We start from the raw sequence: 230686 nt of genomic DNA, 5'->3' as shown, positions 1-230686 counted from the left end.
GCTGTGGAACACCTGCGGCCAGCTCAATGTATTACTGCCACAGAGCAGTGGCGGATTTTGTGATAGAAGCTCCGCTCGTCTCGCTGTATGTTGTACTCCGCACGCTCAAGCAGCGCAGGCTGGAGGAATCTGCCGCCAGCCGGTCCCGTCGCCGTGGGCGCCCCACAAAAGAAGAACAGCAGGCTGAGCAGGAGGCGGAGGTACGCGATAATCCGCCGCGGGCCTTGCCGCTCACCGATCCGGCCTTCGTCCAGCGGCTCAGGGAATGGTTTGCGCCCCCGCCGTCGGCGAACGGGTATGGGATATCCGGAGCGAAGACACAGCCCGCAGCTGGATAAGTCAGGCGGTAGAGGCCGCAAGGCGTTAGGAGTCACGTTCTAAATCCGGCCAGTCACGCCCAAAACGTTCCGGAATTCGTTTGCGATGCACCTGGTTCCACACCAAGTAGCACAGAAGGTCATTCAGACGCTGATGGGCCATAGGGATGCGAAGTCGACCAAATGGTATTAGCGGGGTATCTAAGCTGGATGTGACGCTTCAGTTAGGGGTACGGTTTCAATGGATGCCGCCCTGGCAAGAGACTTGCTGGGGCAGTGATCTACAGGAATCGCAGAAACTTCCGGCTCTGAAAGGCTTTAACGCTGCAGTTATTTCGATTCTTAAGGTTGTCGTGCCGGCAGTTGCAGTACTCTGCAGCCTTGCAATTAATCAGCCATTGCGACCTTTCCCATATCCGTCGGTTAAAAGGATGTTTTTTCAGAAGCGACAGGTGCCAGCTCAGCTGATTAATCTACTCAGCTGAACCAAAGTGAAAAAGACATCGATTCCTCGTGTCAGTCAAGATGCGTGGCAAGACTACAAAGTGCGTAATAGTCACTTTTCGTCATTCCAGTCTCCAGATGTCTCAGTACGAGAATTTGAAAAGCTTCCTGATGATGAGTATTTCCAGCCAAATCGCCGTTGATCGATGATGAAGAGGGTGATCGTCCCTGTCTGTAATCTCCGAAACTTTTCGTCAGATATTTTACTGCAGTTTGACGTGCATCGGCCCCTGCATTATTTAACATCGCAGTAATCATTTCCAGATATTTGACAAGGCCGATTTTGGAGACAAAGACAGCGCCGAGTCTGGTTTTATATGCCTCCACATCGACATTATAGATGTCAGCATACTGGCCGAAGTGCCAGTGTAACTGGAGCGTATAATGCCTGAACATCAATGCGTTCGCATCAGGCCCACGGGCCCCGGCAAACACAGATTTACCTGCTTTCAGATCTTCAAGCCTTTCCGGGGCATGTGTTTCAACCGCCATTAGAAGTGCAAGTAAAGGAATATCCGGTCTTTTTTGGGTTGCGGCTATCGCGACGGCAAGCCGGTCAAGCCATAAATCCACTGTCCGAAGCTGCATCTTAAACCCATCCGCAATCCCAGCCAGGAGCTGAAGGAGTATATTTTCACGCTCATCACCTTCGTACAACATTGCGTAGGGCTCCTTCGCAAAATACTCCTGCAGCAGTGGGTTCCGGGAATACCATGTCCGGATGAAATGCGAACGGCTGACTTCATTGAGTGTCACCGAACGCTGAAAGAAGCGATCGAGATATAGTCGTGAATTAAAGCCGTCCCCGTAAATCGCTCTGATGGAGTGCTGCAGTTGCGCCTTATCAGTGGCAATGACAAAGACGACATTTTCAATGCTGAACAGGTGCTTGATAGTTTCAAGCATTTCAATAGCATAAGTCGGGCGGCACCTGTCAAGTTCGTCGACAAAGACAAACAAGGGATAAGAAAGTGCCGGTTGGGATGTGTTGATCACCGCATCCAGCCACCCTTTGATACCCGTCCGAAATTCCTCAACGCTGTTACCCGTGCTTTCATGTGCTTTTAGAGCTTCTTCTACAAGTCTGGCCCCCAAATCTGCTGATTCATCACCACTCATCAGCGACCTGAGTTCTTCAGAATCAATCCCAAGGCGACTTTTGAGTAAAAATTTAGTCATCTCAGGCGCAATCGCTTTAAACAGGCGCCAAGTACTTTTGATGAGCCGTGAATCAAGCACAGCCTTATCCGTTTTGACTATCAGACTGCTGCGGATTTCCGCCACGACGTTAAGCAAAGGATCCTGGAGGTGATCATTTTTCCATGCATCGATGTAAACCGTGGGATAAAAATTCATTATTTCCCTCTGCCACCTGCGCAGAAACCATGTTTTTCCAGCCCCCCACTCAGCGTTCAGATTCAGGACATAACTGCCTTGTTCGCTTTTCGAGAGCAACAGGGTGGTCAGAAACCGAGCGTGGCCTGAGCGATCCATAGAATCAGCCGGCAGGCCATCAACTGGGACAGACCAGTTAAATGTCAGCTCGTTGGGGATTTTTTTCATCTAGAAGGGTCCGGATTGATTTAATGATATTTTCATTCATATGCAGCTCTACTCCTCTGTAAGGAGGTGCTGAGTTACATGTTAACGAGCAAAGTTAGCATGTCTTTATATATCCTTAACGGGCGGATATGCAGCTGATATTGTTATCAGAAAACGACGGCTACACCAGTATCAGGCATACTCTACCTTCATGAAGCCAGACTAGGTATTTTTTTGGTCCAATTTACAAATTAAAGATAATGGACAATGAGTATAAAGATTATCTCGGTGAAGAAGAGAGAACACTTTTAAAGAAGCGAATCAGGGAAGCCATTGGAACGAGACTTTGTGGTGTGAGCAACCCACGGGTAAAGCGGAGGCTTATTTACATTCAGAACCGGACAGATATCCACCTACCATCACTTCTTGCCGGCCATATTGGAAAGTTCCTCGAAGAAGACGGTAAAAGGTTTTACTTTAAGTTCACGTCAAAAGCCTTCCGAAGAAAACGGTTATTAAACATGTTTATCAGTGCCGTTTATTTTATCTATGGTGTTATGTTTTCTGCGACTTTTCTGCTAAGAGTGGGTGAAAATACTCATCCATGGTGGATGATACTAGTATCGTCTTTGTTAATTGTATTCTCCCTTATCTTTCTTACCTTAACGCCTTCCAGAAAAGCTTTGCAGGGGATGAACGGAAAATTGCTCAAAATTGATATGTCGGATTATAGGAAACAGGAATAAAGTTAAGAGAGTTTCAGCGTTTTGATATGCGTTAAATTTTTCCTTTTGCAAAAATAAAACAACGCTGCATTTTTGAAAACTTGAGAATACCACCCTGCCAAGTATATTTCAGTCAGGGTGGACCTGTCCTTTCTGCAACCTCCCTGGAAGTTGTCCATGATTTCTTTATCGAAAATGGCTCTTTACGCGTTTCATCGACAATAGTCAGCAAAGGAAACTGGTTCTTTTTATCGGGAGTTGTTTTTTTACCGACATACTGCGAACTAGACAGAAAATGATATTAAAATGCTACCCGCTCTGAATATTTTGTCTTAAACATCCCAATGCTTCATGCAGGGAAACGGTTTTTCTTTCAGAGCAATCATTCCAATACAGTGACTCTGATACCGGTCGCTTAATTGACACATTCCTCGGTATTAACTTTCTTACTTGAAGCAGATAACGGACAAGTCAGAATTACTGCCCGCCTACAAGATTCATAAACGGGAATTTCACCTTGAAATAAACGCAATTTATTCAATTAAATCATAATATTAAATAAAATTCACCTTGGGTAAATTTTTATCGTGAATTCCATATATTCACTCACAGAGGCACCGACAGCAGGGGCTGATCACTGTTCGTTCACAGACTTAATCGTCATGCGATCAATGACGCTCCGGACGGCTGCGTCAAGCTCAGCCTGACAGGCCGCAGAAAGACGAGAGAATTCATAAGTGACAAGACGTTTATCAGCGTCCGTTTTTTTTCGGGCGAACTGCTTTTTATCAGTAAACTCCGCCAGCTTCTCTGTCACGATTTTTTTGCTGCCCGCAGCTTTGCGGGGTCCTTCGCTTTCAGCACGAAAATAGCTGATTATCCTGTTCTTATAAGCGGGCTCGGCAATATCATGAGAAGCATCCTCTTCCATCCGGCTTCGGACACAATCAGCTAAGGCGTCAGTGGGGATGTGTCTTGCCCGAGCTTTATCCGTCACCTCCAGCAGGGCTCGGTAGTCACTGATGGAAAGCTCGCTGACAGAGGGAAAAACCGAGATGATTTCATCAGGCACGGCAGCAGCCTGAAAAGCCCGGGTTACCTTGGCGGCAGACAGCCCTTCTGCAGCGGCTATCTCTGACTGATTCATGTCTTCCGGATACATGAGTCTGAGGCGTTTACCGAGTTCACGCAGCGTATGCTCTTTTGCTGTCTGAATGTCCACGGCCAGTTGTCTGGCATCAGAGAGAGACAAGGCATCACGCGTCACCAGCACCTCAAATGCGGTTCCGTTGTAAATGCAGGCGGCACGACGTCGTGAACCATCCAGTATCTCTGTTCGACCATTAACTTCACGTCCGATGGCAGGAAAGAACTGCTGGAGCCGGATGGTCCGGGAAATATCACTGACCGATTCGCGCGTCAGAAATGCCTGGTCACGGCCGTTTACCGTGGCATCAACGAACGTCTGCGTTTCGATTTCGTCATGCAGTATCTTGGTCAGGACAAACCGGGCCTGAGCACCGGATTTGAGGGTAAACACCCGCTCGCTGTCTGACTCGTTCATCATTTTTGAAAAACTGGAATTACCCAGCTGCCGGCCCAGTTTGACCATTTCCTTTTTCATTTCACACCTCTGATGAATTCAATCCTTTTAAAAACGGCCTGAGTAAAACGCTCCGCCTCACGCTTCGCTTTCTTGAGCGCCTCGGCGCTTCCTGGATAGGAACTGGGATCGGCACTCACAATGGTGTCGAAGCTTTCGCCGCAGCGTTCAAATCCGTCAAGCCTGGGCAATGTTGCATCAAGAATGTAAGAGGTAAAAACATCACGGGCAAGCCCGTGTGTCATTTCATGATCCCGCTTCGAGGTCATTTTCGACATGAAGCCAATATTTCCCTTTATCCGCGGCGTGATGCCCTCTTCCTCAAGCTGCTCAATCATTTCAGGCAGCCGCGTGAGGTACTTAAGGGTAGAGTGAAAATCAACCTGCGCGGGTGGTGTGGGCGTCAGCAGCAAGTCACTCGCGGCGAGTGCATTCAACATAAAGGCATCAAGGTGAGGACCAGTGTCAATAAAGATGAAATCGTAATCAGAACCCACACGATCAATAATCGTCCGGCGCAAGACTTCAGAGGGAAGCCTGTCAGGCAAATGCTCTCTGACGAGATCATTCCACTGACTTGCAATAAAACCATCGTCAATAGAAGCAGGAATAACATCAACACCCGGGATAATCGTGGGTTTAATGATGTCCTCTCTGAGCTGGCCAGCATCCAGATCGTTAAGCATTGCCTGTGCAGCTGTTTCCATTATGGAACCAATGCTGTTTTCCTGGCTGAGAAACATGGTACTGGAGGCCTGAGGATCGAGATCAACAACCAGAATACGAAGATCGTGCTGAAGAAGATCCTGATGAACCCGAAGGCCATGCGCCAGGGTTACTGTACTTACGGTTTTCGATACCCCGCCTTTCAGGTTCACAACAAAAATAACAAAAGGCCCATCCCCCGCGTGCACATCACGATATTTAGGCACTTTACGGTGAGCATAGATATCGACAACGTCCTGGATGGTTAGCGCATAATGCCGGGTATTACCTGCATCTTTTTTGCCAAAAACGTGTCCCTGTGATTCCATTTCATCAATGGCTTGCTCAACGGCACGGCGGCTGAGTTTGGGAAGGTTAGCTACGGAATTACGAGTGAACGTCTGATAGTACTGATCAAGGCCAAACTCATTCCTTCTGACTGAAATATCGTCGCTCATGCTGCGCAGCATCGCGCTCGCTCTGCGGGCCGTCTCGTCCACGCCACCGTAATGACTTTTCATTTAACCGTTCCGTTGTCAATTTTGAAACTGATTGTACATCTGAAAAACGTCAGATCAACTTATTTCGTCAAAACATAAAAATGTTGTACAAACGGAAAATATATCAACTGTCAATTTTCTGTAGTCTGTCATTCAAAAGTCATCCACGTAAGGCAAAAATTCAAAAAAAATTTCATCAGATGAATACAAGCTAGCAAGTACTTACCCTGTGCCAATAATTATTTATGTAATTGATTTTATTGATATTTAATTTTTAATTTCAGATTGAAATTCCCATATGTATTGTCTGCAAGTTTAGTGAAGAGAAATGCTATCTGATTTATCTGTCTGGGGTTTACAGGATTGAGGTTACGTTTTACATCATGAGCAATAAACGTCAAATTGATGTATCAGATACAATTGTTCGTCAACACACGAGTTGGGTCTGATGAGATTGTGCAGTAGGTACCTTACGGGCATAAATTTGCTTCTAAACCCAACGTGTCTTCTGGTGCTTATTGACTATTTTCTTTAATCAATCAGATAAAGATGTGTGCTGAAGGGATGTTATATCTTCTCCCTTGAACATGTGCGCCGAAAGGATGATGGATAAGTAATGAACAAATGTGTGTCCTGAAGGGGAACCTATTTCAGACACATGAGCAGTCGGAATGACTAGCATCTTTTCTTTTAAGGGCATCGTTATAGACAGACATTACCAAGCCTGGGCAATAACTATATGGCTGCGCAAACCATTTCTTAACCAACGAGTTCGATATGTGTGTTGGCGGGGTGGTTCCGCTCTCTGCACTGTAATACGCTGCTGCAGATTCAACGGATATGAACCTGAAAGTATGTGCGCTGACGGGGGACAGACGAAATAAGCCAATGCTCGGTGTGTGCTGACGGGTTTAGGACACACAAATGTGTGTGCTGGCGGGTGTAAATAACGTCCTGAGGTGTAATCATGTGTGCTGGCGGGTTACTCACATGCATTCTAAACAGGAGTAGATGTGTGCTGGCGGGCTGCAGATACTTGCAAGGCATTTCTGGTGAAAGCTTACTGTGAAGCAACCAGTACTGATGTGTGTGCTGACGGGTAATAATTCTGTTTTTCACGCGTGAAAATGTGTGCTGGCGGGAAACCTCCTGGCTTAATGATTGAATATGTGTGCTGGCAGGTGCTACATCACAGTGGGGAAATGAATATGTGTGGTGACAGGCGCGTCTTCGCAAAAAAAAAGCAAAGTGTGTGCTGGCGGGTTCATCGGCAGGAACGATGCTGCAGAGCCGGACACAACCTTGACGAACACGTATTTATCCCAACAGCACACACTTAAATGTCGGAAGGTTTCAGCTTCGGGTTACGTTTGTGAATAATAACAAAGTTTTCGCGGGCTTTACGAACGAGCGAAAATTCCAGATAACCAATGTTCTGTAACTGCTCAAGCGCCTTTTTGATCGTACGGTTTTGTTCACTTACAGAACTGCTCAGAGAAAGGCGCTCACGCAGTCTTGAGAAGCTGACAGGAATCGGGTTAGCAGGAAGACTTTCGATAAAAGTATAAATCGCCTGAGCGGCTTCCTTTTTTGGAAGTGCTTTAATGGCGTGGTGCTGCAAAAGGACTCTGTAATCTAACTGAAACAACTCCCATAGTTTTTCATCAGCCTCCAGCTGAACAATATCTCTTTCAGCATCAAAATAACCCGTCTTCAGAAGGCCTGTCTGATAACTTCCCCTCGCATCACTGCCACGCTTAAAAGCTATTGATTTATTACGTAATTTTCCCAAGGAGTCGTGAATGGTAAGCCGAAGACGGGCATCAATTCGTTTAGCAGAAAATCCACATCCTTTGGCAAACTCAGTAAACTTCAGTTCGATCTTGTTTGATGCCAGGCCATATTTACTGAATGCATAAATAACTCCAATCCAGACCTTAAAATCGCTGTCCATATTGAGACGTGGCCCAGAAATGTTAATGTGATCGTACCCTTCAGCCCGTGCTATCTCTAACTGAGAGAATAATTCAGATGCATCCACAACGTTGTTTTCGCCCTGAGACTTCGTGGGTTTGGGTACAAAAACACCGAGGCGCATAAGTGCTACAGGCTGAACGGTGTTGTTGGAATTAACTGTGAGTTGTTTGTCTTTACTGACCATGTCACTGTAAAGTGCATCACCGATAAATGACTCATCTTTCATATAATTATCTCACTTAGTAGTCATAGGATCTTACTGTGAGTAAAGATCGCCTCTATCCCACCAGCACACACATTACATCCCAACAGCACACATTACCAGCCCGCCAGCACACATCCTTATCCCGCCAGCACACATGTTTATCCCACCAGCACACATCTGTAATCGGCTTGAAGTCAGTCCCCACAAGGCCTGAGAGATAGCGGGATCTATTTGGAGCTATAAGGATCTTACTGGAATATTTACTGGATCGAGCCTGTGCACATGTGGATAAACAGCGATCATTACTAACGCGCCTTCGGCTTGTTCAACTGGCTTAGCGAACACAAAAGATTTGTATTCGCTAAGCCAGTTCCTGAAAAGAGCTGATATGGCAGGTTTACTCTACGAATTTCCAGACATGAGCAGGGACACGGTCATACAGCTTACCTGTGGCCAGTTCCGCCTTACGGTGATCGTAGGCACGGGTGATTTCATATTGTTCTTCAGTGTCGTCTGAATACATCAGATGTTCATACACGGTTTCAAGCGTCTCCACTGAACGGCAGCGACGAAACCTCATAAGCCATTCTATTTTATTCATTTTTTCCCAGTGAATGATCAAAGTTAATGCCGGACTGTAGTTAAAAAGCATTCAAACAGGCTCTATCAGCACCTTTACCTAGTTATGTGTGTTTCCTACTACATTATCTACTTTATGCCATTTAAAGTCGCCCTTAGGCAGAGCACACTCATGTACTATTTCGCTGGCTCTTTCTACACTGGCGTCTTCGCTCAGCCATTCCCTTATAGTGTCGGGCTGCAGTACCAGCGGCCGCCTGTCATGGATATCAAACATTCCCTGAATACTCTCGTTCGTCACGATGACAAACCCCTTCATGGCGATGGCCCTGACCAAAGTGCGCTTTGCCGATCGCCGCGAAGAAAAGCGGCTGGCGTGAGCGGTAATAGATAAAATACGGCTGATTGCCGTCATCCGATCGGGCCCATTCAAACCAGCCATTGGCAGGTACGACTGCCCTGCCGTGCTGCCACAGTGGTTTGGACATTCTGCCTGAGGCGGCCGTTTACTATCTGGCGTTAATGAGCATGGCCTTGTGCCACCAGTCCGATTTGTAGCCCCAGAATACCGGCTCAAAATGAAGCTGTTCTTCATGCTGACTCAGCAGCATCACGCGCGTTCCGAGTGCCACGTTGTACCGCCCCAGGGGTTCAGCGTCGAAAGGCAGTTCTTCCGGCGCGATACCTGCGGCTTCGAAATACTCGTCTCTGCAGCTGCACTGCGCAAACAGTCCACACATAATGACCTCCGTCGTTATGACTAAGGATAGTTCGGTATACTGTTCTCAGGAGGAGTTACCATGCCGCATAATCTGGCCTCCAGAGAAAGGGCCGAACGGGATAAAGTTAATGTGGACCTGGCCGCGTCAGGTGTCGCTTACCGGGAACGGCTCAACCCGCCTGTCATTCCTGCCCAGGTTGAGCATCAGCAGCCTGAAGAACTGAGAGACTACTTCAGAGAGAGGCTGGCCAATTACCGTAATCTTTCGCTGAACCTGCCGGGCGTGAACGATCCTGTTTATCATAAAGAGCCAAAGGATTAATCTGTATATTCGGGATTCAGTTCCTGTATATTTTCTGTCAGCCCCGGAGAAATAAAATGGATGCAGCCCTTCTTTCAATGATGCGCTCAGGCGGTCGGAATCAGGCCTGGGCAGAGACGATGGTTAACCTTGAAGCCAGGAAGCTGGCCGACACGGCTAATGTTGTCGCTGCCAGCCATCTGAAACACGGACTCTCCCGCATTCAGTTCGTTCAGGAAATCAGATACCTTATAGAAGCTCAGTTCGCCCTGGCCCGTCAGGCAAAAACCGATGAAGAATGCATGGCCTGTGTCAAAAATCTTCGAGCAGAGAACGACAGCCTTCAATATCAGGCCCGAATGCTGCGCACTCAGGCCGCGAAGCTTTATGCAAAAGTGGAGTTTATCAGAGAGAATAACAGGATCGTGGGCTATGCCGTGTCTGCCGTCAATCTGGTACTAAACGGCCTGACGGTTTACGGCGGCTTTGTTCTGCTGGCCACGATGACACCTGTTGCTGTTGTGGCTGGCGCGATCATCATGATTGACGGGTTTAACAGCATATCTAAAGAGATTATTAACCGCACGTCCTACGGCCCTTCCGAGGGCATCATTGCCGATGCCTCAACCGAAATAGCCAGCTTTATGGGATTCAGACCCGAATACGGTCTGGCCGCCTATAATGCCGTTTCACTGACGGCCAATATTTACGGCCTGGTAGGACTGACGAGGAAGCCGGAGTCCTGGCGGCTTTTCCGCTGGTTAAGAAGTGATTTCAGAAATAAGCTGGAGTCAATGAGCCGGCCAAAACTGGCGATTAAAATTGTCAACTACGGTATAAGAGGCAAGGTTGTTGTTGATCTCGTTGAAACAGCCAGGTCACAGGATAATTAACGACGTTCAGCTCTCCGGTGACGCCAGCATTTCCAGGCGAGCGTTACGGGCTGGGCGGAAAGCACTATTGCAATCACGATCAAAAATGACACCCCACCCGCAATAATTTTGACGGGGGAGCTGAATACCAGCAGGGCCGCCATCACCAGCACGCTGAACGTGATAACCCATGTCAGGGCCCGGAAGCGGTTTGCAAGGCTTTCTACCGCGTCCTCCAGCGTGCCGCCGTGTACCGACACGTTGTGTTTTATTCTGCTTAAATCTGCCTGGCTGATACCTGATTTCAGCAGGGCTTCATCGCTGACATTCATTTCCTGAATCCTGACATTAGTCTGACTGACTGATGTATATAACAGATTATGACAGCATCTGTAACCTGGCAATCCTTGCAGGGTGACGACGGCATATCATCCGGCTTTCTCTTCTGATTTCTCCTGCGCATTGTTTATCAGGACGTTAATGTTGTCGCTCATCTGACGACTTTTTCCCTGCCGGTAGTCCGGCCAGGGCAGGAAAGGATGCGACGATTCGCCCATCAGCACTATGCCGGTGGGGCAGCGCCAGTCAGACGGCGCATCCGGGTGATATCGAATAAATATGGCCGGCGCATCGCAGTCTTCCTCACCCTCTCCCAGCAGCACGGGCGACGCGATGAAGGCGTCTCTGTACGACACGAACCACAGACTGTTGGAGAAGATGAACGCCAGAAGCGCCGAGGCAATGAAAGCGCCGGTGTACCAGAAACGCCTGCCGGCGCGCCGGGCCAGCATGAAATAGAGTCCGCTCAGTAAAACCGCTCCTGCGGCTCCCATCCACTGGGCCGTTATGGCCAGCTCATCCAGGGTGTGCTGAGTGATTTCAATATCTGCTGGCAGGAACCCCGCCAGAACCGGTGCAACCAGCGTCAGGGGGAGCAGAATAATGGCCGATGCCAGCAGAACGGTTCCGGCCCTGACTTCCGCTGCGGCGTGACGGAGGCAGAAAAGTTCATGCAGGCTCATCACCGTCAGGAAAAGACACAACGTCATGTATAACACGGCCACCCCTTTGTGTTCTGACGCAGAAATAATCTCAGGAAGAGAATGCCTGCTTTTATATATATAATTTTACTTTGACTGTGTACTGTTATTCCTCGACGGAACAGGAGCATAATACCATCCGGATATCTGTTCAGGAAAAGAATAAATAATGAAAAGCGTGCGGATCAGTTTGTTTATTTTGTCTGCCGTATTCAGTGTGTCTGTGTCCGCAGGAAACAATATCGCCGTGGGTTTTTCGCCGGGCGAAAGCGCGCAGCGCCTTATACTGAACCTTATCGCGGGGGCAGGAAAAACGCTGGACGTCGCGGCTTACGAATTTACCAGCAGGCCCGTCGCACAGGCGCTGATAAGCCAGTCGCAGCGGGGCGTGGCGGTCCGGCTTGTCGCGGATGAAAAGGTCAGTCACGACCGTCATTCGCTGGTTTCCCTGCTGGCCTGCAGCGGGGTGCCGGTCCGGACGGACGACCGCTACAGCATCATGCACAACAAGTTTATTGTGGCCGACGGAGTGAATACAGAAACCGGGTCGTTTAATTACACCTCATCGGCTGAAAAGCGCAATGCGGAAAATGCGCTGGCAGTTTTTGATAATAAAGCAGTTGCTGCTGAATATAACGCGGAATTCGAAAGACTGTGGAATGAATCCGCGCCGGTGACGTGTCAGGATAAATAAATGCGTGATTTCCGGCGCGGGGGCAAAACGTAATTCCGGACGGGGGACGGGCATGGCAAAAAAGAAAACCTACGCGGTGCATTTTCATGGACAGCGCGGTGAGCGGGACGCCAGTGAAGCCTTCCAGCAGGAGGAAACCGGGACCTGGCAGCGCTGGCTGAAGCACGCCCGCGACAACAAAAAGACCACGGTGGTCACCTGCAGCTGCCTGCCGGCAGAGACCGATCCCGTAAAACGCCGCCTGAAAGTGCATTATTCTCAGGAGACTGAACGCTGCTGGCTCTCTTCATATGCCTTTACAGGTAACGAACACAAACCGGACTGCCGGTTTTATTCGGTGTGGTCAGACGAACGGCATGCGGAGATTTATCAGGGCGATGCGGTCCGCTCGGCTTCGGACGGCACCATCGTGGTCAGGCTGCCTACCGGCCTGCAGAAAAAAGCCCCGTCAGAGGTAAAGCCGGCTGAAGACGTGTCAGCTGATGAGCCTGTAAAGCGCAAACGGCGCCCCTCGATGCGCCTGCTGGGCCTGCTTCACCTGCTTTGGGAACAGTCCGGCATCAACGTCTGGCACCCGGCTTTCGACAAAAAGAAACGCACACCCGGCTGGGTGAGCTGGCACCTTCATCAGACGGCGGGCCGGGTACGCGTCGGCCGTGTGCCGCTGGAGGAATCGCTGCTGCTCATGGCCATTAAGGGATCTCCGCAGGTCATTTCAAACTGGGAGCACCTGAGAGTGGCCGAAAAGAACAAACGGCGGCTGGTTGTGGTGTCAATTCTGGCCGGCTGGAATGAGGCTGCTGAAGTAAGGCTGCAGACCACACTGCCGCTGGGACTGTTTTTCGGTTTCCCTGACCTGGTGCTGCCGGAGGACGTGCGACTGCGCCTGGAGCGGAGCTTTGGCCGTGAGCTGGGCGACTGGCGCCGGGGAATGAAAGTTGTGGTCATTGCGGAAACGGAACCACCCGAAACGACGTTCAGACACTTTGACGGGCGCAACCGGCCGTCCAGCTGCAGCACCGTCATCGACGTGGCGCTGATGACGGTCAGTCCCCGCTTTATTCCGCTGGATTCGGGCTATGAGGCAGCTGTCGAAGAAAAGCTGTGGCAGGAAAAACGCGCCTTCATCAAGCCGCTGTGCTATGACGGCGAGGAAGACGTATTCCCGGATTTCGTGCTGAAGGACGTTTCCGGTGTTGATGCGCTGCCGATGGAAGTCTTCGGCATTAACACGCCTGAGTACCAGCAGCGCAGGCAGGAAAAAATCGCCCATTATGATTTGGAATATGGAGCCGAAAGTTGGTGGCATTGGAATGCATATACCACAAATGAAATTCCTGCATTTCCACTGAAACAGGTATGAATTAAACTGACCTTATACTTTCTGCGGTTGAGCATGCGCAGAATTTGCAGTATACATCTCCCGGAGGTGAACCGGACAATGCCTGAGACTGTCTTATCGAAGCCGGGTTTTCCATTCTGAGATGTTTTTTTCTTTGATACACCATCTGAATAAAGAGCATTATCACGGGGGCGCCCGATCTTCCAGAAGTAACATAAGAAAAGATATGAAGCCGCGTGGTGCCTGTTTCATTTCCTGCAGAGGATATCCATAGCGGTTTTAATTTTTTTCGCGCGATCTGCTGAACCGTTATTACCCCCGTTAATTTTTTTTGTCAATCCGGGTATGTCGCCACTTTCGGCAGATTTATTGCAGTCTTTCGCTTTCCAGAACCAGGCAGCGGACCGGGCAGCATTGATATCGGTCAGAAGCAGGTCAGGGTTTTCCAGGAGATCCAGACCCAGTCCCTGTCCGCACGCCGCGTAGTTGTTCCTGCCAGTAAGCTGGATGAGACCGCGGCCGCGATAGCGCCAGCCATCGTCAGCACCAGTATTACCATTCTTTCCGCCATAGACGATGTTGGCAATGGCTTTCTGCCGTTCTGGCGGAACGGTTTTTTCACCTTCCCGACGTCCCAGCTTTTCACATTGTGCCTGGGTCATTCGTGAGCGGAACGTAAGCAGCAGGCCGTCGACGCTGTAGTTTAGGCTCTCGCTGACCCGCATGAAGCCCTGAGATTCATGACCTGTCTGACCCAGGAAGCACGCCTGCTGTAGCGGCGTCTCGATGGCGAATTCTTTCATCGCGGCCAGCACAGGTCCAAACCACCTGTCCGCCAGTTGAGGGGAAAGGCCGGCAGCCAGCCTGAATTGCTCTTTGTTCATGATTGTCAGTCCGTGGTAAATGATTGTCAGCGGTGCCGTATAGCGCGTCATACAATGAGATCTGCAGCGAGATGATCCTATTTTGCTTATCGGCGCAGCAGGACAATCATTTACCAATTTTAAGAATTATTTTTTGAGATCTAGCCCCGACGGCATTAGCTCGGGGGGACCTCAGGTCAGCCATGAACAACTCACCTTACGCATTGATCCGGAAGGCTAGGGCGTCGGGAGCCGGTTTGTATCGGACTCCTGCTTCGAATGAAGACACTTCCGCCGGTGCAAAGCAGCAGATTTCACTGTAATTCTTGGACACCTGTTTCGGTAAGTAAAATTCTGTGTTAGCGTGTATCAATGGGAGTAATCCTAAAAAATTATCATAACCATTTAACTGTTTCCGGGTGACATATGGGGTTTACCGTTTCCTTCAGGCACCTGTTCGCCTGCGTGGCTTCTGCAGTTGTGCTCATGTGTATAACTCCCGAAGCATTTGCGCTTTCAAACGGCTGCGCAGCCGTTAATAGCCTGTCCGGCTCCACATCACTGTCCTACAGCACCAACAGGTATCCGAACTCAGATTTCGCGCCGGGTGACGCACTGACATTGAGCTTTACCGACAGCGGCGCAGGCAAGGGCTCACCTCCGATGAACACCGACAGCTTAAGTCTTGCCCGTAATGATCTGAGTAACGCCCAGACCTACAACGCCACCAACTCAACCAGCACTTCCCCGCACACCGTCTCCATTACCGTTCCCGCGGGCAGCCTGGAAGCAAACGGCCTTGCTGTCCGTGCCATCACATCTCACGGTCAGATAAGCAATCTGGTGTTTAACTGTACAAGCGCCACCTCTTCATCCAGTGATGCCACCCTGTCAGGCCTGTCGCTTTCAGCCGGTACTCTCTCGCCGTCGTTCAGTTCAGGGACCAGCAGCTACAGTGCTTCTGTTGCAAACAGCGTCACGTCAGTCACCGTCACGCCAGTGGTCAGTGAAGGCCATGCCACAGTAACGGTTAACGGCGCGGCCGTGGCTTCGGGCTCTGCTTCTCAAAGCATCAGCCTGGCCACCGGAAGCAACACTATTTCCGTGGTGGTGACGGCACAGGACGGCACCACCCGTTCATACAGCATCACCGTTACCCGCGGGGAGGCCCCGCCGGTATCGGCAGACAGCAGCGCAACCGTGGCGGCGAACAGCGCGAATAACACCATCCCGCTGGCCCTGAGTGGCGGCACGCCCACGTCGGTGACCCTGGTGACGTCACCTGCTCACGGCAGCGCCACCGTTTCAGGTAACACGGTCACCTTCACGCCGGTGGCCGGTTATTCCGGCAGCGACAGTTTTGTCTGGCACGCGGCAAACAGCGGCGGTACGTCAGCAGACGCTACGGTGTCCCTGACCGTCAGCGCCCCCACGCTTTCCCTTTCTCCCGCGTCCGGTTCGCTGCCCTCAGCCACAGCCGGCACGGCCTGGTCGCAGACGCTCACCGCGACAGGCGGCACCGCCCCTTATACCTGGAGCAGCACGGCACTCACGCCGGGCATCACGCTGAGTGCATCATCGGGTACGCTGTCAGGAACGCCCTCTGCGTCGGGCAGTTACAGCTTTCAGGCCACCGCGACGGACGCCCGGGGTGCCACCGGCACCGCCAGTTACACGCTGAGCGTCAGCGCTGCCGCGCCGGTGGCCAGCGACAGCGCCGCTACAGTGGCGGCCAACAGCAGCGGCAATTCGCTGCCCCTCAGTCTTTCCGGCGGCGCGGCCACCTCTCTCAGCATTGTGGCGCCACCTTCTCACGGCAGCGCCACGGTCTCCGGCACCGGGATAACTTACACGCCCGCCGCCGGCTATTCAGGCAGCGACAGCCTCACCTACACCGCCAGCAACAGCAGCGGGACGTCAGCCGGCGCCCGGATTTCAGTCAGCGTGTCTCCGTCAGTCCTGACGCTTTCCCCACCGGGCGGCGCGCTGCCGCCTGCAACGGCCGGAAGCCGCTGGACGCAGACCGTGACCGCGGGCGGCGGCACGGCGCCTTACGGCTACACCGCCGTTAACCTGCCGGCGGGGCTCACGGTCAACGGCGCGACCGGCGAACTCTCAGGGACGCCTGCCGCTGCGGGGAGCTACAGTTTTCAGGTCACGGCCTCGGACAGCCTGGGCGCCAGCGGTACCGCCAGCTTCACGCTTGTGGTCAGTGCCGCTGCGCAGTCTCTCCGGTTACAGCCGGGGGCGGCCCCCTGCCTCCGGCCACAGCCGGAAAAATGTATGCACAGACCTTCAGCGTCACGGGCGGCACCTCCCCATACCGCTGGCAGCTCAGCGGCACCCCGCCTGCAGGCCTGTCTTTTGCCGACGGCCAGCTGAGCGGCGTCCCGCAGGCTGCCGGTAACGGCGCATTCACCGTTCTGGTCACGGATGCCGGCGGAAACATTGTTCAGGCGGGATACACCCTGTCTGTCGGAGCCGCCGGGCCGCAGGCCACAGACCACAGCGCGACGCTTGTGGCCGGTCAGTCGGTGACCGTGAGCCTGACCGGCGGCGCAACGGGCGGGCCGTTTACCGACGCTCAGCTGCTTGAGCAGCCGGACAGCAGCCTGGGTAATGCCGCAGTGCGCGCCGCAGGCAGTGACTTTCAGCTGTTCTTTACCGCCGCCGCGCAGGCCAGCGGTACCGTTGCACTCAAATACGTGCTGACCGGCCCGACGGGCACGACGTCCCCCGCGCAGGTCCTGCTGACCATCACGTCCCGCCCCAGCCCTGCACAGGATGCTGACGTCATTGGCCTGGTGAGCGCACAGTTCCAGGCCGCGCAAAACTTTGCCCGCGCGCAGCTGCGCAACTTCGGCGACCGCCTCGAGCAGCTGCACAGCGGGAACAGTCTCCCTTCTGACATGACCGGCATCCGCTTTTCCATGCCTTCAGCCCAGCCGGAGCATGACGCGGACCAGAAAATGTGGGCCACCGCCTGGCAGCAGCAGAAAGCCTTCATGAACGACGCGCCGGCACAGCCACGCATCCCCTCACTGCCTTTTTCCACTGAACAGCAGGCGCAGCGGCTTTCCTACTGGACCGGCGGCTATGTGGATTTTGGTGGCGATAAGGCCGGCGGGGTCCGCTTCAGCCACACCACCGTGGGCGTGACCACAGGGGCCGACTACCGGTTTACCCGGGCCTTCACTGCCGGCATGGGCATCGGTTTCGGCCGTGACGTCAGCGACATCGGCGACAGCGGGTCACGCACGAACGGACGTGCGTTCAGCTCAGGGCTTTACGGCAGCTATCATCCGGGGACGTTTTTCGTGGACGGCCTTATCGGGCACGGGCTGATGGACTTTGACAGCAACCGTGTGGTTACCGGAACCGGTGATGAAGCTCGGGGCAGCCGGTCGGGGCGACAGGTCTTTTCCTCGCTGACGTCCGGTTATGACTTCCGCACGTCCGACAGCCTGCTTTCACCCTACGCCCGCCTGCAGTACACCCGCACCTGGCTTGACGGCTACAGCGAGACCGGCGCGGGCGCCTACAGTCTTGCCTTTGCCCCCCAGACGGTTTCGCAGGTGACTGCCGGCGCGGGGCTGCTCGGTGAACGCCGCATCCCGGCGCGCTGGGGCGACCTGCGCCTGCAGGGCCGTGTTGAGTATGCGCAGGCGCTCAGCGACAGCGGCTCAGCCCGCGTCGGCTATGCCGATACGGCCAGCGACACCTGGCGCGTGCCGCTCACGGAGCCCAGCCGGCAGACGGTGACGGTGGGGGCCGGCATGGATTTTCTGCTGCCGCACAGCATCACGCCGGGCATTGCCTACCAGGGAACGCTGGGGCTGGACGCACAGCGCACGCGCGAGCAGATGGTGATGCTGCGGGTGAATATAGGTTTCTGATTACAGCACTGACGGATTCAAGACCTGCCGGGCGGTACATATCAGCGCCAGGCAAAAAGGAATGTGGCTGCAGAGTGCAGTCCTGTGTCATATGCAAACCAGCAGGTTTCCTAACAGGAGAATACCATGTCAACTGATTCACCCGGGCAGGATGAGCCAAGTATCGACGAACGTGTCGGTAAAGTGATGAAAGAGCAGGAACTCATGGCCGTCACACAGGCTGAAGCAGAGACCGAGCAGCAGAAGAAGCGGCAGCGCGCTGAACTGGCCGATCACCGGACAAAGCTACTGAAGGCGGTGAAAGTCGAAGCGCCTGACCTGGCCGCCCCCCTTTTTGAAAAACTCAGCGCGCTCGCGCATGAGAATCATGAGTTTGCCCCGCGGGAAGTCGTTGACCTTTTAAAAGCCCACAAGGCCCGCTTCAAGGATGAGCCGGATTTTTTTGACCTGGGCATTGCACAGCGTGAAGATTTGCTGGACCGCGTGGGATTTTACCGTGGTGTCGTGATAGATCATGCGCTGAGTAATCCGGTAGAAGCAGGCTTTCGCGATGTCCTTATGAGAAGCGATGCAGGAGATAAAAATACCAAAAATGATGATGAACAGGATCTGAATCCCACGCAGTTGTTATACCGGAAGCCCAATTTTTCAGGCTACTTTGAAAATTATTACACAACTTCTAATTCTGTATTTCAGACACAGAAAAATGGCGTCACCAACCTGAGCTTTTCACTGGGAGTGGCCGCAGGCAGATTTGGGAGCAGCGTAGGACTGGGCGCTTCCCTGGCGAAATACGGACGACAGGAGGAAAGCAGTGGCTACGTTGGAAAAACTGTCTATACCACAGCTAACTTCTATCTCCCTAAAATTGAACTGTCTTTTAATAAATCGCAGAGCTGTGCCAGCAGAGAGTTCTTTGATGCTTGTACCCAGGCATTAAGCGGACTTGAGGAGACCGGGACCGTTTCCGGCTCTGCATCAGATGAAAGCGCTGCCGTCGACCAGAGCTGGCTCAGCGCCTTTCAAAAACTCAAAGATGTCCTTGACGATTTTGGCCATTTTGTTCCCTTGCAAACTCTGATTGGTGGAAGGCTTTTTGCCACAGAAAAGAAATTTTTTGAAGGAAACGAAAAAAGTTCTGATTTTACCGATCGTTTTGGCGCAAGTGTCAAAGCGAGCCTGAGCACCATTTATGTAGACGCTGAAGTAAGCGGCGGTATTGAAAAAAGCAAGCAGGAGGCGACGAAAGCGAAATCCTCAAATGAAACGCAATCCATGACGTTCAATGCTATTGGGGGCGAAGGAACGGTGGTACAGGACGCAGCGGCCTGGGCAGAATCTCTTTACGATTACCGACGCTGGGCAAGTGTTCAGCGCGAGAATCTGGTTCCAAGCATAAATTTTTTACCACATTCGCTTCGGGATAAGTGCTGGCGGGTTCTCAGCAAACTGGCGGAAAGCTGCTCTAAACGCGACCTGCTTAATATCCATAACGCTTTTTTCTTGTTTTATGGTGAATACGGAAACAGAGTCGGCCAGACTGCAAGAGAGGTGTATTTTAGTATTGAGAGCCACGCCTTCAGTGCTGCTGTGGCCTCAGATACCGTGGTTCCGAGTGAAGGACAGAATGCTGTTCTGGTTGAGCCCGGGACCGCCCCTTCTCAGCTCTGGAGAATGACCGAAAACGGGCAGATGGTTCTCATGGCGACCGGAAGAAAATCGGCTCACGGTGAGGTGAATCATATCAATTTTGCGTTAACCGTTGACCTGTCTGCGGGGGACAAGACCGCTTCTCTCGAAAGCTATCCGGTGAAGCTGACTCAGCTGAGCAACGAGCCTTCTCAGGTCTGGGACTATCCGGGTTCGGGAGAGCTTACCTGCCGCGCCCTGGGAAATGATTACGTTCTGGAAGCCGTTACAGCCTCAACTCTTTGCATGAAAAAACGTGCATCAGCAGGGCGGGAAAGCCATCTCTGGTTCCTTGCAGAAGTCCCCTCTGGAACAGAAAAAAAAGTGAATAAAGCACCCGAAAATGAATGGGTTAAAATAGTCCTTTCAGATAGGAATTTAGTATTTTCTGTAGCTCAGGCCGAATCGCTTGGTGAAATTAATAAGGCAGAAATCCGAAACGTCATTGCCCAGCCTGACATCAACGGAAGACATCAGTTGTGGCATCGCGAAAGCTCAGGACACTTTGTTTCTGCCCTGTCTAAGGTTGTTAACGGTCAGGCTGTTCCGTTGTTGCTGTCAGCTGATGAGGTCAATGGGGCTATCACAGCCTCTCCCTCCCGCCCCGATCTTGTCCAGAAATGGAGTGTCACCTCAGCAGGGGAACTTAAAGCTGCCACGGTTTCCTCAGCTGATAAGTCAATTACAGCATTCAATGATCAGGACATGGCTGTTACCGGGAGTGCGTTAATCCTTAAGGAAAGAAAATCCCCGCCAAGCCAGAAATTAACTATCGAAGCGTATAAGGGCGAGCCTGACTCCGCAGTAATTTTTTTCGAGCGTTCCTGCCAGAACCTTTTTGAACCCACTAAAGTGGTCAGCATTAACACTCGCCCGTTGATCTTAAATGGATCAATTACCGGAATAGTTTTCTTTCTTGAGGGGCTTCGGGGAAGTGGTGAGGATAAACAATGTGTCCTGCACATGGAATTATGTGTCAGAGGTGACGACGGAAAAGACAGCGTAGTCAGCCATGAGCGAGGGCAAAATGAATATTATTCAGACATTCTGGATGACAATCATAAAACACTGATTGAAACTGATTACCTGTATCTCCCCCCAGTGGATCTTCATTGTACAGTTTAAGAATGGCAGTCAGTAACAACAAGCATTATCGAAGCCTGAGGTTTGAATATCAGGCAGTAAAGGATGGTGAATGGTATTACTTCAGTAACCATGATCTTTCACCCGAGTCTTCCCTCATTAGCGGCCCCGACATGGATGTTGCATTAAGGGATAAGACAACCGCTACGACAGGGGAAAGAATTATTGCGATAGGGTTTGATGCAAAGTTTAGGGGAGACAAAACAATGCAGATTGCTCCCAAAATTGTCACCGCACAAATATAAAAAATAAACGCGTCAACAATATGTCAGCATAACCGCCATTTTCCAGGCGGCTATGCTGAATGCGAAATACAGGAGAGGTAAAATGCCAGGTAAACGTCCATCAAATGTCCCAGATGTCGATGAGGAGTTGAAAAAAAACATCCTGAAAAAAATCGCTAGCACTGAATTTAAAAATTACACGGTTGGGATGTACCTTGAGAATAACATGAAGGCATTAGAAGAGATTGCAAATAAAGCGATGAAGTATAATGATGTCTTTAAATTAAAGGGTTTTAGTCCTTACATGCGCGCCTACCATCTGAAAAAAGTGCCCGTACTTAAAACAGTAGCAGAGGTTAACATGATCACCTGCCCCTACTGCTTCAGTGATGTCACACTGGAGTCGTGCAGAGTAGATCACGTCATTCCGGTACAGGTTTACACTCGTTACTTACACCTGCTTCTTGCGGAGAAAAAAGCATGTGAAGGGGCACAAGATCTAAAAGCGCTGCAGACGGAAAGATTAAAGGTTATAGGAAAAACTTTACCGCGTTCTGAGGAGATATTAACATCTGATTACATTCAGGCGTTAATAAAAAAAACTCAGGATGATTATGTTACTGTTGATTCTCTTAGTGGCGAAATAAGACGTAGCTTTTCACGCCATCATCTTGTCGAAAGAGGGCATAACGAATACTTTAATTTACTTTTATGCTGCCATACGTGTAATAGTAAAAAAAGTAATGCCCTCAATATTGACAATGTACTCATGGTTTCAGAGGCCTATGCAAATAAAAAAAACGCCCACGCCCTCGCATTCAAAATCAGCTCAATAAGGAAGGTTTTGAATAAAATCGAAAATCTGAGCGAGCGGGATTTTTTTATGTTACTGAAAGTCCTGAAGCTGTGGGGATGAATGCTTATTTTACGGGTGAAGGAAAGACTGATCCATCAACCAAAGCTACAAGCTCATTTAAACCGTTTTATTCAAAATATGTAATTGACGACCCCGATATCTTGAGTTTAATTAAAAAATCTGCAGACATTAACGACAAAAGAAATCGCATCCACCCCTACAGTCCTCCGGAAGATGAGAATGTAACAGAAAAAGAAGGCGAAGAGCCGGAGATAAAACCCGGTAAAAGGCACACCCGAGGAGATACGATTCGTGAAGCTTCACTATCTGCTGAGGCGGAGACGCCAGTAAGCGAGGCAGTCAGAGAATACCTGAAACTGATAAGTAATGAATTCGAAAACTCCAAAAGGTCAGGCTTGTCAGCCAGTTACATAGATAAATCCTTAAAAAATTTTAATTCTTTATTTAACGAACACCTTACAGGTGATGGTGCAGATTTTAGTATCATTAAAGAATCCCTTGAGAAAAGTACGGAGTTAAAAGACGAAGGCACTAAGATTAAAGACGAAGGCACTGTGATTAAAGACGAAGGTGCGGAGATCGAAGACAAAGGTATGGAGATCGAAGACGAAGGTACGGAGAGGAAAGGTGACGGAACGGAGCTGAAAAATGATGCCCCACAAGAAAAAGTTCATATTAAAAAGTCATTATTGAAACACCAGATAACCACAAGCGGTGTAAAGACTTTTCACGGTAAAATCTGCCTGTATTGTCTGGGGGTTTATGAAGAATCGGCATTCGAACTCGATCACATCAAACCTGTTTCAGCACACAAACACGTTTTGAGTGCCGGACTCTATAATGACGTAATTAATATTGTTGCAGTTTGCAAAACCTGTAACACCTCAAAAGGCCCACGACCGCTCACGACGGATTTTTTATCTAAAAGGCAGGGTATGATAAGAGAGGCAGGAAACGCCTTCTATTTTCATCTGGAGCATGCCATAAATCCCGAAACCAGTGAAAATTACACTCTAGAAGAGGGGGAAGATATTAGAGGAAACATGTTGACTGGGTTAATTGCATCTATATAAAAACAGATGTGTATATTAACCGGTAACCGGAATGGATATAACTCGACAAGTTAGGTTGCTAATACCTGCGGACGTTTTACCTCACTCAGTAAGATATGTTTTACAGGGATGTTTTTTCTGATATCACAAGGAATTCACCACCATCAGTAAAAACCGTTAAGGTTTTTCTTTATCCGAAAACGATGCATGCACAGTGATAAATGTAGTGCTGATTCAGTTTATTTTAAACAGCCATACATCGGCATTATTATACCCGCGTTACGCTATTTCTATTTTCTCTTGTCTTTGCGTTAATTGCCGTTTATCTGACGTCTTAAAAGTAAGATTTTTGGATGGTTGCTCGTCCTGCTGGAAGGCATTACCCGGCTCCCCCCGTACAATCCCGTTTTCTCGCATGAACTGCGCCTGTTCACAATACCCGGTCCTGAAGCCCCTTTTCCCTCTTTGTGCAATATTTATGTTTTTATGACGTATCAGTGGGCTTCGGCCACAATAAACCCTACAGGCTGATTTACGCCATTATTCACTGCATGCTGCACACACCGCTTCTGTCACCTCCCGCAGATCCGAAAAAAGCCAGAAGCGAAAATGTTTTAACCATTGTGAGATAAGGGCCTGATTCATTACTGTGCTTTTTTCAGACAAAGAATCTGCCGGGTTTTACTTCAGACGTGAAAAGCTGAAAGCGAAAGTCAATGGAATGGATTATCAATTATTTACTTAGATATTAGTGGGTTGAATTGTTTTAAGTTATTTTTACACGTCCGGAGCCTGTTTACGAAAGTGATTGTCGATAGCCGCGAGTCTGTAACCGCAGGGCTTAAAAATCCTGCTCTCATCCAGTCATCTTATTTGCGCACCCTGAAAAGGGTGCGTTGAGCGTTTTGTTTCAGAGCAAAACAACACAGACAGAAGAACCGTTATCAGCGCATTGTCTACTTAACTGATACGATTTTTTATAGCTTCTGCGAAACGTTCAGCACTTCCCGAGGAGAAAGGAAGGTTTAGCGAGGGCTCGCAGATTTCCATCTCCAGAACAACCGGTCGGCCGTTGTCGTCCAGAATCAGATCGATTCTGGCATAGAGCAGCGGTTTTTCGAGACGAAAAATCTTTTCCACTGCTCTTACTGCGGAACCTGCAAGATCGAGCTCAGCTTCAGTAGGATGCCGCTCTGTCCTGAATTCCTGCAGGGGTTCCCTGACACTACCGTCCGGCTGGAGTAGCGCGCTCTTTCGTATGGCGTGACTGTAAATGCCGTTAAAAAAAACGAGATCAGTCTCGCCGCTGACGTCTATAGAGGTGAGATAGGGCTGCAGTAAAACATCGTTGCCCTGAGAACGCAGTTCGTCAATATACGCGGTTGCCGATTCAGTGTCAGCCAGCCGGAATCTGCGAACGCCTCGAGAATAAGCCCCGATGACAGGCTTAATCACAATTTCGGCAGAAGAATTCAGCTCTTTAATAAAATCCTTCACCAGAGTATTAACGTACTGTTCACCGGCCCGGATCACAATTGTGGGCACGATCGCTACCCCTGCATCCTGTAAATCAAGCAGGTAATTTTTATCAAGCCCCCATTTAATCACTGGCAGATGATTGTAGAGTTCGGTTGTCGCAGAAACTCTCTCTGCCCATGATATGAAGTCATCAAGACGCTCAACATAAGTCCACGGAGATCGCAGAATAACTGACTTGAAGTTTTTCCAGTTCAGCGTTTTATCGTCCCATCTGACAACTTCAGCTTCCAGACCCGCCTCTTTGCAGGCTTTGATAAGCAAAGGCATGTCATAATCGTTCGGCAGACTCTCGGCATCGGTGACCAGTGCAATTGTCGTCATTTACAGTCCTTTAGTTTTGATGTTTTCTCAATACCTTTCAGTATTACTGCTGAACCGGCAGGTATATTGCTGCTGTTACCAGCCAATGGTTTTTCCCATGTGGGTAAATGTACCGCTGGGTCCACTGTTATCCAGCAGAGCCATGCGCACACTGGTCTGCGCGCCAGCTGAAACATCCAAATCTCCGGCTCCGTCATTCATGTCCGTAACGGTGTATCCCGGATGCACAGCATTGACCTTTATTAAGGTTTCCCGGAGTTCGTACGCAAGGTGAATGGTCCATGAGTTGACCGCGCTTTTTGCTGCGCTATAAGCTGGTAAAGACTTAAACATCGGGCTGTAGGCGTATGAATCCGTATCAGTATGAGTTGTGATAGACGCCAGCAGGCTGGATACGTTCACAATCCGCCCTGCCGGTGATGTCTTGAGCAGGGGAAGTAAAGCCCCGGTTAACTCGACCATCCCAAAAAGGTTCGTGTTAAACGTATCGCGCCACTTCTGTATCGGCTGTTCTGAGGGATTCAGGCCATATTGCTCAATTCTTATTGCTGCGTTGTTGACGAGAATATCAAGCTTTCCATATTTCTCATTTATCAGGCGCTGTGCAGCGTAAATATGGTCTGAAGAAGTGATATCCAACAGAATGTGATCTGCACAATATCCCATGTCCGTAAGCTTATCTGCTGCCATTTTGATGGCCTTTAAATCCCTTCCTCCTATGATCACCGTTATTCCCTGCCCGGCAAGTTGTCGGGCTGTTTCATAACCAATTCCCTTATTGGCACCTGTGACAAGAGCAATCCTGTTGGATGTGCAGTTAACGTCAGTCATTTTCAGCGTTTTCCTTTGTAAATTGTCCCAAGAAAATCTTTTATCTCCTGGCCAAATTTTTGCGTATCGACCAGAAAAGCATCGTGGCCTTCAATCGAATCAAGCAGCTTTGTTGTGACGTTCACGCCGCCCTTAAGCAATCCGTCGGCAATGAAGGCCTGCTGCTCAGGAGGGAAAAGAATATCTGTCTGCACTCCCAGAATCAGAGCCCGTTCAAGATTGATCGCAGACAAAGCGCCCTTTACGCTGCTGGCATCTGGCGAGTTTCCCAGTTCAAACCAGTCGATACTCTGACTCAGGTAGAGATAGCAGTTAGGGTCAAATTTCTGGCAAAACCGTGCGGCATTTCCGGCCAAATAACTCTGGATGTCGAACTCCGGATTTAAAAATTTTTCGTTCTTGACGTGTGAGGCTGTTGATTTAAAGCGTCCAAACCTGTGCTTCCATTCGGTAGCTGATCTGTAAGTGATCAGCCCCAGTTTGCGCGCGATCAGCATGCCCTGACAGGGATAGTTGTCCTCCGTATAGTTGCCCTCACACCATCCAGGATCGGTGCAGATGGCTTCACGCTGCAGGGTGCGTATGGCGATAGAAAAAGGCAGAGAATGTACGGCTCCACAGATATTAATATGGCTGTGCGCTATGTACGGATAACGGCTGAGCAACGCTAATGAAGTCATTCCTCCCATTGATGCACCGATAACGCAGGCTATACGCTCAAGACCGAGATAGTGCACAACATACGCTGCGGCATCGGCGATATCTTCAATGCTGAGTTCAGGAAAATCGAGCCGGTAAGGCATGCCCGTGCGCGCATTCACGGTGGCCGGTCCGGTCGAGCCCTTGCAACTACCCAGTGAATTAACGCAAATAACGAACCATGTGTCAGTGTCTACGGGCTTGCCCGGACCAACCATTGACTCCCACCAACCCGGGGTGGGGTCTGACGGACTGGAGGCGACGTGAGCATCTGGCGACAGGCCTGTCAGAATCAACACGACGTTTTCACCAGTACTGTTAAGCTGTCCATAGGTTTCATAGGCAATGCGGGCTCCCCACAGCCTGCCTCCTCTTTTCATTGCAAATCCGTCCGGTAAATTTACGAAACGGCTTGCGGGAGGAATGAATTCCCTCATCGCTTGAGTCCTCAATCAGATTAGAGTGAGCCCGGCAGGCTCATGTATCAGGCCTGTTGGCTTAAAAGGTTACCTGCGATGGGAGATCTAAGGCGCTGAGCCACTCATCATCCGAACCTTCACTGACACCTTCGAGAAGAACGGTAGAAAGGTAGCGCTCTCCGGTATCTGGCAGCATGGCCAGGATGACAGCTCCCTCTGGAGCTTTTTCCGCCACTCTCAACGCTGTTGCCAGCGTGGCACCAGAGGACAAGCCGGCAAAAATGCCTTCTTCTGCGGCAAGGCGGCGAGCGACGATGCATCCTTCATCCTCATTAATGGTCAGCAGCGTATCGATCACGTTTTTGTCCATGACGCTCGGAATAAAGTCCGGAGCCCAGCCCTGAATTTTATGAACGTTCCACGGTTTACCTGCGAGGACCGCGGCATTTTCTGGCTCAACCGCGACGATATGCACCTCCGGACGCGCCCTTTTTAACATCTGCCCTACACCGGTAAGGGTACCGCTTGTTCCAAATCCGGAGACGAAAAAGTCAAGCCGCTTCCCGGCGAAGTCGCTGAGTATCTCTGATGCCGTGGTTTCGCGATGGAATGCGGGATTGGCAGGGTTATCAAACTGACGGGCTCTGAACCAGCCGTACTTTTCAGCAAGCTGGTCTGCAATTTTGTTTCCACCGCTACTGCCTTTAGAGCCGGGGAAAAGGATTACCTTGCCTCCGTAAGCGCGTATTAACTTCCGTCTTTCAACGGAGTAGGTATCGGACATGACGGCAACGAATTTGTATCCTCTTGCAGCTGCAACCATCGCCAGGGCAATGCCGACATTACCTGACGTACACTCACAGATGGTGTCACCCGGACGGATTTTCCCCTTTTGTTCCGCATCCAGAATCACCGCAAGGGCTAGACGGTCTTTGACAGAACCGCCGGGATTGAACGATTCAACTTTGACATACATAGAGACGTGGGCGGGCGCCATACGCTGAAGTCTGACGATGGGCGTGCGGCCAATGGTATCGAGAATATTATTGTAAAGCGGCATAGGGAATGCTTCCTTTAAATGAGTATTCGGCCGGACCGGCCATGTAAATTGCGGAATTATTACTTTCCCAGCTTATTGATATTTCTCCGCCGGGAAGATAAACAGACACCTCTCTGTCGAGCAGGCCCTGTTTTATCAGCGCAGCCGCGGCTGCACAGGCGCCACTGCCGCAGGCGAGAGTTTCACCGGCGCCGAACTCAAACACGCGGAGTTTTATAGCCGTTCTTGATAAAATCTGGGCAAAACCGACATTGACCTGTTCGGGCAAGCAGGCTGAATGCTGAAGTGCCGTACCGGTTGCATAAACATCAGCACGGGCAACGTCTTCAACGAGAATAACTGCGTGCGGATTGCCTACAGACAAAGCGCTGAACTGCACCTTGTTTCCGTTACTGAGATCCGTTTCATAGATGTCTTTTTCTGCCGGGTAACCCTGCATGGGAAGGCTTGCCGGAGAAAAGTCAGGGCAGCCCATGGAGACGCAGATATTTCCGCATGGGAGTACTTGTACTGAGTGAAGGCCTGACGGGCTCTCGATCATGAATTCCGGTGAACATGCCAGCCCTTCACGGAGTGCCCAGCCGGCGATACAACGGGCACCGTTACCACACTGCATCGATATTGAACCATCGGCGCACCATATCCTGAATGCGACGGTTGCACGCGGGTCACGAGGTGAAAGGATGCCCAGTATCATGTCGCAGCCTATACCGGTATGGCGGTCTGAAAGCGTCAGACAGTCCTTCGCTGAAATATCGCTGTAGAGGCGTAAATCAAGGATGACGAAGTCATTACCTGCACCGTTCATTTTGGTAAAATGCAGTTCATTTCGGATAGGCATAAGGATACGATCCCTCGTTTCAGGAAAATATATTATTCAGCTTTAACTCAATATATTTTTGAGGGGTTAATATTCAGTTTGCTGCTTGATAAAAAAAGGATCTGTCATCTCAATGATTAAGGAGAGTGCTTTTTCATTCACTTTTTCATCGTCGGATGCATTAAGCTCTGCGATTTCGAGTCCTGTGTAAGATGACCGGGGAATAGCAGAAAGAATACTTCTTATCTGAGACGGCACTAACCCGCCGGGGACCGTATAATCAGCGGGAAGATATCCCGGCTCCATGACATCCCAGTCTATGTGCACCCACACTTTCGCACTGCCGATTTCTTTCAGAATTCGCTCTTCGCTGACCTCAGAAGGAGAAACGATCCTGACGCCTGAGCGCCGGATTAATGCAGCCTCCTGGTCGTCAATGTCGCGGGCCCCTACCAGAACAATATTTTCCGGTTTGATGCCAGCGCCATGGCCGCTATCCCATAAACCACTCGCGGCGGCCAGTACCATGCCTCCCAGGTACCCTGAGGTGCTGGTTTGCGGAAGGTTAAAATCTCCATGTGCATCAATCCATAACACAACGACGTTTTCATTTTCTTCAGCGATTACCGGCAGGGTTGCGAGACTCGCTGAACAGGTATTATTCAGGACAACCGGGATGTGGCCTTTCTCTATGATGTTTTGTAATTCTGACTTCAGTAAGGTGAGTGTTTCTTTTGCCTCTGGCAGACTTTCGCTCCAGTCATCGTGCCGGGCTGGCGAAGGAGTACCCAGGTATACGGGTTTGATACCGTACTGGATGGCAAATGCTTTCGCTGTCATGGCTGCGCCTTTTATCATTCCGTTGGCACGATCGGCAATACGGCCTTGTGACACAATAATATTGATCATCAGGTTACCTTGATAATGATTCGAACAATCAGAGTTTAAATAAAATCATTTAACAAAACGAAAAGGACACGTTCCTGTAATATCTTTATTTTCATCAATTAAACCGTACTGCTTCCACTCATGGGAGTTTTCTCCGTAGGTTCCGAGTTGATATGCATGTGCCTGACCATCATAGCGGCCGATACGGTTTCGTATTGTTTCGCGAACCTTTCTTCCTTCCGGGTTATCACCAGCCACGATGTCAAACCTTTCTCGAGGATTGACTACCATAATAAAGTTAGGCCCGAGGTTACGACTTCTCCGCTGCTTATTAGCAGGCGTGCTCATATTAAAAAACAGAGGCATCCCGCCAAAGCACATCGACCACATTGGATTATCTCCATCACGAGCAACATCCTGAGGCCATTCACCTTGGTCATATTCATGAAGCCTCTGTAATACGCTCCAGCCAAAACGGTGATAGTCGTCGATGCTGTCGCCACTTATGCATGAAGATGAAAACGCCACAATAAGAGGATGGGCTTTATCGAGATCGCCGTCCCAGTCGGAGGATAAACGTACAAATTCCAGGATCCCCCTGGCAAGATGACAAAGACCCGTATTACACATACTTTCGACAAATAAAAACTTAATGATACCTTTTCTGAATGCTCTTTTAGAGAAAACGCAGGGAAACCCCACGTCACTTAAACGTGCCTCAAGCGACGCAGTAACTTCCTGATGCCAGAGTGTTGAGCTGTTAAACGCTGTGTCCTGATCTACAAGAGCAGGAGAATTTTGACTTTTCACGATAACCATTCCTTGAAACGAGATAAATCATTCCTGGAAAAATTAACTTCTAATTTTCTGGTAAATCATTTTATTTTTTTTTCTGATAAGTAAGAGGATTAAAACCACGGTGACGATCTGAAATGCTGAAAAAATAGTAATGGCCGGTTCGAGGCCATACTTGTCTGCCAGCGCACCGCTTGCAATTACCGGCAGAGAAAAACCTATATAGGCATAGACAAATAATCCCGCCGTTGCCCTGGCTTTTTCATTTCCGGCCATCAGCGAAAAGGCTGACAGAGAGGAAAGATATGTAAAGCCATAACTTGAAGCACTTGTGATCCCTGTACCAATGAGGATCAGAGAAACGGAGGCGGTCCAGGCCCCACTCAGGATGACAAGAAAACCCAGTGCCGTCATAATCATTCCGGCAGATAGGGCATTTTCTTTGCTGCACTTCTTGGCAGCTGGCTGGCAAAGAAAACCCACAAATATAGCAAGAAAAACGACTAATCCACTGTATTCACTGAGTTTAAGCCGAGCCAGTTCGAGTGGAATAACCGCGATAATCATTCCAGTCGTTGCCCACGCAGCCGCCATTGCAAGGCCATATACAGCCGTGTTGACGGGATAAAAGGGAAGCCTGAAAAGAGATACCTCCCGGCGCCTTAATGTGGGCGGCATGGTCTTCATTAAAAGGATAACCGTTAGGGCAATGACGAAAAAAATGATAAAGCTTACGGGGAGCAGAGTTTCCCCCTGAAATTTAATGCTGATGCTTGTCGCCAGCGCTCCACTCCCAAATCCCAGGGAGGTGGCAGATGTGACAATTACCGGCGCTCGCAGGGATGCGTCTCCCGCCATAAGTTCAGACATGTAGGCGGTGCCGGCGGTAGTGATTAAACCTGTACCGATCCCAAGTAAAACTCTCGCAAAAAAAAGGCTCACCCAGTTTGGATAGATTACCAGCAGGGCTGTTGCCAGAACACCAAGCGCCAGAGCTACTGCTACGGGGATTCTTCTTCCAATCCGATCGGACAGTCCCCCCAGGAAAAGCAGGGTTGGCATCAGACCAGCGACATAAGCTGCAAAAGCCAGAGTAACCGCAGTAGCACCCACACCACTTTTAGCCGCATAGGCACCGTACAAAGGGGTCTGAAGGTTAACAGCAAATGTTCCGATGAACAGTGCTGTTGTCAGTAAGATTATGTGTAACTTTGCAGACATTGCACATTCCCTGCTCTGAAAGAAATTTTGTCGTTATCCGTTCAGTTCCACATAGTTCCACTATCCGGAAGTGATGAAACACATTAGATCGCCTAACATAAATGTTGCAACTTATTTTTAACAAAAAAATTAAGACCCGTTAGTTTATGTGCTACTGAGGGCAGAGAGAATTGACTTTAACAAAATAAGTGATTGATAAAAAAGAAATTAAAAATAAATCAGGCTTTTTACATACGATGGAGGAAAAGATGTTTTTGTTACGCACGTTATCTGACTTAAGGAAATATATAACCATGGCTTTATGTTTTGGCGACCGGCATGAGGCCGTTCGCCAGGTGGAGAGCTATCTGTGACCTGCAGGGGCTGATGCTCGGTTCATCTGCCTTCAGAAATCACGGTAGGGAAGAAACTTCCCGGAAAGAGTGACTTCCACCCTGTCGCCTTTAGGCGATGACATTTTCTGTATGTCCATAGTGAAATCGACCGCACTCATGATCCCGTCACCGAATTCTTCCTGAATGATTTCTTTTAAAGCAGGTCCGTAAACCGAAATTATTTCATGCCATCTGTAAATTAAAGGATCGTTTTTCAGTGAATCAGCCTGCTGCCCTCGTGCAGGAATTTGCTGAAGCCACTTCGTCGCCTCGTCATCCAGCTGAAAGATTTCTTTTATTTTTTCTGCCTGTTCCTGACTGAATTTCATGTTTCCAAGACAGGCGGCTGCAGTCCATTCCTTGGAACACCCAATTTCATCAGCGACATCCTTCCACTTAATACCCTTAACAACTTTCTGGCGCAAAATACGCGCTGTAATTTCATCTCTCATTATGTGATCCTATGTAATGTGTAAAACGCCTTATAATTTAAGAAGGTTTTTTAAATTTATGTCAAATGTAATTTATAGGGTTGCACTTTACTTTTAAATAGTGAATGCGAAATTTTATGTTTTAATGTCTTCAGGGGATTATTCACACGAAAATAACATGAGGCTTTATTGTTTATGTGCAAAAAATTGGCGCGGTCCTGAGGTGTTACTATTTTAAGGTGTGAAGTCGGATTATTATCAGCTGTATCAGTATCTTGAAGTAAGTAATTTTAACCGTTGAAGTAGTTGATTGTCTCACTTTATGGATTGATCCAGGCTGAAGTCGTCTACCTGTATAAAATCTTTTTGTTTTAAAAATGAACAAATCAACTTGATTCAATTGCAGGGCATGGCCGGAATTAACACCTGATGATGATAACCCCGGTCGTGTAATGAGGGTTAACCAATACGGAGATTATTTAATTTAATCTCCCCGCAGGGGGGCGGAAAAAAACTACCGACTGTCAGTCACACATCTCCGTATATGCAGCGCAGTTCCGCCAGCACCGGCGCCACCTCCGGTGCCGCCACCACCGCCAGAAACTTCGCCTCCAGCTCCAGATACTCTTCCGGAGTCATGGTGATGTGGACGCCGTCCAGCCCCAGAACGGCCCTGCTTCCTTCTCCGCGCGGGATATACAGCATCACCATGCTGTCCCGGGCGCTCCATTCATGCGTGGCCCCCAGCCAGGCGCGGGCCTGCATGTAGCGGACCAGCGCGCTGAACACGTCCCAGCCCAGCGCCAGTGACACCCGTCCGGCGGTTACAGACAGGCTGAACTGCGGCGCCTGCCAGGCCTGGCCGGGCAGCTGGGGCTGGCGGTTACCGCGCACCTCCGCCCGCAGGATGACGTCGTCCACCTCTGCAGTCAGGCAGACGTCGTCCGTGACCAGCCCGGTCACCGCCGCCCATCCTTTCATGCTCTCAGGCTGCTGCGCCCGGATGACCAGCGGAAAAATGGCCTTCAGGCGCGCCGGCGTACAGATGCGGGCGGTCGCCTCGTCGGGAAAGGCCTTCAGGTTGAGGGCGCCGGAGTAAAGCGGGCGCAGCAGGAGCTCGGCCCAGGTGGTGTCAACGCCGTGCGGCATGGCCGCCATGAATGCGTCCGTTTCGGCGCGGTAGTCTTTGCCCGTCAGGTCAAAGGCACGGTTTATGTAGTAAGTGTCAACCGGGATGCCGTTTTCGGCAGCGTACACCAGTGCGTCAAAGGTGATGCCCAGAAGCGCTTCCATTACCGGCCAGCTCATGAAGGTGCTGCCGATCTGGCAGGCCGCGTGCGCCTGCGCAAACAGCCAGCGCAGCTCAGCGGGTTTCACCGTCTGGCGGCCGAACGTTTCCCCGCGGACAACCTTGCGGTAAAGCGCCTCACGGGTACCGGCGGGATCGGCCTGCAGCGCAAAAAAGGGATCATCCGGTGAGGTGGACTTCAGCGCACCGTCGAGAAGCCGTTCGGTCAGCGCGTTGACGGAGGTGTCCTCGACCGAAGCGCGGGACTTCAGGCTTTCAATGAGTTTTTTCGGGAACCGTAATGTCAGCTGGCTCAGCATGGTGTCTTTTCCGTAATGTCAGTTAAATGAATGGAACAGAATGCACAATGAATAAAGTAAAAGAAGTCTTATCCTAAAATGACATCATGTCATTATTTTAAATGTACTGCTTAGTTTTATCTCTTTTTCATCCCGGATCCGAAAAGAACTAGAACCGGATCTTCTCCCGCCACCGGCGGTTTTCTGCGCAGCACACCACATGTTGTGGCTTCCTCAGCTGCACATGACACAACATAGGGGATGCGTCAGCGGAAATCCCCCCGGAAAACCCCGCTTCCGCCCGCCCCGCCGCCGTGCTACCCTTCCGGTTACTGCCCGATACGGAAAAAGTCGGATCCGGTGGGTACAGGCTTCCGGCAATTGCGGGGCGGGAATATAAGCAGTCTATCTTTCATCCTGATGAATATAATATACGTTATCTATTCGTTAGTAATAGTAACTTAATTGACTTTCACTTTAGGTAATTATATTGGCACTGATAATCCCACGGAGAACTGTCATGTTTGAATCAATGCTTGACCGCAACTATTTCAGTTACGCGTTTGAAAAAATCCGCAACGCCATTTCGTCACCCGGTGAAAACAACCTTTATGCCGCCACCCGGCTCGGGCTTGACGTTCTCAGCCAAAAATATCACCAGTTCCGCCAGGAGCTGCGCGACGCCGGCGTGTCCGGCGATCATGAATATGATCTCGACACCCTGGATCACGCCATCGGGGTGCTGCTGCGCTGGTTTGAGGGCAACCCTGACAACCTGACGGAGCGGGATGCGCGTATTTACAGCCGTTACCTCGAGACAGAGCACCAGGGATTTGAGGCGCTTGCCCGGGATCTGGCCACCGGGCACGTAAAAGGCTGAGGGAGTTAATCGATAATACAGCGAAACCGATTTAACTCCGGAGGATTGCTCGGATGGGAAGTGCCAAAGAACTTATGTGGGAGCTGCAGCAGGAACGGTTTGAGGCGTGGGCCGCCGAGAAATATCCTGAAGCAGAGCCCGATACGCCGGAATGGGAAACCATCTGCCAGATTTATTCTGACTGGCAGGACTTTCTGTCAGACCAGGCGTATGAAGACTATCTGAGGGACGAGTTTACCGCCTCACTCAACTCTGTCGATGCCCGCTGTGAACACGCCTTCTCGGAACTGAGAACGCTGCAGGGGCTCAACCTCTCTTACCAGCCGGACATCGTGTTACGAATGTCGTGGGTTCACGCGGTAAGCGTGATGGAAGCCTGCCTCATGTACTGCGCCCGGGCGCTGCTTAATCATGAGCCACACCTCCTGCTGTTCCGATCCAACCAGCATAAGATCGGACGGAGAGATAATCAGACAACTTTCTTAAAGTGTGCTGTCAGCCGGCGGCTCCCGCTGACGCTTATCGCCAGGCCGTGCAGGCCATTGTCAAGGGGATGACTTTTCATAATGTGAAGCATATTGAAAGGTATTTTGGCGCCGTTCTGCTTCAGGAGCCTGAATGGCCTGTAAGCCGACTCAAAGACATTATTAATACCCGGCACGACCTGGTTCACCGGAACGGCATATCAGAGGATGACACTGAAACCGTCGTAGGCCGCTACCAGCTGGAGCGTGCTCTCAGTGATATAACCCTGTTTCTTGAATCCTTTCACACTACCATGCAGGCTGAAACTGCCGCTTACAGGAAAGAGAAAAATGTTTGCTGACATGAATTCCTGCTGCCTCATCCGGAGAAAGTCATGACGGGTATGCTTCCCTACGGTCAGCCGTTACAGACAGCCTCCCTTCCGGTTGCCATCGATTATCCGGCTGCGCTGGCGCTGCGACAGATGGCGGCGCTGATTGACGACTTACCCAAATATCTGCTGGCGCCGGAGGTCAGCGCCCTGCTGCACTACGTGCCGGACCTGCACCGGAAGATGCTGCTGACCACCATGTGGAACACCGGCGCGCGCATCAACGAGGCGCTGGCGCTGACCCGGGCCGACTTCACCCTGACGCCGTCCCACCCGTTTGTGCAGCTTGCCACCCTGAAACAACGTGGCGAGAAGGCTGCCCGAGGCCCCGGGCGCGCACCGTCCGGCGTGGTGCCCCACCGGCTGGTTCCGCTGTCCGATCCTCACTACATCGCCCAGCTGGAGATGATGGTAGCCACGCTGCGTATTCCGGTCGAGCGGCGAAATCCTGACACCGGCCGGACCGAAAAAGTGCGGCTGTGGACCGTAACCGACCGCACCGTCAGGACCTGGATTAACGAAGCCGTGGCGGCCGCCGCGGAAGACGGCGTAACCTTCTCGGTGCCGGTCACGCCGCACACTTTCCGGCACAGCTATGCCATGCACATGCTTTACGCGGGGATTCCGCTGAAGGCGCTGCAGAGCTTGATGGGTCACAAGAGCCTGAAGTCAACTGAGGTGTACACGAAGGTGTTTGCGCTGGATGTGGCGGCGCGTCACCGGGTGCAGTTTCACATGCCGGGCAGCGAAGCCCTGTCAATGCTGAAAAAGAATGGATGAAAAAATCTAGTCTTATCAAGGCCGTTTCACGTCATATAAACAGAAACATACTCTTTTCATTTTGAGTGTTGAACATATGGCCGGCTGGTTTTAGCGGCCTGACTACTATCACTTAAATTCGGCCGTTGCCAAGTTCTGTAAAAAGTGCTGTGACCCGGATTACAGTCCGTTCTGATATCCCAAGTTGGTTTGCTGTATCTTTTATACTGTTCCCCTCAACGACTCTAAGTTGATAAATCTTTTCATGCATTCTAATGTCTGGTTTTCTTCCTCTCATTTTCCCTGCCTGTTTAGCCCGGTCCATACCTGATATGTGATTGATAGTATGTATTTGATTTCTTATTGAATGATAAGAAAGAATAGTGTCGATGATGAGCGCTGTGGCAGCGTGAAGGAAAATTTTATTTTCATCATGGGATTGGGTATTTTGGCAGGCCATAAGATCGAGGAAAATTACATCAACTTTTTTCAAGCTTAAAGAGTCTTTCAAGGCTATAAGCAAACTACTTTTTAACAAATAAAGAAGGGATACGTGGCTAAAAATTATAGCTTTACCTTGCTGGGCTTCTTTAATAACTGATTCAAAAATATTTTGATCTAAACGTGTGAGACTAGATAATTTCAGCTTCTGACGGATATTGTAATTGTCCATCAACATAATTATTTCATTTTCATTTCCTGAAGTTTCTTCCCGGTGAGTATTGAGCGTTGCGGAAATAAGTATCGCATCTTGAGCCATATCCCCTCCCTGAACAACTACTTTGAGCAACTTTACATAATCTAAGCATCTAAATTGTATGCTTGTAAAGCTAAAACTTAAGAAAGAACACGACAAATAAAATGTGACATATTAAAAAAACAACACATTTTACAGTTTTAAACAAATTTAAAGTAAGCCAGTCATTCGTAGAGGTTTTTATCTAAGTTACTGAATAGCTTGGTATTGATAAGTATATGTTTTTCAGTTTAATTCTTAATGTATTGATATAACGAATCTTTTCAGTGCTAACCTTAGTTGTTGACCTTCAAGTGTGGTTTCCGTACTAAATATTGTGGTTGTAAAGAGTTGTTTATGATTTGTCTTTTACATCCCTTAGGAGTGCTAATATGCTTCGCGAAAACTATCAAGATAGTACATCTAAATCGATTTTGCATCGCCATAAATATGGCTCCGGAACTACTTTATTCGCATCAAAAGAACTTTTCTCCCGTTTATGGTCAGAAACTCTTGAAATTCTCCGTGATGGAAAAATAGTTGAAATAAATGATTCGGTCATTGATGATATCGAACGTATTAGCTATATCGATCTCATAAATGAAAAAACAGTTGAGCAGTTTCATGAACAACAAATTTCTTATGGTGAGGAACATCGATTTGCATTCTGGAGTATTCTCCTCTTAAAACAACTCTTAGCGAATCTTTCCGTACGACTTAGTCGTGCGACTGAGATTTATGGCGGACATTATAATATGAGGGACTTCCGTGAGTTTAGACCACTCAATTTTCATATAGGACTACTGTGTAAAGAAACAGAGCAGATCAAGTTTCCCGTGACGAAGTCACTCAAGTTGCTTGCTGACCTGCTTGAGGATACTGATTTCAAACCAAATGAATCAGATTTAATTAATACCCTGGGGTCGGTTATTTACTCAGTCTGGAATGGTGGTAATGATAATGATATAGATATTCAGGTTTTTTATGCTGACCTGCTTTATGATGCAATAGTTCCTACCTGTGAACTGATGAACATTCCTTTGGATAAGAAATGGCTTTCAGCATACACGTGGCTATATGGAGATAAAGACGGGAGGCCATTTGAAAAAAATAGCGATACAGAAGAACTTATCGTTACCCTGAGAAAAAGAATAACGGAGCGTTACGCTCAGGATCTTGACATTATTTCAACCCATAAAGGCTGCAGCGCGTTTGAAGACATTGACCTCATCAAGACTAAACTTAAATCCATCCCCGTAACTTACAGAAATGCTGAAGAGTTTATTTCAGATTTGGCTGCAATCAAGATAAAAAATACGAGTAATCATCTTGTAGATACGCTCATTATGAAAGTGCGAACTTTTGGCTTTCACTATCTTGAAATTGAATTTCGGGACAATGAAGAAATATTATCTTCTGTGGTTGATACAATTATTCCCGGATATGTAATTAATTTAAAATACCCCGCTTTACTTAATTACTCTGAGCTTAGCGAAGACGAAAAAATTGACCTTTTATGCTATTTGATGGAGGAAAGCGAGGATTTTACCCCTGTTAAATTAAAAAAATTGTATACAGAGAGAACAGAGCTGGAATATCAAAAAAGAAAAAAAGAGTACACAGCGGTAAGTTATATAGAACTGATTGATTCTGACCCTGAATACATAAAAATGTATGATGCAAGGAATATTATGGAAAGGTTCACTCTGATGAGTCGTTTCCCTGATATGATGAAAACGCATGGAATCGCTGAGGCCAGATACCTTTCCAGTGTGTTTGAACTTATTTTCCTCTCTAAAACAGAGAGCAATCTTGATAATATCAATATTGCTATTCAGCCGGAAGACAGTCATGGGGCTATTGAAACACTGGGGAAAATAAAAAAATTATATTCAAACGACTTATACCGTAAGCATCTTACATCCCTGGACAATACACAGTTTATCACTTTTGGTCCAAGTGATACTGGCAAACAGGGAGGTAAGGGTATGCACAAGCTCAATATGTCTCTGGCCAGAGAGCATGAAGTTATTGCCCAGTCTTTTGGCATTAAATTAGTGAGGCATGTCATCACTGGCGGAGAGCATGCACGCTGTAACGGTAATTTCAAAGAAATATTTAATGAATACGGTGCTAGTCGTGATGTACAGACCCGATTCATGTTGGCTGGTTGTGCTGAAATGCGTACTCACCTGTTAAGCAACAGACAGGCTGTTAACTTTTTTTGTGATGTGTATGACATGCATTTACAGAAAGCACCTCTTGAAGATTTTTCATCACTCAAAAACTCTCAGAAAGTCTGGAGTAAGGTTGTCGAACGATATCAAAGCAATTTTTTTGAAACGCCAGCAGTGACAATGTTCCTAAAAAAAATCAGTAGATTTGATATTGTTAGAGGGACAGCAAAAGGGACACGTCCGCCAACTCGCCTATACAACATAACCGAGTTCGAATCGCGGCCCGATGCAATAAGGGCTATACCATGGACAAGATCAATACTCCTGACGGGTATTCATAGTGAATTACTGGGTGCCGGTGCATTTGAACTCTTATCTGCTGAGCAGGTTTTCCAGAGGGCACAGACCGACATAAAGTTCGCCAGCTACATAAAACATATCGCTTATGCCCTGTCTCGAACAGACGAAGAGTTAATGTGGCAGACTTCCGGCTGGTCGAGACCTAATAATGACACTATTAGAAGACTCGCACAAGATTATGAGCGTAGTGATAAAACCTCTCTTTATCAGTTACTTTGCTGGATTTCACATGAAGTTATCTTGGCAAAGGAACTGGTGTGGAATTCTATGCATGGATATTCTCATCCTACACCTGAATATCTGTCTGCTGAGGATCTTCTTAGCGATAAAGCTCTTCTTGAGGAAGTTAACTGGAAAGAGTATATGCTCACACCATACAAACTTATGCTTATCAACACCAAGAAAGATGTTACTTTCCTGTCTCCTGCTGCGCTTCAGAACTTTTACTCAGGTTTTCTGGAGCTTGCTAATACCGATCACTCATTGATATATGCCATTGAGGAGTAGCAGATATGTCATCTCCCCATAGGGTCGGTTTACTGTCCTGGGTTGTTGCACTGGCACTTTTTACTGATAATTTTGACGCATCTGTGGTCAACCTTATTTTGCCTATGCTGGCGAAGGAATTTTCCCTGACATTAAATCAGGCTGGCAATGCCCTTATCGCATACTATACGGGTGTGGCTTTTACCCTGCCCTTGGGGAGTTTTTTGAGTAACAAATACGGTACCAAAAACTGCTTTATCTTGGCCTGTTTGTTTTTTTTAGCAGGCTCTTTACTTTGTGGTTTTGCTTACTCACTCTTCCTTTTTTTATTGGGTCGATTTCTTCACGGTCTCAGTAGTTCTCTTCTTGTTCCGGTAGGGCGTAATTTACTGATCGAGCGAATAGAAAAGAATCATTACCTTAATGTTATGAGCATTATTACTATTCCTGCACTTATTGGTCCACTTGTGGGCCCCTTGCTGATGGGATTTTTATCTGAAAATCATACTTGGAGGTATATATTTTTCATTAACATTCCGATGGTCACCTTTTGTACATTAGTTGCGATAAAAATTTATCCTGTGAGTAAAGACTCCCCAACTGTTTCGTTTTTCCTGACGGGGTATATTTACCTTTTAGTTCTTTTTTTAATGGTTTTTTTAGCATTACATTGTGCAGGTGTAAAATTTCAGTCTGTTTTTTATTTTGCTTCTATTGTTTTCTTTGTTTTGATGCTTGGTTTTTCCTTTTCTTATATCAGAGTAAAAACATCTTCTTTCATAGACTTGTCTGTTTTCAGAAGCCGTAAATTTACTTTCTGGTTTATAATGCTCTGTTCTGGCAGGTTTTTTTATGGGGCTATTTTAGCTTTAATTCCTTTTTATCTTCACTATTGCATGCATTTAACTCTGTCGAATGCCAGTTATCTGATGTCGCTCATTGCTGTTGGTGGGTTACTGTCTAAGCCAGTAGTCAGGTCCCTCAATTCATTATTATCCTGTGAGTTTTTTATTTTACTAACTTGCATTCTCTCTGGTGCTTCTTATTTGGTCTTATTTACCATTGATTTTTATGCCGCTCCTATGATTGTGCTTGGATTGTGTCGCTCACTGTTTATGACGTCGTCGAATGCTATGGGATATATGGTTATGGATTCTTCAAAATACAATTCTCTGTCTACTTACATCGCTGTAGCTCAGCAGATATTTCAGGGCGCCGGAACTACGCTTGCAGTTGTGATGTTTGCTGCCGGAATAGAAATTCATAACATTACAACAGTGCTGTTCATACCCTTGTTAATTACGGGAATTTCCGTAACTTTTTTTTTCATCAAAAAATTCAATCTCTATAACACCATTCCGGAGAAGTTATGAAACGTTTAAAATTATCAGTCGCTTTAAATGGCTCAAAATGGGGTAAAGGTCCTAGTGTTCTTGCGCCAAATGGCGTTCCGGATTTACCATGCTCAGTAGAAGAAGCGCTGCAAGATACAGCGGTCTGTTACAGACTGGGGGCGAGACAGTTTCACGTGCATTCTCGTGCGCCAGGCGATTTACATGTCGCTGATGCAGCGTGGTACAGAAAATTTACTTCCAGCTTCCGTCAGCAATTCCCTGATGCCTCACTTTGTCTGGCTACGAGCAGGTCTGGGGAAGTCATCAACCAAATTTCCCATCGTGAAAGCATACTCAGACAGTCAGGCTGTGTTGATGAATGCAAACTTCTCGCTGAAGCTGAAAAAATACGGCTTGCTTGTATTGAGCCAGAGACCCTTTTTTACCCGACTATGTCACAGGATTTACCGCTACTGAAGTCAGAATGTTTGACGAAGATACCGATATAGGTCATGTAAGTTCAGCACAGTCTCCGGCAGTAACTCATATGTTTTATGACGAGCTTACAAAACAGCTCCATTCTCTAAATATTGGCCAGGAAATTGAGATTACCACTCGTGACAGCATGGACATTGTTGAAAAAATTCAGGCTGAACAACTAATCAGGACACATGTACGCCTTGTTCTGTTGCCTGAATTTACTCCCTCTCTCAGTGGCTGTTCTCGATATGATATGAGTGAACTTGTCCTGCGCGCCAGACGGGTTATTGACAAGACAGGACATGAGGGTGACATTGTGATGGGGGTGATCTTGCGTCCTGGAACGCCTCACTTGGAAGATATTCGCCGTGACTGGATAGCCTTTGCGGTAGACAATCCGCTGATCACAGCACTCCGTATTGGTCTTGAAGATTGTCCTGTGCTATATGAACAACCTGCTACTAATGAATCACTGACACACTCAGCCTGCCATCTCATTAATGAGTATGGTGGGGAAATTACACCTCTAGCCTGACGGAAAAATAAATGAAAACCAAGATTTTCCTGTTAGATGTTTTACCCGGAAAACTGTCAGCTAAAGAGATCGAGGGTTATCTTTCAGACAGTACGGAATTGATTGTTAATACCCAGACTCCCTGTAGTCTGCCCTCGCAAAATTATTCTGTTCACCGAGTAAATGTTGACACACATAATTTCAGGGAAATTGTGGCCGTTGCAGATGATCACGGTGGAATTGATGCTATGAAACTCCGTAAGAATGTTCCTATAGGTCCGGAGTTGCTTCTTTCTCTCACCAGAGAGACCCTTGATACTCGTTTAAAAATCATTGCCCAGGCTGGAGTGGGCATGAACCATATCGACTTGGTAATGGCTGAATCGCTTGGCATTGACGTTTTTAATACGCCAGGCTCTAATGCTTCAGCAGTAGCGGAATTTACACTGCTTCAGATGCTTGCGATGCTCAGGCATTCCTGCTGGCATCAGTCAAAAATGCGGCGCGGTATCTGGTCCAAAACTGCCCTTCCGCCAGCCCGATCACTTTGTGACGTTTCAGTAGGGCTGGCTGGAACCGGAGCAATATCTCAGGCTCTTATTCATCTTCTCAGACCTTTTAAGATTCCTGTTACAGTGTTAGGAAGTTCTCGTTTTACTGATGAAATGGCCGCCGGGCTGGAAGTATTCAGGGCTGAAAATATTGAGTTTTTGCTTAGCAATAATGATGTTATTTCACTTCATCTTCCCCTCAATTCCGAAACATATCACTTGATAAATTCTTCAGTCTTACCTCTTTTCAAAACCGGCTCCTGTCTGATCAATACTTCCCGTGGTGGGATTGTTGACGAGCATGCTCTCGCACAGTTTATGCACAAGCATCCAGGATGGATAGCTGGTGCCGCTCTCGATACTTTAGAATCTGAAGGCGAACATTTTTTTAGCCCTCTGCAGCAAAATGATGAAGCTCTTCTTACTCCTCATATTGCAGGTTCAACTGAATCGGCTCTTATAAATGCCGCTATTCGTGCTCAGGAGGGGATTTTAACCAGACTGAATTCTGACTTACATGAGTCTTAGCCTGTTTATAGCTTGACGTATTTTAACAAAATGAGAGTGTGTATCCGGTGCTCAGTAGCTGCTTGAGAGGCAATACGGCTGCAAAAGGGTTCAGGTGAGGTAATGATATCCGACCTGTTAGACAGTTCCGCTAATCTTGTGATCCTCTCGCGTCTTCAATATGCGGTGCCACATTTGCTAATTCCGCTCACCGCACGGCAGCACATCGCAGCGTTGTTACGCATGGCACAATGCAGGAACACAGCAACGCAGCAATCCGAGCACCGGACGTATGGATAATGTACGGTTCATGGCCGTCACCGTTCACACTTAAATCAAATGTGTTAACTAAACCGAAGCCTATTCCATAGGCTGATTACGTGAAATTCACCGAGCAATCTGTGTTGGATCGCATCATGAACGGCTAGGCCATCTGACCCGCTCCCCGTTAATAATAACAGAATTTTGCTAGCTACTTCCGCTATCGGCTCCGAGCGGACTCATTAACTGATCTTTGTCCGCTTGGGACAGAGAGCTGATGTTATGGGCATATCAATATTGGTGAATCACAATCACGGGGACTATGCATCCCTGCTCTGCAGCTACCTAATGCGCAAAACTACCGCATAGGCGCTGCGTCAGAGAGAGGTTTTTATAGAACTACGGTTTTGATGGTCTCTCAGTCATAAAGAAATAGACTTTTCCACTTTGTAAGACCATCGCAGGCATTCCCGCGCGTTCGTGCGGTGAAATATAAAAAATTACCCACGAAGGAATATGCTGACTGACCTTTTGTAAGAAATCATAAGTCATTCGTGTCCTGTCATCATCAGAGAGAGTAGACGATTTATCGAAGGCGTCGGCCACGAAACTCGAGTTCAGGCCGTCAGGACGCATAAGGTAACTTTTACCCGTGGCGTTTGGGGTGATGAATGCCGGCGTACTGACAACTTTTTCCGGATCATGGAATTCGGCGAAGAAAGTGCAGCTGGGAAGTTTTATCCGTTCGATAAAAGGAACATTTTTATCCGGGAATTCACAACCCGCAGCTGAATCAGAAAAGTGAACTACGACAAAGCGCGGAGCAGTATTTTGCAAGGCATATTTGTCTATCCAGCCATTGTCCCCTTCTTTGTTTTTTATCTCTCCAATCGGGCGTTTTGTTTCCTTCAGCGTGGTCAATACGGCTTCCTGAATCGTATTTGCCAGAACAGTAGATGCCTGTTGAGGGGTCTTAGCCAGTTCTGTAGGGATCCATGCCAGTATGCGGTTAAACCACCAGTATTCTGGAGCCATTCCCGTAGGCGTAAAACGTAACAGTGGAGCCAGTGAGAGGGTTGACTCATTTAACGTTTGAGGCGATTTTGCTGGATAAGACAGATCGTAATCTTTCCGGCTGTATAGCGCGCTGAGCGGTGGATTTAACTTTGCATCCTCGAATGATGTCATGCCCGCAGCGGTGCTGATATTCCATGCCAGGCTGTTTGCATTTTCGTATTCATAATGCTGGCCTGAAACATCACGTACACCAGAGCATCCCGATAAAACTACAACCATTATTGATGCAAGTGTACAAGGCAGGTAATTGTGCATATAAACTCCAGTTATTGCAGTTAGGTAACATGACAATCGGCAATATTTTAAAAGCTTAAGAACTGCCTTAATCCTCCCGTTGCACCGGTCTCGATTCACCACGTTGATTTCAGTGAGCTAAAACATGGAAAACCAGTCCTCCTGCATGTATATGAGTAAATGATGCTATGAGTATTTACTCACTAGTAAGTCTTTTTACAGTATGATTTTCGAGTTATTAAACTCATGATATGTAATGCTTATGTGAGTAAAGGCTCATATGAGTAAGCAGTTTTATGAGTATCCATTGCACATTCTATCATCGAACTTTCAATAGCTTATGAATGAGTAAATACTCATATGTGTTTTAGAGTATTTGTGTAAAACCACTTTCTAACTTCATTTTATGGGTATATACTCATTTACTCATAATTGCATTTGAGTTTATACACAGGGCGTTCTACATGAAGATAATTTCTTTTTTGAATCCTAAAGGTGGGTCTGGTAAGACTACAGCTGTCATAAACGTGAGTACGGCGATGGCAAGAAGTGGCTACAACATTGCTGTCGTAGACACAGACCCTCAGATGAGCCTGACAAATTGGAGTAAATCTGACAAAGCATCATTCGATGTTTTCACTGCTGCATCTGAAAAAGATGTCTACGGTATTCGGAAAGATCTTTCTGAATATGATTACGTCATAGTGGATGGGGCCGGATCGTTGTCCGTAATCACTTCTGCTGCAGTGATGGTGAGCGACCTTGTCATTATCCCTGTTACTCCAAGCCCTTTAGATTTCTCAGCTGCGGGTAGTGTTGTAACGGTTCTTGAAGCGCAGGCGTACAGTCGCAAAGTGGAAGCTCGTTTTCTCATAACGCGAAAGATTGAGCAGGCAACCATGCTGAATGTGCTCAAAGAAAGTATTAAGGACACCGGGGTTAGGTGTTTTCGCACTGCAATCACCCAGCGTCAGGTGTATGTAAAATCCATTCTGGATGGAGACAGTGTTTTTGAATCCAATGATGGCGCAGCGAAAGGTGAAGTGGAAATCCTTACTAAAGAAATAGTTAGTTCTATTGAGTAAGTGAGTAGATGAGTAAATACACAATGGAGTAAGTTGTGATATATTGCGCATAAACGCTCAATCACTCAAATACCCAAATACTCAAATACTTAAGTACTCAAGTACTCAAGTACTCAAGTACTCAAGTACTCAAATATAACTTAACGCATACCGTGGAGAGTCAAATGGCACTTGAAAAGGCTCATAGCAGCAGTAAAAAAATGACGTTCGGTGAGAACAGGGATCTCAAGCAGATAGTTGCACCAACTGTCGTGTCTGGAAAAGTCAAACGTGTGAACGTCAACTTCGATGAAGGCAAACACCTGAGGTTCAAAGCTGCTTGTGCAAGAAAAGGAACTTCACTAACTGATGTTATTAATCATTTGGTAGATGATTGGCTTGAAAAAAACGAATAATAATCGTCTCTCTTTAAATCAAATGATTGCCCATAAATCAGCCGTAATGGGTTAGCTAAGATTCTTAAATCTGTGAGGCCATGGTGAAAAGATTATTTTTTTTGATTGTGGGATTTGTTGGACTCAGAAAGCTAACCGGCAATGACAGAAAAAGTGCAGGGGAATGGGGTTTCCTTGTCAGTATGCTGTTTATCGTTCCGCTGCTGTTATGGGAACATCCCGGCGTCATCGTTTCTGTGGTTCTGCAGTTGCTGTGGGCGGTCGTCGGGACACGCTCTGCTTTTCTGGCCAGCGAAACGTGGAGGAAAAACAGGCAGAAACCCTGAATCCCATACTTCCCACTGGCGACAGGATTGTGTTTATTGATTAGTTATATTGAAATACGGAACCCACGGGTACGCTCCGAATGACAGTTCGCACTGCCAACCGCTCAGGGCGCTGGTTCAGGATGACATACTGATATGACTGTGAAAGCGGTAATAGACCTCATAGCTCAATTACCGTTACCTTCATTTCTGACGATGATGAATGCCTTCCCTTTAATCCTGACCATCGCGGTTGCAGGCGCGGTGACCTGTTTACCGCTTTCCCCCGAGCGAAGAAAACTGCGGTTTGTTTTCCTGATGCTGGCCATAGTGGGAGGAGTATTATCTGTGCTGAACCCGGCGTTTCTGATACCCGTAGCTGCAGTGTTCATCAGGTAACTTTTGCAACCGGTATATCGCTCCATCGCGTCGTCCACGCCGGTGACAGCATGTCCCGCTTCATCTTCCACTCAGTATCGATCCCCTGACCCGCAAACCATACCCGTCCCAGGCCTGACTGGTTAATACCGTCCAGCACCTGCATCAGCTGCGCGCTGTTCGCCCGCGGCCGGTTGTCGTCAAACAGGTTCAGCTGGCTGACGCCGTGAGGCGTGAAGTCATCGAGCATGACGCCGGCCTTCATGTACCGGTGGCCGTCTATCCAGATGCGGTCCAGCGCGCGCATGGCCACGCCGATGATGTCCCGCGTGTCCTGGGTGGGCAGGGTGAGTTTTTCCCCGGCCGTATTGCCGTAAAACGTCTCGCCTACAGCATGCGGTGAGGTACGGACAAACACGCTGATGTGCCTGCAGTACTGGCGTTCGCCCCGGAGCTTCTCGGCGGCTCGCGTTGCGTACTGGCAGAGTGCCTGCTGCATGGCCACTTTGGTGGTAATACGTGAACCGAAACTGCGGCTGCAGACAATCTGCTGCTTTGCCGGCGGCATCTCCTCCAGGGGAATGCACGCCTCGCCGTTCAGCTCCCGCACCGTCCTTCCCAGCACCACCGAAAAATTCTTCCGGATGAAGGCGGGATGCGTGCGCGCCAGCTCAAGCGCGTTAGTGATGCCGAACAGGTTCAGTTTCTTGCTGATACGCCTGCCAACGCCCCAGATTTCCTCGACGGGCTGGCGCATCAGCAGCGCTTCGGTCCGCTTCGGGTTTCCGGGCGTCAGCGCCAGCACGCCTTTAAACTGCGGCCACTCTTTAGAGGCCCACTGGGCTGATTTGGCGAGTGTTTTGGTTGGTCCGATGCCGGCGCCAATCGTCAGTCCGGTTCTGGCCAGAACGTGGGCACGCAGCCGGTGCCCGAAGTGCTCAAAGTCCTCACAGCCATCGATGCCGCTCAGATCGAGGAACATTTCATTGATGGAATACTGCTCGACTCTGGGCGTCATTTCCTCAAGCACTGACATGGTTCTCTGCGATAATGAATGATTTATGTGGAATGGAAAATCTACACATTATTTACGTATTTGATGGCATCGAGAATCAGAAATTCGCCACTACAATAACTATATGATTAACTTAAATGTCCGGATTATCGCTGCAAGTAAGCCTGGCAGATTAATATCAATAAATCCTTCATTGCCCCTTGAGTATCCTGTTGCCAGGGTCGATATTCAGGTATCAGTGGATTAACGTTGTAAACAAGTTGCTCAGCCTGCCAGACCCCGACCGCACCATGGTCATGTTTTTCCGGCGGCTTAAAGCCGAAAACCTTTTCTGTCCTGTTTAAAAAAGTTTGCAACGGAATTTTCGTAATCCCTGCGGCCGTTGGTAGTGGCAACACGCAAAAGGATCCTTACCGCATCCTTTTCTATAACCACATTACCACAACCTCTCAACGTGAGATTCCGTTCCCACTGAGCGTCAGACCTCTGAAACGGTCCTTCTGGTGATCAGCGTTTCAGCGGCGGCATACTGCAGTCAATTTGTTCCTGTTGGGCGCCAGAGCCGGGACGAGCGCTGCCCAACAAGGGCTCCTCACCTAAAATCTCCGGCTGCTCTTTGGTACTAAACTCCCCGCGACCGTCAAAGGCAGGGCCCTCGCTCCAGCGGCCTTTCGGCAAGGGTTTATCTAACGAGGTATTCAGACAGTAGTAAGCATGTTCCTGTGCTTCCTCTTCCTGTGGGAAGCTGTTTGGGGTAGGAAGTGATGCATCCAGCCCGCCCATTTCCTCAATCACCGCCAGCCACTGCTGCTGATGCATCGTGTCGCGGGCGATAAGGAAAGAGAGGAAGTCTTTCATGCCTTTATCTTCGGTCAGATTATACAGCCGGGTTGCCAGCACGCGCCCTGTGGCTTCGGCCGTTACATTTGCCAGCATATCGGCTGCCACGTTGCCGGAGGCATAAATATGACTCATATCAAACGGCATACCGTTGGCATTTACCGGCAGTGCCGCCAGACCGGATGACAGAATATGACGCGGGTTCATTCCTCCGAGGATCGCATTGACCCCGGGATCTTTCGCCGAGGCTTCCTGATAAGAAAGGGGCGCGCCCTCCAGGTTGAGTGCCACCGCGTGACCCAGCATCTCAATGTGACTGAGCTCTTCAGTTGCCGTCGAGATAAGCAAATCCTTTATTCGTACATCGCCGCGGGCACCCATGGCCTGAAAAAAATACTGCATCGCGACACGTATTTCCCCTTCGACGCCACCAATGGCCTGCTGAAGAAGCATGGCGAATTCAGGATCGGGTTTCTCTACTCGCACAGGGTACTGACTCGCACAGGGTACTGAAGTTTTGATGAGTGATGAAACATGGTTTTCTCCTGTTTAGTGTGAATCGGGCAACGGGAAAAGCCTGGTAACAAATACGGGATAAAGAAAGCGTAACGAGGTACGTTTCATTATCATTGCAGCGTTTAACGTATTGATTTAACGAAATTAGGGGTGAGCGAAAACAGACTGTAAAAAAATTAAGAAACTGAATATTGGCAAATTTTTAATGCTATGGAAAAACTCTTTATTGATAACGATTCTTATCCTCGTTTAAAGAATCTCATTCGTAATTTCGGCGCACAGCCTGAACAAGTTCTGTGGTATATAAGAAATGTAATAAACAGAAAGAGCACAAGCAGTGTGCAGAATCAATCCGACAAAGACAGAGCGGTACTTTGTTTCGGGGACGGCCACGCATGTCTAAATTCTGTCCGCCTCAGTGCTTTGATTTGAAGGGAAGAGACCGTTAAGTATATCGGGCAATGTAAGCAGCAACCCGACAGGAGCAGAGCTCCAGGGGCACAAATTGTTGATTGCCCTGCTCTCAGGTCCTGAAAGCAGGCGAAGGGTAGATAGCTGTTCGGATGGCATTACCCACCGAATGGCTGTTACTGGTTTTTGAAACAAAGGTAATAGTGCGGCAGGGATGCACTTAACGGATGGCCCCGGCGTCTGGATTTACATTCGGTTGCACGCGTTCCAGCATGACAGGCGTGCTCTTGTAAGCAGGTATGCCACTTTTGGTATCATGGCTTTCCAGCGGAACCAGCACGTTAGCTTCAGGATAGTAGGCAGCCACAGAGCCAAAAGCCATGTCATACACCACAATCGTCAGCCCGTTCATCCGTCTGGGCGTAGGCTTTCCTTCAGGATCAAGCGCTATAACATTAACCTGTTCACCCACGCGTAGCTGCCGTTTCTCCGCCTCATCCGGATTAATGAACAATACGTCACGACGTCCTGTTACCCCCGGTAACGATCGTTTAAGCCATAAAGTGTGGTGTTGTATTGATCGTGACTGCGCAGCGTCGTAAGGACCAGATCGTGACATTTCAGTGAGCGTGGGTCCTCATTAATACCGGCTATGACCAGAAACTGCGCTTTCCCTGACGGTGTATGCCAGATACGCTCCGAAGCGCCATTGGGTAAACGAAAACCTCCCGGCTGTTTAATGCGCTGATTGAAGTTTTCAAAACCGGGAATAACCGCTTCAATTGCTTCCCGGATATTATTGTAATCGCGTGTCATTTTGTCCCAGTCAACCACGGTATCGGGCAGGGTGGCTTTAGCCAGGCTCGCGACAAGGAACGGTTCGGACTTCAGATGGGGTGATGCAGGCTCCAGCGTGCCGCGTGAAGCATGTACCATCGACATAGAATCTTCCACCGTTACGCTTTGTACACCGGAGCGCTGCTCATCCGTTTCAGTCCGGCCCAGCACAGGTAAAAGATAACTGTGTTTTGCCAGAAGCAGATGCGACCGGTTCAACTTGGTGGCCATGTGTACGACCAGATCCAGACTGCGCATGGCGGGAAAGGTAACCTGCGGATCAGACATCGCTTCCGCCAGGTTACCACCGAGACACAGCAGGGCACTGGTTTTGCCGTCGCGAACAGAACGGATAGCCTCCACCGCACCATGACCATGTTTTTCAGGCGGTTTAAAACCGAAAACCCTTTCAATACTGTTTAAAAAACTTTTCGCAGGGATTTCTGTAATCCCTACTGTACGATCGCCCTGAACATTTGAGTGCCCGCGTAACGGACAAATACCCGCCCCTTTTTTGCCGACATTGCCACGCATCAGCAGCAGATTAGCGATTTGCTGAACGTTTTGCGTCCCGTACTGATGTTGAGTAATCCCCATTCCATAACAGATGATTGTGCGTTCTGCATCAGCATACAGGCGGGCCAGATGCTGAATTTCTTCCCGCTCCATGCCAGAAACCTTAAGGATGTGCTCCCAGTTGGTGGCATCCAGATCGGCCTTTAACGCGTCGAATCCTTCGGTATGTTCATTGATGAAGTTCTTATCAATCACGCCTGGTTCGCCATTTTCTCTGGCTGCAGCATCCATCGATAAAAGGAATTTCATGATCCCCTTGAGCATGGCGGCATCGCCACCTACCCGAACTTTATAGTAAGTCGAGGCCAGTTCCGTAGAGCCCAGCGAAAGCATTTCTATCGGACTTTGTGGCGAGGTAAAACGCTCAAGCCCCCTTTCCCGCAATGGGTTGATTGCCACAATGGTGGCTCCGCGCTTTGAGACTTCCCTTAATGTGCCGAGCATGCGCGGATGGTTGGTCCCCGGATTATGGCCAATACACAACACGAGATCGCAGTGGTCAAAGTCATCAAGCCCGACGGTACCTTTCCCCACACCGATAGACTCGGGCAGACCGACACTGGTGGGCTCATGACACATATTGGAACAGTCGGGAAAGTTATTGGTACCGTACTCGCGTGCAAAAAGTTGCCATAGAAAGGCTGCTTCATTAGGGGTGCGGCCGGACGTGTAAAACTCCACTGCGTCCGGGTCGCTATAGCTGCGGAGCCGCTTGCCGATCTCTGAAAATGCCGTTTCCCACGCTACAGGATGATAAGTATCACTTGCCGCATCATATTTCATGGGATGAGTCAGCCGGCCTTCACCTTCAAGCTCCAGAGCGCTGCGTTCCCAGAGTTCACTGACTGGATTAACAGCAAAAAAATCAGGCCCGGCACGCTTGCTGGTTGCTTCCCACGAGACCGCTTTAGCGCCGTTTTCGCAGAATTCAAAAGAAGAAGCATGCTGAGGATCCGGCCAGGCACAGCCGGGGCAGTCAAAACCCTGAGGCTGGTTAACCCTGAACAAGGCAATAACATCCTGTTTAACCGCCATTTGCCCACGAATTGCATCGGCTACAGCTTTTAATGCCCCCCAGCCGCCCGCTGAACCACCGTAAGGTTTGACGCCAGTGGTGCGATTTTTCTCTTTCATATTTCCCCTCAATGGGTTTTATTCAGTCTGGCTTGAGCCTTTTGCAGTTATTGTCATGACGCGTCATCACAGCATTGTTAATAATCATGTCAACTTACACCGCTGAGGTTAATAATTTTAATTATGCCATCTGTTACATTTTGGCTGATGACAATTAGTCATTATCAAAGCGGTACGTTTAGCGGTTTATCCGTGCATCCCTGTATCAATATACCGACCTGCTGATATCGTACTTAAGGCTGGTGATGAGGGTTTCATGTCGTTGTAAAATGATTGCCTGATTAACTGCTGCGGCGACTGACCTTCCCCCCTTTGCGTCCAGCCTCAACGGCTCTTTCAGGATTATTTTTAAAGTTACCACCGCTATTCTGACCGCCTTTCTTTCCCGCTTCCGAAGCGCGTTGGGGGTCTGCTGCGAAATTACCTGCTCCACCACGATAAGTAGTCATGATCTTCACCTCTCTCATTCAGTTAAATTTTTCAGAGATTTATTTTGTGCTTTTATTAAATAAAATCCAGTTGAAGAGTTTGGTTTATTACACACTGAAATACCTGCTAGAATTTACCGGCTCGCTTTAAGGCGCTCGTTACTGCATGATTGCATAAGAGTTAAAAATGGGATTTGTACATACTTTTCGAGAGTTGTATAACTTTTAACTAAAATCGTTTTAGGAGTAATCCTATAAGACTCAGTCAAGTGTACTGATCATTTAATAATAAACGAAGCAGTAATACTGGTTGTGTTTTTATAAAGAAAGTTACTACCCACTCTATTTATGTCAAACATAACATTATTAGCAAAATAAATTGTTTACCATGTGATTAAATGTGGGTCTTTGATTTAAAATTTAAATAAATTCAAGTTGTTATATTTTTTTGTAAGGTTTTAATATTGAGAAATAAAATCTAAAAACTTAAGCGTTATCTACACGGTACGAAGCGTGATTGCCTTTTGTGTTACCAGGTCTGCATACCTTTGACTTAAAAGCCTGCAGGTACAATAGATGTACTTGCGATTACCCCTCATTTATACGTAAACGGGTAAGAGGTCAGGTGCTTTACTGGCGGTTTATTATGCCGGTAGTTCGGGATTAATCGAAGCGACAAGTAAGAAAAAAGTAAGAAATTAGAACCCGGTAAGAAAAGCCTTTGAACGGTATTGAATGGTTGTATAGATGTTCCCTCAGAGAATATTTTTTACCCGATGCGCTTGCAACATGAACGTTTTTTAATAGTCTTATAAATGCCACGCACAATGTGTGGTACCGAAGCATTTAACTTTAACTTAATGAGGAAGTATTATGACCGAGCATCGTGGTGGTTCAGGTAACTTCGCTGAAGATAAAGAAAAAGCTTCTGAAGCGGGAAAGAAAGGTGGCCAGAATAGCGGTGGTAACTTTAAAAATGACCGTGAAAAGGCTTCTGAAGCAGGTAAGAAAGGTGGGAAAAACAGCCATCGTGATTCCTGATTCAGCACCTTGAGGGATTATGGTAAGGAGCAGGGAGGCTCCATGAACGCTATTAACAGAGCTCTGCTTATATCAGCAGTCCTCTCCCTTTTATATTCATTACTGGCCGGAATGGTGGTTAATCTATGAAAGTAAAAAGCCTACTCGACCTTTTTATTCATGACCTCTCAGATGTTTACAGTGCTGAAAAGCAAATTACGCGTGCTTTGCCTAAGTTAATACGTGCAGCTTCCGATGAAAAATTAAAAACGGTATTTCAGCAACACTTAAACGAAACGCAGGTTCAGATCGAGCGTATTGATAAGGCCATCGATGCGCACGAGGAGCTCCGGATTGTACGTATGAAATGCCACGCGCTGGAAGGGCTGGTTGAAGAAGCGCAGGAGCTGATCGAATCGACTGAAGCGGGAGAGGTGCGTGATGCAGGACTGATTGGTGCTGCACAGAAAGTGGAGCACTATGAAATAGCTGCATACGGAACGCTCATCGCGCTTGCCTCGAAAATCGGGCTGAAAGAAGCATGTGAACTGCTTGCAGAAACGCTTGATGAGGAGAAATCCACGGATGCAAAACTCACAACTATTGCTGAGCAACAGTAGCGTTATCCTGGCCGGAGGGGCTTATGTCTACAACATCAATCCATTCTCATTATCACGACTGGTTGCGCGACGCTCATGCCATGGAAAAGCAGGCAGAAACCATGCTTGAGCAAATGGCTAATCGCCTTGAAAATTATCCCCAGCTTCGCGCCCGCATTGAACTCCATATCGAAGAAACACGCCAGCAACAGGCGGAGCTAGAAACAATCCTTGATCGCCACGGTATTTCACATTCGAGCGTGAAAGATGTAATGGGGAAAATGGCCGCCATGGGACAGGCGTTTGGCGTGTTTTTGCTGAAGATGAGGTCATCAAGGGCGCTGTTGCCGGGTATGTTTTTGAAAATGCGAAAATTGGCCACTATACCAGCCTGATTAACGCTGCGACGCGAGTCGGCGACCTTGAAAGTATCCCCGTACTTAAGCAGATATGTGAGCAGGAGCTGGCAATGTCAGACTGGATGATAAGTCATTTGCCAGAGCTGACCGATCAATTCCTTACCTTCAGTGAAGACCCTGATACACAAGCCAAACGTTAATAAATGTGTAATTAAGGGGAGCGGTTCAGCCCCCCTTAAAAAAACGCATGGCTGATGGCTGATTTTCGGGTCCTGACTCTCAGCCATTACGTATTCCAGCAACAAAAGAGAAATTTTCGCTCCCACTTACCCCACACCGATATACCGGTGAACACTCTGTGTACATCCATAAAAATGCGCGCGGAGCTGAAGCCGCTTATGCACGAGCTTATCATGCTGGCAACAAAACAGGGTAAGTAGCTTATGGTCACAGGCATTGAACCAGAAAACGTGGCATCACTTGTATTGTATAAAAACTGGGATTTACAGAGGCGGAAATGATGTCTGAAATGGCCCCAAATTCGGCCGTTGGCCGGACCTGGAATCTCTGCAGCGTCGTCTTGGTTCTCCGGAATAAAACGAAGGTCAGAGCCGTAAAAAGCATCATGAAACAGCCGTATCGTTCAAGGATGAGTGATGCTTGCCTGTTAGTAAATACACATCGAACCTACGAGACGCTATATGAAGGGCTGTGCCCAAAAGCACGGGAATATTTTTAAGAAAGCCATCAGCTCCGATAAGCTAAGGGTTCACTTCTGGCACAGAGCGGCCCGTTTCACCCTTTAGGTTTAATGGATAATCGCTTAAGCGCCTGATCTACTTTTTCTTTGTCCTGCTCCACGATGACTTTCTCATCAGGCGTAAGTGGAACTTCTTCAAGATATCTTTTTATAGAGACTTTACTCTCCAGTATCAGACCGTGTGCACTGCCTTTCAACAGGTTAAAGTCGCAGCCGATACAGGCCATTCTGTGCGGACAGCTACTCCAGAAAGGCTTGGTACAGTAAGAATCGCCTAAATCATAATATGTCGCAGGGCCGGTCAGACTGGCGGCTTCGGGATCATGGTCTATCAGTACGCTGATCATGTGCGTGACTCTGTCTGCTTTTACAAATGAGGCAGCCAGCTGCGTCGGGCGGATACGGAGATAATGCATGGTGGACTGGGGCGTCGAATGGCCTGCCCACTGCATCAGTTCATACAGTGACATGCCCTGCGGTACGCTGGCCAGTGCGGTCAAGGCTGAGGCGCGTCCCCGGTGACTCGTTATTTTTCCGCCGCTGTCTTCAGCGGGAACCCCGGATCTGGCACACAGCATCGGTATCAGCGTGCGGTTGATGACGTCGCCGCCGGCAGGTTTTCCCCGGTACTGAAACAGAAACCGGACTTTCTCACCGGTCCGCTCGTCAGCAAGCATGGCCTGTTCTGACGGCCGTTTTTCCAGCCAGGCATCAACATATTTCTTCACTACTGCCGCCACCGGTTTCGTGAATGCTTTTGAGGTTTTTCCGACGGGAATATGCAGGTAGCACAGGTACCGGCCGGGATGATGCTGCCGTCCTCTTTCACAATATCTTCAGCCTGCGGTGTGATACATCCTGTGGTCAGCCTGAGCAGTTCACCCATCCTGAGCCCCGCATGGGTCCAGATTACAGCCATCGCCTGTAGCATGGCCAGCGGGTAATGTATTTCAGTTAACAGGTCTTCCTGACGCAGATTCAGGCTGGCCCATACCAGCTTCAGCCAGACCGGATCGTCGATAACCCTCGGATTGACTCCGCGGCGGAACAGAGAATTATCCGGTGTGGAAAGATGACGGGCAGGACTGAAACGCAGACGCCCCCATCCCCAGTTCTCATAGTCATTCATAAAGCGACGGAGAGAGTAAATAAAATTTGCACGGGAGTGAGGCATCATAGGCTCGCCAGAACGCGCTGATTTCCGGACACCTCTTTCCGTGCCCAGCTGCAGCTCATCCACGTTCATCCGGCCGACCGCCGCGATATAGCTGGCACAGACTTCCATGGTCCAGTCTGCGGGCTCCCGTACCTCCGGATGGGCCTCTGCGAGCCAGAGGCCGCAGCGCAGTATAAAGCTGTACTGCATTTCGCGGGTGCGAGGCCTCAGCACAGACGTTTCCCGCCAGCGCCGGCACCACCTGACCCAGGCCGGATCGATCCCGTCGACGGGCTTTTCATACCATCGGGTATAATTACGCATCCTCATCGGGGCGCTGAAGATGCCCAGTGCAGCAAGGCCGTGTGAAATCCGGCCAATGTACCGGGATGTCCCGTAATCTGTGCTGTTCTGTGCTTCCCACAACAGTTCAGGCGTAAAGGTTTCAAGGCGGGATCTTTGTTCATGATCATCAGCGTGGCCAGTATGCCCGACAGATGCGTTACCTGGCTGCCCGCAGCATAGCCCAGCGATTTCAGGGTTTCAGTCAGGCGGTGAAGCTCCCGGAAGTAAATGGCCTGACCGAAAATGGCACAGGTATACAGGGCAGGTTTTCTGATGTCTGGCCTGCTGAGGGGATCATACCGTCCGGCGAAATGCCAGGCAAAAGCGGCCATCAGCGGCCGTCCTTTTCCGTCCGTCCGACTGAATGTCTGCCAGCGTTCCTGCGGCCACTGCCAGTACGGTATATCCGATAAATTCATCTCACGCAGGAGGTCCAGTATTATCAGGTCAGCAACCTCGCTGCTGCATCCGCTTTCTGCTGCGATGTCTTTCAGTGGCCTGATAAACTCAGGAGCAGGTTTCATCCGCAGCAGTCTGCCCCGGCTGTGGGAGGTGGCCAGTGCGGCCTTTTCAGCCTCAGTCAGTAAAGCATCAAGCCTGTACGCGGAGAGGTCGAAGGGAGCCCACACATTCTCCGGTAGTTGCGACGGTAACATTCTTATTCCTCCAAGCCGAAAATGAGGTTCGCCATCCTGATATCTGCCGTTTCAATTGCTCCTGCCATCCGGGCGGCAAGATCCCTGCCGGAAAGGTGAATATAAATCTGAGTGGTGCGCGGATCGCGGTGGCCTGCGTAGGTAGCAAGTTCGTGCAGTTTCCAGCCCGCACGGGCCAGATGCGTCAGCCGCAGGTGGCGGAAAGTATGGGTTGAGATGTCGGGCAGCCCTGACTCAAGCGCCCATTTCCGTACCATTTTTCTCCAGGTCCAGTAAGAGAGCGGTGCCCCCTGATTACGATCGGACTGAGAGCGGAACAGGGCTCCTTTTACCATCCCCGACCGCTTCATCTGTAAAAGATGAGCCGCCAGCACTGGCGCCAGGGCGGGACTGTAACAGACGATCCGTTCATGACGGTTCTTGGTAGTTTCAGCCCGGACGCGGATGAGGCGATGGGCAAAGTCAAGGTCATCAGTACTCAGCGCGGTGACTTCAGAGCGTCGCAGCGCACCACAGTAGGTTAACGCCAGCATCAGCCGGTCACGAAGCGGAGAATCCGCGGCATGAGCCAGAAAAAGCTGCCACTGTGCATCGTCAGGAATGCGAGGCAGCCTTACGATGCGCGGGACCAGCCCCCGGCCGGAACACAGCATGCCCGGCGAGCCGGAACGGGGCAGCGGATTGACCGTACACAGGTCAAGATACATCAGGAAGTCGTACCAGAGACGGACAGCCGACAGGCGCAGCTGGAGCGTGGCGCTGGCGGCCGGGAAAGGCATACCGGGTAACTGAGGACGGATATAGGCAGCCATGTCATCAAACCTGGCCTTTTCAGGTTCAATATTGTTCCGGCTGCAGAACGCAAAATAGTGGCTGAGGGCTGCGCGGTAGGCGGTCAGGGTGGCCGGTGCCCTCCCCAGGTCGGACAGCAGCTTCAGCCAGCGTTCCGCCAGTAAAACGGCACTGTCGTTTAGTGAAATGGTCATTACGTTTACCTCTGAGGTCAGCGTTGCTGTTCAAAGTTTATACGCTCAATGTTGCATTCCACTTAACTTACTACAGCGCATAATTTGAGCTGAAGACATGCACTTTTTCCGGGAAATCCAGCGTCTTTATCTGGAACCACGGTGCCCCCATTTTTATGCCCAGGGCTTTGGCTCCTTTGCTGCGGGCAATCACACAGCCATCGTTGTTCGAGAGGACGACGACAGGTTTTTCCCGTAAGTCAGGCCTGAACAGGGCCTCACAGGACGCATAGAAGCTGTTGACGTCAGCCAGAACAAACATCGGCATGGTTACTTCCGGCGCGCCTCGGTATTGTGGAAAAACCAGGTGACCACGCCCAGCAGGTGCAGCTCCTCGGGTATATCACCGGATAGGCTGGGTTCATCGGGCGCAGCGCAATCTGTGGCTGCAGCTGTAGGCGCTTGACGGTGAACTCCCCGCCGACCTCGGCGATGACGATGACACCGTGCGTGGCTTCCTTCGCGCGATCGACGACCATCACGTCGCCGTCATACAGTCCCAAATCTTCCATGCTGCTGCCGCTGGCGCGCACGAAAAACGTGGCCGCCCAGTGGGTGATGCAGAGCTCGTTCAGGTCCAGCTCGCTCTCGACATAATCGGTGGCAGAGGAGGGGAACCCGGCGGCGCAGCGCTCAACAAACAGCGGGATGCGCATCACGGGACGGGTATCGGCAGGCCTTAATACTGTCAGTCCGCCCCAGGAGGATGTTGCTTTCATGATGCCGTTCTCCGGACTGAATGGCCTGAAGCCGGTGCGGCAGTGAATGATTCTGGCATGATAAATCCCCCCTTAAATAATGCTGTATATAAAAACAGCATTATTGAGTCGAAGTCGCATGGCAAGGGGATCCGGACGCCAGGCGTTTCAGGGGAGGCTTATCTTACTGAGCAGGCTAATGATTTTTTTGTCGGGCACTTTCAGTCAGGGAAGCGCGTAAGCATTCGTTGCCGGCATAAGTGAAATGACGCTTCCCCGACAAGGCTGTTCGTTCCTCGCTGCGGTACGCCTCAGCCATGCTCTGCGGCGAGCGTGGCTACCCCACGTTTAAGGGCAGTAATACCGGACTACGTAAACGTTGAATGGCCGGGATGCGTATTTTATTACGGGTAAAAATCACGGATGAAGGCAGGTATTATGGATGAGCAGGAATCAGTGGACCGTTTACTGGCTTCTCTGATGGCCAGGATACGGCGAGAGCCTGACAAATGCTGCCTGTGTTATGAATGGATCTTTTGACACGGTATCTGGCAATAAAAAGGTGGCTCTTTCGTTACCAACTGTCATGTTCAGTCGCATGGCAGAGCATGCACAGGCAGAGCGGGTAAAGTAACAGACCTGACAGGCGAAGAATTTACTGTCAGGTTTGTTCATTAGTTTTACTTTTCCTGTCGCAGTGAGCAACCAGGTCGTCAAGCCCCCTTGTTCAGTTCCGGCAGGTGACGGAGTTTTTCGCTGAACCCCTGAAGAGGAATATCAATCACCACAGGATGCCCGTCGCTGAGCGTGGCTTTCAGCTTCATTGCCTTACTCCGCTGCATTTTCTTTACGAACATTTCGTCCAGCCTGACCGGAACGATGCAGCCCTGAGGCAGGCAGGTTTTGAAAGGAAGAGCAACCGTAGCGCTGGGACTGTCGGTTGTAACAGAAATACCTTTAGACACATCCAGCCCAAAAGGAAGTGTAAAATTACCGGTTATACGGCCTTTACTGTCTGGAGTCAGTCCGGCAAGCAAGACTTGTTGATCGGTATCCTTCATCTTGAGCTCAAGCGTCAGATTGCACCGACGTTTAGCGTTATCACCTGAGCAACTCTCTACCCAGTAACTTTCGTTGCTGATTTGATTTTTCTTGTCTGATTGTACGCTGCTTTTCAATGCAGTTTTCTCGTTAGAATCAGTCAAACTTTGCGCCATGCATACAGCTGTCGTAAAAAAAGAGGCTGTTATAATTGTCCGCATAATGAGCCGTATTTTAATCATAATATCACCACGAGTTTTGGGAGGAACGTGTCTCTGACTTTAAGTCTGAACTTTAGCTTTTTGTGAAAGTTAATGAAGGGACAAGAAACTACATGAGTCTAAATGCCGAAACCTTGCCGCTGCATTCAGTGGTAATCCATCATCTTAAATACTCTTTTTTTTTCCTGCAAGTTAACTTTTTTTATTAAATATTTTTTTAATGAAGTAAAGCATTCGTATTTCTGATGTTTGTTTTTTAAGTTTCCGAATGACGTCTTTCCTGTCTGAGTTCTGTTTTTTTGGCTTAAAAAGCTTAAGTCAACTTCGCAAAAAAAACCGTAAATAATACCTTTCTGATTTATAGGCTTGCAGGTGGATTTGAGATTTTTCCTATTAACAATAAGGAAGTCTTATAAGGTTTTTTTATGAGCACGTATTGTTAATAAATGTTTAGAGTTTTAAGTGATTTTTTTTAAAATGTTGATTTTTGAAAGCCTTCAGCGATAAGTTTCAAATTATTGATAGTTTTTGTCATAGATTGGGGCTATCGTTACCTATTGATTGATTGCTTTGGTCGATCAATAATCGAAATTAAGATTCATCCTAAAGAATGATTAATGCGTCATTGATGCCCGAGAAAGTTCTAAATGGACACATTTGAAATGTGCTCTGTAAGGGCTGCTTGTATTTTTTATTGATGTGAGTTTTGCCTCTAACTTAAGGAGTCTGAATTGAAGCATTTACTCAGAGATAAAACGGGTCTTCCTTTTGATGTTTTTTTCATTGCTGAACCTATTGTAAATCCAGCGGGTAAAGTTTATGCGGTAGAACTTCTCTCACGGTTTTATCTCGCTGAGGAACAGGGGGACTTGTTCTATCCGGCTGAGTTTTTTTTAAAGAATGCGACGCTATCAGATAAGAGATCCCTTTTTGTTAAACAGCTGGAAACTCTTTCGCAGAATGCTGGTTTTTTTTTGGAAAACGATTTGCTCTGCACATTAAATATCGACGGTGATCTGGCGGGCATTATCTGCAGCACACTGGATATTAAAAATCAGCTCATGAGCATGCCTTTTATCAGGCTTGAAATATCAGAGACATTTGCAGGGCTGGGTTCCTCACCACAGCACTCACATCTGAATTGTCTGAGTCGCGACTTTGGTCTTTGGCTTGATGATTTTGGTTCCGGAAAAGCAAATCTTTCGGCCATACAGAGCTGCCTTTTCGACACCGTCAAAATCGACAGGATGTTTTTCTGGAACATGTCTGAGAAGCCTATCTGGGAAACGGTCATCAGAGAAATCAGACGCTATTCCCCCTCGGTGGTCGTTGAAGGCGTTGAGAGCGAAAAGTACAGAAAGAGTCTGGGGAACTCGGTCGAGGGCATGCAGGGCTACCTGTTTCCCTCTGTGCTGATAAAGGACCTTTCGAAGCTGGCGAATGCATATTTCCCCAAAAAAAGGCAACGGAGAAGCAGTTTTTCCCCGGCACTTAAAGCCCGTGATTCAAAAAACTGAGATACACGCTCAGACGACTATTTACGCCGGTAGTGAGATGGCCGGGCAGACAGGAGAAACACAATGCTGAATGTTACCCATATCAGACGCCTCAAAGAATACGTCTTTTCTACTGACACATATGCAGCAACGGGTGTCATGGCGTTACTCAGTGAGTCAGGCTCCGCCCCGGTTCGACTTATACATGAAGAGAATCTGCTTGATTCTGTTTTCTATCAGACAAACGGGCTGTGGCGGTTGACCGTCGTCATTCCGGATGACCCGCTGATGCTGCTCAGACTGACAGAAACACTGGCCCGGCTGGTACGTAATTGCAGCCATCCACCCTGTGTGCTCCTTATAAGCCCGGTCCCTGCAGACTGGCTGATTCATACACTGGGCGCGCTTGGCTGCTCACCCGGCCTTTTAAGCAATTGCACTGTTGTGCCTCTGGGTATCAGGCAGTCTCTGCTGCAGTTCATGCTGACAGGAAAAGTGAGCCCAACTTTTTCGGGACCGGGCAGTGTAAAGCGTAAAGACGCTTTACAGGTACTTACTCCAGGTGAGCACAAAGCTGTTACCGACTGGCTTTCAGGAAATACGGCCAACGCCTGTGCTTCCAGTATGGGACGGTCAGTGAAAACCCTTTATACCCAACGCAGCAATGGACTTTGCAAGCTTTCTTCTGTGTTTCCTGCCCTGAAACCACGCGGGCGGAAACATCAGCCACACGCTGTTTCTAAGCGCCGGAAAGTGACGACTAAACCGGAGATTAAATCATGACTTATGAGCCTGATATCGCTGTTCTTTCAGCATCAGAATCTGCGGAGCAGGCCATGAGCGGGCCAGCTCCGGTTCAGGATGCTGCGCCTTCAGCCGCTCCTGCCACACAGGTGGAAGCAACATCACCGTTCGTTCTTCCACCTGAAAAACCTTCTGTCGCAGGGCCTTGCGGCATCTTCTATGACTTCAATGACGGAGCCCGCGTGCTGCTGCCCGAGGGGCGCTGGTGCGTGGCTATACTGGATGATGACTCCGGCAACGTTCTGTTCCGCTGCGAAACAGGCGCCGGATGGGTCACCTCTGCCAAAAAGTATTTTGTCCGCTTCCGTATTCAGGTCTGGCGGGTAAATGAACGCCAGCCTCTGCTGGACGAAACCCTGTCCCTCAAAGACCGCGACGTGCTGATTTCTTTTCCCTCTGGCACGCTGGGCGATCTGCTTGGCTGGTTCCATTATGCAGAGCGGTTTCGCCAGCTTCACGGCTGCCGGCTTGAGTGCACTATGGCACCGAACATTATCGCGTTGCTGGAGGGACAGTACCCGGATATCCGTTTCTCGGCACCGGAAGCTGTCCGTGACCGCACCTATTACGCTACCTACCGAATTGGACTGTTCTTTCGCGGTAATGACACGCATCAGCCAGTGGACTTTCGCCAGGTAGGCTTTCACCGGATCGCGGGCTATATCCTCGGTGTTGATCCTCGCGAAGAACCTCCACGCCTGAACCTCAGTGCGCCGCGGACCATTAATGAGCCCTACGTCTGTATTGCTGTGCAGTCCACCTGCCAGGCCAAGTTCTGGAATAACGGGCATGGCTGGAAAGAGGTTGTCGCGCACCTGAAATCTCTGGGGTACCGGGTCCTGTGCATTGACCGGGAGTCTACCACGGGCACCGGTTTTCTCTGGAACCATATTCCTTACGGCGCGGAAGACTTTACCGGCCACCTGCCGCTGCAGGCACGGGTAGACCTCCTGCGTCACGCCAGCTTTTTTATAGGCCTGGCGAGCGGACTCTCCTGGCTTGCCTGGGCATCACACATACCGGTGGTGCTTATCAGCGGCTTCAGCTTGCCTAACGCCGAATTTTACACCCCATGGCGCGTGTTCAGCAGTCACGGCTGCAGCGGCTGCTGGGACAGCCTGCACGAAAATTTTGACCACCACGATTTCTTCTGGTGTCCGCGTCATAAGGGGACTGAACGGCAGTTTGAGTGCACCCGGCTGATTACAGGCAAACAGGTCACCGGTGTTATCGACCGGCTGCATACACAACTGAGAACCAGTTAACGCATGCATATGCGATTTCCCCCGACACTTGAGTGGCGGATCATAACAAAACATGATGATGAGGCAGTGATATGAACAGAGCGTACAGGATTGTCTGGAGTGCGGCACGCCAGGCCTGGATAGTGGCGTCAGAAAAAGCAGGGTGCGGCGGGCGCCCCCGCTGGCAGTCAAAAAAGCGGCGACGCTCCTGCTGTTAATGGGCGGAACTCTGGGCCCGCAGGGGGCGATGGCAGGAAACCAAAATAACCTGGTGATAAGCGGAGGATCCTATGGCGTCAGTGCCGGTGAGACATGGACGAACACGTCAGTCACATCGGGTTTCCTGAACGTTTCCAGCGGTGGGACTACCTCTCAGACCTCTCTTTTCATGAACGGTATTGAAGGGGTGTACGGTGGAAGTGCTACCTCAACGACCGTAAATAATGGTGGCACTCAGGCTGTTGTCGGCGGGACGGCACTTCAGACAACCGTTAATTCGGGGGGGAGCCAAAACGTAAATGGTACTGGTTCCCTGGCTACGTCAGCCACAATCAAAGCCGGGGGCGCTCAGTCTGTTGTCAGTAACGGAGCCCTGGCTAATCAAACCACAGTATTTGGAACCCAGTATGTAGCGTCTTCAGGGAGCGCTGTCTCTACCACGGTCAGCTCCGGCGGGAGTCAGCAGGTGTATGGAGGTGGCTCAGCCAGTCAGACTTTTCTCCAGAATGGAGCTAAACAGTTTGTGTCCAGTGGCGGCAAGGTTTTTTCAACCACTGTGAGCGCTGGTGCCGTTCAGAACACCGACATCGCTGGCTCAGCCCAGGCAACGATATTAAACAGCGGGGCCCTGCAGAATATTTCAAGTGGAGGCTCCGCAAGCATGACCACGGTTTTGTCAGGCGGCAACCAGAAAGTCTGGGGCGTAACCACGTCTGACACTATCAGTAGTGGAGGTATACAGGAAGTCAACAGTGGTGGACTGTCAGTATCTGCGAGCGTCGCAGGTACACAGTACGTGAACAGCACTGCATCAGCGTCACAGGCCACGGTTGTGTCCGGGGGGGGCAACTTGTGCTGGCAGGCGGCTCTGCCTCAGGCACTGTTCTTCAGTCCGGAGGTAGTCTTTCGGTTACGTCAGGCGGCTCTGCCCTTGGCGTTACGCAGTCGTCAGGCGGAAGATTAATAACTAACACCCGAGCCACGCTTAGCGGGACTAACCCTGTGGGGGCTTTCTCCATCAGCGCAGGGAAGGCTTCAGGGGTTATGCTTTACAGTGGCGGTACGCTGGCAGTAAATGCAGGTGAGTCCTCTCAAAACACGGTGGTAAGCAGCGGTGGAGAAGAAAATGTCTCGGGCTCTGCGACTCAGACAACGGTCATGGACGGAGGTTACCAGCGGATTTACAGCGGCGGCTCTTCTGTTCAGGCAAATGTAAGCGGTAATCAGTTTATCGCCAGCGGCGGTACTGCTGTATCCGCGCAGCTTTCAGGCGTGCAGTCCGCATTCAGTGGTGCCACAGCGCTTCAGACGACGGTCAGTTCTGGCGGCAAGCAGTATGCCAACTCCGGAAGTGTTGTTTCAGGCACCACGCTGCTCAGTGGCGGCAGCCTTAGTGTCCAGGATGGTGCAGTTGTCTCTGGTGTGACGCAATCCGCCGGCGGGGCCCTGGTCATCACCACAAAAGGCACCGTAACCGGTGTGAACACTTCCGGTGCCTTCAGCGTCAGCGGTGGACAGGCTAAAAACGTCATTCTGGACAGCGGCGGTAAGCTCACCGTAAACGCCGGTGAGTTAGCAGGCAGCACTGTTGTGAATAACGGAGGACGGGAAGACGTTTACGGAATTGATTCCAGCGCTACAGTCACATCAGGAGGGAATCAGAACGTTTTCAGTGGGGGGCTGACAAACTCTGCTGTTGTCAGTTCAGGCGGGTCGCAGTCTGTTCTGGCTGGGGGGTCGTCCTTCAAAACGGTACTGTCCTCAGGCGGCCGCCAGACTCTTCAGGGTGGCACGGCAACTCTGACCTCAGTACAGTCTGGATCCGTTCAGGGCGTTTCATATGGGACTGCTTCGGCAACAACCGTAAGCGCAGGGGGGATTCTGGATGTGTACGGCAGTCAGGGTGTGGCGGATTCCACAACTCTTTTATCGGGGGGACATTGAAGCTCGCTGATGGCGCAACGGCGAGTAACCTGACGCAGGCTTCCGGGGGAGCACTGGTCATCACCACAAAAGGTATAATCACCGGTCAGAACACTTCCGGTGCCTTCAGCATTAGCAGTGGACAGGCTAAAAACATCATTCTGGACAGCGGCGGTAAGCTCACGGTTAATGCCGGTGAGTCTGCAAGCAAGACTATTGTTAACAACGGAGCAACAATTGACGTCTACGGAAATGTTTCCGGTACGTTGGTCGGGTCTGGAGGGAGTCAGAACATTCTCAGTGGCGGTGCTGCAAACAGTACGACGGTTCTGTCAGGGGGGAACCAGAAAGTCAGGGGTGTAACCACATCAGACACTATCAGTTCTGGTGGCTTACAGGAGGTAAACAGTGGCGGTGTATCCCTGTCTGCTAACATCACCGGTGCACAGAACGTTTATGCTGGTGCTTCAGCATCACAGGCCACAGTTTCGTCCGGCGGAAATCAGCTTGTTTTGTCTGGTGGTTCAGCGTCAGGCACGACCGTTCTCTCTAAGGGGACGCTTGCTGTTGGGGCCGGCGGAACAGCCCTCGGCATAACGCAGTCCTCTGGCGGAATACTGGCAATAAACACCCAAAGCATCCTTAACGGGACTAACTCTCTGGGGGCCTTCTCAGTCAGTGCCGGTAGCGCATCCGGAATTCTGCTTTACAGTGGTGGAAGTCTTTCTGTAAGCGCAGGGGATTTTTCCAAAAATACTGTCGTAAACAGCGGCGGCACAGAAAACGTCTTTGGCAGCACCAGTATTACCACTGTCATGTCAGGTGGGTCCCAGAACGTCAGCAGTGGCGGCTCCGCAACCGGGACTTTGTTATCAGGTGGCACTCAAAATATTCGTAGTGGCGGTTCTGCAAGCAAAACGTCCGTAATGAACGGCACGCAGATTGTGGGTAACGGCGGGCAGGCAACATCCTCAGTCGTAAGCACTGGTGGTGTCCAGCAGGTGTCTTTGGGCGGTACAGCTTCACAGACGTCCGTTCTTTCTGGCGGTGCTCTTGAAGTCGCTTCTGGCAGCCTGACCAACACTGCCAGCCTTGCCTCCGGCGGGGTCCTGCGCGTGGCCGATGGTGCGATTGTTTCCGGACTAACTCAGTCCGCTGGCGGTGTGTTAATCACCTCAACGAGAGCGGTGATGGACGGTAATAATCCAGTGAGTTCATTTTCTATCAACAACGGACAGGCCACAGGCGTGTTGCTGGAAAACGGTGGAAAGCTGACCGTAAATGCGGGTGAATTTTCAACTGCTACCGTGGCGGGTCTTGGTGGTACTGAAAATGTTTCAGGGACGGCCAAAGGTACAAGCGTCAGATACGGTGGCGTGCAGGGTGTCTCGGGGATTGCGACTTCAGCCAGTGTCGCGTCAGGTGGCCTGCAGGTCATCTCCAACGGTGGATCTGCGGCTTCCACGGTTCTCAGCGGTATTCAGGTTGTGCAGAGCGGCGGTGTCGCACTTTCAACTAACGTAAATTCAACAGGTGTCCAGAACGTTACAGGTACCGCTATAAGCTCTGTAATTGCGGGGATTCAGAATTTATACAGCGGCGCCACGGATAAACTGGCCTCAGTTATGTCAGGAGGAACCCAGATTATTGGCAGTGGCGCTGTCGCGAACTCTGCCATGGTCAGTGCTGGCGGAGGTCAGACTGTCACCGGAACAGCGAATGGGGCGTCAGTTGAGGGCTCACAGGCTGTCACCAGTGGGGGACTGGCGTTCAATACCGTAGTTCTGAAGAATGGATTTATGGTAGTCAGTAGTGGCGGTGGTGCATCCTCTGCAACAATAAATGCCGGAGGAAGGCTGAACGTCTACGATGGCGCTTCGGTTACAGACGTAGTTCAGACATCGGGCGGGGCTCTGCTGACGTCAACGCAGGCTCTGGTTAAGGGTACCAACAGGCTGGGCTCCTTCTCCGTACAAAGCGGAATGGCTAAAAACGTTCTTCTTGAAAACAATGGTGGCCTTTATGTTGAAGGCGGTGACAAGTCTGAAAACACCGTAATTGACTCCGGCAGAGAGATCATTGCCGGCGGAACTGCCTCCGGAACCACAGTCAATGCGGCGGGTGAACAGATAGTTGAAGGCTCAATGCTTGGCACGCAGTCTGTCACAGGCAATGCAGTTCAGACCAGTGTTAACTCTGGCGGTAAGCTGACCATATTTGACGGCGGCGTTGCTTCGCGCGCGACCCTCAATGGCGGCGGCAGTATGGAGGTTAACACCAGTGGGTATGCAACTGACACCACCATCAATAACGGCGGTACCCTTTCCGTACTGAATGGTGGTACCGCTGCCCGGACAACCATCAACAGTGGCGGGCTTCTGGATGTCAGTAGTGGTGGTACTGCATCATCCACGGACCTCAACGGTATTCAGGTTGTGCAGAGCGGCGGTGTCGCACTTTCAACTAACGTAAATTCAACAGGTGTCCAGAACGTTACGGGTACCGCTATAAGCTCTGTAATTGCGGGGATTCAGAATTTATACAGTGGTGCGACAGATAAGCTGGCCTCGGTTCTGGCCGGGGGAACACAGATTGTCAACAGCGGTGCCGCCGCGAACTCGGCGTTGATAAGTGCAGGTGGCGGTCAGCTCGTCTCCGGAGCAGCGAACATGACCTCAGTTGCGGGTGCTCAGTCAGTCATGAGCGGCGGCCAGGCTTCCGGATCTGTCATTCTGAACAGCGGGTTTATGGTAGTAAGCTCTGGCGGCAGCGCATCTTCCGCAACAATAAACTCCGGAGGAAGGCTGAACGTCTATGATGGCGCTTCGGCTACAGACGTAGTTCAGACATCGGGCGGGGCTCTGCTGACGTCAACGCAGGCTCTGGTTACGGGTACCAACAGGCTGGGCTCTTTCTCCGTACAAGACGGACTGGCTAAAAACGTTCTTCTTGAAAACGACGGTGGACTGTTTATTGAGGGCGGTGACAAGTCTGAAAACACCGTAATCAACGCTGGCAGAGAAATCGTTGCCGGCGGAACTGCCACCGGAACCACAGTCAATGCGGCGGGTGAACAGATAGTTGAAGGCTCAATGCTTGGCACGCAGTCTGTCACAGGCAATGCAGTTCAGACCAGTGTTAACTCTGGCGGTAAGCTGACCATATTTGACGGCGGCGTTGCTTCGCGCGCGACCATCAATGGCGGCGGCAGTATGGAGGTTAACACCAGTGGGTATGCAACTGACACCACCATCAATAACGGCGGTACCCTTTCCGTCCTGAATGGTGGTATCGCTGCCCGGACAACCATCAACAGTGGCGGGCTTCTGGCTGTCAGCAGTGGTGGTACGGCATCAGATACCACGGTGGGGGCGGGAGGGCTTTTAAATATCGCTGACGGTGGTGTACTGACGCTGGCGGGGAACGACTTCGTTAACAATGGTGAGACGACGTACGATACCAGCTCCAGCGTGGTGATAAATACCAACATCAGCGGTGACGGTCAGCTGACCAAAAATGGTACCGGCACAGTGACGCTGGGCGGCACCCTGAGCCAGAAGCAGATTAACCTGAACGCCGGTTCGCTGGTCATGGATGGTCTGCAGGCTTTCACTGACATCATTGCGCAGGCGGGTACCTCGTTAGCCCTCACCAGAAATACCACGCTGACCGGTATTATTGACCCGACCGACGTGGACATCGACAGCAGCAGTACCTGGAATATTACCGGTGACTCTCTGGTGGATAACCTGACCAACGCCGGCAGCATCGTGTTCGTACCTTCACAGGGCACCTTCACGCCACACACGCTGACAGTAACCAGTCTTACCGGCAACGGCGGTACCATCACGCTTAATACCGTGGCGGGCGACAGCAGTTCACCCATAGATAAGGTGGTGATTGACGGCGGTAAGGCTACCGGCAGCACGGGACTGCGAGTACTCAACCGTGGCGGGCTGGGCGCGCAGACCACAGGCAGCGGCATTGCAGTTATCCAGGCGCTTAACGGAGCCACTACCGATGCGGGGGCGTTCAGCATGAAGCAGCCTCTGGTAGCCGGGGCCTATTCGTACAGCCTTTACCGCAACGCCGATCAGAGCTGGTATCTGACTTCACAGAAAACCACCCCTGACAGCTCAGGGGGCACGGATACAGTGCCGGCAGGACAGGTTAATTACCGTGATGCCATGTGGAGCTATGCTGCACTGCCGTCACTGTCGATGGACTACGACCGGCTGGTAGCAGGTACGGCAGATACGCGTTATCACTATGCGCCGGACAGTCGCATCTGGGGACGTATTGCAGCCGGTCAGCTCAATCATCCGGACCGCGGCAGTCTGGCAGGCGGCAGTGTACCGGAAAGCAACAGTGCCTACAGCTTCTTCCAACTGGGCGGTGATCTGTGGCAGCTTGATGGTGCTAATGCTGACTGGCGTGCCGGTGTTTACGGAGCATCCGGTCTCATGCGCAGCGACGTGTGGCGTGACGGTGGCAGCGCATCGGCGGGCACGGATCGTGATACGGTCTATACCGGTGGTGCATACCTGTCAGGCCATACCCATGGCGGCCTGCGCTTAGATGGACTGGTGCAGGCGAGCCGTCACAGTCTGAAAGCGGCGTCAAACGACGGCACTTCGCTTTCCACCACCGGCACGGGCTGGCTGGCTTCGGCGGAAGTCGGACAGGCATTCGGTCTGACACCGTCCCTCGGACTGGAGCCTCAGCTTCAGTACACGGTGCAGGGCCTGAGTATGAACAACGGTCAGGACGAGGCAGCGTCGCTCAGCTGGTCCGACAGTCGTCGTCAGTCGGTGCGTGCAGGCATAAAAATAGGCACACCTGAGGATGCGAAGGCAATGCTGGCGTGGTGGGTAACGCCGTCGGTAACACAGTCGTATGGTGGCCATAGTGGGTTCTCGGCATCAGTATCCGGTGTGGCGGGTTCTCAGGCATCCTTCAGTAACAAGCTGTCCGGTACCAGTGTAGGGATTAACGGAGGTGTAAATGCGCGCATCCGTAAAAACGTGACGCTGGGCGTACAGGGCGGCTGGTCTGAGTCACTGCACGGCGGAGAAACAGGTGGCTACTACGGTCTGGTGAACGTGGGTGTGTCGTTCCGGTAAAAATAAACGCAAAAAGCCGGGCAGAAATGCCCGGCATGATCCTCAACATTACCAGCCTGAAAACGCTTCGTATGGATACTTAATAAACTTCAGTTCTTAACGGCAGCAGTCATTCTGCGAAGAGGTTAATGATGATTACGCATGAATTAAAGCTGTAATGCGCGCCTCCTTTCCCGACCGGAAAGCAGGAAAAAGGATTTTTATCATAACCTCAGTAAGGCGTATGCAAACAAGTGGTTGCTGATATAAGTAAAATTACTCCTGGGCTGTTCATTCCTTGTCCCGCAGCGGTACGCCTCAGCCATATTCTGCGGCGAGGGTGGCCACATCGCGTATAAGGGCAGTCTCATCGGACTGTGTAAACGTTGAACGGGCGGGGGTGTTAATTCCATGCCCGTATGAAAAATAAAGATGAGGAAGGTCTAATGGATGAGCAGGAATCAGCGGGCCGTTTTCTTTCATCTGTGCTGGCCATAAACGACATAATGGCCAGAAATCTTGCCGCTTACGCTTGCCGCCTGTCTTTAGTCGGGCCAGCCTGAGGTTTCCGCAAGTAGTCCACCCCTCTGAATGTCAGTTAGTTCAGCCGCCCGGTACGGGGCGGTTTTTTATTTCATATCAGCTGAAGGCCTGCCGGTATTCAGAAAAAAATCACTGACGAAAAGCGCACGGCAAATATTGCACTCAGGATGAAGTGTGCCAGAAAAATGGCAAAAGCCACGGCCCCGAGCACGACGCCCGAAATGGTGTGCTTCTCTTTCAGGATAAACGTCAGTCCGGACAGCACGGCCAGTGAAAGCAGGGCCTGCAGTACATGACTCACCGGGATCACCCAGTAATGGCCTGCATATGCACCTGCCTTGCTGATGGCCACAATCAGCGCGGTTCCGCCGAATCCCCATCCCCAGAATGTCTTCGCCAGACTCACTTTTCCTGTCACAAGCGCCTTAAACATCGTCACTTCCCTGTCTTAACCTGGTTCGTTTCAGGAAATTTAACATTACGCGACAGGCTCAACCAGAAACTTTCTGTGCATCAGCGATGAAGGACATCGCTTCGCTCAGCTTCTTTTGCCGTTTACCGTCCGCTGGCCGGAAGCGGCGGAAGACAGTGCCAGCCCTTCCGGCAGGCAATGCCCGTAACGACGGATGTAACTGCCATCTGCAGCAGTGACGGCTTTTCTCCTCTCCGACCGTACCGGCAACGTCGCGATGCTCCGCTTTTTTAGCTGCCAGTGGAATCCACAACTGCCTCTGAGGCGCTCTCCAGTCAGGGCCTGCACCGTGCCTTCAGGTTAGCCGGGCCGCTGCACAGTCAAGTGCCGCTGGCGCTCGTCCTGCTTGTATGTTCATAAAGCCCGTTTAGACTGGCTACACGATGCTGCAGCACGACCGTCCTGCTGGGTTTTGAAGCCCGAGGGTGAGCCGGACCGCGCAGCATTCTTTTCATAAGCAGCCCGAACAACTGCCTGGGCGGTTAATACCAGCCCGAATTTTGCAAGACCGGGAGAGCTGAAATGAACATGAAAACTGTCATAGGTATTGATATAGCCAAGAAGAGCTTTGATGTGTGTATCAGTGACAACTCAGACACCTTTCATTTTGAAAACTCGGCGAAAGGTTTTGATGAACTGTTAAATCTGGATTCAGTGAGAAAACAACAGATCAGTCTTTTTGTTATTGAAGCAACGGGTAACTACCACAGAGCACTTGTAGATGTACTGGAACTCAATGGTTTTGCCGTTGCTGTGGTTAACCCCCGCCTGATAAAGAACTTCAGCCGGGCTTTGGGAATTAGATCAAAAACTGACATTCAGGATGCAAGGGTTATTCGCGAGATAGTGGTAATTTCAGGGGGAAGAGGACTATATGGGGGGCCGATCTGATATCCGTTCAATGCTGTATATGGCTGTACTTTCGGCTATACGTTATAACCCGGAAATTAAGGCTTTTTATGAAAACCTGATCGCAAGATGAAAGGTTTTCAGGGTTGCCATAACGGCATGTATGCGAAAGCTGATAACAATCATAAATGCAATGGTCCGTGATGGAGAAAATAAGACCGTAGGGCAGGCGATCTCAATTCAGAAGTCTTGCGTACATTAAAGTAACACTATCAACCGATAGTTGCATCTAATGTTAGGTCGGTTACTCATGTCCGCCTTGTGCCACAAAGCGGACGTTGCACACATCGCTGCTCTGATAAGCAGGTAATGGATCAAGACATGTAGACTTTATTGATTGCGTTCCATCAACTCAAGCGTCTGACCATCAGGGCTTTGTAAATATATGACTCTGGTTCCCTGCATGGGACCTGACGAGACTGTCTGGGGTTTCCCTGGCGTCTTCCAGCCATAGTCCGATACTTTGCTCAGGAGCGTATCAAGATCCTTAACCATAAACGCCAGGTGCGCATAGCCTGGGATATAGGGTGCTGAAGGCGCTTCTGGCTGTTCAATATTATTGTATTGCAGTAATTCAATGTTCATACCAGCCAGTTCAAGCAAAGCCATTCGGACATCCGCTCCCCTTGCGCCTGTGACTTCATCAATAATGGGCCCAGACATGTTCCCTTCGCGTAATAACTTCCCTCCAAGAATATGGGTCCAGACGAATAATGCGTCTTGAATATTTTTGACTGAAAAACCGACGTGATTAGCACTTAAGATCATGACATTACCTGCTGGTTGCAAAAATTGAGCACTTAACTATCTAAAATTGTTGCTTTATTGCTTCACGATAAGTGAGATGGGATTGGTTAAGGAAAAAGCACAACTGAGAGCGGTCTGAATCTCGTTGTTACGCGTCATCCACAGCGACAGCCTTGCAGGTTACCTGCTCCCTGTTGAACAATACGCGAACAGGTACAAGCCGGTATCCAGTGTAGAAAAATGGCGAATGTCTGCTTGTCACTTATTGCGGACCCGACATGTGCAGCTGCTTTGTGCCAGAATCAGTCAGTCTTATTTCAAGGCTGACAGCAGACAAAACCGTTTTCCATCACGCTACAAGCAGAATGCCGGTCATCAGGCCGCACCCGCTAAACATAATCAGCACCCGGCATCCCGAGTCTGTCTGAGCCGCACAAGCTACCCACTTCCGCATCAAAGCGATGAAGTGGGATCCAGATCCTTTCAAATGTTATATAACTGTAAGTATTAATCGAATAAAGTTGCTACCTGGCGCGTTTATGCGTTGTCTGTGTACTGGAGAATTCCGTTATGACGCGCGCTGTATCTTTTCTGATTGCTGGTTTGCTGCTGAATCCGTTATCCCACGCGGCTTCACTTTACTACACAATTTCCACACCTGACACCGCGATAGGGCTGTCATGGCGCGCATTTGGCGGTATTTCGCATGCGAAATTAACGGGCGTAACCGGCGAGGTTGCGCTGAATCCGGCAAATGAAATGGATAATCGTGTGAAGGTCACTATTCCGGTCACCACGCTTATCGCGTCCAACAACCTGCTGACGTATCAGTTAAAAAGCAGCATGTTTTTTGATGCTCCCCGTTATCCCAACATCGTCTTTACCAGCAGCCGGATCGTGGCGCAGGGCAACGGCAATTTCAGGATTTTTGGCTCATTGTCGGTAAAAGATGTTCAGCGACCGGTCATTCTGGAAGCCACAATGGAAGAGCACGACCGCACGGCGCAACGGGATGAACGGATCGCGCTACATGCCATGACCACGATTTCCCGCTCGGCCTACCATATGGATCGCTTCACCGCGCTGGTGGATGATACGGTGACGATCAAAATAGACATTCAGGCAGAGGCCCGTCATGTGCCTTGAAAGCGCTCCACGCCGTTAAGCGCTTAGGGCGTTTTTCAGGGCGCTGGCGCTCTTTGCCAGTGCTTCATCCGGGTTGCGGCCAATCAGGACAAACTGATAGCCGCCGTGGTGCCACCAGACCAGGCGCATATCATGGCGCTGTTCGCGCTGAAGCCCGGTTGAGGCAGGCTGGGCGTCCGGCGAAATGCATAGCGCCATCGGGCCATATTCCGCATGGATCCACGCAATTTGCGCGATAGATGTGCTGTCATAGCGCAACATGCGTACCATCTTTAACTCTGCATCCGGCAGGTAAAGCTGCTGCGTATTCAGATACAGGCCAATATCCTGCGCGGTGCGGGCCAAACCATGCTGTAACGCGGCAGGGGAGTTATCCGCATCCAGCAGCGTTTCTGCGCTGTAGAGCGACATGTACTGAGCTTCGAGATCGCGAATCTTCTCGCTTTCACTCAGCGTGGTTTTAGCCGGGCGGGCGAGGTAGCCGAGGCCCGAACCGATCATCAGAAAACTCAGCGAGGCTGCAATCAGCGAACGACGGCTAATGCCCGATGTCTCGCTAGCGACAACATCGGGGCGGGAGCCTGCGTTGGCGCGTTTAATAAGGCGTCAAGCCTGCGCTGCATTTTTGCATCCGGGGCCTTATCCAGTAAGGGCGCAAAGGCCGCGTCAAAGTCGAGCTGGCTTTTCATCAGTTCATCGATGCGTTCAGCCAGTTCAGCATCGGTTTCCAGCAGTAATTCAAGCCTGCGTGCGTCATCAGGGTTCATTTCGCCATCCAGCCAGGCCACCAGCGCTTCGTCGCTGAAGGGGGGCGCAAAGCGTAGCGTGTTCATGAGCGTTTCTCCTGCGCAGATGTTTGAGCATCAAACGATTTTGCCAGCGCCGAACGCGCGGTTGCCAGCCTGCTCATAATGGTGCCGATGGGCACGGCCAGCGTCTCTGCGGCTTCCTGATAGGTAAACCCTTCAACATAGACGAGAAAAACGGTATTGCGTTGGGCTTCTGGCAATGCGCTGACGCGCTGCATGATTTTCTGAAAATGCAGGCGTTCATCATCACGTTCCCGCGTGTCTGGCGCCAGTAGTTCCTCACTTTCAACAAAGCCCTGTCCTAACCGCACGCGGCGGGCGCGCAGGTCGGAAATCCAGATAGAGTGAAGGATCGAGAACAGCCAGCGATCTATCCGGGTACCCGGCGTGAACTGCGCGCTCTTTTCGAGCGCGCGTACGCAGGTAGACTGCACGAGTTCTTCGGCAACGTCGTGGTTTCGGGACAGCACCAGCCCGTAGCGCCACAGGCGCGTCAGATGGGCAGCAAGCTGCTGGCGAACTTCGCTGGTCGTGATGTGGCTGTCCTCATCGTAGGTATCAGGATTCCGGATGACCATTAATGGCGGCCTGCAAATCACGATACTCTTCGCATCCTGTACCGCACAGGCTGGCGATGGTTTTCAACTGCGCTTTTGCCAGGTCGGGACGGCCTTTAATCAGCCACGCTTCGCCCAGGTATTCGCGCACTTTCGCATAGCGCGGGTTAAGCGCCAGCGAGCGTTGATAATACCCGATCCCTTCATCGGTACGCCCGAGTTTTCGGGTGGCATAACCCCGGTAATTCCAGGCTTCTGCGGTGTCGGGCTGTTTCAGACTATCCAGCAGGGTAAGCGCGGCCTGATAGTCGCCTTTCTTCGCCAGATGATAGGCATAGTTTGTCTTGTCTTCGTCACTCAGACGCGCCGTTTTGTCGGGAACGCACTGTTTGGTCTTGCTGTCGTAAACCTGCCCGTGCGGACAGTCCGGAATCTTACTGTTGGTGCTGTCATCGCCTGCGGCGAGTGCTGGGGCGGCGTGGATAACGAACAGCAGGGCCGGAACCAGCAGCTTAAGGCCTGGGGTACGCAGCAGTGAAGGGGCGTTTTTCATGGTAGTGCTCCAGTTAGAGAGAGGGACGAACGGGCAGCATGCGGCGCAGCACGTTATCGCGGAGAAAATAGTGATGGAACAGGGCGGCCAGAGCATGGAACGCGGCCAGAATAATCAGCGCCCAGGCGACATTGTTGTGTAATTCACCCAGAGCATGTTTGAGCAGAGGATCGACATGCACCCATCCGCTCAGATCGAACAGGCCAAAAAAGCCAAAGGGTTCCTGCTGCGCCCAGCGAAACATAAAGCCCAGCACAATTTGGGTGAACAGCAGCAGATAGAGCGCACCGTGAACGCAGTGAGAAAGGCATTTCGCCAAACGTGAAACGGCGGCAGCGGGCATCGCGTAACGCGGCGATCGTTGGCTCATTAGCCGCCAGACCGGACGGACCACCATGACCAGCGCCAGCACGATCCCGCAGGAAATATGCACCGACTGTAAGCCTTTCCGGAGCGGTGTCCCGCGCTCCAGCCATTCCCAGATGTGCGCACTGGCGAACAAAAAGATGACGCTGGCCGCGGTAATCCAGTGCAGCGCCAGGGTCATTCCATCGTAGCGCGGTCGGGGGTTCTTGGGTTGGGTGTGAATCATGGCTTTCGTTCTCTCCTTCAGGTTTATGATGAGTGAACGTGCGTATGCGGATTTTTATTCGACTTTTTTCGACTTTTTTTTGCGATGTTCTGGAGCGAGATAAGTGACGGGGAAAGGCCGAACAATCGCTGAGGTGCGAACGACATCGTCCGGCGCTCACTCCGTACTGCCTCGGGCCGCATAATGCGCATCCTGCACAAGGACATTGACGGAACCAGGAGGCTGTTTTAATGATGTAGGGCGGCTATTCAGCCGGAGGTAACCAGCCAAATTCATTCTTGAGGCGCGCGATCCCATGACGATACAGGTTTGTATTCCCGACGATTATCATCAGGCCACGGCAGGCCTCGACTGCCTGCAATGCCATCCCCGGTTTACCTGTCACGCTGTTGGGGACATCAGCCTGGATCCTGATGCAGAACAGGCGCTGGCGACGGCGCAGGCCTTGATCCTGATCCGTGAGCGCACCACCATTGACGAGGCCTTTTTACAGCGCACGCCGCAACTAAAGCTCATCAGCCAGACCGGTAAGGTCGCCCGCAATATCGATATTGCAGCCTGCTCACGGGAGGGTGTGGCGATTGTCGAGGGCGTTGGCTCGCCCGTTGCGCCAGCCGAACTGACGTGGCTGCTGATTATGGCAGCCCGCAGAAAGTTCGTTCAGGCCGTTAACGCCATGCGCGCCGGTCACTGGCAGGCAGAGCTGGGGCAGGGCGTGAGTAACCAGACGCTGGGGATCCTGGGCTACGGTAAAATTGGCAAGCGGATCGAGGCTTATGCAAAGGCGTTTGGTATGCGGGTGCAGGTCTGGGGCAGCGATCGCGCCCGGCAGGAGGCGCAGCAAGCGGGCGTGATCGTGCCAGCCAGCCGTGAGGCATTTTTTGCCTCCAGCGACGTGATAACCGTTCATCAGCGCTTAGTGGCAGCAACCGAGGGCAATATCACGCGCGACGATCTGGCGCAGATGAAGCCCGATGCATTGTTTGTCAACACCAGCCGGGCTGAGCTGGTGGCCGCCGATGCGCTGCTGAGTGCGCTGCGCCAGGGCCGCCCGGGTTTTGCCGCTCTGGACGTTTACGAGCAGGAACCGGTATACGATCCCGCGCATCCGCTGTTATCACTGCCCAATGTGCTCTGCACGCCGCACATCGGCTATGTCGAGAAGGACAGCTACAGCCTGTATTTCGGCACCGCATTCGAAAACGTGGTGCGCTTTTTCGACGGTGACAGAAGCCATGTAATCAATCCTGAGGTGCAGGAATAAGCTTACCCTGCGTGGCTAAGGATGCTTGTCAGCGAATAGCGGCCAGGATAGTAATACACGTCACCAGCGATGCGGTGGCGCAAAACTCCTGGCAGTTTCGTTAACAGGGCTTTGTACCTGACTGAAATAAGTGACTTCTGATTTGAAATCGCACGCATTCGATAGTTAAGTACTATTTTCTTTTAGTTGTTGAATAAACAGAATTGATTGGGTTACGGCCGCAGTAAAAATAATGAGATAAAACGTTTAAATATCCTGTTTATCACTTCTCCGACAATAATCTCTGTGCTCGTCAAATTAAAACATACGGCAAATTCGCGTGTTCGGACTGAATGCTTTCCGGGTGTTTGTAGCCGGGATTCAGGCTAAACACACCTAATGACAGACGTGAGTGAGAGGCTTCACCGATGCCATGTTTCGCTGCACCTATAGCAAATGTGTGACTTGCATCTAAAAATAAGAGTTTTAACCCAATTGCTTACCAGATTCAAATGGTGACCACTTGGGTGGAGTTGGCAAATCAGCAATGATAAAGTTGTCAGAATACAGATAATTATTATAAAGGAGATGGTATGTACAGTAAATTATCGGTCCTTTTTAATGAAATGATTGACCAGGATTTTCATACAGCACGCGATTTGGCTGGTCGGCTGAATGTAAGTGAAAAAACGGTGCGGACCCGGTTAAAAGCGTTAAATGACATCCTGACTTCGCGCGGGGCCTCAATACATTCCAAATCCAGCATGGGTTATCAACTGGTGGTTTATGACCAGGAAGATTTTCACAGCCTGACAACCTCGCTGGAAAAAGGCAGCAAGGTACAGCGGCCGACCAATTCAAATGAAAGAGTGATTTTTATTCTGGCTAATCTGCTGAGCCGCGAGAACTATATTAAATTAGATGATCTGTGTGAAACCTGTTACGTTTCTCGCAATACGATGACTGCGGATCTGAAAAAAGTCGAGTACATCCTTCATCTGCATCAACTCATACTTGACCGTCGGCCTAACTATGGTATTGCAGTTCAGGGAAATGAATTTGATAAACGGACTTGTATCGCCAATAACCTTATCCGTTTTAATCATTTTATGAATGCGGAGGGGGAGAAAGAGCAGGAATTGAAAATAATAGGTAAAATTATTTTATCTGTGTTGCACCGCTGTGGGTTAAGCATCTCCGAAGTTTCCCTGGAAAATCTGGTGTCACATGTTTTTATTGCGGTGTGCCGGGCAAAGCACGGTCATGCCGTTGCCATCGATCAGGAAAGAATAAGCATGCTGGTCAAGCCTGAGGTTATTGAGGCGACAGGGCTGATCGTGCAACAGCTTGAGAAAGCGTTAAGCCATCCGTTAAATCAAAACGAATTTTCTTATATCGCCCTGCACATGGGCGCTAAGCTCTCTTCCACATCAGGTAAAAAATCCGGCGTCAATATCGTTATCTCGCGCAAGATCGACGAGTTGACCGGGCGAATGCTGGAAATCCTGCTCAAGAGTTTCAACATCGATTTCATGGATAACCTTGAGCTGCGCATGTCGTTAAATCAACATCTGGTTCCGCTGGACATTCGCATGCAGTTCGACATTCCACTCAGTAATCCGCTACTGCAGGAAATTAAAAAAGAATATGCCTTTGCCTATACTCTTGCAGCCACAGCCTGCATCGCCCTGTCTGAACATTATGCCACCCGTATTCCAGACGATGAAATCGCTTATTTTGCCATCATTTTTGAACTGGCGCGGATGAAAAAAGATAAAAAAATAGAGAAAAAAAATATCATTATCGTATGTGCGTCGGGAAAAGGCACAACGCAATTATTCATGTACAAATACAAACAGGCGTTTGGAAACTATGTAGAGCATATTTATGAATGTACCGCCTGGGAACTGGGGAGCTTTGACTTTGCCGGAAAGAACATTGATTACATTTTTACTACAGTTCCCGTGAATACCGAGGTGCCAGTGCCCGTCTTCGAAGTCACACAGTTTCTTGAAAGCAAAGATATCGCAACCTGCAGTGAAGTATTTGAAAGCAATAATCATGCTTTTTTATATAAATACTATCGTCCTGAACTTTTTTTGACCAAAATCAGCGCATCTACAAAAGAAGAGGTTCTGAGGATATTGTGCCAGCACACGGAAAAAACCTTTCCGCTGCCAGCAGGCTTTTACGATGCGGTGATGAAAAGGGAAGCATTAGGGCAAACCGACTTTGGTAATCTTGTGGCCATACCGCATCCCTTCCAGGTGATGACGCCAAACAGCTTTGTCACCATCGGAATATTAGAGCGTCCGGTATACTGGGGCCACAACGATGTACAGGTGGTATTCCTTGTCTCGATTTCTGCCGATGAAGACAGCGACGTCGGCCATTTTTATCAACTGACAACTAAGTTGCTGTTTGATTCTGCCGCCATACAACAACTGCTTAATAACCCAACGTTTGACGTCATCATGGATTTGCTTAAAGGAAGTGATGCTCTGTAAATGAGAGGCAAAATTTACCATGTTCAATATGGTAAATTTCCCGCTGGAGAGAGAAAGGGGTGAGGATTATGATGAACGTAAATCATCAGAAAACGGAGCGGTAACGTGATGGAAATTAGTCTTGAGGATATTATCACTGAGTTAGTTGTCAACGGCGGCGGCGCAAAAAGTAAAGCCATGCAGGCCATGAAGGCGGCCAGAATGGGCGATTTCGAAATGGCAGAACTAAGGATAAAAGAAGCCAGCGAATTTTTACACAAGGCTCACCATTTTCAAACGGAAATGATTCAGGCGGAGGCTCGTGAAGAGAACCCGTCTGCTGTTTCACTTATTATGGTCCACGGTCAGGATCATTTAATCAGTGCGATGACAACACGAGATATCGCCATCGAAATGATTGAAATGTATAAGCTCATCCACGACAAATAACGATAAGGAAATACATATGATCTATATCACATTAGTTTGCGCGGCGGGAATGTCCACCTCTATGTTAATGGCAAAAATGCAGCAAAGTGCCAAACAGCGTCAAATCGACGTGAGCATTATTGCGATGCCTGAAGAAAAATTCAAAACGCATAACGGAAAGACAGACGTACTTCTTCTTGGGCCACAAATATCCTATCTGGAAGATGACCTGCGAGAAAAGTATGAACCTCAGGGCATTAGCGTCGCCGTGGTCGATATGGTGGACTACGGAATGATGAACGGTGAAAAAGTCCTGGCAGACGCAATCGCATTATTAAAGTAAACCACGAATAAAACACCAGGTGCATAGCCAAATAAATTTGGCAGGGGATCATTATGCCTAAATTTGACCGAAAGACGATAACCAATAAAATTAATCCTGTCGTTAATACAATTCAGAGCAGTAAACTGGTAAACGGCATTACAGGCGGCATGATGAGTGCCATGCCGATAACGATACTGGGTGCATTTGCCGCATTGTTCCTGAATTTACCCGTTCCGGCCTATAGCGCCTTTATTGCCAGTGTAGGAATTGCCACCGCACTGAAAACGATCATTATGTTCACCACCAACTTTCTTGCTGTGATATTCGGTGTCGCGATAGCGGGAAGTTATGCCAGGCAACATGACGAAGATGCTTTATTTTGCGGAATCCTGGCGTTGCTGAATTTCTTCATCGTGACGCCGGTGGCCTTCGCCGAAACCGGCTTGCCCATTATCCCTATGCAGTGGTTAGGTGGAACGGGCATATTTACCGCCATTGTGGTCAGCTTACTTTCAACCCGGGTCTACGTTTTTATTAAACAGCGAGGGTTTACCATTAAAATGCCTGCCAGCGTGCCGCCGGTGGTGTCCAGCAGTTTTAGTAGCCTGATCCCTGGTTTCGTTTCATTAATTTTGTTTGCTGCTGTGTCGATCATTTTTACGGCCACGCCGTTTAAAAACATGCATCAGTTTATTTATACCTTCCTGCAAATTCCGCTTCAGGGCATGGGAGGAAATATTGTCTCCATCATTCTGCTCTGGACGCTGGCGCAGCTGCTGTGGTTTGTCGGGATCCACGGCACCATGGTCATTTACTCCGTGGTGCTGCCAATTTTTACCGCGATGGATGCAATGCAACTGGCCGCATACTCTGCCGGCGAGTCATTGCCGAACATCACCGGGCGGGCCTTTGTCAGCACCTATACCATGTCGGCCAGTGCGATTGGTCTGACGTTACTCATGCTGTTTTTTGCCCGAAGCCAGCAATATAAAACGCTGGGCAAACTCACTACGGTTCCCGCGCTATTTGGCATCAGTGAACCCCTGGTATTTGGCACACCGATGGTATTTAACTTCCGTTTTGCTATTCCCTTTATTTTTATGAACGCTATCAGCCTGGTCATTGCCTATGTAGTAACCTATATCGGTCTTGTGCCTCGCGTTGCCGGAATTACACCCATCACGGGCATGCCCATTATCTTAAGCGGCATTATGGAAGGCAGCTGGAAAATTGCGGTATTACAGGTTGCGCTGGTCGCGGTGCAGATAATTGTCTGGTATCCGTTTTTCAAAAGGGCTGATACGGCGTCTTATAAGTTGGAAAAAGAGGGCGCAGATAAACCGGTTTAATACGTACGCACCTTTTGCCTGATAAATAAGATTCTGAGGGTGGTTGTCTGCTGAAGCTGCCCAGTGTAAACAGAACAGAAAAATAAACGGGTATAACCTGCAGATATCATTTAATTAATAACACAACCCTACCTCTGCTCTCAAAAAAGAAAATGATGATGAAAACTAAAAAATTCACATTAGCGTTATTACTATTGGCATTCACTTCACCCTTACTCCAGGCCGCAGACATTAACGATGATGAAGATGCGTTACGCATTCGACTGAAAAATGATTTTCGTCGCGCAGACAGACCCAGTGCGGGTCATTACGAAGAAAATATTTATGGCTGGGTTCAGGGCGCCATGATTGATGCAAACTCGCACTATTATTCAGATTTAATTGGTATCGAAGCCGGAGCGTATTATGTTTATAAGCTTGGTGCCAAAGAACAATGGAGTACACGCGGCTATCTTGCCGACCATGATAGCTTTGGCCTGGTGACGGGGGCGATAAAGTTAAAACCGCAGGATAATATCCACCTTAAAATAGGTCGCTTCGGTACTGATAATGGCTATGGCAGTTTGCCATATCGCATTCCACTGATTGCTTCTGGATCCACCCGAACCATGCCGACACTATCGGAAGGCGTGCTGGGCCGTTATCAGCCAGACGACAATATCGATCTGTGGGCGATGTACCGCACACGCGTTTTTCTCTGGCCGGATGCGGCAGTCGGGGTCCGCAATGAAGGGATCTACAATACATCCACAGGTCGTTATGAGACAAAACGAGCCCGTTCTTTTCTGGCCGGTAGCTGGCACGATAAAAACAGCCGTTACTCTCTTGGGGGCTCGTGGCAGGACGATGTTTCTTCTCAGTATCAGGCCATGATTGAAAAGAAATTTCTCCTTGAAAATAAAAACGCGATTAAAGTCGAACTGCTGGCGTTTCATGCGTTGTTAAATGGCGTATCACGTACTCAGAGCTATCACAATAATACGCAGGTTTATTCAGGTCAGATTACCTACAGCATGCCCAAAATAAGCTTTTTTGGCGCGGCAGGGATGGTCACTCATGCAATGAACGGCATTGGTTCAAATGTTGATACTGATATCGGCTATCCCAATTCACTGAGTATCGACAGAAATAAAGAAGATATGTTTTCTCTGCAGGCCGGCGCACAATATTTCTTTCAGCCAAACCTGAGTGTCATGCTCGCCCCTCTGATTACCCGCGGTTATGAAGATACAAGACGAACCATCCGGATGAATGGGCGGGGCATTCTCGCCGGTGTTTTCTATAACGTGCAGGAAGGGCCGCTATCAGGATTGAAAATGTATGTGGCGTCGGATGTCGCGAAAGAAAAAAGGGACGGCAGTTCGCTGGGTAATAACCTCTATTACTGGGATGTCAAAGCCGGAATACAGTACGACTTCATGTTGAAATAACCAATATTTTTTTCGCTTTAACGAACAGAAGGGAGGCCAGATGTTAAAACCTATTGAAACGATGTCACGTGAATCTAAATTACTCGATGGTTTATGGACGTTTAAACGTGATGCAGACAAGCGTGGATTGACCGATGGGTGGTGGAAAGGCCGTCTCAACGGTGCCCGCAAAGTGGCAGTTCCCGGTAGCTATAATGATCAGTTCGCCGATGAGGAGGTGCGCTCGCATGTGGGCGATGTCTGGTACCAGACCGAGGTCCGCATTCCCGAACGCTGGCATGAGCAGCGTGTGGTGCTGCGTTTTGACGCTGTCACGCATCGTGGAACGGTATGGCTGGACGATCAACAGATTCTGTTCCATCAGGGCGGTTATACGCCATTCGAATGCGATATTACCGCCCACGTGGCGCCGAAACGCGTCATACGTCTCACGGTATGTGTAAATAACGAGCTGTCGTGGCACACCATTCCGCCGGGCGTGGTTGCCGAGCAGGACGGGCGGTTGAAGCAGCACTATTTCCACGATTTCTTTAACTATGCGGGCATTCATCGTCACGTCTGGCTTTATACCACGCCGCGCGAGTTTATTCGGGACATTGAGGTGCATACGGATGTCACCGACGACCTCCTTTCGGGGGCGGTGCACTACCGCATTGACGCACCGGGTAACGTGACCTGTCAGTTAATCGATCATGAGGGAACGCCGGTTGCGCAAGGCACGGGACGTGAAGGCTGTCTGGCGGTGAGTCGGCCCGAACTCTGGCAGCCCGGTAAGGCCTACCTGTACCGGTTGATCGTTAATGCCGAAACCGACTGTTATGAACTGCCGGTGGGGATTCGGACTGTCCAGGTGAAAGGCGACCGTTTTCTTATTAATAACCAGCCCTTCTACTTCAAGGGATTTGGCCGACATGAAGATGCCGATCTCCGCGGCAAAGGTTTCGACAATGTGCTGCTGGTGCATGACCATGCATTGATGTCCTGGACAGGAGCCAACTCTTACCGAACCGCGCATTATCCCTATGCGGAAGAGATGCTCGACTGGGCGGATGAGCACGGCATCGTGGTCATTAATGAAACCCCGGCGGTCGGATTTAACGTTTCGCTGCCGATGATTCGCAACATTGCCCGGCCAGAAAAACTGTTTTGCGCCGACGCGCTTAACGAGGTCACGCAGCAGGCGCATCTGGATGCAATACATGAACTGATTGACCGGGATAAAAATCATCCTTCGGTGGTGATGTGGAGTATCGCGAATGAGCCGGACGCTCGTGAACCCGCCAGCCGGGATTATTTTTTACCCTTGGTTGAGGCGACAAAGCAACGGGATCCCAGCCGTCCGGTTTGCTGCGTAAATATTACGAAATCCTCGCTGGATGAAGACCAGATCAGCGATCTGTTTGACGTGCTTTGCCTGAACCGATATTACGGCTGGTATGAAAATCCCGCCGATCTGACGACAGCGGAGAAAACGCTGGAAGCGGAACTTACCGCCTGGCACGATCGCCATCAAAAGCCCATCATCATCACCGAATACGGGACTGATACGCTGTCGGGCCTTCATTCCGTCTATAACGAAATGTGGTCTGAAGAGTACCAGTGCGCGTTTCTTGAGATGTACCATAAGGTCTTTGATCGCTTACCTTTTGTCGTCGGGGAGCACGTGTGGAACTTTGCCGACTTCGCCACCTCCCAGGGCATTATTCGGGTAGGGGGAAATAAAAAGGGCGTATTTACCCGAGACCGTAAACCTAAGGCCTCCGCTTTTTTGCTTAAAAAGCGTTGGATGGCGATGTCTTAAGCGCCGCGCGTAATAATCCGGATGCGCGAAAGTGCATCCGGACAAGTTACAGATGAGGGAGGTAACAGGAAAGGTAACGGATGAAAAAGCCTTAGCCGTAACCCACAGGCCTTTTACTTTCGGTTACGGGACGCGGTGGCTGAAACAGACACGAATGCCGGCCCCTGTAACAGGCGGGGGCAGGTTAAAAACAATGGCTTTATCCGACCCATCTTCAGCTGAATATTCTGTGCCTCGACTGTGCGTCGGGAACAGGTATTCAGGTATGCGACCCTTTAATTAAAAATGGGTGGGTTTTTACCCCGACAAAATTTTTACTTCTCTGAACGAAATCACATTGGTCTTTAACGCCGCAGATTAATACCTCCCGATTTTAGGTTGCCCGTTGCCTTAAATAACGAAATCACGTCTACTGAATACAGAATGATACAGTGGCGTGCCGTTTCTCGCCCACGTACTCAACTGTCAGCGAAGCGCAACAATAAGGCCTGAAAAATGAAAATGGAAAATATCCCTTTCGGAATAACAGACTGGGCACAGATAGAGGCAGAACGGCATCCGGGTGATAGCGGGTTTGCGCTCTGGCGCGTGGCAAAGTTTGGCGATATCAGAGTCAGAATGGTCGACTATTCCCCCGGCTACGTGGCCGATCACTGGTGTATAAAAGGGCATATTCTTTTGTGCCTGAAAGGCGAAATGATCACAGAGCTGGACGATGGACGCACGTTTGTATTAACGCCGGGCGTGAGTTATCAGGTTGCCGACGATGCCGAAGCCCATCGGTCCACCACCCGAGAAGGGGCGACGTTGTTTATTGTGGACTGATGGCAGATTAAAAAAGCGGTTACCGCAACGGATAGTCCTGAGTTGCAGTTAGGGGGCTTCCCCCGATCCTTGAAAAAAAAGTAAGGAGACAGAGGGCACCTTTTTTAAGACGCGGATGTCTTATTGCCGTCATCATTAAAACAGGGCGCAGCAGCATCACTACGCTGAATGTCTGATGACCTTTCTTTTTTTTAACTTTCTTTTTATTCATAAAACACCAGATGGAAAAACGCATTGAAATATCAGGTGTCAGGTGAAAAAGGCCAACCTCATCCGCATTTTTTACGCAGTCTGCTTTACACCTCAATGCTCCTCCATCACTGCAACGCAGGCCCTGACAGTAAAGGGATGAGTCGGAAACAAACGTCGCATTATTTCGCGTGGCGTCATTCCACTGACGAAAAGCGATGCTAACGACCTGTCCCCTGAATATATGTCACAACTTTTGCACTGGTGACGGAATGTTTCAAATAACGTCGCTTTATATTTTCTGGATCATTGCAGTGCGCGTTGCACCCTGATCTCCTGCTTAACATCGCGACTCATGCCGACGGATATTTTATATTTCGGCTGAAAAGGATGCCTGAAACCCTTATCTGGCAAGTTATGTGATCTGGAATGTTTCTTACATAAACGATTACGACAGCAAAATATTGCTGGCACACAATATGCTTTATTCCCACCTACAACATCCAATAATCAGACAGGGGCATAGCATGGCATCTACGGGACTTAAAAAGAAATTAGGGTTGGTCGATCTGTCATTACTTGGCATCGGCTCAATGATCGGTTCGGGCTGGTTATATGCCGCCCTTAACAGTTCCGGCTATGCGGGCAGCCATACCGGCTGGGCATGGGTGCTGGGTGCCGTGATCGTGCTGATGATTGGTCTGGTTTACGCTGAGCTGTCCTCGGCGCTACCGCGCGCCGGCGGTTTTGTTCGCTATCCCAATTATTCGCACGGCAACATCGTTGGTTTCGTGATTGGTGTCAGCTCGCTGCTGGCCTATACCAGCACTGCAGGGGTAGAAGTTGAGGCCGTTCGTCAGTATGCGGTCTACTGGTGGCCCGCGCTGGGGCATGAGGACAGCAGCCCAACGGGGTTAGGGTTTGGCGTGCAGATTGGGCTGCTGGTGGTGTTTTTTCTGCTCAACTACTGGAGCGTCAGCTTTTTTGGGCGGGTGAACACGATTGTCACCACCTTCAAATTTATCGTGCCGTTGCTGACCATCGTGACACTTCTGCTTTACTTCCATGCGCCGAACCTTGATGTTCCACCTTCACCGCCGGGTGGGGCTCACGGCGTTTTCAGCTCACTGACGGGGCAGGGATTGTCTTTGCCTATCTTGGCTTTCGTCAGGCGGTTGATTTTGCCAGTGAAGCTAAAAATCCACAGCGCAACGTGCCGCTGGCAATCGGTATTGCTATTGCTGTCAGCTTCGTGATTTACCTGGCCCTGCAGTATGCGTTCATGGGGGCGGTACCGGCCGATTTGCTGTCACAACATGGCTGGGCAGGGCTGAAGCAGATATTCCAGTCTCCCTATGCCGACCTGGCGCGCAGCCTGGGGCTGACCTGGTTAATTAACCTGATTCTTATCGACGCCGTGATTTCCCCGGCCGGGACCGGCAACATTTACCTGGCCGGCGCTGCGCGCGTGCTGTTTGCCTGGGCACGTAATGGCCATCTGTTTAAAGTGTTTGGCGAAGTGGATGCAAAATCTGGCGTACCGCGCGGTGCATTGTGGCTGTCGCTGCTGCTGGCTATCGCCTGGACACTGCCTTCCGAGTTTCAGGTCTGGGGCGGTTTAATCGGCGCGGTGACGTCGGCAACCGTTTTTACTTACATGCCCGGCCCGATAACCCTGGGCGCTTTTCGTCAACACCTGCCCGATATGCAGCGTCCGTTTAGGCTGCCCGTGGCGGCGGTTCTCAGCCCGCTGGCATTTGTTGCCAGTACGCTTTTGATTTACTGGAGCGGCTGGTCTGTTAATGAGATCCTAATTCCGATTCTGATTGTTGCCTGGGTCGCTTACGCGATCTTTGGCAAAAAGCGCAACCAGTTCAGTCAGGATTTGCAGTGCGCGTGGTGGCTGCTGGCTTATTACATCGCGGTCATGGTGGTTTCTATGCTGGGTACCTACGGGGAAGCGGTATGATTGACGCACCACTCGATATGATCCTCATTGTTGTCGCGTCTCTGGCCTGCTATTTTTGGGGCGTTAAAGCCAGCCTGTCTAAGCCCAATATCACCGATGAGGAAAATGAATCCGCATCCTTTGGCAAGTGATCATTGTAGCGCTTATCTTCTGCACCTGTGCCCCGGCACAGGTGCTTAAACGAGCATCATCTGTTGATGATTAGTCTTCGTTGCCCCACTGATTCAGGAAGTTGGCGATCTCATCAATGCGTTGTTCATTAATGCCCGCTTCAACGGCCATGTCTTTCTGTGCTTCTTCACTGATTTCTTCGTTATTCATTAAACGGCCAATCAGCAACTGGAAATAGTGTGCCAGGGCGTCACGCTCGGATTCGCTTACCGGCGTTTCCGTTTCTGACGAATACTCATCGGCAATGTCATAGTATTTCAGTGAGACTTCGTGGTTCATATCTTGCCCTCAGGGTTAGCACCTGTGTCTTTTGTGACGGAATAGAATGGGTTAATCATAACATTCATCTCGCGATTTTTCTGCCAGTCAGCGGCGGGAGGTGGGAAAATTAACAAGCGCGCGGGCATCCGCGTATTTGCCCGTTCATGCATTTATCAGAGTGAGCTGCGCGTACCAACAGAGCAGATTGTTGGCTACAGACAAAGCCGGGGCGTCCTGGCCGGGCGGTCAGTGCCATCACGACGAAAATATCGGGATGATGATGGGATAACGTCCCGCTGAGAGCCCAATGCGTCGCTAAAAGTGATGTTTATGTCGAAGACGTGTCCAGACAGGGAAAAAGAAACCTTTCGACAGCCTGCTTTCCGATGCCCGATGTAAAGCTGATGCCTGCCTTTTTTAAAATAGTGCGTCCCGCTCCCCTGTTCTTAGGGTGCGGATCGTCCATGGCAATATAAATATGTTTTGGTTTTAGCTCTGCAATGGTTAAAGCACACGAAGGGTTCTGCCCTGAAAAGAGCAGGGCTCAAGCGTGACATATATTTCACACTCGCTAATGGGGAAGGTAAGTTTTGCGATCGCGTCGATCTCAGCATGGTGTTGGCCTGGTGGTTGTGTAAACCCCTTAGCAACGACCTCGCCGTCATGAACGATCACGCATCCAACAGGGGGATTGGGTCTGCATGCTGGCAATGCCTGGCGGGAGTACTCAAGCGCCAACATCATAAATTTTAGCTTTTCTTCCATAATGCCTTTATCTGCTGAAGCTCTGGGATCGGTAGACATCCATATTTATGGGCCCTGTCATCGATGTCCAGCGATTAAGGAAACTGAACCACCGCATTGAGTATGGGTAATCGCGTCACAAGGGCAGATGGCAGCCCTTATTTGTGAAGCACTGTTTCCTGTTTTACAGGCCTGTCGTTTTGGTTTACCTGTTCTGGTAAAGATCCCAACGGTTGCCATAGAGGTCTTCAAATACCACAACCAGCCCATACTCTTCCTCTCGGGGTTCCTCACAAAACGTCACACCTTTCGCTTTCATGGCTTGGTAGTCGTGCCAGAAATCACTGCTCTGCAGGAACAGGAACACTCTGCCGCCGCATTGATTACCAATAAAGCTTTCCTGGCGATCATTTGAGGCGCGTGCAAGGAGGAGATGACAATCGCTTTCCGGATTCGGCGTGACGACCACCCAACGTTTCCCCGGCTGCGGTGTATCCTCAACAAGAATAAAGCCCAGCTTGTCAGTGTAATACTCAATGGCCCGATCGTAGTCATCAACCACAATAGCGATATAACCCATGCAACGTTTCTGCGTTCTCATTTCTGCTCCATAAATTCAAAGGGAAAACGGCCTTAGAGAAGGCCTGAAATCATGAACAAATTTTTTTTATTCTGTCTGGGACGCTCCAAAGCAGGAAGGCTTAGATTAAGCGAAACGCTTACAATGCATGTCTGTGCAGAATGACATGCACTTTTTGTGTCGGATCAGGTGAAATCATTCAGTGCAGGCCCGGCATGTTAACAGGCTATGAGGGGGCCTGGTTACCGGCTTCTGGTCCTGTCCCTTTATCCAGCATGCATAACGTTATCAAACCCTGGCCTTGTTCCAACAGACAGGAAATGCGCTTTTGGCTTTGGCACTGAACGGAGCAGGTAGGCGGCGGGAAAAACGGGCAAAAACAGACCCAGCATACAACTTGAAGTCATCAGATAAGCAGGTTAGCCTGCTGCAATCACAAGTGAAAAACTCTCATCATACAGGTAAGGTCGGTCATGGCTCTGATCCCCAAAAACTACTCGCGGCTGGAAAGTGGCTATCGTGAAAAAGCGTTAAAAATTTATCCGTGGGTGTGTGGGCGATGCTCGCGGGAGTTTGTTTATTCAAACCTGCGGGAATTAACGGTTCACCACATCGATCACGACCACACCAATAATCCACCAGATGGCAGTAACTGGGAGCTGTTGTGCCTGTACTGCCATGATCATGAACACTCAAAGTATACGGAAGCCGATCAGTACGGCACCTCCGTTGTGGCTGGCGAGGATGCGCAGGATGATGTGGGGGCAGCCACCTACAATCCCTTTGCCGATCTCAAGTCGATGCTCACCAAAAAGAAATAACCGCAGGCAAGTCTTCTCTTTCTGCAAGACGATGACAGAGCTGACATCTGGCAGCGTTTGGAACAAGGCAGGAGAGAGGCGGCCTGCCGGGTGTTGGCCGCGTTCTGTCAGCCCCGGCAGGCCTTTTTTACGCTGCACGTTGTGCTCCCCATGCCGACCGGCCACTGTGTAGGCATGAGATTTGTACAGCAACGGAAGCACCACCATGAAGAAGGCTCATGTTAATGTGAAATTAAGTCGCTTTCACTCATGTTACGACTCTGGCATAAAATATGCTTATTGATTGCAGGCGCGTTAAAAACTGTGAAGCAGACGAGACAAGCAGACAGATCTGGCAAATAACGCAGTTTTTACATCAGAATTCAGGATCCAGACACGATGAATAACAATTTCACCTTTACGATTAAGAGCAGTGTTTTTGATGAGAATTACAATCCGTCAGAAAACACGCGCATCACGACCAACTTCGCTAACCTGGCCCGTGGCAAGAACCGCCAGGAAAACCTGCGTAACGCCCTGGTGATGATGGATAATCGTTTTAATTCCCTGGCGCACTGGGATAACTCGAAAGGGGACCGTTATTCTGTCGAGCTTGAGATCATTTCCGTTGAGATGAATATCAATGTGGAAAATAATCGCGATGCTTTTCCGGTTATCGAAATATTGAAAACCAGTATCGTTGATAAAAAAACCGACGAACGTATTGAAGGCATTGTAGGGAACAACTTCTCTTCTTACGTGCGTGACTATGACTTCAGCGTCCTGCTGTCCGAGCACAACAAAAATAATCCGGTGTTTACTATTCCGGAAAACTTTGGCGAGCTGCATGGCAATATCTTCAAATGCTTCCTGCAATCAGAGGTTTACAAGGCGAATTTTAGCAAGTCACCGGTGATCTGCCTGAGTGTTTCAAGCAAAAACACCTATGTCCGCACCGGCAACCGTCACCCGGTACTGGGCATTGAGTACCAGCAGGATGAATATTCGCTGACCGATAAATACTTCAGCAAGATGGGATTACATGCGCGCTATTTTATGCCTGAAAACAGCGTTGCGCCCCTGGCGTTCTATTTTACGGGTGATTTGCTGCGTGATTACACCGATCTCGAACTCATCAGCACCATCAGTACGATGGAAACGTTCCAGAAGATTTATCGCCCTGAGATCTATAATGCAAACTCTCCGGCGGGTATTGAATATCAACCGAGCCTGAGCCATCGGGATTATTCTTTAACGCAAATTGTTTACGACCGAGAAGAGCGTAGCCATCTGGCTATTGAACAAGGGAAGTTTACCGAGAAGAACTTCATCAAACCCTACAAAAATGTTCTTGAGCAATGGTCTGCTAATTACGTTCTTTGATTAACTCAGTATAAGGTTACCTGTTATGAAAACTTTGTTACCGACTTCTACGGCGGGAAGCCTGCCAAAACCGTCCTGGCTTGCGCAACCTGAAACACTGTGGTCGCCCTGGAAACTGGAAAATGAAGAATTAATCGATGGCAAGAAAGACGCACTGCGTTTGATTCTGGACGATCAGGATCGCGCCGGTATTGATATCGTCAGTGATGGTGAGCAAACGCGCCAACACTTTGTGACCACCTTTATTGAACACCTCAGCGGTGTGGATTTTGAAAAACGCGAGATCGTCAAAATCCGTAATCGTTACGATGCCAGCGTGCCGAGTGTGGTGGGTGAAGTGGCGCGCCAGAAGCCGGTCTTCGTTGAAGATGCCAAATTTTTACGTCAGCTGACGAATAAACAGATCAAATGGGCGCTGCCGGGTCCCATGACCATGATCGATACGCTGTATGACAACCACTACAAGAGCCGCGAAAAACTGGCCTGGGAATTTGCCAAAATTCTTAATCAGGAAGCGAAGGAACTTGAGGCGGCGGGTGTCGATATTATCCAGTTCGACGAACCTGCATTTAACGTGTTTTTCGATGAGGTGAACGACTGGGGCATTGCCGCCCTGGAACGCGCCGTTGAAGGGCTCAAGTGCGAAACCGCTGTGCACATTTGCTACGGTTACGGCATCAAAGCCAACACCGACTGGAAAAAGACGCTCGGAACCGAATGGCGTCAGTATGAAGAAGTCTTCCCTAAATTGCAGAAGTCGAACATCGATATCATCTCGCTGGAATGCCAAAACTCTCGCGTACCGATGGATCTTATCGAACTGATTCGCGGCAAAAAAGTGATGGTTGGGGCCATTGATGTGGCAACCAACGCGATCGAAACCCCTGAAGAAGTGGCCGATACGTTGCGTAAAGCCCTTCAGTTTGTGGATGCTGATAAGCTTTATCCCTCTACCAACTGTGGCATGACGCCGTTATCCCGCCAGGTTGCCCGGGGCAAGCTGAGTGCCCTCAGCGCCGGTGCAGAAATCATCCGTAAAGAACTGCTGTCGAAATAACGGCGTCGGACATTCGGTGAATGAACCGTGTATGAGTAAAGGCCCGATCGGTGATCGGGCCTTTTTTGTCACCCTGTCAGGTTTGGCGCTGTAAAGCCGCAATAAAATAACCGCCGCGTATGCCTGCTGGGCGTTATTTTCACGCGCTGGCACCTGGTGCGGACGTAAACGGTGCCTGCACAGAGGCGAATGCAGAAAGGATAGGGGATGAGCAGATGGTGAGTATCAGCCAGCCTTTCTGCGCTTCCATTCATCCACCACCTCTCCCAGGTTTTTGGGAATGTCATTGCGTATCCAGGCCGTAAAATCCCGATCGAACCGGAAACGCTCTCCGCACTGTGCAACCAGAAAGCGGCGCACGTTTTAGGCATTTTATCGTTTTCATCCACGACCGTCATGCGCGTCAGTTCTGCGCTGTGCCAGTCAATGTTCATCCGTTTGCCTCAAGTAACACGTGGTGAAGGCGAAAATCGTCGCGGCTGGTTCAGGGCTGGATATGGATAGTTGCATTAAAAATGAATGGATATCGGTATGGCGAGCAACATCCCTGCCCAAGAGAAGGGCGTGCTTTAATTAGCGACCGGCGCTTTGCGTTATAAGCAAAGTGATAGCGTTAAAAGACGTTGCGAGCGATCAGTAAAGGGTAATCCAGTCTGAATAGCATCAGTTTCCCGAAAATGGCCAGGGATAAATTTGACCACCCTGGTTAGCTTTTAAGTGCCGCCACGAGGGTGGCTTCGATTTTTTCCGGCGTAGTGATGGGTGCAAAACGCTTAAGTGGTTTACCGTCTCGTCCAATCAAAAACTTAGTGAAGTTCCATTTAATCCGCCCACCCAGCACACCGGGTAATTCCGCTTTCAGGTAACGAAATAGCGGATGCGTTCCGGGGCCGTTAACCTCTACTTTTTCGAACATGGGGAAGCTCACACCATAGTGAATGTGACAGGTCTGCGCGATGTCGTCGGCACTGCCCGGTTCCTGCTTACCGAACTGGTTGCAAGGGAAACCCAGCACCACCAGCCCCTGCGCAGCATACTTTTTGTAGAGTGCTTCAAGCCCTGCATATTGTGGAGTGAATCCGCAATGGCTGGCGGTATTCACCACCAGAACCAGCTTGCCAGCATAGTCGGCCATCGAGATGCGCTGGCCATTCAGGCTGGTGGCATTGAGTTGATGAAAAGTCGTCATGCTAAAATCCTTAAAGTGCGTGTTAGTCAGGGCAAAGATGAGCGCTCAGAGGGCTTCTTGTTTCGCCCTGTCAACCAGCGCTGTTTTCTCTGTCACTTCGGTGACCCGCCGATCTTTGACTGACTCAGCGTTGCGTGAGTCATGTCCGATCAAGACACAACCCTGCCATTAAATCTGTTTCTGAAGAATAACGGGATGCGTTCAGGAAGCCTGTTTTTTTAACATGATTTTAAGAAGGCTGATGATTTCCTTTTGCTCATGCTCTTCTAACCTGTTCAGAAAATGCGAATCAACGCTTTCAGCGATCGGCGATGCAGTGTTAAGCATCTCTTCGCCCTGATCGGTGAGCGTAACAAATCGACGACGTTTGTCTTTTTTTCCTTCTTCACGTTTTATCAGGCCTTTATGTTCCATTCGAACCAGCATTTCTGCCAGCGTAGCCTTCGAACTTAATGCCGCCTCTGTTAATTCCAGCTGTTCGATTCCCGGTTTAGCATCAACGGCAGCAAGAACAGCAAACTGCTGCTTTGTCAGAAAGGGCATCGCTTCCTGCCACAGGGCGGTGTGTTCCTGTAGAAGTTGCCTCGTCAAATGGAAGAAAAGGTTGCTCAAGTCATTGTTCATATTAACTTTTCTCTGGTTCTGTCATCCTCGTATTTAGTTAATGTTAAATCATTATCCCACCGTTAAACATTCTTTATCACCAGACACAAAAGGTCACACTGTAAATAGTAACCCTGGAAATCAATTGACTTTATGGGTTTGACTAGATTACCGTTAGTTTCATTCGTACACGAACGTTATTTGCAAGGACGTCAGATGAGAATTGTAATCGGTATGACGGGAGCAACAGGTGCTCCTTTAGGGGTGGCTCTGCTCAGCATTTTGCAGGAAATCGAAGAGGTTGAAACGCATCTGATTTTGAGCAAGTGGGCTAAAACCACAATTGAACTCGAAACGCCTTTTTCATCGCGTGAGGTGATGAACATGGCTGATGTTGTGTATGGCCCGGCCGACCAGGCCGCGACTCTCTCGTCAGGTTCTTTTCACACCGATGGGATGGTCATTATTCCTTGCAGTATGAAAACCTTAGCGGGGATTCGCATGGGATATGCGGAAGGCCTTATTGGACGGGCTGCTGATGTCGTCATTAAAGAAGGCAGAAAACTTGTGCTGGTCCCCAGAGAAACGCCTCTCAGCACCATTCACCTGGAAAATATGCTAGCCCTTTCCCGTCTTGGCGTAGCCATGGTTCCGCCCATGCCCGCTTTTTATAACCATCCCGCAATTATTGATGATGTGATCGATCATGTCGTAACTCGTGTTCTCGACCAGTTTGGGATTGCCTCGCCAAAGGCAAATCGCTGGAAAGGCCTGAACAATTCTAAGAAACCCCTGAGTATGGAGAGTAAATAATGGCTTATGATGACCTACGTAGCTTCCTTAAGGCTCTGGACGAGCAGGGGCAGCTTCTTGAGATTGATGAAGAGGTTTTACCCGAACCTGATATTGCTGCGGCCGCTAATGCTACAGGCCGTATTGGTGAAGGCGCACCGGCAATCTCATTCAAAAAAATAAAGGGGTTCAATCATGCTCATGTTGTGATGAACACCATTGGTTCCTGGCAAAACCATGCAATTTCACTGGGCCTCCCAATGAATACCCCCGTGAAACAGCAGATAGAGGAATTCATTCGTCGCTGGGACACTTTTCCTGTGGCACCAGAGAGGCGCGACAATGCGCCCTGGTCAGAAAATACCGTTGATGGTGAAGAGATCAATCTCTTTGACATCCTTCCCCTGTTCCGCCTGAACGACGGCGACGGCGGTTTCTATCTTGATAAGGCCTGCGTAGTATCACGTGACCCGCTTGATCCAGAACATTTCGGTAAGCAAAACGTCGGCATTTACCGGATGGAGGTGAAAGGTAAACGTAAACTCGGGCTACAGCCCGTGCCGATGCATGACATTGCACTTCATCTCCATAAGGCCGAAGAACGTGGTGACGATCTGCCAGTGGCGATTACGTTGGGCAATGATCCCATTATTACATTGATGGGTGCCACGCCGCTGAAATACGACCAGTCAGAATATGAGATGGCAGGTGCACTGCGTGAAAGCCCTTACCCCATCGCCACCGCGCCTCTGACCGGCTTTGATGTGCCGTGGGGATCGGAAGTCATTCTTGAAGGCGTGATAGAAGGGCGCAAACGTGAGATTGAAGGACCGTTTGGCGAATTCACCGGCCATTACTCCGGCGGTCGCAATATGACCGTTGTACGAATTGATAAGGTCTCCTACCGCACTAAGCCAATATTCGAGTCGTTGTATCTGGGAATGCCCTGGACCGAAATTGATTATCTGATAGGCCCGGCAACCTGTGTCCCTTTGTATCAACAGCTGAAAGCGGATTTCCCTGAGGTGCAGGCTGTGAATGCAATGTATACACATGGATTACTGGCCATTATTTCTACAAAGAAACGTTATGGTGGATTTGCCCGTGCTGTAGGCGTACGGGCGATGACAACCCCGCATGGTCTGGGCTACGTCAAGATGGTGATCATGGTCGATGAGGATGTCGATCCCTTTAACCTGCCTCAGGTGATGTGGGCACTGTCTTCAAAGGTCAATCCGCAAGGCGATCTCGTTCAACTGCCAAACATGTCCGTACTGGAGCTGGATCCGGGTTCCAGCCCTGCGGGAATAACGGATAAACTCGTGATCGATGCAACGACTCCCGTCGCACCGGACACCCGCGGCCACTACAGTCAGCCGGTAAAAGACCTGCCAGAAACTTCAATCTGGGTTGAGAAGTTAACGTCCCTGTTATCAAATCGCGGTTAAGGAGAAAGTATGATTTGTCCACGTTGTGCTGATGAACACATTGAAATCATGGCAACATCCCCAGTTGAGGGGATATGGACGGTGCATCAGTGTCAGCACTGCCTCTACACATGGCGCGACACAGAGCCAGCCCGAAGAACGGAGCGGGAACATTATCCTGAAGCCTTCCGGATGACTCAACGTGATATTGATAATGCGCCGGAAGTCCCGTCTGTCCCTCCTCTGTTAGCTAAGTAACTTACTGTCTGGCGGGTCCAGGCCAGGCCCGCTATGCATGATTTGCCACATTAAAAAATCACAGTATTAACGTCCTGCCTTGAGAACGTCGCGGGGTCAGAAAAGTGTTTCTTTAATGGTGATTTCGTCCACCCGGAGGATTGAAGACATGTCGAAACCCTTCATGTCTGACATGAACGCCTCGCTGCTCATGTATTTCTGATTGATAGCCTGTATATCGGCTCCCGCCTGACTGGTCACGGTTGCAATGACCTGACAGTTTTCTCCCAGACAGACATCATTGACATAAATATCAAAAGCAGAAAGAGAAACCCTGTGTCGGGGCCAGTGTTTGTGAAAATAAATTTCTGCTGACTGGCTGTCTTTGAGCGTATAAATCCTGACCTGTTTCATCTTGTCCCTCCTGTTGTGAAGGTGTTCATCAAGGCGGAAAATTAAAGCATACCCACTTCATTTCTGGGAAATTAACAAAAGACCACTTCTCGCTCTGAGCCGACGTTCATGCTTCTAAACTGGCGCAAACCTTCTCTGTACCTGACGGACATCAAACGCAACCGTTTACCCGCACACATCGCTAATAATCATCCCGATAATCGCTGAAGCTATGGCCGCGTGAGTCGATAACGCATGCTCAGCTCATTTTTGGGGCTGAAGAGGGCTCATGCGTTCGGGTCATACCGGCGCAGCATTTGGCCCTCTTTTTTTACAACACCAGCACGTGCATTCCTTTTAATTACAATGGAAATAACAATATGTCTGTCATTAAGACAATGACCAGAAGCTTAACCGGTTCCCGTTTTGCAGGGGCAGCTCAGCCCGCCGACGGGATCTTTCACTGTGAAAGCTTACCTGCATCGCTCTCTGCTGCAGGCCTTAGCAAACGTGCTGCGGGTATTTTGCTGACGTTTGTACCGCCAGAAGCAGATTTTCATAAGGTCAGTCAGGCATGGCAACGTTTAACATCGGCGGATCTGACCGTCATTACGCTCTCCTCGAACGGGGCGCTGAGTGCCAGCGGTAAGCAGACAACTTACTGCAAGGGAGACGGACAAGAGGGCAGCTGGCTCTGGCTGCCTCGCAACCTGATAGCGGAGCATGAAACACACATTGTCGATCTGCATCTTCACGACACGCACACGGCGACCGATCGCATCAGCGCCATTCAGCATGAACTGGCGGCACTGAAGCTGCGCATGCCGCTTTCTGCCGATCGCACCTTCGCGATGATTTACTGCGACGGACTGTCCGCATCAGAAGGCTTTCTGATGCAGGCCTGGTATAACACGGGGCGCTTTCCGTGCCTGGCGATTGGTGGCTCCGCAGGAGGACGTGCAACCTTTGACGGCACATGGATGGGTGTCGGCGGTCGTGTGCTGCAGGGCAAGGCCGTTATCGTGTTCTGCAAAATGGCAGCGGGTAAATCCTTCGCACCCTTCAAAAGCCAGAATTTCGAGCCGCTGAATAAAAGCTGGCTGATTGCAGAGGCCGATCCGGTAAAGCGTACGTTGACGTCGGTGTTTAACGCACAGGGACAGCAGCAGCCGTTCACCCAGGCGCTGGCCGAACACCTTGGCTGCAACGAACAGCAGCTCAGCGAGCGGCTTAAAGGTCTGACATTTGCCGTCAAGGTAGGTGAAGCCTTCTTTATTCGTTCCGTGGCGAAAATGACCAGCCAGAGCGTGCAGTTTTTCTGCGACCTGGAATTTGGCGATCGGCTTTACTTAATGCGTGAAACCGATTTTAAACAGGCCACGCAGCGTGACTGGCAGGCCTTTACCCAACGCCACGGCAAACCGGCAGCGATTCTGATGAACGATTGCATACTGCGTCGCGTGGGGAATGCCGATAAGCTGCACGATGCGCATTTTTTTAAAGGGATTCCGGCCGCCGGCTTCTCCAGTTTTGGTGAGATTCTCGGTGTGCCGATCAACCAGACGCTCTCTGCGCTGGTGTTCTTTAATCACCGTGTCCATGCGATGGCGCAATTCCCGGTGGAATATGCCAGCTATGCGGCTCACTACGCTCAGCGCGCCCTGCGTCGCTGGGAGGCGCTGAACAGGGTGCAGTCCGGCGTGCTGGCGCGCGTGGTGAATTATCAGCAGGAGTTAGCGCCTATCGTCCAGGCACTGCCGGTGCTTGAGGCGGCAACCCAGAGCCAGAGCGAGGCGCTGACGATGGCCGAGAGCAGCATTCGCGCTATCAGCGATATCGCCAAAGAGAGCCAGCAGGCACAGGGCCGCTTAGGCGACGGGTTGGACGATCTGGAGGCGATCTCCAATGGCATCAACGTCATTACGCATGGCATCAGCAATATCGCGTTCCAGACCAATATTCTGGCGCTTAATGCGGCCGTTGAAGCCGCCCGTGCGGGTGAGGCGGGCAGGGGATTTGCGGTTGTCGCCGGAGAAGTGCGTCGTCTGGCGCAATCCTCCAAAGAGCAGGCTGAAGCCACGGCAAGCAATATCAACGATGCGGTCAGCACGATTTCCCGCATTCGCAATGTGGCGACAAACACCGTGCAAACTGCCACGGACATGGCAGAGCGCAGTATCCACGCAGCCGATGCCATCGCGGCGATGAGCGACCGCACCCGTCATGAGCGGGCAGGCATGGCGAAACAGCTGGATAGCCTGCGGACCTTAACGGCGGGAATGGATGCCATGCAGGAAGCGGTGGCCGAGCTGAAAGTCCTGCAAACCCTTTCGACTTCTCGTTAACGCACGCCTCAGCCGTTAACACCACGCTGCACCAGCGGCTGCGATTCACTAGCTTGATGAAAATGGCTCAGGGCTGAGCCGTTTTCGGGCTATTTCATCGTTGTGTTGCCGCTAAAAGCCCGGTCTGCAAAGCAGAGGCGATGCAGACCTGCCGCTTGCAGAGGACGGGAACGTCAGTATCGGGCCCGACTGCTGTTCAGACGCAAAGAGGGGGCGGTTGCGACAACCGGCCCGGGCATCACGGGCTGATCGCTCAGCATGGACAAAAATGCCTGAGACCAGCGATGACTGTTGTGCAAATGCAATCCCTTCATCAGACGCGCGTGAAGATGACGCCGTTCCCTTAACGGCATCAGCAGCGCGCTATGAATGGCATCGGCCATCGCATCGGGATTGTAAGGATTGACGATTAGCGCACCATCCATCTGCTCTGCTGCGCCTGCAAACTGTGACAGGATCAGCACACCAGGATTATCGGGATCCTGAAGTGCAACATACATCTTCGCCATCAGGCTCATGCCTGCCATCAGTGGGGTCACCAGCGCAACACGGGAAGCGCGATAGATTCCCGCCTGCTCTTCCCGACTGTAAGCATGCGTCAGACAGTTCACCGGATACCAGTTCATCATGCCGTGCACGCCATTAAACTCGCCGCACAGGGTTTCTAAGGTGTGACTGATTTCCGGCGCGCGATGCGCATACCCGGCAGAGGGCGGAGCCAGCTGCAACAGGGTAATATTTTTTTGGTAAACAGCATGTTTGCGCAGCAGCACTTCCACGGCGCTGATTCGGTAAGGCAGCCCGGCACTGTCATCAAGATGGCCACCACTCAGTACGGTGTTTTCCGGCAAGTTTTCGCGGCACTGCATTTCCATGAAGGCGCAGCTATTGCTGTCGCGCAGGCAGCGGGCATCGTCAAGGTCAATCCCCACAGGAAAGACGCCGAGCCGGACAATACGGCCTTGTACCCGAAAGCTGTCGCCAGCCAAACGCTCTGTACGGAATTCACTTTCCAGCCAGACAATAAAGTTGTTCATGTCCTGTACCGTCTGAAAACCGATCACGTCACAGCACAGCAGGGATTCGGTGAGCCAGCGCCAGTCGGGAATGGCCTCAAACATCTTGCCCGATGGGAAAGGCTGATGCAGAAAAAAGCCCACTGGATTGGTCAAACCGGCTTCGCGAAGATAGCGGGCGCAACCCAGCAGATGATAATCCTGTATCCAGATTCTGTCCTCGGGCAGGGCGTGCTCACAAATGGCACGCGCATAAGCCTCATTAATATTTTTATATTCCCGATAGCCGTCAGCGGAAAAACGGGCCAGATCCGGGCGCTGGTGGAAAACAGGCCAGAGTCCTTTATGAACGTAATTGTGATAACCCTCATTCGCCTCGCCGGGTGTCAGGGGAAAGGTCAGGGTTTCATAGCGATCTTTGTGCTGAGATGACAGAGGTCTTGCCGTATCCGAGGGCAGAACTGCGGTCTGGCCATCCCAGCTCACCCAGAGCCCACCTTGATGGGCGAGAATGCCTTCATAAATCGCAGTAAGCGTAGAACGTTGAGAATGATTATGTGATACCAGGATAAGACCTGACATGGTGTTTTCCTTGTGAGACAGAGGTTCGTCAGTCGCATTGCTTAACGACCAACAGCTGGATAATTGAGGCCGAATGAGAAACTGAAGCAGGCTGCTCATCGTTGTAGTCGCTTAATGTCTACGTGTGATATCGGAGCCCGCTGGGTAGTCAACGCCGTGATACAGAGGCGGCGCCACGTAAATACCCGGCAGTGAGGGATGACAGATGAAGCCGTTGTGTTGAAGAAAGGCCGGTGCGGATTCACTCAGGGCGATAATTCGATGGCAGCCGCAGGCACCTGGATGCGACAGACAGCAGCGCAATAGCCAGGATCCCAGACCGATAAAGCGATATTCTGGCGAAATAAACAGATCCTGTATAACCCAGGTTTCGGCCATATCGGTTACGACGCGTGCAAAGCCGATTTGTCGTGCATTGCGGTAGACGCCAAAACAGAGACTGCTGTTCAACGCCAACGTCAGAAGGCGAGCATCGGGGATCGTCGCCCCCAGCCATTGAGCAATGAGCCGGGGGTTAAGTTTGGCCGGATCGGTGTTGACCTCAATCGCGTCTCTGAACCATTTACGGGGTGACATCAGCCGAAGACGTTGCTGCTCAGCCAACTCGACTAAGGCGGCATCGCCATTGACAGGCAGAGAAAAGGGCGCATTAACGCATTTCATCAACGACTTCCTTATGCATGGGCAATGAGTACCCGGTGCCGTTGATTAAAACGCCCGGCGTGTAAAAGTGGCGTAAAAAAGAAATGGCGAGGTGTAAAAAGGGTGCAAACGAAAAGCGGTGATACGGGCTGGCTGTACCCATTATCAGGGTGTTAAGGGGCGGTCTTAAACATAGCGACTGTGTCTGAACGCTGACTGTGTGCCTGAAATGTCTCGTGAGCTTTTTCAGCCAAGATTCATCCCTGCAGAATAGAGATTTTCATGCGTTAAATGACGTCACTGATAAATGGCTAAGACATTATCTGTGTAAATTCAGGTACAGGCTCCCGCGTTTTACCAATGATTATTGACGAATATTTATTGGGTTGGGAAATGTAATGGCGCAGGAAGCGTCACTGATTACGCTGAACGATTCAGAAAGGGGGCATAGTTACCCACCAGGAATATTAATGAAAAGTATTTTTATTTATATTTTTGTAATTACTTAAACGTCATCTCAATAAGAATGGATTGTTTCTTTTGATATCAGCATTCTCCCTCTATATTAGCCGCGTTTTAAGTACACAGTATCTCGTTTGGCGAGGCTCCTATACAAACACAGGTTACTGATCTGACGACATCGAGAGATGCCCAAGGTTAAGACAGGCTTTATCGGATTAAGGTTCAGCCCAAGGTAACTTCTGATTAATGAATCAGATACGTTGTATAGTGCTAAAACCTGGACGCGGAGATAGCCTACGTTCACTCCCTCTTTGGTTACGCCCCTGTACGATTCGCTGATGATGTTTTAGCCGATATAGGGACACCTCAATGCAAAAAATACAGCATCTTTCTACCGGTTCGCGCCTCAATGTTGACGGCGTAAATGACGCTTCCGTTGCGCAGTATATGAACCCGAATTTTATTACGCTCCCCTACACACTGACGGTAAAAGAAGCAAAGCTTTATTTTCTGTCGCAGTTAAAAACAAATGAGATCCCCTCGTTAGTGTTTATTACCGCGCGCGATTACCATTTACGCGGCACGCTTGCGGTTAAAACTTTATTGCAATGCCATGATGAAGATAAACAGGTTGGTGTGATGATGCGTCATGCTTTCACGAAAGTGACGCCGGATGACAGTCGCGGTGATATTGCCCATATTCTGATGGAGGAGAATATCGATATCCTGCCCGTCGTTGCCAACCATACGTTGGTAGGTGTACTGGGTGAACGTGAGATTGCACGCCTGATTGCGGATGAGAACACCGCAGATGCACAGCGTCAGGGCGCCAGTCTGCCGCTGGATAAACCTTATCTTGAAACCAGTCCGTGGGCGCTCTGGCGAAAAAGAGCCGTCTGGTTGCTGATGCTCTTTGTGGCTGAGGCCTATACAGGCAATGTCCTGAAAGCCTTTGAAGATCAGCTGGAGGCGGCAATTGCGCTCGCCTTTTTTATTCCTCTGTTAATTGGTACCGGCGGCAATAGCGGCACACAGATTACCTCTACCCTGGTGCGGGCCATGGCGTTAGGGGAGGTTAGTCTGGCAAGGCTGGGTGCAGTGCTGCGCAAAGAAATCTCCACGTCCCTGCTGATCGCGGCCACTATCGGCCTTGCGGCATGGATACGGGCATGGATGATGGGCGTTGGCGCAGAGGTCACGCTGGTTGTCAGTCTGTCGCTGGTGGCCATTACCGTGTGGAGCGCGATTGTGTCATCCATCATACCGATGTTACTGAAAAAGGCGGGGGTAGATCCGGCGGTGGTTTCAGCGCCCTTTATTGCCACTTTTATTGACGGCACAGGGCTCATCATTTATTTCAAAATCGCGCAGTATGTGATGGGAATTTAATTCGGCCTCTGCCTCATCAAACTGGGCTGACGCGCCATTGGGTGAGTCTGATGGCGCGAAAATGCAGGTGATCATTACTGGCTTGTTACTTTATCCGTCTGAAAGACATTAACCCTCAGGAGTACAACGTTGAAAAAACACCTGCAGTATGATTTTCATCACTTAGGGATTCCGGTCAGTGATGGCCTGCAAGACGGCAGTTACAGTCAACGTGCTGGCATGTACACTGCCGATAACCCTGGCCAGTTTCGGGTGCAGTGGCACCGGTTCGAAGCCGATTCACCTTTGCATCATCTGATCCGTACTGTGCCACATGTGGCATTTAAGGTGGCCGATCTTCAGGAGGCCATTCGCGATGAGGAGGTTATACTTGGGCCTTATGAGCCGATCGACGGTTTTTTTGTTGCGATGATCAATGATGCTGGCGTGCCGATTGAACTTATCCAGACTGAACTGACGGATGATGAAGTGTGGCGAAAGGCGAGGTCTGGCGAGGGACGTCTCTACCAGGCTGAGTGATGCCAGAGGGGTATTGCCAATGCGAAGAAACAGTCGTATTCGTTAAGAGTAAATTAGATAGCAGCATGGCGACTACCATTTCTGACCTCTCTTGTTGGAGCAACCCTGTTGAACTCTGCGCCTTAAAGTAATCTTTCAGGATTTATGTGAATGCTTACTTATAACTTGCTACGGGCGCTATCGTTTTGGTGTTTATTTTTAGTTCTGTCCGGTTTACCTGTCAGCGTACCGCCCGACATTACGCAGCGGCTGATGAGAGAGGGCTGTTTGAAAATCATGCTCAACAAAAGAATTAAGTTAGAATAATGGCTTTCACGAATGTCATGAAATAATTACAAGTTATTGCCCTCGCGAGACTAACGTCTGTTCATATCCTCAGTTAATTTCTGGTGAAAATGGTGCTGAAAATAGTTTAATACAGCCTGCAACCCTTAAAAATAGTGTGCAGGCTGTCTGGATAAATGTCAGAAATCTAAAAAATCATCATTTTCAAGGTAATAGTTTAAAGCATCAATAAAATCTTGATTACTGGCAGAAGGTTTTTGTTCGATTACTGATAAGATTACATCAGCAAACTGCTCACCAGAATAAATATATGATAAACCTCTGCTAACCGCATCTTGCGGATAGACTTCTTTATCGTTTTCATCTACCTGTGGATAACCGGAGACCAAATATTCTTTTTCTCCAAATAACTCTCCGTCTGAGCCATAAATGCAAAAATTATCATCTTCGCAACGTGATTTAACCATGATGTAAATTATATTTTTCAATTTCATATGGTTACCTTTAATCGAGATACTATCCCCTTTTTATTTAGGTTTTAGCTACATCCATTTCTGAAACTATGATTCAGAATTATTACTTCATAAATCCTGATTTTATATTCAATGGTGCTCGCCTGTCATTTTTTAAATCTTATATTAAATGCGAATCGAAAAGTTTCACCTTAAATAAAAGCCGTTGTTAATGTAAAAACTGAACCTTAATATATTTTCTATGTTAAGGTTCAGTTCAATTTACTACGGGAGTTTATTTATTTTATTAACTGTAAAGGTTTTTTACAAAAATGCCGTTTCACTACTGCCAATTTTTTCTATATTTCCATTTATCATTTTTACACCAATTCCATGTTCACTATCAATTTTTGTTGAGAACATAAAGCCATATTCATTTTCTTTATCTGGGAAAATGTACAGTTTAATAAGTTTAAGATCAGACGGTTCTTGACTGTAAATTTTGATACAATACTCATGAACTGCCTTTTGAGTTTTTTGCAAAAATTCATTTTGGTGATTAATTAAAAAAAGTATATCATCTTTCATCTTTTTATCTGATAATTCAGATTCAAGATTAACACATTGTACTTCATCCGGACCGAATGCTTTTAACTTCAAATCGACAGCAATACCTTCATCATCTTCATAAAATTTTAAGTCTTCTGATTGCATAATGTACCTCACTATTTACAATTCAATGATTTTTCAGTTTTATTCGCTTCAAGTGATTCATATTTAACACATGATACTGTTCGTATTGGCTCACTGAGACGGTGTGAGGGAAAGTGGCTTCATGAGCGCTCGTCTCTACAAGTTGCATGGTAGAAGTATTCGTTATGGGATCATAATCATTTAAATGGTGCCAGGTATAGCCATCTGGATGTGATTTACCAGTGATATTCCCAACTGAGTTTTTGTAATTTTCTAATTCGTTTACTGCCTTAAAGTCGCCATAACGACTGCCTGTCATTGGTATTTTTACAATATTTTCACCATGAGATAAAGTGCATCACTTCCTGAGAAGTCGACCTCAGTAATCCAATATGGTTATGTAACGTAAAGCGTCCAATCTGAGGATCGTAAAACCGGGAAAGATAACTGGCGATATGTCTTTTTGCCGAACATGGACTGGTGCAGTTCCCTAATGCACCAGTTTAGGATGAAATAAATCAATTTTTTTTCAGTTTATTGATGAATGATGAAAACGACGCTGAGACTTTATCTAACTCATTTTCGTCAATGAGCCAGATCTTCACTTCACCATAACTTTCTGAAACAGTAGATATCAGAAACAGATTTCCACCATCATCATATGCGAATGGAATCATACCTAAAAGATTAGGCCAATCTTCTAATAATTCTTTGTAGCGTTTTTCAATTGGGAGTTTCCCATGGGAAAATGAGAAAAAGCCACCAAGCAGAAACGGGTTAGGCTCATTTTCTTCGGGCAAATAGCCACCATTATTTCTCAAATAAAAATCAATAAAATCCTTTGGTAAAGCTATCTTATTAGAAGTTTCAAAATTTCTTATATCATCTAAACTAACATTTTTTTCCGATTCATCCAAAACTAAGGACATGATTTTTTTCCTCCGAATCTCGCTGGGTGTGTATAGCTTTTTCCAGTAGCAGCTTTATATTGACTTACACCGCCGCTATGGGGAATTCCTGAATGCGCATTCTGTTCTACAAGTTGCATCGTACCTGTGTTGGTTTTTGGGTCATAATCATCTAAATGGTGCCATACATAGCCTCTTGGAGTAGATTTTTGATTAAGACCGGCGATTTCGTTTGCTGACTGAAAGTCAAGATCGTAATCCCCAGAATAACTTATAGTTACAACCGGATTGACATCCAATCTCTTATTATACAGAGCATCACTAAGAGAGTAATCTAAGCCCCCTCCCTGAGTTCTTGTAACACCGCTATATCCTCTGTCTTGAATTCTGGCAATAGGATCAACAGCTAATCCAAGTGGATCAATCCATCCCAGCGGATTCGGTGCATACTGATAAAGGTTCCAGCCTCCCAGTAATCCTATGGGGTCCTGTACCGTAAAGCGTCCAACCTGCGGATCGTAATACCTGAAAAGATTATAGTGCAGCCCCGTTTCACTGTCTGCGTATTGCCCGGCATAGCGCAGTGGCTGATGAGTGAGGGCAGTTTGTTGCATGACTCTTTGGAAGCCTTCCGTCTGCCGTGTAACCTCGCCAAAGCTTCCGTAATGACCGCTCCAACGGAGTTGTCCCTGTTCATCAATGATATCCAGCGGTGCACCGTTCAGATCGGTTGTGAACCAGAGAACCTCTCCACTATTTTTGTCACGCAAATGGTCAATACGCGCCAGCGGGCTGTATATTTCGTTCGGGTCGTAAACATATGTCTGACACTGCCCGTTCTGCTGCTGTTCCTGCAACAGTCGCAGGCCCTGCCACAGAAAGCGGGTCTCCCTGGTGCCGTGTGGCGTGGTGACCGTTTTGCGAGTGCGACGGCCCAGCGCATCATAATGGTAGTGCGCGGTAAAACGGCCTTCTGGTCCATTGCCCCCGGCCCGTATCAGCCGGTTTTCCGCGTCATATTCATAATGCTGTTCATACAGGCCGCTGCGACGGCTGATAAGGTTTCCCCACCAGTCGTATTTCATAAACAGGTTCTGCCAGTGCGTCAGCCGGTTCTCCGTTAGCGGCAGGGCAGGCAGGCCATCATCCGGCAGCAGGTTATCCGCAGCGTCGTAGCGGAACGTCCGGGTGCTGTGACCCGGATGGGCTTCGTAGTGCCTTAGAAGACGACCTTCCTCATCATAGCCATAAATTGTGTTGCCCCGCAGGGTGTCACTGACGTCTGACAGTTCTCCCCGCCCGGTGTAGTTGAAGGCGCGTTCGAAGATTGTCTGTTCCGGCAGGTCGGGTGTGAAACTGCGCTGCCGGGTACGTCTGCCCAGACTGTCATAATGGCGGGTCTGCTCACGGGTTCCCTGAGTGCGGGCCACCTCCCTGTGAAGGCGGTCGCGTGTAAATTCAGAGATGATTTGCTGACCGAAGCGGATGGCGCTGACGTGGCCGGAACCGTAATGCAGCCAGCTTATCTGCTGGCCGCCGGGCAGGTTCAGCGCAGTGAGATTACCCAGAACGTCATACGCGGAATGCAGTTCACCGTTGACTCCCTGTTCAGCGAGCAGGTTTCCTGCCGAGTCAAAGGTAAACTGAATTTCATCTTCTTCAATTCCCAGCGCCATGCCATCGGCGGTTGGCTTGCGGGTCAGGCCGGTAAGCTGCCCGCTGTTTTTACGCTGGTAATGGTACTGAGCATCGCGGGTAGTGCGTGTGGTCAGCAGGCCGCTGCTGTCATAGCTGAAATGCTGAGCGCGTCGTGGGATGCCGCCATCAACGTCTGGTCTGCCGTTTTCGGTCAGCGTGGTGAGCAGTCCACGCGCGTTCCACTCCATCTGCCGGCAAGTGTCATCCGGGCGGATTTCGCTCAGTGGGTGGCCTGTCGGGTCATATGTAAAACGGTACTCGCCACCGTTGCCGTTTTTCAGACGCAGCAGATTGCCTCTCGGGTCATAGTGCCAGCGGCGGGTTCGTCCCGTGCGGTCGGTAACGCTTTCTGGCAGTCCAAGCGCAGAATACTGCCAGCGAACCTCACTTTCCAGCGGGTCTCGCCAGGCCGCAAGTTGCCCGTGTTCGTTCCATTGTAACGTTTCATGACTGCCATCGGCCCGAATTACGGCGGTAATCTGGCCTGTATCGTTCCATTCGCGGCGTGTGAGGTTGCCTTCTGCGTCCTCGCTGGTGATAAGCTGACCAAAGCGGTCATACGTAAAGCGGGTCACGCTGCCGGAGCAGTCGGTGCGTTGCGTCAGCAGCCCCTGACGGTTCCACACCAGTAGCACGTCACCACCACTGGCATCGGTGATGCGGTCAGGCAGCGTTTCTTCTTCATCAGGGTAGTGATACGTGGTGGTGTGATTCAGTGCATCGGTTTCCGAAAGCAGGCGACCGTTCAGGTCATACACAGACTGAGAGGCTGATGAATCCGGGAAAACCGTGCGGGCTATTCTGTCAGTATTACGGAACCAGTAATACGCTGTGGTGCGCCCTGCCGGGTCGGTCTCTGACGTCAGGCGACCGTAGCGGTCCCACTGGCTGCGCCGCATGGCTCCGTCAGGCAGGATAACTTCGCACAACTCGCCATCACGACAGACGAAGCCGGTCTGGCGAGCGTCATAATCGGTGAAACGTGCAACATTGTCATCGTCGTCAACGAGCCAGTGTGCCTGTGCGCCATCCTCGCGGGTGGCGCGGCGGGTGCCGTTTTCAAAATCGTAATCAAAAATAAGCTGCTCACCCGCGCTGTTGCGGTAAGCCAGCACGCGGGGCAGTCCGTCAATGCTCTGCCAGAGATACTCGTTCAGCAGACCGTTGCTGTCCTCATGGCTGCGCAGTAAATCCGTGCCGTCTCCGTCATCATACCAGCCAAAGTGGCGGCGTACCTGACCGCCGCGTCCGGTGACGCTAATCAGCCGGGCCTTAGCGTCGTAATCGTAGCTGACCAGACAAATCTCATCATCCAGCCAGGCTCCGGCAAGGCGAACCTGTCCGCTGACGGTCTGATAACGGCAGACCACGCGCTGTCCGGCGCTGTCGGTGAGCGCATGCAGCGTATGGTCGTCGTTCCAGTCAAAAAGAATATCGTTACTACAGGGTTCGGTGAGTCGCAGCGGCAGGGAAGGGGAATCATCCTGCAGAGATGCGTAACACCAGCGTTCGCCGCTGATGTCATACACTGACCAGGTATCATCCTGATGGTGTTCCAGCCAGCGTTTTTCGGTTTCGCAGAAGGTACGCTTCCCTTTCGGCACGAGAGGAAATGACACGTAATCGCCGGACGGTGCACGCCACACCAGCCCGTCCTGATATTTTTCCAGTCGCGTTTCCCAGAAAAGTGACCAGCCACGGCCCAGTACGCTGTCGCCGGGATTGCCACTGCGCCAGTAACGCTGCCAGACAACCGACAGACGGGAAGGTAATACAAAGTCCAGCTCGTGATCACCGGAGAGGAATTTCTGCCCACTGACGATATCAACCGGGCGGGCGATAATGCCCACGGCGGCGGCGCTGGTCATCAGCACGCCAGCGCGGCAGGCGACGCGGGCCAGTTTGTTGATACCCGGGATTTTACTGAACAGTCTTCCCAGCGCACCGACTTTGCCTGCCGCTCCGCCCGCTCCACCAAGCAGTCCGGCAAATAAAAGCGTCAGGTCAGAGGCTTTATAGAGCCATTCCGGGACTTCTGACTGTATTGGCAGTGTCTGTTGCGGCTCACCGCCGATAATCACATCTGCTGAACCGGTCATGACCTTTCCACCACAGGTGGTCTGATCGCCGAGACGGGCAGCAGGCAGGCCATTGATGTACACGCGTGAGGAGCCTTCGGCCATCTGCTGTGAGCCAGCATCTTTGGCGCATTCCACCATGCTGTCGGTGGCAAGGGCGGCAGGTCTGCCATTAATGAACACATTATGAGAGCCGGTGGCGATAACGCCTTCCTTCTCCATGCTGGTGGCCCCGGCATCCGCGATACTGTCTCTGGCCTTCGTTGCCAGTTCGCCCGTAAAATAACCCACCGCCAGGCTGGCTCCGACCAGAAGCACACCAATGCCCAGGCAAGACGCACCGATACCGGCAATCATCAATGCCCCGGCGGCGATACCTCCCGCTGCGGCAATCAGTCCACCAACAATCGTTCCGGCAATCATCCCGGCCAGCGCATGAGAATGGCCGATATCATCACCCACGCGTGCCGCCTCGAACATAATAACGTTCCTTAATTGTCAGGTGTTAAAAGAAAAGCTGGCAAGCAGCGCATGGAACTGTTGACTGTCTCTGTCCGTCAGTATCGCGGTGCAGGTCATGGTGAACACCAGAATCTTGTTTTCAGAGGTGTTAAATACCGCCTGCTGCTGGAAGACCCGTTTACCGTCACGCAGGTAGCTGGCATGCACACATTCACCCTGCAACAGGTTATTGCCGAGCACAGCAGTCACCCGTTTCGTTTGCTTCCAGCCTTTCAGATGCTTCTGCATCAGCGTTAACTGCCGGTCAATATAACCTGACAGCGTCTCGCCATCATTCCTCGAATCGCGGGAGATGTTAAAGGCTGGCGTGTTCTCACCGGGCAGGGTAAAGACATTAACGGTGCGATCCTGATAGTGGTCAGGAAGGGTGATGTGGCCTTCGGTAAAAACGCAGAGAGGGAGATTATCAGGCATTGAGCAGCTTCCGTATGCATCAGGGCGGTTTAAGTGTGCCACAGGGTCTTGCTGCAAGCTATACGGAGGTTTTATTTACTGACTGAAGTTGTGCGTTCTGAGCCAATCACTTTTCCAGAATCGTAGATGAAGTTAGCATCCGTAGGCTTGGAAACTTCTGCTGATTTACTCCCTGTATCCTTAGCCTCCCATTGACGTTTGGTAATCTGCAATTTCGTAACAGGAGACTTGTTCCCCGTTGATTAATACACTGTAATGTTAATAATGTCTTGATAAGCCACATGAGGACATCCCCATGAAGAAGCGATTTTCCGAAGAACAGATCGTCAGTATTCTCCGCGAGGCGGAAGCCGGGGTTTCTGTCCATGTGGTGCGGGTGTTATTTTCCCTGACTGGATGCCTATAGATTGCAGGGAAAACCACTCGTTCAAGCATATCCAATTGCCGTGTTTTGGTAATTTCGGCCCAGACGTTGAACCGTTATTTTTTAATCATTGTATTGATTTGTATGTATTTTATTTTTACAATCTATCTTGGTACTCATTTATGTACTCACTTTAAGTTTTGTGAATATTGACTTGATAATCATCTACTCAACCATGTGTATTTTTTCAATAGATTAGATGATGTCTACTTGCCAACCACGCTGCTGAAGCAACTGAATTTGTTCACTAGATATTCGATCAGAGTGAAGGGCTAGACAAAGTAAATGTTTCGGACGACTCATTGCGACATAAAACTGCCGCATAAAAACTTTATTGGGTTTGAATGCCCTAAGTGAATTTGGTTTCTCTGGTAGGCTGGCATTGGGATGCTCTACGTTGGGTAGCTCTCCAGTCAAATATGGCAACATAGTTTGTAGATCGAATGTGTGGTTTTTGGTCTCAATAACTAGCGTTGCATCATGGGTCTCGCCTTTGACAGCATGTATTGTTGATAGCTCAATATGAAAGCCATCCTCATGGATTAGAGTGTTATCTTTCAAGGGAGTAAGTGAGCTTGCGTGTTCAGCCTGTCTAGCTTCATCTGGATTTGTATCTTCATGAAATGCCATATAATCTGTTGCCTCGGCGGGGATGTTTTCTAACCTTAGCAAGGAAATTAATGTACGGCAGGCAATTTCCCAATGTTGTTGTTTTGTAACTTTAGCCTCGGTGAGTAAATAAAATAACCCTTTACGAAAGCGAGTCCAGCTTCCTATTTTGATTAAATATTCTCGTAATGTTGTACTGGAAAAATATTTCTCATTGTCATCAATCTTATTGCACATTCGCATAAGCTTAAGAATACACGTTAGTAAGAGTTTATAATTATCTGCCAAATCGATAGTTGAATTTTCTTGGCACCGGCGAACAGCTTCTATAAAATAATTTTCTTTGAAATGACTTTTTGATTTGGTTTTGTCAAAATCAGGCCAATAATGGCCTATTCTAAATTGTGCTTCATTGGGTGCTATCTTAGCTCCGACTGCACCAACAACTTTTACCGTAAATTTTTTATTTTGTTTATATTCTACAGAAAACTGATTTGAAACAATTTGAGCAAAATGCTCAATGACTTTTTCGCAAGTATCGTCATTGAAAATGATAACAGTATCGGAAAATCTATTTCGAGTAGTATGGGCTTGTGCTCTATCTAATAAATTTGCTTCTGTTAACTCCGTTTCCAATGGGATTTCATTGAAACTTAAATTACAAATTTTGTTAGATAGAACTCCATCAAAGCGATGAGATGTATGAATTACATAATCCATCTGGTCTCGCAACTTACCGTTAAAGCTTTGATTAGACTCTTCTGTTCCAATGTTATTAAAAATAGATTGATCTGGATCTCCAAAACGCTGAACAATGAGTGATGAATTATGCAGGAAGACTTTACTTAAAAGCATATCTTGGAATTTTTGTGTATCCTGCATTTCATCAATTAAAACAAACGGAAACCTTGCTCGAATGACCTCAGCTAATTCAGGATTGTTTGTGCATGCTTTATCGGCGTGCGTATACATATCACGAAAAAGAAACACGCCTCGTTCATCCAGATAATTTTTTAATCGGCCAAGGTCGCGTTTAGCCCTCTGAAGATTATTATCTTGATTCCAGCTTCTGGGTTTTTTATCAAGATTAATTTCTTCACCATTCTGAGAAATATATCGGAATGTACCTCTGAAGAAAGCCTCTTGTTCTATAGTATTGCCTAATCCATTTAATGTCCCTTTAAACCAAGAAAATTGAGCTAATTCGAGCAGTTTAATAGCTTGCTTAGCGTATATCTCATTGTCTACTGTGATATCTTGAATACCACGAGATCTGATATATGGTAATGCTAAAAAGCGGTGTATAAACTCCTGAATGGTCCCAATAAAATGAGGATATTTCAGTAAATGCTGTGCAGCTTTTGATGTTGAGCATTGAAGGCGGCTAATGATCTCATCTTTAGCCACATTGGTATGAGACAGGACGCATATCCCTCGGTGTGGAGAGTTCCACTTTTTAGCAAGAAGAATGAGCTTAGTGGCAATCAATGTTGTTTTTCCACTTCCCGGGCAAGCTTGTACATCAATAGAGTGCATAGCTTTCAGAATTGAAATACGCATATCATCCTGTAGAATAAGCTTTTCAGATTCGGCTATCTCAGTAATGTCGTCATGCGTAATAAAGCCTTCAAACGACTGCGGCATTCTGCACCTCTTCGATATTTTCTTCAATAGGCTCTGTTACATATTGAATAGCCTCAATTAGATAGTTTGGAAGCCTCTGTTTGAGTTCGATTGCAAACTCGTTTTTTGCCTGTGTTTGGGCCGACTTAGAAATATCGCTATTATTGGCATCCTCATCACTAAGAGAAGCTATCGTGTCATCAATTTTTTGGTCTTGTTGCTTTTGAAGAATGCTAGACAGTTTATAGGCAAAGTCTGTTTTTGAAACTTGGCTAAGAATGAATGTCGCTTTGGTATCATCATCGCCAACGATATTATCGATTCCTACATTGGAGCCAACAGTAGCTTCATAGCACTCACTAAAAAGACCGTATTTAGCCAGACAGTACTCGAAAGTCCAGTCATCCGATATTTTGACTACAACATTTTGCTTATTTAATTGATCGATATGTTCATTTTTTCTCTGCTGGTCGTCGGGGTAATTTCTTCGCCAATAGACTTGATTTCTGCTATTTTCTTTTTTAAACCCGTATGGGTTACTGCCGTCATCTTTTTCTTCAGCACAATCAGGCCAAAGATCAAGGTCCCTAAGTACGCATATTTTTGTCGGATGCCATGCATTTGGGTTCCCATCTTGGCCGGATCTTAAGAATAACTTGGCAAAACGCTTCCATGAGCCGCTATTGTCATATTTGACGATAGATACGCCATAATTTTCTAAAGGGCGCCCCAACAACTTTGCCAATTCAGGTAACAGGATATTCTCACCATCACCTTCAACAAGTAGGACTGCTTTAGCAAAAAAGACATTCGCTTTAGTTGAATCTAAAAATTTTCTTAAAAATTGGTAATCATCTTTAGCAAGTTCTGTTTCACCAACAGCAAGCGGCCAAGCTCCCCCTTCAGATAGCATGATGATTTCAGCAGGGTCTGCTTTAGAGGCTATGTTAGGACTATGAGTTGTCAGAATACACTGTACTCCATCAGGTTTTTTCTCGGTTTTAGTTGTTTTATTTATGAACTGAAGGAGTTTCATTTGTAGTTGAGGGTGAAGGTGTGCTTCGGGCTCTTCTACGAGAAGTAAAGGAAATTCGTTGTTTGCTTCTTGTTCCAGGAGTAGTAACTCTGCCCCCATAAAAAGAAGGTTGAGGTAACCGAGTCCATGTGATCGTTGGTCATTGGTCAGGGAAAGTGTTAATCCCTCTAATAGAGTGCGTAAATGGCGCTTTTGGATGTGTTTTGGTAGGTTAGATAGGTCTTCTTCTTTAATGCCTACGATATCAATAAATGCACCAAGTTTTGATTTGTCTTTCTCAAAAATAAGCTCATGAAGATATTTTTGCTGAATGTTTTCAGCCGATTTTTTTAGGGCAGCATCATCAGTAAGAAGCTCATCATTTGCCTTAGCGATGATAGTAAGAATACTCTCCATTCCTTCTATAATGTCTTTTGAAGAGCTCAGTATTTGAGATAAACGAGAGGCTCTACCACTAGAAAGTTCCACTTCAGCATCTCTTAGCGGTTTAAGATACGTTGAGGCTAGAAAGTCTCTTATCTCAGACTCAATAGCTAAACCGTTTCCATCGATACCTGAACGTAATTCGGTCTTTATATAGGGATAGCCTCTTTTCTCTAATCCTGTAATTTGAGCGTGTAGCTGAACGTAAAGGACGGAACGGTTTTTCTTTTCACCGTTATCATCTTCATATTCTTCGTGAGAAATATGTTCGACAAAGCGATGTGCATGGAGGCCTACTTCAGAAAATTTTAATTTTATTTTTAAATCATCAGAATTGTTGTGAAAATCTTGCTCTGTAAGATAAGCACGGTCATTGGATTTTGTACCTAGCGTATACCGAATTGCATCAATCAATGCAGTTTTACCTGAGTCATTCTCGCCAACCAACACATTAAGGCCTCGGTTTAACTTCAAGCTTAAATGCTGGAACAGCCTAAAATTTAATATTTCAATATGTGATAAATACAAATTACAGCCCTCTTGAATGCAAAGATTAAATATCATACTTGTATGATAATTTCGTCAAATTTTATACGCCACAAGTAAAAAGTCTACTTACCCATTGATTTTACAGTAGTTAATCATAGTTGATCTGTGACGCTGATCCAATAGGCTGAATGGGGGGGCGATTAGGTAATCTCCTTGAAAAATCAGTAATTTTATTCAGGCTATTGCCCCGGCGGGAACATTGCCTTCTCTATAACAAAGAGGATGTCATTGTTTACTTTTATGATGCGCTGATGGGAAAAGGGGATCGTGGTGTCGTGCTAATCGATGAGGCCATCTGTTGTTTGCTGGGCATGTCTGAGGATGAAGAGAAATTCCACACACGGTTCAAAAATATTTGATAAGGTCACTTTTTCAGCTGTGATGAATAAACAAATTACGCTTTGGCTGGACTGCCCCCACGCCCGTAGACAAATTCTGTCCTCACGACGAGGCCTGTTCGAAGGCCTCCGGACTGAGGCCGCCGAGGTGACTGTGGCGCCGGGCCCGGTTGTAGAACACTTCAATGTAATCGAAGATATCGGCCCGGGCCAGATCCCGGGTTTTATAGATGCGTTTTCTGATCCGCTCTTTTTTCAGCGAACTGAAGAACGATTCGGCCACCGCATTATCCCAGCAGTTGCCACGCCTGCTCATGCTCGGGGCCAGGTTATTGGCCCGGCAGAAGCGCTGCCAGTCGTCACTGCCGTACTGGCTGCCCTGATCGCTATGTACGATAACCTCACCGTCCGGTTTTCGACGCCAGACGGCCATCATCAGCGCGTCAAGAGCCAGTTCGCGAGAGAGAGTGGGCTTCATCGACCAGCCAACCACGTTACGGGCGAAGAGGTCGATAACCACCGCCAGATACAGCCAGCCCTGCCAGGTGCGGATGTAAGTGATGTCTGTAACCCAGACCTGATTGGCCCGGACAACGGTAAACTGCCGCTGCACGCGATTAGGGGCAACCACTAAAGGCCGGCCGGCGATACGACGCGGCGCTTTATAGCCGCGTACGGCTTTGATCCGGTTTTGTTGCATAATACGACCCACCCGGTTTTTGCCGCAGGTTTCCCCGATTTCGTTCAGGTCGCCATGAACCCGCCGGTAACCGTATACGCCTCCGCTCAGTGAATATGAGTCGCGGATAAGCATCAGCAGACGCTGGTTATCTTTATCACGCGCCGAGACCGGGTTGTGCAGCCACGCATAGAACCCGGCCCGGGCGACATTCAGTACCCGACACATCGTCATCACACCCCATACAGTGCGGTGTTCATTGATAAAGCGGTACTTCAGTCGGGCTCCCTTGCAAAGTACCGCGCGGCCTTTTTCAGGATATCCCGTTCTTCTTCGGTGCGTTTTAGCTGCGCCCGGAGTTTCAGGATCTCGCTTTTGGCTTCCAGTAAATCCCGGGCATGCTGTTCGCTGTTATCAGGTTTGATAGCCCGTAGCCACTTGTAGAGGCTGTGAGCAGAAACGCCCAGACGGTCGGATACTTCGGCAACGGAATAACCGCGTTCTGTTATCTGACGGACGGCTTCTTCCTTAAATTCAGGTGTAAATCGTGGTGTGCCCATACGCTCCTCCTATGCTCAAACTATAGGGCAGGATCGTCTACCGGGGCGGGGTCAGTCCAACTATAGGGCAGGATCGTCTACCGGGGCGGGGTCAGTCCAAACTATAGGGCAGGATCGTCTACCGGGGCGGGGTCAGTCCAACTATAGGGCAGGATCGTCTACCGGGGCGGGGTCAGTCCATAAATGACTCTGAGGTGTCTGTTAAACCCGTGGCGATTCATGCAACTATATAGGGCATGCTACTAAAAAAAGTAGGATCTATTTCTCCAGTAGTGAATTGAATATCGTCTGAGTTTGTTTTTGAATGAACACAGCACAACTAAACTATAAGGTTAATTTTTAGATGAAATCGCATGAAGATGGATTGACCGAACAGGAAAAAGAATGGTTTTACGCCCTAATGCAAGATCGTGCGGATAATGCTAACACTCTGGAAAAACCATCAATGCGTGGTATCCAGCGCAGCGTTGTGGACAAGTATTCCGACCAGGCGCATTTCATCTACGAGCTTTTGCAAAACGCAGATGATGTCAGAGCAACATCGGTGAGCTTCCGCCTTGATCAAGATGGACTTTATTTCATTCATAATGGCTCCATTCACTTTTCCGTATCTGACCCGCACTGTGAAGGTGAAGACGCTGGCAACGGTGCTTTAGGACATATTAATTCAATCACATCCATCGCTAACTCAAGTAAGACGGAGGCGTCTATAGGTAAGTTCGGTGTAGGATTTAAAGCTGTCTTTCAATACACGCAAACCCCACACATATATGACCCTGGAATTCGTTTTAAGATCGAACGTTTCATCGTGCCGCAGATGCTAAATGCTGACCTTGATTGGCGTAATGCTTCAGATACCGTTTTTTTCTTTCCGTTTGACCATAAAGAAAAAACGCCCCTGGAGAGCTACAACGAAATTTTTGAAAAATTGAAAGCGCTTGAATTTCCTGTCTTATTCCTTTCGACGTTAAAATCGGTATCCTTTACCGTAGGTGAAACTACTGGCAGATATACTAAAAAAATTGTAGAGGAACTGGAGCAAGAAGACATTCTGGCGCAAAAACTGGTGCTGACATTAGAAGTGGATGACAGTAAGGCTATTCATCAATTACTCCTATTTACACACAATCACGCGAACAGAAATGCCTGCACAATCGGGTATGCAATTGGAGAAGACGGGAAACTCGAGCCTGTTGAACATCCAGCGTTCTGTTTTTTCCCGACCAAAGAAATAACGCATCTGAAATTTATCCTTCACGCGCCATTTCTGTTAACGGATAGTCGTGAAGGTATCAAAGCAGGAGAAAAGCATAACCAGCAACTGATTCAGCAGTTGGCGAAACTTACAGCGGATAGTTTACCCATTATTCGTGATAAAAAACTGCTCGATGATGGCATCTTTGACATTATTCCCTATGACGAAAATCAGTTCAGTGAACTAGACGACCGGAGAAAAATTTCGTTCAAGCCGTTTTATTCTGCTATCAAAACCAAACTCCAGACCGACACGTTGCTCCCCGCCGCCAATGCCAACTACTCACCAAAAAACTGCTCCTATTGGGCAGCAGACAGTGAACTGGTTGAATTATTCTCTGACATGCAACTGGCGCAATTGACGGGCACAGAGAACGCGAGCTGGATTTTTCGTAGTCGTGGCAAGAAAGACGTACAAAATGTTAATAAGGCCCTGGCTGAATACATCGACGGCGGCGATGCTAGGGTATGGTCAATAAGAGAACCTAATCTGATCGTATCAAGTCTTGATCCCGAAGCTACCCTTAAGAAAATTACCGCTGACTTCATCGCCAGTCAGTCAATAGAATGGCTGCACAGACTCTATATATACCTTGCCGGACGCGATTCTTACCAAAAATTTGTGAAAGATAAGCCTATCTTTCTTGACCAGCAAGGTCAGGCAATCCCGGCCTTTGACGCCTGGAATCAACTCATCCTATTTCTACCAGACGACGATATTGACGGCTACAAGACCGTCAACGCCGAATTGCTGTCCGACGAGAGCACTCGTGAGTTTATTGAAAAATTTGGAATCAAGAAGCCAAGCCTGCGTGATGAGATCTACAACAAGATCCTCCCGGCCTATAACAGCACCAGCAGCCCTGTTAACGCAGACACCCATTTCGGCCGATTCTTCCGTTACTTCAAAGAGTGTAAAAACGAAGACGTTTCAGAATTTATTAAGCCTATTAAGGATAAAGCTTTTCTTCTCTACACAACGGCTGGGAAAAATGAGTTTTCTCATGGCAAAGCCGATGACATCTATATGCCGACCGAGGATTTGCAAACCTGGTTCACGACCAAGCCAGAAACACCATTTCTGTTTTTGGACAAATACCATGAGATGTTTAGCGAAAAAGAATATCCTGCACTCAAGGACTTTTTCAAAAAACTGGGAATTGCGGATCGCCCTAAAATAATCACCGAAGAGCGCTATATTGAGTGGCAAGAGCGGCGCGATCGACACTTATCCTTAGAGGGACATTCGCACAAGCTGTATGAAAAAAACCTTGATGGCTGTCAGCAGATCATGGCAAATATTGACTTGCCACGATCACTCCTGCTGTGGAAATTACTTCCACAATTCATTCACCAGCTTAGCGGCAAGCATGTATGGTTTTATTATACAAATCGAAGCGAGTCTTACGAATCCGCAGAGCAAGAAAAATTGCGTACAACCCGTTGGTTCCTTGATAAGGATGGAGCATGGGTTTCAGCCAAAGAGATCACGATTCAAACGCTTGCAGAGCAATACGACATAGTCAGTGCAGAAGCAAAGATGCTCATCAACTTTTTGCACATTCGCGATGAGACACATTTAAGCCCCGAGGAAGCCAGAAAAATTAGACTGGCGGATGCAATTGAACACTCCGGTTTGTCAGAGGACGAAATCCGCATAGCGATTGAAGATGCTAAGCGAAAAAAGCAAGATTCATCCCAACCCATCGTGGAGCCCGTTGACAAAGATCAGCCAGCGGCCGACTCACCATTCATCCGTGATATTGCTCGACGCCGTCCATCCATCCAGGACACCCACTCGGATGGCCCGCAGAAAGACGATTCTGCGGCAGCAGATCGTCAAAGCGACGAAAGCATCGACACAGACGATTACACTCCAAAAACGGTTGACTACGGCAAAAAAATTGACTTGGCCAAAGACCGTTATGCCAGTGAAATTGACTGTCTGGAGCATGAGCAGACGTTATATGACAAGGCCAACGAATTACCTCGTTACAGTTATGGCTGGTTTCTGGCTTTGCTGGAACTTGAGTGCTTAGCAACCAGAACAAAGAATGCTGACAGTAAGACTATTTCTATTGGCTTTGGCAAGGTGGAGCACGATGAACAATCATCCAGAACCATCGTACTGAAAGAACCCAGTCGCTTCATTCCGCAATCTATTGAAGAACTTTCCGGCATACGTGTGGATCTCGATTTTTGTAATGGGCGTACAGGAAAGTTACATATTGAGTCGTTTACGGCCAGAGAATTTTCATTACTGGGTAAACTGGAATCTGCCGATGATTTACAAGGGATGGCACTGGAAGATGTGGTGGAAGCACGTATTGAAGTCCAGAATCCATCGTTCCTGCAGCAGGTGTTGCTGGAACGATTCCAGGAATTGAGATTAGGCGAAACGTTTGCGATGAAAGCGGGCCTGACGTCTGACATTGAGTTTGTGTTTGGTCCACCAGGAACAGGTAAGACGACTCATCTCGCAGAAAAAGTACTGATACCAAGAATGAAGGGTAGCGGGAAGGAAAACGTGCTTGTCCTAGCGCCAACCAACAAGGCTGCAGATGTGTTGACGACCCGCGTCATGGAGGCGATGGTTGGGGATACCTCATATCAGGAGTGGTTGGTGCGTTTCGGATCATCTGTTGATGTGCGTATTGAAAACGCTGGAGTATGGCGGGACAGAACATTCAACATCGGCGCATTGGATCGCTCTATAACGATCACCACCATTGCTCGCTTCGCCTATGATGGATTTACTGGTGAGTATGGTAAGAAACTTTATGAAATGGAGTGGGATACCGTCGTCATTGACGAAGCGTCAATGATTTCGTTAGCCAATATCATCTATCCACTTTACCGCATACACCCTCGAAAGTTCATTATCGCTGGAGATCCTTTCCAGATCGGGCCGATTGTTGCTGTAGAAGAATGGAAAGATGAGAACATTTACACGTTGGTCGGTCTCAATAAGCGAGGTTCTTTTGCGCAGCCGTCGACAGAGCCTCATGATTACCCGATAGTCAATCTGGAAACACAGTACCGTAGTATTCCTGCAATTGGTGAAGTTTATAGCCGTTTCACTTATGACGGGATCTTGCAACATCACCGTACGACAGAATCTCCCTGTTCGTTTAGTTTCTGCGAATTCGATGCTATGCCGATAAATCTCATCAAATTTCCGGTCAGTAAATATGAAAGTATTTACCGGGCAAAACGAATGGAAAGCGGAACACCTTATCAGACTTATTCAGCATTGTTCACTTTCGAGTTTGTTCGCTGGCTGTCAGGGAAGATACAGAGAAAAAATTCAGAGATAATCCGTATAGGAGTTATCGCTCCTTATCGCGCTCAAGCTAATCTACTGAGCAAGTTGAATGATTCATGGCTTACCAAACCTGATACTGTAAATGTTCAGGTCGGTACGATACACGGCTTCCAAGGGGATGAATGCAATATTATTATTGCGGTGCTTAATCCGCCGCCAAACATTTCAAGTGACTCCCGGATGTTCCTAAATAAACAGAATATTCTTAATGTAGCGATCAGTCGCGCACGCGATAACTTGTTCATTGTTATGCCTGATGCTGAAACAGAGAATATTGGAAATTTACGCAAAGTTACTGAGATTGAGAGGCTGGTGAAAGCAAGTGATGCGTACTACGAATATGGATCGAATGAAATTGAGAAGATGATTTGGGGCAATGCAAGATATCTTGAAGAGAATATATTCTCGACTGGCCATCAGATGGTGAACGTTTATCGGAAGCCTGAACGTTACTACGAGGTACGTAGTGATGATTCTGCGATTGATATTCAGATTCATGAAAAACAAAGCGGAAGTAAGTCACAGATACCTTGATCTGGAAACGTAGCAACCTCACCCGATAATATGATGTTTACCGGGTGAGGAATTACTATTTCTGACCTTCTAAATAGAGCTGACTCCTAATCATTGACTGAGATTGTATCTTATCTATCCTTTTTTCTTACTGCTTTTTGTCCGCTCATGGCAGGGAGCAGACAGGCTTGCTGGACTAGAAGGTCTGCTTTGAGCTGTGAGTTCAACCGATGGATGCAACACACTTATTGAACCGCTCTGCGGGTGATTCATAGTCTAGCGTTTTTCTCGGCCTTTCGTTGAGCTGTCTGGCAACACTGTTTAGTCTTTGCTGGCTGTGAACCGATAAGTCAGTTCCTTTTGGAAAATATTGTCTGAGCAATCTGTTCGTATTTTCATTTGAGCCACGTTGCCAGGGAGATTGAGGATCACAGAAATAAATCTGAATGTTTGTCGCTACAGTAAATCGAGTGTGGCTGGTCATTTCCGCGCCCCGATCCCATGTTAATGTTTTATAAAGCTCCACAGGCAATTCCCGGGCTTGTCTGATGAGTGCAGATATAACCGTTATGGTCTTGTTGTCTCTGATTTTGGCCAGCATAACAAAGCGGGAATGGCGTTCTACGAGAGTGACTATATAGGAGTTTTTCGAGCCCTGGATCAGGTCACCTTCCCAATGACCCGGTATGGCTCTGTCTGCAACTTCAGGTGGCCTTTCGCTTATTGGTATCGCATCCGGGATTGATCCTAATCCTTTCCCTTTAAGCGATGACGTTCTGGATCTACGAACCGCTCTTCCGCTTCTGAGGCATTGCTGCAGCTCTTTTTTTAATGCCCCCCGGGTTTGTATAAAAAGCGTTTTATAAATCGTTTCGTGTGACACATGCATTTCCTGATTATCCGGATAACAGCGTTTTAGCCAACCGGCGATTTGTTCCGGCGACCAGTCCTGATGCATCTTCTCTGCAATAATTTTACACAATGTGGGGCTTTCAATTAGCTTACAGGTTTTTGGTCTCAGGGCACTTTCCCATGCAGTAGCATCCGCTTTTGCTGCACGATATTGTTTTGCACCTCCGTGCCTCTTTATCTCGCGGCTAATCGTTGAAGGAGCTCTTGATAATTTGGCAGCGATGTCCCTGATGCTACGTTTTGCTACCAGCCCTCTGGATATCTCCTCTCTTTCATCTAGCGAAAGCGCTAACCGATGTCGCTTTCGGACAGGGGGACGGTATCCACCAGTCTGGTGGATAGTGGGCATGATAGAAGAATGATATCTGTCGAACATTCTGGCGATATCATGCAGGGAATCACCTTGCTTATATCTGTCCCAGATAATCGCTTTCTGTTCTGGCGTGCAGTAAATGCGCGTTCTTCGTTTCATGGCAACGTCCCCCTTGATTAAGGATAGCGTTGCATCGACCCGTTGAACTCACAGCGAAGAGCGGACGTTCATGACTTTCTGCTGAGGAAGAACTAACTAGAAATCCCAAGTATCAATTAATATGGCACAGGTCAGCCATGTAATAAGTGACTAACTTGCAGCTGACTGAGTATCAAAGAAACAACTTAAGATAGTTAGTTTTTTTGATTTGAATTTATATTCATGATAAACATCTTTTTTTATTTTATCTAAGTCATTATAAAACTCATTTTTTCCTTGGATATATCCTACCAAATCACTTACATCGAATTCTTTACTTTTCCAAACATTAATGTTATTGCCATTCGATGTAATCTCTCCTGTTTCGATGAAGTTTATCAATTCATTCGCATGGAATGTTTTTATATTATTATTGACTAATCCACTCAATACGCGATTGGCATTAATAACACCATAGTAGATATCACTAACATCAGAAGGGTTAATTCTTGCGTTTGTAAGTAGTTGGTTGAATGAGTTAGTATCACCAAGTATGCTTTTAAATTTTTCTATTTGTGAAAATCCCTTTATCAAATGACTGTAAGTATTTCTCAATTCAAAGTCACTTACTGGATGATAGGGGTTTTTACACTCAAAAATGAATAAAACTCCATCTAGGTAAGCAATCACATCAATTTCATCGTTACCATATTTAAAATCAATGTTAACATGAAATCCTTTGTTAACCAAAGCTTGGTTGATTGTCTCTATCATATGATCTTTTTTATTAAATGTAGATAAGTTTATTTTTTTTATAAATGCAATTGACCTAATTAGGTTGGACTTATGAAGAATAGTTGGCGGGAATATCATTTCGCCATCAATATTTAAAATTGGATGATATTGTATATCAAGATGATCATTACAGTGTGATAAGTTAAAACTAATCATTTCAATGAACTCTCTACATTCATCGACAGGATGATTACAGATGCTAGTTAGCATAATGGCGAGTAGTTCAATATTACAACTAGGTAATACTGAACGCCGTCTAATTAAGTCTGCATCACGTGTCTGTTTTTGAAGTAAATCATTATATGCATAGTTGAATGCATTACTGATATATCCAAAATATCTTTGTATTTTGATTATATCAAAGGCAGTAAAGTTTTTATATAATTTTATGCTTAGAAATTCGTCATTATAGTTTTCTAAACATAGAGTTTCAATCATGGCCGCTTCTTCCAAGAATAGCCTGTCATGACTAAAAATATTAGTTTCGTGCCCGTATTCAGTATAGAGAGTTTTAAGAACAATTCTTTTTACAGGTGATTCTTTTATTTCGTAAACTAAATTATCATCACTGTTATCATTGGCAGAAAAAAACTCCGAAAGAAACTCAGAAAACATCTTAAATTTTTCTTTTATAGTTTCATTTTTCATTATGTTAGTCGCAATGGAAAGCCATCTCAACTCAGATCTTGCATAACTTCGGCGCAATGCTGTTTCAAACTCGTAGTTTTCAATGGTTATATTGTCATTAAATTTATGTGCTTTATAATTAAAGGAATCTATTTTAATTTCAATGTCATTAAAGATCTGTATTAAATACGCATTGTAGAAGCATTCCATATACATGTCATCGCTATATTCCTCATCAGTAAGCAATGCTGACCTGCCCCCAGGATTAGATACAACCGTCAGTTAGTAATGTCGGTTTGTTTACCTCCACATTTTCCATTTCGCCACCGTGCTGCAAACTCTGATGGCGTCAGATAATTCAGTGCCGAATGTGGACGACACTCGTTATAATCCTGCCTCCAGTCGTTAATGGTTTTCCTGGCGTGAACGATATCGCTGAACCAGTGTTCGTTCAGACACTCATCGCGAAAGCGTCCGTTAAAACTCTCAATAAATCCGTTCTGCGTTGGCTTACCTGGCTGGATAAGCCGTAGTTCCACACCATGCTCAAAGGCCCATTGATCGAGCGCGCGGCAGGTAAATTCCGGGCCCTGATCGGTTCTTATTGTCGCCGGATAGCCCCGAAACAACGCGATGCTGTCCAGAATACGCGTGACCTGAACGCCGGAAATACCGAAAGCAGCGGTGATCGTCAGACACTCCTTCGTGAAATCATCCACACAGGTCAGGCACTTGATCCTGCGACCGTTGGCCAGTGCGTCCATAACGAAATCCATCGACCATGTAAGGTTCGGCGCATCCGGGCGAAGAAGCGGAAACCGTTCGGTCGCCAGCCCTTTACGGCATCGTCTGCGTTTTACGCTCAGTCCATTAAGGTGGTAAATACGGTATACCCGCTTGTCGTCTAATCAGTCAATATCAGGATCAGATGGAGTCTTTGTCGTCTTCGTAGTCATTTTTTCAATGCTACAACATGTTGCAAGACGTCGTCTTCATTCCTATGTGATTCCCGCAAGGCTTTCACCCTGCAAAGCGAGTCCCGGAATTGAAGTTTAAGACGGTCTCAGTCTGATTTGATTGTGACTTCCCACTTCTTAATTTATAGCGTTAAGCCGTTCATTATAAGTAGTCTCTGATTTCCACATACTTAGCATCAGTGTTGTCAGTTTTCTCGCAAGGGCAACAATAACTTTCTTGTAGCCCATTCTGTGCCGGAGTCCATTTGCCCATATGGCCAGGCTTGTATCAGTGCCATAACGCGTCAACAGACAGGATGCTGCTTCGTAGAGAAGTGTGCGCGTCATTCTGTTGCCCTGTTTTGAAATTCCCCCATTCCTGTCTACCTCACCGGATTGGTACTTTTTGGGCGTTAATCCGAGGAAAGCGCCGACATCACTTACTCGTCTGAAACGCGAAGGATCATCAATTGATGTTTTAAAGCTTAATGCTGTCAGAACACCCACACCCGGAATAGATCGTAATATCTGACAAACTGGATCTTTTCGGGCAAGCTTTTCCAGCATGGAGTTAAATTTTTTTATCTGGTCAGAAAGATGTTCCCACGTATTTAGCAACATAATCACTGCGGGTTTAACGGTTTCCAGCGAAGGTGATGACTCAAGTACAGAACGCTCAAACACACTGTTTTTCCCGGGGGGAAGAACAACACCGAATGTTTTCAGGAGCCCTCGGATCTGATTAGTTACGGCAACCCTGAGCTGAACCAGTTTTTCCCGGCTGGTCAGAATGAGTCTTTGCTGATGGCATTCAAGGCTTTTGACATGTACTGGTTTGTACCATCCGGAAAGGACCAGCCGGGCAATACCAAAAGCGTCATTTTGATCAGTTTTATTCAACTGCATCGACAATGCTGCATGAACATGGCGGGCATGGATACAATCAATGTCCAGGCCAAAGCTCTTGAGTGAATGGTAAAGCCAGACGCAAAGTGGCCCTGTTTCCAGACCCACTTTCGAGTTATCAAATCCTTCAGAAAAGAGATAATTGGCGATAACACCGGGATGCGTATCGACGTTAGCCATACGAATTTTATTGCCGTTATGGTCTATAACGCAGATGCTTGTTTTCTTTTGAGAAACATCAAGCCCAACGAAGGTTTTCATGGCTGTCACCTCAAATATCACGGATCGGGATCGTTTTAAGATTACAGCATGTGATTGACGTGAAGGCCCTCCCTACGCAGCAACTGCCAGATACGCCGGTAACCAAAACGTCTGCGTTCAAGCGCCAGCTCAGTAATACGCCCTGATAAATGAGCATCAGCAGCCGGACGCTGAGCATCATAACGGCAGGTCGACAGGGACAAACCTGTAAGCCTGCAGGCACGACGTTGCGACAGACCGGTCACATCACACATCAACATCACGGCTTGCCGCTTCTGGTCTGTCGTCAGTACTTTCGCCCCAGAGCCACCTGAAGCGCCTCCTTATCCAGCATGGCTTCGGCAAGCAGCTTCTTGAGCCTGGCGTTCTCTTCCTCAAGCGACTTCAGCCGCTTAACCTCGGGCACCTCCATACCGCCATACTTCTTACGCCAGGTGTAAAAGGTGGCGTCGGAAATGGCGTGCTTACGGCAGAGCTCACGGGCAGAAACCCCGGCTTCAGCCTCGCGGAGGATACTGATGATCTGTTCGTCGGAAAAACGCTTCTTCATGGGGATGTCCTCATGTGGCTTATGAAGACATTACTAACATCGTGGTGTATTAATCAACGGGGAGCAGGTCAATACTTTTGTCATTCGCGCATTAGCATATACCTCTTTATATAAACCCAGAGTAAAAGATATGGATGACAATATGGTTTCTTTGTTTCTAAAGAAAAGGGAGTCCGTTAACGACATCTCATCTGAAATATCATAATTGTTTGTATCATAATATACCATGTCAGCAATGGCTAATGCTTTTTTAAGAAAGTATGATCTTGATTTTATGAATTCGATTATATTACTGCGCAATAACCTTATCTCTGCGGAGAGTTCAATAATATTTAAAATATTATTTATATATTCTAAGCCCTTGCTATTTATCAGGTTAACAAAAAAAATGTCAGAAATTAAAAATCTTAATGCCTTTGTTTTATAATTATATTTCGATGTTCTAAAGGCACCTTTTTTTCTGATTTCATCAATTGGATTGTCAAACCCTCCATAAAGTATAAAACGTAAAAAACCGATGGCGTTTTGTATTTTTTCTTCTTTAATGCTATCCATTAGAGCATCGATACTTTCACCTAGCAATTTATCTTTTTTTTTAGATTTAATGGATTTTAATTTTCTATTTATATCTTTTGCTATTGTGCATAATCTGTCTGCACTAATTGATTGTATCGATAAGCCACTTATTTCGTCTGAGAAAGCATCAATCACAGCAAGCTCCTTTAAATTAAAAACATATCGTTACTGTAAGTGTTAAATTGAAAAGAGTCATTAACTTTTAACAAATTTCTGAAACAACTAAATCCTCTTTAATGCTTCCAATCGTTCAGTGTCCACTCCTGGCACAAAGTGGACCCTGAGGAATGAGTTCTATCCTCGTGGTTCACTAAGTGCAGCAAGTTCTACTCGAATCCTGCTACCCATTTGTCCAACATATCAGCCCATTCCTGCATCATCACCTTACGCTCATCAAGATAAGTCGCATGATTGTATGTGCGACGAACATTGTTGGTGTCAGCATGCGCAAGTTGAGCTTAAATAGCATCAGGCCGATAGCCCATTTCGTTTAAACGCGTACTTCCTGTAGTTCTGGTAGCATGGGGGCTATAAATGCCACTCCAGCCGAGGCTTTTAAGTAGCTGGCGCAGCGAGTGCGATGTCATTGGACCTAGCGGATTATCCCTGCCCGGAAAAAGGTGCTGTCGATGCCCGGTTAATCCCTGTAGCGTTCTGAGCATGTTGACAGCCTGAGAGGGAAGGGGAATAACGTGTTCTCTGCGGGCTTTCATTCGCGTTGACGGAATAGTCCACAGTGCGTTATCGAGATCGAATTCTGTCCATTCTGCCTCAGTTACTTCGGCTGGTCGCGCCAGCGTCCACCACATGAGCCACATGCAATAGTTCACCCGGTACGAGCCGCGACTTTTGTCAAAACAGCTCAAAAGCTTCCCGATTTGCTGTGGATTCAAAGCCTGTTTGTGCTGTGTTTTGTTAGCCGGAATCGCCTTGCGCACCGGCCAGACAGGATCGCTATCTGCTCAGAGCGTCGCTACTGCTAGCTCAAAAACCGATGAAATGGTGCGGCGGGCTTCAGCGGCAACGCTCGGAGCGACGCGTTTGACCGTTTCCTGAAGAATTCTAAGAATGTGGTGCGGGGTTATTTTCTCTGACCGGATGCCTACAGATTGCGGGGAAAACCACTCCTTCAAGCATATTCTGTCGCCGCGTTTTGGTAATTTCGGCCCAGTCTTTCATCTGTAACCACTCTTTGGCGATCAGCTCAAAGGTGTCAGAAGCGTCATGGACCTTGCAGATCTTATCTCACTAATGAGCCTGAGTCGGACTAACTCTCTCCGCGACTTTCTTACACGCTTGCTCGTATTTCTCGCGAGCTTCGGCGAACTTTATCGCCGGATACTCACTCAACGCAAACATGCTTAATTTGCCGTTGAGTTTAAACCGATAGCGCCATGCCTTTTTGCCGTTGGGTTTCACTTCGAGGTAGAGACCATTGAAATCATTAAGTCGATAGAGTTTTCTTTCGGCCTGGCAGTGCAGCATTGCGTATCGGTGAGCATAACAGGGCCTTGTTTATTTATTACACCGTTTCTGTATTCACTTAAAAAGGAAAAGGGAAGAATGTTGTACTCATCCATGTGCTCATTTTTGGCAGCGTTGTTACGAGATGAATTGAGACTTTGTGAAATGAAAAATCCACGCAGTTGCGTGGATTTTAAAGATATTTGTTATCCTCATGAGATTCATTAAAACCTCATAAGACAACCAATTTTATTTAGACGTTAAACAAGAAGTTCATCACGTCGCCATCTTTAACGATGTATTCTTTACCTTCTGAACGCATTTTGCCGGCTTCTTTCGCGCCTTGCTCGCCCTTATAGGCAATAAAGTCTTCGAACGCGATGGTCTGCGCACGGATAAAGCCTTTCTCGAAGTCGGTATGGATTTTACCGGCTGCCTGTGGCGCGGTGGCACCGACAGGGATAGTCCATGCGCGAACTTCTTTCACGCCAGCGGTGAAATAGGTTTGCAGGTTCAGCAGGGAGTAACCGGCGCGGATCACGCGGTTCAGGCCGGGCTCTTCAATGCCCAACTCGGCCATAAACTCATCACGATCTTCATCTTCCAGCTCGGCGATGTCGGACTCAACGGCGGCGCAGACGGGCACCACAACAGAACCTTCTTTAGCCGCGATTTCGCGCACTTTGTCCAGGTACGGGTTGTTCTCAAAACCGTCTTCGTTGACGTTGGCGATGTACATGGTGGGCTTCAGCGTCAGAAAGCTCAGGTAGCGCAGGGCGGCCTTGTCTTCTTCCGTCAGATCCAGCGCGCGCAGCATGCCCGCATTTTCTAAATGCGGCAGGCATTTTTCCAGTGCGGCCTGTTCAGCTTTAGCGTCTTTATCGCCGCCTTTGGCTTTCTTCTGTACGCGCTGCAGAGCACGTTCACAGGTGTCCAGATCCGCCAGCGCCAGCTCGGTGTTGATGGTTTCAATATCATCAGCCGGATCAACTTTGTTATTCACGTGAATGATATTGTCGTTCTCAAAGCAGCGCACCACGTGACCAATCGCTTCGGTCTCACGGATGTTGGTCAGGAACTGGTTGCCCAGGCCTTCACCTTTGGATGCGCCTTTCACCAGGCCGGCGATATCAACGAATTCCATAGTGGTGGGCACGACGCGCTGCGGCTTAACGATCTCAGACAGCTGATCCAGACGCAGGTCTGGCATAGGGACGACGCCAGTGTTGGGTTCAATCGTGCAGAAGGGGAAGTTAGCCGCTTCAATACCCGCTTTAGTCAGCGCGTTAAAAAGAGTGGATTTACCAACATTTGGCAGGCCCACGATACCGCATTTGAATCCCATGGTTTAGTACCCTTTATAGCTGTATGGGCAGAGCCATGAGCAGGCTCCGCCGGAAACGTAAGATAATTTTCGCGCATTATACACAGATTCGCGACAATCTGGGCGATTAGACAGGCTTAAAGGCATGCAGGCGGTTCATCGCCTTGATGCGGTCTTCCTTTAGCCACAGTTCGGTGCAGCGCGCCGCCTCATCAATGGCATCATCAATCAGTTTTTGCTCGCTGGCTGGGGGCTTGCCCAAAACAAAGCCGGTGACCTTATTGCGATCGCCGGGATGGCCGATGCCAATCCGCAGGCGGTGAAAGTTATTGTTGTTGCCGAGCTTGCTGATAATGTCTTTCAGGCCGTTATGCCCGCCATTTCCGCCGCCTTGTTTAAATTTGGCGATGCCAGGGGGAAGGTCCAGCTCATCATGGGCCACCAGGATCTCTTCCGGCGCGATGCGATAGAAGGTCGCCATGGCTGCCACGGCTTTGCCGCTGAGGTTCATAAACGTGGTCGGCACCAGCAAGCGCACGTCTTCACCGGCCAAAGCCAGTCGTGCCGTATAGCCATAAAATTTGGCTTCTTCTTTCAACGACTGATTGTGACGCTCAGCCAGCAAGTCCAGATACCAGGCACCCGCATTGTGGCGCGTGGCTGCATATTCCGCGCCGGGATTCGCCAGGCCCACAATCAGTTTTATGCTGCTCACAAGGAATATCCTGCTGTAATAACTCAAGGGCGATAGTTTACTGTGCCGCGACGCGGATCACAAAGACCGCGCCAGGGAAATTATTAGTGTTAGTGATTAACTATTTTTCATCTAAATCAATAAACTGGAATAACGTATTGGTCACAAATCATCTGGTCTTTATGTGAGTTAGTGCACAAATTAGCCTGAGGGCATTGCCTACACTACTATCAGTTTAACATTGTGTGCGCTCATCCGACCGCGCATAAAGGAGGTGAAAGATGAAACGTCATCACTCACGCATGGCAGGTAATGCCTTGATGGGAGTTGGACTCGTGACCATGCTTCTTGGCATCGGTTTTTCGATTATCAACCAGCTGCCTTCGCTTGATTTACCACAGATGCTGGCTCAGGGCGCGATGTTCGGCATTTTCTTTGGCGCACTGTTATGGCTGGTAGGCGCCTGTATTAGCGGTCGTGAAAAAGTAGAAGATCGCTATTACTGGGTGCGCCATTATGGCGATAAACGCTGTCGCCGCACCCATCATTCGTCACATTAGATTTTCTGACATAATCAGGTAAGGTTCTGTCCGGTTTCTGCCCTTGGCTTTGGCGCGATAGAGTGCTTTATCCGCCAGAGCCATCAGTTGACCAAAATCTATTTCGCCGTTTTCTGCAGTCGCAAAACCGATACTGACTGAATAGGCGATCTGGCCGGGACGCGAATGCTGAACGGTCTGGCGTACCTGTTCGCACCACATTTGGGCTTGCTCAAAGCTGAGCGGCAACAGCGCTGCAAACTCCTCACCGCCCAGTCTTGCAAAGCGGCCATCCTGTGGCAGCGTTCCCGAGACCCTGTTACAAAAATCAATTAACACCCGATCCCCTTGCTGGTGCCCGTAGCGGTCATTGATCCCTTTAAAATGATCAAGGTCGAATAGCACGACCGTCAGCGCTTTGTTTTGCTTCAGGCAAAACCGGATCATAGCGTCCGCCCCGGAAAACAGTGCACGACGATTCCAGATATTGGTCAGCGGATCGTGAAGCGAGGCGTCCTTAAGGGCATTACGGGTGCGTTCATTCACCATAGCTAATATGGTGACGGTGAAGCCAATCACGAAAAGCATGGATTCCAGAATCACGTAGATCGAAAAGTCAGAACCGCTGATCGCCCCCTGTATGCCAACAGGACGAGTGTTATCCAGAAATAATCGGGCGATGTGAAAAAGCAGGTGAGTCCAGAGCAATAATTGTGCTGGCCAAAAGGTGGTATTCATATCACGGCGTGCCAGCCAGAGCAGATAAATGAGTGCGGCGGTATAGGCGATGCAAAGCAGACAGAGCATCAAAACACGCAGGGATAAGCTGTAATAAAAGGTTGGAAACAGGCAGAGCAGAGACCACAGCGCCGCCCCTGCTAAGCCGGTCATACCTGGGGATTTACCACAGAATGTGCGAAAAGCGCTAAATAAGCCCCCGTAGGCCAGCATCACTAATACATTGCTTACGGCCACGGGTAAGAACTGGTCGCCCCTGCTGCGCAAACTGCTGAGAAAAAAGGCAACAAGCGTGAGCACGATGGCGACACAGACATAGCCCAGAATGCGGTCATAGTGAGATCCGACCCAGGCAAAGACCATAATCAAACTCATAAACCCCAGTACGTAGAGTTCGCAAATAAATAACGTAAAGACGTCGAGGTTCATAGTAGGTGGCGATCGCAATAAAAAGTGCGGGCAAATTACCACTCAACTCAAAAAGGCAAAAGGCCGGATAACATAATTTCAGCGAAAGAGTTTTTCGTAGTGAGCGTGACAATAACTGAGGTCACTCATAATGAAAATTTTTGAAAACCAAGCAGCTTTGTCGGAGGGAATAACCAGAAGACAAAAGAAAAGGCCGGGCATTATGCCCGGCCTGCGAAGATTAGTGTTCGAACATTGCCGAAATGGACTCTTCGTTACTGATGCGGCGAATCGCTTCGGCCAGCATACCTGACAGCGTCAGGGTACGAACGTTTGGCAGCGACTTCATCTCTTCTGATAACGGAATGGTGTCACAGACGATAACCTGATCGATAACAGATTTACGCAGGTTTTCCACCGCATTGCCAGAGAAGATAGGGTGCGTAGCGTAAGCGAATACGCGCTTGGCACCGCGCTCTTTTAACGCTTCTGCGGCTTTGCACAGTGTGCCGCCGGTGTCGATCATGTCGTCGACCAGCACACAGTCACGGCCCGCAACGTCACCAATGATATGCATGACCTGAGAAACGTTCGCACGCGGACGACGTTTATCGATGATGGCCATATCGGTGTCGTTCAGCAGTTTGGCAATGGCACGGGCGCGCACTACGCCGCCAATGTCCGGAGACACAACAATCGGGTTTTCCAGACCGATTTGTAACATATCTTCCAGCAGAATCGGGCTGCCGAATACGTTATCAACCGGGACGTCAAAGAAGCCCTGGATCTGCTCGGCGTGCAGGTCAACCGTCAGAACACGGTCAACACCGACGCTGGAAAGGAAGTCAGCCACAACTTTAGCCGTAATAGGCACGCGGGCGGAGCGCACGCGGCGGTCCTGACGGGCATAACCAAAGTAGGGGATTACAGCAGTAATACGACCAGCTGAAGCACGACGCAACGCGTCGACCATCACGACCAGTTCCATCAAATTATCATTGGTGGGAGCACAGGTGGACTGGATGATGAAAATATCACCACCGCGTACATTTTCATTAATCTGTACGCTTACTTCGCCATCACTGAAACGGCCAACGGCGGCGTCTCCCAGGCTGGTGTAAAGGCGGTTGGCAATACGTTGTGCTAGTTCCGGGGTGGCGTTACCAGCAAAAAGCTTCATATCAGGCACGAGAAGAACCTCAGGCTTTGCGTCCAGAGAATGAACGTCATGACAGTAACCGGCGAATACTGTCGTGATCGTTCACACGGGTATGTGAGTGCGAAACGTGCTGTGTCTGGAACAGGGTGACACAGTCACGCTATCGCTAATCGCCTTGCAGAGTACGCTGTAACGGCGAGACGTTGAGGCCTCGGGCTACAAAACCGCGCACCCATGGTGGGGCAAGTTCCAGCACCTGGCGAGCAGCATGCTCGGTGTCAAATTCAGCAAACACACAAGCACCTGTCCCCGTCAGGCGCGACGGCGCGTATTCTAGCAGCCATGAAACAAGCTCATCAACCTCACGAAAACGTTTTCTTACTACTGATTCGCAATCGTTGACGAAGGGAGCCTGTAAAAGTGCTGATAAACTGCGCACGGGCGTGTCACGGGTAAGCGCCGGATCGTTGAAGACCACCGGCGTGGCCACGCTGACGCCTGGATGGGCAACAAGATACCATTTTTCTGCAGGCGATGCTGGAGAAAGCACCTCACCAACGCCTTCGGCAAAGGCGGCATAGCCATTAACAAAAACCGGGACGTCGGCACCCAGTTTTACGCCCAGCGCCGCCAGCGCCTCAGGGGAAAAGCCGGTCTGCCACAGGTGGTTTAGCGCAACCAGCACGGTTGCGGCATTCGACGAGCCGCCGCCCAGCCCGCCGCCCATAGGCAAACGCTTTTCAATGGCAATGCGCGCACCGGCCCTGGCAGGCAGGCTGCCGTTTTCACGCGCCGCCGCCTTGAGGCTCTCTGCCGCCCGGACAATCAGGTTTTGCGCATCCGGCACACCAGGCACCGGCGTTAACAGCCTGATCTCATCGCTTGTATCGGGGGTGATTGTCAGGCTGTCGCCATAATCAAGAAACTGAAACAGGGTTTGCAGATTATGGTAACCATCAGGCCGACGACCAGTGATGTACAAAAACAGATTCAGTTTTGCCGGAGCAGGCCAGGTGGTTATCATTTCAGCGTCCAGTTATCCATACGTAATTTAATACGCTGATCGCCTTCTTTTAACTCCAGGCTGGCCGGCAGCGGTGGATTGACCTTGTTGTCATAGTCAGCAATGGTCACCTGCCAGGTCTGGCCGTCATGCTGGTAGGTCAGGCTGCTTAGCTGATACTGATCGTTGAGCTGGTAATCGGTCGCATCGCCCGGCAGGCCCATCATCCACTGGCGCAGGTTGGTCAGCGGGATATCCATGCCGGTCAGCTGCGAGATCATCTTCTGCGCATCGTTGCTGACATAACGTTTGCCTTTGTTGTCCACGATCTGCACCACTGAACCCTGAGCATCCAGCTGAAGCTCGGTGCTGCCTAACGGGTTGGTTAACAGCAGGCGATAGCGGTCGGCCGCGGTCTGCTGCCAGTTGAAGCGGGCATAGACTTTTTGTTTATCCGACAGATAGGCGAACGCGCCGCGCGTCTGATACTGGGTTACGTGGCTGACGGCTTGCTGATGCTGTTGCCACTGTGGCGCGGTGACGCTTGGGCCAGGACCTTGTGGTTTATTGATGCTACAGGCAGCCAGCAGAACACTGGCAAGGGGTAAAAGGCGCAACAGGTTGCGTGTAGAAGTCAGCATCAAGTGGTCATCTCCTCGGACACATTTTTCATTGATAACAGGTAACGCTAACCATCCGCGTTTTAACCGTCAATGCTCTTATACGGCAAAAACGCTATGATCGGCTTAATCTTATTACAGTCATAGCCTTTGTATGGCTTTTCTTGATCTGCTGCATCTTGTAGAATGCGCTTCACAAAACCCTGACATTTATTGGGATAACCCAACCTAAAACGCTATGACGCTGCTCGCACTCGGAATCAATCACAAAACTGCACCCATTGCTCTGCGCGAACGCGTTGCGTTCGGGCCGGAGTCGCTGGAGCAGGCCTTAAACAGCCTGCTATCCCAGCCTATGGTGCAGAGCGGCGTCGTGCTCTCCACCTGTAACCGAACCGAGCTGTACCTCAGTGTAGAGCAACAGGTCGATCTTCAGGAACGTCTGGTGCGCTGGCTGTGTGAATACCATCAGCTTGATGAGGCGGACGTGCGCAACAGCCTCTACTGGCATCAGGATAACGAGGCGGTCAGCCACCTGATGCGCGTGGCCAGCGGGCTGGACTCGCTGGTGTTGGGGGAACCCCAGATTCTGGGGCAGGTCAAAAAAGCCTTTGCTGACTCTCAGCGTGGTCATGCGCTGAGCAGCGAGCTGGAACGCATGTTCCAGAAAACCTTCTCGGTGGCCAAACGCGTCCGTACCGAAACCGAAATTGGCGCCAATGCCGTCTCCGTGGCCTTTGCCGCCTGTACGCTGGCTCGTCAAATCTTCGAGTCACTGTCCACGGTGAACGTGCTGCTGGTGGGCGCGGGCGAAACCATCGAACTGGTGGCCCGTCATCTCAGCGAGCATCAGGTGAAAAAGCTGATCATTGCGAACCGTACCCGTGAACGTGCGGAACTGCTGGCTAACGAAGTCGGTGCAGAAGTGATTAGCCTGGCCGATATTGATTCCCGCCTGGCCGATGCCGACATCGTGATCACCTCCACCTCCAGCCCGCTGCCGATTATCGGTAAAGGCATGATGGAGCGCGCGTTAAAAGCGCGTCGTAATCAGCCGATGCTGCTGGTGGATATTGCGGTACCCCGCGATGTGGAGCCGGAAGTGGGCAAATTAGCTAACGCCTATCTTTACAGCGTTGACGATCTGCAGGCCATCATTGAGCAAAACCTTGCCCAGCGTAAAGCCGCTGCGGTGCAGGCCGAAAGCATTGTGGTGCAGGAGTGCAGCGATTTTATGGCCTGGCTGCGTTCGCAAGGCGCGGTTAACTCCATTCGTGAGTACCGCTCGCAGGCAGACGATATTCGCGCTGAGCTGGAAGGCCGTGCGCTCCAGGCGCTGCAGCAGGGGGCAGATCCGCAGAAAGTCATGCAGGAACTGGCCCATAAGCTGACCAACCGTTTGATTCATGCTCCAACCAAATCTCTTCAGCAGGCCGCCCGCGACGGCGATAGCGAACGCCTGCAGATTTTACGCGACAGCCTGGGTCTCGATTAGGCACACTGCTGTCGTCATCTGTTACGGGAATCCCACAGTTAAATGAAAACCTCTATTGTTGCTAAACTGGAAGCGCTGCAGGAGCGCCATGAAGAAGTGGAAGCGATGCTGGGCGATGCCGGCGTGATTGCCGATCAGGACCGCTTTCGTGCTTTGTCGCGTGAATATGCTCAGTTGACCGATGTCACGCGCTGCTTCCGCGACTGGCAGCAGAACCAGGACGATATCGAAACCGCCAAAATGTTGCTCGACGATCCTGAGATGCGCGATATGGCGCAGGAAGAGCTTCTGGAAGCACGGGAAAAAAGTGAGTCCCTGGAGCAACAGCTGCAGCTGTTACTCCTGCCGAAAGATCCGGACGATGAGCGCGACTGCTTTGTGGAAGTGCGGGCCGGCACCGGCGGCGACGAAGCGGCCATTTTTGCCGGCGATCTGTTCCGGATGTACAGCCGTTACGCCGAGTCACGTCGCTGGCGCGTTGAAATCGTCAGCGCCAACGAGGGCGAACATGGCGGCTACAAAGAAGTGATCGCCCGCGTGATGGGTGAAGGCGCCTATGGCCGCTTTAAATTCGAATCAGGCGGCCATCGCGTTCAGCGTGTGCCAGAAACCGAATCCCAGGGACGCATCCACACTTCCGCCTGTACGGTGGCGGTGATGCCGGAACTGCCGGAGGCCGAGCTGCCGGAGATCAACCCGTCTGATTTAAAAATTGATACGTTCCGCTCCTCAGGGGCCGGTGGTCAGCACGTCAACACCACCGACTCTGCGATTCGTATTACCCACCTGCCAACCGGTATTGTGGTGGAGTGCCAGGACGAACGTTCTCAGCACAAAAACAAAGCCAAAGCCCTGTCCGTACTGGGCGCGCGTATCCATGCGGCAGAAATGGCAAAACGCCACGAAGCCGAGGCCAGTACGCGCCGCAACCTGCTGGGCAGCGGCGACCGTTCTGACCGTATTCGGACCTATAACTTCCCGCAGGGCCGCGTCACCGACCATCGTATCAACCTGACGATCTACCGTCTGGATGAAACCATGGAAGGCAAGCTGGACAGTCTGATTGAACCTATTGTGCAGGAATATCAGGCTGACCAACTGGCCGCGCTGGCCGGTCAGGACTGATGGATATCCGTCACTGGCTCAAACAGGCGGTCGCCACCTTGTGTGGGGGCGACAGTCCGAAACGAGACGCAGAGATTTTGCTGGGGTTTGTGACCGGCAAATCCCGCAGCTGGCTGGTGGCGTTTGATGAAACTCTCCTGACGGAAGCGCAGCTGCAGCAGTTAGACGTGCTGCTGGCGCGTCGCGCCCGGGGCGAACCTGTTGCGCATCTGATCGGCGAGCGGGAGTTCTGGTCGCTGCCGCTGCAGGTAAACGACGCAACGCTGATCCCCCGTCCTGACACCGAAATACTGGTGGAGCAGGCGCTGGCGCATCTGCCTGAGTCATCCGCACGCGTCCTGGATATGGGCACCGGAAGCGGGGCGATAGCCCTGGCGATTGCCAGCGAACGTCCGGATTGTGACGTCATTGGTGTCGATCGCATTCCTGCCGCGGTCGCGCTGGCGCAACGCAACGCCGCGCATCTGGCCATCCCTAACGCCACCTTCATACAAAGCCATTGGTTTGCGCAGATTACGCCAGCCAGATTCGACCTGATTGTCAGTAATCCGCCCTATATCGACGCGAACGATCGCCACCTTAACGAGGGCGATGTGCGTTTTGAGCCACGCAGTGCGCTGGTGGCGGAAGAGGCGGGCCTGGCGGATTTACGGCTGTTGATCGAGCAGGCGATAAACTGGTTACAGCCAGGCGGCTGGCTGCTGCTGGAGCATGGCTGGCAGCAGGATGAAGCCGTGCGCCACTTGATGCAGCAGCATCATTACCTGTCGGTGGCGACGGCGAATGATTATGGCGGTAACCCCCGGGTCACGTTTGGGCAGGCAGCCCCGCACCTGGCCTGAGCGCGCTATTGAAGAATAATCAAGAACAACATGGATGAACGATGTTTGCTTACTATCCGCTAATCAGGAATCTGCATCTGCTGACCGTGGCAGTGACGATTTCGCTTTTTTTGCTGCGGTTTTACTGGCAGCGCACAGGCTCTGCCATGCTGCAACGCCGCTGGGTGCGCATTCTGCCCCATATCAATGACACGCTGTTGCTGCTGAGCGGCGCGTCACTGGTGATGATCACCCATTTCTATCCGTTTTCGCCTCAGGGAAGCTGGCTGACTGAGAAGCTGTTAGGCGTTATTATCTATATTGCCCTTGGGTCGGTTGCGTTAAGCCGCCGCCCACGTTCTGACCGGACCCGCTGGATCGCCTTTATCGTGGCATTGATTGCGCTGGTGACGATCATTAAGCTGGCACTGAGTAAAATGCCGTTACTGGGGATAGTATGAGCTCCACCGAACAACTTGATTACAGTGAGACACCGCTGTGTGAGGCAGTGATTGGCGCCACGATGGCCATCCGCACTGATTTCCCGGCGTTGTCAGTTGAAGAACAGTTAGCTGCATTAGTGGCTGAAGCCCGTGACTATGTCAGTCATGAACAGGATGCCGATTTAAAGCTCGAAAAGCTGCTGGAGCTGTTTTACAAGCAGTGGAAATTTGGCGGTGCCAGCGGCGTCTATAACCTGTCAGATGCGCTCTGGCTGGATAAGGTGTTGAAAACCCGTCAGGGCACGGCGGTATCGCTGGGCGTGATCCTGCTGCATATCGCGGCTGAACTGGAATTACCTCTGATGCCGGTGATTTTCCCGACGCAGCTGATTCTGCGCGCCGACTGGCTCGACGGCGACAAATGGCTGATTAATCCCTTTAACGGGGAAACCCTGGACACGCACACGCTGGAAGTGTGGCTGAAGGGCAATATCAGTCCGCTGGCGCGTCTTTATGATGACGATCTGGACGAAGCCAAAACCGAGAGCGTCATGCGCAAGATGCTGGATACGCTGAAAGCGGCGCTGATGGAAGAGAAGCAGATGGAACTGGCCCTGAACGTCAGTCAGGTACTTCTGCGAATTGATCCGGACGATCCCTATGAAATTCGCGATCGTGGTTTAATTTACGCTCAGCTTGAGTGCGAACATATCGCGTTAAATGACTTAACCTACTTCGTTGAACAGTGTCCTGAAGACCCGGTCAGCGAGATGATCAAAGTTCAGATTCACGCAATCGAACAAAAACGCGTGACGCTGCATTAAGCGTCACCCCAGATAAGGAAAGGGCATGACACAGAAAGTCGTCAGTATCGGTGATATCAAGGTCGCAAACGATCTGCCATTTGTTCTCTTCGGCGGCATGAACGTGCTGGAATCTTACGATCTCGCCATGCGCATCTGCGAGCACTATGTAAAAGTGACCGACAAACTCGGCATTCCTTACGTGTTCAAAGCGTCTTTTGACAAAGCCAACCGTTCCTCAATTCACTCTTACCGTGGTCCCGGCCTGGAAGAGGGCATGAAGATTTTTCAGGCGCTGAAGCAGGCGTTTGGCGTGAAAATCATTACCGACGTTCACGAAGCATCCCAGGCCCAGCCGGTTGCCGACGTCGTAGATGTGATTCAGCTGCCGGCTTTCCTGGCGCGTCAGACCGATCTGGTTGAAGCGATGGCAAAAACCGGCGCGGTGATTAACGTCAAGAAGCCGCAGTTTGTCAGCCCCGGCCAGATGGGCAATATCGTGGATAAGTTTGCCGAAGGCGGAAATGACAACGTCATTCTCTGCGATCGCGGCAGTAACTTCGGCTACGATAACCTGGTTGTGGATATGCTGGGTTTCAACGTGATGAAGAAGGTGACCAATAACTCTCCGGTCATTTTCGACGTGACGCACGCGCTGCAAACCCGCGATCCTTTTGGTGCCGCTTCGGGCGGGCGCCGTGCGCAGGTGGCAGAGCTGGCCCGTGCCGGTATGGCCGTGGGCATTGCGGGTCTGTTTATTGAAGCGCATCCGGAACCCAACAATGCTAAGTGCGATGGCCCGTCGGCGTTGCCACTGGACAAGCTGGAGCCTTTCCTGGTGCAGATGAAAGCGATTGATGATTTGGTCAAAAGTTTCCCGGCGCTGGACACCAGCAACTAAGCCAGCCGCTGCCGATAAGAAAAAAGAGCGAATAGTCGCTCTTTTTTTTTGTCCTGGATCAGGGGATTACAGCATTATCGTCATCAGGTAACCAATAAACAGTGCCAGATGGGCCGCGCCATTCAGTACGTTGGTCCTGCCGGTTGAGAAGCTGATCTGGCACAGAATCAGTGACGCAATCATAATCACCATCTGCGGCGGCTCCAGGCCAAAGATCAGTTCCTGTCCGGTCAGGGTGGCGATAATGGAGACCGCAGGCACCGTCAGTGAAATAGTCGCCAGCACCGAGCCAAAGAACAGGTTCATGGCGCGCTGAACCTGATTCATCAATACAGCCCTTATCGCGCCCAGTCCCTCTGGCGAAAGAATTAATAACGCCACCAGGAAACCGGTAAACTGCTTAGGTGCGTTCATCTCGCTCAGCAAATGCTCCAGCGGGTTGGCATTCATCTTGGTCACGGCAATGACCGCAATCAAATGGATAATCAACCAGAAAGCGTGCCAGACGCTGCTGTGGGCAGAAGGCTTACCGTGATGGGGATCGCCATCATCGCTTTCATCTTCGTGCTCGTAGATAAACAGGCTCTGGTGCGTTTTGGTCTGAATCAACAGGAAAACGCCATACATGGCGGCAGAAATCGCAGCGATCAGCAGCGCCTGCGCCGTGGTGAAGTTTCCACCCGGCAGGGCATTCGGAAACACCAGAACCAGAATCGCCAACGGGAAAATGGCAATCAGATACTGTTTTACCCCAGCCAGATTTACATACTGAGTGGCAAATTTCTTACCACCCAGCAACAGCGCGAAGCCTACCAGACCGCCGGTCACAATCATAATGATGGAATAAAGCGTATCGCGCATCAGCGCTGGTGCCGCATCGCCGGTGGCCATCAGCGCCGAAATCAGGCTGACCTCAAGGATCACCACAGAAAGACTGAGAATCAGCGAGCCGTAGGGTTCACCCAGACGGTGAGCCAGAACGTCCGCATGGCGCACGACGCTGAAGGCGCTGCTGAGGATCGCCAACAGCGCCAGTAAGTTAATACCGACCACAACAGGCAGTGAGGTTTGTGCGCTAAAAAAATAGAGTATGCCCAAGGCAATAAGGGGAAGTATTAGTGAAAACTCTTTGTGACGTGTTTTTTCATGTGAAGGCATTCACCATCCTCTCTGCTAAATAAAAGGGGTAATTCATTTACCCGCCATTACATTGAAACTTATAGGTTACGTAGTTTAACTTTTCAATCACAATGAAGGTAAAAATTTACCGCTTTTTACTTTCATGCTTTTTTGGTTTGAAGGGCGAGTAACTATCACTTATCGCACGTTTCCTTTTTGAAATCAGGGGTAAAGAAGATGCCATAACCTGAGTTATCCGGGCGTTTATCTCCATAAAGTGCCGTGAAAGGGGGCATTAACCCGCCGTTGAAGAGAAAAATCGCGGAAGGCACAATAAAACCTGGTTTGCATTTATGGCCATCTGCGCCAGGCTTACTCATTACCCTGTTAACTGAGGAGTGGCTATGCCCTACGATAAGCGAAGCGATCTTCCAGAGTCTGTTAAACATGTTCTGCCTGCCCACGCGCAGGACATCTACCAGCAGGCTTTTAACCATGCATGGACAGAGTACAAAGACTCTGACGACCGCCGTGGGGATGAATCCCGTGAAGAGGTGGCACATAAGGTGGCCTGGGCTGCGGTAAAACAGACATATCAAAAAGGGGATGATGATAAATGGCATCCTAAAAAATAACATCCGTTCAGCCGACGCGCTCACCCATCCGGCCTCGACGGGATACTGTGTTTCTGCTGCAAAGCCTGCCTCAATAATGATGTCGCCTGCCAACGCGGGCGCGTCAGCCTGTGCTTTGTTCCTCATCAGCCCAATCCGACATTATCGACCCATATTTGTTACTAATTAAAAACCGTTATTATCGTGTTCATAATCCGCGATAACGAGCTGTTACATCTCAGCATTTTTTTAAAATAAGATTTTGGTATGTAATTAACCTTTCTTTTAATACCGGAATATAAGTGGATTTTTACTTTCTACTCCGACTCTTGCTTGCAACTCATTGTGTTAATAATTAATGTCAGTTAAATGAACAGAGCGTGAATCAGTGAATGTTGAACGTCACAGAGCAGAGGAGCCACTTGCACAGGATGTGGTGAATGTTGAGGAGGTCGCATTGCTAACCCGGGAATTCTTATTAAAAGCAGATTGTAAAACGTCATTTGGTGATATCGAGGAAACACTCCTGTGGAGTTGTGAACAGCGTGCAGCATCGCTGGCAGCAACCCTGGCGTGTCGGCCCGATCACAGCCCGGTATGGATCTTCGGCTACGGTTCGCTGATGTGGAACCCGGTATTTGAGGCGGACGAGGTGGCATCGGCGTCACTGGACGGCTGGCATCGGGCATTCTGTTTACGCCTCACCGCAGGACGCGGCACGGCTGCACATCCGGGCCGCATGCTGGCGCTGAAAGAGGGCGGCATCACCCGAGGGCTGGCCTTTCGTCTGCCGGAAGCGCGCCTGCACGACGAGCTGGCGCTGCTGTGGAAGCGAGAAATGATTACCGGCTGCTACCTGCCGACCTGGTGTGAACTTTCACTGGAAGACGGTCGCCGCGTGACCGCGCTGGTGTTTATTATGGATCCACGTCACCCGCTGTATGAGGATGACACTTGTCCGCAGGCCGTTGCGCCATTGATTGCCGCGGCTACCGGCCCGCTGGGGTCGAATGCCCAGTATTTGTTCTCGCTGGAAGCCGAGCTGACCCGGCGCGGGATGGAGGAGGAAGACCTGATCCGTCTGGCGCACCAGGTACGTGCGTTGCAACAAGACTGGCTGAAACAGGCCTGAGACAGCAAATCTTTGAGCAAAGCGGGCAGCCAGGCTGCCCTGATCCTGTATTGCCACACACTAATTGGTGGGATTAATCAGCCAGGTACCGGGTTTATCAATCACCAGTGACTGACTGCGCAGCCTGTTACCGGCGCGTACGTCAATGCGGTACTGCCCGGCGGCCAGGTTGAGCACCGCAAAACCGTTGCTGCTGGCACGTACTGCAACGGGCTGGCCGTTCAGTACTACCTGCTCGTCGTTGGTGAGCTTAAGGTAAACCCTCGCCAGCCCGGCAGGCACCGTGCCCGTTACGGCGCCCGATGATGACGGGCCCTTGTTGACGAGGGACGCCGCAGGCGCGCGCGAATTCTCAATCCAGACCACCCCGGCAACGGCAATCAGCGCCACAGCGGCCAGTGCCACTAATCCTGGCGACAGACGACGGACGTTACGTCCGGTCACGGGTTCTGCCGCCGTGGCACCATGATTCATTGCTAACACGACCGGCGGCGCGGTATCGGCTGAGGTGGCCTCGCTGTTATTCTGCTCGTCATTACGTTGTTGCAGGCTGTTCACTACCGCTTCAACGTCGCTAACCGGCAAATCAATTAACGCGGCAAACTCATCGATATTCTGCGGGCGATCGCGGGGCTTCATCGTCAGCGCGCAGTCAATGGCGTGCAGCAGCGGCAGCGAGTAACCTGCCGGCTTGCGCGTGACCAGCGGCAGGTAGTTATCTTCAATGCAGCGCACCACGCTGACCGGCGGCGGGGCGCCTGTAATCAGCGTATGTAATACGGCACCGAGGGCATAAATATCCGTCCACGGCCCTTGTTCGCTTTCACCTTCTTCGCTGTACTGCTCAATCGGTGCAAACCCCGGCTTGAGCATGATTTCGGTTTCGTCGGACAGGTTGCCAATTTCTTTGCGGGCGGAGCCAAAGTCGAGCAGGACCGGTAGCTGATTTTCCTGAATCTGGATGTTGTCCAGCGAGATATCGCGATGCAGATAGCCAGCCTGATGAATGGTGTTGATCGCCCCTAACAGCGGCGGCAGCAGGCGGCGGATCCAGGCTTCTGAAATCGCCTCATGGCTGGTGATCTGCCACTCTTTCAACGTCATGCCGTTGTAGTAGAGCGTTCCCATATAGGCGGTGCCGTTCTGTTCCCAGAAACGCAGAACGTGCAGCAGGCCGGGATGGTTAAAGCGCGCCAGCAGTCGGGCTTCCTGAATAAAACTGTTCAGACCGGCGTTAAACAGCTTCTGAAAGCGTTCACCGCGCAGCTCCAGCGATAAGTCTTGTGTTCTGACCGCCAGCGACACAGGCATATACTCTTTGATCGCAATGGTGCGTTCGAGTTGATGATCCCACGCGCGATAGACAATGCCGAAACCGCCGCCGCCAATCACCTCTTTAATTTCGAACTCGTTAAAACGATATCCGCCAGGTAAGGCATTCGGTATTGTTTTCTGACTGTCATTAGCCGACATAATAGACTCTCTGATCGGGGCCTGCTTGTCAGGCTACGCGGTAATTAATTGATGTTACGCCATGCACCTGCGCCAGGATCGACCCGATCCGCGCGCAAGGCATCGACAAGTAACACATTCACTTTTTGCGACGACGTAAAACCGGTTGCCCAGCGGCTGCGCAGGGTGCTGATGCGCGAGGCCAGCGCGTTGGTATCCTGCTGTGTCGTCGCCTGCTCGGCTTTGATCAATAAGGTTCCGTCAAAGCGCCACAGATGCTGCTGTTCATCAAAGGGTAAGACGATCCAGCTGTCTGGCGCATCGGATCGGGCCAGAATCATACGCTGTTTATTCACATCCACAATTTGCAGGCCTTGGTCGGTGAGCGTCAGGTTGGCAAGGGGATAACCCTGGTAAAAACTGACTGCAACCGTCTGTGGCTGCGCGCCACCGCTCAGAGTTATTTCACTTTTGCCTTCCAGCCAGCCCTCAGATGAACACTGCTGCTTACCTTTGTCGGGCACAAATATCGACAGTCCACGCTCGTCCCACGCGGTGCGGAAACGGCAGCCGTTCGGTAAAGCGAAATGCTGCAGCGGCGTGTTGTCTGCCGGACGCGACGGACTGGCTGCGCTGGCCCGTGGTGGTGGGGCGGCTGCATCGGTATTCACGATCATTCGCCAGTTCTGCAGCTTGCTGGCGCTGCCCGTCGCCAGCACCTTGCCCTCGTCGTTCGTCATCTGCCAGGGCAAGACGTCCAGCGCGTTACACTGGTTGGCTAACAGCGTGCCCAAGCGCGGCAGAAAGGATTTTAAAATCGCTGAATCCTGGTCTTTGCCCGATACGATACGGATCGGTAGCGTTTCCTGGCACCAGTCATCAGGCGTTTTGCCCGCAACATTGTCAATGTACACTTCCAGTTCAAGACTGGGTGAATACACCACACGATAATTTTCCGCCTGCGCAGCAAAGGCCATAAACAACGTGGCTATAGCGGGCAACCACAATTTCATAGTGTTCCTTTAATCAATAGCCTGAGGGCAGAAAACGTGCTGAGTCAGACAGCGTGTAGAGCAGGGTGGCATCTTGCGGCTCACCAATCCACACCGCCAGAGCGCTAAGGTTGTCTTTCTTTACGTCGCGGTTCACCGCCTGCGCCATTAACGTCAGCCACTCATCACAGTCATTGACCATGCGCAGAGCCTGTTCCATTTCCGTGGTGGTCAGATTCAGCCAGAAACCGTCGCTGCACACTAAAAACGCATCCCCGTCTTCCAGCATAATTTCGTCAGCGAAGCTCACAGGATGAACGGGTGCTATGCCGAGCGCATTATAGAGTAAATTACTGTTAATTCCGGTATTTTCATAGCCCGCATCGCACAACTTTTGCGCCAGGCTGTGGTCGCGGGTCACCTCATTCAGCACCCCGTGACGGAAGTGGTAAACCCTGCTGTCACCTGCGTGCGCCCACCATGCGCGCTGTCGGGTGCGGTCGATAAACAGGCCCGCAAGCGTGGTGCACATGGTGGAAAAATTCGGATTATTACCCTGGGCCATTTCAAGTATTGAACGGCACTTTTCTACCGCCTGATGCGTCACCGCGGGGGTGACCTGCTCGCAATCCTGTAATTGTTCAATCAGCACATCGCATACCAGCTGTGCGGCCTGATCGCCGCCGGGCAGGCCAGCCACGCCGTCACACACGACAAAGCAGGCTTTGCGCGCATCCAGTATTACCCCGGTACGATCCTGATTCTCATCGCGCAGCCCCTGCTGACAATGACGGTCAAAGACAATATTCATGCGTCGTCCGTGCGCGTCTGGGAGTCTTTATACTGATTGACCTCCATGTCGTAGGCATGCAGGAAGGCTTCCCCAAATAGCGTATGAAAATCGTCTTCGATCTCGCCGGCGGTGCGCTGGTAGCGACGCGTAAAATAGTCCCACATAGCGGCTTTCTTAAAAGGCGAGAACGGGGTTTTGGATACGGCACCGTCAGCGCGCGCCTGCTCCTCCAGTCCCTGAGGATTAAACGACTGCAGCATCGCGGCGATAATCGCGCGGATCCCGGCGATCATGCCCAGCTGGTGCGCCTGCAGATCGACCAGCGCATCGCGCACGGCCTGCTCGGGCTGCATAAAACCCGGCATCTGGCTCTGGTACATCTGCATCAGAACCGTTTTGCCTGAAGGCAGGATTTTGAACGGATTATTTGCCTCGTTCAGGATCATCGTCATTTCGGCTTTCACACCACGTTTCAGAATGGAACGTGATGACAGCAGGGCAACCGTCCCCTGCGAGAACAGGCTCAACATTCTGCCCGTTGTGCGCATTTGCTCTTCGCTGATAGCCGTATTATGGCCGTTATTCAGGCCCATGCCGTCGAGCAGGGCCGCCACCAGTTTGTCCTGCTCCACTCCAGCGGCAGAGGGGACATGAAACGTTTCGCTGGTCTGGGGATCAATCGCCAGCCTCGCATCGCCGCGCCGTTCAGGCCGCTTCACGGCAGGCTCTTCCGCCACTTCCTCTACGTCGGCATGTTCGGGAATATCCAGCGGATTCGTTCGCGTCGCGGCGTCGGTAAAAAAAGCCAGGGGATCGCTGTTTACGCCGTGAACGGCCGGATCGCGCACGTCAATGGCGTAGTCACCAATGCGCAGGGCGTCGCCGTGCTTCAGGCGCACCTGCACGCCGCGCTTCAGGGCCACACCGTTATGTTCAACAGGCGTGACGCTGCCCTGATTAGTCAGACGGCATTCGCCTTCGCCTGACAGGTGCACCAGCGCCTGCAGGCGGGAAATGGAACGGGCTTCATCCGGCAGCACCAGGTCGTTATCCTGGCTGCGGCCAATAGTGCCGCCTGGAGGATGAAAGGTGACGGTTTTCACCGGAACATCAGACGTGCATTGAACGATGGTAAATTGCATGAGTTATCCCGTCAGTGAGGACAGTAGCAACGCCTCACTCAAACATCGGTGGATAGAGGCCATTGCGACCCGGCTGTGCACCTGCCGCCGGATTAAACAGTAATGAGAACAGTTCGGGGGTGAGGTTGCCGCTATGCTTGTGCGTGGCATGCACGAAACCGTCACTGCGATTGCTCCACCAGTAACTAATATGTTGCTGAGGGTCGAAACGTTCAGCGACGTCCTGCCAGCTCAGCGTGCAAGGTAAATCCTGGAAACCGATTACATCCATGATATCGGAGTGCTGCTGTACCGGGATCATCAGCGGCGTCATGGTCTGGATCGCCTGTTCCAGCTGTGCCGGACTCTGCTGCTGTGTCACGGCGTTCAGCAGCGTCGCGCCCAGATCCCGATACCAGTCGCCCGAAATCGTTAACTGCGCCGGATGCCACTGGGCCAGGGGAAAACTCAGCAACGCCAGCAGTGGCCAGGCACGACCGACCCGATCGCAGGAGGGCAGCAGGCAACCCATTTGCACCTGATTGCGTATTGGGGTGATCGGTAACACAAAATTCCAGACCGGGGCGCGCAGGAAGTCGGCGCTCACCGCATCATCCTGATGATGCCAGTGCACCAGACCTTGCTGAAACCAGTGGTTCCAGGGTGCAATCAACTGCTCGGTTAACCGATGATGCAAAAAGTCCCCCGTGGAGGGTAATTTACCGTACCAGCCAGGGGCCAGAGAGACAGGCATGTTCACCTCGCTATTATGGGTTATGCGTCGTCAGGCGCTGAGCTTTGCGCGGCGCGGTCGCCAGCAGGGTACTGTCGCGACCGGCATTATTTAAGTTATCAGCCAGCTTGCGCATCATCAGCGCATTGTCGCGCGCGTAGGGCGACGACTGAATTTGCTGATCGAGCAGCTGACTCAGATGCCAGTCCAGCTGCTGCAAATCCCGGGCGCTGACCTTCTCCGGTAACGCATGTTGCAGATTCTGTAGCAGCCAGGCGCGGAGGAATTCCCCATCATAATTTCTCGGCTGATACAGCATCTGATAAGCACGCAGCGCATTTCGGCTGTACTCGTTATCGTCACCTGGGTCATTACGCAGCAGGTTAGTGATCTGTTGCGCCACGCGGGGCAGCAATAAAGACTTAAGCGCATTTTGATAAAGCGCCCAGGCCGCATCGCTGACCTGGTTCCCACGATATAAACCGGCCCGCATAGTAAGCGGCGGATTATCGAGAGAAAACTGGTCGGAAACGGGTAACTTCACCAGGTTATTCAGAAAGGGTAGCAGATCAAAAATATTATCAGCGGGCTGATGTATCACCTGCTGACTTTGTTGTGAGATAACCGGTAATCGCGCCGTAACCTGCTGCAGATAGTGTTGGTTCTGATAGTAACTCGTCAGCCATAAGCCGCTCATGATCACCAGCGCGCCGGCCAGCATGCCGTAGCCAATCCAGTGCAGCAGCTGATTGCGGTACTCCCAGCGACGGTTGCTGCCCGCCAGACCACTCTCTTTGAACACCAGATTGCTCAGCAGATCGCGAATAAAAAAGCTCTGGCCTTTATTTCCGGGAATAGGGCTGCTGCGGTTCACGCGGTCCCAGGCGGCAATCGAATGGGAACCGGCCTGGCGCAGTTGCAGTTTGCGGCTGAGCTCACCCATCACCCTGTCGAAAGGTAAGCCCTCCTGGGTGCCGCTGGTAAAGAACAGCCCGCGCGGATTCCAGGCGACGGTTTCAGCGCGGGGTGAAAACACAATGTCCAGGTATTCGCTGAGCAGCGGGCGCAGAGACGAGAACTCCTGCGGAAACAGGAAACACTCTGCCCGCTCATTGAGATCGCGCTCGTGGGTCATCTGATCGGCCAGCTGTAGCTGCAGCTTCTGCTCTAACTGGGTAAACTGCAGGTCGAAGTGCGGATGCCAGTCCTGCTTATTGGGCTTACCGGCATCCCAGGGAAAGGTGAATCCCCAGATGGCATCGCGTCGGGCTTTATCCAGCGAGCCGTGATAGCTCATAAAGCCTTTCAGCAGGTCGGTCTTGGTCACCATGATATACACGGGGAAGTGAATACCGGTGTGCTGGTGCAGCTCGTTCAGGCGGTCACGCAGGGCGTTAGCCTGCTCAAAACGCGCCTCGGCCGAGTCGCTCAGCAAATCTGCGACGCTGATGCTCATGATCACGCCATTGATCGGCTGTCGGGCACGATAGCGCTTCAGCAGATTAATAAAGCTCTGCCACTCGCTGGCATCACGGGCGCGTTGACTCTCCTGTAACGCATAACGTCCGGCGGTGTCGATCAATACCGCACTGTCGGTGAACCACCAGTCGCAGTTGCGTGTTCCGCCGACGCCGCGCACAGCCTCGTTACCAAAAGTATCAGTAAGGGGAAACTTCAGTCCGGCGTTCAGCAACGCGGTGGTTTTACCGGCACCCGGCGCGCCAATCATCAGGTACCAGGGCAGCTGGTAGAGATAATTCGCGTTGATGCGTGCCCACAGGCTGCCCTGACGCCGGCCAAAATGGGTGCGTTTCAGGCGCATGGCTGCTTCGCTAAAACGCTGACTCAGCAGGGCTTCTGTCGCCTGACGCTCGGCGGGATCGTCGCTTTCAACCACCTGCAGCCGATCCAGCAGACGGCTGTTATACCAGGCGCGGTACACCGCAGGGATTAACTGAAGCACGATCCATAGCAGATAAAGCGTGCTCACGGCGATTTCGAGGTGCAGGGCGGGTTCAAGCGGACGGGTTTCATTCCAGGTGATAAGCGGCCCCAGCATCCACAACAGGCAACTCAGTGCCGTTACACCGATAAAGCTCCACAGCAGTCGATGCGTTAAAAATAAGCGAAAAGAAGCGCGCATCAGTGTGTTCCTTGGTGAGTGCTCAGTGTTTCAGGTGCAGCGAACAGCGTAATTTCAACACGGCGGTTGCGGGTTCGGTTCTCGCTGCTGTCGTTCGGCAGCAGGGGATCGCTGTCACCGCGGCCTTCAGAGCGGATAACATGGGTGTCAGCGAGCTGCACCTGCAGCAGTTGGCTGACGGAGCGCGCCCGGGCAAAAGAAAATTCGTAGCTGGAGGCAAAGCGGCTGCCGTCCACGGGCTTGTCGTCGGTAAACACCGACACCAGAATCGTGCCCTTCACATCTTTCATCGCGCTGGAAACCCGCGCCAGGATGGCCCGTCCTACCGGGTTGATGACCGTTCCCTGCTCGGCAAACAGCTTGTCGGCAGGAATAATTACCTTGCTGCCAAACGCGCCATCACTGACCTCCAGCTGACCGGCGGCGATCACGTCATTGAGCCGCTGGCGTAAATCCAGCAGGGCCTGCGGCGAGGAAGGGCGGCGATTCACCGTGATTTGCGGCAGCGGCATGTTGTAGAGGCTGCGCAGCAGCGGTTCGGCCGCATTGCCCAGTCGCCAGTTCAGCCCGCTGTAAATCAGACAGCCGATCAGGGCGACGAGCATCGCACAGGCCCAGAGCGGCACCATCGGCCGCGCCAGCGTGCTGACCAGCGGATGCACCTGCACCAGCGGGGCGGAATCGGTACTTTGCTGAGCGCGGGTTTCATCAATCAGGGCCTTGAGTCGTGCCCGCAGGCTGTCGCACTGCGCCCGGCCTTTTTCACTGCCCCGATAACGACCCTCATAACCCAGTAACAGACAGTAATGGATGATTTCCAGCAGCCAGAGGTGTTGCTGAGGGCTTTGCGAGATACGAGACAGCAGTTGAAAGAATTTTTCACCGCCCCAGCTTTCATTGTGAAAGGTCACCAGCATGCCGTTACCGGACCAGACGCCGCGCGTGCCCCAGGGCGTTTGCGCGGCCGCTTCATCCAGCGCGCTGCAGACGCAGTAACGTGCGCCAATGATCATTTCAAACGGCAAACCCGCCTGCTTGCAGCGCTGTTCAAAGGCGCGCACTTCATCAATCAGTGACTGACGTAAACCCGCAGGATCGTCGTGCGTGGCGGCCTGACGAATCTGCACCACCGCATTCAGCAGTGGCGAGGCCGCTTTAAGCAAAAGATTTTCGGTACCCGAGGTCGTGACCTCTCGCGGTGAGGATTCCACGCTCATTACTGTGTGTTCTTCCCGCGACAGATAACGTTTCTGGCAACGTGACCAGCAGGGCAGGTAGTTAATTTCATTAGTTCAGAATCCAGGTCGCCGTCGCGGTATTACGACAGGCTTTGCTGTCGCCTCCGACGTCAACGCACACTTGTTTAGTTTTTCGCGGACGCGGACGGTCATTGCGTAACGTGTCATCATAACGATGACGTTCTACGCCCGCCTTCAGCGGCACGTAGCCGGTTAACATGCCATCCGGCTTGTCAGCAATGGCCAGCCAGTGGTTCTCCACGCTGCCAAGAACCTCAAAAGACTTTCCCGCCTCCAGGTAACGAACAACCTTGCCGCCGTAATCGGGTTGGGTCATCACCGACGCCTTGTACAGGGCGCGCCAGGTTTGATTTATGGGCGTAAAGGTTGTGGGTGCCGCCACGGCATGACGGTGTACCAGTTTCACACCGTTCACATCACTGGTGACCAGGGTGTCATCATTCACCGCAGGCGGTGGCGTTTTACAGCCGGACAATAAAAGCCCCGCTAACAGGATAAACGCTAAATTTTTTTTCACCTTTTTCCTCACGATATTATCAATATACCTGCATGTTGTTCATCAGAACACGGCTGTTCACCTTCACTGGGGAGGAAGCGCAGTCGGGTAGGTAAGCCGTTAAGATAATGCGGTAAATGACATTTATCCTGTACAGCGCTCAGTCTACCTAAGACTTTTGAGAATTCAAACCATTGCACCCAATGATATAGCATGGTAAAGCGCGTTCATCACCTTCTTGTCACACCGCGGTGTCGTGGCGGTTTCACCTTGCCGCGCACAGGGCAAAGCAGTCATGCTGAGGCCAGCCAGACACGTCGGGCTGGATAGTGGCACAGTCAGATGACAGGCAAAAAAAAGCGTAAGCACCAATAACAATTTAACAGCCCGCATTGCCTGGACTGCGTTCCTGGCGGTCATTGTTCAGGCAGTCTCATCCTTATGGCCCTGCGATCGGAAGCGGCACGGCTTTTGCTTGACTCTTTTTTTGCATTCAGAGGGTTGAGCAATGGATGACGCACTGAGCTGGTTGCAGGCCTCACGGCAAAGCGATATTGCCAGTCTGGAGCGACTTCGGCAGACCGGTAAATTAATTACTACGGTCAGCGAGCTGGTTCATCAGCTGCAGCGCGAACGGGGGGCCAGCAACCTGTGGATCTGTTCGCAAGGGCGGCTGTATGGCGGGGAGCGCACGGCAAGTGAGCAGGATGTCAGCCGGAGCCAGCTTGCGTTCAGCCGGGCATTACCCAAAGCGGAGGCTCAACCCGGATACAGCCGTTTTTGCAACCTGATCGCGACAGCGTTACAGGCACTGGCAGACTTGCCGGTTCTGCGCCAGAAGATCGCCCGTCAGGACGTCACACATGCGCAGGCGATGGCGGCGTTCAATGCGATTATTCGTAGCCTGCTTAATCTGGTGTTTGAAGCGGCCGACACCGCCAGCCATCCGGAAATCACCCGGGCACTTATCGCCCTGTTCAGCTTCATGCAGGGCAAAGAACTGACGGGGCAGGAGCGGGCCCAGGGCGCGGCCGGATTTGCGGCCGGGCAGTTTACGGCCGAACAGCGCAGCACGATGGTGGCGCTTATTGAGGCGCAGGAACAGAGCTTTACTACCTTTCAGCAGTTTGCCGATGAGACCGTGCTGCGCAACTGGCAGCCGCTGGCGCAGCCTGGCCGGGAAATTGAGCGGCTGAGGCGCATCGCCTGTACCGACGGCAGGCGCGACGAGAGCGGGGCGCTGCACTGGTTCTCGCTGCTATCTGAGCGCATCGATCAAATGAAGTCGCTTGAGGACCAATTGTCTGCCGTGCTGATGGCGCATTGCCGGGAGGCTATCGCCCTGGCGCAGCATCAGGCTGGCGCGCCCCTGAGCGTGGCGACGTCAGGCTGCGACTTCACGCTCTATGTGTCTGGCGCAGACTGGCTGGCTACCCGGCCCACCGCGCTTAACAGCGAAGGCCTCGCTCCACAGCTGGGGCGATCGTTACTGTCGTTGATTGGTGAGCAGTCTCAGCATCTGCAGCGCCAGGCCAATGAGCTGGCAGCGATGCGCGCCACGCTCGAAGAGCGCAAGCTGCTCGATCAGGCTAAAACCTGGCTGATGCAGCAGCATGGCCTGAGCGAAGAAAAGGCCTGGCAGACGCTGCGCAAAAGCGCGATGGATCAAAACAAACGGCTGCCGGAAATCGCCCAGGCGATCGTGACGGTCGCAGCCACAGTGAAGCGCTAACCCGAAAGGGTTAGCTGCACAACGCTTGTGCGTGACCTGCGTCACCAACGTGCAAAAACGATTAAAAATCCATCACCTCTTTGCCGCGCAGGGCAGACGCGACGGCAAATAATTCTGGCACGCGGTTTGCTTTACCTTAAAGAGTGTACGTATTTGCTTTGCCAACGGCGGTAGAGCGAGTGCTTTGGATAAAGGCGTCCGTCCCCTTGCGAGAGCAGTGGGGAGGACGCCTTTTTTTATTTCTTCAGGGTGGTAAAGATGAGCAAATCGCCAGTTTCACTCTCTCGTCGTCAACTGCTGTTATCCGGCGCCGCCGTCGGTGGACTCTGGCTGCTGCCGGGATTGCGCAACGCGGTATGGGCGGCAGGTTCCGACGCGCCAGAAAAACCGACCGTGCGCGTCGGCTTTATTCCACTGACCGACTGCGCGCCGGTGGTTATGGCCTCGGTAAAGGGGTTTGACAAGAAATACGGCCTGACGCTGCAGGCCAGCAAAGAAGCGAGTTGGGCGGCGGTACGCGATAAACTCACCTCGGGTGAACTGGATGCAGCACACGTACTTTACAGCCTGATCTATGGCCTGCAGCTGGGCGTCGCCGGTCCTCAGCACGATATGGCGAACCTGATGACGTTAAACAACAACGGTCAGGCCATCTCACTGTCAAACCAGCTCAAGGCGCAGAAGGTGACCGATGGCGCCAGCCTGAAAAAAACTATCGACAGCCAGGCGAAGGGCAGCATGACCTTCGCGCATACCTTTCCTACCAGCACCCATGCCATGTGGCTCTATTACTGGCTGGCTAACGCCGGTATCAACCCGTTTGAGGACGTGCGCACCGTCGTGGTTCCGCCCCCGCAAATGGTGATGAATATGAAGATTGGTAACATGAGCGGCTTCTGCGTGGGAGAGCCGTGGAACCAGCGGGCGATCAGCGACAATATTGGTTTCACCGCTGCCACAAGCCAGCAGATTTGGCCGGATCATCCGGAAAAAATTCTGGGCACCCGCGCAGAGTGGGTCAAAGACAACCCGAATACGGCCCGCGCGCTCACGTCTGCGGTGCTGGAAGCCGCGCGCTGGATCGATGCGTCAGACGATAACCGACGTGAAACGGCGCAGGTACTGTCCGGACGCGCCTGGATCAACACCAAACCCGAGACGCTGGAAGGGCGCATGCTGGGCCAGTACGAAAACGGACTGGGTCAAAAATGGCAGGATCCCCATGCGATGCGTTTCTTTCACGACGGCAGCGTCAGCTTCCCTTATCTCTCCGATGGCATGTGGTTCCTGACCCAGCTTAAGCGTTGGGGCATGCTCACCAGCGATCCCGATTATCTGGCAGTCGCCAGGCAGATTAACCGTATTGATATCTACAAACAGGCTGCCAGCGCGGTCGGCAACGTCACGCTGCCCGGCAGCGACATGCGCAGCAGCACTTTACTGGACGGCAAAGTATGGGATGGCACCGATCCCGCCGCCTACGCCGCCAGCTTCGCGATCAAACGTTAAGAGAGGCCCTGATGAAAACCCAGACTCGTCCACTGGCGCAGCCGGTTAATACGCCCACTCAGGCAACGGTGGTTTCCCTCCAGGTTACGCCTAAAAAAGTGCGCCCGCCTGCGCGCCTGCGTCCGCTGCTGCAGCGCTGTATTCCGGCGCTGTGCGGTGTCCTGCTCCTGCTTCTGGTATGGCAGATCGCGGCGCTGTACAGCCAGGGTTTTCCGGGTCCTTATGCGACCTGGGCGGCGGCGAAAGTCCTGTTTGCCGATCCGTTCTATAACAACGGCCCTAACGATCAGGGCATTGGCTGGAACGTTCTGGCCTCGCTGCAGCGCGTGGCCATCGGGTTCGGTCTGGCGGCGCTGGTGGGCATTCCCGCCGGCTTTCTGTTGGGGCGTTTCACCTTTGTGGCGCGCATGTTCAATCCCATTATCGCCTTGCTGCGTCCGGTCAGCCCGCTGGCCTGGTTACCTATCGGTCTGCTGCTGTTCCAGCGCGCAGAACCGGCCTCTAGCTGGACCATTTTTATCTGTTCGATCTGGCCGATGATTATCAACACCGCAGAAGGCGTGCAGCGCATTCCGCAGGATTACCTCAACGTGGCGCGCGTGCTGCAGCTCTCTGAATGGACCATTATGCGCCGCATTCTGTTTCCCGCCGTGCTGCCTGCCGTCCTCACCGGGGTACGCCTCTCTATTGGCATCGCCTGGCTGGTGATTGTCGCGGCGGAAATGCTGACGGGCGGTCTGGGCATTGGCTTCTGGATCTGGAACGAATGGAACAACCTGAACGTTGAAAACATCCTGATTGCCATTCTGCTGATTGGTGTGGTCGGCCTGCTGCTTGAGCAGGGACTGATGCTGCTGGCGCGTCGTTTTAGCTGGGATAAATAAGGGGAACATCATGCAACCTATCATTCGCGTACAACAGGTCAGCCAGCGCTTTACCACCTCGGGCGGCGATTTTCTGGCGCTGGACAATGTCAGTTTCGATATTCATCAGGGCGAAACCCTGAGTCTGATCGGCCACTCCGGCTGCGGTAAATCCACGCTGCTTAACCTGATTGCCGGTCTGACCCGACCCACCAGCGGCGTGCTGCTGTGCGATAACCGTGAAGTTACCGGCCCGGGGCCCGAGCGGGCGGTGGTGTTCCAGAACCACTCCCTGCTGCCGTGGTTGACGGCGTTTCAAAACGTCGAACTGGCGGTGCAGCAGGTTTTTAAAGGCAAGATGAACAAGGCGGACATGCACGACTGGATTGAGCACAACCTGAACCGGGTGCAAATGAGCCATGCCATGCATAAGCGCCCTGGCGAGATCTCCGGCGGAATGAAGCAGCGCGTCGGCATCGCCCGCGCGCTGGCAATGAAGCCACGCGTTTTACTGCTCGACGAGCCGTTCGGCGCGCTGGATGCCTTAACCCGCGCGCACCTTCAGGACAGCGTAATGCGTATTCAGCAGGAGCTGAATACCACCATCGTACTGATTACTCACGACGTGGATGAGGCCGTGCTGCTCTCTGACCGCGTACTGATGATGACCAATGGCCCGGCCGCACAGGTTGGCGACATCCTTACCGTTGATCTGGCCCGACCGCGTTCGCGGGTGGCGCTGGCAGACGATGCGCGTTATCACCAGCTGCGCCAGAAAGTGCTGCATTTTCTTTACGAAAAACAGACCTCGGCGGCGTAAGGAAAACATCATGAGACAACGGCTGCTGGTGGTCGGTAACGGGATGGCGGGCATGCACACCGTGGAAACGCTGTTGCAGCTGGCGCCGGAGCGTTATGACATTACGGTCATTGGCCGTGAACCGCACGGTAACTACAACCGCGTGCTGTTGTCGCCACTGCTGGCGGGTGAAAAAACCGTGGATCAAATCCAGATTCACGACCGTGACTGGTACGTGCGCCGGGGCATTACCCTGCTGGCGGGCGAAACGGCCGGGCAGGTGGATGTGGCGGCGCGCACGTTGCGTACCTGCCAGCGTCTGCTGCACTGGGATCGTCTTATTCTGGCGACCGGATCGCAGCCGCGTATGCCGCAGGTGGCAGGCATCGATCTGCCGCACGTAACGGCTTTCCGCACGCTGGAGGATGTGGATTTACTGCTGGCCGGCGGCGGGCCGGTCGTGGTCGTCGGCGGCGGTTTTCTGGGCATTGAGGCGGCAGCTGCGCTTCAGGCGCAAGGCCGCCAGGTCACGCTGGTGCATCGCCAGTCACGCTTACTGGACAGGCAACTGGACGCCATGGCAGGAGAATTACTGCTAGCCCAGCTCAGCGCACGCGGTATCCGCTGTGAACTGAATTGCTGCATTGCAGAAATCGGCCCGCAGTCGCTGGTGCTTAACGACCGTCGCCAGCTGGCGGCGACACAGGTCGTTATCGCCATTGGCGTGCAGCCGGACATCACGCTGGCCCAGGCGTCAGGTATTCCCTGCCAGCGCGGCGTTTTGGTCGATCGGCAGTTACGCACCGCCCATACCGGGATCTATGCGGTCGGCGAATGCTGTGAAATTAGCGGAGAAACCTTTGGTCTGGTTGCACCTTGCCTGGCGCAGGCAACGGTGCTGGCCGCACAGCTGGCGGGACGTCCTCAGGCCGATTTCTTTAGTGAAGCCACCGGCACGCGGCTGAAGGTCAGTGGCATTTCGCTGTTCAGCGCGGGTGATATTCGTGAAGCGCCGTCAATCACCAGTTTCGATCCGCTTTCCGGTCACTATCGACGTCTTTTTCTCAAACAGGGACGGCTCAACGGGGTGCTGCTGTATGGCGACTGCCAGCAGGGTGCCGCGTTGCTGAACCAACTGCATAACGCCAGGCAGGTTTCTGTCAATACGCTGTTTGGCCTTGATGAACCTGAAACGCAGCCGCAGGCTGCAGGAAACCCCGTGATGAATCACTCTAAACCTGTATTAGCCGTCGTGGGTCACGGCATGGTCAGCCACCATTTTCTGGAACAGCTGGTCGCGCGTGGCCTGCATCAGCATTATCACATTGTGGTGTACGGCGAAGAGCGCCATCCGGCCTACGATCGCGTGCACCTGTCTGAGTACTTCACCGGCAAAAATGCCGCGCAGCTCTCGCTGGTTGGTGAGGACTTTTTTGCCCAACACGGCATTGAACTGCGCAGCGGCTGTCGGGTGGAGGCGATCGATCGTCAACAGCGCTGCCTGCGCACCAGCGACGGCAAAGCACTGTGCTGGGACAAACTGGTGCTGGCGACCGGTTCGCGCGCGTTTGTGCCACCGGTGCCGGGCCATGAGGGCGAACGCTGCTTTGTGTACCGCACGCTGGACGATCTGGATGCGATAGCCGCCTGTGCCGGTAAAAGCCAGCGCGGTGTGGTCATCGGCGGTGGTCTGCTGGGGCTGGAAGCCGCCAATGCGCTGAAGCAGTTGGGATTGGAAACCCACGTCATTGAGTTTGCGCCGCGCCTGATGGCTGTGCAACTGGATGAAGGCGGCGCGCTGATGCTGCGGCAGAAAATTGATTCACTCGGCGTGACGGTTCATACCTCCAGGCATACTGAACAGATTGCGACCCAGCCAGACGGCAGCCTGGTGCTGCACTTTGCCGATGGTGGCGAACTGGCCACCGATCTGGTGCTGTTCTCTGCGGGCATCCGGCCGCGTGACGAGCTGGCCCGCACCGCCGAGATCAGCGTTGGTCCACGCGGCGGCATTACGATCAATGACGTCTGCCAGACCAGCGATGAGGATATCTACGCTATCGGCGAATGTGCCCTGTGGAACGGACAAATTTTTGGCCTGGTGGCGCCGGGCTATCAGATGGCGCGCGTGCTGGCCGGGCATCTGGCCGCCGAGCCAGCCCGGTTTAGCGGGGCCGATATGAGCACCAAACTGAAGCTGCTGGGCGTGGAAGTGGCCTCTTTTGGCGATGCACACGGCAAAACGGCAGGCAGCCTGAGCTACTACTGGGCCGACGGCCCGAAGGGTATCTACAAGAAGATCGTGGTCAGCGCCGACAGTAAACGGCTGTTGGGCGGCGTGCTGGTCGGGGACAGCAGCGACTATGCCACGCTGCTGCAGATGATGTTGAACGCGATGCCGCTGCCGGAGGCGCCGGAAGGGCTGATCCTGCCTGCGCTGCAGGGTGCGCCAGCCAAAGGTCTGGGCGTTGCCATGCTGCCCGACAGCGCCCAAATCTGCTCCTGCCACAACGTCAGCAAAGGCGATATCTGTCAGGCGGTGCAGAGTGGCTGTGGCGATATGGCCAGCATTAAAAGCTGCACCAAAGCCGCGACGGGCTGTGGCGGCTGCTCGGCACTGGTGAAGCAGGTGATGGAGTTCCAGCTGGAAGACCTGGGCGTTGAGGTGAAAAAAGACATCTGCGAACATTTTGCCTATTCACGTCAGGCGCTTTATCACTTGATCCGCATCAACGAAATCAAAACCTTCGATGACCTGCTGGCGCGGCACGGACGCGGCTGCGGCTGCGAGGTGTGTAAACCGCTGGTCGGTTCTCTGCTGGCCTCGTGCTGGAATGACTATTTGCTGAAACCGGCCCATCTGCCGCTTCAGGATACCAACGATCGCTACTTTGCCAATATCCAGAAAGACGGCACCTATTCCGTCGTGCCGCGCGTGCCGGGCGGGGAGATCACGCCGCAGGGGCTGATCGCCATTGGCGAAGTGGCAGCACGTTACGATCTCTACACCAAGATTACCGGCGGTCAGCGCATTGACCTGTTTGGCGCCCGGCTGGATCAACTGCCTGAGATCTGGGAAACCCTGCTGGCGGCAGGCTTTGAAACCGGCCATGCCTACGGGAAATCGCTGCGTACGGTGAAATCCTGTGTGGGCTCGACCTGGTGTCGCTACGGCGTACAGGATTCCACCGCCTTCGCCATCGATCTGGAGAATCGCTACAAAGGCCTGCGCGCGCCGCACAAAATCAAAATGGCCGTCTCGGGTTGTACCCGCGAATGTGCGGAAGCGCAGAGCAAAGATATTGGGGTGATCGCCACAGAAAAGGGCTGGAACCTGTACGTGTGCGGCAATGGCGGCATGAAACCGCGCCATGCCGAGCTGTTTGCCAGCGATCTGGATGATGAAACCCTGATCCGGTATGTCGACCGCATTCTGATGTTCTACGTGCGCACGGCGGCGCGCTTACAGCGCACCAGCGTCTGGATGGATAACATGGAAGGTGGCCTGGATTACCTGCGCGACGTCGTGATCAATGACAGCCTCGGTATTGCCGCAGTGCTGGAGCAGGAAATGCAGCAGGTTGTGGAAACGTATCAGTGTGAATGGCAGACCACGCTGGCAGAGCCATCACGCCGGGCGCTGTTTACCGCCACGGTGAACAGCGATCAGCCGGATGAAACGCTGCACTATGCGCGCGTACGCGGTCAGCGTCAGCCGCACGCCGCCAGCGGTATTCCGCTGATGCACCTGCCCGCCGAAACCTGGAGCGAAGTCTGTTCGCTGGATGCCATTCCGGCCGAAGCGGGGATCGGTGCGCGCCTCGGCAGCGTGCGCATTGCGCTGTTCCGTTTTGGCGACGACTGTTATGCACTCGAAGATCGCGAGCCGGGCAGCGACGCCAGCGTGCTGTCGCGCGGTATTCTCGGCGATGTGGCCGGTGAACCCGTCGTTATTTCACCGCTCTACAAACAGCGCGTGCGCCTGCGCGACGGCCAAAGTCTGGATGATCCGCAGCATCAGCTGCGCTGCTGGCCGGTGAAGCTGGAGGATGGTCAGGTCTGGGTCGCTAACCGTCCGCTTAACCTGATGGCGCAGGCATCATGAAAACCACCTGTGCCTATTGCGGCGTGGGCTGTGGCGTCGAGGTGACCCTGCAACACAGCGAATCTGCACAGGTGAGTGGCGATCTGCTGCATCCGGCCAACGGCGGGCGACTGTGCGTTAAAGGGGCCGCGCTGGGGGAAACGCTGACCCGGACGGGACGCCTGCTGCATCCCTGTATTCATCAACAGCAGGTCAGCATGGCGGCGGCGCTGGATGCCGCCGCTGACGGGCTTCGAAAGATTATCGCCGAGCACGGCCCTGAGGCCGTGGCCTTTTATGGCTCAGGCCAGCTGCTCACGGAGGATTACTACGTGGCCAACAAGCTGATGAAAGGCTTTCTTGGCGTCGCCAATATCGATACCAACTCGCGCCTCTGTATGGCTTCAGCGGTGGTGGGCTATAAGCGGGCGCTCGGGGCCGATGCGGTACCCTGCTGCTATGAGGATCTGGAGAGGGCGGATCTGATCGTGATGGTCGGCTCTAACGCGGCCTGGGCCCATCCGGTCATCTTTCAGCGCCTGAGACAGGCGAAACAGCAGCGGCCGGAGATGCAGGTGGTGGTGATCGATCCGCGCCGCACCGCCAGCTGTGATATCGCCGGTCTCCACCTGGCGGTGCGGCCGGGCAGCGATCCGGCTCTGTTTTCAGGCCTGCTGCACTGGCTGGCCCAGAATCAGGGCATTGAGGCGACAATGTTGCCGCACCTGGACGGCGTTGAAGCCACCCTGCAGGCAGCCAGCCAGTGGGGCATTGCCGAGGTCGCTGAACACTGCGATCTTAGTGATGCGCAGGTGGTGGCCTTTTATCAGCTGTTTGCCCAGCGTGATCGGGTTCTGACCTTATGGTGCATGGGCATCAACCAGTCACAGAGCGGCAGTGACAATAACAATGCGATAATTAATGCGCATCTTCTCAGCGGAAAAATAGGCCGTCCCGGCTGTGGGCCGTTTTCACTCACCGGCCAGCCCAATGCCATGGGCGGACGTGAAGTGGGCGGGCTGGCGAACCAGCTGGCGGCGCACATGGGCTTTAACGAAGCGGACTGCGATCGTTTGCAGCGTTTCTGGCACAGCCCGACCATTGCACGCCAGTCCGGACTGACTGCCGTGGCGCTGTTTGACGCGATCGAACGGGGAGAGGTTAAAGCCGTCTGGATCATGGGCACCAATCCGGCTGTGTCAATGCCGGAAGGCAATCGCGTGGCCCGGGCGCTGGCCAACTGTCCGCTGGTGATCGTCTCCGACGTGCTGGCGCAAACGGATACCACGGCCTTTGCCCATATTCTGCTCCCCGCCCAGGGCTGGGGCGAAAAGAACGGCACCGTGACCAATTCTGAACGCCGTATTTCCCGACAGCGCGCCTTTGTTGCGCCCGCCGGGGAGGCCAAACCCGACTGGTGGCTGCTGGCGCAGGTGGCGCAGCGGCTGGGATTCGGTGAGGCATTTAACTGGACCCATCCGGCGGCGATTTTCCGCGAGCATGCGGCGCTGTCGGGCTTTGAGAACCACGGCGAACGCGCTTTTGATATCAGCGGCCTGGCGCAGCTCAGCGATGCCGAGTGGGATGCGCTGACGCCCGTTCAGTGGCCGATCAATGCTCAACATCCGCAAGGCTGTGCCCGGCTGTTCAGCGACCGGCGTTTTTATCATCCCGATGGCAAGGCACGGCTGCTGCCACCGGCCACGCCGCCGCCTTTAGAGCGCAGTGCCCATTATCCTTTACTGATGAACAGCGGGCGCGTACGCGATCAGTGGCACACCATGACGCGTACCGGGCTGGTGCCTCGCCTGATGCAGCACTGTGACGAACCTTTTGCCGCCTTGCATCCGGAAGAGGCGCGCCGTTATGGCCTGTTTGCCGGGGCGCTGGCGCGGGTGCAGTCTGAATGGGGATGGATGGTGGTGCGCGTGACGCTGGACAGCGGTCTGCGGCGCGGTGAGCTGTTTGTGCCGATGCACTGGAACCGCCAGTTCAGCCTGCAGGGTAACGTCGGGGGGTTAGTGGCCGCGGCCTGTTGCCCGGTTTCGGCTCAGCCCGCCTTCAAACAGACAGCGGTGCGAATTCAGTTATTCCAACCCCGCTGGCAGGGCTGGCTCTGGCAGAAAAACAGTGCGCCACCGGCCGGGCTGCGTTACTGGGCGCGCACCCCGTATGAGGGCGCGCATCGCTTTGTGCTGGGCGGAGAGGACCAGCCGCAGCGCTGGCTGGCGTCTCAGTTCAGCGTTGAAGGGTTGCAACTGCAAACCGCCAGCGATGGCGGCTACAGCTATCGACTTCTGGCCTGGCGCGACGGTGAACTGGAGCTGGCCTTTTATGCTGACCTGCGTTTACCTGAAATCCAGCACGACAGGGTCGCTCAGGCCTTTCGTCAGGCACCGGCGGACGCCGCTGCACGCCACGCGCTGCTGGCAGGCCAGGCGGCGCAGGCCCCTGCGACAGGACGCATTATCTGTAGCTGCTATGGCGTGGGCGAACAAACGATTCTTGATGCTGTTCGTCAGGGTTGCCACAGCACCCAGGCACTGGGCAAAGCGCTCAAATGTGGCACCAACTGTGGCTCCTGTCTGCCGGAGCTAAAACACCTTCTGCTGTCCGTCTCTGTCCCGGAGGAATTATGACGCTGGCTATTCACACCTTAGATAAACTGCTGGCGCCCGAAAACGCGTCCCGTCCCGGCCGCGTCTGGTTAGTGGGCGCCGGGCCGGGCGATGTCGACCTGCTGACGGTAAAAGCGCTGCGTTTACTGCACGGCGCTGAAGTGGTGGTTTACGATCGCCTGGTGAGTGAGGCGGTCATGGCGGAAGTGCCGGACAGCGCGCTCTGCATCGACGTGGGTAAACGGCCCGGTCACCACGGCCTGAAACAGGCGCAGATCAATCAACTGCTGGTGGATCTGGCGCTCAGCGGGCGCAACGTCGTGCGCCTGAAAGGCGGCGATCCCTTTATCTTTGGTCGCGGTGGCGAAGAGATGGTGAGCCTGCAGCAGGCTGACATTGTCTGTGAGGTCGTGCCCGGCATTACGGCTGCCGTCGGCTGTGCCGCCGCAAGCGGCATCCCGCTGACGCACAGGGACTGCGCCCAGTCCCTGCGCTTTATTACCGGACACGGGCGCAGCGGTGAGCCTCAGTTGGATGCCGCCGCGCTGGCAGCCAGTAATCAGACGCTGGTGTTTTACATGGGGCTGAGCTGGAGCAGCGTCATTAGCAGCCGTCTGCGTGAGTATGGCCGCAGGGAGGATACGCCGGTCGCCATTATCGAAAACGGCACGCGCCAGGATCAGCGGGTGTTAGTGACCACGCTGGCAGGGCTGCCAGAGACGATCGCGCAGCATAAACCGGTGTCGCCGTCGTTGCTGATCGTCGGAGACGTGGTTCGCTACTATCGAGCCGACCTGCTTGTCAGGCTGGGCGTAGAGGCGGCCATTTACCAGGCGTGATAGTCAGGTTGCCAAGGCCACGCGGTAACATCAGGGGGCGCGGTGAGCGGGTAAGGGCGCAACCAGCACCTTAACGCCCAATGCCTCAAACGCGGAGATGTGTGCCTGGCTGATCCCGCTGTCGGTAATCAGGTAGTGGATGTGGCTCCAGTCGCAGGGCAGCGCAAACATTGAGACCTTATCAATCTTGCTGGAGTCGGCCACGACGTAAACGGTACTGGCGGATTTGATCATCGCCATTTTTACTTTGATGTCGGTTTCGCTGGGAAAGCTAAGGCCGAGCCGTGGCGAGATACAGGCGGTGGCGAGAAACAGCTTTTCTGACAGCACGTTTTCAAAGAAGCTGGCGGCCTTGTCTCCGGAGGTTGAAAGCGTCGGAAATTTAAAGGTCCCGCCCGTCAGCAGCACATTGATCCCGGGCTCGCCGCCCAACTTAAGGGCGATATTCACGGCGGTGGTCACCACCGATAAACGCCGGATATGGCTGATGGCATCCGCGATAGCCGTGGTGGTGGTACCAGAATCGAAAATCACGGTATCACCGTTTTCGATATGCTGGGCTGCCAGGCGCCCAATCGCGTCTTTTTCTTCCATGTGCGTCTGACGTTCCAGCTGCAGCAGGCCGGTATTCTGTTTGCCGGTCATCAGGGTTGCGCCGCCGTGGTAGCGCTGCACGAAACCCTGTTTTTGCAACATCCGCAGGTCGGTTCGCAGCGTGGCCTCGGTCAGCCCGAACGTTTTCGTCAGCGCTTTTACCGTCACCGTCCCATCCTCCCGAATCATCTCCAGGATCTTGTCACGACGCTGCTGCATTTCAGCTAGCTGCTCAGTCTTGCTTTTCAATCGAAACGCTCCCTCTTTTAATCGCATCGGGCTTATAGCGATAACGCGTTGTCGCAGAGTTTAACCCGCAGATTTCGCCTTTGCGAGTCAACATGAAAAGATGTTTATTTTCGTTCGAAAGTCAATATGCACTATGCTTTATTCCTGTCGCCTTCGCGACAGCAGCACAATCCATATCACTCAGGTAGTTTGCAACCGGGATCACGCGCTTTGAAGCGAATCACGCCGCCAGGCCAGCAGTGTTGTGAAATTTGATCTTAGCCACATTAACCATGAATTCGATAGCTTATATTTTTGTTCGAAAATGAATGCGGCAAATAAAATATCAGAGAGGACAGTCGGATGAGCGGTGAATATGACGTTAACCTGCGCTATGGCGTAGACACCACAATAAATCTGAGCGGCAAAGTGGCCGTGGTGACGGGCGGGCTGGGCGGTATCGCCATGGCCAGTAATCAGATGCTGCTGGAGAAAGGGGCGAGCCTGGCGCTGCTTTATCCGCCCTTTGAAGCGGATAAGGTCGACAGTGCGCGCGCAGCCCTGGCCGGACAGGTGCAGTTTATTTGCTGCGACGTGACCGATCCTGCCGACGTTGAGCAGGCGTTCGACACCATTGTTGATCACTACGGTCATATCGACATTCTGGTGAACTGTGCCGGCTACGTGATGCTTCAGCCCGTGCTGGAAACCGATTTTGCCGAGTGGCAAAAGCAGATCGCCGTCAACCTGACCGGGCCTTTTCTGTGCTCACAGGCTGCGGGCAAGCAGATGGTCAAGGCGGGCAACGGCGGCAAGATCATCAATATCGCCTCTCAGGCGGCGTCCATCGCCATCGACAATCACGTTGCTTATACCTCCGCCAAAGCGGGGTTACTGGGCATGACCAAAGTGATGGCGAAAGAGTTTGCTCCGCACCGCATTAACGTGAATACCCTGTCGCCCACTGTGGTGCTGACCCCGATGGGTGAAAAAGCCTGGCGCGGTGAGAAGGGCACCGAAATGAAAAAACTGATCCCGTTAGGCCGCTTTGCCTACACCGACGAGATCGCCGCCGCCGTGCTGTTTTTTGCCAGCAACGGCAGCGACATGATTACCGGTGCCGACCTGATGATCGACGGTGGCTTTACCATCTGGTAAGGCCATCGCCAGGCGCCGTTTCCTCTGCCATCCCCCTAATAGCGAGACATAACATGAAAAAAACGACGTTGCTCTGCACCACGCTTGCCGCCTGTTTGTTTTCTCACACCGCGCTGGCGGTTGAGAAAGGCACCATTATGATTTTGGTTAATTCACTGGATAACCCGTATTACGCCTCGGAGGCCAAGGGCGCCAACGTGAAAGCCCAGGAACTGGGTTACAAAACGTCCGTGCTTTCTCACGGTGAAGATGTGAAGAAGCAGAACGAGCTGATTGATGCGGCTATCGGCAAAAAAGTGCAGGGCATTATCCTGGACAACGCGGACTCCACGGCCAGCGTGGCAGCCATTGAAAAAGCCAAACAGGCCGGTATTCCTGTGGTGCTAATTAACCGTGAGATCCCGGTGGATGACGTGGCGCTGGAACAAATTACCCACAATAACTTTCAGGCGGGCTCCGATGTGGCCAACGTGTTTGTTGAGAAAATGGGTGAAAAAGGGAAATACGCCGAGCTGACCTGCAACCTCGCCGACAATAACTGCGTCACCCGTTCAAAATCCTTCCATCAGGTGCTGGAACAGTATCCGGATATGCAAAGCGTCGCGCGTCAGGACGCCAAAGGCACGCTGATCGACGGCAAGCGCATCATGGACAGTATTCTGCAGGCGCACCCGGACGTAAAAGGCGTTATTTGTGGTAACGGCCCGGTGGCGTTAGGCGCCATTGCCGCCCTGAAAGCGGCCGGACGCAATGATGTCGTGGTCGTCGGCATTGATGGCAGTAACGATGAACGCGATGCGGTGCAGGCCGGAACGTTAAAAGCCACCGTGATGCTTCAGGCGCAGGCCATTGCCGCTCAGGGCGTCACCGATCTTGATAATTACATTCAGAAAGGCGTGAAGCCTGAGAAGCAGCGCGTGATGTTTCGCGGCATTTTGATCACGCCGGACAATGCCAAAAACGTACAGGACTTTAACTACAAGTCGTAATTCATTGTTGTCGCGCCCGTACTGACGGGCGCCAGGGAGAATGTCATGTACAACCGACTCTGGCTGATACCGATTGTGATGGCACTGGGTAGCTGTCGTATTGTGTCGCAGCAGGAACTGGCCGACCTCAAGAATCCCCCGAATCCTCACATGGCCAATATCGGTCAACTCTGGCAACAGAAGCTGGTGCCACAGATCGTGGCGCAGGCAAAGCCGTTGGGCGAGTTAACTCAGCGCCTGCAGTCAGAGAAGGATTTGGACAGCGCCTGTCGCGCCCAGGGCTACCGGGCGCAGAGCGAGAATCCCTGCATATTCAGCGTCAGCGTGAGTGGGGAAGTCACGGCGCTGGATACCACCTCACGCAACGGCAAAATGAAAGTCAAAGCGGCATCAGGTGACACTGTCACTATTCAGATCGGGCCCATCATCCGCGGGACGGCGCTGCGGGATGCTTACAAAGGAGCCAGCTACCAGGATTTTAACGATCAGGTGATGTTTAGCAACTTTGGTAAGGCCATCAATCAGCAGGCGGTCACCATGATACATAACGCCGCCCTAAAACCGGGCGACCGGGTTAACGTGGTCGGCGTTTTTAGCAGCTGGGACATTCCCCACGCGCTACCCGATATTACGCCCGCTCAGATCACGCGTCAGTGAGGAGGTGATCATGCATGTGACTGAACAGCAAGACGACGTGATTATTGAGACGCGCGGCCTGTCGCGGGTTTATCCCGGCGTAACGGCCCTGGATCAGGTTAACTACCGGGTTTATCGCAACAAGGTCAATGTGCTCATCGGGGAAAACGGTGCCGGCAAATCCACCATGATGAAGATGCTGGCCGGGGTCGAAACCCCATCATCAGGCGAGATTCTGCTGGATGGCAAACCTGTGACGCTTCACTCCACCCAACAGGCCGAGAAATTGGGCATCAGCATTATCTTTCAGGAGCTGAACCTGTTCCCGAATATGAACGTGATGGACAACATCTTTATCGCCAACGAGTTCTTCCAGCGCGGCGTCATCAACGAAAAGTATCAGTATCAGCTGGCCAAAGCACTGCTGGAACGGCTGGAACTGGACGTCGATCCCTATGCTGCGCTGGATTCGCTGGGCATTGGTCATCAACAGCTGGTCGAGATCGCCCGCGCGCTGTCGAAGGATACGCGCGTGCTGATTATGGACGAACCGACCAGCGCCCTGAGTCAGTCGGAAGTCAAAGTGCTGTTCAACGTCATTGAACAACTCAAGCGACGCGGCGTCACCATTATCTATATCTCCCATCGGCTGGAAGAGCTCATGGAGATCGGCGACCACATTACGGTTTTCCGGGACGGGCGCTTCATTGCCGCGCGTGAGGTGCGTGACGTCAGCGTGCCCTGGATCATTGAACAAATGGTTGGCGACAAGAAAAAGCACTTCGACTATCAACCTGCGCCGCAGGGGGAGACGGTGCTGGAGGTGGCGGGGCTCACCGCACTGCATCAGAACGGTGGCTACCGGCTCAATGCGGTGAGTTTCAGCCTGCGCAAAGGTGAAGTGATTGGTATTTATGGCCTGCTGGGCGCCGGTCGAACAGAACTGTTTAAGGGATTAACCGGGTTACTGCCTTGTCAGCGTGGGGAGATTCAGTTAGGTGGACAGCGGCTGGACAACTGCAGTTTCCAGCAGCGACTGAAGCGCGGCATCACGCTGGTACCGGAAGATCGTAAAGGCGAAGGCGTGATCGAACTGATGTCGATTAGCGCCAATATGACCTTGTCGAATCTCAGCCTGCGCGGCTTTCGTCGGGCGCTGGGCATCGTGCACCCTGACAAAGAGCGGCAGCGTGTCAATGAAATGATTCAGCACCTGGCGATTAAAGTCAGCGACACCGAGTTGCCTGTCAGCGCGTTAAGCGGCGGAAATCAGCAGAAGGTGGTGCTGGGAAAAGCGCTGATGACCGAACCTGCGGTGGTGTTGCTGGATGAACCCACCCGCGGCATTGATGTCGGGGCCAAAACCGATGTGTATCACCTGATTGGCAAACTGGCGCAGCAGGGGCTGGCGGTGATGTTTTCGTCGTCCGAACTGGATGAGGTCATGGCGCTGGCCGATCGGATTCTGGTCATGGCCGATGGCCGTATTACTGCCGATTTGCCCCGTGCTGCTGCCACGCGCGAAAAACTGATTAGTGCATCCACCCCGCAAGCCTGAAGTTGCCGGAGAATAAGATGAATCAAAAATATCTGCTGTACATGTACTTACTCAAGGCGCGTACCTTTATTGCGCTGCTGATCGTGGTCGGCTTTTTTAGCGTGATGGTGCCTAATTTCCTGACGCCGTCGAACATGCTGATTATGACCCAGCACGTGGCGATTACCGGGCTGCTGGCCATCGGTATGACCCTGGTGATCCTGACCGGCGGTATCGACCTGTCTGTCGGTGCCGTCGCCGGGATCTGCGGCATGGTGGCGGGCGCCTTACTGACGTCGGGCGTACCGCTGTGGAATGGCGAGCGACTGTTTCTTAATGTGCCGGAGGTGATCCTCACGGTCGCGCTGTTTGGCACGCTGGTGGGCATCGTCAACGGCACGATGATTACTCGCCTCGGTGTTGCTCCTTTCATCTGTACGCTGGGCATGATGTATGTGGCCCGTGGCGCCGCACTGCTGTTTAACGATGGTGCCACCTACGCCAATCTGGTTGGCATGCCCGCGCTAGGCAATACCGGTTTCGCACTACTGGGTTCCGGCACCGTACTGGGGGTTTTTATTCCCATCTGGCTGATGATCGGCTTTTTACTTCTTGGCCTGTACCTGACACGGAAAACGCCGCTTGGGCGCTATATCTATGCCACCGGCGGCAATGAGTCGGCGGCGCGGCTGGCGGGAGTGCCCATCATCAAAGTCAAAGTGTTTGTTTACGCTTTTTCCGGGCTGTGTGCCGGACTAGTCGGGCTGGTGGTGGCTTCTCAGCTGCAAACCGCGCACCCCATGACAGGCAACATGTTTGAGATGGATGCCATCGGCGCCACGGTGCTGGGTGGCACGGCGCTGGCAGGCGGCCGTGGCCGCGTGTCGGGCTCCATTATCGGTGCCTTCGTAATTGTTTTTCTGGCCGATGGCATGGTGATGATGGGCGTCAGTGATTTCTGGCAGATGGTGATCAAAGGCGTGGTGATTGTCACCGCCGTGGTGATCGACCAGTTCCAGCAGCGTTTACAAAGCAAAGTGATACTACTGCGCCGCCATGATAAGCAGCCGCCGGCGGTGCCCCATGCTGACATACGTCATGGATAACAGGAGAACACAATGAACCGGGATTTTAGTGGGAAAACGGTCGTCATCACCGGCGCCTGTCGCGGTATCGGCGCAGGCATTGCCGCCAGATTTGCCCGCGAGGGCGCAAACCTGGTGATGGTATCCAATTCTGAACGTGTTTATACCACGGCGGACAGCCTGCGGCCCATCGCCAACGCGATTCTGGCCCTGCAGGCGGATATAACCGATGAGAACGACGTGCAGCAGGTGTACCAGCAGGCATTTGAGCGCTTTGGCCGCATTGACGTTTCGGTTCAGAACGCGGGTATTATCACGATTGATACCTTTGGGAATATGCCCAAAAGCGATTTCGAACGCGTGCTGGCGGTGAACACCACGGGCGTCTGGTTGTGCTGTCGTGAAGCCGCTAAATACATGGTGCAGCAAAACGGCGGCAGCCTGATTAACACCTCTTCAGGGCAGGGGCGTAAAGGATTTATCTACACGCCGCACTATGCTGCCAGCAAAATGGGCGTCATTGGCATTACGCAAAGTCTGGCGCTGGAGCTGGCCCGCTGGAACATCACGGTTAATGCGTTTTGCCCTGGCATCATCGAAAGCGAAATGTGGGATTACAACGATCGCGTCTGGGGCGAAATTCTGAGCACGCAACAAAAAACCTATGGTAAAGGCGAGCTGATGGCGGAATGGGTAGAGAACATTCCCCTTAAACGGGCGGGGCAGCCACAGGACGTTGCCGGGCTGGTCGCCTTTCTGGCATCGGATGATGCGCGCTACATTACCGGACAGACCGTCAATGTCGATGGCGGCCTGATTTTTTCCTGAAACAAGCGGGTTGCCTGACCGCGACGTGCGGCCAGGTGGCCCGTAGATGCACAAATATCGGGTCAAGTCATGAATCTGGGTCACATTATGCTAAAATAATCAGCGCTGGTTTTATCATTCTCGTTGAGAAACCACCTGATGATTTTTATGCCCGGACGTAATGATGTAATGTTTAGACCTCTGACTTTCTCTCTCGCTGCTCTGACTGCGCTTCTGGCGCTGCCCGCCGGTGCGCTGCAAACGGATCATCAGGTGTCGGAAACCCCTTTTAGCGATCCCTCGCGTTTTCGCCAGTCACTGGACGATCTTCCCTCTCTTGGCAACGTTGAAGATAACCATGACTGGAGCAAAAAGCTGGCGAAGGCGGCCAAAAGTATTGCGGAGGCCAATGAAAGCAGCAGCGATCTGACTCTGGGCGAGCAGGCCGGGCAGTGGGCTTTTGACAGACTGCGCGACGAAGTGGCGACGCGGGTTGAGAGTGAAGGGCAGTCTTTACTGTCGCCTTATGGCAACGCAGAGTTCAACTTAAACGTGGACATGGCCGGCAACTTTGACGGCACCAGCGGCAATCTGTTCAGCCCGCTGGCTGATGAGAATCGCTACCTTACGTTCAGTCAGCTTGGGCTGCACGACTCTGTTGAAGGCGTGGTAGGGAATGCCGGGCTGGGTCAGCGCTGGGACGCAGGCAACTGGCTGTTGGGTTACAACAGTTTTATCGATCGCAGCTTTCGCACCGGGCTTCAGCGCGCCTCGGTGGGCACTGAGGCCTGGAGCAACAATCTGCGCTTTTCTGCTAACTACTATCATCCCTTGTCGGGATGGCGTAATCGCGGTAACAGCCAGCAGTATCGCATGGCCGAAGGTTACGACATCACCACCCAAAGCTATTTGCCGTTCTATCGTCAGCTGGGCGTATCATTCAGCTATCAGCAATATCTGGGGGAAAAGGTTGACCTGTTTAACAGCGGCAACCGTTACCATAACCCGTCGGCGCTCTCGCTGGGGTTGTCTTATACGCCCGTGCCGCTGGTGACCATTTCGGCCAGCCACAAAACCAGCAGTGCCGGAGAGAGCCAGGATCAGCTTGGCCTCAAACTCAATTACCGCTTTGGGGTCGCGCTGAGCAAGCAGCTGGATGCCAGTAACGTCGCGGAAGCGCGCTCCTTACGGGGCAGCCGCTACGACACGGTGACGCGCAGCCAAAACCCGGTGATGGCCTACAGGCAGCGTAAAACGCTGTCTGTATTCCTGGCGACGCCGCCTTGGCAGCTCAATCCCGGTGAGAGCGTACCGCTCAAGCTGCAACTGCGCGCCAGTCATAGCATTAAGGCGCTGAGCTGGCAGGGCGATACTCAGGCACTGAGCCTGACATCACCGCCGAACAATAATGCCATTGATGGCTGGAGCGTGATCGTTCCCCCCTGGGACAGCACGCCGGGTGCCAGCAATGAGTACCGTCTGTCGGTCACGGTGGAAGACAGCAAGCAGCAGCGCGTCACGTCAAACTGGATCACACTGAAAGTGCAAGCGCCATTGTCGATGGATGAGCCGGCGGTTGAGGGTGCTGTCCAGATGCCGTCTTCCGGTAACAGCCTGAGTTTCAGCGAATAAGTCAGGTTACAGCGCGAGAGAGTATGTTGTCGGGCGGGAAAGTGCCTGCGATCCTTAATAATGGCGGTCACCGGGTTGCCTTGATTCTTCTTCCTGCCAAACTGGATGCAAAGATGTATTCACCTTTTCGGGTCAGACACGAGGCGACATTTGTGCCTTTTACCGATCCTGCCCGGGATTGCGGTGATATCTTCAGACGTAAGTGCACGCGCTGACATCATCGAATATCTCACTAGCGAACTGACAGCGTGGGTGATGATTGAACCCGCAGGCTGTTGAACGTCGAGGTGATTTCTCACTCCCGGCCTTGGCGCTGTTAAAAGGGGGGAAGTGTGCGTGGAAAGGTTGGGCTCAGGCTGGCGGATGAAAAAACGGCCCGTCAGACACAGGCCGGGCCGTTTTGCAATGAGGGTAAACGATTAGAACTGGTAGACCAGACCCACTGCCGTGATGTCATCTGTCGCCAGACCCAACGGATTATTTTTCTTAAGCAGGTTGATACGGTATTCACCGTACACTGACATGTTTTTGTTAAAGTAGTAAGTCGCGCCCACAGAAGAGTATTTGTACAGGTCGGCATCACCGATCCCTTCAATATCTTTGCCTTTAGAGGTCACATAACTTACGGAAGGGCGCAAGCCGTTCAGGAACTGATACTGTGCAACGAATTCCATGTTCTGCGCTTTGTTGGCAAAGCCAGTTGCACTTGATGGCATGGGGGTGGCGTTAAGCGTTTCACCGTACATCGCCGCCAGATAAATCTGGTTGGCATCATACTTGACAGAGGTTGCCCATACCTGTCCTTTGTCGCCGCGGCCGAAGGTGGCTGCGTTCTGTGCCTGAGTACGTTGCAGGCTGGCGTAAGCACCCGCAAAACTCAAACCAAAATCAAAGTCATAAGAGGTAGACAGCGCAAAGCCATCGCCATTCGCACGGCTGACCTGAAGACCAGGCGTGTTGGTTGAGCTACGATCGTTCTTGCCTTCGTACTGAGCCGCGACGTTCCAGCCTTTTACCAGACCAAAGAAGTCTTTATTGCGCCACGTCAGCACACCACCTGAACGAGCGGTCAGGAAGGCGTCGTTATAGGCAGAATCACCGCCCCAGACAGGCAACATATCGGTATAGCTTAATGCGTCATAGACCAGGCCGTAGTTACGGCCGTAGTCCAGTGAACCCAGCTCGCCATATTTCAGACCGGCATAACCCAAACGGGTTTTGTTGCCGTTGTTAGCATCACTACCTTCAGAGTTTTTCACGCTGTACTGGTACTGCCAGAAACCGTAACCGGTGAGTTTGTCGGTAATGGCCGTTTCACCTTTAAAACCGATACGGGCATAGGAAGTAAGATCGCCGTTATTTGACTTATCGTCAGAAAAATAGTGCGAAACGTTAACCTTGCCCTGTAAATCCAGCTTATTCCCGTCTTTATTATAAATCTGTGCGGCCTGAGCAGTAGACAGACCGATCAGTAACGGCATTAATGCCGCCACTAATGTGCGCTTCATCATTTATTATTTACCCTGTGGTTATATTATTATTTCCCCTCTGTTGGGGTGAAAAGAAAATGACACAAATTGGTAATTCAGCCTAGCGCAATAAGTGTAACTAAATGTGTATTTTAAGGAACTAACTCCCAGTTAAGCCAGTCTGGGGGCGATAGTGCTACATGTCAGTGCTTTTTCTTATGACCCTGCCAGCAATATAAATGCAATAAAAGCATATAAAACAGATGATTAGTGATTTTTATAGAAAGGGAAAATGCAATATGGCAAAAAAATGATATCGATAGCCTTTCTGTCTAAGAAATCAACACACCTTGTGCGATAAATGAACGAAAAAGGTTTGATGGTTAACCATTAGGGCGCTTGGTAATAATTAAAGCGTCAATAATTAATTTATTAATGCTCTGATGATAACCCGTGAAACAATATTACCAGACTCATATAAATATATTTAAATTAAGAGGGTGGGTATTTTTCAATCATGTTTTTAAATTACGCTGATAAAAATCCTGTCTGACGCATTAACGTGATCTCTAATACTTACCCTCCTCTGCACGACAGCCGTGCAACTGCCCTGATTTAAAGCGGTTGCTGCACTGTTTTGAGCAGATAGTTTATCAGCGATCACAAAAGCGATATTTCATCCCGCGAATGCATAATTCTGCTTTAAAAAGCTCTGCCATGCCACCTTTATCAGATAACTATTCACTATTTATGCAAAATAAGTGAATAGCGACCTTTCGTAACCTATTGATATTCCTTAATGCAGCTTGTTTTATGCATTTTAATCCTTGGCTGGCACGCTATCTGCAAACTAGAGTAGGGCGAGATTTATTACATTTTTAACAATTAACATACAAATACGTTACCCGCTGGGGAACAGGAGAAGGGCTATGTCACTGCAGGTTTCGCGTCAGGATTTTGATCAATGGATGATGCCCGTTTATGCACCCGCCAGCTTTGTACCGGTCCGAGCTGAAGGTTCAACCCTCTGGGATCAGCAGGGAAAAGACTATATCGATTTTGCCGGGGGCATTGCCGTTAATGCGCTCGGGCATGCGCATCCCGCGCTCCAGCAGGCACTTCAGGAGCAAGCCTCACGCCTCTGGCATACGGGCAACGGTTACACCAATGAACCCGTTTTACGCCTGGCGAAGCAGTTGATTGATGCCACCTTTGCCGATCGGGTTTTCTTTTGTAACTCCGGTGCCGAGGCTAACGAGGCGGCGCTTAAGCTGGCCCGTAAAGTGGCACACGACAGGGTTGGAATGCATAAAAGCGGCATCGTGGCGTTTAAAAATGCCTTTCATGGTCGCACGCTGTTTACGGTCTCAGCGGGTGGACAGCCCGCCTATTCGCGGGATTTTGCGCCGCTCCCTGCGGATATTCAGCACGCCGCCTTTAACGATCTTGCCTCAGCGGCAGACCTGATTAACGACAGCACCTGTGCCGTGATTGTCGAGCCCATTCAGGGGGAAGGCGGCGTTGTGCCCGCCGAACCCGCCTTCCTGCGTGGGCTGCGTGAACTGTGCGATAAACATAACGCGCTGTTAATTTTCGATGAAGTGCAGAGCGGCGTGGGCCGGACCGGCGCGCTTTACGCTTATATGCACTATGGCGTGACGCCGGATGTGCTAACCAGCGCTAAAGCGCTGGGCGGCGGGTTTCCTATTGGGGCGATGCTGACGCGCGAGGATCTGGCTCAGGTCATGGGCGTAGGTACCCATGGAACGACCTATGGCGGCAATCCGCTGGCGGGCGCAGTGGCCGGAAAAGTCATGGAACTGATTAACCAGCCTGAAGTGATGGCCGGTGTCACGCAACGTCATGACTGGATCGTCGCGGCGCTAAACGACCTCAATCAGCGACTGCACCTGTTTAAAGAGGTGCGCGGGCTGGGGTTACTGATCGGTGCCGTGCTGAGCGATGACTTTGCGGGCAAAGCGAAACAGATCAACCTTATCGCCGCGGAATATGGCGTCATGGTGCTGATTGCCGGAGCCAACGTGGTGCGCTTCGCGCCCGCGCTCAACATCAGTGAGCAGGAAGTGAAGACCGGCATGGCGCGTTTTGCCCAGGCGTGTGAACACCTGCTACAAGGAAAGACATCATGATGGTGATCCGTCCGGTCGAACGGGACGATCTCAGCCAACTGATGGAACTGGCGGCGAAAACGGGCGGCGGGCTGACTTCGTTGCCGGTTGACAGCGCCACCTTACAGGCCCGGATTGAGCGATCGCTGCAAACCTGGCAGGGCAGTTTGCCGCGGGCCGAGCAGGGCTATGTATTTGTACTGGCAGACAGCCAGGATAATCGTGCGGTGGGGATCTGCGCCATTGAGGTTGCGGTTGGGCTGCAGGAACCCTGGTATAACTTTCGTGTAGGAACACAGGTGCACGCCTCGAAAGAGCTGAACGTTTACGCCGCCTTACCGACCTTATCGCTAAGTAACGATCATACCGGCAGCAGCGAACTCTGCACGCTGTTCCTGGATGCCGATTACCGCGATGGCAAAAACGGTTATCTCCTGTCGAAATCGCGTTTTCTGTTCATGGCGAACTTCCGCGAATACTTTATGGAGCGGGTGGTTGCCGAAATGCGCGGCGTCAGTGATGAGCAGGGGCATTCGCCGTTCTGGGACAGCGTGGGCATTCACTTCTTTTCAATGGAATTTCGCAAAGCCGACTTTCTGAGTGGCACCGGGCAAAAAGCCTTTATCGCCGAACTGATGCCCAAGCACCCGCTTTATCTGCACTATCTGACGCCAGAAGCGCAAGCCGTTATTGGTCAGGTACATCCCAAAACGGCCCCGGCGCGAGCGGTGCTGGAAGCTGAAGGCTTTCGCTATCGCCAGTATATCGACATCTTTGATGGTGGCCCGACGCTGGAGTGCGATATCGACGATATTCGAGCGGTGCGCGAAAGCCGGGTACTGACGGCTCAACGGGGGGATGCGCCACAGGATGCGCCGCTCTGTTTAGTCGCGAATAGCGATTATCACCAGTTTCGTGTTGCACTTTTACCTGTCGAACCCATGGCGAAAAGTGTTCAGCTCAATGATGAACAGCTGCAGGCGTTACACTGCCAGCCGGGCGACAGCCTGCGCGTCGTGACGCTGTGGAGCGAGGAGAAAAAAGTATGACGCACCTGATTAACGGACACTGGCTCAACGGCGAGTCGGCGGCTTTTTCCAAACAGGATCCGGTTAGCGGTGAAATCCTGTGGCAGGGTTCAGCGGCCTCAGCGGCGCAGGTGAGCGCGGCCTGCCAGGCGGCGCGGGCGGCATTTCCGGCATGGGCGAGACAGCCGTTTGCCGCGCGTCAGGCCCTGGTCGAACGCTTTGCGGCAGAGCTTGAGGCACATAAAACGGCCCTGGCCGAGTGTATCGCGCAGGAAACGGGCAAGCCGCGCTGGGAAGCCCTGACCGAAGTCACCGCAATGATCAATAAAATTAGTATTTCAGTGAAGGCCTATCATCAGCGCACCGGGGAACAGCAGCAGGGCGACAGCGCCTTGCGTCATCGTCCTCATGGCGTGCTGGCGGTATTTGGCCCCTATAACTTTCCGGGACATTTGCCCAACGGGCACATCGTGCCGGCCTTGCTGGCGGGAAACTGTGTGGTGTTTAAACCCAGTGAACTTACGCCTGCGACCGCTGAAAAAACAGTGCAGCTGTGGCAGGCGGCGGGCGTGCCAGCGGGCGTCATCGGGCTGGTCCAGGGCGGCCGTGAAACCGGTCAGGCGCTGGCGGCGGACCAGGAGATTGACGGGCTACTCTTTACCGGCAGCGCGCATACCGGCTATCAGTTACATCGCCAGTTTGCCGGGCAGCCGGAAAAAATGCTGGCGTTGGAAATGGGCGGCAACAATGCACTGATCGTGGAAGATCCGGCGGATATTGAGGGCGCGGTGCATATTGCGATTCAGTCAGCGTTTATTACCGCAGGTCAGCGCTGTACCTGCGCCCGACGTTTGCTGGTCAGGCGCGGTGCCGCAGGCGATGCCTTCCTGCAGCGGCTGATTGAGGTGGCTGGGCGGCTGCAGCCTGGAGCCTGGAATGCCAGTCCCCAACCTTTTATGGGCAGCGTCATCTCCTGCGCCGCCGCCGAAAAAATTTATGCCGAATGGCAGCAGCGCGTCGCGGCGGGCGGCAAGGTGCTGCTGGCGATGCGCTGGCCCAATCGCCAACAGGCATTACTAACCCCGGGGATTATTGATGTAACGTCGGTGGACGGTCTGCCTGATGAGGAAGTGTTCGGGCCGCTGCTGGGCGTGATCCGTTATGACGATTATCCTCAGGCCATTCGGCTGGCCAACCAGACGCGCTATGGTCTGTCATGCGGCTTGATTTCGCCCTCGCGTGCACAGTTTGAACAACTGCTGCTGGAAGCGCGGGCCGGGATCGTTAACTGGAATAAACCCCTGACGGGCGCCGCCAGCACGGCACCTTTTGGCGGTATTGGTGCATCGGGCAACCACCGTGCCAGCGCGTGGTATGCGGCGGATTACTGCGCCTGGCCGATGGCCTCACTGGAATCACCTGAGCTTAGCCTTCCTGAAGCCCTGTCGCCGGGCCTCGACTTTTCGCCGCAAGGAGCCCGTTAATGAAAGCCATTGAAGCGAATTTCGACGGTCTGGTCGGACTGACCCACCATTATGCGGGCTTGTCATTTGGCAACGAAGCCTCCACGCGTCACCAGCGACAGCCATCGAACCCGCGCCTGGCGGCAAAGCAGGGCTTGTTGAAAATGAAAGCCCTGGCCGATATGGGATTCGTTCAGGGCGTGATACCGCCCCATGAGCGGCCGAATATCGCCGTGCTGCGTCAACTGGGCTTTAGCGGCAGCGACGCACAGGTGCTGGAAAAAGCAGGAAAAACCGCACCGGCGCTGCTATCCGCAGCAAGTTCAGCCTCGGCAATGTGGGTGGCAAATGCCGCCACGGTTTCGCCTTCTGCCGACAGCGCCGATCGTCGTGTGCATTTTACGGTTGCCAACCTCAATAATAAATTTCATCGCGCGATCGAAGCCCCGGAAACGGCGGCGCTGTTACGGGCCATATTTCGCGATCCGGCCCATTTTTCCGTGCATGATGCGCTGCCTCAGGTTGCGCTGTTTGGCGATGAAGGCGCCGCCAACCATAATCGACTGGGCGGCGATTATGGTGATGCTGGCGTACAACTGTTTATTTACGGTCGTGATAACCAGTCTGGCTCGGCTCCGCAGCGTTATCCTGCCCGACAAACCCGCGAGGCCAGCGAAGCCGTTGCCCGTCTTCATCAGCTTGCGTCCGACAAGGTGATCTTTGCGCAGCAAAATCCTGAGGTCATCGATCAGGGCGTTTTCCACAACGATGTTATCGCGGTCAGCAATCAGCAAATGCTGTTCTGCCATCAGCAGGCATTTGTCGATCAGCCCGCGCTGTTACGTCGCTTGCACGAATATGTTCCGGGGTTTGTCGCGCTTGAAGTACCAACCTCCCGGGTTTCCGTGCAGGATGCGGTGAGCACTTACCTGTTTAACAGCCAGCTTCTGACCCGTGCCGACGGCAGCATGATGCTGGTGCTGCCCGAAGAGTCCCGCCAGCATCCTGGCGTATGGCGCTACCTGAGCGAGCAGGTAGCGTGCGATGGGCCGTTGCAGTCATTACAGGTATTTGATTTGCGGGAAAGCATGCATAATGGCGGTGGACCGGCCTGCCTGCGTCTGCGCGTGGTGTTAACGCCAGATGAGCAACGGGCGGTGAATCCTGCGGTACTGATGAACGATCGCCTGTTCACCACGCTCAACCAGTGGGTCGACCGTCACTACCGCGACAGGCTAACGCAAGACGATTTAACCGATCCGCAATTGCTGCAGGAGGGGCGGGTTGCCCTTGATGAATTGACCAGACTGCTAGACTTAGGAAATGTGTATGCATTTCAGCAGTGAAGCAGGCGCTGCCACGAGGGCTGCCCGCTTCCGGTCTTAAGGAGGAACGATGCAGGACTTTTTACAGCAGACGCTGTCTGGTGAAGCACCGCGTAAGCGTAAAGGTGAGACGGCGCATCTTCGCTGGCAGTGGTTGTATCACGGTATTCTTCTCATGGAGCCCAAAACGCCGGTTAAACAGGCGCTGGTGCTTTCTGCAGGGGTGCACGGCAATGAGACTGCCCCTGTAGAAATGCTCAACCAGCTCATCACGCCGTTACTTCAGGGCGAGAAGCCGCTTCAGCAGCGCATGCTGGTGGTATTGGGTAATCCCTCAGCGCTGCGCGCAGGAAAACGCTACGTGGCCTACGACATTAACCGACTGTTCGGCGGACGCTGGCAACAGATTGATGACGGGGATGAGGCCCGGCGAGTGCTGCGGCTGGAGCAAACGCTGGAGAATTTCTGGCAACTGGGCGAGTGCGATGAAAGCCGCTGGCACCTCGACATGCATACGGCCCTGCGCGGTTCTTATCACACGCGTTTTGGCGTAATGCCGAGGAACGATCGGCCATGGCCGGCGGCGTTTTTGCACTGGCTGGCGGCAGCCGGACTGGAGGCGCTGGTTTTCCATCGCTCGCCAGCGGGCACTTTCACCCATTTCAGCTGTGAACATTTCGGCGCAGCCAGCTGTACGCTGGAGTTGGGGCAGGCCCGGCCCTTTGGCGAAAACGATTTAACCCAGTTTAGCGCGGCTGCCCAGGCGCTGGCAGCATTGTTGTATGGCGAGACCTTACCGGAAGCGCAATCCGTCCCGCGCCGCTATCGGGTAAGCCAGCAGATCACCCGACACAGCGAGAACTTTCAGCTTCATATGAGTGATGACACCAAAAACTTCACCGCCTTCCCGCAGGGTGCCTTACTGGCTGAAGACGGGGAAAAACGCTATTTCGTGCAGCAGGCGCGGGAGTATGTATTGTTTCCTAACCCGCGTGTTGCGCTGGGACTGCGGGCGGGCCTGATGTTGATTGAGGAAAGCGAACAAACCCAGGCATTGCCTCTCTGACCTTATCCAAATAAAAAGGCGGAAGACACCTTCCGCTTTACTGCTAAAGGCATTACAATTCTCCACGATTTATCCGAAATCGCCTGATTATTCATACTCTTTTTCAATTCCTCACCGCTTTCTTCTTAATCCCTCCACGATTGCCTGAATTGTGGCTTTTGCGCTTTCACGCTTTTACTCTCGCTCGCAGTAATTGACGTTCAGCGTCGTATGCTTGTTTCCGAAGACGCGACAGAGTGCTGTCGTTACGAAACTGAACAAGTGAATAAAAAGGACACTGTGATGCGTAAATTAACTTCTCTGTTACTGGCTTCTACTCTGGCATTTGGCGCGGCATCGGTTGTTCATGCTGAGGCAGATAATCTGACACCGCCACCGGCAGGCACGGAAAAGCCGATGCATAAACCAATGCGGCACGGTATGGATATGATGTTCGGCGGTCTGAACCTGACCGCCGATCAAAAGACCAAAATGCATGGAATTATGAAAGAGCGCCGCGGTGAAATGCAGCGTCCGTCACTGGATGAGCGTCGTGCAACCCATGCCATCATCGCCTCTGACAGCTTTGATAAAGCCCAGGCTGAAGCCCAGGCAGACAAAATGACGGCCAACGCGAAAGCCAACGCGGTTGCCATGATGGAAACGCAGAATAAGCTGTATAACGTGCTGACACCGGAGCAGAAAAAACAGTACAACGCCAATTTTGAAAAGCACCTGACTGAAAAACGTCCGATGCACGACAAAATGGCACCCGCACCAGCCCCCGCTGAATAATCCGCGCGTTAATCAGTAAACACGGTTGAAGACCGCCGGCCTTGTCCACGTGATGTGGGCAGTGCCGGCGGTTTTTTTGTTAGAGGGGAATAACAGGGTAGTTGCCAGACAGCACCGGGCTGCAGAGAATTTTGTAGCCGTCATGATCGAATCCACCTTTGCCACGTTTAAGGGCTTTTGCCTCTTCGATCGTGTTTACCGAGCCCAGATAAAACCAGTGATCGATGACGTGGATCTGCGTCATGTGTTTGCCTTTCTCCACCAGCGCCACGGCACCCTGCCACGGCCAGCAGAATACCCGCACGCTCTCCAGCGCAGACAGCAGCCTGTCCTGATGATCGCTGACGGGCTCCTTGCCACAGCAGGCTCCGGCACAACGGCGCAGGGCAGAGCGGAAACAGCCCCGGCTGGCACTCACCGCTTCCAGACCGAGTAAACCGTGGCAGAGCTGATATTCATCGGCGAGCTGTTTCAGGCGTTCCAGCGCGGCAAAACGACTGCGGTAAAGCCCAAACAGATTCGGTGACTGACTAAAATCGACGTCACGGGCATAGACGACGTCCGGTTTACCCTCTGGAGTGATGCGCAGCGAACAGAGCTGACGGTTTTTGCGCAGACGTTTATTAAACAGGGGCTGCTGCGTTTTGATCATCTGCGCTTCCAGCAACAGCGCACCGAGATCGCCCGCCGTGGGGATCCAACTGACGCGCCGCGACTGTCGCAACATTTTTGCTTCGTCAGGCGTACGAAAATGGGACATCACGCGCGAACGCAGATTCACACTTTTGCCGATGTACAACGGCAAGGTCTCGCTGTCGCCATGGAAGGTATAAACGCCGGGCTGATTGGGCAGGCCTTCCAGCCATTCGCGCAAATGCTCCGGGTATTCATAAATGGTTGCCGCGTCAAATTCGAGGCGATGGGTCGCTGCACGTCTTACCAAAACGGACTCCTGTACTGGTTGTCCATACAGTGTAACAGGCAGGTTAAACGTTCGCCAGTCTGAGATGATTTATAAACGTCGGGTCGCCAGCCAGCAAAGTAGTGACCCGGCGGTGACCAGGGCGACGCCCTGCCAGAAACTCACCGCCGGCGCCAGGTCCAGCCACAGCGAGGCCAGAAGCGCCGAGAGCACCGGCGTGAAGTAGGATGCGGTCGCCAGCAGCGTCAGGTTGCCATGCTGGATACCATAGTTCCAGGCCGAATAGGCAACCGCCGTCGATGCACCCATAAACAGCACCTCTGCAGCAGCAGCCAGGCTAAACTGCATGGTTTCCTGAGGGCTGAACAACGCGAATTTGAGCCACAGCGCCAGAGCCGTCACCACAAAAAACAGGGTGACGCCGTTGCTGCCACGTGCAAAGCGGCGCGTGATGTTGTTGTAGAGCGCCCACGTCAATGCCGCACTAAACGCCAGCAGGTAGGCTGTAGGATTGTGGGCCATATTCTGCGCCATCTGGCCCAGTACATCTTCGTTGGCGCCCTTCATCACCCAGATGATTCCGCACAGGGAAAGCAGCAGTCCGGGCCACAGCCACAGGCGAAAACGCTGGTGATTAAGCGGAATGGCCAGCAGGATGGTCAGACAGGGCCAGAGATAGTTGATCATCCCCAGTTCCAGCGACTGTTGACGGTTGCTGGCGAGACCAATCGCCAGCGCCAGGCAAATTTCATAGCCGACAAACAGGGTGCCGCCCACAAGCAGATAGTGCCCTGGCAGGGAACGCGGATGGGGGATGCCGCGCGTGAGGCACAGTAAAATCGCCGTCGTGGAATAAATCAGCGCGGCGCCGCCGGTCGGGCCAAACGCCTCACTGACGCTGCGCAACAGGCCAAGGGTGGTGCTCCAGAGCAGAATCGCACTCAAACCGATTAAGGTAGCGCGTGACAAGTTAGCAGGCATAAAACTCAACGTCTAAAGGAGCCGCCAGCGGGCAGCGGGCGGCGGGCGCGAAGTATGCTAACGGTAAGCATGTAGCCTGTCCATCAGGTATTCCGCCAGGAGAACCTGTAACAGGTCCTGTACGGAGCAACGTTTTTCCCTTAACGCCCTGCATGAATGGCCTGGCTAACAGGTTGCATAACGCCTTTTGCCGATCGCAATCCAACCTGTTGGGGATTTCCCTCTTTTGACGAGCCTCGCAGGCGCATCAAAACGCAGCGCCAGGCACCGATTCAAAGCAGCATGGTCGGACGTGCAGACCGCGTGCCGCTCCCTGCCCGCAACGCAATGGCAGCGGCGGGAGACGCTGACTGGCAGCGTTTTTAATTGGGAGCGTATTACATGGCAGCGCCCGGCTACTGAGCTGACCGGGCGCGATGTTAACGGATAAAGACGAGGGGAGATTATTTCCAGAAGTCGTCGAAAACGGTCACAGGCGGACGACGCTTGTGCTCGGTTTTCAGGTACCAGCCTTCAATGATCGTCGCGCTTTCCGGCGCAATGGTTTTGCCTTCCAGATAGTCATCGATCATGTCGTATGTCACACCCAGCGCGACTTCATCCTGCAGGCCAGGACGATCGTCTTCAAGGTCGGCGGTGGGTTTTTTCAGATAGAGATGCTCAGGGCAGCCCAGGGTTTTCAGCATCTGTTTTCCCTGACGTTTATTCAGGCGGAAGATGGGGTTGATGTCACTCCCGCCGTCGCCATATTTGGTGAAGAAACCGGTAACGGCTTCTGCGCCGTGGTCGGTACCGACCACCACACCTTTGGTCATGCCAGCAATGCTGTACTGCGCTTTCATACGTTCGCGGGCTTTTTCATTACCGCGGATAAAATCGGACAGGACGATGCCCGCGTCTTTCAGCGCCCGCTCGCTGGCCAGCACCGCTTCTTTAATGTTGACCACCAGCGAGCGATCCGGCTGGATAAAGGCCAGTGCATCCTGACAGTCCTGCTCATCTGCCTGCACGCCATAAGGCAGGCGCACTGCGATAAAGGTATAGTCCTTATCGCCCGTTTCTTGCCGAAGTTCCGTTATTGCCATTTGGGCCAGTTTGCCGGTCAGGGTTGAATCCTGTCCGCCGCTGATACCGAGTACCAAGGACTTAACACCGCTATGACGCGTTAAGTACGCTTTAAGAAAATCAACGCTGGTGCGGATTTCCTGTTGTGGATCGATAGTCGGCTTAACGCCGAGTGCGGTAATGATTTCCTGCTGCAGTGACATCAACATCTCCTCAAGTCTGTCGCCCGTTGGCATAATACAACGCCTGTTTTAACGCTAACGCGCATCCCTGTAAACAACAAGCCAAAGCAACAGCTGTTTTTATCAGGGCAGGCGGAATCACAGGTTTTTTGCACCGGATGCCGGTTTTTTCGCCAAAGCCGCGAACGTCAGTATAGCCAGCATGTAGCAGCCAAAAACGGTCAGCGTCATACTGATTACTGATGTTCCTCCGATGCCCGTCACGGGTACGGCAATGGCGCCCAGGGTAAACATGGTCACGCCAATCACGGCTGAAGCGCTACCGGCGCGCTGCCCCTGGCTTTGCATCGCCAGTGAGGCCGCCGTCGTGGAAATCACGCCGTTACTGGCAACGGTAAAGAACAGGGCCAGCAGTAACAGCGGCAGGGGAGCGTGACTGATTCCCGCGATCAGCAACAGGCTGGATGCCACGCCTGCCATCGTCAGCCCGCCTTTTAGCACCCGAAACGCTCCCCACAAGGGGCAGAGCCGGGCACTGGTCTGTGAGGCGATGATCAGCCCGAAACCGTTTGCGGCAAAGCAAAGGCTGAACGCCTGCGGTGACAGGCCATAACGTTCCTGCAGAACAAACGGCGAGGCGCCAATATAGGCAAACATGCCAGACATCATCAGCCCCTGCGTCAGACAAAATCCCATAAAAGGGCGATGGGTAATCACCTGGCCCAGAGCCGCATAGGCAGACAAGACCGATCCCTGACTGCGTCGCCCGGCGGGAAGACTTTCATGCAGCTTCCCGCGCACCAGCAGGATAAGTAAAACCGCGATACAGCCCAGCACCACAAAGATACCGCGCCAGTTCAGAAAGGTCATGAGTGCGCCGCCCAGTACAGGTGCAGCGACAGGTGCCAGGCCGTTTACCAGCAATAACAGGGCAAAAAAGCGGGTAAGTTCATGGCCACTGTACATGTCACGAGCAACTGCTCGTGAGAGCACCGCACCGCCTGCGCCTGCCAGTCCCTGAAACAGGCGAGCCAGCAGCAACTGATCAATGTTCTGCGCCAGCGCGCAGCCCAGCGAGGCAATAAACAGCAGCACCAGGGATAACGTCAGCGGGCGCAGTCGGCCAAATTTATCGCTCATCGGCCCGAAAAACAGCTGCCCGGCGCCCAGGCCGAGCAGCCCGGCCGTCAGGCTGAGCTGTGCCGTTGAGGTCGATGTCTGAAGATCCGTTGCCAACTGAGGCAGCGCGGGCAGGTACAGGTCAATGCACAACGGCCCCAGTGCGGCGAGCAATCCCAGCGTAATGGCATAAACCAGGCGGTTTGGTGATGAAGGCGTCATGTATCCTCTGTGGGTGAAAAGTGACATTGTCACTTAATGAAGTATTGTCAGGGCTGGCCCGGCAAGTTTGCTGTCTCACTGATTAGCGGCTGCGCAAAGGTCATTTCGGGGCATGTTATCAAAGCATCCTGAGCGAATTGAGTTTAAGTCTGTCATTAACTTGAAAAAAACCGTTTTATGCTCCAGGCTTTTCTGCACATGGAAAAAAAACGAGGAACAACAAGATGAATAAAGTGATGGGATGTATCGCTGCGGCGCTGACGCTGGCTGCGCTCTCTGGTTGTACGACTTACGATCGTGCCGAAAGCTACGTGACTAAGCCGGTGGTTAAGGACGTCAAAAAAGGCATGACCCGCGAGCAGGTACGTCAGATTGCTGGCCCAGCTGCCACTGAAATCACCATGGTGCATGCACGTGGTACCTGCCAGACTTACGTCATCGGCGAGCGTGACGGTAAAGCACAAACCTATTTCGTCAGCTATAACGATGTGGGCCGCGTGATGAACTACGGCTTCCAGAGCTGTGCTGAGTACGATACCGATCCTCAAGTTAAGCAGTAAGTTGTGCTTGCTTGAAAACGGCTCGCCTGTGGCGAGCCGTTTTTTTATCGCTATAGTCCAGCCGGACGCGGCACTTCAACGTAGCTGCCGTTGATCTCCCGCTGATAGTAATGTCCATCCTGTACGTAAAAGCGTCGGCCATTAAAATCCAGCACCCGCATCCCACCCACGCTGCTGACATAGGTTGGCGCAGGGGGTTCAACAATCACGTACTCATCCCCATGACGCTGATAATAACTGCCATTCAGCAAATAGTAAGTTAACCCCCCAATCAGAACCGCGGTTGCCGCCAGTGGCAACACATGGAAATGGTCAGGACCATGCCAGCGCGGTGCCGGACCATGCCAGCCAGGCCCAGGTCTGTACCAATGGGGGCCCGGGCCCCAGTCGCCAGGACGGGCAAAGACAGCGGTGGGCGAAATCATCGCTAATGCGAGTAATGAAGCGATAACCGTTTTCATGAGTATTCTCCTGCAGTTATTACCTGCAGAATTCTCTTTTTGCTGCGTAAAGACAAGGGGAAATGCTGTGCATTATTGCCCGTTTACCACGCTTAACGTTTTCTTAACGGGAGCAGGATGATGATGAAGAAATAAGGAGAAGATAAGACAAAAACAGAGAGAAAGACCTGGCGTGGACGCCAGGCCTGGCGTGATTAGCTGTGCTCTAATTCGCTGTGCTCGCTGCGCTCTAAAACGCGTTTGTCGGTCAGGCCCAGCCAGCGACTGGTGAGCGATCCCGCGGTCATTGAGCCATTGACGTTTAACGCGGTTCGTCCCATGTCAATCAGCGGCTCAATAGAAATCAGCAGCGCGACCAGCGTGACCGGCAACCCCATCGCAGGAAGAACGATCAGCGCCGCGAACGTCGCGCCGCCGCCGACACCGGCTACGCCTGCTGAACTCAATGTCACAATGCCGACCAGCGTGGCAATCCACAGCGGATCAAAAGGATTGATGCCGACCGTCGGGGCGACCATCACTGCCAGCATCGTCGGATAAAGACCGGCACAGCCGTTCTGTCCAATGGTGGCACCAAATGAGGCCGAGAAGCTGGCAATCGATTCAGGGACGCCCAGGCGGCGGGTTTGCGCTTCCACGTTCAGTGGAATGCTGGCGGCGCTGGAGCGGCTGGTAAAGGCAAAGGTCAATACCGGCCACACTTTGCGGAAGAAGCGCACAGGATTGATGCCGTTGACCGACAGGAGCAGCGCATGAACCAAAAACATCAGGGTCAGGCCCAAATAGGATGCCACGACAAAGCTGCCCAGCTTGATGATGTCCTGCACGTTAGAGCCGGCAACGACTTTGGCCATCAGCGCCAGCACACCATAAGGCGTCAGCTTCATAATCAGGCGAACCAGCTTCATCACCCACGACTGCAGCGTATCAATGGCGGTCAGTACCCGCTGGCCTTTTACCTCATCGTCCTTGTGCAACTGCAGGGCAGCCACACCCAGGAACGCGGCGAAGATGACCACGCTGATGATGGACGTTGGGCTGGCACCGGTTAAATCGGCAAACGGGTTTTTAGGAATGAATGACAGGATTAACTGAGGCACTGTCAAATCAGCGACTTTACCAACGTAGTTGCTCTGAATCGCGCTCAGACGAGCCGTTTCCTGGGCACCCTGTACCAGACCGGTCGCGTTAAGGTGAAACAGGCCGGTGACAAAAACGCCGATTAGGGCAGAAATTGCTGTGGTAAACAGCAGTACGCCGATGGTCAGAAAACTGATTTTTCCCAGTGAGGAGGCATTATGCAGGCGGGCCACGGCGCTGAGAATCGACACGAACACCAGCGGCATCACAATCATCTGTAACAGCTGAACATAACCGTTACCCACGATGTTAAACCAGCCGATAGAGGCTTTAACGATATCGCTGTTGCCGCCATAAATCAGCTGGAGCGCGAGGCCAAACACCACACCCAGCACCAGGCCAGTCAGAACCTTTTGCGACAGGCTCCAGTTTGCCCGGCCCAGGCGCGACAGCAAAAGCAGTAGCAGCACAAATGCCACGACGTTAAGCGTAAGAGGAATATCCATAGCAACTCCGATGTAATGCAGCATTCCCTGGTCAGGAGAGCAGCAGAGGTTTGATCGTAAAGATACGTATCCGCAAAGGGTAACAGTTAGAAATCGCGCAATGTTATATCCAAATGGAATAGCTTATAACCCCGCCCTTTTGACTGGGCAATTAACGCTCAGATTGCGCAGAAATGAGACGGCTGACGCCATTTTGTAAGGTGTCAAAGACCTGGGCGGGCCAGCCATTTTCGCCAAATGAAGGCATCCCTACCGGAAACCACAGAGCGTAACCGATCAGGCACAAACAGAGCGCTCGCTCCAGCTGATTGCCTTTCTGGCTGTTCAGTACCGGCAGACGAAAACGCCAGCGGCAGGGCCAGAGCAGGGGCACGCCAGCCGGCGTGAGCATATCGGCCACAATGTGGCTCAGATAGCCGAGCGTCATCCCCTGCAGAACATCCGCAGGCACTGGCCAGCTTTTCGGCACGTTAATCTGAAACAGCCACAGGCTGGCCGCCACTGCAAGCAAGCTGTGGGTAAATCCCCGGTGGCCAAAGGCCCGCGCAATAGGGTGGGACAGCCAGCGAAGCCGCTGTCCTAACAGAGATTTGGGATGATCGATATCGGGAAGCAGGCAGGTCAGTAACGTGGCCGGGATCAAATGCCACCAGTCTGCGTGCGCCATCACCGGGGTAAGTTCGGCCCGTTTGGCAAAAATAGCGCTGGCAACCGCAAAAAAGATATGGCCCTCGGCCGTCATGATAAAACCTGGTTGCAAAAACTGTCGATGCATCCAGTATAGGGATTTATCCAGTAAATGAGAACCTGTGACGCTGTAACGAAGCGTTAATTTTTTAAGGTTGTGCAACAGGTTACAACTCAGCCACGGTTACCCCAGTAAGTGGGCAGGCATCAGCTGTGTCAGATTGGCGAGTTTAACATCGGCCAGGGCCCAACGAGCATCTTCCTGATGGACGGCAGCCGGCACGACGATGGCGCGCATCCGTGCCGCTTTGCTCGCCACCATTCCGTTAACGGAGTCTTCCAGCGCGACGCAGTTTAACGGATCGATGCCCAGCGCCTCCGCCGCATTAAGGTACACCTGAGGGTGCGGCTTGCTGTAAGGCAGGTTCTCCGCCGAAGACAGCACGTCAAACCAGGGCCGCAGGTTGAACATCTCCAGCACGGCTTCCAGCATAAACAGCGGCGAGGCCGAGACCAGGCCGGTTTTTAGCCCCTGCTGCTTACATAACCTCAGGGCCGATTCAACACCGGGCAGCAGAGGGCGTTCTGTCGCAATCAGCTCCATCACGCGGGTAATTATGCGCTGGGTAATCTCCTGCTGCGACGGACCGGTCCAGGGCAGCGTTTCATACCACATGCGAACCGTCTGATCGATTCGTAAGCCAAGCGTATCGGGCAGTTCATGACGTCGGGTCAGATCAATGTTTAGCGTTGAGAAGATGTCCATCTCAGCCTGATCCCAGAGCGGTTCCGAATCAATTAATAATCCGTCCATATCAAATAAAGCAGCGTAAACCGGGCGGTGGTAAGACATAATTCACTCCTTGTAAGGTTCAGACTACCTTAGCATGAACAGTAGGTGGCTGTGCAGACAGGGCAAAACGGGCGCAGCCTGCTCTTTTTTTTGGGAAAATTCCCTAAGGGCAGGTTAGACTGAAGGCTAACAGGATTTTGGGTTCAGGAGATATCATGACCTATCAACAGGCTGGCCGTATTGCCATCCTTAAACGCGTTGTCGGCTGGATAGTTTTTTTACTGGCGTTGCTCTCCACGATCATCTCACTGCTGAGTTTTCTCTTTAAACACAGTGAAAAGAAACCTGGCATTGATGCCGTGATGCTCGATTTTATTCATGTCATGGTCGATATGATTCGTTTTAACACGCCGTTTCTGAACGTTTTCTGGCACAATTCGCCCGTGCCGGAGTTTAACGGCCAGATGAACCTGGGGTTCTGGCTTATCTATATTCTGATCTTCATCGGGCTGGCCCTGGAAGCCTCAGGCGCGCGTATGGGAAGGCAGGTTCGCCATGTTCGCGAAGGCATTGAAGACCAGATGATTCTCGAACAGGCGAAAGGCAGCGAAGGGCGCACACGTCAGCAGGTGGAAGAGAAGGTGCGAATTCCTCGTCACACCATTTTTCTGCAGATTTTCCCGCTCTATATTTTGCCCATCGTAATTGTTATTGCCGGATATTTTCTGCTTTCGTTACTCGGTTTTCTCTAACCGGTCAGGCTGGTTTAGCCTGGCCGGCCGCCAGCGCGTCGTCGTCCAGTAACTGACCTACGGCAAACTGCGCAGCGCCCAGCCAGTTGCCGCCGAACACGTTGGCCCGGTTTAGCAGATAATAAAGCTGATAAACCGGCTGGCGCTGTGAGAAGCCATCCGGCAGCGGCCAGACCTGATTATAGCCGTCGAAGATTTCTCTGGGCAGATCGTTAAACCAGCTCAGCATCGCCAGATCACATTCTCTGTCGCCCCAGTAACAGGCCGGATCAAAAATCCATGGCCCGTTCTGGCTGGCTGCGCAGTTGGCGGGCCACAGATCGCCATGCAGCAGGGAAGGTTGCGGGTGATGGGAGGCCAGGGTGCGCTGCACACAGTCGACAATCAGCTCGGCATTGCCATAAAGAATGCCTTTCTCGGCGGCAATTTGCAGCTGCCAGCCGATACGCTGCTCGGCAAAAAAGACTGACCAGCGCCGTAGCCAACTGTTTGGCTGAGGTGTGGTGGTCAGGTTGTTATCGAAATCAAGACCAAACTGCGGTTGTTCGCTCCACTGATGCAGATGTGCCAGTTGCTGGCCCAGCTGCAGTGCGCTGTGAGCGTCGAGAGGCTGAGGCTTGATGTATTCCAGCAGCAGAAAGCTGTCGTCGCGATCGCTGCCCACCCCGTAAACTTCAGGAACCCGGACAGTCTGCGTACGGCGCAGCAGGGCGAGTTGATCGGCTTCCCAGCTGAACAGCGAAACTTTATCGCGGCTGTTGCATTTAACAAAGACATCCTGCTCACCATAGCGAATCAGCCAGGCGGGATGCACATCTCCACCGGGGAGCTCGTGGCGTTGGGTAATCTCGGCGTCACCAAATTGCTCGCTTAACAGACGACTAATGGCTGACCACATCGGGTTATCCTCTTTATTCGCTGCCTGAATTCGATTGTAACGCGTTAGCACTGCGCAAAGTCTGCGCCTGCGCACAGACTACTCTGTTGAACGTGCTGCGTCGCGCAGAAAATCATCAAGCGTGGTGAGCGTCACGTCGGGTGTTTGTCCCAGCGCGCTTTCGCCCGCGGCAATCACCTGCTGTTTCAAATCTTCCTGCGTAAGCGTAGTCACAATGCCAAAACTGTTGGTGCCAAGCTCATGCGGGTTTCCCTTGTCATCCACCAGCGTGGTAGAAAAGCCGCCGGAGGTCATCGCTCCGGTTAAGGTCAGCACGTCACTCAGACCGGTTTCGCGGTAATGAAACGTGACCACATAGCGGTGTAAATCCCCGTTGCTCATTCTGCACCTCGGTATGCTCAAATAATACACAGCGTAGTACAGGGTGAAAAAACAGGCGAATAATGAAGGAGATGAGGCGCAAAATCAGATCAATCTGTGTGCAAATTTCGCTGATATTTCAGGCGAAATCCTGTGTAAATCGTGTAAATGAAAAGATGCCATTTGCAAAAAATGGCTCTATAATGCGCGCCGAAATCAGGTTAACGCCTAGTGAATACGCGGCGTTACGCTAAAGTATGCCGTTCTGAGCGAATTCATGTTTTTTTACAAAAGTTACCGTAAATTGCATTGATCGCATTGGGAAACCCTTCAGAATCTTCGTTTTCAAAACTGTTGCACGGATCACACTTAATGAACGCCTTTAACAAGCTGTCTGCTGTTCTATTGCTCTCTGCCGGAGCGTTTTGTCACCAGGCGCTGGCCGATAACGCGGTCTTCACCGCAATGGATGACCCTTCAACGGCAAAAAAGCCTTTTGAAGGATCGGCCTCTGCCGGTTACCTGGCGCAAACCGGTAACACCACCAGCTCATCGTTGACCGCACAAACCAACATGACCTGGTATACAGAATCAATGGCCTACAGCTTGTGGGGCAATGCTGCGAATACCTCAGCGAATGATGAGCGCTCGTCAGAAACCTACAACGTCGGTGCGCGTTCACGTTACAACATGAGTGCCTATGACTACCTGTTTGGTCAGGCAAGCTGGTTAAGTGACCGTTACAACGGTTATGATGGACGCGATGTCCTGACCGCCGGTTACGGTCGTCAGATCCTGAATGGCCCGGTGCATTCACTGCGTGCGGAATTCGGTCCTGGTGTACGTTACGACGATTACCGTGAAGGCGGCCATAAAACGCAGGCGCTGGCTTACGGTGCGGTGAGTTACCAGTGGCAGTTGACGGATACCACCAAATTCATTCAGGGTGTTTCCGTGTTGAGCTCGCTGGGTGACGATACCACGGTCAACTCCGAGACGGGCTTACAGGTGGCGATTAACGATCATTTTGCCCTGAAACTGGCTTATAACGTGACCTGGAACAACAATCCACCTGATTCCGCTCCCGACCATACGGATACCAAAACGTCGGTTATGCTGACTTACGCGATGTAATTTGTGTTAAGGCAGTGTGATTGACAAGCGGTCAGGCCTGGCGCCTGGCCGCTTTTTTTTGATCTCTCTGAGGCTTAGCGAGAAACGCATGGGTTTTGCTCGCACCTGAAAACTGCTATTATCCGTCCCGCATTACACTCCTGGCGACATTCCGACAATGTGAGTCTGACATAACGCCAGGTCAATAAAACTACTCAATTTTGTATGTAAGCTTTCGTGTGGCTTACCACTGCAACTAAGGACATTCTATGCCTGTAATTACGCTTCCTGATGGCAGTCAGCGCTCATACGATCGCCCTGTCAGCGTCATGGATATCGCGCTTGATATTGGTCCCGGTCTGGCAAAAGCCTGCATCGCCGGACGCGTTAACGGTGAACTGGTTGATGCGGTCGATCCCATCACCGACGACGCGTCTGTTGCCATTATCACTGCCAAAGACGAAGCGGGTCTGGAGATCATCCGCCACTCCTGCGCGCATCTGTTAGGCCATGCAATTAAGCAGCTGTGGCCAGATACCAAAATGGCGATCGGTCCGGTTATCGACAACGGCTTCTATTATGATGTCGATATCGATCGTACCCTGACCCAGGAAGACATTGAGCTACTCGAAAAACGCATGCATCAGTTGGCCGAGACCAACTACGATGTCGTGAAGAAAAAAGTCAGCTGGCAGGAAGCGCGCGATGTGTTCGCAGCGCGAGGTGAAGTTTATAAGACCACCATCCTTGATGAGAACATCAGTCATGATGATCGCCCTGGGCTGTATCATCATGAAGAATATGTCGATATGTGCCGCGGTCCGCACGTACCGAACATGCGTTTCTGTCACCATTTTAAACTGCAGAAAATCTCCGGCGCATACTGGCGCGGCGACAGCGACAACAAAATGCTGCAGCGTATCTACGGTACAGCATGGGCAGATAAGAAACAGTTGGCGGCTTATTTACAGCGTCTGGAAGAGGCGGCGAAGCGCGACCATCGTAAGATTGGTAAGCAACTCGACCTCTATCATATGCAGGAAGAAGCGCCGGGCATGGTTTTCTGGCATAATGACGGCTGGACCATTTTCCGTGAGCTGGAAGTGTTTGTCCGCAGTAAGCTAAAAGAGTACCAGTATCAGGAAGTTAAAGGCCCATTTATGATGGACCGCGTACTTTGGGAAAAGACCGGTCACTGGGAAAACTACAAAGATGCGATGTTCACGACGTCCTCTGAGAACCGTGAGTACTGCATCAAACCGATGAACTGCCCAGGGCACGTGCAAATTTTTAACCAGGGGCTGAAATCGTATCGCGATTTGCCGCTGCGTATGGCGGAATTCGGTAGCTGCCACCGTAATGAACCCTCAGGTGCGTTGCATGGCCTGATGCGTGTGCGGGGCTTTACCCAGGATGATGCGCATATTTTCTGTACGGAAGATCAGCTGCGTACCGAAGTGAACAGCTGTATCCGCATGGTTTATGACATGTACAGCACCTTTGGCTTTGAAAAGATCGTGGTGAAACTGTCCACCCGTCCTGAAAAGCGTATTGGTTCTGACGAAACCTGGGATCGTGCAGAAGAAGATCTGGCTGCGGCGCTCAATGAAAACAACATTGAGTTTGAGTACCAGCCGGGCGAGGGCGCGTTCTACGGCCCTAAAATTGAATTTACACTCTACGATTGCCTTGACCGCGCCTGGCAGTGTGGAACGGTTCAGCTAGACTTTTCCCTGCCTAAGCGTCTGGATGCCACCTACGTGGGTGAAAACAACGATCGTCAGACGCCGGTAATGATTCACCGTGCGATTCTGGGGTCGATGGAGCGCTTCATCGGTATTTTAACCGAGGAGTTCGCCGGTTTCTTCCCAAGCTGGCTGGCACCGGTGCAGGCTGTGGTCATGAATATTACCGACGGTCAGGCAGAATATGTTGAGACTTTGACACGTAAATTGCAGAATGCTGGCATTCGTGTGAAAGCGGACTTGAGAAACGAGAAGATAGGCTTTAAAATCCGCGAGCACACATTACGTCGCGTCCCTTATATGTTGGTCTGTGGTGATAAAGAGGTGGAAGCTGGCAAAGTGGCCGTTCGCACCCGCCGTGGTAAAGACCTTGGGTCGATGGACGTCGATGTGTTTGTTGAGAAGCTGCAGCAAGAGATTCGCAGCCGCAATCTTCACCAATTGGAGGAATAAGGTATTAAAGGCGGAAAACGAGTACAACCTACGCGTCCGAATCGCATCAACAGTGAAATTCGCGCAACAGAAGTGCGCTTAACAGGCGTTGAAGGCGAGCAACTTGGTATTGTCAGTCTACGCGAAGCTTTGGAAAAAGCTGAGGAAGCGGGTGTTGATTTAGTTGAAATCAGCCCGAACGCCGAACCGCCGGTTTGCCGCATTATGGATTACGGCAAGTTCCTCTATGAAAAAAGCAAATCTTCTAAGGAACAGAAGAAGAAGCAAAAAGTTATTCAGGTTAAGGAAATTAAATTCCGTCCTGGAACCGATGATGGCGACTATCAGGTCAAACTACGCAACCTGATTCGCTTTCTGGAAGAAGGCGATAAAGCCAAAATCACGCTGCGTTTCCGCGGTCGTGAGATGGCGCACCAGCAGATCGGTATGGAAGTGCTTAACCGCGTCCGTAAAGACCTGTGTGATGATCTGGATTTGGCCATTGTCGAATCCTTCCCTTCGAAGATCGAAGGCCGCCAGATGATCATGGTGCTCGCACCTAAGAAGAAACAGTAGGCATTCAAGTAGCAATGACCGCGCAGCGCTCGCGTTGTGCGGTTTGTTGTTCGCCTGTCTGGGTCATGTTATCAACAATGCGAAGTGGATATTTTTTAAAATGCCAAAGATTAAAACTGTACGTGGCGCGGCTAAGCGCTTCAAGAAGACCGCTTCTGGCGGCTTCAAGCGTAAACACGCGAACCTGCGTCATATTCTGACTAAGAAATCTACCAAGCGTAAACGTCACCTGCGTCCGAAAGGCATGGTGTCTAAAGGCGATCTGGGTCTGGTTATTGCCTGCCTGCCGTACGCATAAGTAAATTTTTTTAATTAATTCAGAATATTAAACAGGAGAGCTAAATGGCTCGTGTAAAACGTGGTGTAGTTGCTCGCGCACGTCACAAAAAAATCTTAAAACAAGCTAAAGGTTACTACGGTGCACGTTCACGTGTTTACCGCGTTGCCTTCCAGGCTGTTATCAAAGCTGGTCAGTATGCTTACCGCGACCGTCGTCAACGTAAGCGTCAGTTCCGTCAGCTGTGGATCGCGCGTATCAACGCAGCAGCGCGTCAGAACGGTATGTCTTACAGCCGTTTCATCAATGGTCTGAAAAAAGCAGCCATTGAAATTGACCGTAAAATCCTCGCCGACATCGCCGTATTCGACAAAGTGGCATTCACTGCACTGGTAGAAAAAGCGAAATCAGCGCTGGCGTAAGTCAGTTGAAAAAGGGAGCTTGCTCCCTTTTTTATTACCCGTAACCTGAGCAAAAGATTGACTTTTTCGCCGCTGCGCATTTCAATAGTGCCGTTGGAAATCACGACAAGGTAACGCAAGCATGAATGCTGCTATTTTCCGTTTCTTTTTTTACTTTAGCGCCTGACAATCAGGGGCTTTTGCGCATAAGAAAAGAAACGAAAAATCGCGCTGAAAGCCTCCCACGTGGAGGCTTTTTTTGTTTTTGGCGCTGGCATATTGGACCGGCAGGTCCCAACACGTACTAACCAGCCTGACTGGAAAAAGAGGAAAACATGTCCCAACTAGCAGAACTGGTGGCGAACGCCACGGCGGCCATCGACGGGGCGACCGATATCGCCGCCCTTGACGCGGTGCGCGTCGAATATCTGGGGAAGAAGGGGCATCTGACATTACAGATGACCACATTGCGTGAATTGCCAGCGGAAGCGCGTCCTGCGGCCGGTGCGGTGATTAACGAGGCTAAACAGCAGGTAACGGATCGTCTGAACGCGCGTAAAGAGGAGATGGAGTCTGCGGTCCTTAACGCCCGTCTGGCGGCAGAAACCATCGACGTTTCCCTGCCGGGACGTCGTATTGAAAACGGCGGCCTGCACCCGGTGACCCGTACCATCGATCGTATTGAAACGTTCTTTGGGGAGCTGGGCTTTGCGGTAGTGACCGGTCCGGAAATTGAAGACGATTATCATAACTTCGATGCGCTCAATATTCCGGGCCACCACCCGGCGCGTGCCGATCATGATACTTTCTGGTTTGATGCCACGCGCCTGCTGCGTACGCAAACCTCCGGCGTGCAAATTCGCACCATGAAGAACCAGCAGCCGCCTCTGCGCATTATTGCGCCGGGCCGCGTGTACCGTAACGATTACGATCAGACGCACACGCCGATGTTCCACCAGATGGAAGGGCTGATCGTCGATAAGAATATCAACTTCACCAACCTGAAAGGCACGCTGCACGATTTCCTGAACAACTTCTTTGAGGAAGATTTGCAGATCCGCTTCCGCCCTTCCTATTTCCCGTTTACTGAGCCATCCGCTGAAGTGGATGTGATGGGTAAAAACGGCAAGTGGCTGGAAGTGCTGGGCTGCGGTATGGTGCACCCTAATGTCCTGCGCAATGTCGGTATCGATCCGGAAGTCTATTCAGGCTTCGCCTTTGGCATGGGCATGGAGCGTCTGACCATGCTGCGCTACGGCGTGACCGATTTACGCGCATTCTTCGAAAATGATTTACGTTTCCTCAAACAATTTAAGTAAGGGCAGGTTATCCAATGAAATTCAGTGAACTCTGGTTACGCGAATGGGTAAATCCAGCCCTTGACAGTGCGGCCTTATCTGAGCAAATCACCATGGCCGGCCTGGAAGTGGACGGCGTTGAGCCCGTTGCGGGCGCGTTTCACGGCGTCGTGGTCGGTGAGGTGGTGGAATGCGGTCAGCACCCTAATGCCGACAAACTGCGTGTAACCAAAATCAATACCGGCGGCGATCGGCTGCTGGACATCGTCTGCGGCGCACCAAACTGCCGTCAGGGCCTGAAAGTCGCCGTCGCCACCGTGGGTGCTGTGCTGCCAGGCGATTTTAAAATTAAAGCCGCTAAGCTGCGTGGCGAACCGTCCGAAGGCATGCTGTGCTCATTCTCTGAGCTGGGTATTTCCGACGACCACAATGGCATTATCGAACTGCCCGCCGATGCGCCAGTTGGCACGGATATCCGTGACTACCTGCAGCTGGACGACAACACGATTGAAATCAGCGTCACGCCTAACCGCGCAGACTGCCTGGGCATTATCGGGATTGCCCGCGATGTTGCGGTGCTGAACAGCCTGCCGCTCAACGCGCCGGTCATTGAACCGGTTGCGGCGACGATTGCTGATACGTTACCGATTCATGTCGAAGCCACCGCTGCCTGCCCACGCTATCTGGGCCGGGTCGTGAAAGGCATCAACGTTAGCGCAGCAACGCCGCTGTGGATGAAAGAGAAGCTGCGTCGCTGTGGTATTCGCTCTATCGATCCGGTTGTTGATATCACCAACTATGTGTTGCTCGAACTGGGCCAGCCGATGCACGCGTTCGATCTGGACCGCATCGACGGCGGTATCGTCGTGCGGATGGCGAAAGATGGTGAGGCGCTCACGCTACTGGATGGCACAGAGGTGAAGCTCAGCAGCGATACGCTGGTGATTGCCGATCATCAGAAAGCCCTGGCGATGGGCGGCATTTTTGGTGGTGAACATTCCGGCGTAAACGGCGAAACGCAAAATATTTTGCTGGAGTGTGCCTGGTTCGAACCGCTGGCGATTGCGGGCCGCGCGCGCCGTCATGGTTTGCACACCGATGCATCACATCGCTACGAGCGCGGTGTGGACTCTGCACTGCAACACAAGGCGATGGAACGCGCGACGCAACTGCTGCTGAGCATCTGCGGCGGTGAAGCGGGCCCGGTTATCGATCAGACTTCGGCTGACGCCTTGCCGCAACCGGCAACGATCACGCTGCGTCGTGAAAAGCTGGATCGGCTGATTGGTCATGTTGTCAGCGATGAGCAGGTCACCGATATTCTGACGCGCCTGGGTTGTCAGGTCAGCGTAAACCCTGGGGAATGGCAGGCGGTCGCCCCCGCCTGGCGCTTCGATATGGCTATCGAAGAAGATCTGGTAGAAGAGATCGCCCGCATTTATGGTTACAACAACATCCCGGACGTACCGGTTCAGGCCGGCCTGGTCATGACAAAGCACCGTGAAGCTAACCTGTCGCTGAAGCGTGCAAAAATGCTGTTAGTGGATAAAGGCTATCAGGAAGCCATCACCTACAGCTTTGTGGACCCGAAAGTACAGCAGTTGCTGCATCCGGGTGAAGAGGCGCTGCTGCTGCCCAGCCCGATCTCCAGCGATATGTCCACCATGCGTTTGTCACTGTGGACTGGCTTACTCAGCGCGGTGGTCTATAACCAGAACCGTCAGCAGAGCCGCGTGCGTCTGTTTGAGAGCGGTCTGCGATTTGTTCCTGATACTCAGGCGGATCTGGGTATTCGTCAGGATCTGATGCTGGCAGGCGTGCTGAGTGGCAACCGCTATGAAGAACACTGGGATCTGGCGCGTCAGACCGTTGACTTCTATGATTTGAAAGGTGATTTAGAGTCGTTGCTGGATTTAACCGGCAAGTTGAATGCGATTAGCTTCCGTGCAGAGGCGAATCCGGCGCTCCATCCTGGACAAAGTGCGGCAATTTATTTACAGGATGAACGAATCGGATTTATCGGAGTGGTTCATCCCGAGCTTGAACGTAAGCTGGATCTCAACGGTCGTACCTTAGTCTTTGAACTGCTTTGGAATAAGGTCGCAGACCGCGTCCTGCCTGATGCGCAAGAGGTTTCACGCTTCCCGGCAAACCGCCGTGATATCGCCGTTGTTGTGGCCGAAAATGTGCCGGCAGCAGATATCATCGCAGAGTGTAAGAAAGTTGGCGTAAATCAGGTAGTTGGCGTAAACTTGTTTGACGTGTACCGAGGTAAGGGTGTTTCCGAGGGCTATAAGAGCCTCGCAATCAGCCTGATTTTGCAGGATACCAGCCGGACACTCGAAGAAGAGGAGATTGCCGCGACGGTTGCCAAATGCGTTGCGGCATTAAAAGAGCGATTCCAGGCAACCTTGAGGGATTGAACCTATGGCGCTTACAAAAGCTGAGATGTCAGAATACCTGTTTGAGAAACTCGGGCTGAGCAAACGTGACGCAAAAGAGTTGGTGGAGCTGTTTTTCGAAGAGGTTCGCCGCGCGTTGGAAAATGGAGAACAGGTTAAACTGTCGGGGTTTGGTAATTTTGACCTGCGTGACAAAAACCAACGTCCGGGCAGAAACCCAAAAACGGGAGAAGATATTCCCATTACTGCGCGTCGCGTAGTGACCTTCCGTCCAGGGCAGAAGCTTAAAAGTCGCGTTGAAAACGCCACACCAAAAGACAGTGACTGATTCCAGTGTTTCAAAAAGGCCGCGCAAGCGGCCTTTTTCATTTCTTTTTTTCGCAATCCTTTTACAATCAATCCTCTGTCATTCTGGCTAATTCTGCTTATGTCCCAGCTTGAACAACTTGCTCTGCACAGCGATCGCCGCAGTAAAGCCTGGCTTTTGGGTCTCGGCAGCCTGCTGCTGGTGTTATTTATCCTCAGCCTGTGCGCGGGTGAGCGCTGGATAAGCCCCACACAATGGTTCAGCGACAGCGGCAGGCTTTTTGTCGGCCAGCTTCGCCTGCCACGCAGCCTTGCGGTTATCCTGGTGGGGAGCGCGCTGGCTCTGAGCGGCGTTGTCATGCAGGCGTTGTTTACCAACCCACTGGCCGAACCGGGGCTGCTTGGCGTTTCCAACGGGGCCGGCATTGGCCTGGTCGCGGGCGTTCTGTTGAGCAGCGGTTCGCTGTGGAGCCTCAGCTTTTCGGCAATGGCCGGTGCGCTGGTCGTTACCCTGATTCTGTTGCATTTTGCCCGGCGTCATTTATCCGTCACGCGTTTGCTGCTCACTGGCGTTGCGCTGGGGATTATTTGCAGCGCCATCATGACGTGGGCCGTCTATTTCAGCAGCAGCCTCGATCTGCGCCAACTCATGTACTGGATGATGGGCGGCTTCAGCGGTATCGACTGGCGCTATGGCTGGATGATGCTGGCGCTGCTGCCGGTTATCCTGGCGCTCACCACAGCGAGCAGGGTGCTTAACTTACTGGCGCTGGGGGAAACGTCAGCCCGCCAGCTGGGGTTGTCACTGTTTTACTGGCGTAATCTGCTGGTGTTGGCCACGGGATGGCTGGTTGGCGTCAGCGTGGCGCTTGCCGGCGCAATTGGCTTTGTGGGCCTGGTGATTCCGCACCTGCTGCGGCTGGTGGGGCTGAACGATCACCGTGCGCTGCTGCCGGCTTCGGCGCTGGCGGGAGCCAGCGTATTGCTTGGCGCGGATATTATTGCCCGCCTGGCGCTGGCCTCCGCTGAGTTGCCCATCGGCGTGGTCACGGCAACGCTCGGCGCACCGCTGTTTATCATCTTGTTAGTCAAATCGTCACGTCAGCTTTAGCTGACATACATGCATTAACCACAGGAACTCCGTATGAGCATTTATCAAACTGAACTGGTTACACTGGATGGTGAGAAAACGGCGCTGTCCTCCTGGCAGGGACAGGTGCTGCTGGTGGTCAACGTGGCCTCTAAATGCGGCTTAACCCCACAATATGAAGCGCTGGAAAATATTCATAAAGCCTGGCATGAGCAGGGCTTCAGCGTGCTGGGTTTCCCCTGCAACCAGTTTCTGGAGCAGGAGCCCGGCAGTAGCGAAGAAATCAAAACGTTTTGCAGCACGACCTACGGTGTGACGTTTCCGATGTTCGAAAAGTGTGAGGTCAACGGTGAGCATCGTCATCCGCTTTATGCACAGCTGGTCGCGGCGAAACCCGAGGCCGTGCGTCCGGAAGAGAGTGGTTTTTATGAGCGCATGGTCAGTAAAGGACGGGCTCCCAAAGCGCCGGGTGATATCCTGTGGAACTTTGAAAAATTCCTGATAGGGCGTGATGGCAGCGTTATTCAGCGTTTCTCACCGGACATGTCGCCAGAAGATCCCATTATTCTGGAAACGATCAAACAGGCGCTGGCAAAGTAAGTGTTGCTCAGACTGGAAAATGCAGCCGTCCCCGGACGGCTGCAACCGGTAAGCGGCACGATGCAGGCCGGGCAACGGGTGCATCTGGTGGGGCCGAATGGCGCAGGGAAGAGCACACTGCTTTCAGCCCTGGCGGGATTGGAACCTTTTACCGGCCGCGCCACGCTACTGAATACCGCCCTCGCCAGTTGGACAGGCCCGGCGCTGGCCAGCGTGCGCAGCTGGCTGCCTCAGCAACAGCTTCCTCCCGGGCAAATGCCGGTTTACCACTATCTGCGGCTGCATCTTTCGTCTTCCGCCTCGCCAGATGATGCCCGACTCGCCACGATACTGTCGCGGTTGCAGTTAGATGATAAATTAGCCAGGCCATTGACCCAGCTCTCCGGTGGTGAGTGGCAGCGGGTGCGGCTTGGCGCGGTAATGATGCAGATCGACCCGCAGATCAACGCCAGAGGGCAATTACTGATCCTGGATGAGCCCATGACGGCGCTGGATGTTGCGCAACAAAAAGCGGTGGACGATCTGATTAATGAACTCTGTGCCGCAGGGGTTTGCGTTGTCGCCAGCAGTCACGATCTTAACCATAGCTTATGGTATGCCAGTCAGGTCTGGCTGTTACATCAGGGCCAGGTGGTGTTGCAGGGCGAGCCTGCGGATGTCCTTCGGCCAGAACAGCTTTCGCCCCTGTACGGCATTCCGTTTCGTCAGCTCGTCTTAGAAGGACGGCCTCTGCTGACCGTTTTGCCCTGAGACTTGCCACCTGGCGCGCTTTGCCGCTACATTAATCCGGTTACTCTTTATTAAGGATGAGCTGTGATGCGCATGGGGTTGCTGTTATTCGTTTTATTGCTGGTGGGCTGTAGCCATCATGCACCGCCCATTAACAGTCGCCTCTCTGACTCCATTACCGTGATAGCGCAACTCAGAGATCAGCTGGGAAGCTGGCGGGGCACGCCTTACCGTTATGGTGGCATGAGCCGCGGCGGGGTGGACTGTTCAGGCTTTGTCTACCTGACGTTTCGCGACAGGTTTGATCTGCAACTTCCCCGCACCACTTCCGCACAAAGCGATATCGGCACCCGCATCAGCAAAGACGACCTCTTACCAGGTGATCTGGTGTTCTTCAAAACGGGCAGTGGTGAAAATGGCCTGCATGTGGGCATTTATGACACGGATAACGCTTTCATCCATGCGTCCACCAGTCAGGGCGTAATCCGCTCTTCGCTGGATAATGTGTACTGGCGGAAGGTCTTTTGGCAGGCGCGCCGCATCTAATTTCTCCGCTGGAAAACCAGTGGGTTTGTGCGGAGTAAATCAGAAAAAAAACGGACCTGGAAAAATATTCTTAATTCGGATTTAACCGGTTCGTTTTATTTATAACACCGGACCTAAGAATGTTTTTAACGGTTAACAGAATTGTTCCTGGAATTATTTGGCTTAAAGTTTATTTTTTTAGCCTAACGGTAATGAAACGATATAAATATCCATCTCATCAGTCCTTTGCTACTATTGCCAGTATGTTTTTAATCATATACGATGCACTATCGCCACATATTCTGGCTGTAAAATGAAAATTCACCTGTCTGCCGACTATCAGTCGGAAATTTGGTTTTATGCCGCCTGTTCTCAGGAAGGGCACTTAACCGCCATTGAGCTGGCAACGCAGTTCGTGCACGAGAGTGCGCCGATCACGTTGCCGCAGGACGTTCTGTTGCCTCAGCTTGATGAGACACAGCGCCTGCGCCTGCTGCAGCGTCAAATCTCTCTGCTGGAAAAACACCAGACGTTTTTTGAAACCCATCACCTGCTGGCTTTTATGCCCGTCGATGAGGGGATGGCGAACACCATTCTCGAAAGTGAGTTTCTGACGCGCAAAATAAAACAGCTTCCTTTTATAATGCTGGATATCAGCGAAACGTTTCTCTCGCTCAATTTGGGAAAAAATAACCCATTAATCGCCGCGTTAAATCGTGAGTTTAAATTGTCTCTCTCCCATTTTGGCGCAGGGAAATCCTCCACGACAGCCGTTTACGATAATCTGTTTAGCTGTATCAGACTGGATAAACACTTTATTCACTCACTGTCTAAACGTGCTTCTTTTTTACCATTTATGCAGAGCATCCTCGATAATTTCCGCAGCCATTGCGATCGGATGATTATTTGTGGTGTAGATGATGAAATTTTACTGGATAAAGTTAGCCAGCTCAGTAACGTCCACCTCCAGGGCGCGCTGTTTCCAGTGGTTAAATCAGACGCCTTCGAGACATTAATCTACTCTGAGCAATTCCTGCACACTCCCTGATACTCGCACGCCTGCCGCCTGTCCAATCCTGGTCATCAACGCTACACTGTGGGTTTTATCACACGATACCCGGTGTGGTTGGGAGAATTGATGATCTTTGATAACAGCTGGTTTCGTGAGCTTCCTGGCAGCTATACCGCGTTAAACCCTACGCCACTTGCGGGCGGCCGACTTCTGTATCACAACGCGCCGCTGGCGAAGGCAATGGCACTGGACAGCGCATTGTTTACCGGGCAGGGCCATGGCGTGTGGTATGGTGCCGCGTTATTACCCGGCATGGCGCCGCTGGCCCAGGTCTACAGTGGGCATCAGTTTGGTGTCTGGGCCGGTCAGTTGGGTGACGGCCGCGGTATTCTGTTGGGCGAACAGCAGCAGGAAGACGGTCGCAGGCTTGACTGGCACCTGAAAGGGGCCGGGCTAACGCCTTATTCGCGCATGGGCGACGGTCGTGCCGTGGTACGCTCCACGGTGCGTGAATTTCTCGCCTCTGAAGCGCTGCATCATTTAGGCATTCCCACCACGCGCGCACTTACCCTTGCCGTTAGCGACGAGCCCGTTTACCGCGAGACCGCCGAACGCGGCGCGATGCTCATGCGTATTGCACCGAGTCACCTGCGCTTTGGGCATTTCGAACACTTTTTTTACAGCCAGCAGCCGGAACAGGTCAAACAGCTGGCAGACTATGCTATTCGCCACCACTGGCCGCAGCTGGTGGATGAGGCCGATCGTTATCAGCTGTGGTTTGCCGATATCGTGCTGCGCACTGCGCGGCTGATCGCCCAGTGGCAAAGCGTGGGCTTCGCTCATGGCGTAATGAATACCGACAACATGTCGATCCTCGGCCTGACCCTCGATTACGGTCCCTATGGTTTTCTGGATGACTATCAGCCGGATTATATCTGCAATCACAGCGATTATCAGGGCCGCTACAGCTTCGAGAATCAGCCCATGATTGGCTTATGGAACCTCAACCGTCTGGCCCATGCGTTATCGGGGTTAATGAGTACCGAGCAGCTCAAACAAGCCTTAAGTGGCTATGAGAATGCGCTGATGCGCGTCTGGGGAGAGCGGATGCGGGCGAAGCTGGGCCTGCTGACGGCCGATGCCGGGGATAATGAGATTCTTACCGAATTACTCAGCTTAATGAGTCAGGAACGCAGCGACTATACGCTCACATTCCGTTTGTTAAGTGATACGCAGCAGGCCGAGAGCCGTTCGCCACTGCGGGATGAATTTATCGATCGTTCTGCTTTTGATCGCTGGTATCAGCGCTACCGTCAACGCCTGCTGCAGGAGCAGGTTGGCGATGCCGAACGGCAACAGGTGATGAAAGCTGCCAATCCAGCCGTGGTGCTGCGTAACTACCTTGCTCAGCAGGTGATAGACGAGGCGGAGAAGGGGGAGAGCGGCGCGCTGGCGCGTTTGCATCAGGCGCTTCAGCAGCCCTTTAGTGACGCGGCGGCCGCTGAATATCGTCAACGGCCACCGGACTGGGGCAAGACCTTGGAGGTCAGCTGCTCAAGCTGATTTACAGACGGTGAGAAACCGCCTCAGCTAACAGCGCAAGGACCTCTTCGCTGTCCTGCCAGCTGAGGCAGGGATCGGTGATCGACTGACCGTAAGTCAGGGGCTCACCGCTCACCACTTTTTGATTGCCTTCCTCAATAAAACTTTCAATCATTACCCCGGCAACGGCGCGAGAGCCGCTTTTGATCTGCCCGGAGACGTCCAGTGCAACATCGCGCTGACGGCGATGCTGCTTGAGGCAGTTGCCGTGGCTGAAATCAATCACCAACTGCTGCGGCAGGCCAAACTCAGCTAAACAGGCAGCGGCTTCGGCAACGTCGCCTGCATGATAATTAGGCTGTTTGCCGCCGCGCAGAATCACATGGCCGTGCGGATTCCCGCTGGTCTGGTAGATCGTCATCTGACCTTGTTTGTCGGGCGACAGAAACATATGGCTGGCACGGGAGGCACGAATGGCATCCACAGCAATGCGGACGTTTCCATCAGTTCCGTTTTTAAAACCCACCGGGCAGGAGAGCGCCGAGGCCATTTCACGATGGATCTGGCTTTCGGTGGTCCGGGCGCCAATTGCACCCCAGCTAATCAGATCGGCAATAAACTGGCCGATCACCATATCCAGGAATTCGGTAGCGGTCGGTAAACCCAACGCATTGATATCAATCAGTAGCTTGCGGGCGATGCTGATACCGCGATTAACGTCAAAGCTGCCGTCCAGATCGGGATCGGAAATCAGGCCTTTCCAGCCCACAACCGTGCGTGGTTTTTCGAAATAGGTGCGCATCACGATTTCCAGCCGATCCTGATAACGCTCACGCAGGGCGACCAAACGCCGAGCGTAGTCCAGCGCGGCGACCGGGTCATGCAGCGAACAGGGGCCAATCACCACCAGCAGACGGGGATCTTCTCCGGTCAGAATACGGGCAATGCGCTTGCGTGCGGCGGTGATGTTATCGGCCATGGTTGTCGAAAGCGGGTGTTCAGCTGCCAGACTGGCAGGGGAAATCAGGCTGCCAATGCGCGCAGTGCGCAGTTCATCAGTTTTGTTCATGGTGTTCTCTAATCTTTTTCTTCGCAGCGGTGAAATACCGGGAAGTGATGATGGTCACAATAAACCATTAGCCTGCGAATTCAAGCGACAACACGATAATGTAAGTCAAAATGACGGCAGCGGGACGTTACAGCGCCGCCGTCGGCCAATGACTAATACATGCGACGCGTCAGGCCCATAATATCGAGGATTTTCGTCGCAATCTCTTCCACAGAGTAGTTGGTACTGTTGAGGTAGCGAATCTGGTGAGTGCGAAACAGCGCTTCAACTTCACCCACTTCCAGCCGACACTGGCGCATAGAGGCATAGCGGGTATTTTCTGCGCGCTCCTGACGAATGGCCGCCAGGCGTTCCGGATCGATCGTCAAGCCAAACAGCTTGTGCTGATGCTGACGAAGGGCGGGAGGCAATTTCAGATTATCCATGTCGTCGGCGATAAACGGATAGTTAGCAGCACGGATACCGAACTGCATGGCAAGATACAGGCTGGTGGGTGTTTTGCCGCAGCGCGAAACGCCTAGCAGGATCACCTGCGCATCCTCCAAACCGCGCAACGAGATGCCGTCATCATGCGCCAGCGTGTAATCGATTGCCGCAATACGAGCGTCGTATTTGCCGAGATTGCTGGCATCAAGCCCGTGAGTGCGGTGCGCAACCGGTGCCGGTGACAACCCTAACTCCTGCTGAAGCGGCGCGACCAGTGCCTGCACAATGTCCTGGCAGAAGCCTTCGCTCTGCACAATGATGTCACGGACTTCAGGCGTAACAATGGAAAAAAACACCAGTGGGCGCACGCCGCTTTGCTGATAAAGCGCATTAATTTGCGCCTTAACGGCCTGCGCACGCTGCACGTTTTCAACAAACGGCAGGGTCACGCTCGTGGTGTTAACCGGAAACTGAGATAACACGGCATGGCCCAATACTTCGGCTGTAATGGCTGTCCCGTCGGAAATGTAGAAAACGCTTCTGTCGGTGGTCATAAGTCGTGCCTCGGGCAGGGAAGTCATAAAAACAGGTGAGATAATATAAGCATGCCTTCAGGGGCGAGGGTAGTCTGGGGCATCGTTTCCCTCTCGCTTTTGCATCATGACGTCACGTATTCCCCCCTTTTTTGCGCCAGCAAAACCGCCTCAGGCGACAGACAACGCCTGTGTTTGTTGCGCAACAAAAACGCCGCATAACAGGCAGTGAAAAAAATAATGAGCTAATTATCAGTGCATTAGCAAAAAATAAGGGCCTTGCGCAACGCTGAAAAAAACCAGGCGCAATTCTGAAACTGTGTCTGAGAATCTGCTTTAACGATTCAACAGATCGTGTTTACTCAGACGTTATGCCAGGCTGGATTTGTTAATAGCAGGATTTTCCATGTGCCCATTCATTAATAAAGGATCAGTTCAATGTCCAATAAAGGCGAACAGCCGTTAGTACTTTGGTACAACCAGCTTGGCATGCATGATGTTGATCGGGTGGGAGGCAAAAATGCTTCTCTGGGTGAGATGATTACCAATTTGTCATCTCTGGGCGTGTCCGTTCCCAACGGTTTTGCGACCACCTCCTGGGCCTTTAATCAGTTTCTTGAGCAGAGCGGTCTGAACCAGCGTATTTATGCTTTGCTGGATGACACCAATATTGATGATGTGGATCAACTGGCAAAGGCGGGTAAGCAGATACGCCAGTGGGTAGTCGAAACCCCGTTCCAGCCTGAACTGGAAGCCGCGATTCTTTCGGCCTATGAGCAGCTCTCTGCCGACGATGCTGACGCATCCTTCGCCGTGCGCTCATCCGCCACCGCCGAAGATATGCCTGACGCGTCCTTTGCCGGCCAGCAGGAAACTTTCCTGAACGTGCAGGGCATCGAGTCAGTCATGGTGGCAGTAAAACACGTTTATGCCTCACTGTTTAACGATCGCGCCATCTCTTATCGCGTCCATCAGGGTTACGATCATCGCGGCGTGGCACTGTCGGCGGGCATTCAGCGCATGGTGCGATCCGATCTGGCGTCCTCAGGGGTCATGTTCACCATTGATACCGAATCGGGCTTTAATCAGGTGGTGTTCATTACCGCCGCGTTGGGCCTGGGCGAAATGGTGGTGCAGGGCGCGGTGAACCCGGACGAGTTTTATGTGCACAAGCCAACGCTGGCCGCGAAACGTCCCGCTATCGTTCGCCGCAACATGGGCTCGAAAAAAGTGCGGATGGTTTACGCCGACTCGCGTGAACATGGCGAGCAGGTGCGCATTGAAGATGTGGCGGAAGCCGAGCGCGATCGTTTCTGCCTGAGCGATGCCGAAGTGGAGGCGTTGGCCCATCAGGCGGTACTGATTGAGCAACACTACAAACGCCCGATGGATATTGAGTGGGCCAAAGACGGCCACACCGGTAAGTTATTTATTGTCCAGGCGCGCCCTGAAACCGTGCGTTCCAACGGTCAGGTCATGGAGCGTTACAGCCTGCAGGGACAGGGCAAGGTGGTGATTGAAGGCCGTGCGATTGGTCACCGCATCGGCGCCGGTGCCGTCAAGGTGATTCACGATATCAGCGAAATGAACCGCATCGAAAAAGGTGACGTGCTGGTGACCGATATGACCGATCCCGACTGGGAACCGATCATGAAAAAAGCCTCCGCCATTGTAACGAACCGCGGCGGCCGTACCTGCCATGCCGCGATCATCGCGCGTGAGCTGGGTATCCCGGCGGTGGTGGGCTGTGGCGATGCGACCGAGCGGCTGAAAGAGGGACATACCGTTACCGTATCCTGTGCTGAGGGCGATACCGGCTATGTCTACGATGAACTGCTTGACTTCGACGTCACCAGTTCGCAGGTGGATACCCTACCGGACCTGCCGCTGAAAATCATGATGAACGTGGGCAACCCGGATCGCGCGTTTGATTTCGCCTGTTTGCCAAACGAAGGGGTTGGTCTGGCGCGGCTGGAATTTATTATCAACCGCATGATCGGCGTGCATCCGAAAGCGTTGCTGGAGTTCGATCAGCAAACCCCTGAACTGCAGAAGCAGATTCGTCAGATGATGAAAGGTTTTGACGATCCGGTTGAGTTTTACATCGCCCGTCTGACCGAAGGGATCGCGACGCTGGGCGCGGCGTTCGCGCCGAAGCGCGTTATCGTCCGCCTGTCGGATTTTAAAACCAACGAATATGCCAATCTGGTGGGGGGAGAACGTTACGAACCCGAAGAGGAAAACCCGATGCTGGGCTTCCGTGGCGCAGGCCGCTATGTCTCCGAGAGTTTCCGCGACTGTTTCGCACTGGAGTGCGAAGCGGTGAAGCGCGTACGTAATGAGATGGGGCTGACTAACGTGGAAATCATGGTGCCCTTTGTGCGTACGGTCAATCAGGCTCAGGCGGTGGTAGAGGAATTGGGTCGTCAGGGACTGAAGCGCGGCGAGAACGGGCTCAAGGTCATTATGATGTGTGAAATTCCCTCGAATGCCCTGCTGGCGGAGCAGTTTTTACAACACTTTGACGGTTTCTCTATCGGCTCCAATGATATGACGCAGCTGGCGCTGGGGCTGGATCGCGACTCCGGCGTGGTATCGGCCTTGTTTGATGAGCGTAATGAGGCGGTCAAAGCGCTCCTGTCCATGGCGATACAGGCGGCGAAAAAACAGGGCAAATACGTAGGAATATGCGGTCAGGGACCGTCAGATCATCAGGATTTCGCAGCCTGGCTGATGGAGCAGGGCATCGACAGCCTGTCTCTGAATCCGGACACCGTGGTGGAAACCTGGTTAAGCCTGGCGGCGCTAAACAAACCTGCCTGAGGTGATGGATAACCTCCGATGTCAGAAGGCCAGCGCAAGCTGGCTTTTTTTGCTTTTTGACAGGCAAAAAAAAGCCCATCACAGGGGATGGGCAAAGACTACACACAGCAATTCTTTACGCTACTCAGGGGAAATTAGGGCGTTTAGAAATCAGTAACTTGATTTCCAACATAGGAAATATGGTATTCACACGGCTCGCTGGCGTCTTTAAGAATCCTCTTATTAGTTTAAAGGAAATAATATTTTGACGGCTGGGGAGAGCGTTTCGGACCGTTATTATGTTTATAAAATAATCATTTTAAGGCGTGAGAGGTGCTAAAGGCGTGAAATATGCGTTTTATCTTAAAGTACGCTAATGAAAAAAAGGCTGGCGATATCTTGATCAGCCAGCCCACTTAACGAGTACTAATCATATAAAAGGAGGGATCAGGGCTTTTGCTGCGGTGATTCACTTACCACGCTTAGCGGTTCGGCCTGCGGCGCAGGCACTTCATGCATCCACACAGAGACCAGTCGGTAAGAGACAGCCAGCACAACTGGCCCGATAAACAGGCCGATCATACCAAACGCGATTAATCCCCCGATAACGCCGGACAGAATCAGAATCAGCGGCAGATCGGCGCCCATACGAATCAGCACCGGCCGCAAAATATTGTCCAGCGTGCCCACAACACAGCTCCAGATCAGCAGTACCGTGCCCCAGGTGGTGTCCCCACTCCAGTAGAGATAAACAATCGCCGGCACCAGCACCAGCAGCGGGCCGATCTGCACCAAACAGCAGAGGATCATCAATACGGTCAGCAATGTGGCGTAGGGGATGCCGGAAACGGCTAACCCGATACCGCCCAGTACGCCCTGCACCAACGCCGTGACGACAACCCCCAGCGCTACCGCGCGTACTGCCTGTCCGGCCAGCAATACGGCAGCATCACCGCGTCGGCCAGCCATGCGCCAGGCAAAATGCCGGATGCCCTGTGCCGCCTGCTCACCGCGCCAGTAGAGCAGTACGCTGAACAACAGCATCACGGCCAGGTGGATCATAAAACGACCAAAGTGCCCGGCCTGCGCCACAAAAAAACCGGTGGTACGGCCAACATAAGGTTGTAACTTCGCCATTATCGCTGCGCCGCCGCCCGCCACCAGTTTCTGATAACTGGCATACAGTTTCTCACCCACCATGGGAATATCGTTGAGCCAGCTCAGGGTGGGTAGCATATGTCCCTGAGTTGCCCAGGCGATCACCGGTGCGCTGTTATCTATCAGGCTGTTAACCAGCAGGGCAACCGGGATGATAAACAGCAGGAGCAGCAGGATAGTCATCACAACTACCGCCAGCGAACGCCGTCCCCACAGCAGGCGCTGTATTTTCAGCATCAGGGGCCAGGTGGCAATAACCACCATGCTTGCCCAGGCGAAGCCCAATATGAATGGCTGGACAACCCATAAGCACGCGGCGATCAGGAGTAAAATAAAAATCAGGGTAAATAACATCTGGGGAAGATCAATCTGCCGTTCCAGGCTTTTCATCTTATGCGTTACCTCATTGGAATTCGTCAACTCAGGGGATGACGCTGCCCTGTAATCATGGGCTATTTCAGGGCGTTTAAACAGGCTTGTAAAGAAAAGGTTTCAGCCCTTCCTGAAAAAACGACAGCGTGGTGGGAAATGTGATAAAACTGAGGATTAAAGCAAGATACAGACGCAAACCTACACAACATCTTTGGTCACATACTCCATGATCCCACAGATTTCTCAGGCACCGGGTCTTATCCAGCGGGTGCTGACATTTCTTGAAACCCTCAAAGCGCAGGGTTTCACCGGCGATACCGCCACCAGCTACGCCGACAGACTTTCGCTTTCAACCGATAACAGCATCTATCAGCTCCTGCCCGATGCGGTGCTTTTCCCGCGCTCGACGGCAGATGTGGCACTGATAGCCCGACTGGCGGATGAAGCGGCGTTCTCCAGTCTGGTCTTTACCCCGCGCGGTGGCGGCACCGGGACCAACGGTCAGTCGCTCAATCAAGGCATCATTGTGGATATGTCGCGCCACATGAACCGCATCCTGGAAATCAATATCGAACAACGCTGGGTGCGCGTCGAGGCTGGGGTAGTCAAAGATCAACTTAATGCCTACCTGAAACCTTTTGGTTTCTTCTTTTCACCGGAGCTCTCCACCAGTAACCGCGCCACCCTGGGCGGCATGATTAACACGGATGCATCCGGTCAGGGCTCGCTGGTGTACGGTAAAACCTCTGACCATGTTTTAGGGCTCAGGGCCGTGCTGCTCGGCGGTGATATTCTGGATACCCGACCGGTGCCTACCGCGCTGGCTGAAAATCTGGCGCAAACGCCCACGCCGGAAGGCCGAATTTATCAGCAGGTGCTCAGCCGCTGCCGTGAGCATCGCGAACTGATTCTGGAGAAGTTTCCTAAGCTCAACCGCTTCCTGACCGGTTACGACTTGCGCCACGTGTTTAGCGACGACATGCAGACCTTTGATCTGACGCGGCTGCTGTGTGGTGCAGAGGGAACGCTGGCGTTTATCAGCGAAGCCCGTCTGGATATCACGCCGCTGCCCAAAGTCCGGCGCGTGGTTAATATTAAATATGACGCCTTCGATTCTGCGCTACGTAATGCCCCCCTGATGGTCGAGGCGCAGGCGCTGTCAGTGGAAACGGTTGACTCGAAAGTGCTGAATCTGGCGCGGGAAGATATTGTCTGGCACTCCGTGCGCGAGCTGATTACGGATATCCCGGATAAAGAAATGTCAGGGCTGAATATCGTTGAGTTTGCCGGGGATGATGCCGGACAAATCGATCGGCAGATCACAGCGCTTTGCGCCCGTCTGGATACGTTAATGACACAGCAGCAGGGCGGGGTGATCGGTTATCAGCGCTGTGACGATCTGGACGGTATTGAACGCATCTATAACATGCGTAAAAAAGCGGTGGGCTTACTCGGTAATGCCAAAGGCCGTGCCAAACCGATTCCCTTTGTTGAAGATACCGCCGTTCCACCTGAACACCTGGCCGACTATATTGTTGAGTTTCGCGCGCTTCTGGACAGCCACGGTCTGAGTTATGGCATGTTCGGTCACGTGGACGCCGGCGTGCTGCATGTCCGTCCGGCCCTGGATATGTGCGATCCCCATCAGGAAATGATGATGAAGCAAATTTCTGATGAGGTGGTTGCCTTAACTGCACGCTATGGTGGCCTGCTGTGGGGCGAACATGGCAAGGGATTCCGCGCGCAGTACAGTCCTGCCTTTTTTGGCGAAACGCTGTTTAACGAGCTGCGCCGCATTAAAGCGGCTTTCGATCCCCTTAATCGTCTCAATCCCGGTAAGATTTGTACCCCTTTCGACAGCGAGGCGGCGATGATGCAGGTCGATGCGACGAAACGGGGCAGCTACGATCGTCAGATCCCCCTTCAGGTACGTGAAACCTGGCGCGGTGCGCTTGAATGCAACGGTAACGGATTGTGCTTTAACTTCGATGCCCGCAGTCCGATGTGCCCGTCAATGAAAATCACCCGTAACCGCATTCACTCGCCGAAGGGACGCGCGACCTTAACGCGGGAATGGCTTCGGTTGCTGGCAGAGCAGGGCGCCGATCCGGTGATGCTGGAGAAAAAGCTGCCGGAAAGTTCCCTGTCACTTCGCGCGCTGATAAGCAGAATGCGCAATACCTGGTATGCCAATAAAGGGGAATATGATTTTTCCCATGAGGTGAAAGAGGCGATGTCCGGTTGCCTGGCCTGTAAAGCCTGCTCGACCCAGTGCCCCATTAAAATTGACGTTCCGGCCTTCCGCTCACGTTTTTTACAGCTTTACCATACACGCTATCTGCGCCCAATCAGCGACCATCTGGTGGCGGGCGTAGAAAGCTACGCGCCCCTGATGGCGAAAGCACCGGGTGTGTTTAACTTTTTCCTGAAACAGCCCTGGGCGACCTCATTCAGTAAGACACACATTGGCATGGTCGACCTGCCTTTACTTTCCTCGCCCACGCTCAGGCAGCAGTTGAGTGGTCATCCGGCGATGAATATGACGCTGGAGCAGCTCGAAGCGCTCAGTCAAACACAGCGAGCCCAAAAAGTGCTGGTGGTGCAGGATCCCTTTACCAGTTTCTATGAAGCCAAACTGGTACATGATTTTATCCAGCTGATTGAGAAACTGGGATACCAGCCCGTTCTGCTGCCGTTCTCACCTAATGGCAAAGCGCAGCATGTGAAAGGCTTTTTGCAACGCTTTGCGCGTACGGCCAGTAAAACAGCCGATTTCCTGAATCGCGTGGCTAAGCTGGGCATGCCGATGGTGGGGATCGATCCGGCCACGGTGCTCTGTTACCGCGATGAGTATCGCCAGACGTTGGGCGAGGCCCGTGGCGATTTCAACGTGCTGCTGGTACATGAGTGGCTCCATCAGGCGCTGCAGGAACGAGAGGTGCAGATCACCAGCGGAGAAGCATGGTATCTGTTTGCTCACTGTACCGAAGTGACCGCGCTGCCAGGCACGCCCGGTCAGTGGCAGGCGATCTTCTCTCGCTTCGGCGCAAAGCTCGAAAACATCAATGTGGGCTGTTGCGGCATGGCCGGCACCTATGGTCACGAGAGCAAAAACCTGGAGAACTCGCTGGGAATTTATGCGCTGTCATGGCATCCGCAATTGCAAAAATTGCCGCGCCAGCGCTGCCTGGCAACCGGTTTTTCCTGCCGCAGTCAGGTCAAGCGCGTGGAGGGTAACGGCATGCGTCATCCTCTTCAGGCACTGCTTGAGTTAATCTGAAAAGGTGAGGCGACGCCGGACGCAGGTTGGATTAGAATATCCATACTGCGTGCCTGACGAATTCACTTTGCAATAGGGTGGCTCGTTCCCATTCACCGGTTATCGCGAGTTGATGGCATAGCTGAGTCAGGGAGAGTCGCGCCAGCTGGTAAGCCTGGATGCGGAACAGCCGGTTACGATCCGGGTTTTGCATCTCCTGGACCAGCCGGTGGTGAAGTTTGCCCATGGCATGCAGATAACTCAGATCATCGCCGTTCAACTGGCAGATCTCTGCCATGTCTAAACAGGTATCGTTAAACTGACGCAGTTGCTGAATCGTACATTCAGCCCGGTTGAGTTTGGCCTGTGCCAGGTAAAAATCAACGGTGAGATCGCGAACCGAAAAACGGTATTCATCAAGTTTATGTTGAAGCCAGGCTGAAACCGATAACGACATAACGCGCCCTAATCTTGAATGATAATAATTATCATATTCAACTGGAGCAGGAATGCAAATCCCCGGCAAGAAATTTTTTTCGATTTATCGCACCTGTCGGTATAATCGGAAATAACAATCTGTTTACATGCCAGAAAGGCGTAACCTATCAATACAGGCGTTATCGTAAAGGTGCTATTTAAAAATTTACGATTTATTAACAGGTTACAGAACCCGAATTCAGCGGGCGCTCGCCGATGCAAGCCTGGCTGCAGCGACTATGCTTAAGAAATGAGCTGTAAAAATAGCATCTTATGATTATCCCTGCAAAACAAGAGGTTGAAGTGATTTGTCAGATCACTACCATAGGGGGATAGCCTGAAAAGGTCCGGACTCAAGAGGTATCAACATGTCATCCGTGAATGCAGATTCTTTCTCACCCGACGAGTACGTGTGGAAAGGGTTAACGCTGACTGAAACCGCAGCGAAACAAATTCTAAATCTGGCCGCAGAAAACCCAGAAGTCAAGGGCCTGCGTTTAGCAATTAAACAATCCGGCTGTGCCGGTTTTGGTTATGTAATGGATCTGGTGAAGCAGCCAGAAGACGACGATCTGCAGTTTAGCTACTACGGCGCAACCTTGTTTGTGCCGCTTCAGGCCATGCCGTTTATCGATGGCACCGAAGTGGATTATGTTCGCGAAGGCCTGAATCAGATTTTTAAATTCAATAACCCTAAAGCTCAGCACGCCTGCGGGTGCGGTGAAAGCTTTGGCGTCGAGTAAGTGAAATATGTCACGACACAGCGAAACATCTGACGATGTACAAATGTGGGAAGGTAAGCTCAATTACAAAGAGGGCTTCTTTACCCAATTGCAAACCGAAGAATTTGCCAACGGCATCAATGAAGATGTGGTACGGGCAATTTCGGCTAAGCGTAACGAGCCAGAGTGGATGCTGGAGTTTCGTCTTAAAGCCTTTCGTGCCTGGCTGGAAATGGAAGAGCCGCACTGGCTGAAAGCGCATTACGAAAAGCTGGATTATCAGGACTACAGTTATTACTCCGCGCCATCGTGCGGAAACTGCGATGACACCTGTGCGTCTGAACCGGGCGCGACCCAGGCATCGGGCAGCGCCCCGGCCAGTGATTATCTGACGCAGGAAGTTGAGAACGCCTTTAATCAGTTGGGCGTTCCGGTGCGTGAAGGTAAAGAAGTGGCCGTTGACGCCATCTTCGACTCCGTTTCCGTATCCACAACCTATCGCAGTAAACTGGCCGAGCAGGGGATTATCTTCTGTTCCTTTGGCGAAGCGATCCACGATCATCCAGAGCTGGTGAAAAAGTATCTGGGTACCGTGGTGCCACCCAATGATAACTTTTTTGCCGCGTTGAACTCTGCGGTAGCCTCTGACGGTACTTTCGTCTACATCCCGAAAGGGGTGCGTTGCCCGATGGAGCTGTCTACCTATTTCCGCATTAACGCGGCGAAAACTGGTCAGTTCGAACGCACGATTCTGATTGCAGATGAAGACAGCTACGTAAGCTACATCGAAGGCTGTTCCGCGCCCGTGCGTGACACTTACCAGCTGCACGCTGCGGTGGTAGAGGTCATCATTCATAAGAACGCGGAAGTGAAATATTCCACCGTTCAGAACTGGTTCCCGGGCGGTGAAGGCGAGGGCGGTATCCTCAACTTCGTCACCAAGCGCGCCCTGTGTGAAGGGGACTACAGCAAAATGTCATGGACGCAGTCGGAAACCGGCTCGGCTATTACCTGGAAATATCCAAGCTGTATCCTGCGTGGCGATCACTCCGTGGGCGAGTTCTACTCGGTGGCACTGACCAGCGGACGCCAGCAGGCGGACACCGGTACCAAGATGATCCACATCGGCAAAAATACGAAGTCGACGATTATCTCCAAAGGTATTTCCGCCGGGAAAAGCCAGAATACCTACCGTGGCCTGGTAAAAATCATGCCCACGGCCACCAACGCACGTAACTTTACGCAGTGCGATTCCATGCTGATTGGTCCGGATTGTGGCGCACATACGTTCCCGTATGTTGAAACCCGTAACAATACCGCTCAGCTGGAGCACGAAGCCACCACCTCACGTATCGGCGAAGATCAAATGTTCTACTGTCTGCAACGCGGCATCAGTGAAGAAGATGCGATTTCGATGATCGTGAACGGTTTCTGTAAAGACGTATTCTCTGAGCTGCCGCTGGAATTTGCAGTGGAAGCGCAAAAACTGTTAGCCATCAGCCTTGAGCACAGTGTGGGCTGATTGACGCCGTCACACGCGTTGCCGGAAGCAATGTGAAGGAATAAGCATGTTAAGTATTAAAGATTTACAGGTTAGCGTTGAAGACAAAGCGATTTTACGTGGTCTGAACCTTGAGATTAAGCCCGGCGAAGTTCATGCCATCATGGGACCGAACGGTTCGGGTAAAAGTACGCTGTCTGCGACCCTGGCCGGACGTGAAGACTATGAAGTCACCGGCGGGTCCGTAACCTTTAAAGGTAAGGATCTGCTGGAGCTCGAACCTGAAGAACGTGCAGGCGAAGGCATCTTTATGGCTTTCCAGTACCCGGTTGAAATCCCCGGCGTCAGCAACCAGTTTTTCCTGCAGACCTCCGTGAATGCGGTGCGCAAATACCGTCAGCAGGACGAGCTGGATCGCTTTGATTTCCAGGACTTCATTGAAGAAAAAATCGATCTGCTGAAAATGCCAGAAGATCTGCTGACGCGTTCCGTAAACGTTGGCTTCTCCGGTGGTGAGAAGAAGCGTAACGACATTCTGCAGATGGCGGCGCTGGAACCCGATCTCTGCATTCTGGATGAAACCGACTCCGGTCTGGACATCGATGCCCTGAAAATCGTCGCCAATGGCGTAAACAGCCTGCGTGACGAAAAGCGTGCATTTATCATCGTAACCCACTATCAGCGTATTCTGGACTACATCAAGCCAGACTTCGTACACGTGCTGTATCAGGGTAAAATCGTAAAATCAGGCGATTTCTCGCTGGTGAAACAGTTGGAGGAGCAGGGCTATGGCTGGCTTACCGACGAAGAGTGATACCGCGCTGCAACAGTGGCACCACCTGTTTGAATCACGCGGTGAAATGCGTTCAATGCAGGCTCAGCAGCACTGGCAGCAGTTAATGCGTTTGGGCTTGCCCACCCGCAAACATGAAAACTGGAAATACACGCCGCTGGATGGCCTGCTGGCGCAACACTTCGTGTTGCCTGAGGCGCACGAGCTCAGCGCTACGCAGGTTGATGCACTGTCGCTCCCGCTGGATGCCGTACGTCTGGTTTTTGTCGACGGAAGATTCCAGCCTGCCCTGAGTAGCAGCGATACCGAACTGTTCGAGATTCAGCACAGCGTTGCGGCCGAGCGCCGCGATCTGCCTGCCGCCGTGCAGCCGGAAATTTTTCTGCACCTGACCGAAAGCCTGGCTGAAGAAGTGACGCACATTCGGCTGGCGCGTGGCAAAGCGGCGGCACGTCCGCTTTATCTGCTGCATATTACCAGCGGCAAAGACGACGGCATGAACACGGTGCATCATCGTCATCATCTGCAGCTGGAAGAAAGCGCAGAAGCGCAAGTGATTGAGCACTTTGTTACGCTAAACGACAGCGCGCATTTTACCGGCGCCCGTTTCACCTTTGCTGTCGCTGACAATGCCACGCTGACGCACACCAAGCTGGCCTTTGAAAGCACCAAAAGCTATCACTTTGCTCACAACGACCTTGTGATCGGCCGGGATGCGCAGGTGACCAGCACCAGTTTCTTACTGGGTGCAGGACTGAGCCGTCACAATACCAGTACGCAGCTCAATGGTGAGAACACCCAGCTGTCGCTGAACAGCCTGGTGCTGCCTGTTAATCAGGAAGTGGCGGACACCCGCACCTATCTTGAACATAACAAAGGCCACTGCCTGAGTCGCCAGATGCATAAAACCATCGTGCGTGATAAAGGCCGTGCGGTGTTTAACGGTCACATCAAAGTCGCGCAGCACGCACTTAAAACTGACGGACAGATGACCAATAACAACCTGTTGTTAGGCCGTCTGGCGGAAGTGGATACCAAGCCGCAGCTGGAAATTTACGCGGATGACGTGAAGTGCAGCCACGGGGCGACCGTCGGCCGTATTGATGACGAGCAGATGTTCTATCTGCGTTCTCGCGGCATTGAACAGGACGCGGCGCAGACCATGATCATCCATGCCTTTGCTGCAGAGTTAACCGAAACGCTGGATAACCCGATTCTGCGCCAGGCTGTGCTGCAGCGCATTGCGCAGCGCTTCCCGGGAGACGACTCATGATGAACTTCGATCTCGAGCGTATCAGGGCAGATTTTCCCATCCTGAAGCGTGAGGTCAACGGTCATCCGCTGGCCTACCTTGACAGCGCGGCCAGCGCACAGCGTCCGCTATCGGTCATTCATGCCGAAAGCCATTTCTATCAGCACGGCTATGCGGCCGTGCACCGCGGTATTCACACCCTCAGCCAGCAGGCGACCAGCGATATGGAAAACGTTCGCCAACAGGCGGCACGTTTTCTGAATGCGGCATCGTCGGAAGAGATTGTTTTTGTAAAGGGTACGACGGAAGGGATCAATCTGGTCGCCAACAGCTGGGGCGGCAGTCAGCTTCAGCCCGGTGATAATCTGATTATCACGCAGATGGAGCACCATGCGAATATCGTGCCCTGGCAGATGGTGGCAGCGCGCTGCGGTGCCGAGATCCGGGTGCTGCCACTGACCGACAACGGTGAGTTGGCCCTCGATCAACTGGCTGGTTTGATCGACAGCCGGACTCGCTTACTGGCGGTGACGCACGTTTCAAACGTGCTGGGCACGGTTAACCCGGTGAAAGCGATCGTCGCCCAGGCCAGAGCGGCTGGCGTCGTCACGCTGATTGACGGGGCTCAGGCTGTGATGCATAACACCGTTGACGTGCAGGACATCGACTGCGACTTCTATGTCTTCTCCGCCCACAAGCTCTATGGCCCGAACGGCATTGGCGTGCTTTATGGCCGCAAGGCACTTCTGGATGCGATGCCGCCGTGGGAAGGTGGTGGCTCGATGATTGGCGAAGTCCTGCTGCCAACCGGCACCACATGGAATACGGCGCCATGGCGTTTTGAGGCCGGTACGCCAAACACCGGCGGCATTATTGGGCTGGGTGCGGCGCTGGACTATGTGCAGGCGCTGGGTCTGGAGACGATTCATCAGCGTGAAACCGCATTGATGAACTATGCCCTTGATAAACTTTCATCCGTACCTGATATTCAGATTTACGGTCCGCAGCAGCGCGCAGGCGTGATTGCTTTTAACCTTGGCAAACACCACGCGTTTGACGTCGGCAGCTTCCTTGATCAGTACGGTATTGCGATTCGCACCGGACATCATTGCGCAATGCCGTTACTGCGCCACTATCAGGTGCCGGCGATGTGCCGTGCTTCCTTCACCTTCTATAACAGTGAAGAAGAAGTCGATCGCCTGGCGGCCGGCCTGACGCGTATTCATCGTCTGCTGGGCGGTTGAGCAGAGTAAACGGAGCGATTAATGGCAACGTTGCCAGAAAAAGAGAAACTGGTGCGCAACTTCAACCGTTGCGCCAACTGGGAAGAGAAGTACCTATACATCATTGAATTGGGTGCCAAACTTCCGGAATCATCTGAAACACTGCATCAGCCCGAACATGCCATTACGGGCTGCCAGAGCCAGGTGTGGATCAAGATGACACCGCAGGCAGATGGCACCATCGGCTTTGAAGGTGACAGTGATGCAGCTATTGTTAAGGGATTGATAGCTATCGTATTTAGTCTCTATCAAAACCTGCAGCCCGCTGACATTGTGGCGCTGGATGTGCGCCACTGGTTCAGCGAACTGGCCCTGGTTCAGCACCTTACGCCAACGCGTTCGCAGGGGCTGGAAGCGATGATTAAGTCAATTCGCCATACCGCTCAGAACCTCAGCTAAGATACACTCCAAAGACGCCATCCGGCGTCTTTTTACTATCTGACGAGAAAACCGCATGAAACCTGCTTTAAATTTAGCTGGTGCATTGCTGCTGACCTGTTTTGGGCTCTCTGCACCCGTTTTTGCCACGGAATACCCGTTACCGCCCCCCGACAGCCGCCTGATTGGTGAGAATGTGGTGACGCAGGTCCCGGATAACAAACGTCCTCTTGAAGAGATTGCTGCGCGTTATCAGGTCGGGCTGCTGGGCATGTTGGAAGCAAACCCCGGCACCGATCCCTGGTTACCGAAACCGGGCACCCAGTTGACCATTCCTCTGCAGATGATTCTTCCGGACACGCCGCGTGAAGGCATTGTGGTGAACCTGGCCGAACTGCGGTTGTACTATTATCCAAAGGGCGAAGACAAGGTTATCGTGTATCCCATTGGCATTGGTCAGATGGGGATCGTCACGCCCATCATGGTGACCCGCATCAGCCAGAAAATACCCAATCCTACGTGGACGCCCACGGCGAATATCCGCAAGCGCTATGCCAAAGAGGGCATCACGCTGCCCGCCGTCGTGCCAGCAGGCCCGGATAACCCCATGGGGCTGCATGCGCTACGTATGGCGCGTGGAACAGGCCAGTATCTTATCCACGGCACCAACGCCAATTTTGGTATCGGTATGCGCGTCAGTTCAGGCTGTATTCGTTTACGTACCGAGGATATCGACGCGCTGTTTAATAGCGTGCCGGTAGGAACGCGGGTTCAGATTATTAACCAACCGGTGAAATTCAGTGTTGAACCGGATGGTAAGCGCTACGTCGAGGTGCATCAGCCACTGTCACGTAATGAGAAGGACGATCCGCAAACGGCTCCGTTAGCGCTCAGTGCGGACTTCAGATCCTTCATGAAGAGCGAGAAGAGTGACAGAGCGTTGATTAAAGCCACGCTGACGCGTCGCTCAGGCATGCCAGTGCTGGTCAGTGCGGGTGAGCCGATACAGGACGAGGCTGAGGCCTCTGCGTCATTCCAGCGCGCTGCGGGCGAGTAGGGCAGGCGTTGTTATCCTGAACGCCAGACAAAAAAAATGGTGCCACAAGGGCACCATTTTTAAACCAGAACTCTTACTTACGGTAAGAGTGAGCCTGGTTGTCCAGACGCTGGTTAGCGCGAGCTGCGTCATCTTTAGCAGCCTGAACGTCAGAACGCACTGCGTTCACGTCGTTGCTCAGCTGGTCAACTTTAGCGTTCAGAGTCTGAACGTCTGAAGACAGCTGGTCGATTTTAGCGTTGCTTGAGCAACCAGCCAGCAGAGTTGAACCCAGGATTACCGCGCCCAGTACCAGTTTAGTACGATTCATTATTTATACCCTCTAGATTGAGTTAATCTCCATGTAGCGTTACAAGTATTACACAAAGCTTTTTAACTTGAGAATAATTTTTTGATAAGAACATGCTTAAACATGATCGTTCGCTCAAAGAAGCAGCGAATTGAAGAACAACATAAAAAAATTTAGCTAAAACAGAGAGATTTAATCGGATTAACCTTAATTTGCAGCGCATTTTTATTGTCAATACGCGCTGGCTTTTTCTTGAATCTGTATTACGAAGACAATAAAAAAGCGCCTTTGAAGGCGCTTTTTAAAAAAGAGGCGTTAAACGCGATATTACAGAACGTGTACCGATGCCGTATTGGTCGTTCCGCTGGGTACCAGCGCACCTGAAACCAGCACAACAACGTCACCTTTCTGTGCAAAACCGCTTTCCAGCGCCGCTTGTTTACCCAGGTGATAGAAATCATCGGTCGAGGCGATTTCGCTGACCATACGTGTCTCGATCCCTTTGCTCAGAATCAACTGGCGCGCCGTGGTGGCATTAGTGGTCAATGCCAGGATGGTTGCATTAGGGAAGTACTTACGCACGGCCTTAGCTGATTTACCGCCTTCTGTGGCGACCACGATGAGTGGCGCTTCCAGTTTCTCGGCGGTTTCAACTGCACCACGACAAACGGCTTCAGTGATGCGCAGCTTACGGCTGTCATTCTGTTCATCGATGCGTGGCTTCATCACGCGGTCGGTACGCTCACAGATGGTCGCCATGATGGTGACCGACTCCAGCGGATAGCGGCCTTTCGCACTCTCGCCAGACAGCATAACGGCATCCGTTCCATCCAGAATGGCGTTAGCCACGTCGCCAGCTTCAGCGCGGGTTGGACGCGGGTTCTTGATCATGGAATCCAGCATCTGCGTCGCAGTGATGACAACTTTGCGGGCTTTATTACATTTTTTAATCATCATCTTCTGCGCGAAGATCACTTCTTCAACCGGGATTTCAACGCCCAGATCGCCACGCGCAACCATGATGCCGTCCGAGGCTTCGAGGATTTCGTCGAAGTTATTCAGGCCTTCCTGGTTTTCAATTTTGGAGATGATTTGAATGTTTTCGCCACCGTGCTGCTTCAGGTGTTCACGAATTTCCAGCACGTCTGAACGTTTGCGGATAAACGAGGCTGCAACAAAATCCACGCCTTGCTCACAACCAAAAATCAGGTCGCGTTTATCTTTTTCTGCCAGGGCAGGCAGCTGAATGGAAACGCCAGGCAGGTTAACGCCTTTGTTTTCGCCCAGATCGCCGTTGTTCAGTACTTCACACACAACGCTGTTCTCAGTGACTTCGGTGACCTGCATGCCGATCAGACCATCGTCGACCAGAACAGTGTTACCAA

Annotated in this window: 193 protein-coding genes, 1 other RNA gene, 14 pseudogenes, 1 riboswitch and 1 other annotated feature (1 of these 210 only partly in view); of the genes and pseudogenes, 110 read left to right on the top strand and 98 right to left on the bottom strand. The window is 51.6% G+C overall.

Features of this window, described 5'->3' with window-relative positions:
- Positions 1–423 precede the first annotated feature (423 nt).
- Entirely contained in the window at positions 424–510 is an 87-nt protein-coding gene (locus GKC68_RS13145; protein WP_246870706.1) for a site-specific integrase, read from the top strand.
- A gap of 323 nt (positions 511–833) precedes the next feature.
- On the opposite strand, the gene GKC68_RS13140 is transcribed toward GKC68_RS13145, so the two are convergent.
- Positions 834–2384 carry a P-loop NTPase fold protein gene (locus GKC68_RS13140; RefSeq protein WP_342656239.1) on the bottom strand — a complete coding sequence of 517 codons (1551 nt, stop codon included), beginning with the start codon at positions 2382–2384 and terminating at the stop codon, positions 834–836.
- A gap of 239 nt (positions 2385–2623) precedes the next feature.
- Here GKC68_RS13140 and GKC68_RS13135 point away from each other — a divergent pair, with 239 nt between their 5' ends.
- On the top strand, positions 2624–3109 hold the full coding sequence (locus GKC68_RS13135) for a hypothetical protein (protein ID WP_104933883.1): 486 nt from the start codon (positions 2624–2626) through the stop codon (positions 3107–3109).
- Positions 3110–3722: 613 nt separating this feature from the next.
- On the opposite strand, the gene GKC68_RS13130 is transcribed toward GKC68_RS13135, so the two are convergent.
- The 5 genes and pseudogenes from GKC68_RS13130 to GKC68_RS13110 all read right to left on the bottom strand — a co-directional run bounded on the left by GKC68_RS13130 (position 3723) and on the right by GKC68_RS13110 (position 9397).
- Positions 3723–4712 (bottom strand): ParB/RepB/Spo0J family partition protein, encoded by a 990-nt coding sequence (locus tag GKC68_RS13130; protein WP_104933884.1) that lies wholly within the window; start codon positions 4710–4712, stop codon positions 3723–3725.
- On the bottom strand, positions 4709–5917 hold the full coding sequence (locus tag GKC68_RS13125; RefSeq protein ID WP_104933885.1) for an AAA family ATPase: 1209 nt from the start codon (positions 5915–5917) through the stop codon (positions 4709–4711). The genes GKC68_RS13130 and GKC68_RS13125 overlap by 4 nt, the downstream gene beginning before the upstream one ends.
- Positions 5918–7232: 1315 nt before the next feature.
- Positions 7233–8099, bottom strand: coding sequence for a protein RepA (locus tag GKC68_RS13120; protein ID WP_342656238.1), 867 nt, complete (start codon positions 8097–8099; stop codon positions 7233–7235).
- A gap of 376 nt (positions 8100–8475) precedes the next feature.
- Positions 8476–8679 (bottom strand): Hha/YmoA family nucleoid-associated regulatory protein, encoded by a 204-nt coding sequence (locus GKC68_RS13115; RefSeq protein ID WP_028722260.1) that lies wholly within the window; start codon positions 8677–8679, stop codon positions 8476–8478.
- Between the two features lie 78 nt (positions 8680–8757).
- Positions 8758–9397 (bottom strand): annotated as a pseudogene (locus GKC68_RS13110) (SOS response-associated peptidase family protein).
- A 60-nt stretch (positions 9398–9457) separates the two neighbouring features.
- Here GKC68_RS13110 and GKC68_RS13105 point away from each other — a divergent pair.
- Together GKC68_RS13105 and GKC68_RS13100 are read left to right on the top strand one after the other, a co-directional pair.
- Positions 9458–9700 carry a DNA polymerase III subunit theta gene (locus GKC68_RS13105; protein ID WP_116197938.1) on the top strand — a complete coding sequence of 81 codons (243 nt, stop codon included), beginning with the start codon at positions 9458–9460 and terminating at the stop codon, positions 9698–9700.
- Between the two features lie 56 nt (positions 9701–9756).
- On the top strand, positions 9757–10572 hold the full coding sequence (locus GKC68_RS13100; RefSeq protein WP_028722258.1) for a DUF4225 domain-containing protein: 816 nt from the start codon (positions 9757–9759) through the stop codon (positions 10570–10572).
- Here the strand turns inward: GKC68_RS13100 and GKC68_RS13095 are convergent.
- On the bottom strand, positions 10569–10883 hold the full coding sequence (locus GKC68_RS13095) for a hypothetical protein (protein ID WP_028722257.1): 315 nt from the start codon (positions 10881–10883) through the stop codon (positions 10569–10571). The two genes, GKC68_RS13100 and GKC68_RS13095, sit on opposite strands and share 4 nt — an antisense overlap.
- Before the next feature lie 96 nt (positions 10884–10979).
- Entirely contained in the window at positions 10980–11600 is a 621-nt protein-coding gene (locus GKC68_RS13090; RefSeq protein WP_342656894.1) for a hypothetical protein, read from the bottom strand.
- A gap of 160 nt (positions 11601–11760) precedes the next feature.
- Between GKC68_RS13090 and GKC68_RS13085 the strand changes: the two genes are divergently transcribed.
- On the top strand, positions 11761–12285 hold the full coding sequence (locus GKC68_RS13085) for a phospholipase D family protein (RefSeq protein WP_050598369.1): 525 nt from the start codon (positions 11761–11763) through the stop codon (positions 12283–12285).
- 52 nt (positions 12286–12337) lie between these two features.
- Positions 12338–13648, top strand: coding sequence for a DUF1173 family protein (locus tag GKC68_RS13080; RefSeq protein WP_028722254.1), 1311 nt, complete (start codon positions 12338–12340; stop codon positions 13646–13648).
- Between the two features lie 227 nt (positions 13649–13875).
- Here GKC68_RS13080 and GKC68_RS13075 read toward each other — a convergent pair whose 3' ends face one another.
- Positions 13876–14511 carry a glycoside hydrolase family 19 protein gene (locus GKC68_RS13075; protein ID WP_311093098.1) on the bottom strand — a complete coding sequence of 212 codons (636 nt, stop codon included), beginning with the start codon at positions 14509–14511 and terminating at the stop codon, positions 13876–13878.
- A 465-nt stretch (positions 14512–14976) separates the two neighbouring features.
- Between GKC68_RS13075 and GKC68_RS13070 the strand changes: the two genes are divergently transcribed.
- From GKC68_RS13070 to GKC68_RS13050, 5 genes are all read left to right on the top strand, one after another.
- A complete protein-coding gene (locus GKC68_RS13070) occupies positions 14977–16872 on the top strand; it encodes a putative Ig domain-containing protein (RefSeq protein ID WP_342656237.1) in 1896 nt (631 codons plus the stop codon).
- Entirely contained in the window at positions 16770–18386 is a 1617-nt protein-coding gene (locus GKC68_RS13065) for an autotransporter domain-containing protein (protein ID WP_342656236.1), read from the top strand. Before GKC68_RS13070 ends, GKC68_RS13065 begins: the two co-directional genes overlap by 103 nt.
- A gap of 126 nt (positions 18387–18512) precedes the next feature.
- Positions 18513–21200 carry a hypothetical protein gene (locus GKC68_RS13060; protein WP_342656235.1) on the top strand — a complete coding sequence of 896 codons (2688 nt, stop codon included), beginning with the start codon at positions 18513–18515 and terminating at the stop codon, positions 21198–21200.
- 345 nt (positions 21201–21545) lie between these two features.
- Positions 21546–22358 carry a hypothetical protein gene (locus GKC68_RS13055; RefSeq protein WP_342656234.1) on the top strand — a complete coding sequence of 271 codons (813 nt, stop codon included), beginning with the start codon at positions 21546–21548 and terminating at the stop codon, positions 22356–22358.
- Positions 22355–23392, top strand: coding sequence for an HNH endonuclease signature motif containing protein (locus GKC68_RS13050; RefSeq protein ID WP_342656233.1), 1038 nt, complete (start codon positions 22355–22357; stop codon positions 23390–23392). The genes GKC68_RS13055 and GKC68_RS13050 overlap by 4 nt, the downstream gene beginning before the upstream one ends.
- Before the next feature lie 939 nt (positions 23393–24331).
- Here the strand turns inward: GKC68_RS13050 and GKC68_RS13045 are convergent.
- The 10 genes from GKC68_RS13045 to GKC68_RS13000 form a co-directional block, all read right to left on the bottom strand.
- A complete protein-coding gene (locus GKC68_RS13045; RefSeq protein WP_342656232.1) occupies positions 24332–25231 on the bottom strand; it encodes a hypothetical protein in 900 nt (299 codons plus the stop codon).
- Between the two features lie 75 nt (positions 25232–25306).
- On the bottom strand, positions 25307–26062 hold the full coding sequence (locus tag GKC68_RS13040) for an SDR family oxidoreductase (protein WP_342656231.1): 756 nt from the start codon (positions 26060–26062) through the stop codon (positions 25307–25309).
- 2 nt (positions 26063–26064) lie between these two features.
- Positions 26065–27198 carry a homoserine O-acetyltransferase gene (locus GKC68_RS13035; RefSeq protein WP_342656230.1) on the bottom strand — a complete coding sequence of 378 codons (1134 nt, stop codon included), beginning with the start codon at positions 27196–27198 and terminating at the stop codon, positions 26065–26067.
- 61 nt (positions 27199–27259) lie between these two features.
- Positions 27260–28240: a cysteine synthase A gene (cysK, locus tag GKC68_RS13030; RefSeq protein WP_089528461.1), complete on the bottom strand. Its 981-nt coding sequence runs from the start codon at positions 28238–28240 to the stop codon at positions 27260–27262.
- The gene (gene dapF / locus GKC68_RS13025; protein ID WP_342656229.1) at positions 28224–29048 is read right to left on the bottom strand and encodes a diaminopimelate epimerase; all 825 of its coding nucleotides are present in this window, start codon (positions 29046–29048) and stop codon (positions 28224–28226) included. Before dapF ends, cysK begins: the two co-directional genes overlap by 17 nt.
- 99 nt (positions 29049–29147) lie before the next feature.
- Positions 29148–29969, bottom strand: coding sequence for an arginase family protein (locus tag GKC68_RS13020; protein ID WP_342656228.1), 822 nt, complete (start codon positions 29967–29969; stop codon positions 29148–29150).
- A gap of 45 nt (positions 29970–30014) precedes the next feature.
- Positions 30015–30758 (bottom strand): YqcI/YcgG family protein, encoded by a 744-nt coding sequence (locus tag GKC68_RS13015; protein WP_176438584.1) that lies wholly within the window; start codon positions 30756–30758, stop codon positions 30015–30017.
- Between the two features lie 42 nt (positions 30759–30800).
- Positions 30801–31964: an MFS transporter gene (locus GKC68_RS13010; protein ID WP_089528465.1), complete on the bottom strand. Its 1164-nt coding sequence runs from the start codon at positions 31962–31964 to the stop codon at positions 30801–30803.
- A 385-nt stretch (positions 31965–32349) separates the two neighbouring features.
- A complete protein-coding gene (gene cynS / locus GKC68_RS13005) occupies positions 32350–32790 on the bottom strand; it encodes a cyanase (protein WP_089528466.1) in 441 nt (146 codons plus the stop codon).
- A 507-nt stretch (positions 32791–33297) separates the two neighbouring features.
- Positions 33298–34377: a hypothetical protein gene (locus tag GKC68_RS13000; RefSeq protein WP_342656227.1), complete on the bottom strand. Its 1080-nt coding sequence runs from the start codon at positions 34375–34377 to the stop codon at positions 33298–33300.
- A gap of 499 nt (positions 34378–34876) precedes the next feature.
- On the opposite strand from GKC68_RS13000, the gene GKC68_RS12995 reads away from it, so the two are divergent.
- From GKC68_RS12995 to GKC68_RS12985, 3 genes are all read left to right on the top strand, one after another.
- Positions 34877–35236 (top strand): hypothetical protein, encoded by a 360-nt coding sequence (locus GKC68_RS12995; protein WP_047714313.1) that lies wholly within the window; start codon positions 34877–34879, stop codon positions 35234–35236.
- Positions 35237–35289: 53 nt separating this feature from the next.
- Positions 35290–35793: a hypothetical protein gene (locus tag GKC68_RS12990; RefSeq protein ID WP_221612009.1), complete on the top strand. Its 504-nt coding sequence runs from the start codon at positions 35290–35292 to the stop codon at positions 35791–35793.
- A 302-nt stretch (positions 35794–36095) separates the two neighbouring features.
- Positions 36096–36872, top strand: a complete 777-nt coding sequence (locus GKC68_RS12985; RefSeq protein ID WP_342656226.1) for a site-specific integrase — start codon at positions 36096–36098, stop codon at positions 36870–36872.
- Positions 36873–36984: 112 nt separating this feature from the next.
- Here GKC68_RS12985 and GKC68_RS12980 read toward each other — a convergent pair whose 3' ends face one another.
- Entirely contained in the window at positions 36985–37611 is a 627-nt protein-coding gene (locus GKC68_RS12980) for a transposase family protein (protein WP_221612011.1), read from the bottom strand.
- Between the two features lie 368 nt (positions 37612–37979).
- On the opposite strand from GKC68_RS12980, the gene GKC68_RS12975 reads away from it, so the two are divergent.
- Genes GKC68_RS12975 through GKC68_RS12955 form a run of 5 tightly spaced genes read left to right on the top strand, consistent with a single transcriptional unit; the run spans position 37980 to position 44017 of the window.
- Positions 37980–40631: a phosphoenolpyruvate carboxylase gene (locus tag GKC68_RS12975; protein WP_342656225.1), complete on the top strand. Its 2652-nt coding sequence runs from the start codon at positions 37980–37982 to the stop codon at positions 40629–40631.
- A gap of 5 nt (positions 40632–40636) precedes the next feature.
- On the top strand, positions 40637–41983 hold the full coding sequence (locus GKC68_RS12970) for an MFS transporter (protein WP_264253618.1): 1347 nt from the start codon (positions 40637–40639) through the stop codon (positions 41981–41983).
- Positions 41980–42453, top strand: a complete 474-nt coding sequence (locus GKC68_RS12965; RefSeq protein WP_342656224.1) for a 3-keto-5-aminohexanoate cleavage protein — start codon at positions 41980–41982, stop codon at positions 42451–42453. The genes GKC68_RS12970 and GKC68_RS12965 overlap by 4 nt, the downstream gene beginning before the upstream one ends.
- The gene (locus GKC68_RS12960) at positions 42429–42959 is read left to right on the top strand and encodes a hypothetical protein (RefSeq protein ID WP_342656223.1); all 531 of its coding nucleotides are present in this window, start codon (positions 42429–42431) and stop codon (positions 42957–42959) included. The genes GKC68_RS12965 and GKC68_RS12960 overlap by 25 nt, the downstream gene beginning before the upstream one ends.
- An 11-nt stretch (positions 42960–42970) precedes the next feature.
- On the top strand, positions 42971–44017 hold the full coding sequence (locus tag GKC68_RS12955; RefSeq protein ID WP_342656222.1) for an NAD(P)-dependent oxidoreductase: 1047 nt from the start codon (positions 42971–42973) through the stop codon (positions 44015–44017).
- Between the two features lie 639 nt (positions 44018–44656).
- Here GKC68_RS12955 and GKC68_RS12950 read toward each other — a convergent pair.
- Positions 44657–45589, bottom strand: coding sequence for a hypothetical protein (locus GKC68_RS12950; RefSeq protein WP_342656221.1), 933 nt, complete (start codon positions 45587–45589; stop codon positions 44657–44659).
- Positions 45590–46032: 443 nt separating this feature from the next.
- Between GKC68_RS12950 and GKC68_RS12945 the strand changes: the two genes are divergently transcribed.
- The 4 genes from GKC68_RS12945 to GKC68_RS12930 all read left to right on the top strand — a co-directional run bounded on the left by GKC68_RS12945 (position 46033) and on the right by GKC68_RS12930 (position 47752).
- Positions 46033–46653 carry a ParA family protein gene (locus tag GKC68_RS12945; protein WP_342656220.1) on the top strand — a complete coding sequence of 207 codons (621 nt, stop codon included), beginning with the start codon at positions 46033–46035 and terminating at the stop codon, positions 46651–46653.
- Between the two features lie 164 nt (positions 46654–46817).
- Positions 46818–47048, top strand: coding sequence for a plasmid partition protein ParG (locus tag GKC68_RS12940; protein WP_047714040.1), 231 nt, complete (start codon positions 46818–46820; stop codon positions 47046–47048).
- An 80-nt stretch (positions 47049–47128) separates the two neighbouring features.
- Positions 47129–47374 (top strand): hypothetical protein, encoded by a 246-nt coding sequence (locus tag GKC68_RS12935; RefSeq protein ID WP_342656219.1) that lies wholly within the window; start codon positions 47129–47131, stop codon positions 47372–47374.
- A gap of 135 nt (positions 47375–47509) precedes the next feature.
- Positions 47510–47752, top strand: coding sequence for a hypothetical protein (locus GKC68_RS12930; protein WP_342656218.1), 243 nt, complete (start codon positions 47510–47512; stop codon positions 47750–47752).
- Here the strand turns inward: GKC68_RS12930 and umuC are convergent.
- The 5 genes and pseudogenes from umuC to GKC68_RS12905 all read right to left on the bottom strand — a co-directional run.
- Positions 47745–48788: pseudogene (gene umuC, locus GKC68_RS12925) on the bottom strand (translesion error-prone DNA polymerase V subunit UmuC); the annotation flags it as partial. The gene GKC68_RS12930 and the pseudogene umuC overlap by 8 nt on opposite strands.
- A 104-nt stretch (positions 48789–48892) precedes the next feature.
- On the bottom strand, positions 48893–49144 hold the full coding sequence (locus GKC68_RS12920) for a hypothetical protein (RefSeq protein WP_028722062.1): 252 nt from the start codon (positions 49142–49144) through the stop codon (positions 48893–48895).
- A 109-nt stretch (positions 49145–49253) separates the two neighbouring features.
- Complete coding sequence (locus GKC68_RS12915) at positions 49254–50039, bottom strand: manganese catalase family protein (RefSeq protein ID WP_342656217.1); 786 nt, start codon at positions 50037–50039, stop codon at positions 49254–49256.
- 694 nt (positions 50040–50733) lie between these two features.
- A pseudogene (locus tag GKC68_RS12910) lies at positions 50734–53060 on the bottom strand (FdhF/YdeP family oxidoreductase).
- A gap of 281 nt (positions 53061–53341) precedes the next feature.
- Positions 53342–53509: a general stress protein gene (locus GKC68_RS12905; RefSeq protein WP_072015821.1), complete on the bottom strand. Its 168-nt coding sequence runs from the start codon at positions 53507–53509 to the stop codon at positions 53342–53344.
- Between the two features lie 852 nt (positions 53510–54361).
- On the opposite strand from GKC68_RS12905, the gene GKC68_RS12900 reads away from it, so the two are divergent.
- The 3 genes and pseudogenes from GKC68_RS12900 to GKC68_RS12890 all read left to right on the top strand — a co-directional run bounded on the left by GKC68_RS12900 (position 54362) and on the right by GKC68_RS12890 (position 55666).
- The gene (locus GKC68_RS12900) at positions 54362–54529 is read left to right on the top strand and encodes a general stress protein (protein WP_028722065.1); all 168 of its coding nucleotides are present in this window, start codon (positions 54362–54364) and stop codon (positions 54527–54529) included.
- A gap of 125 nt (positions 54530–54654) precedes the next feature.
- Positions 54655–55128 (top strand): ferritin-like domain-containing protein, encoded by a 474-nt coding sequence (locus tag GKC68_RS12895; protein WP_028722066.1) that lies wholly within the window; start codon positions 54655–54657, stop codon positions 55126–55128.
- Positions 55129–55151: 23 nt separating this feature from the next.
- Positions 55152–55666 (top strand): annotated as a pseudogene (locus GKC68_RS12890) (DUF892 family protein).
- A gap of 595 nt (positions 55667–56261) precedes the next feature.
- Here GKC68_RS12890 and GKC68_RS12885 read toward each other — a convergent pair.
- The 7 genes and pseudogenes from GKC68_RS12885 to GKC68_RS12855 form a co-directional block, all read right to left on the bottom strand.
- Positions 56262–56954 carry an integrase gene (locus GKC68_RS12885; protein WP_342656216.1) on the bottom strand — a complete coding sequence of 231 codons (693 nt, stop codon included), beginning with the start codon at positions 56952–56954 and terminating at the stop codon, positions 56262–56264.
- Positions 56954–57616 carry a hypothetical protein gene (locus tag GKC68_RS12880; protein ID WP_342656215.1) on the bottom strand — a complete coding sequence of 221 codons (663 nt, stop codon included), beginning with the start codon at positions 57614–57616 and terminating at the stop codon, positions 56954–56956. The genes GKC68_RS12885 and GKC68_RS12880 overlap by 1 nt, the downstream gene beginning before the upstream one ends.
- 92 nt (positions 57617–57708) lie before the next feature.
- Positions 57709–58383, bottom strand: a complete 675-nt coding sequence (locus GKC68_RS12875) for a hypothetical protein (protein ID WP_342656214.1) — start codon at positions 58381–58383, stop codon at positions 57709–57711.
- 2 nt (positions 58384–58385) lie between these two features.
- A complete protein-coding gene (locus tag GKC68_RS12870) occupies positions 58386–59369 on the bottom strand; it encodes a tyrosine-type recombinase/integrase (protein WP_058707148.1) in 984 nt (327 codons plus the stop codon).
- A gap of 73 nt (positions 59370–59442) precedes the next feature.
- Positions 59443–59670 (bottom strand): annotated as a pseudogene (locus GKC68_RS12865) (DNA polymerase V subunit UmuC); the annotation flags it as partial.
- Positions 59671–59678: 8 nt separating this feature from the next.
- A pseudogene (gene umuD / locus GKC68_RS12860) lies at positions 59679–60127 on the bottom strand (translesion error-prone DNA polymerase V autoproteolytic subunit).
- Between the two features lie 692 nt (positions 60128–60819).
- On the bottom strand, positions 60820–61389 hold the full coding sequence (locus tag GKC68_RS12855) for an invasion associated locus B family protein (RefSeq protein ID WP_081047070.1): 570 nt from the start codon (positions 61387–61389) through the stop codon (positions 60820–60822).
- A gap of 710 nt (positions 61390–62099) precedes the next feature.
- On the opposite strand from GKC68_RS12855, the gene GKC68_RS12850 reads away from it, so the two are divergent.
- From GKC68_RS12850 to GKC68_RS12825, 6 genes are all read left to right on the top strand, one after another.
- A complete protein-coding gene (locus tag GKC68_RS12850) occupies positions 62100–62885 on the top strand; it encodes an EAL domain-containing protein (protein ID WP_028722073.1) in 786 nt (261 codons plus the stop codon).
- A 63-nt stretch (positions 62886–62948) separates the two neighbouring features.
- Positions 62949–63647 carry a hypothetical protein gene (locus tag GKC68_RS12845; RefSeq protein WP_028722074.1) on the top strand — a complete coding sequence of 233 codons (699 nt, stop codon included), beginning with the start codon at positions 62949–62951 and terminating at the stop codon, positions 63645–63647.
- Complete coding sequence (locus GKC68_RS12840) at positions 63644–64933, top strand: autotransporter strand-loop-strand O-heptosyltransferase (protein ID WP_241018895.1); 1290 nt, start codon at positions 63644–63646, stop codon at positions 64931–64933. Before GKC68_RS12845 ends, GKC68_RS12840 begins: the two co-directional genes overlap by 4 nt.
- Positions 64934–65159: 226 nt before the next feature.
- Complete coding sequence (locus tag GKC68_RS12835) at positions 65160–66095, top strand: AIDA repeat-containing protein (protein WP_342656213.1); 936 nt, start codon at positions 65160–65162, stop codon at positions 66093–66095.
- Between the two features lie 80 nt (positions 66096–66175).
- Positions 66176–67075, top strand: a complete 900-nt coding sequence (locus GKC68_RS12830; protein WP_342656212.1) for an AIDA repeat-containing protein — start codon at positions 66176–66178, stop codon at positions 67073–67075.
- Positions 67072–72177 (top strand): AIDA repeat-containing protein, encoded by a 5106-nt coding sequence (locus tag GKC68_RS12825; protein WP_342656211.1) that lies wholly within the window; start codon positions 67072–67074, stop codon positions 72175–72177. Before GKC68_RS12830 ends, GKC68_RS12825 begins: the two co-directional genes overlap by 4 nt.
- A 640-nt stretch (positions 72178–72817) precedes the next feature.
- Here the strand turns inward: GKC68_RS12825 and GKC68_RS12820 are convergent.
- The gene (locus GKC68_RS12820; RefSeq protein ID WP_028722076.1) at positions 72818–73132 is read right to left on the bottom strand and encodes a hypothetical protein; all 315 of its coding nucleotides are present in this window, start codon (positions 73130–73132) and stop codon (positions 72818–72820) included.
- 561 nt (positions 73133–73693) lie between these two features.
- On the opposite strand from GKC68_RS12820, the gene GKC68_RS12815 reads away from it, so the two are divergent.
- The gene (locus tag GKC68_RS12815; protein ID WP_342656210.1) at positions 73694–74062 is read left to right on the top strand and encodes a transposase; all 369 of its coding nucleotides are present in this window, start codon (positions 73694–73696) and stop codon (positions 74060–74062) included.
- Between the two features lie 348 nt (positions 74063–74410).
- On the opposite strand, the gene GKC68_RS12810 is transcribed toward GKC68_RS12815, so the two are convergent.
- A complete protein-coding gene (locus tag GKC68_RS12810) occupies positions 74411–74848 on the bottom strand; it encodes a VOC family protein (RefSeq protein WP_047714629.1) in 438 nt (145 codons plus the stop codon).
- Between the two features lie 549 nt (positions 74849–75397).
- Between GKC68_RS12810 and GKC68_RS12805 the strand changes: the two genes are divergently transcribed.
- Positions 75398–75973, top strand: a complete 576-nt coding sequence (locus GKC68_RS12805) for a YceI family protein (protein ID WP_064367208.1) — start codon at positions 75398–75400, stop codon at positions 75971–75973.
- 15 nt (positions 75974–75988) lie between these two features.
- Here GKC68_RS12805 and GKC68_RS12800 read toward each other — a convergent pair.
- The 4 genes and pseudogenes from GKC68_RS12800 to GKC68_RS12785 all read right to left on the bottom strand — a co-directional run bounded on the left by GKC68_RS12800 (position 75989) and on the right by GKC68_RS12785 (position 78484).
- A pseudogene (locus GKC68_RS12800) lies at positions 75989–76806 on the bottom strand (hypothetical protein).
- Entirely contained in the window at positions 76803–77360 is a 558-nt protein-coding gene (locus GKC68_RS12795; RefSeq protein WP_028722083.1) for a sigma-70 family RNA polymerase sigma factor, read from the bottom strand. Before GKC68_RS12795 ends, GKC68_RS12800 begins: the two are co-directional and overlap by 4 nt.
- Positions 77341–77892: a tetratricopeptide repeat protein gene (locus GKC68_RS12790; protein ID WP_089528600.1), complete on the bottom strand. Its 552-nt coding sequence runs from the start codon at positions 77890–77892 to the stop codon at positions 77341–77343. Before GKC68_RS12790 ends, GKC68_RS12795 begins: the two co-directional genes overlap by 20 nt.
- A gap of 13 nt (positions 77893–77905) precedes the next feature.
- On the bottom strand, positions 77906–78484 hold the full coding sequence (locus GKC68_RS12785; protein ID WP_089528601.1) for a cytochrome b/b6 domain-containing protein: 579 nt from the start codon (positions 78482–78484) through the stop codon (positions 77906–77908).
- 295 nt (positions 78485–78779) lie between these two features.
- Between GKC68_RS12785 and GKC68_RS12780 the strand changes: the two genes are divergently transcribed.
- The 8 genes from GKC68_RS12780 (at position 78780) to GKC68_RS12745 (ending at position 88372) form a co-directional block, all read left to right on the top strand.
- Positions 78780–79748 (top strand): D-2-hydroxyacid dehydrogenase family protein, encoded by a 969-nt coding sequence (locus GKC68_RS12780; RefSeq protein ID WP_089528602.1) that lies wholly within the window; start codon positions 78780–78782, stop codon positions 79746–79748.
- A 572-nt stretch (positions 79749–80320) separates the two neighbouring features.
- The gene (locus tag GKC68_RS12775) at positions 80321–82234 is read left to right on the top strand and encodes a PRD domain-containing protein (RefSeq protein WP_264228255.1); all 1914 of its coding nucleotides are present in this window, start codon (positions 80321–80323) and stop codon (positions 82232–82234) included.
- Between the two features lie 108 nt (positions 82235–82342).
- Positions 82343–82663, top strand: a complete 321-nt coding sequence (locus GKC68_RS12770) for a PTS lactose/cellobiose transporter subunit IIA (protein ID WP_028722088.1) — start codon at positions 82343–82345, stop codon at positions 82661–82663.
- A 16-nt stretch (positions 82664–82679) separates the two neighbouring features.
- Complete coding sequence (locus tag GKC68_RS12765; RefSeq protein WP_014606041.1) at positions 82680–82985, top strand: PTS sugar transporter subunit IIB; 306 nt, start codon at positions 82680–82682, stop codon at positions 82983–82985.
- Between the two features lie 53 nt (positions 82986–83038).
- On the top strand, positions 83039–84316 hold the full coding sequence (locus GKC68_RS12760) for a PTS transporter subunit EIIC (RefSeq protein ID WP_342656209.1): 1278 nt from the start codon (positions 83039–83041) through the stop codon (positions 84314–84316).
- A 158-nt stretch (positions 84317–84474) separates the two neighbouring features.
- Complete coding sequence (uidC, locus tag GKC68_RS12755) at positions 84475–85746, top strand: glucuronide uptake porin UidC (RefSeq protein ID WP_342656893.1); 1272 nt, start codon at positions 84475–84477, stop codon at positions 85744–85746.
- Between the two features lie 40 nt (positions 85747–85786).
- Positions 85787–87547, top strand: a complete 1761-nt coding sequence (uidA, locus tag GKC68_RS12750) for a beta-glucuronidase (protein ID WP_089528604.1) — start codon at positions 85787–85789, stop codon at positions 87545–87547.
- A gap of 495 nt (positions 87548–88042) precedes the next feature.
- Positions 88043–88372 carry a DHCW motif cupin fold protein gene (locus tag GKC68_RS12745; RefSeq protein ID WP_028722094.1) on the top strand — a complete coding sequence of 110 codons (330 nt, stop codon included), beginning with the start codon at positions 88043–88045 and terminating at the stop codon, positions 88370–88372.
- Between the two features lie 19 nt (positions 88373–88391).
- On the opposite strand, the gene GKC68_RS12740 is transcribed toward GKC68_RS12745, so the two are convergent.
- Positions 88392–88583 carry a hypothetical protein gene (locus GKC68_RS12740; RefSeq protein WP_342656208.1) on the bottom strand — a complete coding sequence of 64 codons (192 nt, stop codon included), beginning with the start codon at positions 88581–88583 and terminating at the stop codon, positions 88392–88394.
- 505 nt (positions 88584–89088) lie between these two features.
- On the opposite strand from GKC68_RS12740, the pseudogene GKC68_RS12735 reads away from it, so the two are divergent.
- A pseudogene (locus tag GKC68_RS12735) lies at positions 89089–90661 on the top strand (APC family permease).
- 70 nt (positions 90662–90731) lie between these two features.
- Here GKC68_RS12735 and GKC68_RS12730 read toward each other — a convergent pair.
- The 3 genes and pseudogenes from GKC68_RS12730 to GKC68_RS12720 all read right to left on the bottom strand — a co-directional run bounded on the left by GKC68_RS12730 (position 90732) and on the right by GKC68_RS12720 (position 92307).
- Positions 90732–90980 (bottom strand): DUF2543 family protein, encoded by a 249-nt coding sequence (locus tag GKC68_RS12730; protein WP_028722096.1) that lies wholly within the window; start codon positions 90978–90980, stop codon positions 90732–90734.
- 310 nt (positions 90981–91290) lie between these two features.
- A pseudogene (locus tag GKC68_RS12725) lies at positions 91291–91766 on the bottom strand (bifunctional diaminohydroxyphosphoribosylaminopyrimidine deaminase/5-amino-6-(5-phosphoribosylamino)uracil reductase RibD).
- Positions 91767–91911: 145 nt separating this feature from the next.
- On the bottom strand, positions 91912–92307 hold the full coding sequence (locus GKC68_RS12720; RefSeq protein WP_064367199.1) for a VOC family protein: 396 nt from the start codon (positions 92305–92307) through the stop codon (positions 91912–91914).
- A gap of 452 nt (positions 92308–92759) precedes the next feature.
- Between GKC68_RS12720 and yajD the strand changes: the two genes are divergently transcribed.
- The 3 genes from yajD (at position 92760) to GKC68_RS12705 (ending at position 95526) form a co-directional block, all read left to right on the top strand.
- Positions 92760–93107 carry an HNH nuclease YajD gene (gene yajD, locus GKC68_RS12715; RefSeq protein WP_013025496.1) on the top strand — a complete coding sequence of 116 codons (348 nt, stop codon included), beginning with the start codon at positions 92760–92762 and terminating at the stop codon, positions 93105–93107.
- Positions 93108–93485: 378 nt separating this feature from the next.
- A complete protein-coding gene (locus tag GKC68_RS12710; RefSeq protein WP_342656207.1) occupies positions 93486–94469 on the top strand; it encodes a DUF1852 domain-containing protein in 984 nt (327 codons plus the stop codon).
- A gap of 25 nt (positions 94470–94494) precedes the next feature.
- Entirely contained in the window at positions 94495–95526 is a 1032-nt protein-coding gene (locus GKC68_RS12705; protein ID WP_013025498.1) for a methionine synthase, read from the top strand.
- A gap of 225 nt (positions 95527–95751) precedes the next feature.
- Here GKC68_RS12705 and GKC68_RS12700 read toward each other — a convergent pair.
- From GKC68_RS12700 to GKC68_RS12690, 3 genes and pseudogenes are all read right to left on the bottom strand, one after another.
- Positions 95752–95960 (bottom strand): annotated as a pseudogene (locus GKC68_RS12700) (DUF6434 domain-containing protein).
- A gap of 272 nt (positions 95961–96232) precedes the next feature.
- Positions 96233–96715: a glutathione peroxidase gene (locus GKC68_RS12695; protein ID WP_089528607.1), complete on the bottom strand. Its 483-nt coding sequence runs from the start codon at positions 96713–96715 to the stop codon at positions 96233–96235.
- A gap of 201 nt (positions 96716–96916) precedes the next feature.
- A complete protein-coding gene (locus GKC68_RS12690) occupies positions 96917–97339 on the bottom strand; it encodes a MarR family winged helix-turn-helix transcriptional regulator (RefSeq protein ID WP_047714642.1) in 423 nt (140 codons plus the stop codon).
- A 195-nt stretch (positions 97340–97534) separates the two neighbouring features.
- Here GKC68_RS12690 and GKC68_RS12685 point away from each other — a divergent pair, with 195 nt between their 5' ends.
- Genes GKC68_RS12685 through GKC68_RS12675 form a run of 3 tightly spaced genes read left to right on the top strand, consistent with a single transcriptional unit; the run spans position 97535 to position 99795 of the window.
- A complete protein-coding gene (locus tag GKC68_RS12685) occupies positions 97535–98131 on the top strand; it encodes a non-oxidative hydroxyarylic acid decarboxylases subunit B (protein ID WP_028722103.1) in 597 nt (198 codons plus the stop codon).
- The gene (locus tag GKC68_RS12680) at positions 98131–99558 is read left to right on the top strand and encodes a non-oxidative hydroxyarylic acid decarboxylases subunit C (protein ID WP_058706480.1); all 1428 of its coding nucleotides are present in this window, start codon (positions 98131–98133) and stop codon (positions 99556–99558) included. The genes GKC68_RS12685 and GKC68_RS12680 overlap by 1 nt, the downstream gene beginning before the upstream one ends.
- A gap of 9 nt (positions 99559–99567) precedes the next feature.
- A complete protein-coding gene (locus tag GKC68_RS12675; RefSeq protein ID WP_072015862.1) occupies positions 99568–99795 on the top strand; it encodes a non-oxidative hydroxyarylic acid decarboxylases subunit D in 228 nt (75 codons plus the stop codon).
- Positions 99796–99891: 96 nt separating this feature from the next.
- On the opposite strand, the gene GKC68_RS12670 is transcribed toward GKC68_RS12675, so the two are convergent.
- Positions 99892–100188 carry a hypothetical protein gene (locus tag GKC68_RS12670; RefSeq protein ID WP_089528608.1) on the bottom strand — a complete coding sequence of 99 codons (297 nt, stop codon included), beginning with the start codon at positions 100186–100188 and terminating at the stop codon, positions 99892–99894.
- Between the two features lie 359 nt (positions 100189–100547).
- On the opposite strand from GKC68_RS12670, the gene GKC68_RS12665 reads away from it, so the two are divergent.
- Complete coding sequence (locus tag GKC68_RS12665; RefSeq protein ID WP_089528609.1) at positions 100548–102512, top strand: methyl-accepting chemotaxis protein; 1965 nt, start codon at positions 100548–100550, stop codon at positions 102510–102512.
- Between the two features lie 173 nt (positions 102513–102685).
- Here GKC68_RS12665 and GKC68_RS12660 read toward each other — a convergent pair whose 3' ends face one another.
- Positions 102686–104110: a trehalose-6-phosphate synthase gene (locus GKC68_RS12660; RefSeq protein ID WP_342656206.1), complete on the bottom strand. Its 1425-nt coding sequence runs from the start codon at positions 104108–104110 to the stop codon at positions 102686–102688.
- A gap of 111 nt (positions 104111–104221) precedes the next feature.
- The gene (locus tag GKC68_RS12655; protein ID WP_089528611.1) at positions 104222–104773 is read right to left on the bottom strand and encodes a GNAT family N-acetyltransferase; all 552 of its coding nucleotides are present in this window, start codon (positions 104771–104773) and stop codon (positions 104222–104224) included.
- Between the two features lie 563 nt (positions 104774–105336).
- Positions 105337–105510, top strand: a riboswitch (M-box (ykoK) riboswitch).
- 73 nt (positions 105511–105583) lie between these two features.
- On the opposite strand from GKC68_RS12655, the gene GKC68_RS12650 reads away from it, so the two are divergent.
- Positions 105584–106603 (top strand): magnesium transporter, encoded by a 1020-nt coding sequence (locus GKC68_RS12650; protein ID WP_047714649.1) that lies wholly within the window; start codon positions 105584–105586, stop codon positions 106601–106603.
- Positions 106604–106732: 129 nt separating this feature from the next.
- Entirely contained in the window at positions 106733–107122 is a 390-nt protein-coding gene (locus GKC68_RS12645; protein WP_058706484.1) for a hypothetical protein, read from the top strand.
- Between the two features lie 464 nt (positions 107123–107586).
- Here the strand turns inward: GKC68_RS12645 and GKC68_RS12640 are convergent, their stop codons facing one another.
- A complete protein-coding gene (locus tag GKC68_RS12640) occupies positions 107587–107901 on the bottom strand; it encodes a hypothetical protein (protein ID WP_342656205.1) in 315 nt (104 codons plus the stop codon).
- A gap of 56 nt (positions 107902–107957) precedes the next feature.
- Between GKC68_RS12640 and GKC68_RS12635 the strand changes: the two are divergent.
- Positions 107958–108092, top strand: a pseudogene (locus GKC68_RS12635) (replication protein); the annotation flags it as partial.
- A 91-nt stretch (positions 108093–108183) separates the two neighbouring features.
- On the opposite strand, the gene GKC68_RS12630 reads toward GKC68_RS12635, so the two are convergent.
- The 7 genes from GKC68_RS12630 to GKC68_RS12600 form a co-directional block, all read right to left on the bottom strand.
- On the bottom strand, positions 108184–108573 hold the full coding sequence (locus GKC68_RS12630) for a hypothetical protein (protein ID WP_263794201.1): 390 nt from the start codon (positions 108571–108573) through the stop codon (positions 108184–108186).
- 497 nt (positions 108574–109070) lie between these two features.
- Positions 109071–109481: an SMI1/KNR4 family protein gene (locus tag GKC68_RS12625; RefSeq protein ID WP_221611045.1), complete on the bottom strand. Its 411-nt coding sequence runs from the start codon at positions 109479–109481 to the stop codon at positions 109071–109073.
- A complete protein-coding gene (locus tag GKC68_RS12620; RefSeq protein WP_342656204.1) occupies positions 109472–113716 on the bottom strand; it encodes an RHS repeat-associated core domain-containing protein in 4245 nt (1414 codons plus the stop codon). Before GKC68_RS12620 ends, GKC68_RS12625 begins: the two co-directional genes overlap by 10 nt.
- A gap of 18 nt (positions 113717–113734) precedes the next feature.
- Positions 113735–114172: a DUF1795 domain-containing protein gene (locus tag GKC68_RS12615; RefSeq protein ID WP_342656203.1), complete on the bottom strand. Its 438-nt coding sequence runs from the start codon at positions 114170–114172 to the stop codon at positions 113735–113737.
- Positions 114173–114791: 619 nt separating this feature from the next.
- Positions 114792–116849, bottom strand: a complete 2058-nt coding sequence (locus GKC68_RS12610) for a UvrD-helicase domain-containing protein (RefSeq protein WP_342656202.1) — start codon at positions 116847–116849, stop codon at positions 114792–114794.
- Entirely contained in the window at positions 116833–118851 is a 2019-nt protein-coding gene (locus GKC68_RS12605) for an AAA family ATPase (protein WP_342656201.1), read from the bottom strand. Before GKC68_RS12605 ends, GKC68_RS12610 begins: the two co-directional genes overlap by 17 nt.
- Positions 118852–119277: 426 nt before the next feature.
- Positions 119278–120413 (bottom strand): IS3 family transposase gene (locus GKC68_RS12600; protein WP_342656200.1). Its coding sequence is split into 2 segments (ribosomal slippage): positions 119278–120167 and positions 120167–120413, totalling 1137 coding nucleotides; the frame shifts between segments, so codons are not numbered across the junction.
- Positions 120414–120756: 343 nt separating this feature from the next.
- Between GKC68_RS12600 and GKC68_RS12595 the strand changes: the two genes are divergently transcribed.
- Positions 120757–125526 (top strand): AAA domain-containing protein, encoded by a 4770-nt coding sequence (locus GKC68_RS12595; protein ID WP_342656199.1) that lies wholly within the window; start codon positions 120757–120759, stop codon positions 125524–125526.
- Positions 125527–125728: 202 nt separating this feature from the next.
- Here GKC68_RS12595 and GKC68_RS12590 read toward each other — a convergent pair whose 3' ends face one another.
- From GKC68_RS12590 to pth, 9 genes and pseudogenes are all read right to left on the bottom strand, one after another.
- Entirely contained in the window at positions 125729–126889 is a 1161-nt protein-coding gene (locus GKC68_RS12590; protein ID WP_342656198.1) for an IS30 family transposase, read from the bottom strand.
- 150 nt (positions 126890–127039) lie between these two features.
- Positions 127040–128506, bottom strand: a complete 1467-nt coding sequence (locus GKC68_RS12585) for a hypothetical protein (protein ID WP_342656197.1) — start codon at positions 128504–128506, stop codon at positions 127040–127042.
- 62 nt (positions 128507–128568) lie between these two features.
- A pseudogene (locus GKC68_RS12580) lies at positions 128569–129198 on the bottom strand (IS3 family transposase); the annotation flags it as partial.
- Between the two features lie 186 nt (positions 129199–129384).
- The gene (locus tag GKC68_RS12575) at positions 129385–130413 is read right to left on the bottom strand and encodes an IS110 family transposase (protein WP_110145283.1); all 1029 of its coding nucleotides are present in this window, start codon (positions 130411–130413) and stop codon (positions 129385–129387) included.
- Between the two features lie 50 nt (positions 130414–130463).
- A pseudogene (locus tag GKC68_RS12570) lies at positions 130464–130963 on the bottom strand (IS3-like element ISRaq1 family transposase); the annotation flags it as partial.
- Positions 130964–130996: 33 nt separating this feature from the next.
- A complete protein-coding gene (locus tag GKC68_RS12565; protein WP_342656196.1) occupies positions 130997–131674 on the bottom strand; it encodes a hypothetical protein in 678 nt (225 codons plus the stop codon).
- Between the two features lie 191 nt (positions 131675–131865).
- A pseudogene (locus GKC68_RS12560) lies at positions 131866–133041 on the bottom strand (tyrosine-type recombinase/integrase).
- 215 nt (positions 133042–133256) lie between these two features.
- Positions 133257–134348: a redox-regulated ATPase YchF gene (gene ychF / locus GKC68_RS12555; protein WP_013025517.1), complete on the bottom strand. Its 1092-nt coding sequence runs from the start codon at positions 134346–134348 to the stop codon at positions 133257–133259.
- A 106-nt stretch (positions 134349–134454) separates the two neighbouring features.
- Positions 134455–135042 (bottom strand): aminoacyl-tRNA hydrolase, encoded by a 588-nt coding sequence (pth, locus tag GKC68_RS12550; protein ID WP_342656195.1) that lies wholly within the window; start codon positions 135040–135042, stop codon positions 134455–134457.
- A gap of 260 nt (positions 135043–135302) precedes the next feature.
- Here pth and ychH point away from each other — a divergent pair, with 260 nt between their 5' ends.
- Positions 135303–135581: a stress-induced protein YchH gene (ychH, locus tag GKC68_RS12545; protein WP_028722117.1), complete on the top strand. Its 279-nt coding sequence runs from the start codon at positions 135303–135305 to the stop codon at positions 135579–135581.
- Here the strand turns inward: ychH and GKC68_RS12540 are convergent.
- From GKC68_RS12540 to lolB, 4 genes are all read right to left on the bottom strand, one after another.
- On the bottom strand, positions 135573–136727 hold the full coding sequence (locus tag GKC68_RS12540; protein WP_342656194.1) for a GGDEF domain-containing protein: 1155 nt from the start codon (positions 136725–136727) through the stop codon (positions 135573–135575). The two genes, ychH and GKC68_RS12540, sit on opposite strands and share 9 nt — an antisense overlap.
- A 220-nt stretch (positions 136728–136947) precedes the next feature.
- A complete protein-coding gene (gene prs / locus GKC68_RS12535; RefSeq protein WP_006118899.1) occupies positions 136948–137895 on the bottom strand; it encodes a ribose-phosphate diphosphokinase in 948 nt (315 codons plus the stop codon).
- Positions 137896–138031: 136 nt separating this feature from the next.
- On the bottom strand, positions 138032–138889 hold the full coding sequence (gene ispE / locus GKC68_RS12530) for a 4-(cytidine 5'-diphospho)-2-C-methyl-D-erythritol kinase (RefSeq protein ID WP_342656193.1): 858 nt from the start codon (positions 138887–138889) through the stop codon (positions 138032–138034).
- Positions 138886–139509: a lipoprotein insertase outer membrane protein LolB gene (gene lolB, locus GKC68_RS12525; RefSeq protein ID WP_028722120.1), complete on the bottom strand. Its 624-nt coding sequence runs from the start codon at positions 139507–139509 to the stop codon at positions 138886–138888. The genes ispE and lolB overlap by 4 nt, the downstream gene beginning before the upstream one ends.
- Positions 139510–139726: 217 nt before the next feature.
- Here lolB and hemA point away from each other — a divergent pair, with 217 nt between their 5' ends.
- The 6 genes from hemA to kdsA are packed head-to-tail and all read left to right on the top strand — an operon-like array spanning position 139727 to position 145076.
- The gene (gene hemA, locus GKC68_RS12520) at positions 139727–140983 is read left to right on the top strand and encodes a glutamyl-tRNA reductase (protein ID WP_028722121.1); all 1257 of its coding nucleotides are present in this window, start codon (positions 139727–139729) and stop codon (positions 140981–140983) included.
- Positions 140984–141025: 42 nt separating this feature from the next.
- Positions 141026–142108, top strand: a complete 1083-nt coding sequence (gene prfA / locus GKC68_RS12515; RefSeq protein WP_013025524.1) for a peptide chain release factor 1 — start codon at positions 141026–141028, stop codon at positions 142106–142108.
- Positions 142108–142950, top strand: coding sequence for a peptide chain release factor N(5)-glutamine methyltransferase (gene prmC, locus GKC68_RS12510; protein WP_206115616.1), 843 nt, complete (start codon positions 142108–142110; stop codon positions 142948–142950). Before prfA ends, prmC begins: the two co-directional genes overlap by 1 nt.
- Positions 142951–142991: 41 nt before the next feature.
- On the top strand, positions 142992–143390 hold the full coding sequence (locus tag GKC68_RS12505; RefSeq protein ID WP_028722123.1) for a SirB2 family protein: 399 nt from the start codon (positions 142992–142994) through the stop codon (positions 143388–143390).
- Entirely contained in the window at positions 143387–144196 is an 810-nt protein-coding gene (gene sirB1 / locus GKC68_RS12500) for an invasion regulator SirB1 (RefSeq protein WP_014593560.1), read from the top strand. The genes GKC68_RS12505 and sirB1 overlap by 4 nt, the downstream gene beginning before the upstream one ends.
- Before the next feature lie 25 nt (positions 144197–144221).
- On the top strand, positions 144222–145076 hold the full coding sequence (gene kdsA, locus GKC68_RS12495) for a 3-deoxy-8-phosphooctulonate synthase (protein ID WP_028722124.1): 855 nt from the start codon (positions 144222–144224) through the stop codon (positions 145074–145076).
- A gap of 66 nt (positions 145077–145142) precedes the next feature.
- Here kdsA and chaA read toward each other — a convergent pair whose 3' ends face one another.
- Complete coding sequence (gene chaA, locus GKC68_RS12490) at positions 145143–146234, bottom strand: sodium-potassium/proton antiporter ChaA (protein ID WP_028722125.1); 1092 nt, start codon at positions 146232–146234, stop codon at positions 145143–145145.
- A gap of 365 nt (positions 146235–146599) precedes the next feature.
- Between chaA and chaB the strand changes: the two genes are divergently transcribed.
- Positions 146600–146830 (top strand): putative cation transport regulator ChaB, encoded by a 231-nt coding sequence (gene chaB / locus GKC68_RS12485; protein ID WP_028722127.1) that lies wholly within the window; start codon positions 146600–146602, stop codon positions 146828–146830.
- Positions 146831–147266: 436 nt separating this feature from the next.
- Complete coding sequence (locus GKC68_RS12480; protein ID WP_173647309.1) at positions 147267–147941, top strand: gamma-glutamylcyclotransferase; 675 nt, start codon at positions 147267–147269, stop codon at positions 147939–147941.
- Between the two features lie 60 nt (positions 147942–148001).
- On the opposite strand, the gene GKC68_RS12475 is transcribed toward GKC68_RS12480, so the two are convergent.
- From GKC68_RS12475 to GKC68_RS12440, 8 genes are all read right to left on the bottom strand, one after another.
- On the bottom strand, positions 148002–149414 hold the full coding sequence (locus tag GKC68_RS12475) for a serine/threonine-protein kinase (RefSeq protein ID WP_342656192.1): 1413 nt from the start codon (positions 149412–149414) through the stop codon (positions 148002–148004).
- A gap of 44 nt (positions 149415–149458) precedes the next feature.
- Entirely contained in the window at positions 149459–150406 is a 948-nt protein-coding gene (locus GKC68_RS12470) for a hypothetical protein (RefSeq protein WP_342656191.1), read from the bottom strand.
- A 13-nt stretch (positions 150407–150419) separates the two neighbouring features.
- A complete protein-coding gene (locus GKC68_RS12465; protein WP_342656190.1) occupies positions 150420–151196 on the bottom strand; it encodes a protein phosphatase 2C domain-containing protein in 777 nt (258 codons plus the stop codon).
- Positions 151193–152320, bottom strand: a complete 1128-nt coding sequence (tagH, locus tag GKC68_RS12460) for a type VI secretion system-associated FHA domain protein TagH (RefSeq protein ID WP_028722132.1) — start codon at positions 152318–152320, stop codon at positions 151193–151195. Before tagH ends, GKC68_RS12465 begins: the two co-directional genes overlap by 4 nt.
- Positions 152321–152354: 34 nt before the next feature.
- Positions 152355–153053 carry a type VI secretion system-associated protein TagF gene (gene tagF, locus GKC68_RS12455; RefSeq protein ID WP_014593563.1) on the bottom strand — a complete coding sequence of 233 codons (699 nt, stop codon included), beginning with the start codon at positions 153051–153053 and terminating at the stop codon, positions 152355–152357.
- 13 nt (positions 153054–153066) lie between these two features.
- Positions 153067–155175, bottom strand: a complete 2109-nt coding sequence (gene tssM / locus GKC68_RS12450) for a type VI secretion system membrane subunit TssM (RefSeq protein ID WP_342656189.1) — start codon at positions 155173–155175, stop codon at positions 153067–153069.
- Positions 155175–156392: a type IVB secretion system protein IcmH/DotU gene (gene icmH / locus GKC68_RS12445; RefSeq protein WP_264238786.1), complete on the bottom strand. Its 1218-nt coding sequence runs from the start codon at positions 156390–156392 to the stop codon at positions 155175–155177. Before icmH ends, tssM begins: the two co-directional genes overlap by 1 nt.
- Before the next feature lie 70 nt (positions 156393–156462).
- Positions 156463–156951 carry an SH3 domain-containing protein gene (locus tag GKC68_RS12440; protein WP_014605990.1) on the bottom strand — a complete coding sequence of 163 codons (489 nt, stop codon included), beginning with the start codon at positions 156949–156951 and terminating at the stop codon, positions 156463–156465.
- 487 nt (positions 156952–157438) lie between these two features.
- On the opposite strand from GKC68_RS12440, the gene GKC68_RS12435 reads away from it, so the two are divergent.
- From GKC68_RS12435 to cobA, 7 genes are all read left to right on the top strand, one after another.
- Complete coding sequence (locus tag GKC68_RS12435) at positions 157439–158662, top strand: nitrate regulatory protein (protein ID WP_028722136.1); 1224 nt, start codon at positions 157439–157441, stop codon at positions 158660–158662.
- A gap of 258 nt (positions 158663–158920) precedes the next feature.
- On the top strand, positions 158921–160171 hold the full coding sequence (locus GKC68_RS12430; protein WP_028722137.1) for a CmpA/NrtA family ABC transporter substrate-binding protein: 1251 nt from the start codon (positions 158921–158923) through the stop codon (positions 160169–160171).
- An 11-nt stretch (positions 160172–160182) separates the two neighbouring features.
- On the top strand, positions 160183–161055 hold the full coding sequence (gene ntrB / locus GKC68_RS12425) for a nitrate ABC transporter permease (RefSeq protein ID WP_014605988.1): 873 nt from the start codon (positions 160183–160185) through the stop codon (positions 161053–161055).
- A gap of 10 nt (positions 161056–161065) precedes the next feature.
- A complete protein-coding gene (locus tag GKC68_RS12420) occupies positions 161066–161854 on the top strand; it encodes an ABC transporter ATP-binding protein (RefSeq protein WP_028722138.1) in 789 nt (262 codons plus the stop codon).
- Positions 161855–161864: 10 nt separating this feature from the next.
- Positions 161865–165938 carry a nitrite reductase large subunit NirB gene (nirB, locus tag GKC68_RS12415; protein ID WP_089528638.1) on the top strand — a complete coding sequence of 1358 codons (4074 nt, stop codon included), beginning with the start codon at positions 161865–161867 and terminating at the stop codon, positions 165936–165938.
- Positions 165935–168556: a nitrate reductase gene (locus GKC68_RS12410; RefSeq protein WP_089528639.1), complete on the top strand. Its 2622-nt coding sequence runs from the start codon at positions 165935–165937 to the stop codon at positions 168554–168556. Before nirB ends, GKC68_RS12410 begins: the two co-directional genes overlap by 4 nt.
- Entirely contained in the window at positions 168553–169374 is an 822-nt protein-coding gene (gene cobA, locus GKC68_RS12405; protein ID WP_058706516.1) for a uroporphyrinogen-III C-methyltransferase, read from the top strand. Before GKC68_RS12410 ends, cobA begins: the two co-directional genes overlap by 4 nt.
- Before the next feature lie 30 nt (positions 169375–169404).
- Here cobA and GKC68_RS12400 read toward each other — a convergent pair whose 3' ends face one another.
- Positions 169405–170217, bottom strand: a complete 813-nt coding sequence (locus GKC68_RS12400; RefSeq protein WP_028722142.1) for a DeoR/GlpR family DNA-binding transcription regulator — start codon at positions 170215–170217, stop codon at positions 169405–169407.
- 342 nt (positions 170218–170559) lie between these two features.
- Between GKC68_RS12400 and GKC68_RS12395 the strand changes: the two genes are divergently transcribed.
- The 7 genes from GKC68_RS12395 (at position 170560) to GKC68_RS12365 (ending at position 178040) form a co-directional block, all read left to right on the top strand.
- Entirely contained in the window at positions 170560–171354 is a 795-nt protein-coding gene (locus GKC68_RS12395; protein ID WP_028722143.1) for a GolD/DthD family dehydrogenase, read from the top strand.
- 53 nt (positions 171355–171407) lie between these two features.
- Entirely contained in the window at positions 171408–172343 is a 936-nt protein-coding gene (locus GKC68_RS12390) for a D-ribose ABC transporter substrate-binding protein (protein ID WP_089528640.1), read from the top strand.
- Positions 172344–172388: 45 nt separating this feature from the next.
- On the top strand, positions 172389–173000 hold the full coding sequence (locus GKC68_RS12385; protein WP_089528641.1) for a DUF2291 domain-containing protein: 612 nt from the start codon (positions 172389–172391) through the stop codon (positions 172998–173000).
- 10 nt (positions 173001–173010) lie between these two features.
- A complete protein-coding gene (locus GKC68_RS12380) occupies positions 173011–174537 on the top strand; it encodes a sugar ABC transporter ATP-binding protein (protein ID WP_028722146.1) in 1527 nt (508 codons plus the stop codon).
- Between the two features lie 17 nt (positions 174538–174554).
- The gene (locus GKC68_RS12375) at positions 174555–175622 is read left to right on the top strand and encodes an ABC transporter permease (protein ID WP_028722147.1); all 1068 of its coding nucleotides are present in this window, start codon (positions 174555–174557) and stop codon (positions 175620–175622) included.
- 12 nt (positions 175623–175634) lie between these two features.
- Positions 175635–176429 carry a glucose 1-dehydrogenase gene (locus tag GKC68_RS12370; RefSeq protein ID WP_089528642.1) on the top strand — a complete coding sequence of 265 codons (795 nt, stop codon included), beginning with the start codon at positions 175635–175637 and terminating at the stop codon, positions 176427–176429.
- A 138-nt stretch (positions 176430–176567) separates the two neighbouring features.
- Positions 176568–178040: a YchO/YchP family invasin gene (locus tag GKC68_RS12365; RefSeq protein ID WP_089528643.1), complete on the top strand. Its 1473-nt coding sequence runs from the start codon at positions 176568–176570 to the stop codon at positions 178038–178040.
- Between the two features lie 419 nt (positions 178041–178459).
- On the opposite strand, the gene GKC68_RS12360 is transcribed toward GKC68_RS12365, so the two are convergent.
- Positions 178460–179551, bottom strand: a complete 1092-nt coding sequence (locus GKC68_RS12360; protein ID WP_058706520.1) for a porin — start codon at positions 179549–179551, stop codon at positions 178460–178462.
- A gap of 887 nt (positions 179552–180438) precedes the next feature.
- Here GKC68_RS12360 and GKC68_RS12355 point away from each other — a divergent pair.
- The 6 genes from GKC68_RS12355 (at position 180439) to spy (ending at position 187294) form a co-directional block, all read left to right on the top strand.
- Positions 180439–181659 (top strand): aspartate aminotransferase family protein, encoded by a 1221-nt coding sequence (locus GKC68_RS12355; RefSeq protein WP_028722151.1) that lies wholly within the window; start codon positions 180439–180441, stop codon positions 181657–181659.
- On the top strand, positions 181656–182687 hold the full coding sequence (gene astA, locus GKC68_RS12350; RefSeq protein WP_028722152.1) for an arginine N-succinyltransferase: 1032 nt from the start codon (positions 181656–181658) through the stop codon (positions 182685–182687). The genes GKC68_RS12355 and astA overlap by 4 nt, the downstream gene beginning before the upstream one ends.
- Positions 182684–184150 (top strand): succinylglutamate-semialdehyde dehydrogenase, encoded by a 1467-nt coding sequence (astD, locus tag GKC68_RS12345; RefSeq protein WP_342656188.1) that lies wholly within the window; start codon positions 182684–182686, stop codon positions 184148–184150. Before astA ends, astD begins: the two co-directional genes overlap by 4 nt.
- On the top strand, positions 184150–185475 hold the full coding sequence (gene astB / locus GKC68_RS12340; protein WP_058706009.1) for an N-succinylarginine dihydrolase: 1326 nt from the start codon (positions 184150–184152) through the stop codon (positions 185473–185475). The genes astD and astB overlap by 1 nt, the downstream gene beginning before the upstream one ends.
- A gap of 49 nt (positions 185476–185524) precedes the next feature.
- Positions 185525–186520, top strand: a complete 996-nt coding sequence (gene astE, locus GKC68_RS12335) for a succinylglutamate desuccinylase (protein WP_028722155.1) — start codon at positions 185525–185527, stop codon at positions 186518–186520.
- Positions 186521–186802: 282 nt separating this feature from the next.
- Positions 186803–187294 carry an ATP-independent periplasmic protein-refolding chaperone Spy gene (gene spy, locus GKC68_RS12330; protein ID WP_342656187.1) on the top strand — a complete coding sequence of 164 codons (492 nt, stop codon included), beginning with the start codon at positions 186803–186805 and terminating at the stop codon, positions 187292–187294.
- A 79-nt stretch (positions 187295–187373) separates the two neighbouring features.
- Here spy and cho read toward each other — a convergent pair whose 3' ends face one another.
- The gene (cho, locus tag GKC68_RS12325) at positions 187374–188237 is read right to left on the bottom strand and encodes an excinuclease Cho (protein WP_058706012.1); all 864 of its coding nucleotides are present in this window, start codon (positions 188235–188237) and stop codon (positions 187374–187376) included.
- A gap of 69 nt (positions 188238–188306) precedes the next feature.
- On the bottom strand, positions 188307–189197 hold the full coding sequence (gene yddG / locus GKC68_RS12320; protein ID WP_342656186.1) for an aromatic amino acid DMT transporter YddG: 891 nt from the start codon (positions 189195–189197) through the stop codon (positions 188307–188309).
- 156 nt (positions 189198–189353) lie between these two features.
- Here yddG and GKC68_RS12315 point away from each other — a divergent pair, with 156 nt between their 5' ends.
- Entirely contained in the window at positions 189354–189563 is a 210-nt protein-coding gene (locus tag GKC68_RS12315) for a hypothetical protein (protein WP_064367162.1), read from the top strand.
- Between the two features lie 77 nt (positions 189564–189640).
- Here the strand turns inward: GKC68_RS12315 and nadE are convergent, their stop codons facing one another.
- Both nadE and GKC68_RS12305 read right to left on the bottom strand, forming a co-directional pair.
- Positions 189641–190465 carry an ammonia-dependent NAD(+) synthetase gene (nadE, locus tag GKC68_RS12310; RefSeq protein ID WP_028722160.1) on the bottom strand — a complete coding sequence of 275 codons (825 nt, stop codon included), beginning with the start codon at positions 190463–190465 and terminating at the stop codon, positions 189641–189643.
- A gap of 117 nt (positions 190466–190582) precedes the next feature.
- On the bottom strand, positions 190583–191785 hold the full coding sequence (locus GKC68_RS12305) for a multidrug effflux MFS transporter (RefSeq protein ID WP_089528646.1): 1203 nt from the start codon (positions 191783–191785) through the stop codon (positions 190583–190585).
- A gap of 224 nt (positions 191786–192009) precedes the next feature.
- Between GKC68_RS12305 and osmE the strand changes: the two genes are divergently transcribed.
- The gene (osmE, locus tag GKC68_RS12300) at positions 192010–192345 is read left to right on the top strand and encodes an osmotically-inducible lipoprotein OsmE (RefSeq protein WP_028722162.1); all 336 of its coding nucleotides are present in this window, start codon (positions 192010–192012) and stop codon (positions 192343–192345) included.
- A 50-nt stretch (positions 192346–192395) separates the two neighbouring features.
- On the opposite strand, the gene GKC68_RS12295 is transcribed toward osmE, so the two are convergent.
- From GKC68_RS12295 to hxpB, 4 genes are all read right to left on the bottom strand, one after another.
- Positions 192396–192806 (bottom strand): DUF6515 family protein, encoded by a 411-nt coding sequence (locus GKC68_RS12295; protein WP_047714667.1) that lies wholly within the window; start codon positions 192804–192806, stop codon positions 192396–192398.
- Between the two features lie 194 nt (positions 192807–193000).
- Positions 193001–194392 (bottom strand): L-cystine transporter, encoded by a 1392-nt coding sequence (locus tag GKC68_RS12290; protein ID WP_047714668.1) that lies wholly within the window; start codon positions 194390–194392, stop codon positions 193001–193003.
- Positions 194393–194543: 151 nt separating this feature from the next.
- Positions 194544–195134: a metal-dependent hydrolase gene (locus GKC68_RS12285; RefSeq protein WP_028722165.1), complete on the bottom strand. Its 591-nt coding sequence runs from the start codon at positions 195132–195134 to the stop codon at positions 194544–194546.
- Positions 195135–195263: 129 nt separating this feature from the next.
- Entirely contained in the window at positions 195264–195932 is a 669-nt protein-coding gene (gene hxpB, locus GKC68_RS12280; protein WP_028722166.1) for a hexitol phosphatase HxpB, read from the bottom strand.
- A 155-nt stretch (positions 195933–196087) separates the two neighbouring features.
- On the opposite strand from hxpB, the gene GKC68_RS12275 reads away from it, so the two are divergent.
- A complete protein-coding gene (locus GKC68_RS12275) occupies positions 196088–196624 on the top strand; it encodes a YniB family protein (protein ID WP_014593590.1) in 537 nt (178 codons plus the stop codon).
- A gap of 4 nt (positions 196625–196628) precedes the next feature.
- Here GKC68_RS12275 and GKC68_RS12270 read toward each other — a convergent pair whose 3' ends face one another.
- Together GKC68_RS12270 and ghoS are read right to left on the bottom strand one after the other, a co-directional pair.
- Positions 196629–197522 carry a fructosamine kinase family protein gene (locus GKC68_RS12270; protein WP_028722168.1) on the bottom strand — a complete coding sequence of 298 codons (894 nt, stop codon included), beginning with the start codon at positions 197520–197522 and terminating at the stop codon, positions 196629–196631.
- Positions 197523–197600: 78 nt separating this feature from the next.
- Positions 197601–197903, bottom strand: coding sequence for a type V toxin-antitoxin system endoribonuclease antitoxin GhoS (gene ghoS, locus GKC68_RS12265; protein ID WP_028722169.1), 303 nt, complete (start codon positions 197901–197903; stop codon positions 197601–197603).
- Between the two features lie 351 nt (positions 197904–198254).
- Here ghoS and GKC68_RS12260 point away from each other — a divergent pair, with 351 nt between their 5' ends.
- The 15 genes from GKC68_RS12260 to GKC68_RS12190 all read left to right on the top strand — a co-directional run bounded on the left by GKC68_RS12260 (position 198255) and on the right by GKC68_RS12190 (position 211951).
- Positions 198255–199016: a DUF481 domain-containing protein gene (locus tag GKC68_RS12260; RefSeq protein WP_028722170.1), complete on the top strand. Its 762-nt coding sequence runs from the start codon at positions 198255–198257 to the stop codon at positions 199014–199016.
- Between the two features lie 248 nt (positions 199017–199264).
- Complete coding sequence (gene thrS / locus GKC68_RS12255) at positions 199265–201193, top strand: threonine--tRNA ligase (RefSeq protein ID WP_028722171.1); 1929 nt, start codon at positions 199265–199267, stop codon at positions 201191–201193.
- Positions 201194–201196: 3 nt separating this feature from the next.
- The gene (gene infC, locus GKC68_RS12250; RefSeq protein WP_006118954.1) at positions 201197–201748 is read left to right on the top strand and encodes a translation initiation factor IF-3; all 552 of its coding nucleotides are present in this window, start codon (positions 201197–201199) and stop codon (positions 201746–201748) included.
- A gap of 100 nt (positions 201749–201848) precedes the next feature.
- A complete protein-coding gene (rpmI, locus tag GKC68_RS12245) occupies positions 201849–202046 on the top strand; it encodes a 50S ribosomal protein L35 (RefSeq protein ID WP_004157374.1) in 198 nt (65 codons plus the stop codon).
- A 44-nt stretch (positions 202047–202090) separates the two neighbouring features.
- Positions 202091–202447 (top strand): 50S ribosomal protein L20, encoded by a 357-nt coding sequence (gene rplT / locus GKC68_RS12240; protein ID WP_006118956.1) that lies wholly within the window; start codon positions 202091–202093, stop codon positions 202445–202447.
- A gap of 116 nt (positions 202448–202563) precedes the next feature.
- Positions 202564–202689: a sequence feature (Phe leader region), on the top strand.
- Complete coding sequence (gene pheM / locus GKC68_RS12235; protein ID WP_106120997.1) at positions 202569–202613, top strand: pheST operon leader peptide PheM; 45 nt, start codon at positions 202569–202571, stop codon at positions 202611–202613. (Overlaps the previous feature by 45 nt.)
- Positions 202690–202761: 72 nt before the next feature.
- Positions 202762–203745: a phenylalanine--tRNA ligase subunit alpha gene (pheS, locus tag GKC68_RS12230; RefSeq protein ID WP_013025578.1), complete on the top strand. Its 984-nt coding sequence runs from the start codon at positions 202762–202764 to the stop codon at positions 203743–203745.
- Between the two features lie 14 nt (positions 203746–203759).
- Complete coding sequence (gene pheT, locus GKC68_RS12225) at positions 203760–206147, top strand: phenylalanine--tRNA ligase subunit beta (RefSeq protein WP_264215333.1); 2388 nt, start codon at positions 203760–203762, stop codon at positions 206145–206147.
- A 4-nt stretch (positions 206148–206151) separates the two neighbouring features.
- Positions 206152–206454 (top strand): integration host factor subunit alpha, encoded by a 303-nt coding sequence (ihfA, locus tag GKC68_RS12220; RefSeq protein ID WP_006118960.1) that lies wholly within the window; start codon positions 206152–206154, stop codon positions 206452–206454.
- A gap of 99 nt (positions 206455–206553) precedes the next feature.
- On the top strand, positions 206554–207543 hold the full coding sequence (btuC, locus tag GKC68_RS12215) for a vitamin B12 ABC transporter permease BtuC (RefSeq protein WP_013025581.1): 990 nt from the start codon (positions 206554–206556) through the stop codon (positions 207541–207543).
- Positions 207544–207576: 33 nt separating this feature from the next.
- Positions 207577–208122, top strand: coding sequence for a glutathione peroxidase (locus GKC68_RS12210; protein ID WP_013025582.1), 546 nt, complete (start codon positions 207577–207579; stop codon positions 208120–208122).
- Positions 208123–208872, top strand: coding sequence for a vitamin B12 ABC transporter ATP-binding protein BtuD (btuD, locus tag GKC68_RS12205; protein ID WP_028722175.1), 750 nt, complete (start codon positions 208123–208125; stop codon positions 208870–208872).
- A gap of 66 nt (positions 208873–208938) precedes the next feature.
- Positions 208939–209397, top strand: coding sequence for an NlpC/P60 family protein (locus GKC68_RS12200; RefSeq protein ID WP_014605964.1), 459 nt, complete (start codon positions 208939–208941; stop codon positions 209395–209397).
- A 292-nt stretch (positions 209398–209689) separates the two neighbouring features.
- Complete coding sequence (locus GKC68_RS12195; RefSeq protein ID WP_047714672.1) at positions 209690–210424, top strand: EAL domain-containing protein; 735 nt, start codon at positions 209690–209692, stop codon at positions 210422–210424.
- A gap of 90 nt (positions 210425–210514) precedes the next feature.
- On the top strand, positions 210515–211951 hold the full coding sequence (locus tag GKC68_RS12190; RefSeq protein WP_028722178.1) for a YdiU family protein: 1437 nt from the start codon (positions 210515–210517) through the stop codon (positions 211949–211951).
- Position 211952: 1 nt separating this feature from the next.
- Here the strand turns inward: GKC68_RS12190 and GKC68_RS12185 are convergent, their stop codons facing one another.
- Together GKC68_RS12185 and GKC68_RS12180 are read right to left on the bottom strand one after the other, a co-directional pair.
- Positions 211953–212999 (bottom strand): 3-deoxy-7-phosphoheptulonate synthase, encoded by a 1047-nt coding sequence (locus tag GKC68_RS12185; protein ID WP_028722179.1) that lies wholly within the window; start codon positions 212997–212999, stop codon positions 211953–211955.
- A gap of 152 nt (positions 213000–213151) precedes the next feature.
- Entirely contained in the window at positions 213152–213979 is an 828-nt protein-coding gene (locus GKC68_RS12180) for a pyruvate, water dikinase regulatory protein (protein WP_013025588.1), read from the bottom strand.
- Between the two features lie 417 nt (positions 213980–214396).
- Here GKC68_RS12180 and ppsA point away from each other — a divergent pair, with 417 nt between their 5' ends.
- The gene (gene ppsA / locus GKC68_RS12175; protein WP_342656185.1) at positions 214397–216781 is read left to right on the top strand and encodes a phosphoenolpyruvate synthase; all 2385 of its coding nucleotides are present in this window, start codon (positions 214397–214399) and stop codon (positions 216779–216781) included.
- Between the two features lie 63 nt (positions 216782–216844).
- On the opposite strand, the gene rprA is transcribed toward ppsA, so the two are convergent.
- An RNA gene (gene rprA, locus GKC68_RS12170) (antisense sRNA RprA) lies at positions 216845–216953 on the bottom strand.
- A 254-nt stretch (positions 216954–217207) separates the two neighbouring features.
- The gene (ydiK, locus tag GKC68_RS12165) at positions 217208–218308 is read right to left on the bottom strand and encodes an AI-2E family transporter YdiK (protein ID WP_064367155.1); all 1101 of its coding nucleotides are present in this window, start codon (positions 218306–218308) and stop codon (positions 217208–217210) included.
- Between the two features lie 208 nt (positions 218309–218516).
- Between ydiK and GKC68_RS12160 the strand changes: the two genes are divergently transcribed.
- The gene (locus tag GKC68_RS12160; RefSeq protein WP_110145728.1) at positions 218517–221570 is read left to right on the top strand and encodes an FAD-binding and (Fe-S)-binding domain-containing protein; all 3054 of its coding nucleotides are present in this window, start codon (positions 218517–218519) and stop codon (positions 221568–221570) included.
- A 31-nt stretch (positions 221571–221601) separates the two neighbouring features.
- Here the strand turns inward: GKC68_RS12160 and GKC68_RS12155 are convergent, their stop codons facing one another.
- Positions 221602–222006, bottom strand: coding sequence for a hypothetical protein (locus tag GKC68_RS12155; RefSeq protein ID WP_342656184.1), 405 nt, complete (start codon positions 222004–222006; stop codon positions 221602–221604).
- Between the two features lie 388 nt (positions 222007–222394).
- On the opposite strand from GKC68_RS12155, the gene sufA reads away from it, so the two are divergent.
- The 7 genes from sufA to GKC68_RS12120 are packed head-to-tail and all read left to right on the top strand — an operon-like array spanning position 222395 to position 229012.
- Positions 222395–222769: a Fe-S cluster assembly scaffold SufA gene (gene sufA / locus GKC68_RS12150; protein ID WP_024471838.1), complete on the top strand. Its 375-nt coding sequence runs from the start codon at positions 222395–222397 to the stop codon at positions 222767–222769.
- Between the two features lie 7 nt (positions 222770–222776).
- On the top strand, positions 222777–224270 hold the full coding sequence (gene sufB, locus GKC68_RS12145) for a Fe-S cluster assembly protein SufB (RefSeq protein ID WP_013025594.1): 1494 nt from the start codon (positions 222777–222779) through the stop codon (positions 224268–224270).
- A gap of 46 nt (positions 224271–224316) precedes the next feature.
- Positions 224317–225063, top strand: a complete 747-nt coding sequence (gene sufC / locus GKC68_RS12140) for a Fe-S cluster assembly ATPase SufC (RefSeq protein WP_013025595.1) — start codon at positions 224317–224319, stop codon at positions 225061–225063.
- On the top strand, positions 225038–226315 hold the full coding sequence (gene sufD / locus GKC68_RS12135) for a Fe-S cluster assembly protein SufD (RefSeq protein WP_110145727.1): 1278 nt from the start codon (positions 225038–225040) through the stop codon (positions 226313–226315). The genes sufC and sufD overlap by 26 nt, the downstream gene beginning before the upstream one ends.
- Positions 226315–227538 (top strand): cysteine desulfurase SufS, encoded by a 1224-nt coding sequence (gene sufS, locus GKC68_RS12130; protein WP_047714713.1) that lies wholly within the window; start codon positions 226315–226317, stop codon positions 227536–227538. The genes sufD and sufS overlap by 1 nt, the downstream gene beginning before the upstream one ends.
- Before the next feature lie 21 nt (positions 227539–227559).
- Positions 227560–227976 carry a cysteine desulfuration protein SufE gene (sufE, locus tag GKC68_RS12125; RefSeq protein ID WP_013025598.1) on the top strand — a complete coding sequence of 139 codons (417 nt, stop codon included), beginning with the start codon at positions 227560–227562 and terminating at the stop codon, positions 227974–227976.
- A 55-nt stretch (positions 227977–228031) separates the two neighbouring features.
- Positions 228032–229012, top strand: coding sequence for a L,D-transpeptidase family protein (locus tag GKC68_RS12120; protein WP_342656183.1), 981 nt, complete (start codon positions 228032–228034; stop codon positions 229010–229012).
- A gap of 73 nt (positions 229013–229085) precedes the next feature.
- Here the strand turns inward: GKC68_RS12120 and GKC68_RS12115 are convergent, their stop codons facing one another.
- Together GKC68_RS12115 and pykF are read right to left on the bottom strand one after the other, a co-directional pair.
- Positions 229086–229322 (bottom strand): major outer membrane lipoprotein, encoded by a 237-nt coding sequence (locus GKC68_RS12115; RefSeq protein WP_006118977.1) that lies wholly within the window; start codon positions 229320–229322, stop codon positions 229086–229088.
- 306 nt (positions 229323–229628) lie between these two features.
- Positions 229629–230686, bottom strand: partial view of a pyruvate kinase PykF gene (gene pykF / locus GKC68_RS12110; RefSeq protein ID WP_028722187.1) — the 3' portion only. It continues 355 nt past the right edge of the window; 1058 of the gene's 1413 nt are visible here — the last part of the coding sequence; the start codon falls outside the window, past its right edge; it ends in the stop codon at positions 229629–229631.

This window comes from Pantoea sp. RSPAM1 (assembly GCF_038816185.1).
GTDB classification, from domain to species: Bacteria; Pseudomonadota; Gammaproteobacteria; order Enterobacterales; family Enterobacteriaceae; genus Pantoea; species Pantoea ananatis.
The sequence above is the reverse complement of the archived record's forward strand: the minus strand, read 5'-3'. Positions and strand labels throughout refer to the sequence as shown.

Bases quoted from the DNA above. Each gene is read 5' to 3' on its own strand.
- GKC68_RS13145 (WP_246870706.1), top strand. From the start codon at position 424: ATGCACCTGGTTCCACACCAAGTAGCACAGAAGGTCATTCAGACGCTG.
- GKC68_RS13140 (WP_342656239.1), bottom strand. From the start codon at position 2,384: ATGAAAAAAATCCCCAACGAGCTGACATTTAACTGGTCTGTCCCAGTT.
- GKC68_RS13135 (WP_104933883.1), top strand. From the start codon at position 2,624: ATGGACAATGAGTATAAAGATTATCTCGGTGAAGAAGAGAGAACACTT.
- GKC68_RS13130 (WP_104933884.1), bottom strand. From the start codon at position 4,712: ATGAAAAAGGAAATGGTCAAACTGGGCCGGCAGCTGGGTAATTCCAGT.
- GKC68_RS13125 (WP_104933885.1), bottom strand. From the start codon at position 5,917: ATGAAAAGTCATTACGGTGGCGTGGACGAGACGGCCCGCAGAGCGAGC.
- GKC68_RS13120 (WP_342656238.1), bottom strand. From the start codon at position 8,099: ATGAAAGATGAGTCATTTATCGGTGATGCACTTTACAGTGACATGGTC.
- GKC68_RS13115 (WP_028722260.1), bottom strand. From the start codon at position 8,679: ATGAATAAAATAGAATGGCTTATGAGGTTTCGTCGCTGCCGTTCAGTG.
- GKC68_RS13105 (WP_116197938.1), top strand. From the start codon at position 9,458: ATGCCGCATAATCTGGCCTCCAGAGAAAGGGCCGAACGGGATAAAGTT.
- GKC68_RS13100 (WP_028722258.1), top strand. From the start codon at position 9,757: ATGGATGCAGCCCTTCTTTCAATGATGCGCTCAGGCGGTCGGAATCAG.
- GKC68_RS13095 (WP_028722257.1), bottom strand. From the start codon at position 10,883: ATGAATGTCAGCGATGAAGCCCTGCTGAAATCAGGTATCAGCCAGGCA.
- GKC68_RS13090 (WP_342656894.1), bottom strand. From the start codon at position 11,600: ATGACGTTGTGTCTTTTCCTGACGGTGATGAGCCTGCATGAACTTTTC.
- GKC68_RS13085 (WP_050598369.1), top strand. From the start codon at position 11,761: ATGAAAAGCGTGCGGATCAGTTTGTTTATTTTGTCTGCCGTATTCAGT.
- GKC68_RS13080 (WP_028722254.1), top strand. From the start codon at position 12,338: ATGGCAAAAAAGAAAACCTACGCGGTGCATTTTCATGGACAGCGCGGT.
- GKC68_RS13075 (WP_311093098.1), bottom strand. From the start codon at position 14,511: ATGAACAAAGAGCAATTCAGGCTGGCTGCCGGCCTTTCCCCTCAACTG.
- GKC68_RS13070 (WP_342656237.1), top strand. From the start codon at position 14,977: ATGTGTATAACTCCCGAAGCATTTGCGCTTTCAAACGGCTGCGCAGCC.
- GKC68_RS13065 (WP_342656236.1), top strand. From the start codon at position 16,770: ATGTATGCACAGACCTTCAGCGTCACGGGCGGCACCTCCCCATACCGC.
- GKC68_RS13060 (WP_342656235.1), top strand. From the start codon at position 18,513: ATGTCAACTGATTCACCCGGGCAGGATGAGCCAAGTATCGACGAACGT.
- GKC68_RS13055 (WP_342656234.1), top strand. From the start codon at position 21,546: ATGCCAGGTAAACGTCCATCAAATGTCCCAGATGTCGATGAGGAGTTG.
- GKC68_RS13050 (WP_342656233.1), top strand. From the start codon at position 22,355: ATGAATGCTTATTTTACGGGTGAAGGAAAGACTGATCCATCAACCAAA.
- GKC68_RS13045 (WP_342656232.1), bottom strand. From the start codon at position 25,231: ATGACGACAATTGCACTGGTCACCGATGCCGAGAGTCTGCCGAACGAT.
- GKC68_RS13040 (WP_342656231.1), bottom strand. From the start codon at position 26,062: ATGACTGACGTTAACTGCACATCCAACAGGATTGCTCTTGTCACAGGT.
- GKC68_RS13035 (WP_342656230.1), bottom strand. From the start codon at position 27,198: ATGAGGGAATTCATTCCTCCCGCAAGCCGTTTCGTAAATTTACCGGAC.
- cysK (WP_089528461.1), bottom strand. From the start codon at position 28,240: ATGCCGCTTTACAATAATATTCTCGATACCATTGGCCGCACGCCCATC.
- dapF (WP_342656229.1), bottom strand. From the start codon at position 29,048: ATGAACGGTGCAGGTAATGACTTCGTCATCCTTGATTTACGCCTCTAC.
- GKC68_RS13020 (WP_342656228.1), bottom strand. From the start codon at position 29,969: ATGATCAATATTATTGTGTCACAAGGCCGTATTGCCGATCGTGCCAAC.
- GKC68_RS13010 (WP_089528465.1), bottom strand. From the start codon at position 31,964: ATGTCTGCAAAGTTACACATAATCTTACTGACAACAGCACTGTTCATC.
- cynS (WP_089528466.1), bottom strand. From the start codon at position 32,790: ATGAGAGATGAAATTACAGCGCGTATTTTGCGCCAGAAAGTTGTTAAG.
- GKC68_RS13000 (WP_342656227.1), bottom strand. From the start codon at position 34,377: ATGCTGAGCCAGCTGACATTACGGTTCCCGAAAAAACTCATTGAAAGC.
- GKC68_RS12995 (WP_047714313.1), top strand. From the start codon at position 34,877: ATGTTTGAATCAATGCTTGACCGCAACTATTTCAGTTACGCGTTTGAA.
- GKC68_RS12990 (WP_221612009.1), top strand. From the start codon at position 35,290: ATGGGAAGTGCCAAAGAACTTATGTGGGAGCTGCAGCAGGAACGGTTT.
- GKC68_RS12985 (WP_342656226.1), top strand. From the start codon at position 36,096: ATGACGGGTATGCTTCCCTACGGTCAGCCGTTACAGACAGCCTCCCTT.
- GKC68_RS12980 (WP_221612011.1), bottom strand. From the start codon at position 37,611: ATGGCTCAAGATGCGATACTTATTTCCGCAACGCTCAATACTCACCGG.
- GKC68_RS12975 (WP_342656225.1), top strand. From the start codon at position 37,980: ATGCTTCGCGAAAACTATCAAGATAGTACATCTAAATCGATTTTGCAT.
- GKC68_RS12970 (WP_264253618.1), top strand. From the start codon at position 40,637: ATGTCATCTCCCCATAGGGTCGGTTTACTGTCCTGGGTTGTTGCACTG.
- GKC68_RS12965 (WP_342656224.1), top strand. From the start codon at position 41,980: ATGAAACGTTTAAAATTATCAGTCGCTTTAAATGGCTCAAAATGGGGT.
- GKC68_RS12960 (WP_342656223.1), top strand. From the start codon at position 42,429: ATGTTTGACGAAGATACCGATATAGGTCATGTAAGTTCAGCACAGTCT.
- GKC68_RS12955 (WP_342656222.1), top strand. From the start codon at position 42,971: ATGAAAACCAAGATTTTCCTGTTAGATGTTTTACCCGGAAAACTGTCA.
- GKC68_RS12950 (WP_342656221.1), bottom strand. From the start codon at position 45,589: ATGCACAATTACCTGCCTTGTACACTTGCATCAATAATGGTTGTAGTT.
- GKC68_RS12945 (WP_342656220.1), top strand. From the start codon at position 46,033: ATGAAGATAATTTCTTTTTTGAATCCTAAAGGTGGGTCTGGTAAGACT.
- GKC68_RS12940 (WP_047714040.1), top strand. From the start codon at position 46,818: ATGGCACTTGAAAAGGCTCATAGCAGCAGTAAAAAAATGACGTTCGGT.
- GKC68_RS12935 (WP_342656219.1), top strand. From the start codon at position 47,129: ATGGTGAAAAGATTATTTTTTTTGATTGTGGGATTTGTTGGACTCAGA.
- GKC68_RS12930 (WP_342656218.1), top strand. From the start codon at position 47,510: ATGACTGTGAAAGCGGTAATAGACCTCATAGCTCAATTACCGTTACCT.
- GKC68_RS12915 (WP_342656217.1), bottom strand. From the start codon at position 50,039: ATGCTTCTTCAGCAGGCCATTGGTGGCGTCGAAGGGGAAATACGTGTC.
- GKC68_RS12905 (WP_072015821.1), bottom strand. From the start codon at position 53,509: ATGACTACTTATCGTGGTGGAGCAGGTAATTTCGCAGCAGACCCCCAA.
- GKC68_RS12900 (WP_028722065.1), top strand. From the start codon at position 54,362: ATGACCGAGCATCGTGGTGGTTCAGGTAACTTCGCTGAAGATAAAGAA.
- GKC68_RS12895 (WP_028722066.1), top strand. From the start codon at position 54,655: ATGAAAGTAAAAAGCCTACTCGACCTTTTTATTCATGACCTCTCAGAT.
- GKC68_RS12875 (WP_342656214.1), bottom strand. From the start codon at position 58,383: ATGTTACCGTCGCAACTACCGGAGAATGTGTGGGCTCCCTTCGACCTC.
- GKC68_RS12870 (WP_058707148.1), bottom strand. From the start codon at position 59,369: ATGACCATTTCACTAAACGACAGTGCCGTTTTACTGGCGGAACGCTGG.
- GKC68_RS12855 (WP_081047070.1), bottom strand. From the start codon at position 61,389: ATGATTAAAATACGGCTCATTATGCGGACAATTATAACAGCCTCTTTT.
- GKC68_RS12845 (WP_028722074.1), top strand. From the start codon at position 62,949: ATGCTGAATGTTACCCATATCAGACGCCTCAAAGAATACGTCTTTTCT.
- GKC68_RS12840 (WP_241018895.1), top strand. From the start codon at position 63,644: ATGACTTATGAGCCTGATATCGCTGTTCTTTCAGCATCAGAATCTGCG.
- GKC68_RS12835 (WP_342656213.1), top strand. From the start codon at position 65,160: ATGGCAGGAAACCAAAATAACCTGGTGATAAGCGGAGGATCCTATGGC.
- GKC68_RS12830 (WP_342656212.1), top strand. From the start codon at position 66,176: ATGCTTTACAGTGGCGGTACGCTGGCAGTAAATGCAGGTGAGTCCTCT.
- GKC68_RS12820 (WP_028722076.1), bottom strand. From the start codon at position 73,132: ATGTTTAAGGCGCTTGTGACAGGAAAAGTGAGTCTGGCGAAGACATTC.
- GKC68_RS12815 (WP_342656210.1), top strand. From the start codon at position 73,694: ATGAACATGAAAACTGTCATAGGTATTGATATAGCCAAGAAGAGCTTT.
- GKC68_RS12810 (WP_047714629.1), bottom strand. From the start codon at position 74,848: ATGATCTTAAGTGCTAATCACGTCGGTTTTTCAGTCAAAAATATTCAA.
- GKC68_RS12805 (WP_064367208.1), top strand. From the start codon at position 75,398: ATGACGCGCGCTGTATCTTTTCTGATTGCTGGTTTGCTGCTGAATCCG.
- GKC68_RS12795 (WP_028722083.1), bottom strand. From the start codon at position 77,360: ATGGTCATCCGGAATCCTGATACCTACGATGAGGACAGCCACATCACG.
- GKC68_RS12790 (WP_089528600.1), bottom strand. From the start codon at position 77,892: ATGAAAAACGCCCCTTCACTGCTGCGTACCCCAGGCCTTAAGCTGCTG.
- GKC68_RS12785 (WP_089528601.1), bottom strand. From the start codon at position 78,484: ATGATTCACACCCAACCCAAGAACCCCCGACCGCGCTACGATGGAATG.
- GKC68_RS12780 (WP_089528602.1), top strand. From the start codon at position 78,780: ATGACGATACAGGTTTGTATTCCCGACGATTATCATCAGGCCACGGCA.
- GKC68_RS12775 (WP_264228255.1), top strand. From the start codon at position 80,321: ATGTACAGTAAATTATCGGTCCTTTTTAATGAAATGATTGACCAGGAT.
- GKC68_RS12770 (WP_028722088.1), top strand. From the start codon at position 82,343: ATGGAAATTAGTCTTGAGGATATTATCACTGAGTTAGTTGTCAACGGC.
- GKC68_RS12765 (WP_014606041.1), top strand. From the start codon at position 82,680: ATGATCTATATCACATTAGTTTGCGCGGCGGGAATGTCCACCTCTATG.
- GKC68_RS12760 (WP_342656209.1), top strand. From the start codon at position 83,039: ATGCCTAAATTTGACCGAAAGACGATAACCAATAAAATTAATCCTGTC.
- uidC (WP_342656893.1), top strand. From the start codon at position 84,475: ATGAAAACTAAAAAATTCACATTAGCGTTATTACTATTGGCATTCACT.
- uidA (WP_089528604.1), top strand. From the start codon at position 85,787: ATGTTAAAACCTATTGAAACGATGTCACGTGAATCTAAATTACTCGAT.
- GKC68_RS12745 (WP_028722094.1), top strand. From the start codon at position 88,043: ATGAAAATGGAAAATATCCCTTTCGGAATAACAGACTGGGCACAGATA.
- GKC68_RS12740 (WP_342656208.1), bottom strand. From the start codon at position 88,583: ATGAATAAAAAGAAAGTTAAAAAAAAGAAAGGTCATCAGACATTCAGC.
- GKC68_RS12730 (WP_028722096.1), bottom strand. From the start codon at position 90,980: ATGAACCACGAAGTCTCACTGAAATACTATGACATTGCCGATGAGTAT.
- GKC68_RS12720 (WP_064367199.1), bottom strand. From the start codon at position 92,307: ATGAGAACGCAGAAACGTTGCATGGGTTATATCGCTATTGTGGTTGAT.
- yajD (WP_013025496.1), top strand. From the start codon at position 92,760: ATGGCTCTGATCCCCAAAAACTACTCGCGGCTGGAAAGTGGCTATCGT.
- GKC68_RS12710 (WP_342656207.1), top strand. From the start codon at position 93,486: ATGAATAACAATTTCACCTTTACGATTAAGAGCAGTGTTTTTGATGAG.
- GKC68_RS12705 (WP_013025498.1), top strand. From the start codon at position 94,495: ATGAAAACTTTGTTACCGACTTCTACGGCGGGAAGCCTGCCAAAACCG.
- GKC68_RS12695 (WP_089528607.1), bottom strand. From the start codon at position 96,715: ATGACGACTTTTCATCAACTCAATGCCACCAGCCTGAATGGCCAGCGC.
- GKC68_RS12690 (WP_047714642.1), bottom strand. From the start codon at position 97,339: ATGAACAATGACTTGAGCAACCTTTTCTTCCATTTGACGAGGCAACTT.
- GKC68_RS12685 (WP_028722103.1), top strand. From the start codon at position 97,535: ATGAGAATTGTAATCGGTATGACGGGAGCAACAGGTGCTCCTTTAGGG.
- GKC68_RS12680 (WP_058706480.1), top strand. From the start codon at position 98,131: ATGGCTTATGATGACCTACGTAGCTTCCTTAAGGCTCTGGACGAGCAG.
- GKC68_RS12675 (WP_072015862.1), top strand. From the start codon at position 99,568: ATGATTTGTCCACGTTGTGCTGATGAACACATTGAAATCATGGCAACA.
- GKC68_RS12670 (WP_089528608.1), bottom strand. From the start codon at position 100,188: ATGAAACAGGTCAGGATTTATACGCTCAAAGACAGCCAGTCAGCAGAA.
- GKC68_RS12665 (WP_089528609.1), top strand. From the start codon at position 100,548: ATGTCTGTCATTAAGACAATGACCAGAAGCTTAACCGGTTCCCGTTTT.
- GKC68_RS12660 (WP_342656206.1), bottom strand. From the start codon at position 104,110: ATGTCAGGTCTTATCCTGGTATCACATAATCATTCTCAACGTTCTACG.
- GKC68_RS12655 (WP_089528611.1), bottom strand. From the start codon at position 104,773: ATGAAATGCGTTAATGCGCCCTTTTCTCTGCCTGTCAATGGCGATGCC.
- GKC68_RS12650 (WP_047714649.1), top strand. From the start codon at position 105,584: ATGCAAAAAATACAGCATCTTTCTACCGGTTCGCGCCTCAATGTTGAC.
- GKC68_RS12640 (WP_342656205.1), bottom strand. From the start codon at position 107,901: ATGAAATTGAAAAATATAATTTACATCATGGTTAAATCACGTTGCGAA.
- GKC68_RS12630 (WP_263794201.1), bottom strand. From the start codon at position 108,573: ATGCAATCAGAAGACTTAAAATTTTATGAAGATGATGAAGGTATTGCT.
- GKC68_RS12625 (WP_221611045.1), bottom strand. From the start codon at position 109,481: ATGTCCTTAGTTTTGGATGAATCGGAAAAAAATGTTAGTTTAGATGAT.
- GKC68_RS12620 (WP_342656204.1), bottom strand. From the start codon at position 113,716: ATGTTCGAGGCGGCACGCGTGGGTGATGATATCGGCCATTCTCATGCG.
- GKC68_RS12615 (WP_342656203.1), bottom strand. From the start codon at position 114,172: ATGCCTGATAATCTCCCTCTCTGCGTTTTTACCGAAGGCCACATCACC.
- GKC68_RS12610 (WP_342656202.1), bottom strand. From the start codon at position 116,849: ATGCCGCAGTCGTTTGAAGGCTTTATTACGCATGACGACATTACTGAG.
- GKC68_RS12605 (WP_342656201.1), bottom strand. From the start codon at position 118,851: ATGATATTTAATCTTTGCATTCAAGAGGGCTGTAATTTGTATTTATCA.
- GKC68_RS12595 (WP_342656199.1), top strand. From the start codon at position 120,757: ATGAAATCGCATGAAGATGGATTGACCGAACAGGAAAAAGAATGGTTT.
- GKC68_RS12590 (WP_342656198.1), bottom strand. From the start codon at position 126,889: ATGAAACGAAGAACGCGCATTTACTGCACGCCAGAACAGAAAGCGATT.
- GKC68_RS12585 (WP_342656197.1), bottom strand. From the start codon at position 128,506: ATGTATATGGAATGCTTCTACAATGCGTATTTAATACAGATCTTTAAT.
- GKC68_RS12575 (WP_110145283.1), bottom strand. From the start codon at position 130,413: ATGAAAACCTTCGTTGGGCTTGATGTTTCTCAAAAGAAAACAAGCATC.
- ychF (WP_013025517.1), bottom strand. From the start codon at position 134,348: ATGGGATTCAAATGCGGTATCGTGGGCCTGCCAAATGTTGGTAAATCC.
- ychH (WP_028722117.1), top strand. From the start codon at position 135,303: ATGAAACGTCATCACTCACGCATGGCAGGTAATGCCTTGATGGGAGTT.
- GKC68_RS12540 (WP_342656194.1), bottom strand. From the start codon at position 136,727: ATGAACCTCGACGTCTTTACGTTATTTATTTGCGAACTCTACGTACTG.
- ispE (WP_342656193.1), bottom strand. From the start codon at position 138,889: ATGATAACCACCTGGCCTGCTCCGGCAAAACTGAATCTGTTTTTGTAC.
- lolB (WP_028722120.1), bottom strand. From the start codon at position 139,509: ATGCTGACTTCTACACGCAACCTGTTGCGCCTTTTACCCCTTGCCAGT.
- hemA (WP_028722121.1), top strand. From the start codon at position 139,727: ATGACGCTGCTCGCACTCGGAATCAATCACAAAACTGCACCCATTGCT.
- prfA (WP_013025524.1), top strand. From the start codon at position 141,026: ATGAAAACCTCTATTGTTGCTAAACTGGAAGCGCTGCAGGAGCGCCAT.
- prmC (WP_206115616.1), top strand. From the start codon at position 142,108: ATGGATATCCGTCACTGGCTCAAACAGGCGGTCGCCACCTTGTGTGGG.
- GKC68_RS12505 (WP_028722123.1), top strand. From the start codon at position 142,992: ATGTTTGCTTACTATCCGCTAATCAGGAATCTGCATCTGCTGACCGTG.
- sirB1 (WP_014593560.1), top strand. From the start codon at position 143,387: ATGAGCTCCACCGAACAACTTGATTACAGTGAGACACCGCTGTGTGAG.
- kdsA (WP_028722124.1), top strand. From the start codon at position 144,222: ATGACACAGAAAGTCGTCAGTATCGGTGATATCAAGGTCGCAAACGAT.
- chaA (WP_028722125.1), bottom strand. From the start codon at position 146,234: ATGCCTTCACATGAAAAAACACGTCACAAAGAGTTTTCACTAATACTT.
- chaB (WP_028722127.1), top strand. From the start codon at position 146,600: ATGCCCTACGATAAGCGAAGCGATCTTCCAGAGTCTGTTAAACATGTT.
- GKC68_RS12475 (WP_342656192.1), bottom strand. From the start codon at position 149,414: ATGTCGGCTAATGACAGTCAGAAAACAATACCGAATGCCTTACCTGGC.
- GKC68_RS12470 (WP_342656191.1), bottom strand. From the start codon at position 150,406: ATGAAATTGTGGTTGCCCGCTATAGCCACGTTGTTTATGGCCTTTGCT.
- GKC68_RS12465 (WP_342656190.1), bottom strand. From the start codon at position 151,196: ATGAATATTGTCTTTGACCGTCATTGTCAGCAGGGGCTGCGCGATGAG.
- tagH (WP_028722132.1), bottom strand. From the start codon at position 152,320: ATGCAATTTACCATCGTTCAATGCACGTCTGATGTTCCGGTGAAAACC.
- tagF (WP_014593563.1), bottom strand. From the start codon at position 153,053: ATGCCTGTCTCTCTGGCCCCTGGCTGGTACGGTAAATTACCCTCCACG.
- tssM (WP_342656189.1), bottom strand. From the start codon at position 155,175: ATGCGCGCTTCTTTTCGCTTATTTTTAACGCATCGACTGCTGTGGAGC.
- icmH (WP_264238786.1), bottom strand. From the start codon at position 156,392: ATGAGCGTGGAATCCTCACCGCGAGAGGTCACGACCTCGGGTACCGAA.
- GKC68_RS12435 (WP_028722136.1), top strand. From the start codon at position 157,439: ATGGATGACGCACTGAGCTGGTTGCAGGCCTCACGGCAAAGCGATATT.
- GKC68_RS12430 (WP_028722137.1), top strand. From the start codon at position 158,921: ATGAGCAAATCGCCAGTTTCACTCTCTCGTCGTCAACTGCTGTTATCC.
- ntrB (WP_014605988.1), top strand. From the start codon at position 160,183: ATGAAAACCCAGACTCGTCCACTGGCGCAGCCGGTTAATACGCCCACT.
- GKC68_RS12420 (WP_028722138.1), top strand. From the start codon at position 161,066: ATGCAACCTATCATTCGCGTACAACAGGTCAGCCAGCGCTTTACCACC.
- nirB (WP_089528638.1), top strand. From the start codon at position 161,865: ATGAGACAACGGCTGCTGGTGGTCGGTAACGGGATGGCGGGCATGCAC.
- GKC68_RS12410 (WP_089528639.1), top strand. From the start codon at position 165,935: ATGAAAACCACCTGTGCCTATTGCGGCGTGGGCTGTGGCGTCGAGGTG.
- cobA (WP_058706516.1), top strand. From the start codon at position 168,553: ATGACGCTGGCTATTCACACCTTAGATAAACTGCTGGCGCCCGAAAAC.
- GKC68_RS12395 (WP_028722143.1), top strand. From the start codon at position 170,560: ATGAGCGGTGAATATGACGTTAACCTGCGCTATGGCGTAGACACCACA.
- GKC68_RS12390 (WP_089528640.1), top strand. From the start codon at position 171,408: ATGAAAAAAACGACGTTGCTCTGCACCACGCTTGCCGCCTGTTTGTTT.
- GKC68_RS12385 (WP_089528641.1), top strand. From the start codon at position 172,389: ATGTACAACCGACTCTGGCTGATACCGATTGTGATGGCACTGGGTAGC.
- GKC68_RS12380 (WP_028722146.1), top strand. From the start codon at position 173,011: ATGCATGTGACTGAACAGCAAGACGACGTGATTATTGAGACGCGCGGC.
- GKC68_RS12375 (WP_028722147.1), top strand. From the start codon at position 174,555: ATGAATCAAAAATATCTGCTGTACATGTACTTACTCAAGGCGCGTACC.
- GKC68_RS12370 (WP_089528642.1), top strand. From the start codon at position 175,635: ATGAACCGGGATTTTAGTGGGAAAACGGTCGTCATCACCGGCGCCTGT.
- GKC68_RS12365 (WP_089528643.1), top strand. From the start codon at position 176,568: ATGATTTTTATGCCCGGACGTAATGATGTAATGTTTAGACCTCTGACT.
- GKC68_RS12360 (WP_058706520.1), bottom strand. From the start codon at position 179,551: ATGATGAAGCGCACATTAGTGGCGGCATTAATGCCGTTACTGATCGGT.
- GKC68_RS12355 (WP_028722151.1), top strand. From the start codon at position 180,439: ATGTCACTGCAGGTTTCGCGTCAGGATTTTGATCAATGGATGATGCCC.
- astA (WP_028722152.1), top strand. From the start codon at position 181,656: ATGATGGTGATCCGTCCGGTCGAACGGGACGATCTCAGCCAACTGATG.
- astD (WP_342656188.1), top strand. From the start codon at position 182,684: ATGACGCACCTGATTAACGGACACTGGCTCAACGGCGAGTCGGCGGCT.
- astB (WP_058706009.1), top strand. From the start codon at position 184,150: ATGAAAGCCATTGAAGCGAATTTCGACGGTCTGGTCGGACTGACCCAC.
- astE (WP_028722155.1), top strand. From the start codon at position 185,525: ATGCAGGACTTTTTACAGCAGACGCTGTCTGGTGAAGCACCGCGTAAG.
- spy (WP_342656187.1), top strand. From the start codon at position 186,803: ATGCGTAAATTAACTTCTCTGTTACTGGCTTCTACTCTGGCATTTGGC.
- yddG (WP_342656186.1), bottom strand. From the start codon at position 189,197: ATGCCTGCTAACTTGTCACGCGCTACCTTAATCGGTTTGAGTGCGATT.
- GKC68_RS12315 (WP_064367162.1), top strand. From the start codon at position 189,354: ATGGCCTGGCTAACAGGTTGCATAACGCCTTTTGCCGATCGCAATCCA.
- nadE (WP_028722160.1), bottom strand. From the start codon at position 190,465: ATGTCACTGCAGCAGGAAATCATTACCGCACTCGGCGTTAAGCCGACT.
- GKC68_RS12305 (WP_089528646.1), bottom strand. From the start codon at position 191,785: ATGACGCCTTCATCACCAAACCGCCTGGTTTATGCCATTACGCTGGGA.
- osmE (WP_028722162.1), top strand. From the start codon at position 192,010: ATGAATAAAGTGATGGGATGTATCGCTGCGGCGCTGACGCTGGCTGCG.
- GKC68_RS12295 (WP_047714667.1), bottom strand. From the start codon at position 192,806: ATGAAAACGGTTATCGCTTCATTACTCGCATTAGCGATGATTTCGCCC.
- GKC68_RS12290 (WP_047714668.1), bottom strand. From the start codon at position 194,392: ATGGATATTCCTCTTACGCTTAACGTCGTGGCATTTGTGCTGCTACTG.
- GKC68_RS12285 (WP_028722165.1), bottom strand. From the start codon at position 195,134: ATGACGGCCGAGGGCCATATCTTTTTTGCGGTTGCCAGCGCTATTTTT.
- hxpB (WP_028722166.1), bottom strand. From the start codon at position 195,932: ATGTCTTACCACCGCCCGGTTTACGCTGCTTTATTTGATATGGACGGA.
- GKC68_RS12275 (WP_014593590.1), top strand. From the start codon at position 196,088: ATGACCTATCAACAGGCTGGCCGTATTGCCATCCTTAAACGCGTTGTC.
- GKC68_RS12270 (WP_028722168.1), bottom strand. From the start codon at position 197,522: ATGTGGTCAGCCATTAGTCGTCTGTTAAGCGAGCAATTTGGTGACGCC.
- ghoS (WP_028722169.1), bottom strand. From the start codon at position 197,903: ATGAGCAACGGGGATTTACACCGCTATGTGGTCACGTTTCATTACCGC.
- GKC68_RS12260 (WP_028722170.1), top strand. From the start codon at position 198,255: ATGAACGCCTTTAACAAGCTGTCTGCTGTTCTATTGCTCTCTGCCGGA.
- thrS (WP_028722171.1), top strand. From the start codon at position 199,265: ATGCCTGTAATTACGCTTCCTGATGGCAGTCAGCGCTCATACGATCGC.
- rpmI (WP_004157374.1), top strand. From the start codon at position 201,849: ATGCCAAAGATTAAAACTGTACGTGGCGCGGCTAAGCGCTTCAAGAAG.
- rplT (WP_006118956.1), top strand. From the start codon at position 202,091: ATGGCTCGTGTAAAACGTGGTGTAGTTGCTCGCGCACGTCACAAAAAA.
- pheS (WP_013025578.1), top strand. From the start codon at position 202,762: ATGTCCCAACTAGCAGAACTGGTGGCGAACGCCACGGCGGCCATCGAC.
- pheT (WP_264215333.1), top strand. From the start codon at position 203,760: ATGAAATTCAGTGAACTCTGGTTACGCGAATGGGTAAATCCAGCCCTT.
- ihfA (WP_006118960.1), top strand. From the start codon at position 206,152: ATGGCGCTTACAAAAGCTGAGATGTCAGAATACCTGTTTGAGAAACTC.
- btuC (WP_013025581.1), top strand. From the start codon at position 206,554: ATGTCCCAGCTTGAACAACTTGCTCTGCACAGCGATCGCCGCAGTAAA.
- GKC68_RS12210 (WP_013025582.1), top strand. From the start codon at position 207,577: ATGAGCATTTATCAAACTGAACTGGTTACACTGGATGGTGAGAAAACG.
- GKC68_RS12200 (WP_014605964.1), top strand. From the start codon at position 208,939: ATGCGCATGGGGTTGCTGTTATTCGTTTTATTGCTGGTGGGCTGTAGC.
- GKC68_RS12195 (WP_047714672.1), top strand. From the start codon at position 209,690: ATGAAAATTCACCTGTCTGCCGACTATCAGTCGGAAATTTGGTTTTAT.
- GKC68_RS12190 (WP_028722178.1), top strand. From the start codon at position 210,515: ATGATCTTTGATAACAGCTGGTTTCGTGAGCTTCCTGGCAGCTATACC.
- GKC68_RS12185 (WP_028722179.1), bottom strand. From the start codon at position 212,999: ATGAACAAAACTGATGAACTGCGCACTGCGCGCATTGGCAGCCTGATT.
- GKC68_RS12180 (WP_013025588.1), bottom strand. From the start codon at position 213,979: ATGACCACCGACAGAAGCGTTTTCTACATTTCCGACGGGACAGCCATT.
- ppsA (WP_342656185.1), top strand. From the start codon at position 214,397: ATGTCCAATAAAGGCGAACAGCCGTTAGTACTTTGGTACAACCAGCTT.
- ydiK (WP_064367155.1), bottom strand. From the start codon at position 218,308: ATGAAAAGCCTGGAACGGCAGATTGATCTTCCCCAGATGTTATTTACC.
- GKC68_RS12160 (WP_110145728.1), top strand. From the start codon at position 218,517: ATGATCCCACAGATTTCTCAGGCACCGGGTCTTATCCAGCGGGTGCTG.
- GKC68_RS12155 (WP_342656184.1), bottom strand. From the start codon at position 222,006: ATGTCGTTATCGGTTTCAGCCTGGCTTCAACATAAACTTGATGAATAC.
- sufA (WP_024471838.1), top strand. From the start codon at position 222,395: ATGTCATCCGTGAATGCAGATTCTTTCTCACCCGACGAGTACGTGTGG.
- sufB (WP_013025594.1), top strand. From the start codon at position 222,777: ATGTCACGACACAGCGAAACATCTGACGATGTACAAATGTGGGAAGGT.
- sufC (WP_013025595.1), top strand. From the start codon at position 224,317: ATGTTAAGTATTAAAGATTTACAGGTTAGCGTTGAAGACAAAGCGATT.
- sufD (WP_110145727.1), top strand. From the start codon at position 225,038: ATGGCTGGCTTACCGACGAAGAGTGATACCGCGCTGCAACAGTGGCAC.
- sufS (WP_047714713.1), top strand. From the start codon at position 226,315: ATGAACTTCGATCTCGAGCGTATCAGGGCAGATTTTCCCATCCTGAAG.
- sufE (WP_013025598.1), top strand. From the start codon at position 227,560: ATGGCAACGTTGCCAGAAAAAGAGAAACTGGTGCGCAACTTCAACCGT.
- GKC68_RS12120 (WP_342656183.1), top strand. From the start codon at position 228,032: ATGAAACCTGCTTTAAATTTAGCTGGTGCATTGCTGCTGACCTGTTTT.
- GKC68_RS12115 (WP_006118977.1), bottom strand. From the start codon at position 229,322: ATGAATCGTACTAAACTGGTACTGGGCGCGGTAATCCTGGGTTCAACT.